The sequence below is a fragment of the Bacillus sp. LBA3-1-1.1 genome (assembly GCF_040676495.1).
In the GTDB taxonomy this organism is placed as follows: Bacteria; Bacillota; Bacilli; order Bacillales; family Bacillaceae_G; genus Bacillus_A; species Bacillus_A nitratireducens.
The window spans coordinates 1-199,654 of the sequence record NZ_JBEGIB010000006.1 but is presented as its reverse complement, the minus strand read 5'-3'; the positions used below and the strand labels follow the sequence as shown (position 1 = coordinate 199,654).

The following is a 199,654-nucleotide window of genomic DNA, read 5'->3' as shown; positions in this document are numbered from 1 at the left end:
GACCTTGTCCCTGTGAGAGTAGGACGTCGCCAAGCAAAAACCTAAGTCGTTTCGACTTAGGTTTTTTTGTGTTTATTTTTATTTACCAAATGTCATAATCCATAAATTTAATAACGCCAAAGATGAAAAAAGAATGAAATAGAGGCTGTTTAAAATAATGGCAATGATTTTTTGTGCTCCTAATTTCCGAATGCTCCTAAAATAATACCTAAGATAGGAAGTATTATTTCTATTATAAGTATATATCTAAAATAATGAGAGTAGAAAAAATGGGATGATATAAATAAGTATTCAATAATTACAGCAATTATCGCGATAGAGAAACATAAATAGGATAATAGCACAGTTATTTTTTTCACGGTTATTCCTCCTTAGAAATTAAATGGTTATAATATAAGTTCTATTGATGTATAGAATACAAGAGTATATATACTTTGGTTGAAACATACTGAAGTCAATTAGACATGAAATAGATCTCTAGAAATATATATTCTAATTCCCTTTTCTTCTTGCATATAGTTGCAATTCTTCTTTTGAATATAACTAAAACACGAACGTTATCGATTGCTAATAAAAAAACATTCGATTATTTGTTGACATTGTTTATGAAATATTGTTAATATAGCCATAGAAACAATAATATATAAGACCTCATATAATCGCGGGGATATGGCCTGCAAGTCTCTACCTAACGACCGTTATTCGTTAGACTATGAGGGAAAGTCACTCGGTATTTTTCTATTCACAAGGGATACGTATGCCTGAGTAGAGCGCTTTCTCTCATAGTAAAAGAGAAACTGTTCTATTTCAGGCTTTTTTTATTTGAATCGGGGGGATTCTAATATGAAATCACTAGTTGGAGTCATAATGGGAAGCACGTCAGACTGGGAAACAATGAAATATGCTTGTGACATTTTAGATGAATTAAATATACCGTATGAGAAAAAAGTTGTATCCGCTCATCGGACTCCGGATTATATGTTTGAATATGCAGAGACAGCTCGTGAACGTGGATTAAAAGTTATTATTGCTGGAGCCGGTGGAGCAGCGCATTTACCAGGAATGGTTGCAGCGAAGACGAATCTTCCTGTAATCGGAGTTCCAGTTCAATCAAAAGCGTTAAACGGCTTAGATTCATTATTATCCATCGTCCAAATGCCAGGAGGGGTTCCAGTTGCAACTGTTGCAATTGGTAAGGCTGGTTCAACGAATGCTGGATTACTTGCTGCACAAATACTTGGATCATTTCATGATGATATACATGATGCATTAGAGCTGAGACGAGAGGCTATTGAAAAAGATGTGCGCGAAGGTAGTGAGCTAGTATGACGAGAATCATTTTACCTGGAAAAACAATCGGCATTATTGGAGGCGGCCAGCTAGGAAGAATGATGGCATTGGCAGCTAAGGAGATGGGATATAAAATTGCTGTTTTAGATCCTACAAAACATTCACCATGTGCACAAGTTGCTGATATTGAAATTGTTGCACCATATGACGATTTAAAAGCAATTCAGCATTTAGCGGAGATCAGTGATGTTGTCACATATGAATTTGAGAATATTGATTATAGATGTTTACAATGGCTTGAAAAACATGCTTACTTACCGCAAGGCAGTCAGTTGTTAAGTAAAACACAAAATCGTTTTACAGAAAAGAATGCGATTGAGAAAGCTAGGCTACCAGTAGCAACGTATAGATTAGTTCAAAATCAAGATCAGCTTACTGAAGCAATCACTGAGTTATCATATCCTTCCGTCTTAAAAACGACGACAGGCGGATATGATGGGAAAGGTCAAGTTGTTTTAAGAGGTGAGGCTGACGTTGATAAAGCGCGAGAGCTTGCGAATGCAGCAGAGTGTATTTTAGAGAAATGGGTGCCTTTTGAAAAAGAAGTATCAGTTATTGTGATTCGTAGTGTAAGTGGTGAAACGAAAGTATTTCCGGTAGCGGAAAATATTCATGTAAATAACATTTTGCATGAATCTATCGTTCCAGCCCGCATTACAGAAGAACTTTCTCAAAAAGCAATTGCTTACGCAAAGGTACTTGCGGATGAACTAGAACTTGTGGGAACACTAGCGGTAGAGATGTTTGCTACAGCTGACGGTGAGATTTACATTAATGAATTAGCACCAAGACCTCACAATTCAGGACACTATACACAGGATGCATGTGAAACGAGTCAATTTGGTCAACATATTCGAGCAATCTGTAATTTACCTCTTGGCGAAACAAATTTGTTAAAACCAGTTGTCATGGTAAACATTTTAGGCGAACATATAGAAGGGGTCCTAGGACAAGTGAATAGACTAACCGGGTGCTATTTACACTTGTATGGAAAAGAAGAAGCAAAAGCGCAGCGAAAAATGGGGCATGTTAATATTTTAAATGATAATATTGAAGTCGCTCTAGAAAAAGCGAAGAGTTTGCATATTTGGGACCATCAAGAACAACTGTTGGAGGGAAAAAGATGATTAATCGTTATACACGCCCTGAAATGGGTGCAATTTGGACGGAAGAAAACAAATTTAAGGCATGGTTAGAAGTTGAGATTTTAGCTTGTGAAGCATGGGCTGAGCTTGGCGACATTCCAAAAGAAGATGTTAAAAAAATTCGTGAGCATGCATCATTTGATATTGATCGTATTTATGAAATTGAAAAAGAGACACGTCATGACGTAGTTGCATTCACTCGCGCTGTATCAGAAACACCAGCATTAGGTGAGGAACGTAAATGGGTTCATTACGGTTTAACATCTACAGACGTAGTAGATACAGCGTTATCTTACATCTTAAAACAAGCGAATGAAATCATATTAAAAGACTTAGAAAACTTTGTAAGCATTTTAGCTAACAAAGCGAAAGAGCATAAATACACGATCATGATGGGAAGAACACACGGTGTTCATGCAGAACCAACAACATTTGGTTTAAAACTTGGTCTTTGGTATGAAGAAATGAAACGTAACGTAGAGCGTTTCAAACAAGCTGCTGATACAGTTCGCGTTGGTAAATTATCTGGTGCGGTTGGTACATACGCGAATATTGATCCATTCGTAGAAAAATTTGTTTGTGAAAACTTAGGATTAGAAGCAGCACCAATTTCTACACAAACATTGCAACGTGATCGCCATGCTCATTACATGTCAACACTTGCACTAATCGCAACATCTATTGAAAAGATGGCAGTTGAGATTCGTGGTTTACAAAAGAGTGAAACACGTGAAGTTGAAGAGGCTTTCGCAAAAGGCCAAAAAGGTTCTTCTGCAATGCCACATAAACGTAATCCAATTGGATCTGAAAATATGACTGGTTTAGCTCGTGTTATCCGCGGTTATATGATGACAGCTTACGAGAATGTTCCATTATGGCATGAGCGCGATATTTCTCACTCTTCAGCAGAACGCGTAATTTTACCAGATGCTACAATCGCGTTAAATTACATGTTAAATCGCTTTGGTAATATCGTTAAAAACTTAACTGTATACCCAGAGAATATGAAACGCAATATGACAAGAACATACGGCTTAATTTATTCTCAGCGCGTAATGCTTACATTAATCGACAAAGGTATGGTACGTGAAGAAGCTTATGATATCGTACAGCCTAAAGCGATGGAAGCTTGGGAAACACAAGTACAATTTAAAGAGCTTGTAGAAGCTGATGAGCGTATTACGAGCAAGTTATCACAAGAAGAAATTAATGAATGCTTCAACTATGAGCATCATATGCAACACGTTGATACAATCTTTGAACGCCTTGGGTTAAACGAAGCGTAAAATTTCATATGGCACAGAATAGAGTCATTCTGTGCCATTCTTTATAAAAACATTATTCACATTTTTCAAACTACAGGGGGCTTGCGAAATGCAAAAGCTAGAATTGCTGTATGAAGGTAAGGCAAAAAGAATTTATCGTACAGAATCAGCAGATATGGTTTGGGTAGAGTACAAAGATAGTGCGACTGCTTTCAATGGGGAGAAAAAAGAGACGATTACAGGAAAAGGTCGTTTGAACAATGAGATTACAACTTTATTGTTCAGAAAGTTACAAGAAGTAGGAATAAAAACACATTTTGTAGAGAAGTTATCTGAAACAGAGCAACTTGTTAAAAAAGTGAGTATTATTCCTCTAGAAGTTGTCACAAGAAATGTAATTGCAGGAAGTCTTTCAAAACGATTAGGAATGGAAGAGGGAACTGTACTTGCAGAACCAATCGTAGAATTTTACTTCAAAGATGATGATTTAGGAGATCCGCTTGTAACGGAAGATCATATTCGTGTATTAAACGTTGCATCACCAGAGCAAGTAAGCGTATTACGAGATATGGCTCTACAAATCAATCAAGTGTTGATTGATCATTTCGCAAGCTGTCGTGTAAGATTAGTAGATTTTAAATTAGAGTTTGGTGTAACAGATGAAGGAGAAATCATTTTAGCGGATGAAATTTCACCAGATACTTGCCGTTTATGGGATGAAACGAGCAATGAAAAATTTGATAAAGACGTATTCCGTCGTGACCTTGGAAATTTAACAGAAGCTTATGAAGAGATTTTAAAACGTTTAGGGGGAATTTCACATGTATAAAGTTAAGGTATATGTAACGTTAAGAGAAAGCGTATTAGATCCACAAGGAACAGCAGTAAAAGGGGCACTTCATAGTCTTTCGTTCACAGAAGTACAAGACGTTAGAATCGGAAAATATATGGAATTAACAATTGATAAATCAGTATCTGACCTTGACGCAAAGGTAAAAGAAATGTGTGAAAAACTACTAACAAACGTTGTAATGGAAGACTTCCGTTATGAAGTTGAGGAGGTTGTCGCACAGTGAAATTTGCAGTCATAGTATTCCCAGGTTCGAACTGTGATGTCGATATGTTCCATGCAATTAAAGATGAGCTTGGTGAAGAAGTAGATTACGTTTGGCACGATAGAGAGAATTTAGATGAATATGATGCAATTTTACTACCTGGTGGATTCTCTTACGGTGACTATTTACGTTGTGGTGCTATTTCTCGCTTTGCTAACGCAATGAAAGCAGTGCAAAAAGCTGCTGAGCAAGGAAAACCAATTTTAGGAGTGTGTAATGGATTCCAGATTCTTGTTGAATCAGGATTACTACCAGGAGCACTAATGAGAAACGAAAACTTAAAATTTATGTGTCGCACTGTTCAGTTACGTGTTGAAAATAATGAAACGATGTTTACATCACAATATGAAAAAGATGAAGTAATCAATATTCCAATTGCACATGGTGAAGGGAATTACTATTGTGATGAAGCGACTCTTAAACAATTAGAAGAGAATAATCAAATCGCATTCCGTTATGTAGAAAATCCGAATGGTAGCGTTTCAGATATTGCTGGTATTGTAAATGAAAAGGGAAATGTACTTGGTATGATGCCACACCCAGAGCGTGCTGTAGATGAATTGCTTGGTGGTGCTGAAGGGTTAAAAGTCTTTCAATCTATCTTAAAACAGTGGAGGGAAACATATGTCGTTAATGCTTGAACCAAATCCAACACAAATTAAAGAAGAGCGCATATATGCGGAAATGGGGCTAACAGACGAAGAGTTTGCCATGGTTGAAAAGATTTTAGGCCGTCTGCCAAATTATACAGAAACAGGATTATTCTCTGTTATGTGGTCTGAACATTGTAGTTATAAAAATTCGAAGCCAGTACTTCGTAAATTCCCAACGACGGGTGAGCGCGTTCTGCAAGGACCTGGAGAAGGTGCTGGAATTGTAGACATCGGTGATAATCAAGCGGTTGTATTTAAAATGGAAAGCCATAACCACCCTTCTGCTATTGAACCATATCAAGGAGCAGCAACAGGCGTTGGTGGTATTATTCGTGACGTATTCTCTATGGGAGCACGTCCAGTAGCTCTATTAAACTCACTTCGCTTCGGTGAATTACAATCACCACGTGTGAAATATTTATTCGAAGAAGTAGTAGCAGGAATCGCAGGATACGGTAACTGCATCGGTATTCCTACTGTTGGCGGCGAAGTACAATTTGATCCATGTTATGAAGGAAATCCACTTGTAAATGCAATGTGCGTAGGTTTAATTAACCATGAAGATATTAAAAAAGGGCAAGCGCACGGTGCTGGTAATACAGTAATGTACGTAGGAGCATCAACTGGTCGTGATGGTATTCACGGTGCAACATTCGCATCTGAAGAGCTATCTGAAAGCTCAGAAGCGAAACGTCCGGCAGTTCAAGTAGGAGATCCATTTATGGAGAAACTTCTTATTGAAGCTTGCTTAGAACTTATTCAGTCGGATGCACTTGTTGGAATTCAAGATATGGGAGCTGCTGGTTTAACGTCATCTTCTGCAGAAATGGCAAGTAAAGCAGGTATGGGTATTGAAATGTACTTAGATGATGTACCACAGCGTGAAACAGGAATGACACCATATGAAATGATGCTATCTGAATCACAAGAGCGTATGTTAATTGTTATAAAAAAAGGTAGAGAGCAAGAAATAGTAGATTTATTTGAGAAGTATGGTCTTGCAGCAGTTACGATGGGGAAAGTAACGGAAGACAAAATGCTTCGCTTATTCCATAAAGGTGAAAAGGTAGCTGAAGTACCAGCAGATGCTCTTGCAGAAGAAGCACCAATTTATCATAAACCATCAAAAGAAGCAGCATACTTTGCTGAGTTCCAGCAGATGAAAATGGAAACACCAAAAGTAGAAAATTATAAAGAAACGTTATTCGCTTTATTACAACAACCGACGATTGCAAGTAAAGAGTGGGTTTATGATCAATATGATTATCAAGTTCGCACAAGCACAGTTGTTACACCAGGTTCAGATGCAGCAGTTGTACGTGTACGCGGTACAGAAAAAGGATTAGCAATGACGACAGATTGTAACTCTCGCTACATTTATTTAGATCCAGAAGTGGGCGGTAAAATTGCAGTAGCAGAGGCAGCACGTAATATCGTATGTTCTGGAGGAGAGCCACTTGCAATTACAGATTGCTTAAACTTCGGTAATCCAGAAAAACCAGAAATCTTCTGGCAAATTGAAAAATCAGTAGATGGTATGAGTGAAGCTTGTCGCACATTACAAACGCCAGTTATCGGCGGAAACGTATCAATGTATAACGAGCGTAGTGGTGAAGCAGTATATCCAACACCGACAGTTGGGATGGTTGGACTTGTACACGATTTAAAACATGTAACAACACAAGAGTTTAAGCAAGCTGGCGATTTAGTTTACGTAATCGGAGAGACGAAAGCTGAGTTTGGTGGAAGTGAATTACAGAAAATGGTCCACGGCAAAATTTTCGGCCAATCACCAAGTATCGATCTAGATGTAGAATTAAAACGCCAAAAACAAGTATTAGAAGCAATTCAAGCTGGCCTTGTTCAATCTGCACATGATGTTGCTGAAGGTGGTTTAGCAGTTGCAATTTCTGAAAGTGCAATTGGTGCTAACGGTTTAGGTGCTAATGTGAAATTAGATGGAGAAGCAACAGCAGCATTATTCTCTGAGTCACAATCTCGCTTCGTTATAACTGTAAAACGTGAAAATAAAGAAGCATTCGAGAAAGTGGTAGAAGCAATTCAAGTTGGAGAAGTAACAAATACAAATGAAGTAACAATTCATAATGAAGAAAATGAAGTATTACTTACAGCAAATGTAGATGAAATGAGAAAGGCTTGGAAAGGGGCAATCCCATGCTTGCTGAAATAAAGGGGTTAAATGAAGAATGTGGCGTTTTCGGAATTTGGGGGCATGAAAATGCAGCACAAGTTTCGTACTACGGATTGCACAGTTTGCAGCACCGTGGTCAAGAAGGCGCAGGCATCGTCGTAAATAATGGGGAAAAAATCATCGGTCACAAGGGGTTAGGTTTAATATCAGAAGTGTTTTCAAGAGGTGAGCTAGAAGGATTAAACGGAAAATCGGCAATTGGGCACGTACGATATGCGACGGCTGGTGGAAGTGAAGTTGCTAATGTTCAACCATTATTATTCCGCTTTTCCGATCATAGTATGGCGTTAGCTCATAACGGAAATTTAATTAACGCAAAAATGCTTCGCCGTGAATTAGAGGCGGAAGGAAGTATTTTCCAAACTAGTTCAGATACAGAAGTACTTTTACATCTCATTAAACGTAGTACGAAAGATTCTTTAATTGAAAGTGTAAAAGAAGCTCTAAATAAAGTGAAAGGTGCGTTCGCATATCTTTTACTAACTGGAAATGAAATGATTGTTGCGCTAGATCCGAATGGATTCCGTCCTCTTTCAATTGGAAAGATGGGGGATGCTTACGTTGTAGCATCAGAAACATGTGCTTTTGATGTAGTAGGTGCAACGTACATTCGTGATGTAGAACCTGGTGAATTACTTATCATCAATGATGAAGGAATTCACGTAGATCGTTTTACAAATGAAGTAGATCATGCAATTTGTAGTATGGAATACATTTACTTTGCACGTCCAGATTCTAATATTGCAGGTATTAACGTTCATGCAGCACGTAAAAACATGGGAAAACGTTTAGCGGCGGAAGCACCTATTGAAGCTGATGTTGTTACTGGTGTACCAGACTCTAGTATTTCAGCAGCAATTGGTTATGCGGAGGCGACAGGCATTCCATATGAGTTAGGACTAATTAAAAATCGTTACGTTGGACGTACGTTTATTCAACCTTCTCAAGAACTGCGAGAGCAAGGGGTTAAGATGAAACTTTCAGCAGTAAGAGGTGTAGTTGAAGGAAAACGAGTTGTTATGATTGACGATTCTATCGTAAGAGGAACAACAAGTAAACGAATTGTTCGTATGCTTCGTGAGGCTGGAGCGACAGAAGTTCATGTAAGAATCGCTTCACCACCTCTTAAGTATCCATGCTTCTATGGCATTGATATTCAAACGAGAAAAGAATTAATTGCAGCAAATAATACGGTAGAAGAAATTCGTGAAATAATCGGAGCAGATTCTTTAACATTTTTAAGCGAAGATGGATTAGTAGATGCAATTGGACGTCCATATGAAGGGAAATATGGCGGTCTATGTATGGCTTACTTCAATGGTGACTATCCAACAGCTCTTTATGATTATGAGCAAGAGCTTTTAGAAAGTATGAAATAAGAAGAAAAAAGCTTCTACTTCCTTTGATGTAGAAGCTAGCTTCTTTCTTAAAACGGCCCGCCCTGGATGGGGAGAAATTAAAAGACGAGGTGTAAATAACGATGGCGAATGCATATAAGCAAGCAGGAGTAGATATTGAAGCTGGATATGAAGCGGTATCTCGCATGAAAAAACACGTACAAACAACAATGAGAAAAGAAGTACTAGGCGGTTTAGGCGGTTTTGGAGGTATGTTTGATCTATCAAAATTTGCATTAGAAGAACCTGTATTAGTATCTGGAACAGATGGCGTGGGAACGAAATTGATGCTCGCTTTTATGGCAGATAAACATGACACAATTGGTATTGATGCAGTAGCAATGTGTGTAAATGATATTGTTGTCCAAGGAGCAGAACCGCTTTTCTTCCTTGATTATATTGCTTGTGGTAAAGCTGAACCTAGTAAAATTGAAAACATCGTCAAAGGTATATCAGAGGGCTGTCGCCAAGCTGGTTGTGCATTAATTGGTGGAGAAACAGCTGAAATGCCAGGGATGTATTCTACGGAAGAATACGATTTAGCTGGTTTTACAGTTGGAATTGTTGATAAAAAGAAAATTGTAACAGGTGAAAAAATTGAAGCTGGTCACGTATTAATTGGCTTAGCATCTAGCGGTATTCATAGTAATGGTTACTCTTTAGTACGAAAAGTGTTACTAGAAGATGGAGAACTATCTTTAGATCGCATTTATGGACGCTTAGAGCTACCTCTTGGTGAAGAATTATTAAAACCAACGAAAATTTATGTCAAACCTATTTTAGAACTATTGAAGAAACATGAAGTATACGGTATGGCACATATTACAGGTGGCGGATTCATTGAAAATATTCCACGTATGTTGCCAGAAGGAATTGGTGCTGAAATTGAGCTAGGAGCTTGGGAAATTCAGCCGATCTTCAGTTTACTTCAAGAAGTTGGGAAACTAGAAGAGAAAGAAATGTTCAATATTTTTAACATGGGTATTGGTATGGTAGTAGCGGTGAAGGAAGAAGATGCAAAAGATGTTGTTCGTCTTCTTGAAGAGCAAGGAGAAACAGCTCGTATTATTGGACGTACTGTACAAGGGGCTGGCGTTACTTTCAATGGGGGCACAGCACTATGAGTAGATTAGCAGTTTTTGCTTCTGGAAGTGGATCTAACTTTCAATCTCTCGTTAATGCGGTAGAAGAAAAAAGATTGGATGCAGAAATTAGTTTATTAGTATGTGATAAACCAGAAGCACGTGCTGTTGGACGGGCACATTATCATCATATTCCGTGTTTCGCCTTTTCAGCGAAAGCATATGAGTCAAAAGAAGTATTTGAAAAAGAAATATTAAAGAAGCTAGAAGAGTATGAAATTGATTATGTTATTTTAGCTGGATATATGCGCTTAATTGGACCGACTTTACTAGGAGCGTACGGTGGGAAGATTATTAATATTCATCCATCACTATTACCGAGTTTTCCAGGGAAAGATGCTGTTGGTCAAGCGTTAGAAGCAGGTGTGAAAGTAACTGGAGTAACGATTCATTATGTAGATGCAGGTATGGATACAGGTCCGATTATTGCACAAGAAGCAGTAGTTGTTTCTGAAGGGGATACGAGAGAAAGCTTACAAAAGAAAATTCAACAAGTTGAACATAAATTATACGTAAATACAGTGAATCAAATTGTTCAGTCTGTGAAAGAACCAACTGTTAACTAACATACAACCAGGGGTGAAGGATAAATGAAAAAGCGTGCATTAGTAAGTGTTTCAGATAAAACAGGAGTAGTAGAATTTGTTAAAGGTTTACTAGAACAAGGGATTGAAGTTATTTCAACAGGTGGTACGAAAAAATTACTAGAAGAAAACGGTTTACAAGTAATCGGTATTTCTGAAGTAACTGGTTTCCCAGAAATTATGGATGGCCGTGTAAAAACATTACATCCAAATATTCATGGTGGTCTATTAGCAGTTCGTGATAATGAAACACATGTAGCGCAAATGAATGAATTAGGCATTCAACCAATTGACTTTGTTGTTGTTAACTTATACCCATTCAAAGAAACGATCGCTAAGCCTGATGTAACATTTGCTGATGCAATTGAAAATATTGATATCGGTGGCCCAACAATGATTCGCTCTGCTGCGAAAAATCATAAATTTGTATCGGTAATTGTAGATCCAGTAGATTACGATGTTGTATTAGCAGAACTGAAAGAGAACGGCGGAGTCAAAGAAGAAACGAAACGTAAATTAGCAGCGAAAGTATTCCGTCATACAGCGGCATATGATGCGTTAATTTCTAACTATTTAACAGAGCAAATGGGTGAAGAAAGTCCAGAAACATTAACGGTGACATTTGAGAAAAAACAAGATTTACGCTATGGAGAAAATCCACATCAAAAAGCAACATTCTATAAAGCGCCATTCGCTGCAACTTCTTCTGTTGCATACGCAGAACAATTACACGGTAAAGAATTATCTTATAACAATATTAACGATGCAGACGCAGCGCTTAGCATCGTAAAAGAATTTACAGAACCAGCAGTAGTAGCGGTAAAACATATGAATCCATGTGGCGTTGGAGTAGGAACTGATATTCACGAAGCATACACTCGTGCTTATGAAGCGGATCCAGTATCAATTTTTGGCGGTATTATTGCAGCTAATCGTGAAATTGATAAAGCTACAGCTGAAAAGTTACATGAAATTTTCTTAGAAATTGTTATCGCACCTTCTTTCTCACAAGAAGCTTTAGAAGTATTGCAAAGTAAGAAAAATTTACGTTTACTAACTGTAAATATTGAAAAGGCAACAAGCGCAAGTAAAAAGCTAACTTCTGTACAAGGTGGACTTCTTGTTCAAGAGGAAGATACGTTATCATTAGATGAAAGTACGATTTCAATTCCAACGAAACGTGAACCATCAGAGCAAGAGTGGAAAGATTTAAAACTAGCTTGGAAAGTTGTAAAGCATGTGAAATCAAATGCAATTGTTTTAGCGAATGATAACATGACAGTTGGTGTAGGTGCGGGACAGATGAACCGTGTAGGTTCTGCAAAAATCGCAATTACACAAGCTGGCGAAAAAGCACAAGGTAGCGCACTTGCATCTGATGCTTTCTTCCCGATGCCAGATACAGTAGAAGAAGCAGCAAAAGCTGGTATTACAGCAATCATTCAACCAGGCGGATCAATCCGTGATGAAGATTCTATTAAAGTGGCAGATAAGTATGGGATTACGATGGTGTTCACTGGCGTACGTCATTTCAAACACTAATAGAGGATGTTTAAAAGGTCCGGTCGAGATAACTGTCGCATGTCGTCGTTGCATTGCCAGTGCGGTACTCATGTAGGAAAGCTACACTCCGTGTCCTCCTGGCAAATGCGCCTCGACCTGCTCGGTTCTCTCGATCCTCCCTTTTAAACTTTTATTGCTATGAAAACAAACTAGGAGCATAGCTTCTAGTTTGTACTTATTTAAGTATTGGGGGATGAAATATGAATGTTTTAGTAATTGGCCGTGGTGGGCGTGAGCATGCTTTAGCTTGGAAATTTGCGCAATCTGAAAAGGTAGAAAAAGTATATGTAGCGCCAGGTAATGAAGGTATGCGAGATGTTGCAACACCAGTTGATATTGATGAGAATGATTTCGATGCATTAGTCTTATTTGCAAAAGAGAAGAATGTTGAATTAACTTTCGTTGGACCCGAAATTCCGCTTATGAACGGAATTGTGGATCGTTTTAAGGAAGAGGGACTTCGTGTATTTGGCCCTAATAAAGCGGCTGCTGTTATTGAAGGTAGTAAAGCTTTTACAAAAGAGCTTATGAAAAAGTATGATATTCCAACTGCGGCATATGAAACTTTTACAGACTATGAAGAAGCAGTAAAGTATATTCAAAAAGTTGGTGCACCGATTGTAATTAAGGCAGATGGTTTAGCTGCTGGTAAAGGTGTAACAGTAGCGATGACGCTTGAAGATGCATTACAAGCTGTGAAAGAAATGCTGCAAGATGTGAAATTCGGTGAGGCAAGCAAGAAGGTCGTTATTGAAGAGTTTCTAGATGGACAAGAATTTTCATTGATGGCATTTGTAAATGGAACAACCGTACATCCGATGGTAATTGCTCAAGATCATAAGCGCGCTTTTGATGGGGATAAGGGTCCAAATACAGGCGGAATGGGTGCATATTCTCCAGTACCACAAATTCCAGAATCAGCAGTTCAAGAAGCGATTCAAACAGTATTACACCCAACTGCCAAGGCGATGATTGCAGAAAATCGTTCGTTTACAGGTATTTTATACGCAGGTCTTATTTTAACAAATGATGGTCCAAAGGTAATTGAATTTAATGCACGCTTTGGCGATCCTGAAACAGAAGTTGTATTACCTCGCTTAGAAAACGATTTAGTTGATGTATGTAACGCTGTATTAGATGAAAGTGAGCTAACATTACAATGGTCAGAGGAAGCAGTAATTGGTGTTGTACTTGCTTCGAAAGGATATCCAGAAGCGTATAAAAAAGGTGACATTATTAAAGGATTAGATGCATTGCAAGATGCAATTGTTTTCCATTCAGGCACAGCGATGAAGCATGGTGATTTTGTAACAAACGGTGGCCGTGTACTATTTGTTGCTTGTAAGGCGAATAGTTTACAAGAAGCGAAAGACAAAGTATATAAAGAAATCGGTAAAATTGAGAGTGATGGTCTATTTTATCGAAGTGATATAGGATATCGTGCAATTGGGCATGAGATGACGAGAAGCTAATATAAAAATCCCGCTGATTTCTCAGCGGGATTTTTTATTCATCTTTATCTTTTTTCAATTTTCCTTTTTGCTTTGCCATTTCTCGAAGCAAATACTCGATGTGTGCATTGACGCTACGAAACTCATCATTCGCCCATTTTTCGATGACTGCGTGTAATTCAGGATCAATACGTAATGGAAAGCTTTTCTTTTTAGCCATAATTATTTACAACCTTTTAATATAGGCTTCCTGTATTAATAACTGGTTGCGCACCTTTATCTGAAACGATGGCAACTAATAAATTGTTCACCATATTTGCTTTACGCTCGTCATCGAGTTCCAGTACGCCTTCTTCATCTAACATATGGATTGAATCTTTCGCCATCTTCACAGCACCTTCAACAATCTCTTTTCTAGCAGCTAATACTGCTTTTGCTTGTTGACGTTGGAGCATTGCATGGGCAATTTCTGTTGCGTAAGCTAAATGCGTTAAACGAGTTTCTAATACTTCTACACCAGCAATTTCAAGGCGTGCTTCTAGCTCACGCTTTAATTCTTCAGAGATTTCTTCAGTGTTTCCTCGTAACGTGATACAAGTTTCATCTTGGAAATTATCATAAGGATATTTTGTTGCAACGTGGCGGATTGCTGTTTCGCTTTGAATTTCTACGAATCGATCGTAATGTTCAACACCAAACATTGCTTTTGCAGAATCAACCACTTTATATACGATAACGGCTGCAATTTCAATTGGATTTCCCTCAATATCATTTACTTTTAATTTCTTACTATTAAAGTTTTCAACACGTAAAGATACAGTTTGACGGAATGCAAACGGAATTGTTAAAAATAAACCGTTTTGACGAATTGTTCCTAAATAGTTACCGAAGAACGTAATAACTTTCGCTTGATTCGGTTGAACGATACCGATACCTGTAGCTAAAACAGATGCTAATATGAGAACTAAAATAGCTATTACAAACATTTCTTGTACAAGGCAAAATACACCGATAGCGGCTAAAACTAAAATTCCAATAACGCCGAGAAATCCATTAACATAAAATACTTGTTTTTCTTTCATATGATCGCCTCCTGATATAAAAATGATATCACTTTTATATCATTCTATGCAAGGGGGTTACACCTAATTTTCTGAATTTTATCGATTGATGTTTTTTATGTATGTTTTAGGGGTGAGAATAAGAATGTATGTTCTGTTTTGTGGTAAAATAAAGAAGACTTAACCGCCCACTGCAGCAGCTAAGTCTCTTTGAGAGCATCTTGCATCGTGACAAATGATTCAAAGCGGTTTTGCCAGGATTAATTCTTCAATCGCTGACTCAATCTCTTTGTCAGAAGTATCATAACTTCCATTTGACTTTGGTTTGTCATGACTGGAAGCTTGATTCACTTCTTCTTTAGCATGTCCTTTTTCAGTAAAATTCATGCTAGGCATTTTAAATGCGCCCATATTCATATATTTTCCAAACTTACATGCTTCAACGATAGGGCAGAAACGAACGATGCCCTCTGCAATTTTCATGGCACCAATCCATAGTAAAACTTTAGACCAAGTGCACCTAGGTTTACGTACGAGTTTAGCTGTACTACAACCGAAGAGGATAAGTCCGAGTGTGATTCGAATTAGAGCACTAATTGTACCGATGTTTTGCTTCATTAGAAAAACACTCCTTTTTGATGAACTTCGAAATAGAAATACTATTTCATTTGTTAGTATTCCGTATAAGTTTTTTGATATGTAATCCAACATTTAACGTTGAAAAAGATGTTGGAATGGGCGTGTGTGTAAGTAGCTTTTTTTGTTATAATGAAAGAATGCATAAAAGGGAGCGCGAAACTTGACTCGCCTTTGTGAACAGATGTAGTAGAAGAACTTCAAAAATCCTAATAAAAACTAACTGCTTTTTTGAGCAGGGATATAGATATGATTAGAAAAAAAGAAAGGGTGTTTTCATGTACGATATTTCCAAATGGAAACATGTATTTAAGCTAGATCCAAATAAGGAGCTAAGCGATGAACATTTAGAAATGATTTGTGAGTCTGGAACGGATGCTGTTATTGTAGGCGGAAGTGATGGTATAACAATTGATAATGTATTACACATGCTAGTTAGCATTCGCAGATATGCAGTTCCTTGTGTGTTAGAGGTTTCTGATGTGGAAGCAATTACACCAGGATTTGATTTTTATTATATCCCAAGCGTTTTAAATAGCCGAAAAGTAGAATGGGTAACAGGTGTTCATCATGAGGCATTGAAAGAATTTGGGGATATTATGGACTGGGACGAAATTTTCATGGAAGGGTATTGTGTTTTAAACCCTGAAGCGAAAGTAGCCCAGCTTACAGATGCGAAATGTGATTTAACAGAAGATGATGTGATTGCATACGCGCGTTTAGCAGACAAGTTATTACGTTTACCGATATTTTATTTAGAATATAGCGGTACGTATGGAGACATTGAACTTGTTAAAAATGTAAAAGCAGAATTGAAACAAGCTAAGCTATATTATGGCGGCGGTATTTCTAATGCAGAACAAGCGAAAGAAATGGCGCAGTATGCTGATACAATAGTTGTTGGAAATATTATTTATGATGATATAAAATCCGCGTTAAAAACAGTTAAAGCAGTAAAAGGAGAGTAGGTGCAGGCGTATATGAGTACGACAGATAGGTTATTAAATGGTTTAAATCCAGAGCAACAAAAAGCAGTACAAACAACGAATGGACCACTTTTATTAATGGCAGGTGCAGGTAGTGGTAAAACACGTGTGTTAACACATCGTATTGCGTATTTACTTGGTGAAAAAGGTGTAGCACCATGGAATGTACTAGCTATTACCTTTACAAATAAAGCAGCTCGTGAAATGCGCGAGCGTATTGATACACTTGTCGGACCAGAAGCAGAAGATATTTGGATTTCTACGTTCCACTCTATGTGTGTACGTATTTTACGACGTGATATCGATCGTATTGGTATTAATCGTAACTTTACAATCTTAGATTCAGGCGATCAGTTGACTGTAGTCAAGAAAATTATGAAAGAGCGCAATATTGATCCGAAAAAATTTGAGCCGCGCTCTATTTTAGCTGGTATTAGTAATGCGAAAAATGAATTGTTATCTGCAGATAAATATGCGAAAAAAATTACAATCGCTGATCCGTATGAAAAATTAACGAGCGATGTATATACAGAATATCAAAAACGTCTTTTGAAAAATAATTCATTAGACTTTGATGATTTAATTATGACAACGATTCAGCTATTTGAACGTGTTCCAGAAGTACTAGAGTTTTATCAGCGTAAGTTCCAATACATTCACGTGGATGAGTATCAAGATACGAACAAAGCGCAGTACCTTCTTGTTAAACATTTAGCAACACGTTTTAAAAATTTATGCGTTGTAGGTGACTCAGATCAGTCTATTTATCGCTGGCGTGGGGCTGACATTTCTAACATTTTGTCATTCGAAAAAGACTATGAGAATGCGCAAGTTATTCTGTTAGAACAAAACTATCGTTCGTCACAAAATATTTTAAATGCAGCGAATGCTGTTATCGAAAAAAATACGAATCGTAAACCGAAGAAATTATGGACAGATAATCAAGTTGGAAGCAAAATCTCGTATTACCGTGCTGCAACGGAAAAAGACGAAGCATATTTTGTTGCGAAAAAAATTCGTGACGATATTCAAATGGGGAAACGAAAATATACTGATTTTGCAGTATTATATCGTACAAATGCCCAGTCTCGTATGGTCGAGGAAATTTTCCTGAAATCTAATATTCCTTACAAAATTGTCGGCGGTACGAAGTTCTACGATCGTAAAGAGATTAAAGACATTTTGGCGTACTTACGTTTAATTGGGAATCCAGATGATGAGATTAGTTTCGCACGTATTATTAACATGCCGAAGCGTGGAATTGGTGCGACTTCTATCGATAAAATTATTAATTACGGTGTACAAAATGGAATTTCATTAACTGCTGTGTTCGATGAGATTGAACATGTTGGAGTAAGTGCGAAAATTACAAAGGCAGTAAAGGAATTCGCAGGTTTATTACACAACTGGGTAAATATGCAAGAGTATTTATCTGTTACAGAATTGGTTGAAGAAGTTATTGAAAAGACAGGCTATCGCGACATGCTGAAAAATGAGCGTACTTTAGAAGCAGAAGGTCGTCTAGAGAACTTAGATGAGTTTTTATCTGTTACGCAAACATTTGAATCTCAAAGCGAAGATAAGAGCCTTGTTGCATTCTTAACAGACTTAGCGCTTGTTGCTGATATTGATCGTGTAGATGAAGATCCAACTGCTGGTGAAGAAGTTATTTTAATGACGATGCACTCAGCAAAAGGATTAGAATTCCCGGTTGTCTTTATTGTTGGTTTAGAGGAAGGGATATTCCCGCATACTCGTTCTCTTATGGAAGAGGATGAAATGCAAGAAGAACGTCGTCTTGCTTATGTAGGTATTACTCGTGCAGAAGAAGAATTATATTTATCCAATGCACAAATGCGTACTTTATTTGGTAGAACAAGTATGAACGCATCATCTCGATTTATTACAGAAATCCCGGCAGAACTAGTGGAATCATTAAATGAAACAGCGCCGAAGCGTGAAACTTCGTTTGGGGCAAAAGGAAGAACGAAAAGTACAACAACAAGTACAACTACAACACGTTCTCGTTCAGCTTTCGTACGTCCTGCAGCTAAGACAACGGGCGGCGAACAAATTGGCTGGGCAGTAGGCGATAAAGCTTCCCACCAAAAATGGGGAGTCGGTACAGTTGTAAGTGTAAAAGGTGAAGGTGATGCAAAAGAATTAGATATTGCGTTCCCAAGCCCAATTGGTGTTAAACGTCTATTAGCAAAATTTGCACCTGTGACGAAACAATAGGAAAGGAATGAGGATATGTCAAAAGAGATAGCAAAAAAACGTATAGAAGAACTACGTGATTTGTTAAATACATTTAACTATCAATATCACGTATTAGACAATCCTTCTGTTTCTGATGCGGAGTATGACCGTAATATGCAGGAGCTTATAAAATTAGAAGCAGAGAACCCAGAGTTTATGAGTGAAGACTCTCCCTCCATTCGCGTTGGGGGGACTGTTCTTGATATATTTGAAAAGGTAACGCATAAATCACCAATGTTAAGTTTAGGAAACGCGTTTAATGAAGGAGATTTGCATGATTTTGATCGAAGAGTACATCAAGGAATTGATGATGCGAATGTAAGATATATATGCGAATTAAAAATTGACGGACTTGCTGTTTCACTTCATTATGAAAAAGGACGCTTCATTCAAGGAGCAACACGTGGTGATGGTATAACGGGTGAAGATATTACCCAAAACTTAAAAACGATTAAAGCTATCCCGCTCCGTTTAAATGAAGAAGTAACGTTAGAAGCACGAGGCGAGGCTTATATGCCGAAGCGTTCATTCGTTAAGTTGAATGAAGAGAAAGAACAAAATGGTGAAGATGTATTTGCGAATCCACGTAATGCGGCAGCAGGATCGATACGTCAACTTGATCCGAAAATTGCAGCGAAGCGTAATTTATCTATGTTTGTGTATGGTCTTGCTAATGTAGAAGAAAAAACAATTCCATCCCATAGTGAATCACTGGATTTCTTAGGTGAGCTTGGATTTAAGACGAATCCAAATCGTCGTACATGTGAAACAATCGAAGATGTAATAGCCTATGTAGAAGAATGGCAAGAAAAACGCCCGCATCTTGATTATGAGATTGATGGAATCGTTATAAAAGTAGACGATGTTGCTCTTCAAGAAAGCTTAGGGACTACAGCAAAGAGTCCAAGATGGGCGATTGCTTATAAATTCCCGGCTGAAGAAGTTGTTACGAGATTAACAGGGATTGAATTAAGTGTCGGCCGCACAGGGGTTGTAACACCAACTGCAGAGCTAGAGCCAGTGCGAGTAGCTGGAACTGTTGTTCGTCGTGCTTCTTTACATAACGAAGATTTAATTCGTGAAAAAGATATTCGAATCGGTGACTACGTTGTTGTGAAAAAAGCTGGAGATATCATTCCTGAAGTTGTGAATGTTATTTTTGATAAGCGTACTGGTGAGGAAGAAGAATATCATATGCCAACGCATTGTCCAGCGTGTGAGAGTGAACTTGTTCGTTTAGAAGAAGAAGTAGCACTTCGATGTATAAATCCGGCTTGTCCAGCTCAAATTCGTGAAGGATTAATTCATTTCGTTTCAAGAAATGCAATGAATATTGATGGACTTGGAGAACGTGTAATTACACAACTTTTTGATGCGGATTATATTCGTACGTTTGCTGATTTATATTCATTGACGAAAGAGCAGTTACTACAGCTAGAACGTTTCGGTGAAAAATCAGCAACAAATTTAGTACAAGCAATTGAGCATTCTAAGGAAAACTCATTAGAGCGGTTATTATTCGGTCTGGGTATTCGTCATGTCGGTGCGAAAGCGGCACGCACATTTGCTGAGCATTTCGAAACGATGGATGAGCTTGTGAAAGCGACGGAAGAAGAACTAAAAACAATTAATGAGATTGGTGAAAAAATGGCTCAATCCGTTGTAACGTATTTCGATAATGAAGACGTATTAGAGCTATTACAACAATTTAAAGAGTATGGCGTGAACATGGCATACAAAGGTATAAAAATTGCTGATTTACAAAATGTTGAATCGTACTTCGCAGGAAAAACTGTTGTCTTAACAGGGAAATTAGAAGTTATGGGCCGCAGTGAAGCGAAGAAGAAAATTGAGGCATTAGGTGGAAAAGTAACAGGAAGTGTTAGTAAAAGTACGGATTTACTTGTTGCTGGTGAAGCTGCTGGTTCGAAGTTAGCACAAGCAGAGAAGCACAATGTTGAAGTTTGGAATGAAGAGAGGTTCTTACAAGAGCTGAATAAGTAAGAGGTGCAAACTTACGATGAAAAAAATAGCGTTAGCGGTATTAAGTCTTAGCCTACTTGTAAGTGGGTGTAGCATGGGTTCTAACAAAGATGAAAAAACAGTTGAGAAATCAGGGAAAGCGAAAGAGCAAGCTGTTATCTCAAAATATTCCATTTCGAATGAATATTATAAGACAACATTTCCATTTGATCCAGGTGGTGCACGTGGTTTAGTTGGACAAAGTTTGAACAATCGTCTAGATATAGATGAATTTGAAACGGGACTAATGCGCATTGCGAAAGAATCATTTAGCACGAAAGATTATTTCTTTAAAGGTGGAAACGTTTTAGACACACAAACGATTCAAATGCTTGTGAAAAGAAAGCGTACAGATGCTGAACAAAAAGAGCTAGAGGGTAAGTTGAAAAAAGATGCGGTTAAATTTCCAAATATAGGGTTGAATCCAGCCTTAGGTGAAGGATCAGAATCGTTAGAAGTAAAAAATACAAAAAATCCAATGTATATCTCAAATATTTTGGAACATGACTATTACTTACAAAATGGTGATAAAAGTACTGAGCCTGATGGTGTTGTAGTTGGATTAGCGATGAATTCGGTTCATTATTACGAGGAAGAGCATGGTTATCCGCGTGAGGCTAAAATCGAGCAAGAAAAAATGTTAGCTGAAGGGAAAAAAATGGCACAAGAAATCTTGAAAGTCATGCAGCAAAAAAGGCCTGGAATAAAAGATGTTCCGGTTACATTTGCAATTTATCGTCAAGGTCCAAAATCTTCACTTGTGCCAGGGAATTTTGTTTCTTATGCTAAGGTAGAAAAAGGTAGTGAAACGGTTGAGGATTGGAAGCCGATTAATGAGAAATACTATTTGTTCCCGTCTGAACAAGCAAAATCGGATAATAAACGTGAAGATCTTGCAAGGGTGTCAAACTTTAAAGCGAAATTAAGTGAGTATTTCCAAGGCGATTATACAGCTGTTATCGGTACTGGAATGTATAGAGATGATGAATTAAAAGAAATGAAGCTCGATATTCCTGTTCAATTCAATGGGGAAGCTGAAGTGATTGGCTTTACACAATATGTAGCGGGACTTGTTATGGAATACTTCCCAAATTATATGAGAGTACAAGTGACAATTAAATCAGTGGAACGTCCAGAAGCAATTATTATACGTGAAGCGAAGCAAGATGAACCACTTGTGAAAATTTTAGATTAAAGATGAAAGCTGTTTCTATAAAGGAACAGCTTTTTTTCTTGAAAAATTTTGTTATAATTTTAAATGTTACAAATAAAGGGGTAAGGGGTAAAATCATGGAAGAACTAAGCTTTCAAGTCATTATTTTATTAATTGCATTCGGGTTTTTAGCTGCTTTTATTGATTCGGTTGTTGGAGGAGGAGGGTTAATTTCGCTTCCTGCACTTATGTTTGTTGGTTTATCACCAGCTTCGGCAATTGCAACGAATAAATTAGCTGCAACGATGGGGACGCTTACGAGTACAATTTATTTTATTCGATCAGGTAAGGTGAATTTTCGAATTGTAGGAAAGTTAATCCCGTTAACTATTATTGGAGCAGTTGCAGGTGCTTTAGTAGTAAAGTTTATTCCGCCTGATATTTTGCGTCCACTAGTACTTGTGATGTTGGTTTTTATTTCCATTTATATTATTGCGAAAAAAGATTGGGGAAGTGCATCTACCTATAAAAAGATGACAAAAGGAAAAACATTAATGTTTTTCTTTGTTATTTTAATGATCGGGTTTTATGATGGATTTTTTGGACCGGGGACAGGATCCTTTTTAATTTTTGCATTTTTATTAATTGGTTTGGATTTTATTCAAGCGGCAGCATCTGGAAAACTTTTGAATTTCGTTAGTAATATCGTATCTTTAATTACTTTTTTATTTTTAGATGTGATTCATTTTGAATACGGTATTATTATGGGGTTATCAATGATTTTTGGTGCTTATTTTGGATCGAAGTTTGCGGTTCAAAAAGGTGTTGGATATGTAAGGACTTTATTTTTGTTAGTTACTATTTTATTAATAGGGAAAAATGTTTTGGAATATACTCATATTTTGTAGATTCATACGTATGTATGAATCTCTTTTTTTTTATTATATTTTAAAAATTTATTAATTTTTAAAATATAAGTCTAGGAATATTTGAATAAATCTAAATTATCGTGTAGAATAATGTTGTAAAATGTAAACGTTTTTCTAAGGGGAGGCTAAAAAAATGGTAGTAGCATACAAACATGAGCCATTTACAGATTTTTCAGTAGAGGCTAACAAATTAGCGTTTGAAGAGGGTTTAAAGAAAGTAGAATCTTATCTTGGACAAGACTATCCATTAATTATCGGGGGAGAAAAAATCACTACAGAAGACAAAATTGTTTCTGTAAACCCTGCAAATAAAGAGGAACTTGTTGGTCGCGTTTCAAAAGCAAGCCGTGAATTAGCTGAAAAAGCAATGCAAGTAGCGGATGCAACATTCCAAACTTGGAGAAAGTCAAAACCAGAAATGCGTGCAGACATTTTATTCCGTGCTGCAGCAATCGTTCGTCGTAGAAAACATGAGTTCTCTGCTATTCTTGTAAAAGAAGCAGGTAAACCATGGAATGAGGCAGATGCTGATACAGCAGAAGCAATCGACTTTATGGAATATTATGCTCGTCAAATGTTAAAATTAAAAGACGGTATTCCAGTAGAAAGCCGTCCAATTGAATATAATCGTTTCTCTTACATTCCATTAGGAGTAGGTGTTATCATTTCTCCTTGGAACTTCCCATTCGCAATTATGGCAGGTATGACAACAGCTGCTTTAGTTTCTGGTAACACAGTATTACTAAAACCAGCTAGTACAACTCCTGTAGTAGCGGCGAAATTTATGGAAGTATTAGAAGAAGCTGGTTTACCAGCTGGCGTAGTAAACTTCGTTCCAGGTAATGGTTCTGAAGTTGGTGACTACTTAGTAGATCACCCTCGTACACGTTTCGTTAGCTTCACTGGATCTCGTGATGTAGGTATCCGTATTTATGAGCGTGCAGCGAAAGTAAACCCAGGCCAAATTTGGTTAAAACGTGTTATCGCTGAAATGGGCGGTAAAGATACAATCGTTGTTGATAAAGAAGCAGATCTTGAATTAGCAGCTAAATCTATCGTTGCATCAGCATTCGGATTCTCAGGACAAAAATGTTCTGCATGTTCTCGTGCAGTAATCCACGAAGATGTATACGATCACGTATTAAATCGTGCTGTCGAATTAACAAAAGAATTAACAGTAGGTAACCCAGAGGCGAAAGATATCAACATGGGACCTGTTAATGACCAAGCTGCATTCGATAAAGTAATGAGCTATGTTGCAATTGGTAAAGAAGAAGGTAAAATCGTATCAGGTGGCGAAGGAGACGACTCTAAAGGCTGGTTCATCCAACCAACAATCGTTGCTGACGTTGCAGAAGATGCTCGCTTAATGAAAGAAGAAATCTTCGGACCAGTAGTAGCATTCTGTAAAGCAAAAGACTTTGATCATGCACTTGCAATTGCAAACAATACAGAATACGGTTTAACAGGAGCAGTTGTTACTAACAACCGTGACCATATTGAAAAAGCACGTGAAGACTTCCACGTTGGTAACTTATACTTCAACCGTGGATGTACTGGTGCAATCGTAGGTTACCAACCATTCGGTGGCTTTAACATGTCTGGTACAGACTCTAAAGCTGGTGGCCCTGATTACTTAGCACTTCACATGCAAGCAAAAACTACTTCTGAAACTTTATAAGAAATAGTAGAAAAGATCTTCACAGACTGTGAAGATCTTTTCTTTTTGAGAAACTCTCTATAATAGAAGCTAGTTAATTTCAATTAAGAAAGAGTTACCAAATATTACTATTTGTTCTTTGGAATTAGTTAAACCCTATTAGTAGTGGGATAAACATGTAAATAGAAACAAAACAGCGAGAAAAATTGACTTATTAGTCATATTTTTTAGTATTCATTTTGAGAATTTCCTGTATAATACAATTTGAAAGAAAATCTATGGTTAGACAAGAGAACACTCCTTCCGGTTTTGCTCACTGAAAGGGGTGTTTTTTTACGTCGCCAAAAACTCTGCTGTACTCGTTACATTTGCGTATACTCCATTTAAACTCGCCAAAATTGTATTATGAATATAAACAGCTGGTATAGTAGCATTCTTAAATGAAAGATCTTTTGTAGCACAAGCATCGTGTATTAGGGTACAGTGAAGGCCAAAATCAAAAGCAGCCCTTACCGTAGCATCAATACACATATGGGTCATCATCCCGCATATTACGACGTGCTCAATTCCTGAACGTTGTAATCGTTCTAGAAGATCAGTTTCTCGAAAGCTATTTGGATAATGTTTAAGGATAACGGTTTCCTCTCTAAGTGGACGGACATTTTCGTGAATATGGACACCTTCTGTATTGGGTAGGAAAAAAGTAGCGTTATCTTTTATAGCTACATGCTGGATATGAAAAATAGGTTCGTTTCTTATTCTAAAATGTTGCAGTAGCTGATTAGCATATTCACTTGCTTCTACTGGATTACGTAATTCCATCTTTCCATTTGGAAAATAATCATTTTGAATATCGACGAGCAAAAGGGCTGTTTTCATATATTCATCTTCCTCCGAGTTTCATATTCAAATAATGTTATTCAATTCATAGAGAGGATTCTCCTTTTAAAAAATATGAGGAAGGAGAATTTAACATAACATTGTATTGTAATTTTTTATTTGAAAATTTTAATAGAGAAATAATTAATATTTTTCCGAAAAATGTATTGACTCTTATTATTCTGAGTTCTATAATGAGAATTAATTAAATGACAATTAAATCGATACACTCTTATCCAGAGAGGTGGAGGGACTGGCCCTACGATACCTCAGCAACGGGTTTTTTAATACCGTGCTAATTCCAGCAAGCTTAAAGTAGGCTTGGAAGATGAGAAGATGTGAACGAGTACATATAAGTGCTCTCCTTCTTATCTTTTACAAGTGATAAGAAGGAGAGCACTTTTTATTTTACCTCGAAAGCTCTACTTCAAGTTTTACAGCATATAGGAGGGAAGAAAATGATTTCTTTTAACAATATAAGTAAAGTATATGAATCAGGTGGGCAATTTGTTCATGCAGTGGAGGATGTAACGCTATCAGTTGAAAAGGGAGAAATTTTTGGCATTATCGGATTTAGTGGTGCTGGAAAGAGTACGTTATTACGTCTAGTAAACATGCTAGAGAGACCAACTGAGGGAACGATTTCAATAGATGATAAAGATATTACATCATTATCGACGAAAGAATTAAGGAAGCTAAGACAAAGAATCGGGATGATTTTTCAAGGTTTTAATTTATTTAATTCAAGAACAGTGTTTGGGAATATTGCTTATCCATTAAGGTTAGCGAAAGTACCAAAGAATGAAATAAAAGAAAGAGTAAATGAACTGCTGAAGTTTGTAGGATTAGAAGATAAAGCAAACTATTATCCAGAGCAACTATCAGGTGGTCAAAAGCAACGTGTTGGTATTGCTAGGGCACTTGCAACATCGCCAGATATTCTTATATGTGATGAGGCAACATCAGCTTTAGATCCAGAAACGACGACAGAGATATTAAACTTATTAAAGAAAGTAAATCGAGAATACAATGTAACGATTCTTCTTATTACACATGAAATGCACGTGGTGAAAGAAATTTGTTACCGTGTAGCTGTAATGGAGAAGGGGAAAGTTATTGAAGAAGGAAAACTATTTGACGTTTTCACACAACCAAAAACAAAAACAACTCAAAACTTTGTACGTTCTGTTATTAATGATCACTTACCGGAAAGTGTGCTAGCGAAAATTCAAAACGGAGGTCAGATTTACCGCTTAACGTTTACTGGTGAGGAGACAGGACAGCCTGTACTATCATATATTGCGAAAAATTATAACGTTGATGTAAATGTTCTTTACGGAAATATTATTGAACTCCAAAATGTTTTATTTGGAAATCTTCTAGTAGAACTACAAGGTGAACAAAGAGAGATTCAAAAAGCATTACAACATCTAAGACTGCAAGTGCAGCTGAAGGAGGTAGAAGCTCATGCGAGTTGATTGGAGTATATTTTGGCCCCGCATATTAGATGCGACGGGGGATACCCTCTTAATGGTAATTGTAACTCTTATATTTGCTACAATTCTTGGTATACCTCTAGGTTTACTGTTGTATGTAACGAGAAAAGGAAACTTTTTAGAAAATAAATGGGTCTTTTCTATTCTTAATATCATAATTAATACAATTCGTCCGGTTCCATTCATTATCTTTTTAGTAGCTTTAAGCCCACTAACAAGAAGTGTTATCGGAACGACGATTGGAACAGCAGCAGCAATCTTCCCAATGACGTTAGTTGCATCAATTGGTATTGCTAGAATGGTTGAAACAAATCTGGTTTCTGTTCCGAAAGGGGTAATTGAAGCAGCTCAAGCAATGGGAGCTTCACCAATTAGAATTGTTTTTGAAATTCTTGTGCCAGAAGCGTTAGCGCCATTAATCTTGGGTGTTACGTTTATGACAGTTGGTTTAATTGAATTTTCTGCAGTTGCTGGGCTTGTCGGTGGTGGCGGTCTTGGTGACTTAGCAATGACATATGGTTATCAACGTTTTGATACGTCAGTTATGTTTGTAACGGTTGTTTTACTTATTATTCTCGTACAAATAGCTCAAAATTTAGGAAACTACTTTGCAAAAGTCTTTTTACGTAGATCATAAAAAGGAAGAGGGGAAAAGAAAATGAAGAAAATTTTAGCATTTGCATTATCAGCGATCGTAGGAATTACAGCTTTAAGCGGCTGCTCAGGTGGAGATACGGGTGCAGGAGCGAAAGAGAAAGTAGTTCGCGTCGGTGTAACTGGAACAGATGGAGACGCTTGGGAAATTTTGAAGAAAAAAGCTGAAAAAGAAGGGATTAAAATTAAACTGGTTGAGTTCTCTGATTACACAACGCCAAATAAAGCGTTAGCTGATGGAGATATTGAATTAAACTCATTCCAGCATATCGCTTTCTTAGAGCAATTTAAAAAGGAGCATAAGTTAGATATTACAGCTGTCGGTACAACGCAAATTGCACCAATGGGCTTATACTCTGAAAAATATAAGAAAGCAAATGAAATCCCAGATGGTTCAGAAATTGCTATTCCAAATGATCCAACGAACCAAGCACGCGCATTAAAACTTCTTGATGCAGCTGGATTATTAAAGCTTAAGAAAGATTTCGGCCTATTTGGGGATCCAAGTGGTATCGCTGAAAATCCGAAGAAGCTAAAGATTACACCGGTTATCGCACAGCAAACACCTCGTGTATTAAAAGATGTAGCAGCTTCAGTTATTAATAATGGTGTTGCTGGTCAAGCTGGATTAGATCCAGCGAAGGATCCTATTTTCTTAGAAGATCCAAAGAATGAAAATGCGAAACCTTATATTAATATTTTCGCAGCTCGTACGAAAGACAAAGATGATCCAACGCTGAAAAAAGTAATTGAATTGTATCATTCAAAAGAAGTAACAGATGCAATTAAGAAAGAAACGAATGATGGTTCAATTTCAGTAGATCTTTCACTTGAGGAGCTTGAAAAAATCGTAAAATAATTATTGGGTTTAACGACTAACAGTAGGAACCCCTCCGCTGTTAGCTCGTTCAACATAGAATCTACTTAACAAACAAAACCCTAATTCTGTACCTTCCAATTTTGTATAACATAGAATCCAATGTTTGTTAAGTAGAGTGATGGACCAGGAGTTTTCCTGGTCTTTTTTTAATTAAAGCAGCTAGCTAATAATAAGGAAATCCAAATTATGATTGGGTAAGAGATTAAACTAAAAATGAGTATACTTGCTAATTTCTTTTTAGGGATTAATAGTTTCTTTGATGAAAATAAGAAAAGAGAAAATAGGATAATGATAGATGCTGAGATTACTCCGGGATTATAAGAACGATAAATAACAAATAAAATAATATGTTGAACAGCGTTAAAGAAAATAGCTCCTTGAATAAAAATAACCCAGTAAATAGAAGATAAGATTTGTAATTGGTATAGAATAACTATGAGTAGAACAAAGATTGTTAATATAGTAATTGCAATGAAAAATTGTTTGTTAGTTATAAAATGGATCGAAAATCGATTAGCAATATATTGTGGCATTTGGAAAGCTTCTTCAAGGTTATGAAAAAAGAATAGAAGGGGGATTAGCCAGATTATATTAGTGGTGAAATGTCTTGTTGAAGATGTTTTAATCAACTTATATCAGCTCCAATAAAGGGATAGAAAGCCTATAAGAAAAGGCTTTCTACAAGGGTATAGTTATTCGATTATGATGCTTTTTAAATTACTCTCAGGTTGCGGTTGTTCTTCCGCATAAGAGGAGAGCTCCTCTTGCAAAATATTTAGTGCTTGCTTAGCTGATTGCTGAATCGGATTCGGTAGCTCTTCTAATATACGCATACCGACTTTTATTTTTGTACGAATTATTCTTCTTAGTAGCTCCTCATGCATGCACTACACCTCCAAACCGAATATTTAGTACATCATCTTCAAACTTCGCTCCTTGAATAGAAAGGTGTGTTAATGTTTTTGGTAATGTGATGTTCCGTTTAACAGAACCAGCTCGAATAATAAGTTCATCACCTTTTTGATTTAATGAAAGTTCACTTTTGTTTGAGAAGGGAATGGACAGAACGAAAATATACTCATCGCCATCTTTTTTCACATATTGTGTGCGGCCATTAAATTTCATTTCAGTAGGAGAAGGGTCTGATTTAAATAAAGCATTTCCTACACGCTCTAACATAGGTAAACCAACAACTTCTTGTTCAAACATGGGAGCTTCGTAAATAGGAAGTGGCTGAAAACTATCTTTAATTAACGCCTTATATTTCTTTTGTGTATCTTTCCATGCCTGAAAGTAAGGGTCGGTAACAGTGTTAGGGATGACGCGGTTAATCATAATGGCATCAACGTTATAATCGTATAAGTTTAAATACGTAAAGCTGCGCTGAGCTTCTTTAATGACCATTTTTTCAGGATTTACAACAATGCGGATACTTGTTACCTCTCGGTTTGATAAAATATCTCTCATTTCTCCAAGCTGTTCAAGTGTATTTGTTAATTCGTCCATAATATCATCGGTTGGAAGGGGGACACCAAGAAGTGGTTGAGCTACAGGACGAACAACTTTTAAAATCTTCCTTTTAATAGGAAAGAGTTTTTCCATCCACCAGCCGAGCATGTCTGGAAAGCTAAGCATTGCTAAAGTTTCTCCAGTCGGTGCGCAATCAATAATGATGACGTCGTAAGTGTTGTTTTTATAGTAATCGAGTACTCGAAGTAAGCTAATTAAATCTTCCATACCAGGGAACATCGTTAATTCTTCTGTTGTAATATCATCAGCTGCTTTGGAAGTGAAGAGTAGTGTAATATATTTCTGCAATTTCCCCCAGCCTTTTTCCATTTCATAAATAGTGTTAATTTCTTGTGCCCACAAGTTTTCGCGAATTTCTAGTGGCTCAGAAGATAGTTTTATGCCAAATGAATCTCCTAAACTATGAGCAGGATCTGTACTCATTACTAATGTTTTTAATCCTTGTTTTGCACTTTGGATTGCTGTTGCTGCTGAAATGCTAGTTTTTCCTACGCCGCCTTTGCCTGTATACAGAATAATTCTCATCATTAATATCCCCTTTGTTTCGAATATCGAATATTACGAGTGTCGAAATATTTAATTGAATAAAAACCCAACTAGGGTCTTATTCAATCGGAATGTTTTTCATTTTAGGTGTAGAAACCTTTTCTTCTGTTTTTTGCTGTGACGTAGCAATGTGATTCATGATCTTTTGGAATATTTGTAGTAAGAATGCTTTTTCTTCTTCTGACAATGCGTCTGTCACTAGGCTAAAGTAATGGGCTGCATTTTGTTTTACTTCTTGAACGAGCATTACGCCGTTTTCTGTTAAGCGAATTAATACAATACGTCGATCGCTTTCATTCCGGTAGCGCTCAATATACCCCTTTTTTACAAGACGGTTTACAACGCCTGTCGTTGTACTCATCGGTATATCAAGAAGGTCGGCGATTTTTGTCATTGTAATATCTGTATTTCGCTCCATCCAAAGTAAACAAAATACTTCTGTTTTAGAAAGTGTTAAATCAAGGCTTACCCATTCTTCAGGATAGAAAAGTTTCTTGGCGTTATCTAGCAGTAAGTCTAAAAAATGTTCATATTGCAGCAATTATTTCCACTCCCGTATATTTCGAGGTTCGTAATATTTGTTTTTATTTTATGTGGAATTGAAATAAATGTCAATAATTTTAACTGTTTTTTTAGATTAGACAGAAAACTATCTTTAAAATAATATTTTTTTATGATAGATTTATAAATAGCAAAATAGAATTTACATAAAAATCCATCATGATAAATATATTTATCTATAATGGGTGTATAGCTAACGAGGGGGAGAACGATGAGAAGACGAAATACGCAAGCGTTCACGTTTTTAGCATGGACTTCATTTGTTTGCGCGCTTTCAGGTATGCTAATTGGGATTTATACGTTAGATGAAACGCTTAGTGTAAAAGGATACTATTTAATTGGAACATTATTTTTAACAATGTCTTGTTTTGTGTTACAAAAAACAATTCGTGATAATGAAGAGGATAACGAGAGATTTCCAAAAAATAAACCGTTAGATAAAGAGTAAATCGTAAAGAAAGGCATTTGCCTTTCTTTTTTTATGTAAAAATACCGTAAGTGCCGTGTGTTGACTTGCTTGAAGTACTGAAAATTTGGTATCATCAATAGTATTGTAGATTGAACGATATATTATGGAGGTGGCCTAGCCGTGTCAAGAATTTCCGTTGAGAATGTAAAGCACGTAGCACATTTAGCACGTCTTGCAATTACTGATCAAGAAGCAGAAAAATTCCAAAAACAACTAGATGCAATTGTTACATTTGCAGAACAGTTAAATGAATTAGATACAACTGATGTAAAACCAACAACTCACGTATTAACTATGAAAAATGTTATGCGTGAAGATGTACCAGAAAAAGGTTTACCAGTAGAAGAAGTATTAAAAAATGCACCGGATCACAAAGATAATCAAATCCGTGTTCCAGCAGTATTAGAATAGAGGAGGGAATTTCGATGTCATTATTTGATCATTCGGTATCAGAGTTACATAAGAAATTAAACAACAAAGAAATTTCCGTTACGGATTTAGTAGAAGAATCTTACAAACGTATTTCGGATGTTGAAGATAACGTAAAAGCTTTTCTTACATTAGATGAAGAAAATGCACGCGCGAAAGCGAAAGAATTAGATGCAAAGATTGGTGCTGAGGATAATGGCTTATTATTCGGTATGCCAATCGGTGTAAAAGATAACATTGTAACTAACGGTCTTCGTACAACTTGTGCGAGCAAAATGTTAGCAAATTTCGATCCAATTTACGATGCGACAGTTGTACAAAAGCTAAAAGCTGCTGACACAGTTACAATCGGTAAATTAAATATGGACGAGTTCGCAATGGGTTCTTCAAATGAAAACTCAGGTTTCTACGCTACGAAAAACCCATGGAACTTAGATTACGTTCCAGGCGGATCTAGTGGTGGTTCTGCAGCAGCTGTAGCAGCAGGAGAAGTATTATTCTCTCTAGGTTCTGATACGGGTGGTTCTATCCGTCAGCCAGCTGCATATTGTGGCGTTGTAGGTTTAAAACCAACTTACGGACGCGTATCTCGTTACGGATTAGTAGCATTCGCATCTTCACTTGACCAAATCGGACCGATAACGCGTACAGTAGAAGACAATGCATACTTATTACAAGCTATTTCAGGTATTGACCGTATGGATGCAACTTCTGCAAACGTTGAAGTTGGAAACTACTTAGCTGGTTTAACAGGCGACGTTAAAGGTTTACGCATTGCTGTACCGAAAGAATACTTAGGCGAAGGTGTTGGCGAAGAAGCTCGTGAGTCAGTACTAGCTGCGTTAAAAGTGTTAGAAGGTATGGGTGCAACTTGGGAGGAAGTATCTCTTCCACACTCTAAATACGCTCTAGCAACGTATTACTTATTATCTTCTTCTGAAGCATCAGCTAACCTTTCACGCTTTGATGGCGTACGTTACGGTGTTCGTTCTGATAATGTAAATAACTTATTAGATCTTTACAAAAACACACGTAGCGAAGGTTTCGGAGATGAAGTAAAACGTCGTATTATGCTTGGTACATTTGCTCTTAGCTCTGGTTACTATGATGCATATTACAAAAAAGCACAACAAGTACGTACATTAATTAAAAACGACTTTGAAAATGTATTTGCTAACTATGATGTTATTATCGGACCAACAACGCCAACTCCGGCATTTAAAGTGGGCGAAAAAGTGGACGATCCAATGACAATGTATGCAAATGACATTTTAACAATCCCAGTAAACTTAGCGGGTGTTCCAGCGATTTCTGTCCCATGTGGATTCGGTGCTAACAACATGCCACTTGGTCTACAAATCATTGGTAAACACTTCGATGAATCGACAATTTACCGCGTTGCACATGCGTTTGAGCAAGCAACAGACTATCATACAAAAAAAGCAAGTCTGTAAGGAGGCGAGCATAGATGAATTTAGAAACAATTATTGGTTTAGAGGTTCACGTTGAGTTAAAAACAAATTCGAAAATTTTCTCTGCGAGTCCAACAGAATTCGGAGCGGAGCCAAATACACAAACAAGTGTAATTGACTTGGGATACCCAGGGGTACTTCCTACTTTAAATAAAGAAGCAGTTAACTTTGCAATGAAAGCTGCAATGGCATTAAACTGTGAAATCGCAACGGAAACGAAGTTCGACCGTAAAAACTATTTCTACCCAGATAATCCGAAAGCTTACCAAATCTCTCAATTTGATAAGCCGATTGGTGAAAATGGTTGGATTGAAATCGAAGTAGACGGTAAAAAGAAACGTATCGGTATTACACGTCTTCATTTAGAAGAAGATGCTGGTAAATCAACGCATACAGCTGATGGTTCATTAGTAGACTACAACCGTCAAGGTATGCCTTTAATCGAGATCGTATCTGAGCCAGATATGCGTACTCCAGAAGAAGCATATGCATACTTAGAGAAGTTAAAATCAATCATTCAATATACAGGCGTATCTGATTGTAAGATGGAAGAAGGTTCTCTTCGTTGTGATGCGAATATTTCACTTCGTCCTGTTGGACAAGAGAAATTCGGTACAAAAGCAGAACTGAAAAACTTAAACTCATTCACTTACGTACAAAAAGGTCTTGAGCATGAGCAAGTGCGCCAAGAAAAAGAATTATTATCTGGTGGTATCATCCAACAAGAAACACGTCGTTATGATGAAGCAACGAAGAAAACAATCTTAATGCGTGTGAAAGAAGGATCTGACGATTACCGTTACTTCCCAGAGCCAGACTTAGTTGAACTTTACATCGACGATGAGTGGAAAGAAGAAATTCGTGCTTCGATTCCAGAACTTCCAGATGCACGTAAAGCTCGCTATGTTGCAGAAATTGGCTTGCCGGCTTATGATGCACACGTATTAACATTAACGAAAGAGATGTCTGATTTCTTTGAAGCAGCAATTGAAGATGGAGCAGATGCGAAATTAACATCAAACTGGTTAATGGGTGAAGTGCTTGCATACTTAAACAAACAGCAAAAAGAATTAAAAGACGTTGCATTAACGCCTGCTGGTTTATCTAAAATGGTTCAATTAATTGAAAAAGGTACAATTTCTTCTAAAATCGCGAAGAAAGTATTTAACGAATTAATTGAAAAAGGTGGAGACCCAGAAGAAATCGTTAAAGCGAAAGGTCTTGTTCAAATTTCTGACGAAGGTACACTTCGTAAGGTTGTAACAGAAATTCTTGATAATAATGAGCAATCTATCGAAGACTTTAAAAACGGTAAAGACCGTGCAATTGGCTTCTTAGTTGGTCAAATAATGAAAGCGACAAAAGGACAAGCTAACCCACCGCTTGTTAACAAAATCTTACTTGAAGAGATTAATAAGCGATAAAAATAAAAGAGGAATTCTTATTTTTGAGCGCTAAAATAGTATAGATTCTTAAAGATTAAACAGAAAAAACACCCGTATTTGGGTGTTTTTTCTGAGTTAATCAAACGTTTGTTTAAATGGTGAAAAATAATTTAAATAAACGTTTGATTAACTGTCAAAAGTGAAAAAATGTTTGTATAGCAACTATGGTATGATAGTTGCAAAAAGGTGGGAATAATGATAAATCTAGACATAGAGGTTTTTTTCATCTCATGAAATAATAGATAATTATTATTCGTTATATGTAAATTGTTGTGAGGAAATAGATGGACATAAATTTTTTTGTCAAATAAAGCAAAACCATTATGAGAGAATATTACTTATGATGGACTACACGAATCGGGTTCTTACTGCCTGTTTGAGCGGGATAAAAGAAGGATAGGAAGATGAGAGGAGGTAGGCATAGGGATACTGAATAAGGGTTCGGTGTATTCTTTTTTCAATGAATAAGGAATTTCCTGTGCTAATACATGATGAAGCGAGCAAGGATTATTTATAACCCTACTTCTGGACGTGAGCTATTTAAGAAGAGCTTACCAGAAGTATTACAAAAATTAGAACAAGCTGGATATGAAGCATCTTGTCATGCGACAACTGGTCCTGGAGATGCAACTGTGGCGGCGAGGCAAGCTGCGGATCGTAAGTTTGATGTTGTTATCGCAGCTGGTGGTGATGGTACGTTAAATGAAGTGGTGAACGGTTTAGTAGGACATGAACATCGTCCAAAGTTTGGAATTATTCCAGTTGGAACGACAAATGATTTTGCGCGTGCGATCGGTGTACCTCGTGCTATTGAAGAGGCTGCGGATATTATTTGTGAAGGGAAAACAGTTCCGTTAGATCTTGGTAGAGCGAATGAGACATATTTCATTAATATCGCTGGTGGCGGCCGTATTACAGAATTAACATATGAAGTGCCAAGTAAGCTGAAAACAGTATTAGGTCAACTTGCTTACTATTTAAAAGGAATCGAAATGTTACCATCATTACATCCAACATATGTTGAAATCGAGTATGATGGGAAGTTACTACAAGAAGAAATTACGATGTTTTTAATTACAAATACTCGTTCAGTTGGTGGATTTGAAAAGGTAGCACCATATGCGTCTATTAACGATGGGTTATTTGATTTATTAGTGCTGAAAAAAGGTTCTATCGCTGATTTAATTAAAGCAGCAACACAAGCGCAGCGTGGGGAACATATTAACAATCCAAAAGTGCTATATACACAAGCGAATCGAATTAAAGTGCATTCACCAGATAAACTAATGATTAATTTAGATGGTGAATATGGTGGAGATGCACCGATGGAATTCGAAAATATATATCATTGTCTGGAACTATTTGTTCCTGAACATCAAGAGGATGCCCTGTAAAGGCATCTTTTTTTTGCTTTTACCTCACTATTTGCGAGTAATAAGACTCTCTCTCTGATTAAAGTTTCACTTTATACAGATGAATTGTAAATTGGAAGTTAGTTTGATTTTCATGGTATTTTTACAAACCGTTTATTTTATATCCATATTTTATTGATAAACTAGAAGAGATAAGAAATGAGAGGTAGGATGCTATGGAGAAGGTAAAAGCAATATTATTTGATAAAGATGGGACATTAATGGATTTTCATTCAATTTGGATAAAAGTAGCAGAAGAGCTTGTAGCTGAATGTATAAATTTATATCAATTACCAGAATCAATGCAGCAGGTTATATTAAAAGAGATTGGCGTGGACGGAGCAGTCGTTCATCCGCATAGTGCGCTAGCAGCAGGAACGAGCCTTGATGTAGCGAAGGGGATTTGTAAATATATCGTATCATCTAGAGAAGAAGAGATGCATGAATGGGTAAGTGGAAAGTTGTTTTCTCTTATGTATGAGCATCGAGAAAATATGAGAATGACGGCAGATTTACCAAAAATTTTACAAGCATTAAAGGATAGAGGGTTTATTTTAGGTGTCGTCACAGCTGATGATTTTGCACCGACAGAATTATTTTTAAAGCAGTATCAATTAGAACCCTTTTTTGATTGTGTCATAGCCTCAGATACGTTTCCGGCACAGAAACCAGATAAAAGAATTGTAGAATCGTTTTGTGAGAGATTTAATTTAGAAACATATGAAGTAGCGGTCGTCGGGGATACACCGACGGATTTACATTTAGCGAAAAATGGTGGCGACTGCTATGCAATTGGCGTACTATCTGGTACGGGTGATCGTCAAACGTTAGAACCACTTGCAGATTTAGTGTTACAATCTGTTGAAGATTTAATTTCTCATTCAGGTGAGTTTATTTGGAAACAAGGAAAGTCTAATGTATAAACGGATAAGTCTATAAAGACTCTTTATGAGTCTTTATAGACTTATTTTTTATGCCGAGATATTAAGAGAATGGGATGAATACTAGAAAGGGGAAGTTGGCATACATCTTGCAATATAAAGAGAAAACATTGTATAGAAAAGGATGGGGTACACAATGAACACAAAAAAATTTGCTAAAGTAAATGAACAAATTCCAGGACCGAAAGCAGCGTCTTTATTAGAACGCCGCCAAAATATAGTACCAAAAGGAGTAAGTAATGGTATTCCAACATTCGTACAGTCTGCAGATGGAGCTCTTGTAACAGATGTTGATGGTAATCAGTACATTGATTTTGCAGGAGCAATAGGGACAATTAACGTAGGACATTGTCATCCAGCTGTTAAAGAAGCACTTCATAAACAAGTAGATCAATACATTCATACGGGATTTAATGTCATGATGTATGAGCCATATATTGAATTAGCGGAAAAGCTTGCTGCATTAGCGCCAGGAAGTTTTGATAAACAAGTACTATTTTTAAACAGTGGTGCGGAAGCGGTAGAGAATGCAGTGAAAATCGCCCGTAAATATACGAAAAGATCAGGTATTATTGCGTTTTCTAAAGGTTTCCACGGGCGTACATTGATGACAATGACGATGACAAGTAAAGTAAAGCCATATAAATTTGGATTCGGTCCATTTGCTCCAGAAGTATATAAAGCGCCATTCCCATATGAATACCGTCGTCCAGAGGGGTTAACGGAAGAGCAGTATGATGATTTTATCATTGAAGAGTTTAAGAACTTCTTTATATCAGAAGTAGCACCAGAAACAATTGCAGCTGTTGTAATGGAACCTGTTCAAGGGGAAGGTGGATTTATCGTTCCAAGTAAGAAATTTGTTCAAGAAGTACGCAGCATTTGTTCAGAGCACGGTATTTTATTTGTAGCGGATGAAATTCAAACAGGCTTTAGTCGTACCGGAAAATACTTTGCAATTGATCATTATGATGTAGTTCCAGATTTAATTACGGTATCTAAATCATTAGGTGCTGGTGTACCGATTAGTGGTGTTATTGGGCGTAAAGAAATTATGGATGAGTCTGCACCGGGAGAACTGGGCGGAACGTACGCAGGAAGCCCACTAGGATGTGCGGCTGCATTAGCTGTACTTGATGTAATTGAAAAAGAGAAATTAAATGATAGAGCGATAGAAGTAGGAAAAGTCGTAATGAACCGATTTGAAGAGATGAAAAATAAATATAATTGCATTGGTGATGTGCGCGGCTTAGGGGCAATGTGTGCATTCGAGCTCGTTCAAGATCGTAAGACGAAAGCGCCTGACAAAACATTAGCATCTAATTTATGTGCGGAAGCAAATAAACGCGGATTACTTCTGCTATCAGCAGGAACATATGGAAATGTTATTCGTGTGTTAATGCCATTAGTTATTACAGATGAGCAGCTGGAGGAAGGTTTAACAATAATTGAAGAATCATTGCAAGCTTGTTATGAGCAAGCAAACATCGCTCGTGTTTAAAAACTAAATTATAAATCGCAAACATTCTAGCTTACTCTATATAAAATGCAGAAAATTCACTTTATAATAAAGGTAGTAAAGTGAATCGATGGATATGAAGTAGGGAGTGGCTAGGATGGTTGCAGAAAAGGAACGAGTGTTGATGGATTTACAAGATGTATTTGAATATGCATTTGACGAAATTTTTGTTACAGATGATAAAGGAATCGTTGTGCGTGTAAATAGTATGTGTGAAAGACATTACCAGCTCTCTGCTAAGGAATTAGTAGGAAAGCATGTAAAAGAACTACAAAAAGAAGGGATTTTTTATCCGTCTGCAACGTTAGAAGTAATTGAAAAGAAAAGGCCAGTTGAACTTGTTCAAACAACGAAATCAGGAGAGTATTTGCATGTTCGTACAAGACCTGTTTTTGATGATGAGGGAAATTTAAGAAGAGTGATTAGTTATTCTCGTGATCTTACAGAACTCTATCAATTACGTCAAAAGGTAGAGGAAATGGATAATCAGTTAAAAACATATAAAAAGGAATTAAGAGAAACATATGAACACGAAGGACTTATTTTTAAAAGTATTGCTATGCAAAAAATAGTCGAAACAATAAAAAAGGTATCTGTAGTAGATAGTACAGTTCTCGTTTTAGGTGAGACAGGAGTAGGGAAAAGCCGATTGGTACGCCATTTGCATGAAGTGAGTCACCGGAAGAATGAAAGTTTCTATGAAATTAATTGTGCGGCATTGCCGACGAATTTAATTGAATCAGAGCTTTTTGGATATTCAGGTGGGTCTTTTACAGGGGCAAATCGTGAAGGGAAAAAGGGATTACTAGAATCAGCACATAAAGGGACCCTTTTCTTAGATGAAATTGGTGAAATGCCGCTTGAAATTCAAGCGAAGCTTTTGCAAGTATTGCAAGAAAAAACGTTTCGCCCTATAGGCGGAAGAGAGTTAAAAAAGGTGGATGTTAGAATTGTAGCGGCAACAAATAGAGATTTAAGTACGATGGTGAAACAAGGAGCATTCCGGAAAGATTTATACTATCGTCTGAATGTCCTTCCAATTTCAATTCCGCCACTTCGGGAGAGAACAGAAGACATTTTGCCGCTCATTTATCATTATTTACAGCATTTTAATAAAAAGTACGGACGTAATGTAAAGTTGGCTCCTAGTACGTTACAAATGTTTGTAGGATACCCTTGGGAAGGAAATAATAGAGAGATTGAAAATGTAATTGAACGAATTGTTATCACTGCTGATGATTTTGTAACGGTAGAAGATTTGCCACTATCTATGCAAGAGGCAACAGTTGGACAATCTGGACAAAGTCTTTATAGAATGCTGGAAGAGGTAGAGAGAAATATTATTCTTAAAGCGTATAAAACGTATGGATCAAGTTATAAAGTGGCTGAGTTTTTGCAAATAAGTCAATCTGCTGCCACTAGGAAAATTAAGAAGTTTATAGAGGAGGAAGAAAAAATTGGATAAAAAAGCGACGTTCGTAAACTTAGAGAAAAAGGCGATGTATATAAATGGTGAGTGGATTACACTGCAAGAACAAATCGAAGTAAATAATCCAGCGACAAAGGAAGTATTTGCAACTGTGCCAAAGGGCGGGATTACAGAGGCAAAGCAAGCAGTTGATGCTGCACATGAAGCTTTTAAATCATGGTCAAAATTAACTGCAGCAGATCGCGCAGTAAAGTTGAAAAAATGGTTCACACTCATTGATGAAAATAAAGAAGAAATTGCAGCAATTATGACGAGAGAACAAGGAAAGCCGTTTGCAGAAGCACTTGGTGAAGTAAATTATGCAAATAGTTTTGTTGAATGGTACGCAGAAGAAGGAAAGAGAGTATACGGTGAAATGATTCCTGCTTCTCATCCGAATAAACGTATTTTAGTTATAAAGCAACCAGTTGGGGTTATGGCAGCTATTACACCGTGGAACTTCCCAGCCGCTATGATTACGAGAAAGGTAGCTCCAGCGCTTGCAGCGGGCTGTACAGCGGTTGTGAAACCAGCGAGCCAAACACCATTAACGGCATTGAAGTTAGTTGAATTAGCACATGAAGCAGATATTCCAAAAGGTGTAATAAATATTGTAACAGGTAGTGCAAAAGCAATTGCTGATACGTGGATGGAAGATGAGCGTGTTCGAAAAGTTTCCTTTACAGGATCAACTGAAATTGGGAAAGAATTAATGGCTAGCGCTGCACAAACGATGAAAAAGGTTTCACTTGAGTTAGGTGGTCACGCTCCATTTATTGTTATGAATGATGCTGATTTAGATAAAGCGGTAGAAGCGGTAATCGGTTCGAAATTCCGTAACGCAGGACAAACGTGTATATGTACAAACCGCGTCTTCGTTCAAGAAGAAGTGTACGAAGAATTTGCAGGAAAGTTCACAAAAGCTGTAGAGCAGCTTAAAGTTGGGGACGGATTCGGCGAAGGAACAACTGTAGGTCCACTTATTGATGCGAATGCAATTTCGAAAGTACAAGAACATATTGAAGATGCAATTCAAAAGGGTGGAGAGGTTTTATACGGTGGCCATAAATTTGCAGAGTTAGATGGATATTTCATTCAGCCAACAGTAATTGGATTGGCAAATGACACGATGCTTTGTATGAATGAAGAAACATTTGGGCCGGTTGCACCAGTTGCTAAATTTAAAACGGTTGAAGAAGTAATCGAACGTGCAAATAATACACCATATGGCTTGGCTGCTTATATTTTCACAAAAGATATTAGTCAGGCATTCCAAATTAGCGAAGCATTAGAGTACGGAATTATCGGCTTAAATGATGGACTTCCCTCAGTTGCACAAGCACCATTTGGTGGCTTTAAAGAAAGTGGTATCGGCCGTGAAGGAGGCCATTTCGGTATCGAGGAATATTTAGAAATTAAATATATTTCGTTAGGGCTATAAGTAGTATACTAGAATCTCGATAAGGTAACAGAGAAGGAGATTCTAGTATGGTATATTGGCTATTATTACTCGTAACAATTATTTTTGAAGTGGCTGGAACGATTGCGATGAAATTATCGAACGGTTTAACAAAGCCCGTTCCAAGCGTACTTATTTTCGTATTCTATGGAATTTGTTTCAGCGTGTTTGCTATCGTTGTTAAAAAGATTCATTTAAGTATTGCCTATGCAATTTGGTCTGGTGTAGGAACACTACTTATTACAATCATTAGTGTGTACTTTTTTAAAGAGCATATTAATTTATTCCAAGCATTTTGTATTCTCTTTATTGTTTTAGGAGTAATTGGACTTAAGGTTTCATCAGCATCATAAAAGGCTATCTTCCGGTGTGGAAGATAGCCTTTTATTTGTATTAAAATGCCCAGTTACCTTTACGGAAAATAGGCTCATGTCTTCCATCAGCTGTAATACCATCGATATCAAGCTCAGCTGATCCGATCATGAAGTCATTGTGTGTAATACTAGTGTTTGCTCCGTTTTCAGCAAGTTCTTCTTTAGACATTGTTTTTCCGCCAACTAAGTTGAATGCATAAGCACTTCCGATTGCAAGGTGGCAAGATGCATTTTCATCAAATAGCGTATTGTAGAATAAAATATTTGTGTTTGAAATTGGTGAGTCATGAGGTACTAAAGCCACTTCTCCTAAGAAGTGAGAACCTTCATCTGTTTCTACTAAATGTTTTAAAGCCTCTTCACCAGTTTCAGCTTTGTAGTCTACGATACGTCCGTTTTCAAATGTTAACGTGAAGTGATCGATAATGTTACCTGCAAATGCTAACGGTTTTGTGCTAGATACTTGGCCGTTCACACCTGTTTTAAGTGGCATTGTAAATACTTCTTCAGTTGGAATGTTAGCCATAAATGGTACGTCCTTTTCATTTAAGCTACCAGCACCAGCCCATACATGCTTTTCTGGAAGTTCGATCGTTAAATCTGTTCCAGGGCCTGTATAGTGAAGAGCTTTATAATGCTTTTCATTTAAGTAATCTACTTTTGTATGTAGTGTTTCATCATGTTCTTTCCATGCTTCCACAGGATTTTCTAAATCAGCACGAGTTGCTTTGAAGATAGCGTCCCATAGTTTTGCTTCTTGTTCTTCTGGTGCTACATCAGGGAATACTTTCGCAGCCCATTCTTTTGTAGGAACAGAAATGACACACCAGCTTACTTTGTCCGCTTGTACGTAATCACGGTATACTTTCATCGCTTCACCGGCTACTTTATGAGCAGTTGCGATACGAGTTGCTTCTACGCCTTTTAATAAATCCGGATTTTCTGCATAAATAGACATAAATGCAGCGCCTTCTTTTGCTAATTCTTCACGAGCATGTGCTTTCCAAGAAGGAAATTCAGAGAAAGCTTCTTCAGGAGCTAGATCGAACTTTAAGCGTGTTAACGTCTCATCATTCCAATCAACATATACGTGTTTTGCACCAGATTTATATGCTTTTTCTGTAACGAGGCGTACAAACTGTACAGCCTCAAGAGGTGCACTAATTGATAAAGTTTGTCCGGGTTGAATATTAACACCAACATTGACTGCAAGAGCAGCATATTTCTCTAACGTTTGTTCAAATGACATATGTATAATCTCCTTTAGTTTGAAAGATTTCTTACTATATATAATACAAGAAAATTCTAAAAATATATATAAATATAAAGTAAAAAGAGAGCTCAAAATGTATTGAGCTCTAATAGTTATTTAATCGAAGAAGCAAATTGTTCTACAGTCGTTGTATGGTGTATGCGAACACGCTTCATTTTTAACAACTCATCAGGTTCACCCTTCGTAATGAATTGTCCAGGTTTCGTTGTCGTTGCAAATTGATAGTATTTCTTTGTTTCTGCGACAACTTTATCGTCTACATGACCGAATGGATAAGCAATTGCGATAACAGGCTTACCTGTTATTTTTTCGAGCTTCTCTTTCGATCCTTTTAATTCTTCTTCATAGTTTGTAATTTTCGGCAAGTCTGCATGTGTTGCTGTGTGAGATTGTACAGAAAAAATACCTGAATCAACCATTTCTTTTATTTCAGATGTAGAAAGAGCGCCTTCTACATCAACGTTATCAACAATCATATATTCAGTTGCTGTTGGTTTGAAAGTACCATCTTTTAGCTTTTGTAAAATGCGAAATGCATTCATATTATTTTTCATACCGTCATCAAATGTAACGAAGATGGGTTTATTTACTTTATTAATATCGCCCCAGTGTTCAAATGTTAATAATGTATAACCATTGTCTTTTAAATACTTCATTTGAGCTTCAAAGTTAGCAGGCGATACGAATAAATCTTTAATACCTTGCCCGTGATAATCATCAATTGCATGGTACATAAGAACAGGCACTTTTTGCTCGAAAGTAATAGTAGATTTCGTAAGTGGAATAGCTTTTCCACCCTCTATGGTTCCTGTTGCTTCAATTTGGAATTCACCGCGTTTTCCTTCAAATTCTTTTATATCAAAAGGAAGTGTAAATTGTTTCTCCTTTTCTTTAGAAGAAAAAGATTTAGCGTGTTCCTTTCCATCAGCTGTGCGCCAAATTTTATATTGTACTTCGGTTAAAGAGTCTTTTATGTCTGTAACTTGAATACTTGTGTTTGTAGATTCGTGTGTAATTGGATTATAAGAGATTTTACCTTGTTCTTGCACAGTCTCTTCTTGTTTCTTAACCTCTTGAACCTTTTTCTCTTTTTTAGGCTCTACATTGCTAGTATTACAGCCTGCTAGAATGGCAGACGTACATAAAGCAATTGCTGCATATTTTCTCATGAAATCACCTTCTATTGTGTATTATGTTGCATACTTACATTAAAATCCCCACCGCTATAAGAGAGGTGGGGATATACCCTTGTTCATCATATCATTTTTAGATATGGGATAGGTTAGTGACTCTGAATAGATGTATTCTTTCGTTTTTTATTAGAATTGATAATAATATAACCGACTACAAAGATAAGAGGAATAATGAAGACATAGATAGGCATTCCCCATACATAATAGCTTTTCATGGTCAAGACTAGTAAATGTAAGAAGTCGAAAAGGGCGTGGGCTTTCATAATATCCTCCGATGTTTTTTTTACAAATTATAACATTTTTCGTTTGTGATTTGTATATTTTGGTAAATGATTTAAGTTAATTTTAAAGTAAGAGAAAGGTTTATTAATATGCAATTTTGCATATGTAGAGTAGTTTATATTGAAATATTAGGATTTTAGACTATAATAAGAACCGCTATAAATGTAAGCAAGAATGATGTACGGAGTGGAGAACAGAAATGAAATATAAAAAACTAGTATATATCCTTTTCATATCGCTATTCATAGTCGGTTGTCAAAGTGAAGTGAGTAAAGCGAATAGTGTGGAGGAGTATATTCCATCACGCCTTATGAATGCGGAAGTTACGGCGGATATTATGACGCTAGAATTTCCTTATGGGATAAAAGAGAAATTGGAGAAAATCGGAAATAAGATGAGCGCTAGCATTACAAATAATTTAGATTGGTATTTGAAGTATGCAGAAGAAGAAATTATCCCGAAAAAAACTTTTCCTTATCATCAAAACTTGGGTATTACAAAAGAAGAATATGATTTTATGATAGATGAAATGAATAATGCAGAATATATAAATACAAAAGACGGAAAACTCTTTTTTAAAAAGAAAGACCATGAAATTCAAATTCTCTCTGATGAGAATTTGAAACTAATTAAAAATATTCGAATTGATACAGAGAAGAATACAATTAAAACTCCTTTTGGAGAGTGTGAATATGAAGGTGAAATAAAGGCATCGGATGAACAAAAAGCTACTGGGCCATGGAGTGGGAAGATGTGGACCTTAAAAAGCGATGGATTACTTTATCATTTTTCATTAGGAAAGTTAAAAAACATAAACAAATCTATCATTTATATTTCAATAAAAGGTATATATAAAGATAGGATTATCAATACAGAAGAAGCGGTCGAATTTCACTCGGTTTCATAAAGCATCAAAAAATCACCTTACTTAAACAAGTAAGGTGATTTTTTATTAAATAAACAATCCAGCGATTGTTGCAGATAAAATAGAAGCAAGTGTTGATGCAAATAGCATTTTCCAACCGAATTTTGATACGATGCTTCCTTGCTTTTCAGAAAGGGCACGGATTGTACCAACGATTGCACCAATTTGGCTAATACTTGCAAAGCTAATTAAGAATACAGTAACGATTCCAACTGTACGTGGATCTAATGTTGCAGCAGCGCCTTTTAAATCAAGGATTGCTACGAATTCATTTAAGACAATCTTCGTACCCATAATACCACCAGCTGGGATAATATCATGAGTTGGGATACCCATTAAGAATGCGAATGGAGCAAGTATATAACCGAAGATTTGTTGTAAAGTAACAGCATATCCCATTGCACCTGAAGCAGCGCTGATTACGTAGTTTACAACTTCCATAACACCGATAAAGGCGATCATTAATGCGGCAACGATACCAGCTACTTTTAAACCATCAAGCGCACCGTTAATCATTGCGCCGATAAAGCTGTCTCCGAATAAACTTCTATCAAATTTTTGAATCACTTCATCTTCCTTTTTCGTATCAACTGGTGTTAATAACGAACAAACGATTAAGCTTGAGAATAAGTTTAGTGGAAGAGCTGCTAGTACATATTTCGCATCTAACATCATTACGTATGATGCTGTAACAGAAGCAGAAACTGAGCTCATCGCAGAACAACAAATGATAAACATACGGTTTTTATTGAAATGTTGTAAATCATTTTTAATAACGATTAACGCTTCACTTGAACCGAAGAATACAGAGTTTACTGCGTGGAATGATTCAACGCGTGGTAAACCAGTAATTTTTGAAATTGCACCGCCGACAACGCGAACGATGAATGGTAAAACACCTAGATAACTAAAGATTGAAAGTAGTGCTGAGAAAAATACGATAATTAATAATACATTTAAGAAAAAGACAAAATCTCTTTGAATTCCATTAAAGAGAAAATCAACACCTGTCGTACCAAGTTTAATTAGTTTGTTGAAAACTTTACCAATGAAAACAATGATTTGTTGACCAATCTTTGTGCCAAACATAAACCAACCGATTAAAATTTGAAAACCAATCATAATAGCAATTGCACGGAAGTTGATTTTACTTTTGTTGTTTGACAAAGCAAAACATAAACCTAAAACGACAAGAATGCCGATAATGCTCATTACATATTGCATGTAGTTGCCCCTTTCAGAAGTTCGTATAAAGTTTGTACATAAAACGCTCGTTATATTACTAAAAATAAAGTAATAGAGGTTTTATGTCATACGTAAGATGTCTGACCTTTTTGAAAATAAAAAATGACCCATATGGATTCACTTTCATCTATGAGAGAAAGCTAATCAATAGGAGTCTTTTTATACATAGGCTAATATTCATTAGTTTTCCCCATAGTCCAGCAATTTAAGGTTGCCGGGTAGAAACTCTCGATCCATATTATCGACTATATATGAGGTAACATCGTCCGTATTAAATTAGTAGTAGCGTAACATTACTAGAGAACTATCGTCAATAGCTTTTTTTCTTCCAATAGAAATAGACCATATAAGTATGATAAAATGTAACGCAGTGTTATGAAAAAGAGAGGTCGGAAAATGAGTACAAAAATGACGCCACCAGTTGAAAAAAACGAGTTTATAGATGTAGTGTTTGAAGATTTAACACATGATGGTGCCGGTGTTGCGAAAGTAAAGGGATATCCTATTTTCGTTAAAAACGGATTACCAGGTGAGGAAGCGCAAATTAAAATTATTAAAGTGAAGAAAAACTTCGCGTTTGGTCGTTTAATGAAGCTTCATCAAGAAAGTCCATATCGTAAAGATGCAGAATGCCCCGTGTACAACGAGTGCGGCGGTTGTCAGCTTCAGCACTTAACATATGAAGGACAATTACAAGCGAAAGAAAAACAAGTACGCGACGTTATGCAGCGCATCGGCGGACTAAGCGATGTTCCTGTTCATCCTGTACTTGGCATGAAAAACCCGTGGGTATACCGTAATAAAGCACAAGTGCCAATTGGAGAACGTGAAGGTGGACTTGTGGCTGGTTTCTATCGTCAAGGAACGCATGACATCATTAATATGGAATCATGCTTAATTCAGGCGGAAGAAAACGATACATTAATTCAAGAAGTAAAACGTATTTGTGAAAAGCACGGTATTTCGGCTTACAATGAAGAGCGTAACAAAGGAACACTTCGCCACGTAATGGCTCGCTACGGGCAAGTAACAGGGGAAATTATGCTTGTCTTCATTACTCGTACAGCAGAATTGCCGAATAAAAAAGCAATCATTGAAGAAATTGCGGCGAAATTCCCTGAAGTAAAATCGATTGTACAAAACGTAAACACGAAGCGTACAAACGTAATCTTCGGAGACACAACGACAGTACTGTACGGATCAGAATATATTTATGACTTTATCGGTGACATTAAATTTGCGATTTCAGCACGTTCATTCTATCAAGTAAACCCAGAACAAACGAAAGTGCTATACGATAAAACGTTAGAATACGCACAATTAGATGGTAACGAAACTGTAATCGACGCATACTGCGGAATCGGATCAATCTCCTTATTCCTAGCGCAAAAAGCGAAAAAAGTGTACGGCGTTGAAATCGTCCCAGAAGCAATCGAAGACGCAAACCGAAACGCAGCACTAAACAACATGACAAACGCTGAATTTGGCGTAGGAGAAGCAGAAGTAGTCATCCCAAAATGGTATAAAGAAGGCGTAATCGCTGACACAATGGTCGTAGATCCACCGCGTAAAGGTTGTGATGAGGCACTACTAAACACAATCATCGACATGAAACCAAAACGCGTCGTATACGTATCATGCAATCCAGCAACATTAGCACGTGACTTAAAAGTACTAGAAGAAGGCGGATATAAAACGCAGGAAGTACAACCTGTTGATATGTTCCCACATACGACACATGTAGAGTGTGTAGCTTGGCTTAAGTTGGTATAATAGAAAAGCAGTTGATATAGAAAAAATCTATACCACCTGCTTTTTGGTTTATAAAAATACCATTCAGCAACGGTTTTAGTTAAAATAAATATTGCTGATTTTCACAAATTATAAATTGAGAGTTTGAAATTGTATTCATATTGAGAGGATTTGAATTTGAAATGATAGATAATTTTTGGAATGATTTACCACGACCATTTTTCGTACTTGCACCAATGGAAGATGTGACAGACGTTGTTTTCCGTCACGTAGTAAGCGAAGCTGGTTGTCCAGATGTATTTTTCACAGAGTTTACAAACTCGGATAGCTATTGTCATCCAGAAGGTATGAAAAGTGTACGTGGCCGTTTAATTTTTACAGAAGATGAACAGCCAATAGTGGCGCATATTTGGGGAGATAACCCTGAATATTTCCGCCAAATGAGTATTGGTATGGCAGAGCTAGGATTTAAAGGTATCGATATTAATATGGGCTGCCCTGTACCGAACGTGGCATCAAGAGGAAAAGGTAGTGGCCTTATTCTACGTCCAGACGTTGCAGCAGAACTTATTCAAGCAGCAAAAGCAGGCGGACTACCTGTCAGCGTAAAAACACGCCTTGGCTTTAAAGAGTTAAGTGAATGGGAAGATTGGTTAACGCATATTTTCAAACAAGATATCGCAAACCTTTCTATTCACTTACGTACAAGAGAAGAAATGAGCCAAGTAGACGCGCACTGGGAGCTAATTCCGGAAATTAAAAAATTACGTGATCGTATTGCACCAAATACGCTAATAACAATAAACGGAGACATCCCTGACCGTAAAACAGGGCTAGAACTTGCTGAAAAATATGGCATTGATGGCGTTATGATTGGAAGAGGAATCTTTAAAAATCCGTTTGCTTTCGAAAAAGAGCCAAGAGAGCACAGCAGTAAAGAACATTTAGATCTTTTAAGACTACAACTTGATCTTCAAGATCAATATGCAGAAGTACTGCCACGCTCCATCACAGGGCTTCATCGCTTCTTCAAAATTTATGTAAAGGGCTTCCCTGGAGCTGCTGAACTAAGAAATCAATTAATGAGCACAAAATCAACGGATGAAGTGCGAGCATTGCTTGATAAGTTTGAGGCGAGTGTTAATGTGGTAGAAGGTAGTGAAACAGTGTAACTTTTGAAAGTTACACTGTTTTACTTTAATTAAGGTAAACCGTATCATAAGTAAGTGAGGTATTCTATGTAAAAAGGGTAAGAAAAGAATACAGGAGAAAAGTGAAAATGGTAGGTTGGTCTTGATTTTCAATGATAGTATCATGTTTATTTTATTATGCCTATAACTTGGAGGCTATGTGAATGTTAAGTGATCAGACGAGATATTCTAGGCTCGCGAATATAACAAAAATAATAAATACAAAATTAGAACTACGTGAAGTATTGCAGCGTGTAACAATGGCGATATCAGAGGAGATTGTTAGGTGCAATGCTGTTGGAATTTATTTACCTCAGGAAGATGGAACATTTAGAGGGTTTGCAGGAAAACCAGAGACCATAAATGGCGTAACGATCGATATTCAGGTAATTGATCCTGAAATAGATTTACTGGCAAAAGAAGTTATTGAAACAAAAAAAACCATCTATATCCCTGATACCTCAAAGGATAATCGGCCGGATCCGAGACCAGTTGATGCGTTCAAAATTAAGTCCTTATTAGCCCTGCCTATCTCATTTGGGCAAGAGTTATTTGGTCTGGTTTTTTTATTTGATTATGGAACTCCAATGAACTTAACAGATTCAGAAATTCAGAGTGTTGAAGCTTATGTAAATATGGCTGCGGTCGCAATTCAAAACGCAAATAATTTAACACAAAAGGAAAACCTCATTGCCGAGAAGCAGCTGTTACTAAATGTTACCCGTGATTTATCAATGTGTTCCTCGATACAGGAAAGTTTTGATAAATGTTTTTTTTACTTAGGACAGATTTTAGAGAGTAAAAACGTGGCTATCCACCTTTTAGACCCGCTAGACAAAACGACGATTAAAACAACGAAGTTAAGCAAGGACTGTGATTGGGCAGAAGCGTATTGGATGGAGAAAAGCTATGAAGCCAAGATCCAAGAGGTTATTCAAACAAAAAATATAGATAGTAAGGGTCTACTGATGATTCCATTGGTTTCAATGGGAGAAGTATTAGGGATAATCGTCGTTGGCAAAGAGGGAAAAGCTCACAATTACGATAATTCCCAAATTCAACTGGCAAAATCTATCGTTGATGCCACAGCTCCTACGTTTTCAAACTTGTTATATATGGATCGACTTGAAAGTATGGTGGAAGAGCGAACGAGAGAACTAGCTGCTGCTAATGAAAAAGTTACAAGTGTGATTGAAAGTATTACGGATGGATTCTTTACTTTGAATAATAAATGGGAATTTACGTACGTAAATAAGCATCAATATTTTCCACAAAGAAAAACAGCAAAAGATGTATTAGGCAAGAATATACGGGAAGTTTTCCCGAGTAGCGTCGACACAGTCATGTATAAGGAATTTCATCGTGCAATGTCAGAGCGAACTACAGTTCATTTCGAATTTCTCTCTACCTCTGATGAATATTGGCACGAAGTTATTGCATACCCGTATGATGATGGTATTTGTTGTATTTTTAAAAACATAACGGAAAAAAAGCGATATGAGCAGGAATTGAAGAGGTTATCCAACATAGATTTAATAGGGCAAATGGCAGCAGGTATCAGCCATGAGATTAGAAATCCAATGACAACAGTACGAGGATTTTTGCAGTTATTAAAAGAAGAGAGCATCTATGAGAAACATAATAAGTACTTTAATTTAATGATTGAAGAACTTGACCGTTCCAATTCTATTATTACTGAATTTCTCTCAATAGGTAATACAAGGAAATCTGATTTGCAGATGTTCGATTTAAATTCAATTATCCACGATAGTATTCCTTTAATAAAAATTGATACGTATAATCAAAATAAATATATTCAAGTCGATACAAATGACATTCCGGAATTACTTTTAAATCGTAATGAGATACGGCAATTATTAATAAACCTATACCGAAATGGCTTAGAAGCGATGAGCACAGGGAAAGTTCTAACCATTAGCACCTACAAGGAAGGTCAAAATTGTGTGGTGCTCGCAGTGCGGGATCAAGGAAAAGGTATCAGGCCTGAAGTATTAGAGAAACTGGGTACTCCATTTTACACGACTAAAGATAATGGAACTGGATTGGGGTTAGGCATATGTTATGCCATTGCTGCCCGTCATAATGCAAAAATAGAAATTCAAACAGGATCGGAAGGCACTACCTTTTTTGTTAAATTTAATTATGAAAATAATGAACAATAACCTTATTTAGATTAGTTAGGGTGAACCGTACCACAAATAAAAAGTAAAACCTAAGTAGACATAATCAATACATTTCACCTGAATTTTGCGTAACATTCATGTTTGAGTTGCCCACTAAATTAGAGTTGCATAAAAAGAAATGGACTAACCTATATCAGGTTAGTCCATTTTCAAGTGTGTTAATTAATAGTAAATCCCCATCCGTAATTTCGCACGATTATCCCATTATTTTTTGCTGTTTTAAAATCATCCCCACAAGCATTAATCCACCTAAGACTACAAAACCTCCTCCTAAAATGTTAAAGTAGTAACTTAACAACATTCATTTACACATGCTAAAAGCATTAAGATAATCAACATTTCAGGAGGAAATACAATGGCAATGAGCAACAACGATATATTAAAAAGAGTAAGATACGCTTTAGATATAAAAGATATAGATATGGTGGAAATCTTTAAACTTGGCGGGATGGAAGTAACGAAAGAAGACGTAGTTGATATGCTTACAAAAATAAAGAGAGCTCCTCAGCATGAAGCTGAAAATGATGATGTAATCGAAGAAGAGTACGTATTAACATGCGACATGATGATGCTAGAGGCATTTTTAAATGGATTTATTACTTTAAAAAGAGGGAAGCAAGATCCGAAACCAGGGCAACCGGCACCTGTACAGAGCAAGGAGAGTGCCAATAACCTTCTTTTAAAGAAAATGAAAATAGCACTATCTTTAACGAGTGAAGATGTGCTTGATATATTAGACAGCGTAGGAGTTATCGTAACAAAAGGAGAATTAGGCGCTTTATTAAGAAAGAAAGGCCATAAGCATTACAAAGAGTGCGGCGATAGATACGCAAGGAATTTCATTAAGGGATTAGCTGTAAAGTATAGAGGATAATAAGTTCGTTAAAGCAGTAAATGATATAATAGATAGAGTAGGACGTTCGTATCCTACTCTTTTTTATTTGTAAAAATAATACGCTAGGTGATGAAATGGTACATACATATTTAGGTGAGACAATTAATTTTCATATAACTTATAAGAAGAAAAAGTCTGTGCGTCTTTTTGTAGATTCGTACGGAAATGTGGAAGTGCAAGCTCCGAAAGGGACGCCTGTTGAATACTTAGTCCAGTTGCTAGAGGAGAAATGGGATTGGATTCAGAAAACACGTAAGGAAATGCAAGAGCGAGCGCTTGGACCACAAGAAAAGGACTATGATCAAGGAGAGGGATTTCTATATTTAGGAAACACGTATCCGATACAGATTTCTCAAGATGCGAGCATTGAGCAAGATAATGCAGTCTTTGAGGGTGGTAAGCTACATATTTATGTGAAAGAGCTTAAGGATGAGAAAATCCAACAAGCTTTAAAGCGATTTTACTATAAGCAGTGCAAGGCGTTAGTAGAGAAGAGTATTAAAGCACATCAAAATAACTTTAAAACAAAACCGCGTTCTATTCGTATTACAGATAGTAGCCGTACGTGGGGAACTTGTGATTCGAACTTGCAGTTAACGTTTAATTGGAAGCTTGCAATGGCCCCACAGCAGGTAATTGACTATGTAGTTGTTCATGAAATGTGTCATATGGTTCATTTAAATCATGATCGATCTTTTTGGCGTCTTGTTGGGAAGATAATGCCTGATTATAAGGAAATGGAAAATTGGTTAGCATTATCTAGTTGGAAGATGACGGTTTAGTAGTGAAGTGATTATTATTTTAAAGAGGTGACAGAGAAAGGCTAGACAGATACTTCTGTTGATATCACAATAATAGTATATAAAATGAAGTAGGGGAGAGTATGAAATGAAGGGGCTAAAAGTAGCTTTTGCTGAAAATAATTATACGTTCATAAGAGAAACTAGCAAGGCTATAGAATTTGAGAATAGCAAAAATAAAGAAGTGGTATACTTGTTACATAATGTCGAAATTAGCATTGTGTTAAATCCTAAAACTGTAGAAAATAATGATAGTTTAATGAATAGAACTAGTGGTAAATACCATAATACAGCATTAAGACAATTCCCTAAGAGAAAGAACAAAGGGAAAAGCCTTATACATTATGGATATACGTTTAAATTTCAATCAGAAAATGAACTAAGTACTTTTTTAACTAATTTAAATGTAAGTTAAAATATATCTTTTTAAGAGGGATGAAACCTAACTATTGTTAAGGTTTCATCCCTCTTGGTTTCTACAAAATAAAATGTATATTATTATTTTGCAAATTGAACAGAATATGTTTCATTGTGTTTTTCCATCTTATGGCCTCGATAGCCTTCAGCAAGCAACTTTTTTTGTCCATCAAAATCACTCATCGGAACCGTTTTAATATCAACCCAATCGTTCTCCTTATCCTCACGCAATTTCTTCACAAAAACATACCGCATACTACCACCATACTTCTCCTTCAATGCAGAAATTTCCATCCCTTGCGCAAATTTATCCTTTAAACTAGGAATGTTAAAAGGTGCAACGGTGCAGCAAACATAATCATATTTGCTGTCTTCTTTTTGTAATTCGTCCATAATGACTGTGGCTAATATTTTTTGCATCCCATTTCCTCGGCAGTTCGGATGAACGTTTGATATTTCTTGATAGATGACGCGATGTAGTTCGTTTTCTGATAAGCCAATATCAAGTCCTAAATGTTCATCATCAATAGGAGGGACGAGCAGGGCACGAAATGCGATGAGTTCGTTTTCGATAAAAGCACCGATCATCATGCCGTTTCCTTCTAGAATGTATTGAAATTCTTCCAGTGAGAGCGGTTGTAAACGACCTTTATCTTCTAACGCTTCAACTACGACATTTTGTAATGATAAAATTTGTTCCATATGTTCTAAAGATAGTAATGTAACGTGAAATGGATCGTTATTTTGTTTTAATGTTCCTTCGTATAGAACTGTCATGCGTTAATCCTCCTTTAGCGTACAACGTCTTGAAAGACGGTTAGTTCTTGTAATGTATCTTCGTTTATTTCAATGCCGAGTCCTGGTTTTTCGTTTAAGCGAATGAATGGTACGTCGTAATGTAAGTTCCCGATGTCTTTCGTGAACTTTAATGGTCCTGTAAGTTCGACGCTCGTAATGATTTTTTTCGAGAAAGCGACATGGAATCCTGCAGAAGAGGCAACGGATGATTCGACCATGGATCCAACTTGGCATTCAATGCCTGCCATTTCAGCTTGATGAGCGAGTTTTACAGCGGGATATATGCCGCCGCATTTCATTAGTTTTATATTTACTTTATCAGCTGCGTCTAATTTAATAATTTGGCGCATTTCACGAGAGCCTTTTAATCCTTCATCAATCATGAGCGGAAGGTCTGTTTTAGAACGAATATGAGCCATTGCGTCAATATCATCCGCTATAACAGGTTGCTCAATCCAATCGATGTTTAAATGTCCTAATGAACGAAGTGCCGTTAATGTGTTTGCGCTATTTTTCCACCCTTGGTTTACATCAACGCGAATCGCGATATCACTTCCTACACGTTCACGTACTGCTTCAATTCGTTTTACATCTTCTTTTACATTTGTACCGACTTTCATTTTGAAAGATTGGTAACCTTTCTGAATCATAGAGGCAGCTTCTTCAGCCATGTCTTCTGGGTCTGCGATACTTAAGACGTGAGTGACATGAAATTCTTCATGGTAGCGCCCGCCAATTAATTGATATACAGGTTGGTTTAATTTTTTGCCCATTATATCAAAACAAGCAATATCTATCGCAGCCTTCGCAGTAGGTACACCGTAAATTGTATTGTCCATCATATCGTGTATTTTCTCGATGTTCATTGGATTTTGTCCAATGAGCGTAGGAGCTAGTGTATGTTTTAAAGTATGGAAAGTACTTTCCCATGATTCGCCTGTAACGTGATCATCAGCAACGCCTTCACCGTAACCGATAACGCCGTCATCTGTTTCCATTTTGAGGATAATAGAAGGCATATCAGAATAAGAACCATAACTAATAACAAACGGATCGCGAAGCGGTAAACGAATTGCATAAAGGTGAATAGCTGTAATTTTCATTGGGTAGAGACCCCTTCCTGTTTACAATAGTTTTGTACATTTGATATAGTTGACGTTAAATAGTCGTTAATTAATGATAAGGAGTTAGAGAAATGATGATAAAAATTGCAGTTGTCGGTTCAAAGGAGTTTATGGAGAATCTTTTGCCTATTGCTCATAAACTAGAAGAAATAGAGATTGATCCATATATTTACCTTCATCCGGCGGAATCTTCGGAACTTTTAAAGCGTTTAAAGCCTTGTGATTTCATCTTTTTTTCAGGTGCTTTACCTTATTATATGGCAAAAGAAATAAGAGAACAATTAAGAATTCCAAGTACGTACTTACAGCAAGACGAGGCAACTGTCGCATCTTCCATTCTTTCTGTCATGTATCACCAACGCATTCAACCACATAAAATTTCAATTGATTTAGTAGACCGCTCATTCATTATAAATGTGTTCCATGATATCGGTATAAAAGAAAGTCCACAAGTGTTTGATTATGAAAATATGCTTTGGAGTAAAGATGAAATAAAGAGAGTTATTAATTTTCATGTAGCTAAATATCAATCTGGAGATGCTCATTTAGCTTTAACTAGTATTCACGCTGTCTATGATGAACTTCAAAAAATAGGTATTCCTTCAGAGCGTATGATAGATCCGAAGCAATCCATTATACATGGGTTAAAAGATGCGAAAATAAAAGCTGAGTTAGCAAAAAGCCATTCAGCTACTGTTGGTGCTTGTATGATTTCTTCTTTAGAATTACGAGAAGGTTTGCTTGAGCAATTAGATGTCATTTCAAAAGAACTACGTGGTTCATTTAAAAAAGTTGATGAAATGACGTTCATTTTGTATACGACTCGTGGTGATATTGAATCGATTATAAAAACAAATATGATAAATAATTTATTTGCGAGTATAGAAGGAACGATAGCTATTGGATTTGGTTACGGAAAAACTGTGAAGGAAGCAGAGAAAAATGCTAAAATCGCTCAAGGTTTCGCGAAGAATAATCCAATAGACCACTGTTTTTATATACTAACAAGTGATAAAGAACTATTTGGTCCGTTCCCGAAAGAACAGAGAGTACAAAGTTTGAAGAATGACAACCCAGAACTAATGAAAATAGCGAAGGAAACGAAACTTAGTCCAGCAAACTTGTCAAAAATCATTCAATTTAGTCAATCGCATCCGTCATTGAAGTTTACAGCAGCAGATCTTTCTGAATACTTACAAGTGACTCGGCGATCAACAGAAAGGTTATTAAAGAAACTAGTTGATTATAGGTATGCTCATATTTGCGGCGAGGAAATGCCCTATCAACAAGGGCGCCCTCGCGCAATATATGAACTGAATTTACCGTTATCTTTAAGCTTCTAGTTGAGCCTTTTGTTTTTTTAGTAGTTCTGCTTTTTCAATATCTGATAGTTTCGTAATTGTGAGACCAGTTATGCCGTAAATGATTGAAATAATAGGTACGATGAAATTCAATATAGCATAAGGAGCATATTCGAATGCGCCAACTCCAAGTGTTGCGAGTATGAATACACCACATGTATTCCAAGGTACGAAAACAGAAGTTAATGTTCCGCCATCTTCTAATGCTCTGGATAAATTTTTAGAATGTAGTCCTTTTTCTGTGTATGCATTTGCGTACATTCTTGAGGGAACAACAATCGAGATATATTGTTCAGAGCAAGTAAGATTTGTTGCAAAGCAAGATGCGATAGTAGAAGCGATAAGTCCTTTTGCTGATGTCGCTAATTTTAAAATTTGATTTACAATTGAGCGAAGAATACCAGTATGTTCTAGTACTCCTCCGAAAGTCATAGCGACAATTGTCATAGAAACTGTGTTCATCATCGAATCTAAGCCACCGCGGTTAAAGAGTTCGTCTACTAGCTTGTTTCCAGTGTCTATGACAAATCCATTTTGGAGTGCACCGACAGATGCTGAGACAGAACCACCTTGAATAAAGACTTGTGATAAAAACCCTAAAATAATACCTACAAGAATAGCTGGTATAGCAGGAACCTTTTTAGCGACCAATACCATAACGACTACAGGTATGATTAGTAGGAAAGGTGAGATAACGAAGTTTTGTTGCAATACTTGTAACGTTTGATCGATACCTTTTGCATCAATATTGTTATCGCCGAAGCTTCTTCCTAAGAAAGCATAAACGATAAGAGTAATAATTAAACCTGGAATTGTAGTAAATAACATATGACGAATATGTGTGAATAAATCGGTATTTGTTAATCCTGCGGCTAAGTTTGTTGTGTCTGAAAGCGGTGACATTTTATCGCCGAAATAAGAACCGGAAATGATAGCACCGGCAACCATTGGAGCTGGGATTCCCATACTTAGGCCAATGCCCATTCCTGCAACACCAATTGTTCCCATTGTAGACCAAGAGCTACCGATAGCTAATGCAACAATAGAACAAATAATTGTAATTGAGACTAAAAATAGTGATGGAGTTAAAAGATTTAAACCGTAATAAATCATTGTTGCGACGATTCCGCCGCCAATCCAAGCACCGATCGTTAAACCTACTAGAATAATGATAACGATAGCGGGTAATGCGAGGCGAATTCCTTTATACATTGCTTCTTCAATGTCGTTCCATTTGTAACCGTAACGCCAGGCAACGATAGAAGCAACGGTTGTACCGATAATAAGTGGGACGTGAGGGCTTTGTTTTAATACAACAATTGTAACCATCATAACTGCAACTGTAATGATAATAGGGATTATTGCTACGCCAAAAGGTATTTCTTTTTTCATAAACTGCCTCCTCATTATGTATGTTTGTATTTTTAGAATTGTCGCAAAATAGACGTTTATTAAGTTATAATAACTAAAAATACATGTAAGCGTCAATAAAAAAACAGAAAATAAGGAATGTTCTATCTGTATAAAGTGAGTTGTCGATAGTATTTAAAAATAAATAATTGACTTTTTTCTTAAAATTCAATATGTTCATGAAAACATCTGTTTTTCATAAGTATAATTAACCTGAATGGTTTGTAATTTGGGAAGGAGAATGTGGCTTTGAAAACATTAGAACTACAAGAGCGTTTAATGGAAATTTTTCAGCATTTGCATGAAAACCCTGAAGTGAGTTGGAAAGAGTATGAAACGACAGCGTATATTACTAACTTTTTAAAAGAAGAAGGAATTTCATATAAAACATTTGATGATTGTCCAGGCGTAATCGCTGAAATCGGAAGCGGGAACCCAGTTATTGCGATTCGTGCTGATATGGATGCACTATGGCAAGAAGTAGACGGAGAATTTAAAGCGAATCATTCATGTGGTCACGATGCTCATATGACGATTGTAATGGGTCTTATTTTACAATTGAAAAATATGAGATGGGATAGTGGAACGGTTAGATTTATTTTTCAACCGGCAGAGGAAAAAGGAAATGGTTCTTTAAAGATGGTAGAGAAAGGCGCCGTGGATGATGCTGATTTCTTATTTGGTGTTCATTTAAGGCCGATTGAAGAACTGCCTTTGAAACAAGCTGCCCCATCTATTCGTCACGGAGCAGCAGGATTTTTAGAAGGGTTGATTCACGGAGATGATGCACATGGGGCACGCCCGCATCAAGGGATAAATGCAATTGATGTCATTTCTATGATCAATATCGGTTTGAAAAATATATGGCTACCACCGCAGACGTCGTATTCTGTTAAGATGACGAGATGCCAAGCTGGTGGTGATAATCTAAATATTATTCCAGGTAACGGACATTTTAGTTTAGATGTAAGAGCAGAAAATAACATATTACTAAATGAATTAAAGCAAAAAATAGAGCAAGTAATTCAGTCAGCTGAATCAATGGGATCTAAACTTTCTTATGAGTGGATCGATCTCGCGCCAGGAGCTGAAGTGTCAGAAGAAGCTGAGCGCTTTATGCGTAAAGGTATTCTTGAAGTGTATGGGGAAGAGGGATGTACTGGACCACTGTATACGACAGGAAGCGATGATTTCCATTACTACACAGTGAAGAGGCCACATTTAAAAGCTGTCATGCTTGGACTAGGGGCAAACCTACAACCTGGATTACACCATCCGTATATGAAGTTTGACCATTCTTGCATAATGGATGGAGTAGAAATATTGAAACAAACTGTATTGAAAGTATTAGAGAACAGGGGCTAGAGAGCTCCTGTTTTTTTCTAGGAATTTGTCGTTAAGTCGATATATTCGATTTTGCGACGATATAATTTCACGTATCAATTAATTTGATAAAAATGAGCATTCAGTACGTGGTGTATAATAATAGTAATATTTCTTAATAGGAGCAAACGAATGAACGAACAATATTACGATGCTGTATTAAATATAAAAACTGTCGGCGAGCAAAAAGGATTTAATAAGTCTATGCATTATCACCGTTATGAACCGACGCCATATAGTGGATTAGATGAGTTATTGAATCAATATGAAATAAGAAGTAGCGACCAGGTTGTAGATTTTGGGTGCGGAAAAGGACGATTAAACTTTTACATGCACCATAAGTGTGGTGCTTCGGCCGTTGGGATTGAAATGAATGAAGAGTTTTATAAAGAAGCAATGGATAATCGTGATCGTTATGCGCGAAAAGTGAGAAACAGTAAAGATAAAATTCGGTTTGAATGTTGTTTAGCGCAGGAATATGAGATTGATCCACGTGATAACCGGTTTTATTTCTTCAATCCATTTTCTGTCCAAGTATTTATGAACGTAGTAAATAACATTTTACTTTCGGTAGAAGAAACGGAGAGAGAAGTAGATATCATTTTATACTATCCTTCTGAAGATTATATTTTCTTCTTAGAGAACCAGACTGCGTTTGAGTTGAAGAGGGAAGTAAGGTTGCCTGGTGCTTATGAGAAGAATGGAAATGAGAGATTTTTAGTTTATACATTAGGATTATAAAAAAAGCAGGTGCCTTGGCACCTGCTTTTTTAAAACTCACGTCTATATAATTAGTTACGGATTAAGTAATCAAATGCACCTAAAGCTGCGTTTGCACCTGAACCCATAGAGATGATGATTTGTTTGTACGGATTATTTGTACAGTCACCTGCAGCAAACACTCCTGGTACGTTTGTAGCACCGTGCTTATCTGTTACGATTTCACCGCGAGCGCGTTCAACTGTTTCGCCTAACCAGTCTGTGTTTGGCACAAGACCGATTTGAACGAATACACCTTGTAATTCAACGTGATGAACTTCTTCAGTTTCACGATCGATGTAAGAAATACCGTTTACTTTGTCAGTACCAGTAATTTCTTTCGTTTGAACGTTTTTCAGAACAGTTACGTTTGGTAAGCTGTTAAGACGTTCTTGTAATACAGCATCAGCTTTTAATTCTGGCATGAATTCAAGAACAGTTACATGCTTAACAATACCTGCTAAGTCGATAGCTGCTTCGATACCAGAGTTACCTCCGCCGATAACCGCTACGTCTTTTCCGATGAATAATGGACCGTCACAGTGTGGGCAGTATGCTACACCTTTATTTTTGAACTCAGCTTCACCTGGTACGCCAACATTACGCCAGCGAGCACCTGTAGAAACGATTACGCTCTTACTTTTCAGAACAGCGCCGTTTTCAAGTTCCACTTCAATAAGTTCTTTTTTCTCTAAACGTTTCGCACGTTGTAGATTCATTACATCGATGTCGTATTCTTTTACGTGCTCTTCAAGACTTGCTACTAGCTTAGGACCTTCAGTGCGTTTTACGCTGATGAAGTTCTCAATGCCCATAGTATCCATTACTTGACCACCGAAGCGCTCAGCAACGATACCAGTGCGGATGCCTTTACGTGCTGCATAAATTGCTGCACTTGCACCAGCAGGGCCGCCACCAACAACAAGAACATCGTATGGATCTTTATCAGAAAGCTCTGATGCATCTGGACCGTTACCCATTTTAGCTGAAATTTCTTCAAGTGTCATACGACCGCTTCCGAAAGATTCGCCGTTTAGGTACACAGTTGGTACTGCCATGATGTCTTTACTTTCTACTTCCTCTTTGAATGCAGCGCCATCAATCATAGTATGTGTAATACCAGAGTTAAGAACGCTCATTACGTTAAGAGCTTGTACAACATCAGGACAGTTATGACAACTTAGGCTGATATAAGATTCAAAATGATATTCGCCTTGAATGTTTTTGATTTGATCGATTAATTTTTGTTCAACTTTTGGAGCACGTCCACTAACTTGAAGTAAAGCTAACACTAATGAAGTAAATTCGTGTCCTAATGGAATACCAGCGAATACGACACCAGTGTCTTCACCAGGGCGATTTACGCTAAAGCTTGGTGTTCTCTCTAATTCAACTTTTTCTACTGTAATCTTAGATGACATAGTAGCTAATTCGTCTACTAGAGCTAACATATCTTTAGATACGTTATCGTCTCCTGCACTTACTTTAAGTAAAATATCGTTCTCCATTAACTGAAGGTATTGGGATAGTTGTGTTTTTATATCTGCATCTAGTATCATTTTGATCGAACTCCTTAGATTTTGCCTACAAGGTCAAGGCTTGGTTTAAGTGTTGCAGAACCCTCTTGCCATTTAGCTGGGCAAACTTCACCTGGGTTGTTACGTACGTATTGAGCTGCTTTAATTTTGTTAACAAGAATGCTTGCGTCACGGCCGATACCGTCAGCATTGATTTCCATAGATTGGATAATGCCGTCTGGATCGATGATGAATGTACCACGAGCAGCAAGACCTTCTTCTTCCATTAAAACGTTGAAGTTTGTAGTGATTGTGCGAGTTGGGTCACCAATCATAATGTATTCGATTTTGCCGATAGTTTCTGAGCTATCATGCCATGCTTTGTGAGTGAAGTGAGTGTCTGTAGATACAGAGTATACTTCAACGCCTAAGTCTTTTAGAGTTGCATATTGGTTTTGTAAGTCTTCAAGTTCAGTTGGACAAACGAATGTGAAGTCTGCTGGGTAGAAACAAACTACGCTCCATTTTCCTTTTAAACTTTCGTCAGTAACTTGGATAAATTCTCCATTATGGTAAGCATTAGCTTTAAACGGTTTTACTTCTGTGCCGATTAATAACATATTAAAATTCCTCCTAAAGGTTGGTTTTGAGCATCGGAAATTAGTTTGCTCATAAAATATATTTTTTAATTAACTATAATAATTCTAATTCGATATTAATTATCATATAGAAGTGGTTATTTTGTCAAGAGAATAAACCAACTTTATACCAATTTAATTAATATTTATTCTCAATTAAGGATGCTAGGGAATTAAAAGGTAATTTTCAAGTCATAAATTTTCAATGAGTGTTTGAAAGAGTAGTGTGTATGTTAGAGACATAGTGTAAGTATAAATTCTTAGGAAGGAAATATTTCTTAGAAGTTGTAGATTTGAAAAGGAACTGCTTACTTCTATTTTACAAAGAATTGTGAGATAAATAAAACAAAATGTATCGGAATCTTTGTGAACAATTATTGTCATCATAAATATATATAATAAGAAGTATATTGCAATGAGAAATAGAAACATTGACGCTCATTTCTAACAAGATATAATAAAAGCGAGATATGTATTGCAATAGAGAAGATATAGTATAGATTGAAAAAACTTCAGTCTATTATTTTTTACGGCTTTTAGAAAACGTTTACATTTAGTGTGGAGGGGAAACCATGTCTAAGTTCACGAAGTATTTTTTAATGGAAGCTAAAGATGTAATTGCATATGTGCAAGAGAAATTACCTAGGTTCGAGCATGCAAAGGGGCTAAAGTGTAAAGAAATAGGTGATGGTAATTTAAATTATGTGTTCCGCGTTTGGGATGAACAGAAGAACATTTCTGTCATTGTGAAGCAAGCTGGGGATACAGCGCGTATTTCAGATGAGTTTAAGTTGTCGACGAATCGAATCCGTATAGAATCAGATGTTTTGCGATTAGAAGGAGAGTTAGCATCTGGACTGGTGCCAAATGTATATTTGTTTGATAGTGTGATGAATTGTTGCGTGATGGAAGATTTATCAGATCACACAATATTGCGTACAGCACTCATAAATCATCAAATGTTTCCGAGGCTTGCTGATGATTTAACTACTTTTATGGTAAATACTCTTCTATTAACATCAGATGTTGTAATGAATCATAAAGAGAAGAAGGAACTCGTGAAAAATTATATAAATCCTGAGTTATGTGAGATTACAGAGGACCTCGTATATTCAGAGCCATTCACAAACCATAATAAACGCAACGAATTGTTTCAATTAAATGAGGGATGGATTAGAGAGCATATTTATAGTGATAAAGAACTTCGTATGGAAGTAGCAAAACTTAAGTTTTCTTTTATGACGAATGCACAAGCGCTACTTCACGGTGATTTACATACTGGTTCTGTTTTTGTAAAAAGTGATTCTACAAAGGTTATTGATCCTGAATTTGCTTTTTATGGACCTATGGGATATGACGTTGGGAATATAATGGCGAATTTAATGTTTGCATGGGTGAATGCAGATGCAGTGATGCAATCTGGTATGGAGAAAGATACATATATGAACTGGCTAGAATCTATCATGATTGATGTAATTGATTTATTTAAGAAGAAGTTCTTAGATGCTTGGGATATTCATGTGACAGAGGTTATGGCGAAGGAAGAAGGCTTTAACCAAGTTTATTTACAATCTATATTAGAGGATACAGCTGCAGTGACGGGTCTTGAGTTAATTCGTCGTATTGTTGGTCTAGCGAAGGTAAAGGATATTACTTGTATTGAGAATGATGCAGCGCGTGCTAGAGCGGAGCGAATTTGTCTTCAGGTAGCGAAGAAGTTTATTTTACAAGCGAATCGATATAAAACAGGTAGCAGCTTTGTAGAAACGTTAAGAAAACAAATGCATAGTGCGAAATAAGGGGAGAAGATGATGGCAGAGCAATTAATACCAATTCAGTGGAAAGATGATGCTTTAGTGTTGTTGGATCAAACGGTATTGCCGAACGAAGTAGTCTATGAATCTTTTAAAACGGCTGAGGGTGTTTGGGATGCGATTCAAGTAATGAAAGTACGAGGAGCGCCGGCAATAGGTGTTTCAGCAGCCTATGGTGTGTATTTAGGGGTAAAGGAAGTTGCTGAAAGTTCGGCGGAAGAATTCATAGAGGAAGTAAAAAAGGTATGTGCATATTTAGCAACCTCAAGACCGACGGCAGTAAATTTATTTTGGGCACTTGAAAGAATGGAAAGTGTAGCGAAAGAGAATGCTAACTTATCAATTGCGCAGTTGAAAGATAGATTATTAGAAGAAGCAAAAGAGATTCATAGAGAAGATGAAGAAATTAACCGTCAAATTGGAGAACACGCATTAACATTATTCCATGATGGCATGGGAGTATTAACGCATTGTAATGCAGGGGCGTTAGCAACGACGAAGTACGGTACTGCGACAGCTCCAATGTACTTAGCGAAAGAAAAAGGATGGGACTTAAAAATCTATTCGGATGAAACACGCCCTAGATTACAAGGTTCAACGTTAACGGCATTGGAACTACAGCGAGCGGGAATCGATGTAACGGTCATTACAGACAATATGGCAGCAATGGTCATGTCACAAGGGAAAATTGATGCGGTAATCGTTGGATGTGACCGCGTAGCAGCAAACGGGGATGTAGCAAATAAAATTGGAACATTAGGCGTATCTATTTTAGCTAAATACTACAACATTCCGTTTTATGTAGCAGCACCAACACCGACAATCGACTTAAAAACACCGACAGGAAAAGAAATTCCAATCGAGGAAAGAGATGCTTCTGAAGTGATCAATCGCTTCGGACAATATTCTGCTCCGAAAGAAAGTAAAGTATATAATCCGGCATTTGATGTTACGCCATATGAAAATGTAACAGCGATTATTACGGAAAAAGGGATTGTGGAAGCACCGTTTACGGAGAACTTAAAAAAGCTATTTTAGTAAGTAGATATATAGTCAGTCATCATAAGCTTCATACTTAGGGGGATGTATATGTTATTACAAAACGAAAGAGAAGAAATTGTAGCGTATGGAAAGAAAATGATCTCCAGCGGCTTAACAAAGGGGACTGGGGGTAATATTAGTATTTTTAATCGTGAACAAGGGCTTGTTGCAATTAGCCCAAGCGGTTTAGATTATTATGAAACGAAGCCTGAAGATGTAGTTATATTGAATTTAGATGGTGAAGTGATAGAAGGAGAGAGAAAACCATCAAGCGAGCTCGATATGCACCTTATTTTTTATAGAAATCGTGAAGATATAAATGCGCTTGTGCACACACATTCTCCTTATGCGAAGACAATTGCATCATTAGGATGGGAACTTCCTGCTGTGTCATATTTAATTGCTTTTGCAGGTCCAAATGTTCGCTGTGCACCGTATGAAACATTTGGTACGAAGCAATTAGCAGAGGCAGCTTTTGAAGGAATGATTGATCGTCGTGCAGTTTTACTTGCGAACCATGGTTTAATGGCCGGAGCGAATAATATAAAAATGGCGTTTACTATTGCAGAAGAAATTGAGTTTTGTGCTCAAATTTATTATCAAACGAAAAGTGTCGGAGAACCGAAGTTATTGCCAGAAGACGAGATGGAGAATTTGGCGAAGAAGTTTGAAGGGTATGGGCAGCAGTAGAATGAAATGAAGACCCCCTCAAGAAAAAATCTTGAGGGGGTTTCTTTATGCTTTCTTAAGCAACAGATACATAAAGTAAGGAGCACCAATTAAAGCAACGACAATACCTGCTGGGATGCCATTAGGCTCAACGATGTTTCTTCCGATTGTATCTGCTAATAGCAATAACCATCCGCCGATTAAAACGGCGATTGGCATGAAGATTTGATGCCTTGGACCTACTAAAGATTTTGCGATATGAGGAGCCATTAGTCCAATAAAGCTAATTCCTCCTGTTACGGAAACAGCAGCGGCAGCAAGTGCAACGGCTGCGATTAATAAATATCTTCGTTCTTTTTCAATTTCAATTCCAACACCGATTGCGACTGGCTCGTTTAGTGCTAGTATATTTAATCGATTTGCTTTATAGAAGACAAATGGGATTAATACGATTAGCCATGGAAGCATTGCTAAAACAAATGTCCAGTCATCCCCCCAAATGTTTCCGGCAATCCATTTTGCAATAAAGTCTACTTTCATACGATCTGCGGATGAAATAAGGACAATCATCGCTCCAGATAGTGCAAATGAAAAACCGATACCGGTTAATGTTAAGCGTATTGGCTGAAGGCCTGTGGATTTGCTATATGAAAATACGTAAATTAGAACAGCTGTTAGAAACGCACCGATAAATCCAACGACTGGTAGTAGGTAAAGAAATGAACCTACGTCTATTGGGAAGTATAAAAAGAAAACAGCAACTGCAACACCAGCTCCAGAATTGATTCCGAGAATACCAGGTTCAGCTAAATCATTTCGGGTAATTCCTTGCAGGATAGCCCCTGATAAAGCGAGAGCCATACCAGCTAATAATGTAATAACAATTCTAGGTAGTCGTAAAGAATATAAAACGAATTCTTCTTTAAATGTACCTTGTCCCATCAGCGTTGGGATTAACCTGTCATAGGAGAGGGCGGCAGAACCGAGCCCCATTCCAATTACAATAGTTGTGATGATAAGTATAAGTAATGCGAGTATGATAAGACGTTGTTTCTTTAGAATAGATTGCATCATGAGAAAGTTCTTCCTCCTTTACGTACAATGAATAGGAAGAATGGTAATCCTACAATTGCGACGATTGCAGCAACTGGTGTTTCGTACGGAGCGTTAATTGTACGTCCGATTGTATCGGCGAGCAGCATAAAGGAAGCACCAGCAATCGCTGACATCGGTATAACGAAACGGTAGTCTGGTCCAACGATTGGACGAACCATATGAGGTATCATTAAGCCGATAAATGCCATGTTTCCGACAAGTGCTACAGAAGCACCAGCAAGCAAGATAATAATGATAAATAAAATCGTTTTAATGACGATAATTTTTTGACCAAGTCCAACAGCAACTTCTTCACTGAAACTAAGGACTGTCAATTTCCTTGCAAGTAAAATAGCGATAAATATACTTATTGAAATAACAGGAATAATAATTTTTAATTGGCTCCAAGTCGTTCCAATTACGCCTCCAGCCGTCCAAAGTGATACATCTTGTGAAATTTTAAAGTAAATGCCAACGCCTTCTGAAATTGCAAGTAGAAATGCTGAAACTGCAGCACCAGCTAATACAATTCGAAGAGGGGAAAGTCCGCCCTTTTTCACCATGCCAATTCCAAATACCATAATAGCGCCAATTGCAGCACCGATAAAGCAAGCTAGTGTTAAGTAAAGGTAGCTTATAGAAGGATTGAAAGCAAGTGTTAGTGCAAGTGCAGCATTTGCTCCACCAGATAGCCCTAATAATCCAGGGTCTGCAAGCGGATTTCGTGTTAATCCTTGCATAATTGCTCCAGAAACAGCAAGTCCAGCTCCTACAAAAATAGCGGCAACTTCACGTGGTAAACGTATTTCGCGAATAATAGATATTTTGTCTCCTTTAGAGGAGGAAGTGAGTGCTAACCATACATCTTTTATAGAAGTATCTGCAGCACCTAACACCATTGCGAACATAAAAATAAGAAAGAATGCAATGATACTCAAAATTAATTTGTATGTAAAAGCCATGGAACGTGGATTTTCGTGATCTTTTGTCATTCGTTTCACATCTTTTCTTTTCATAGAATAAAGGAAGAGGAATTCTTAAATTAAGAATTCCTCATGTTTGTATTATTGACCAAGAAAGCTCTTCTTGAAGAAGTCTAGCTGGAAATCTAATGTAAGTGGATCATTGAAATAGAATTCCATCATGTTTGCTTCATATACACGATTATTTTTTACTGCTGGAATGTTTTTATATGATTCTGTCTCTTGGAATGAGTTATCAGTATCTTTGTTTTTACTTACGATTAAGTAATCACCAGCGAACTCAGGTAATACCTCAGTAGATAATGCGTAGTATCCTTCTTTTAAAGCTTTTTCTTTTACTTTTTCAGGCATTTTTAATTTCATTTCTTGGTAAAGAATTTCTGTTCCACGGCCCCAGTTTTCGCCGTATACATAAAGCTGTTTGTTGAAATTTTCAACAACAGAAACTGTTGCATCTTCACCGATCTTAGCTTTAATGTCTTTTCCAGCTGTTTGTGCGCGTTTCTTGAAATCATCAACCCAAGTTTTTGCTTCTTTTTCTTTATTTAATAATTTACCGATTTCTAAGTGTTGTGTTAAGTAATCAACTTTTCCGTAAGTGTATGTTACAGTAGGAGCGATTTTCTTTAACTTATCAACATTTTTAATATTGGATAAACCAATGATTAAATCTGGATTTAATTCTGCAATCTTTTCAACATTCTCATCTGATACTTCAGCAACATTTTTAAGCTTGCTATCAAAACGTGGGTTTTGTTTAGACCATGAATCTACCCCAACAAGATTTACACCTAATGACATTACGTTACCAGCGAATGATGATAGGACAACAACACGTTGTGGATTTGCTGGAACTTCAACTTTACCATTTTCAGATTGGTATGTAATTGTTTCTGACTTCTTACCTTTTGCGTCGTTCTTCTTGTCTGTTGAACCATTGCTACAAGCACTCATAACAAGGACGAACAGAACTGTTAGTGAAATAAATAATTTTTTCATCGTCTTTCTCCTTTGGATAGATGATATGTGATATACAATAAATTGTTTAACTGCAATCTCTTTGAAAGAGTAGTGGTAATACAAAAGTCTTGAATATGAGATTTCACAATATAGTATTGACCATATTAATGAGAGAAGATGTAATCTCACAGTTGCTAATAATTAACAAATTGATAATGATTATCACTATTGATTCTTTAAATAATATAATTTTATATAGGTGTATTGTCAATAGTAATTTTGATTGTAAATTTTGCGGAAACAGGTTATATTTTATTGAGAATGATAATCAATGACTAATAGCTGAGGAGTGAACACGAATGAATCAAGAAGAATTGTTTGATGTAACCGTGATAGGCGGAGGGCCTGCGGGGCTTTATTCAGCTTTTTATAGTGGACTAAGAGAGATGAAAACGAAAATAATAGAATTTCAACCACAGTTAGGTGGTAAAATACATGTTTATCCGGAGAAAATGATTTGGGATATTGGCGGATTATTACCGGTTACTGGCGAGAAATTAATTGAGCAACTTGTACAACAAGGATTAACATTTCAGCCTGAAGTTGTATTGAATACAAAAATAGAATCAATTATTCGTAATAAAGATGGTATTTTTGCGTTGAAAACAAGCAATGGAGAAGAACATTTTTCAAAAACAGTGATCGTCGCAACTGGGAGTGGTATATTGAATCCACAAAAGTTGTCAATTGAAGGTGCGGAGAGATTCGAAGTCTCAAATTTAAATTATACAGTTAAATCGCTAAAACGTTTCAAAGATAAAACGGTAATTATTTCAGGTGGAGGGAACTCTGCAATTGATTGGGCGAATGAATTAGAACCAATCGCGAAAAAAGTTTATTTAACATATAGAAAAGAAGAATTATCTGGTCACGAGGCACAAGTCAAACAACTTATGAATAGTTCAGCAGAATGTTTCTTTAATACATCGATTACAAAATTAATTGCTGGTGATAACCATGAAACGATTGAATATGTAGAATTAACAAATCATGAAACGGGAGAGGTTTCTCAGTTATCTATCGATGAAGTTATTATTAATCATGGATATGAACGTGACATTACATTATTGGAAAATAGTGAGCTAGATGTCGCAATTGTAGATAATTACTTTATTGCAGGGAATGCAAATAGTGAGTCCTCGGTAGACGGATTATATGCTGCTGGAGATATTTTAAAGCATGACGGAAAATTACATTTAATTGCAGGGGCATTCCAAGATGCTGGAAATGCTGTGAATAAAGCGAAACAATTTATTCAACCAGATGCAAGTGAGTACGGAATGGTTTCTTCTCATAATGAAGTATTTAAGAAGAGGAATCGAGAATTGATTAAGCAGATGATAAAATAATAAGGTGAAACTTTAATTAGTGGGGGGCCATCCCCCCACTGATTATCAGCCCGCACCAATCGGGCTTTTATTTCCCACAAATAGCGGGATAAAGGAACAAGTATACCCCCACTTACTTCTCTATTCGATTAGATGAGAGATGTAAGTGGGGGTTTTCCTGTTTACTATATTTTCAATCATGATAATGACACCGGTTTCATTAGTTCATGTGACATGAACGTTTTATTTGTAATCTCTCTAGAAAACAATGAATCTAGGATTGGTTTATGCTGTCCCTTTTTCCTGTTCATTAGGAAATGGCATATTTAGTATAGACGCAATGTATTGTTTTCCGTGTTTTCGAGCTAATGATTCTAATATTTGGCGAACGCGTTTTGTAAGATGACCTTGTTTTTTTATAGCCTCACAATATGCGTCATAGAAAACGTATTTAGCCCAAAGGAAATCATCTTGTTGGAATAAGAAATGATTTTTGTACCATTCGCCAATTGTATGATAGCAATTGTTTTCATGTACTGCTGCACTTTGTGAAAGAATACGATCGGATAAAGAATTAGATAGATGAGAAATTGTGTTGTCTGTTTCAACTCGTAATGTTTTTTCTAACATTGTAATGATGTGACGAGTAGCCATATGTTAACTCTCCTTTGTGTAAATGGGTAATACCATTCTATATTTAAAAAAATACTTACTATACTATTATACAATATATGGAATGCATCTACCTGCTTTTTAATTTGTATTTACAAAATCTTTTTTATTTGTTTACAAAAATAAAGTAAGATACAGTATATATATGAAAAAATAATAAAGGAATGAACACATTGTATATAACGATAGAAGAGGCTGCGGAGTATTTGAAATTACCAAAATCGTATGTTGAAGACTTAATTCAGCAAAAGAAAATTCGTGCACTGTTTGATGGAGAGCAATATTTAATAAACAAGGAACAGTTTAATACACATTTAGAACAAATGGAGAAATATAAGCAGTTAGTGGAAGAAATATTAAACGAACCAATTCCAGAAGATATGGATGTTAAAGACGAAGATTAAATTTATAAAAAGCCCCCGTATTAAGATATGCAGAAATGTATCTTAATACGGGGGCTTTTTATATTAAGGGATGAAAAAGTCATCCAAAAACTTAGAGTTACTTTAAGGGAAAGAAGATTTTATAGGGATTAGTACTATTAGTTAAAAGCATATTTTTTCATAGCGGGGACAAACATAGCGAACATAACCTGTACAGATACATATACTATCAGTGCAAAAGCTTATAAATTAATGGAAGGGGTTTTCTCGTGAGTTTATTTAATTGGGATTTTTTGGAAGATTTAATTGGATCTTATGTAAGAATAAACAGAGGTGGACCAGAATCTCAAAAAGGAGCAATAGTATCAGTATATGCGGACTACTTCGTATTACAGAATGAAAAAGGAGAGTACCATTACTACCAGCTTCGCCATCTGAAAAGCATTACAAAAAATACGAAAGATGGTGGAATAGCTGATTCTGGAGGGGCGGAAGAAGACGCTGCAGAAGACTTTGAAACGCTACTTCAAGGATTCAAATACCGCTGGGTGAAAATTAATCGTGGTGGTCCAGAGAAAATTGAAGGTATTTTACAAGATGTTTCTAGCGATTATGTAACGTTAATTATAAAAGAAGAAGTTGTATTAATTGCACTATCTCATATTAAAAGTGTTAATTATAATGCACCAGTAAGTGGAGAAAGCGATGAGAGTAGTGATGAGAGTAGCGATGAGAAAAGTAATGAAAACAGCAATAATTCAAGTCGAGCTCGTGCACTAAGACAATCAAGTAGAGGAAGATAATACAGAAAGGAGGGTATGAACTTGAAGAGTGTAGTATGCTGTGATCAAATCAAAGGTTTAGTCGGTGAGAATGTAAAAGTAAATCTTCGCGGACCGGAAAGTCGAGTAGGTGTACTGTTATTGTTAGGAAAAGATTATCTTACACTACAATTACCAAATGGAGAATTAGTGTATTATCAGCTGAAACATGTGAAGAGTCTAGTCAGGAAAGTGAAAGAAGCACAAGGAGAATATGGTTCATGTTTCTATGCTGATGAAGATACTTTTTTAGATGTATTAAATGACTTGAAGTATAAATGGATAAAGATTAATCGTGGTGGGCCAGAGTGTGTGGAAGGTTTATTAAGTGATATACATGATGGAAGTATTACACTAGTAAACGGTGATGAGGTCATTTATGTAATTAATTCTCATATTAAGAGTGTGAGTCAAGTAGTTAAAAGTAAAAAGAATGAAGAAGAATAATGTTTAATAAATAAGAGGGGCATTATGATTGAAAGTGAAGAACGATTTCATATTTCGCTGCAATAATTTCGCGGTATATGAAAAAGAATTCTTACTATTAAAAGACAGAACATTGCCCCTGATTATTTTTTTGAAATGGAAGACAGAAAAGCGCAATTTCATAGAAAGGAGGATATAGATGAATGAGTTAAACAAGAACATTGGGGAAAATATATACGTTAAATTAATCGGTGAAAAAAGGTTTAGAGGTATATTAATTGATGTAGGAAATGATATTGTAGTTCTTTACAATGGACAAGACTATGTATATATATCTTTATACCATGTCCAATATTATAAATTTTTGAGAGGGCATGATGAAGAAATATTAAAACCAGATGTGGACTCTGTAATTAAGAGAGAATCACCTTCAATTTCTTTGAGGAAAGTATTAAGCACATCTAAAGGGATTTTTACAGAAATTTATGTGGCAGGAAATGCTCCAATACACGGTTATGTTACAAGTGTAATGAACGATTATATTGTTTTTTATAGCCCGGTTTATAAAACGGTATATATATCTTTAAAGCATTTGAAATGGTTAATTCCTTATAAAGAGAACCAAGTACCTTATTCCCTCAACAAAAATGAACTCCCCGTAAATCCATTAAATATTACTTTAGCTAGAACATTTGAAGAACAGCTTATTAAAATGGCTGGGAAAATTATGGTTTTTGATTTAGGTGAGGAATATAACAAAATCGGAAAGATGGCGAAAATTGATGAAGGACATATTGAAATATTAAAAGCACGTGACGCAAAAATGTATGTGAATATTCAACATGTGAAATCTGTCCATTGTCCGTAAGCTAGTTTAAAGGGCTGGCTTTTTCTTTTATATATGTGGAAGAAAAGGTCGAGCCTGTTTTTTTACCGTTATTTGGATATGGGGGGGAAGTGAATTGAATATATAAGTATGTTCCTGTTTTTACTTATAAAGAGGTAACCTTGTACTACATTATAAAAAAAGATGTACGAGCTACTTTTTGTTGTATTCAATTCACTTTTTGAGTAAGTGCTGCTTAACTAATTTATTAAAGGGGTTTTATTTGTGGAGCAGTTTCCAAATTCGTTTTCGATTACGTTGCTTGGCAGTGCTGGTGGAGCAGCAAAAGCAGTGTTAGCAATTTTGAATCAAGCGGTAGTAAATGAAAAAGATCCAATTTATGACGTCATAAAGAATGTGAATTTTCATTTGGTGGATATAAAACAAAAAGATAAAAGTTATTATGATGAGTTGTTTCCAAATTTGAAAGAGCAATTTTTTTTATATGAAATAAATCTTCAAGATGTAGTCAAATTTAAACAACATTTAAAAGAAAAAAGAACGAAGGTTGTTATTGATGTTTCAGGCGCAGATACAATTAGGGTACTGAGTTGTTGTAATGACCTTGGTATTTGTTACATTAATTCGGCTTTGGAAAATGAGGCAGTAGATCAAGACGATAGTTTACTTGGTTTTCAGCTTACGGAAAGGTATACGAGGTTTGAGAAGGAGAAAGAAACATTTACAAATACAAGAGCGATTATAGGATCAGGTATGAATCCTGGTGTTGTTCAATGGATGGTTGTTGAGCTTATGAAAGAACGTCCAAATGAAAAGCCACGAGCATGCTATATTGTAGAACATGATACTTCGTTTTTGAGTGATAAAGGGTTAATAAAACCTCATACACTTTATGCATCATGGGCAGTAGAGCGTTTTCTTGATGAAGCGATATGGAGTTATCCTATGTATATGAGTCATCATCGTCCACTTTACTTTTATGAGGATGTATATGCTTCAGAGTATAAGGTAAAGTTAGGTGAAAAAGAATTTTACGGTTGCTTAATGCCGCATGAAGAAGTTTTAATTTTGGGGAAATCTTTTAATATGGAAGTTGGTTTTCTTTATCGGATCAATGAGTATACAACAAACTTAATTAGACAGAACTTAGATAAAGTAGAAGATTTATGGAATTGGAATCGTAAAGTATTTAATCCAGCAGAAGAAGATATTGTAGGAGAAGATTTAGTCGGTGTGTTACTCGTTTATGAAAATGGCGAGACATACATGTATAATGTAATGAATAGTAGCCAAGTTTTTCAAAAATATAAAACAAATGCGACTTACTTCCAAGTAGGGTGTGGAATTTATGCTGGCTTATGTAGTTTACTGTTAGATGCTTTTGGACAAGGTGCTTATTATGTAGAAGAATTATTATTAAATACTGAAAGTAAGTATGGGGAATATTTAAATTTATATATGAAGGATTTTATAGTAGGGCATAATGATTTTACAGATGGATTACTACATGATAGGGTAAGAATGATATAAAATGTGACTAAAAAGGAAGGAGGTGTATATCTCCTTCCTTTTTAGCATTAGAAGGTTAATATTGCCCTGAAAGCAATTTCATAATTATAATTTAAAGGGATAACATTTGAAATGTTTGTTGGTATTGATCAAGAGGAGTTTTTATATGAACAAATACAGGAGCTTGATTTATGAAGAAAGAGAAGCTTTAAAAAGTATTTATATTATTATTCTATATTATATTCTTTTCATATGACATTATCTATTATTTCGCTTATCCCGCTATGAATATTAATGAAGCAAGGATAGGGTGGCCAGAAGGTGGTATGGGAATAGGCGTATATATATTAGTAATATCCTTATTTCCTATTTCGATATACCTTCAAAAACAATGCTATGTATATTTTGTAAAATATTTATTTTTAATTGGGTACATGCTTATTGACCTTATTAATAACTTAATGATTTATTTACACAGTGATCGTGTTTTTGAAAATGGAAATATGGTTGAAATATTTTTAATTTTATTTGCACCGATTTTCGTGAATAGAAAATATTTTTATTTTGTTTCCTGTAGTGTAATTGGAAAATATGTATTTTTCACGCTGTTATTGCAAGATATAAAAATTGTGATTCCGCTTGTTTTATGTGTATTCTTTTGTATTATTTCACATTCTCTGTTAAAACGTTTCCAGTCTTATGTAAGAACAGTTGTTGAGATGATGAGCAATATGAAAGAGACCGAAAATTTAGCTGTTATTGGGACTATGTCTACAACAATTGCTCATGAAATTCGAAACCCATTAACAGCTTTAAAAGGATTTACACAAATTCAAAAGGAAAGAAATCTTGAAGATACGATGAGTTATGAGATTATGCTGCAAGAAATTGAGAGAATTAATGAGTTTGTTAGTGAATTGATGTTATTAGGAAAACCGAAACCAACAAATTATGAATGGTGTAATATACGGGAAATCCTTTTATATGTTGTACAGTTAATGGAAAGTTATGCGACTCAATATAAAGTGAAATTTCATTTGCAAGTAGATGGAAATTTACCCGTTATAAATGGTGATGATAAACAATTAAAACAAGTGTTATTAAACATTATCAAAAATGGAATAGAATCGATGCCAAAGGGTGGGGATATTCAGATTCGTGCATATAAAAAAGCTGGAGAGAATTTGTGTATTTCTATTGAAGATCAAGGTTTTGGGATAGAAAATGAGAAAATAGAAAAGATCGGAAAAGCTTTTTACACAACAAAGGAGAATGGTACAGGCCTTGGACTAATGATTACATATAAAATTATTGAAGAACATCAAGGGAGTATCGCGATTCAAAGTAGTATGGGCGTAGGAACGAAAGTGGAAATTTATTTACCAACAGTGTAGTACATTAGACGAAATTATTTTTCAGAAAAGTGTTCTTGTTGTGTAAATATAAACATTTTATAAAATGTTTCAAGAAGGGTTTTTTTTATAAAACACTTCGTTTATAATGGAGGAAAATATCGACATAGAGCTTTTAGCTCGTGTAACGGTTCGGTAGTGTTATGAAAAGAAAAGAAGGGGTGCACGCGCATCCTTTTTTCTATGCAGATATGATGAAAGGGGTGGTATGATGGAATTAACATTAAATTCAACTGTATGTTTACACACAATTCAATTTCGAAAAGAGCAAAAGAATTATATTGTAAAAGATACGATTACAGGAGAGACATATGAAATGCCGCCACTTTGGATTGATGCACTAGCAATGATGCGTGACGGCTTTTTATTGGGAGAAATAGAGGAGAAATTAAAAGAAGAGTATCCGGCCGAAGACGTAAATATGGTAGCATTTACGAGGCAATTGTTAGAGCTAGAACTTGTCGAAATGGTGGATGGAGAAGAGATAGCTTGTACAAAGAAGAGAGATAAAGATTATTTAGCTTGGTTACGCCCAAGAGTGGAACAATTCTTTTTAAACTTAAATAAAAAATATAAAAGCAAAGGTCAAAAGTGATCTTTGCTTTTTTTTGTAGGCCGTGTTTAAAAAATAACAGCGAATGCTCTTGCGAAAGCACCGTCACTATCTTTAATTTTTAAAGGTGCTGCCGAGAAAAAGAAACGTTTCGCTTTAATAGCATCTAGATTTGTTAAGTTTTCAATTAAGTAAATGTTATTCCCTAGTAATATGTGATGAATCGGCGATGTTTCTGTCGTTACCTCATCAGGAGAAATAAAATCTAAACCAACTGATTTTACTTTTAATTGAACCAGTTCTTCAGCTAATTCTTCGGAAAGATAAAACGCTTCTATCTAATAAGCGGCTGTATTCCACTTATTAGATAGATTGGAATGGAAAATGACAATATCATCTTCTTTTATATCGGTATTATGCAATACTTCCTTAGGTAACCTTCTCTCTTGAATATGAGTTACATCGATAAGAACGGCCTCACCTACAAATTGCTTTAGGGGTAATTGATCGATAGTGGTTGCACCTGAAATGAAATGCGCAGGGGCATCGCGATGTGTACCTACATGAACGACAGAATGAAAATCTGTAACTTGATAGCCCGTCTCTTCAACGTTTGTAATTGCTTCTAGTTGGATTTTTGGCGTTCCAGGAAATTGAGACATATTGTTTTCAAATGTTTGTGATAGGTCGATTACTTTCATTTTGAATACCTCCAATATATGTTTTAAAATATAAAAAACTCATCTTTCATAATCAAGAAAGATGAGCTTTGCACACAATGGTTAAGTTTTATCTTGCAAAATGCATTGCATTTTGCAGGAATTAGCACCTATTCAGTTTGTATAAACTGAGGTTGCTGGGCTTCAAAGGGCCGGTCCCTCTGCCTCTCTTGATAAAGGAATATTTAGTTTTAATATTTTGATTTTTAAATATTTGAATTGTAATTCATTTCCTTTTTTTAGTGCAATACAAAATAGGTATTCACCCAAATAAAGTTGCTCGCATATTGTAGCTTATGTAAATAGAATGCTGCGAAGGAGTGAGTGCAGTGACAGGTAATGTATTGAATTATTATGCCGGTGGAAATACAGCTAGAGGATTTCATAATTTATACGAAGAGAATTTAAAAGGGCTAGACAGGTTGTTTATTTTAAAGGGTGGTCCAGGAACTGGGAAATCTTCTTTAATAAAGGCAATAGGTCGTGAATGGGCTGAAAAAGGATATGATATTGAACTTTTGCATTGTTCTTCTGATAATAAGTCAGTTGATGGAGTGATTATCCCAAAATTAAAAGTAGGAATTGTTGATGGAACATCACCGCATGTTATTGAGCCCAAAATGCCAGGGGTTGTGGAAGAGTATATTAATTTAGGAGTTGCTTGGGACTCAGATAAATTAAGAAAGCAGAAGTTAGAAATTGAACGATTTGTATCAGAAGCGAGCAAGGCTTTCCAATCTGCTTACGGATGTTTTAAAGAGGCATTAGTTATACACGATGAGTGGGAGAAAATATATATTAATAATATTGATTTTAACAAAGCAAATGAACTAACAGATCAGTTGATTCAGAAATTATTTACAGATAAAAAGGGGAAACAATCGATTGTGAAACATCGGTTTTTAGGAGCTGCTACACCGAAAGGAGCAGTTGATTTCGTTCCTAATTTAACAGAAGGATTACCACATCGTTATTTTATAAAAGGACGCCCTGGTTCAGGAAAATCAACAATGCTCAAAAAGTTAGCGCAGGCAGCAGAAGAAAAAGGGTTTGAAGTTGAAGTATATCATTGCGGATTTGATCCGAATAGTCTTGATATGGTTATTGTAAGAGAATTAGGATTTGCAATTTTTGATAGTACCGCACCACATGAATATTTTCCAAGTCGCGTGGGTGATGAGATTATAGATATGTATGCTCTTATTGTTACACCAGGGACGGATGAAAAATATGCTAAAGAAATTCGTGACGTTTCCATTCAATATAAGGCAAAAATGAATGAGGCGATGTCTTTCTTGGCAAAAGCGAAATCAGTTCGTGATAAATTAGAACGAATTTATATTGCTGCTATGGATTTTTCAAAAGTGGATGCATATAAAGAGGAAATTCAAAAAGAGTTTGAACGAATTACCGCTACTGTAATTGAAAAGAGAAAGTAGGCTTTATTGAACTGTCAGAAAATTTCTGGCAGTTATTTTAGTATGTAGTAAAATTAGTAATATATTTGTCGAATTTCCAAGGAAATAATCAAAAAATGGGGATGGTATGAAATGAGAGGGAGAATTGAATTAGAGCTAGAAAGAATTGAACAAGAGAATGATGTGAAAATTTTATTTGCAGTGGAATCAGGGAGTCGTGCTTGGGGATTTCCATCGAAAGATAGTGATTATGATGTTAGGTTTGTTTATATACATCCAGTAGAATGGTATTTATCAATTCATGATAAACGAGATGTAATTGAATATCCGATTAGTGATGATTTAGATATAAGTGGCTGGGATATTAAAAAGGCTTTGCAGCTATTCGCAAAGTCAAATCCAGCTTTACTTGAGTGGATTCGATCACCAATTTTTTATTCGAAAAACTCTAATTTTCCAGAGCAACTTCAACAAATGAGTGAAAAGAATTTCGATCCAAAAGCAACGATATATCATTACTTACATATGGCGTCGAAAAATTATCGTGAATTTTTGCAAGGTGAGAATGTAAAGTTGAAAAAGTACTTTTATGTATTACGTCCTATTTTAGCTTGTAAATGGCTAGAAGAGAAAGGGACATTGCCCCCAGTAGAATTTGACCGGTTAATTACGGAACTATCAGTAGAGCGTAGTGTATTGAATGAAATTGAAAAGCTACTAATAAAGAAAAGGGCGGGTACTGAATTAGATATTGGATTGAAAATTAATGTGTTGAATCAATTTTTAGAGGAACAAATTAATTATTATCAACAATATGTGAAAGGAATTAAAAAGGGATTGGGGATCGATATTGAGAGTTTGAATACACTATTTCGAGATATGCTGTTTGAAGTATATGAAAAAGAGCACAAGTGAGTTTGTGCTCTTTTTTATTTTGTAGGAGTAAAGAAAACCGATATAGCTGCAATAAGACCCGCAAATGAGGATAAGTGAAAAATTCCATGCCAATTTATATTGCATTGTCTATTCGTTATCAACTCGTTTTAATGGTTGATCTGCAGGACCTTCAATAACGTCGCCCTCAATTGAAAAACGGGAACCATGGCAAGGGCAATCCCACGTACAATCACCGTTATTCCATTCAACTTCACAGCCAAGGTGCGTACAAGTGGTGTCGACGATATGTAATTTTCCTTCTTTATCTTTATAAGCACCTGCTCGTTTACCGTTGACATGTACAACAGATCCCTCGCCAACTTCAAGATCTTCTGGTTTACGTAATGCGGTTTCAATTTTCCCTTCAATTAAATGTTTAGCAACATCAATGTTCTGAGAGAGAAATGTTTTTATATCTGGGTTTGCATGAAAGCGTGATGGTGCAAACAGCTCTTTATATGGGCTGTGAACTTTTAGAATGGAGTCCTTCAGTAAATGAGCTGCAACAGTTCCTGTTGTCATGCCCCATTTGCGATATCCAGTTGCAACAAATATATTTGGATTCCTTTCGTTAATATGTCCGATATAAGGAAGCTTATCTAGAGTGATTAAATCTTGTGCTGACCATCTATAGGGAACTTCATCTACTCCAAAAGTAGCTTCAGCAAAGGAATATAGTGCATCGTAATGAAGCATCGTATTAATTCCTTGTCCTGTTTTATGGCTCTCTCCGCCAATTAATATCAACTTTTCTCCATTGCTTGTCATATAACGTAAGGAGCGTTTTGGATCATCGATGCTTAAATACATGCCGCCCGGATAATCCGTTTTTGCTTTTATTGCGAGAGCATAGGAGCGTTCTGCATACATTCGCGTAAAGAAAAAGCTATTAGCATCATAAAAGGGAAAATGTGAACAAGAGACAATATATTTACAAGTGATGCGATGGTCACCCTTTGTAATTACTTGTGGATAATCTCCTTTTTCCACATCAATAGCTGTTGTTTGTTCATAAACCTTTCCGCCCATCTCCACAAACTTTTCTAAAAGTGTTTTTAAATAAAGGAGGGGGTGGAATTGCGCTTGATTTTTCATCACAAGTGCAGATTGTATGGGAATAGGAATCGGCAGGGATTGAACATATTCACAAGGAATATTTAATTTTTGATAGGCTTCATATTCTTTCGTTAAATTTCGCAGGCCATTATCGGTAGTTGTATATAAATACGAATCTTCATTTGTGAAATTACAGTCGATTTTATATGTTTGCACAGTGCCACTTATGAATTGTAGAGCATGATTATTTGATTCATAGTAAAGCTTGGCCTTTTCAACACCGAAATGATTTATTAATTCGTCGTAAATAAGATCATGTTGTGCTGTTACTTTTGCGGTTGTATGCCCAGTTGTTCCATTTAAAACAGAGCCGGAATCAATTAAAACGACTTTCATTCCTTCTTTAGCGAGTAAATAGGCGGTGGTAATGCCTGTAATGCCAGCGCCGATAACAGCAACTTCTGTCTTTATATTTTCGGATAGATGAGGAAAAGTAGGCAATTGAGTAGATTCAATCCAATAGGATGATGGTAACTGTGGAAATGTGTCATCTGTCATTTTGGAAACCTCCTAAATTAGAACAATTTTCCTTTTAATATTTCCATATTATATGGAATTCATGTATGTTGTTTTCGTAGCATTCTATTTTTATTAAACGAAAGATAAAATTATTTTAATATAATTATTTTATTAGGGGCAGTATGAAGAAGTAGGATTTATATAAAGCTCAATTCAAATGATTCGATTTGTTGATTATATAGAGAGTTCTTGAATAGGATAGAGTCTATGATGTTTAAGTGGATGTGTATATATAGCGGATAAAGCCTTATGAAATCTATGTTTTTTCTTTAGTGAAATAAAGTATAATTATAAAAATATAACCAACTTTTATTACTAGGTCATAAAAGTTGTTGACAATATAGAAATTCTATTGTTATGATTCATCATGTGGAAAGGTTGATAGAGAGTAAAAAGAGAAATGTTTTTCATTAATAATAAAAGCGAAAAAATAAGTGACGATAGAGTGAGTATATTTTCCTTATAATAGATGCTTTTTTAATCACCTAGTAAAATCAATCTGGAAGCAAGAATTGATATATGTAAGTTGCGCAAGGCGCGGCATAAGAAAGGGGCAAAAGGATGAAGGAGCTTCATACGTTTGGGTGGTATGCAGCACGTGTATCACCACATTTGCCGAAAAAAGCATTTAAACCAGTTCCTACTCGTTTATTTGGTGGACTGGCTTATTTGCTTGTGGCATTGGCGGGGTTAATATCGATTGGTGTATTTGAATTGAATGTGTGGGCTAATCTAGGAATTGCGATTGTTCTTGGATTATGTTTTGCTTCACTTGGGTTTTTAGGACATGAAATTTTACATGGAACTGTTGTAAGAAAGGCATGGCTTCGTGATTTCTTAGGCGCGATTGCATTTATGCCATTATCAACAGGCCCTAAACTTTGGAGAAAGTGGCATAATGCAACGCATCATGTTCATACGCAGCATGAAGAGAATGATCCAGATGCATGGCCGACACTTGAGAAGCTAAAAAAGAGTAAGTTTCTGAGTTGGGTATATCGTATGCCTCTTCATGTACGTTCATTCTTTAGTTTTCTGTCATTAACAATTCAATTTACATTGCATTCGACTCGAATGTTCTTTCATTTTATAAAAGAATTTAAGTCATCCAATCAAAAATCTGTATGGCTTCAACTTCTTTTGCCTTGGACAGTTTGGATTAGTTTATTGTTTATTATGGGACCTGGAAAATGGTTATTTGCATATGTGATTCCGTTGTTAATTGCTAACTTCATTGTAATGGCATATATCGCAACAAATCACCGCTTAAATCCAATTGTTCCAGTAAATGATCCTTTAGCAAACTGTTTATCAGTAACAGTGCCGCGCTGGGTAGACGTTTTACATTTCAATTTCTCATATCATACGGAACATCATCTGTTTCCTGCTATGAGCTCTAAATACTATCCGTTAGTAAAAGATAAAATTAAAGAAATGTGGCCGGAACGCTATCATGAGATGCCAATGACCAAAGCTTTGGCAGCGCTATGGAATACACCACGTGTGTATTATCAAGGAAGTGAATTAGTTGATCCGCATAGGGAGCATTTCTATGGTTCTTTAGGAAATGGACTAGACCCTCATAATATTTCATATCGTGAGGATCATATAGAGGAAAAAGAGAGTATTAAAAAAGTAAATCAATAATAGATATATTTTACGATGAAAAAGCAAGCTCTTTTAGAGCTTGCTTTTTGTTATAAAGAAACTTCTTTTTTGTTCTTTGCCTTGACTTGTATAGAGTTAGTTTCTTTTCGTTGTAGTCGTTTTTCTAAAAGATTAACAAGGTAAGTGAATAGAAGAACAAGTGCGAGATAATATACACCAACGATTATATATGTATCTAATTGTTGGAAGTTACCTGCGGCAATGGATAAACCTGATCCCCATAATTCGGACATTCCTACATAAGCAACGAGTGAAGAATCTTTTAATCCAATGATGAATTGGTTCCCTAGAGGAGGAAGCGATAGGCGAAATGCTTGTGGTAATATAATACGGCGCATCGCTAAAGGATAAGGCATACCTAAAGAGCGAGCGGCTTCTAATTGTCCTCGGTCAACGGATTGAATTGACCCTCGGAAAATTTCAGTAATATATGCACCGTTATGAATTGCTAAAGCAATTGCGCCTGCCCAAAAAGGGGTAAAAACAACAACGGATGTAATCCCAAAATAGAGAATGGCAATTTGAACAATTAAAGGTGTACCACGAATAATGGCGATATATACATGAGCAATACTATTTAAAACTTTATTGTTAGAGATTCGAAAAAAAGCGACTAGTAATCCAATTATTGAACCGAGTAATAGGGATGTTAGTGTTAATTGTAATGTGACTATAGTAGCCTTTAAGAGTGTGGGATAGGTAGAGATAAAAATTTCAAACATATGTGTCACCTCATATTGTATGGATTTTAGTAGGGAATGAAATACCCCACATGGAAAGTGGGGCATCATTTGTGAAATCTTTGAATAGCTAACTTACTTCGTTTTTTCCTCTTCTCCAAGAATATTACGCCCAAACCATTTTTCACTAATTTTTTCATACGTGCCGTCTTTGATAATTTCATCTAAAGCTTTATTTACTTTCTCAACCATTTCTTTATCATCTTTACGAATAGCAATTCCCATTTCATCAAGGTTTAATGGTTTGCCAGCTTCTTTTATATTTGATTTTCCTTCTTTAATCATTCGAAGACCAACCATTTGATCAGTGATCACTGCATCAACACGTCCAGGTTCTAAGTCCATAAGTGCAGTAATATCACTATCATATTCTGTAATTTGATCTGTATGTTTTGCAACAAGAGTTTTAAAGGTACTGGCTTTTACAACACCAATTTTCTTACCTTTCAAATCTTCTGGAGAAGAGATAGATGTATTCTTTTTAGCTACGAAAATCTGGGCCCCAGAGCGATAATATGGGTTTGAGAAACTAACAGCTTTTAATCGTTCTTCTGTAATGGCCATACTTCCTAATATCACATCATATTTTTTTGATTGTAGACCTTGAATTAACGTTTCCCATGGATTTGTAACGGGAACAGGTTTCATTCCCATCTTTTTCGCGAGAGCTTCACCTATTTCTACATCAAAACCGACAAGCTTTCCGTCATTTTCTTTATAATTAAAAGGTTTGTATAAACCACTCATCGCATAACGAAATTCCTTTTCACCATTAGATGAAGTAGTAGAGCTTTCCTTGCTACAGGCTCCTAGTATGAAGGATGTACACAGTGTAATACTCGCAACAATAGTTAATAGTTTTCTTTTCATAAAACCCCTCCTATATATTGATCATACGGATGGTTTTAAGTATGTTATCGAGATATTTTATTTGGATGATTAGTTGTGCGCCGTATGACTGTATTTCTTTTCGTTTGAAACAGAAGTTACATTATAAAACGTTGCGTAAAAATTGCTTGGCCCGTTCATGTGATGGAGCTGAAAAGAATTGTGCGGGAGGAGCTTCCTCCACAATCTTCCCGTCATCCATAAAGATGACGCGGTCAGCTACATCTCTTGCGAAATTCATTTCATGAGTAACAATAACCATTGTCATTCCTTCTTCAGCAAGTTCTTTCATAACTTGCAACACTTCTCCAACAAGTTCAGGGTCTAAAGCTGAGGTAGGTTCATCAAATAGCATAATTTTAGGATTCATGGCAAGAGCTCGTGCAATCGCAATTCGTTGTTTTTGACCACCGGAAAGGAGGTGGGGAGTTACATCTGCTTTATCTTGTAGGCCAACTTTTTGTAGGAGTTGGTTTCCAATTTCCCTTGCATTTGCTGTCTCTAATTTTTTTACGTGAATAGGTGCTTCTGTGATGTTTTCTAGTGAGGTCATATGAGGAAAGAGGTTAAAGTGCTGAAAAACCATACCGACATTTTCACGGACTTTGTTTAAATTTGAATGCTTTGGATCAATTCGTTCACCTTGTAAATGAATTTCACCTTCATCGTACATTTCTAAAAAGTTAAGACAGCGAAGTAATGTACTTTTGCCGGAACCACTGGCACCGATTAAAACAACAACTTCTTTTTCTTTTACTTCTAAATCAATTCCTTTTAAAACATCAAGTGAACCGAATGATTTTACTAGATTTCGAACTTGAATCATACAAAACCCCCAGTCAAAAATATATTTTACAAATGTTGCCCCTTATTCCTGTAATTAGTCATAAATTGTCAGAATCCTTTATTTTTTTGGCGAGATTTGATATTCAAGGAAATTATGATTTTTAAAATCTCAATACCTTTCTATATCGAAAATACGGATGACAATATATAGATAGCACTTATATTGCTTATAAGAAGGGGAAAGAAGAGATGGAAAAAGAAAGGAAAACATTTTCCTTTGGTTTACGTATACGGCCTATGCTATTTACGACAGCTTTAGCTTTAATTACATATTCAACAAGTTTATTTTTTATTTACGTTATATATGATTATTTTCAAAGTTATGTAAGTCAAACTGTTTATAATATTATCGTTATGTTATTAGGTGTAGTATGGTCTGGAATTTTAGCATATGGAGCAGCAATTTTTTTAATTAAAACACTTCGGAAGTTGGAAGAAGCTGCAAGGAAAGCGACGGAGGGTGATATTCGGGAAGATGTCCCATTACCAAAGATGGATGATGAAATTAAGTCTTTAAGTGTTGCATTTAATAGGATGCTAGGAAATTTAAGAGGTATGGTAAAAAATATTGATACTACATTTTTGTATGCAAATAATCAAGTTCAGAAAATTAGAAAACAAACAGGAGAAGCAACGAAGCAAGCAGCTGATTTGAAACAAACGATTGAACGATTTTCGATGTAAAAAGGAAGAACAGTATTCTGTTCTTCCTTTTTACATATGGAAAGGAGGAATGCTTTGTTGAAAACGAAAAACATTACAAGGGTCATATGCTGTCTTCACTTTACGCAATCTTTGAAAGTTAGGGCCATAATAACTAGTTTGCCAATTTTTAATGTCGATATCGGGCCAATTGACATAGTCACCTAGTGTATAAGGATCTAAGCTCTCTCTTAAATCTTTAACCCAGCGTATATTTTGATTTTCTTCATCATCGCATTTCCAAGAGGTAATGTATTCTTGCGCAATAATTGCTTTACGATGGAAATAAGCTGTTTCATTAGGCGAAATGTTTTCTACAGCACCTATGAGCGATTGGTGCCAAATACTCGCATCTTTATTTGGTGCATGAGAAAGAAAATATTGCATGATTTGAATGCCTTTAAGAGGGATAGGTTTATATACGTATGAACCGGAGCGCTTGAAGTTTTCAGGGATGTTACCACTGTTAAAAAATTCAACAGCCTTTATATAAGGAACTTCATCTATAAAGAGAGAGGGGGTACCAGTTTCAAGAAGAGGAGATAATAAGGAATGGAGTTCAGAGGGAGAGCCAACAAACTCACCTTGTGCTTCAATTTTATTTCGTTGCTTTGCGAATAATTCAATTGATGAAGTGAGCCGTTCGTCTATATAAGGCGCCCAGTTTTGCCAAGCTTGAAATGCAGCGATAAAATCATCCCATTCCCATGTAATTGAGAAGATTGATACATTTTTTATAGGATGTACTCGAAAAGTTAAAGAAGTAACAATTCCGAAGTTTCCACCACCACCACCGCGGCACGCCCAAAACAAGTTAGGATTTTCTTGTTCGTTTGCACGAATGATTTTTGCGCCAAATTTACCGCACGCTTGTACCATTTCAACTTCTACTAATTGATCACATGTTAATCCAAATAAGCGTGAAAGCATACCGATACCACCGCCAAGTGTTAATCCAACAATTCCAACACTTGCACTTGTACCAGCCGGTATTGTAACACCATAATTCCAAAGCTCTTTATAAGCAGTGCCAAGATTTGCACCAGCTTCAATTGTTGCTGTTAATTTATCTGTATTAACAGTAATGCGATGCATTTCACTCACATCAATAATAAGTCCTCTATTTAAAAGAGAAAAATTTTCATAGCTATGACGTCCGCTTCTTAAGCGAAATGGTATATGACGTTCACGAGCCCATTTTAATGCGTTACACACATCATTTTTATTTTGGCAAAAAACAATAATACAAGGGAGTTTTGGAATACTTAAATTTAAATTCATTCGGGCCACGCCATAGTCAGGATCTGAAGGTACGACGACACGACCGGTTAATTTTGTATGTTTCAATTTATAGCTCCTTCCTAAAATAATTCAGGCTTTTTATTAATATATGAAAAAGGTCTGTAATACGCGTGGACAAGGAGAGGAGAAGAATGAGATTTGCCTTGGCGAGAAATAAATAAAGCATAAGAATAAGGAATCTACATAGAGTTCAATGAAAACAGTTGCAAACTATTCATATTTTGTTATGATAGTGTTACGAAAACGTTTGCATAAAATTCCGATGGGATGCAAAAGGAGAGAATTAGTATGAATAAGACATGGTGGAAAGAAGCAGTTGCTTATCAAATTTATCCACGAAGCTTTATGGATTCAAATGGTGATGGTATTGGAGATTTACAAGGTATTATTGCAAAGCTGGATTATTTAAAAGATTTAGGTATAGATGTAATTTGGATTTGTCCAATGTATAAGTCGCCTAATGATGATAATGGTTATGATATTAGTGATTATCAAGATATTATGGATGAGTTTGGTACAATGGCAGATTTTGATGCTTTACTAGATGAAGTTCATAAGCGTGACATGAAGCTTATTATTGATTTAGTTATTAATCATACGAGTGATGAACATCCATGGTTTATTGAATCTCGTTCATCTAAAGACAATCCGAAGCGTGATTGGTACATTTGGCATGATGGTAAAGATGGTGCGGAACCAAACAACTGGGAAAGTATTTTTAATGGTTCGGCATGGGAGTATGATGAAGTAACAGAACAATATTATTTACATTTATTCTCACGTAAACAACCAGATTTAAACTGGGAGAATAAAGAAGTTCGTGAAGTGTTATACGATACAGTTAATTGGTGGCTTGATAAAGGGATTGATGGTTTCCGTGTTGATGCAATTAGCCATATTAAAAAAGAAGATGGCTTCAAGGATATGCCAAATCCAAAAGAATTAAAATATGTACCATCTTTTGATAAACATATGAATGTGGACGGTATTCAACCTTTATTAGAAGAGTTAAAAGAAAACACATTCTCTAAGTACGATATTATGACTGTTGGTGAAGCAAATGGTGTTAAGATTGAAGATGCTGAGCTTTGGGTTGGAGAAGAACAAGGTAAATTCAATATGGTATTCCAGTTTGAACATTTAAGCTTATGGGATGCAGAAAAGAAGAAAGACCTTGATGTTATAGGATTGAAAAAAGTATTAACGAAATGGCAAAAAGGATTAGAAAATAAAGGATGGAACGCTTTATACATCGAGAATCACGATAAGCCACGTATCGTTTCAACGTGGGGAGATGATAAACAATATTGGCGTGAAAGTGCAACAGCTCTAGGAGCGATGTATTTCTTTATGCACGGTACACCGTTTATTTATCAAGGACAAGAAATTGGTATGACAAATGTTCAGTTACCAAATATTGAAGATTACGATGATGTAGCAATTAAAAATTTATATCGAGAGAAAATTGCAGAAGGTGTATCACATCAAGATATGATGGAAATTATATGGGCTTCTTGCCGTGATAATTCACGTACACCTATGCAGTGGAACGATGAGATGAATGCTGGTTTCACAACAAGTGCACCTTGGTTTGGCATGAATCCAAATTACAAAGAAATTAATGTTGAAAAGCAAAAAAATGACGAAAAGTCTATTTTCAATTTCTATAAGAAAATGATTGCCTTGAAAAAAGAGCACGATGTATTGAATTATGGTACGTACGATTTACTTTTAGAGGACGATCCACAAATTTATGCGTATACACGTACGTTACAGGATGAAAAAGTCATTGTAATTAGTAATATCTCAAAAGAGGAAGCTGTGTATAATGAGGGTTCATTTGCACTAGAACGCAAACGTTTGCTTTTAAATAACTATGAAGTTGCGGAAAATGAACAAGTAACTTCAATCACGTTAAAACCTTATGAAACAAGGGTTTATCGCATTTCATAATAAAAAAGGATGCTCTTAGAGCATCTTTTTTTATGAAAAAAAATAAATTTCTATTGCAAAGTGAAAACGCTTTTATTAAAATAGATTTATGAAAACGGTTGCGTAAAGAGAAAAAAGTAACATGAGGAATCGTTTTCATAAGAGAAACAGAAATTATAATTTAAATCATTATTTTGTTATAAATAAAGGGGAGGAAGAACAGATGAAAATTACGTCTTTTGATTTTTGGCAAAAGTTCGGGAAAGCATTATTAGTTGTTGTAGCTGTAATGCCAGCAGCTGGTTTAATGATTTCTATCGGTAAGTTAATTGGGATGTCTGCTGGGGATATTAACGCAGTTCATACAATCGCTCGCGTAATGGAAGACATCGGTTGGGCAATCATTACAAATCTACACATCTTATTCGCAGTAGCAATTGGGGGATCTTGGGCGAAGGATCGCGCAGGTGGTGCATTTGCAGCACTGTTAGCATTCGTCTTAACAAACAGAATTACAGGAGCTATATTTGGCGTAAACGCTGAAATGTTAGCGGATTCAAAAGCGACAGTTTCTTCAGTATTAGCAGGAGATTTAGTTGTAAAAGATTACTTTACTTCTGTACTTGGTGCACCAGCATTAAACATGGGAGTTTTCGTAGGGATTATCACAGGTTTCTTAGGAGCTACTCTATATAACAAATATTATAACTATAATAAACTGCCACAGGCATTAGCATTCTTTAATGGAAAACGATTCGTACCATTCGTTGTAATTGTTTGGTCTACAGTCACTGCAATTGTATTATCACTTTTATGGCCGTTCATCCAAAGTGGATTAAATGAATTCGGTCGCTGGATTGCAGCATCTAAAGATAGTGCGCCAGTTGTTGCACCGTTCGTATATGGAACGTTAGAGCGTTTATTATTACCATTTGGATTACATCATATGTTAACGATTCCGATGAACTACACAGAGCTAGGCGGAACATATACGATGTTAACTGGCTCAAAAGTTGGACAAATTGTAGCAGGACAAGATCCATTATGGCTTGCATGGATTACAGACTTAAATAATTTACTAGCAAATGGAGATACGAAAGCATATAACGATTTATTAAATAACGTTGTACCAGCTCGTTTCAAAGCTGGACAAGTTATCGGCTCAACAGCAGCGTTAATGGGGATTGCGTTTGCGATGTTCCGTAATGTTGATAAAGAAAAACGTGCAAAATATAAACCAATGTTCTTATCAGCAGCATTAGCAGTATTCTTAACAGGTGTAACAGAGCCAATCGAATTCATGTTCATGTTTATTGCTCCAGTATTATATGTTGTATATGCAATTACAACAGGGCTTGCATTCGCATTAGCAGATCTAATTAACTTACGTGTTCACGCATTCGGATTTATTGAGTTAATTACTCGTACACCAATGATGGTTAACGCAGGTTTAACAAGAGATTTAATCAATTTCGTTATCGTTTCATTAGTGTTCTTCGGTCTTAACTTTACATTATTCAACTTCTTAATTAAAAAGTTCAATTTACCAACACCAGGTCGTGCGGGTAACTATATTGATAATGAAGATGAGGCATCAGAAGGAACAGGAAATGTACAAGATGGTTCATTAGCAACAAAAGTTATCGATTTATTAGGTGGAAAAGAAAATATTGCTGACGTAGATGCTTGTATGACACGTTTACGTGTAACAGTAAAAGATTTAGATGTTGTTGCACCAGAAGCACAATGGAAACAAAATGGTGCTTTAGGACTTATCGTAAAAGATAAAGGTGTACAAGCAGTATATGGCCCGAAAGCTGACGTATTAAAGTCAGACATTCAAGATATGTTAGGTGCGTAATAATATGAAATTGCTAACTTTAAATTGTCACTCTTGGCAAGAAGAGAATCAAATTGAAAAAATAAAGTATCTTGCTAAAGTAATTCAAGAAGAAGATTATGATGTGATCGCATTGCAAGAAGTAAGTCAGTCTATACAAGCTGAAAATGTATGCGGTAACAAGAAAAAAGATAATTTTGGACTTTTACTGCTAGAAGAGTTAAGAGCATTAAATGTAAAAGAATACAATATTATTTGGGATTTCTCTCATATTGGATATGATGTGTACGAGGAAGGATTAGCAATTATAACAAAGCACAACATTGTAAAGGAAGATACGTTCTTTATCTCAGAAAATAAGGATACAACGTATTGGAAAACACGCAAAATTGTAAGTGCAACAATTGCTTATAATGATAAGAATATAACGTTTTATTCTTGCCATCTTGGCTGGTGGAATGATGAAGAAGAATCATTCAAAGACCAAGTTGATCGTTTAATGGAGCGTGTAAATAGTAATGAACTTTCCTTCTTAATGGGTGATTTTAATAACAATGCTCGTTTGGAAGGAGAGGGTTATGAGTATATGATGCAAAAAGGTTTATATGACACATATGAACTAGCGATAGAGAAGGATGAAGGAACAACTGTCCAAGGTGAAATTGCTGGTTGGGATGAAAATAAACATAATTTGCGAATCGATTTAATATTGTGTAACCAAAGTAAAACAGTTCATTCTTCAAAAGTTATTTTTAATGGCACAAACCGAAATGTAATTTCAGATCATTTCGGTGTAGAGATGCAATTAGACATATAATAGAAGAAATCCTCACAGATTATAAAAAGCTGTGAGGATTTTTTTAGGAATACAAGTATTTCCAAGAGAAAATACTTGTATTTTTTATGACATTTCCTATATATTTGTTATTATTGAATGTAAAACTAATTTGGTCATTTTGTATGCATACTTTTTTCACTTCGTTATATAATGAAGTAAGTGAAATATTTAATGGGAAAAATAGTATGTTTTCGTTTAATCCACGATGTAGAAAGTGATATAATTGCAAAATGCATGTATCATTTTCTAAAGAAGGAAAAATATATAATTAGGTGATAACTTTTATGAAACAAATTTGGCGTATTTATAAGACAGATTTACGGAATGTAGCCAAACATTGGGCTGCAATTGTTATTGTTTTAGGGTTAATGATTTTACCGTCGTTATATGCATGGTTTAACATTAAAGCTTCTTGGGATCCTTACGGAAATACGAAGGGAATCCAGATTGCAGTTTCTAACCAAGATGTTGGATCAAATTTAAGAGGGAAAGATATTAACATCGGGGAAGAAATTGTAGATTCACTTAAGAAGGACAAAAATTTCGGGTGGAAGTTTGTTGATGAAAAGCAAGCAATTTATGGAGTAGAGCGTGGAGATTATTCCGCAAGTATTACTATTCCAAAAGATTTTTCTGAAAAGATTGCAACAGTCTTGAATGAAAATCCACAGAAACCGGAAATTGATTACTATGTAAATGAAAAGGTGAATGCCATTGCACCGAAGATTACAGCTAAAGGTGCATCGGGTCTTACAGAAGAGGTTAGTAAAAACTTTGTTAAAACAGCAAACGGTGAGATTTTTAAAATCTTCAATGACCTTGGAATCGATTTAGAAACTAACTTACCGAGTATTGAGAAGGTCAAGGATCTTGTCTTTAAGTTAGAAGCACAGTTCCCAGAAATGAATACACTTGTGGATAAGGCATTAGATGATGCGACTCGAGCAGAAGATGTTGTGAAAGTAGCACAAAAAGAGTTGCCAGTTGTAGAAAGTGTTATTAATGATGGGCAAGATACACTCAAGAGTTTAGATGCATTTTTTGCAAGAAATGACGAAACGTTAAAACGTGCACCAGGAACTATTAAGAACAATTTAACCGTAATGAAACAGGGGATGGATGGTGCAGCTAAAATCACGGATTATTTAAAAAATCCGGCATTTGATTTTAATATGAATCTTCCGGATGCATCACAGTTACCTAATCTTCCGGAACTGTCTAACAATTTCACTATCCCACAGATACCAGAAATTCCAGCACTTCCACAAATCAACGGTGAAGGTTATAAAAATATTGCTATAAATATTGATCAAACTGTAAACAATGTTTTCAATTCCACTCGTGTTGGAACGGCATATGTGAAAAGTGTTATGGATGGGCTTCAAAATAAGGGTGTGGACCCAGCTGTAGCTCAGAAAAACGTTCAGGATGCTTCAAAACTTCTACAAGACCGTATTGATAGTGTTTCATATTTAATTGATTTCTTTACAACTTTTAAAGAATCAGCTTCAACGGACTTTGGTCAGCAGTTCTTTGGAAACAGAGCGGAAAGTCTAAAAGTGCTTAAAAATTCTATGGTGGATGTTAATAACAGAGTTAAGCATGTAGGAGATTTAATTAGTTCGGGACAAGAAGTTAAACAAGATGTGCGAGATGGTATTAATCAAAAACTAGACACAGTGAATAATTTAGTTAATCAGGCTGAGAAGGACTATAACGCAACATTTGTAGCTGATTTTGAAAAAGCAGTAAGCACAGCTGATCAATTGAAAAATAAAGCTGAAAATTTACATGGAGATGCGCAGCAACTTCAAACAAACTTGAATCAAGATATACAAAAGGCTAATAGTGAAATACAAAAAGGTAGAGATGCATACGAACAGTTTAGAGGTAAATATGATACAGCGAAAAATGATTATGACAGAATAAAAACAGAGCTTCAAAAAGCACAAGAAGATTTAAGTAATAAAGGCGTTAATGGATTAGATTCTACAAAAGTAGCCTTAAATGATTTAAATGGTCAGTTCCAAGCAGGGTGGAATTTAGTTAATGATATGATTCCTGTTATGGAAAATACAAATAAAGTTTTAGCCGATGTGAATAGTGGCAAAAATCTTAATGGCACAATTGCTAAGTTAAATAAAGTAAAAGATGGTTTGCAAAAAGGAATGGATTTAACTGATAAAGGAATTGACGCTATTAATAAAGGTCAAAAACCAGCAGCAGATGTTATTGAAAGTATTAATGAAGTATCTAAAAGTGTTTCATCGCAACTAGGTGACATCTTAGCTAAATATGATTCAGAAATCGTTCCAAACTTTAACGCAGCAATTGCTCGTACAAAAGAGATGTCTAAAAATACATCTCAAATTTTAGGCGAGGCAGATAAGAAGCTTCCAGATGTGAAAAAATTACTTGAAGATTCATCAAAAGGCTTAGTAGATGGTCAAAAGAAAATTGCAGATATTAAAGCTGAAATGCCAGCTACTGAGAAAAAGATTAAAGAATTAGCAGATAAAATTCGTGATTTTGAATCTGAAGAGGATATAAAAGACATCATACGCTTATTAAAGAATGATGTTGAAAAGCAAAGTGACTACTTTGCAAATCCAGTAAATTTAAAAGAGAATAAATTATTTGCAATGCCGAACTACGGTTCAGCAATGTCACCATTCTATACAGTGCTTGCATTATGGGTAGGCGCATTATTAATGGTTTCATTATTAACGGTAGAAGTACACGAAGAGGGCGCGAATTATAAGAGCCATGAAGTTTACTTCGGACGTTTATTAACATTCTTAACGATAGGTCTTTCACAAGCGTTTATCGTATCAATGGGAGATATATTCTTACTCGGTACGTACGTAGTCGATAAGTTCTGGTTTGTGTTATTTAGTTTATTTATTGGGGGAGTATTTGTTTGTATCGTGTACTCACTCGTTTCTATTTTCGGAAACGTTGGGAAATCGATGGCGATTATTTTACTTGTACTACAAGTAGCAGGATCGGGTGGTACGTTCCCAATTCAAATGACACCACCATTCTTCCAAGCGATTTATCCGTTCTTACCATTCACATATGCAATTAGTGCAATTCGTGAAACAGTAGGTGGAATGCTTTGGGATATAGTAATAAGAGATTTACTTGTGTTAAGTGTTTTCGTAGTAGTTATGATTATTGCTGCGTTATTACTGAAAACACCAATTAACAAATCGAGTGAAAAGTTTGTTGAGAACGCAAAAGGAAGTAAAATTATTCATTAAAAATAAAAGGTTCCTACCGATAGTGGTAGGAACCTTTTTGTTTAATCAAATTTTAATTTCTTTAATGCTTCTGCGAATGGATTGTTTAATGGCTCTTCTTCTTTGTTCTGTTGTTTCATATATTTTTGAACGTCGCGCTTATCAGCTTTGCTGCCGGATTCTTTTTTACGTCTCTCTTGGAATGTAGAAAGTTTCTCACGATAGCCACATTTACATGCGAAAATTTGGCCTGCGCCTTCACCACGTAGTTCTAGTTTCTTCTTACATTGCGGACAACGAGCATTTGTTGTACGAGATACATTTTTACGATGACCACACTCACGGTCTTGGCAAACGAGCATTTTACCTTTTTTGCCGTTTACTTCTAACATCGGTTTACCGCAGTCTGGACAAGACTTCGTTGAAATGTTGTCATGTTTATATTTTTTATCACTCGATTTAATTTCAGCAACAATTTCTTTCGTATAGTTCTTCATTTCAGAAATGAATACTTCTTTCTTTAATTTTCCTTTAGCGATAGCTTCTAACTTTTGTTCCCATTCACCAGTTAGTGTAGGAGATTTTAGTTCTTCTGGCACTAAATCAAGTAACTGACGGCCTTTTGAAGTAATATGAATATCTTTACCACGTTTTTCAAGTAAGAACGAATTGAATAACTTGTCGATAATATCAGCTCGTGTAGCTACAGTACCTAATCCACCAGTTGACTTTAACGTGTCAGCAAGTTGTTTGTTTTGCGTATCCATGTATTTTGTTGGGTTTTCCATCGCTGAAAGTAAAGTTGCTTCATTAAAGCGTGCAGGTGCTTTTGTTTGACCTGATGTTTGGACAATTAGTTTTATGTTTAATGTATCGCCTTTTTCGATGCGAGGTAAGATTTGTTCTTTTACATCATCGATTGCATCATCATCTTCAAATCGATTTTCATAAACCTCTTTCCAACCAGCATGTAAAATCGTTTTTCCACGTGCGATGAACGTTTCGTCACCAATTTTCGTGCGCAATGTTAGTTGTTCATATTCAAAGGCCGGGAATAAAACAGCTAAGAAACGTTTTACAACTAAGTCATAAATTTTACGTTCTTTATCTGTGAAAGCTGAGAAGTTTACATAGCTCTCTGTTGGAATAATTGCGTGATGATCGCTTACTTTGCTATCATCAACAAATGATTTATTAGATTTTACAGGTTTCTGCAATACTTTATGTGCTAAAGGACGGTATTCTCCAACTCCGCACGCTTTCAGACGTTCTGGAAGTGTGCCGACAATATCAGATGAAATATAGCGTGAATCTGTACGAGGGTACGTTAAAACTTTATGCTGTTCATATAATTTTTGCATAATGTTTAATGTTTCTTTCGCAGAATAGCCAAATATTTTATTCGCATCACGTTGTAGCTCAGTTAAATCGTAAAGACCAGGAGCGAACGATTTCTTTTGCTTTTTATCAATGTCTACAACAGTAGCATTTTGCTTACTGATTTTGTTCACGAGTGCATCGATTTTTTCTTTATTGAAGCTGCGACTATTTCCTTTTGTATCTTGCCAAGTTAGTTTTAATCTCTCAGCTGTTTGAGCTTCGATACCATAGTAAGTTTGAGCTTTGAAATGTTTAATTTCATCTTCACGGCTTGCAATCATGGCTACAGTAGGTGTTTGGACACGACCACAATTTAGTTGAGCATTAAAGCGAGTAGTTAATGCTCGAGTCGCATTAAGGCCGATATACCAGTCAGCCTCTGAACGTGCGACAGCAGAAGCGTATAGATTGTCATATGCTTTTCCTGGTTTTAAATTTGCGAAGCCATCTTTAATTGCTTTATCGGTAACAGATGAAATCCATAGACGTTTAATTGGTTTCTGCATTTTAACTTTATCGATAATCCAGCGTGCGACCAACTCTCCCTCACGACCGGCGTCAGTAGCTATAATGATTTCATTTACATCTTTTCTAAGAAGCTGACTTTTTACAGCGTTAAACTGTTTCCCTGTTTGTTTAATAACGGTTAGTTTTAAACGCTCCGGTAGCATTGGTAAATCTTCTAAATTCCACTGTTTATATTTCACATCATAGCTTTCTGGATCAGCTAATGTAACGAGATGACCTAAAGCCCAAGTAACAATATATTTACTACCTTCAAGATAGCCGTTCCCTTTTTTATCACATTTCAGTACACGTGCGATATCACGTGCAACAGAAGGTTTTTCAGCAATTACAATACTTTTTGCCATATTTAAAAACATCCTTTCAAATTTCCATACGTTAAATATAGCATACATCTTTATTCTATTCAGTCTTGCTGACGGTTTGAGTTATTTGTGATGAAATATACCGAGGAGGGTTTTACTTATATAAATGTCAGATTTTAAGGGGTATCCATTGACATTGTAAATGAATTTCATTTTTATTATATAAAGGCGAAGAATGGTTGGACCAGGAGAGTTATGATCTCTATCATTCTATAGAAGGAAAGAACTTGTTATTTTACTAGAATAAGAGTAGACTTTGAAGTAGATGAATAATAAACACATGGGAGTTTGTGGATGCAAACTGAGAGTATGACTACTAGTCCGTCATTGACCATTTGAACCTGTTGGATAATGCCAGCGTAGGGAGAGTGTAAAAGCACATGTTCAGGCACTTTGCGTACGCGCAAAGTGCCTTTTTGTGTATCTCCCATCACTATAGTTAGGAGATGAAAAGGATGAATATGAAAGAAATTAGTAAAGTAGTGGATTTGGTAAGAGAGTCTAATCCGCTCGTTCATAATATTACAAATGTTGTTGTAACAAATTTTACAGCAAACGGTTTATTAGCATTAGGGGCATCGCCTGTAATGGCGTATGCAAAAGAAGAAGTAGCAGAAATGGCTAGCATTGCGGGAGCTCTTGTTTTAAATATGGGTACACTTCGTTCTGAAGAGGTAGAAGCGATGTTACTTGCTGGCAAATCGGCAAATACAAATGGTGTACCAGTATTATTTGATCCGGTTGGGGCAGGGGCAACTTCTTATCGAACAGAAGTTGCGAGACATATTCCAGCTGAAATCGACTTAGCAGTTATCCGCGGAAATGCAGCTGAAATTGCTAATGTTATTAATGAAAAATGGGAAATTAAAGGTGTAGACGCTGGTACTGGAAATGGTAATGTTGTAAATATTGCAAAACAGGCAGCGGATGAATTAAATACAGTTGCGGTAATTACTGGAGAAGAAGACGTTGTTACAGATGGAGAGCGAACTATTCTTATTCGAAATGGCCATCCTATTTTAACGAAAGTGACTGGAACAGGTTGTTTACTAACTTCTGTAATAGGAGCATTTGTAGCAGTAGAAAAGGATTATGTAAAGGCAACAGTGGCAGCATTAATATTCTATGGAGTAGCAGCAGAAATAGCGGCTTCGAAAACAGTAAAGAATGGACCAGGAAGTTTCCAAATTGAATTTTTAAATCAGTTAGCGAATACAACTTCAGATGATATTAAGAAATATGGGAAGATTGAGGTTATATAGTAAGGAGGGGAACTAGATGCCGCGTATTACAAAGGCTGAAATGTCTAGATTATTATCGGTATATTTTATTATGGGAAGTAACAATTGTACGAAGGAGCCACTACAAGTATTGAGAGATGCACTTGAAGGCGGTATAACAATTTTTCAATTTCGTGAAAAGGGGGAAGGCGCTTTAACGGGAGAGAAACGTATTTGTTTCGCAAAAGAACTACAAGCAATTTGTAAGGAGTACGGTGTACCATTCATCGTAAATGATGATGTGGAACTAGCTCTTGAGTTAGATGCAGATGGCGTGCATGTTGGACAAGATGATGAAGGAATTACTTCTGTTCGTGAAAAAATGGGAGATAAAATTGTTGGCGTATCTACCCATACAATTGAAGAAGCACGCTGGGCAATTGAAAACGGAGCTGATTATTTAGGTGTTGGCCCTATTTTCCCAACGAGTACGAAAAAAGATACGAAAGCAGTTCAAGGAACGAAAGGTTTAGCCCACTTTAGAGAACAAGGAATTATGATACCGATTGTTGGTATCGGTGGGATTACGATTGAAAATACTGCTTCGGTTATAGAAGCCGGTGCGGATGGTGTCTCTGTTATTTCTGCGATTAGTTTAGCGGAATCTGCGTATGAGAGTACGAAGAAGCTAGTAGAGGAAGTAAGTAAGAGTTTGTAGATTTGTAAAAAAGTTGTTTCGTTTATTTAAACAAACGTTTGATTAAAAAAGCACAAACCTTTTAAAATTGTAGGTTTGTGCTTTAATTTAAAACATAATTGAAATTAAGAGCATTCCAATTCCGATAGAAGTAAAGGTTGCGATTAGGCCAGGAATCATAAAGCTATGATTTAAAACATACTTACCAATTCCTGTTGTACCAGTGCGATCAAAATTAATTGCAGCAACGATTGTCCCGTAGTTTGGAATGAAGAAGTATCCATTTACTGCAGGGAACATTGCAATTAGTAAAGCTGGTGGAATACCAAGTGATAGTCCAAGTGGCATTAAAGCACGAACTGTTGCTGCTTGGCTATACAGTAAAATAGATAGAATGAATAATGCGATAGCAAACAGCCATGGTGCACTAGTCACTAAGTGTTGAATTGATCCTTGAATCATATTTAAGTTTCCGTTGAAGAACGTATCTCCCATCCAAGCGATACCAAAAATAGCAACAACTGCTGTTGCCCCCGCTTTAAAGACGTTACCAGACACAATGCTTTCTACATTTGGTTTACAGAAAATAATAATAAGAGCTGCGATAGTTAACATAACCATTTCAATTGTGTTTGGCATGGAAAGACGAGCTAACTTCCCGTCAACCATCCATCCCGGACGAAGTGCTTCAAATGAACCAAGAAGTACGACAAGGAAAGTTCCTACTAGGAAAAGGATAACTGATAATTTAGCGCCTTTTGCACCCACAAATTCTTTTTTCTCTTCAAGTTTAGGGATCATTCCCTCTTTTAATCGCTTCAAGTATTCAGGATCTTCATTTAATTCTTTTCCCATTTTACTAGCAACGAATGCAGCTACCATACAAGCGATGAAAGTAGAAGGGATACTGACTTTTAAAATATCTAACAAGGTGATTTTATAGTCGGCTAACATTGCTAAAAGTGCAACTGTTGCAGCCGATATTGGACTAGCTGTAATTGCCTGCTGTGAAGCGATAACGGCAATTGACATAGGTCGTTCAGGTCTAATTCCTGATTCACGAGATACTTCGGCGATAACAGGAAGTACAGAATAAGCGACATGACCTGTTCCTGCGCATAGTGTGAATAAATAAGTAACAATAGGAGCAAAGAATGTAATGCGCTTTGGGTTTTTTCGTAATGCTTTCTCAGCGAGATGGACAAGATAATCCATTCCTCCAGCAGCTTGCAAAGCACCGGCAGCTGTAATTACTGCTAAAATCATAAGCATTACATCAATAGGAGGAGCTGTAGGTTGTAAGTGGAAGACGAAAACAAGTATTGCCATACCAACGCCACCCATTACTCCTAGACCAACTCCACCTAAGCGTGCGCCAATAAAAATGCAGAGTAGTAACGTAAGAAATTGTAGCCAAAACATAATAAACTACCTCCGAAATTCGTAAGTTAAGATATATTCGAATAGTTTAATTTGAATGAAAATTAAATGAATATCCGGAATAATCCTTGTGTTGTATACGTTTTTTATTATATAACACAAGAAATGTAACATTCACGAACTTTGTTAAATTATTTCGAAAAAATAATACATTAAAACTTTATATTTGTATCTCTAAATAAGTGGACATTTTAATTTTTATGTTGTAATCTTTGAAAGAGAATATTTTAATTCTCATAGAACTCCCATATCGTTCAACTCGTTCAGCGAGAAAGGCAAACTGATGGAAACATGAGGACGCAAAACTACAGGGGCTAAGGTCAAACGACTATGCTAGCCAGTTACCGGACGGATAGGGTTGGTCTTGACCAATGCTCTTTTCATTGGTCTTTTTTTTATTTGTAGACAAATGAGAATTGTTGTCATTTATTAATAAGGTTTATATTTTAATAGTTTTACTTTAAATTAAGTTAATTAAGAAAGGTGATGTTAATGAAAAAATATTGGCACAAGCTATCATTTCTTCAAAAAAATGTATTGTTAACTGTGTTAGTTATTTTGACGCTTGTTGGTACTATGGGAGCGTTAAGTTTTAACATGTTTCAAAATAGTATGATGTCTATATTTGAAAGGCATTCTTTTGAAACAGGAGATACGATATTACATAAATTAGACGCGGAAATATTGAGAGATGTTGCAAAAGACCCAACGGCAGAAAGAGAAAAGAGAGAGAAGTTAACAGAGAAATTAGATGAATCAACGGAAGAATTGAACAGTGTTGGACAAACGTATATTGTTGGAGCGAAAAAAAATGAAAAAGGTGAGCTACAAATCATTGATTTGTCTACAGGTTTAGCAAATGTTGTTGAAGTAAGGCCGGGAGAATATTATAAACAACCAGATCTTTGGATGGAAGCATATGATAAAGTAATGAGCACAAAAAAAGCAAACATGACAGAAGTATATGAAGACGCATTAGGAACATGGGTAACGATATTAGAGCCGATTAAAGATGGAGAAGGTAACATTGTGGCACTTGTTGCAGCTGATGTAGATGCTTCTATTGTTCCTAGTACAAAAGAAAAGTTCATTATACAAGGCTTAATGTTTATTTGTATTTCTGTTTTAATTGCAACTGTTATTCAATTCTTAATTGTGCGTAACGCACTTGCTCCATTACGGGATTTGCGTGAAGGATTGCGCAGAGTCGGTGAAGGTGATTTAAGTATTAAATTAGAGGAAAGACCAGATGATATTGGTATTATTAATGCGTATTTTAATAATACCATTGAGAAGTTTAAAGGAATTATAGATAAAGTGAAGCAGACAGCAGAACAGGTTTCCTTATCTTCGCAAGAATTGTCAGTGAGTACGAAAGAGAATAGCATGGCAGTCCAAGGAATCGTAAGTTCTATAGTTGAGTTAAGGGCTGGCGTTCAATCACAAGAAACTTCAGTACCAAAGTATTTAGGTATTGTATATGAAATGGAAGATAGGATGGAAGAGATAACTAATACTGCAAAACAAATGGCGAAAGAGTCTGAAGGTACGAAGCATCATTCAATAAAAGAAAATGGTGTTATTGAACAAATCATTAATCAAATGAGTTTAATCCAAAATGCAGTACAAGATTTATCTTCTATCATTTACTCGTTAGAAACAAGGTCAAAAGAAATAAGTGACATTGTAACTGTAATTACAGGTATTTCAAATCAAACGAACTTACTAGCTTTAAATGCTTCCATTGAAGCATCACGTGCTGGGGCAGCTGGGCGAGGATTTGCAGTTGTTGCCGATGAAGTTCGTAAATTAGCAGAGAAAACGGAAGCATCAGCAAAAGACATAGCTAAATTAATAGGGGAAACACAAGTTGAAACGGAAGAAGCTGTTGTTTCAATACAAAAAGCTTCAAAAGAAGTAGAATCCGGAATTAAACTTTTTCAAAGTAGTGGTGCTTTCTTTGAAAAAATTTCAAAATCAGCACAATCTGTTACAAATCAAGTTAGAGTTGTTTCTAGCAATTCAAGTGATATATTGCAAAATAGCCAAAATATTGTTCGTGTTGTAAATGAACTATCACTTATTGCAAATACGTATGCAAATAGTAGTAATAATATTGAAGAAAGTATGAAAGAACAGGAAATGTCTGTACAAGATATTGCTGAATTAGCCAGTTCTTTAAGCTGGCTTTCACAGGAGTTACAAGAGTTAATAGGGGAATTCAAAAGTTAAATGAAATGATTATACGTGCTTTTGTTTGTTCAATAAAATGAATCATGCTACAATGAAAACGAATTAAGAACCGGGGAGCCAATTGGCTGAGAGGATGTAAGTATACATCGACCCTCAACCTGATCTGGATAATGCCAGCGTAGGGAGTTACTTTAAAGTGATGTAGCATAAGTTATTATAGAATAACTTGTATACAAGGCTTTCCTACATGATAGGAAAGCCTTTTCTTTTTTTGAAAACATATTTTGTAAGGGGGATTTTATTATGTCACAACAAGTTACAATTTCATTTTCAGTAGTACCACAAGCGAAGAACAAAGATGTGTATTCCGTTGTTGATAAAGCAATTGAAGTTGTACAACAGTCGGGAGTTCGTTATGAAGTAGGAGCAATGGAAACAACGTTGGAAGGAGAATTAGATGTACTTCTTGACGTCATTAAACGCGCGCAACAAGCTTGCGTCGATGCTGGAGCAGAAGAAGTAATCACTTCTATTAAAATTCACTATCGTCCAAGTACGGGCGTAACGATTGACGAAAAAGTTTGGAAGTACCGTGATGAATATGCAAAACCAGAAGCGATCTAAAATAATTACAACAATTTGGCTTATCCTTCTCATTGCTATATGGGAAGGATCTGTTTCATTATTTAAAATTGAGCCGTGGATTTTACCGAAGCCGTCTGCAATTGTGCAAGAGTTAATTGGAATGAAAGATTTACTATTACCGAATACAGTGCAAACGTTACAGGAAGTAATAATTGGGTTGTTTTTTGCAATTATACTTGGGACAAGTATTGCTATCATTATGGATGTTATCCCTTTATTTCGGATTTTAATGAATCCGTTGCTTGTTATTTCGCAAACAATTCCCATCGTTGTGCTCGCTCCATTATTTATTATTTGGTTTGGGTACGGAATGTTGCCAAAAGTAATGGTTGTTATTCTTGTTTGTTTCTTCCCAATTGCGCTTAGCATTTTAGAAGGTTTCCAAACGGTAGATAAAAATATGCTGAAGTTGTTACAAACGATGAAGGCGACAAAGTGGCAAATTTATCAGAAAGTAAAATTTCCAGCAGTGCTCCCGTACTTTTTCTCAGGTTTAAAAATAGCTGTTACATATAGTGTGATGGGAGCGATTATTGGGGAATGGCTTGGTGCCAGTGAAGGATTAGGGGTTATGCTTACAAGAGCAACAAAATCCTTTTTAACGGCTCGAGTATTTGGTGTTGCAGCGATTATCGTCATGGTGACATTATGCCTGTACTTTATTGTTGAATTTATGGCAAGAATAACAGCACCATGGATATACAGAAAGGGCGGCAGAAAATGAAAAAAGGTTTAAAAATTATGTTAGCTGCATTATTAGCAGTTGGTGTTGCAGGATGTAATCCGGCGAAGAAAGAAGAAAGTTCAAGTAAAGATAAAAAAGTAAAAGTCGTTTTAGATTGGTTTCCAAATACGAATCATACTGGCTTATATGTAGCGCAAACGAAAGATTATTACAAAAAGCAAGGGCTTGATGTAGAAATTATCCAGCCTGGTGATAATGTAACGGCAGAGCAGATGATTGCTTCTGGGAAAGCAGACTTTGCGATAAGTGCACAAGAAAATGTAACATTAGCTCGTGTTGAAGGAATCCCAGTTGTTTCTGTTGGTGCAATTATTCAGCATAATACCTCTGCTTTTGCATCGCTAAAAAAAGATAATATGACGTCACCGAAGGATTTTGAAGGTAAACGTTATGGCGGCTGGGGAGGACCAGCAGAAGAAGCGACGTTAAAAACGATTATGGAGAAACATCAAGCTGATTTTAATAAAGTCGAAAAAATTATTCTTGGACAAACAGACTTCTTCAAATCGATCGGTCGTGATGCAGATTTCGAATGGATTTATTACGGATGGGATGGAATTGAAGCGAAGCGTCAAGGAAAAGAGTTAAATACGATTATGGTGAAAGACTTAGATCCAGCGCTTGATTTCTATAGTCCTGTTATTATTACAAGTGAAAAACATACGAAGCAAGATAAAGACTTTGTGAAAAAGTTTATGACTGCAACGACAGAAGGTTATGATTTTGCAATTAAAGAACCGAAAGAAGCTGCGGATATTTTAATTAAAGCTGTTCCAGATGTGAATAAAGAATTAGTGCAAGAAAGTCAAAAGTGGTTAAGTACAAAGTATCAAGATGATGCAAAAGCGTGGGGAGTACAGAAGGAAGAAGTTTGGACGAATTACATGAATTTCTTATATGACAACAAAGTTATTAAAAAGAAAATCGATGTAAAAGATGCCTTTACAAATGAATTCCTTCCAAGTGAAAAATGAGTGGATTACAAATAAAAGATATTGTAAAAGCTTTCGATGGAAAGAATGTATTAGCAAAGATTAGTGCTTCTATACAGGAGGGGGAATTCGTCTCTTTTGTAGGTCCAAGTGGTTGTGGAAAAAGCACTTTGTTAAATATGATCGCGAGTGTTGAAGAGCCAACGAGTGGAGAGGTATTTTATAACGAGGAACATGTGAAAAAACAAGATGTTGTAAGTTATATGCCGCAACAAGATTTATTACTACCGTGGCGATCGGCTTTGCAAAATATAGTACTTCCATTGGAAATCGAAGGGAAGCCTAAAAAGCAAAGGCTAGCAGAAGGAATGGAAGCATTAAAGCAGTTTGAGCTAGATGAATATGCGGATCATTATCCAGATGAGTTATCAGGTGGCATGCGTCAAAGAATTAGTTTCCTTCGCACATATTTATGTGAAAAGCCAATTATGCTGCTGGATGAGCCTTTTGGAAAATTAGATGCATTTACAAAAATGGAAGTACACAGTTGGCTTTTAAATTCTTGGCATCAAGAAAAGCAGACAATTGTTATGGTTACACATGACTTAGATGAGGCAATTTTACTTTCTGATCGCATATTTATTTTATCTCAAAGACCAGCATCAATTGTTGGAGAGGTACAAGTGAAATTACTTAGGCCACGAACGATGGATATGTTAACATCACTTGAGTTAAAGAAGGATAAGGAAGAAACTTTAAGAGTATTAGCTCCTTACATGAAGAAATAGAAAAAGTCTTTTAACAGTTTTTGGTATAATTACTGTTAAGAGGCTTTTTTATATAGGGGGAGAAAGATGACATCTATCGAGAAAATAGTGGATTCATTAACTGCAGATAATCTTGAAGAAGGAAAAGCTTTATTAAAAAATCATATATTATTAATGAAATATGGTATGGAACATCATGAATTAAAAGAAGAAGAAATGACAAAAATTTTAAAGTGGGTTCAAGGTCGAGATCAATTGAGAGAAGATGTTCCAGAATTACGTGATTTACATTTAGTTAAAAAGTTTCAAGCGGTATTAGATGAATTTATTCATTCTATAATTTCAAATGGATATGTAGAAGACGCAGTAGAAATTTTAGAGAGTGTATTAAAAAGTATGGGGGCAGTCGCTCATATTGTAAAAATTATGTTTGTCGGCAAAATGACAGTTAATAGAAATTCTTTAGAAATGGTAGAAGTATTAAAGCGAGAGTGCTACAACTTAATGGAACAGCGTGCTGCTGTCGGATTACATGCTCAAATCTTTCACGTTTTAGGTTTTGTGCATTCAATTCAGTTTGATTTAGAAGAAAGATCACAGGAACATGGACGAACTGTAATAGGCTTTTTAACGGATTTTAAGACGAAGGAATTGAAATCTGTACAACAATTTCAAAACGAAGAGCATATTTCAGAAGTAAAAAATATGGTTAGTAAAGAGTATGGGATAGAATTACAAAGAAGAATTTATATGTGGAAATCGTTAACGCTCATCTTTACAAATCCATATGCATTAGAAAAGATGTATAAAGAAATTTACGCAGAAAATGAGAAAACGGAGAAGGAACAAAAGAAAAAATAGAGAATAGAATATAACAGAGTAGTTTATACTCTTAATATAACAAATGTTAAAGGAGTGAAAGGATAAAATGACTTTATCAACTGTTCTTCAAATGGTTTTAGCTTGATATGGGAGAAGTCTGCCCATTTTTAACAAATAAGCTAAATTGAAGACAGCAGGTAAAGAACCTTAATCCTTTCTTACGATAATATGTAATGGGTAAGGTGTATTCACCTTACCCATTTTTTATATGTATAACTAAATAAGGCTTTATACTGTTGTTCTCTCTATTTAGCTTATGGATCATAAGAAAAGGAGAGAGAAAAAATGAGTATATTAACAGTAGAAAATGTAAGTCATTCATATGGTGAGAAAACCATTTTATATAATACGTGCTTTCGATTATTAAAGGGTGAACATGTTGGGCTAGTAGGGAAAAATGGAATTGGAAAATCAACATTATTACGCTTGTTAACAGGAGAACTTATACATGATGATGGGAAAATTGAATGGTTTCCACATGTTAAGATCGGCTTTTTACAACAACATATAGATTTGCAAGAAGGTATAACAATTGAAGAATACTTGCAAAGTGCGTTTTCTAATCTGTATGAGTTTGAACGTGAAATGTTAAAACTTACAGAAGAGATGGCTGGAGCAGGAGAAGTAGAGAAATTGTTAGTAAGGTATGGAGAGTTACAAACTATATTGGAGAATTCTAATTTTTATCAAATTCATACAGAAATTGAAGAAGTAGCAACTGGCTTAGGTTTGTTTGAAGTAGGAATGGAAAAGGATGTTTCAAAGTTAAGCGGTGGTCAACGGACAAAGTTATTACTTGGTAAACTCCTTTTAGAAAAAGCTGATGTTTTATTATTAGATGAGCCAACTAACTATTTAGACACAGCTCATATAGAATGGTTGCAATCATATTTACAAATGTATGAAAAAGCTTATATTATCATTTCGCACGATGAAGTATTTTTGAACAATATTACGAAAGTTATTTATCATCTAGATGAGCACACAATTAAGCGCTATGTAGGTGATTATAATAGTTTTGTGCGTAATTATGAACTGCAAAAGAAACAATTACAAGCAGCATATACGAAACAGCAAAAGGAAATTGCACATTTAGAGAGCTTTATTCAAAAAAATAAAATCCGTAAAGCGAAACAAGCAAAAAGTCGTGAAAAAGTATTAGAGAAAATGCAAAAGGTTGAAAAGGTTAACGATGTACCTCGCGCTCGTTTTGATTTTAATGTTTATACTGAGCCAGTGAGTCGTATATTACAGGTAGAGAAACTGAAAATTGGTTATGGTGAACCGTTGTTTCCAGAATTGGATCTTCAAGTGAAAAAAGGGGAAAAGATTGCGATTATTGGTCATAATGGGATTGGAAAAACAACAATGCTAAAAACATTACTAGGACAAATAAAACCGTTAGGCGGTTCAGTTTCTATTGGGGAACGAGTAAAACCCGCTTATTTTGCACAAGAGGAATTTTCCACAGAAATAACTGCACTAGAGAGAGTATGGGTAGGAAGGCCAGACATGACAAGAAAAGAAATCCGACAAGCATTAGCAAAGTGTGGATTGAAAGAAGAACATGTATTAAAACCTATCCAATTATTAAGTGGAGGAGAACAAACAAAAGTACGATTATGCGAACTTATTGTAACTAAAAGCAATGTTTTAATTTTAGATGAACCAACTAACCATTTGGATACAGAGACTAAGAGGGCTTTACAGGAAGCGTTAAAACAATATAAAGGTACGGTTTTAATTGTTTCACATGAGCCATCTTTCTATGAAGCGTGGATAACGAAAATATGGAATATCGAAGAATGGAACGTTTAACATGATTTTCGAGAATTTTCACAGGAGAATCGTATGAAGAAGCACTCTTATGGTACGCTTATAAGCGTGCTTTTTCTGCGATTATGTTTATATTTATAATAATACTAGATGCCTTTCCCTAATAGGTTACTATTTTTCTTTGTATATATAGATAGTTTGAAATGGAATGAAAATAATTCCTATATGTAAAGGATAATGTGAGTAGTATGGGAAGACAATAGAACTTAAAGGGAATTCATGTAAAATTCAGATGAACTTCACACAAAATTAATGTATAAACTGAATATAATTATAATAGGTTATTATAATCAAAACTTTCGATTTTTTTGCAAAATTAAAGGTTTAGCTGGGAGTTTTACTGTCCGTAAACGCCCGATTGGTGAGGGCTAATAATCAGTGGGGGGGATGAACAAACTCCCCACTGATTAAAGTTTCACTTTATAAGAAGGAATATTACCGTCTTTTTATACATTATTAATTTTATATATCTTTTGAAAGAACTTTTGGTGAATTTATGGAGTCAATTTTGAATGACGTAGCAGGATGATGAAATTTCATGTAAAATAATAGTAAAAATATGTAAGGGAGGGGATAGTGTGGATGTGTTTTTGAACATTGCTGAGGAAAAAATTCGTCAAGCGATACGGAATGGTGATCTTGATAATATTCCGGGACAAGGAAAACCACTACAATTAGAAGATCTTTCAATGGTACCTCCAGAATTAAGAATGAGTTATAAAATCTTGAAAAATGCAGGCATGATTCCACCAGAAATGGAATTGCAAAAAGATATATTGAAAATAGAGGATTTAATCGCTTGTTGTTATGATGAAGCAGAGAGAAAAAAATTACAAGAAGAGTTAACAGAAAAACACTACGTTTTTAGCAGGTAATGGAAAAGAGAAAGATTAAAGATAGTTCAGCATTTCGTATGTATCAGGATAAAGTATTTCGTAAATTACGTTAAGAGGGATAAGATGAATACATTTGAAACGATAGAAGAATTAGCAATATATATTGAGAAACAACAATTGGTACTTCTATTTATTAAAACGGAAAATTGTGGCGTTTGTGATGTTATGCTACGGAAAGTAAACTATGTATTAGAGAATTATGATTACGTAGAGAAAGTAGAAATATTACTACAAGACATGCAAGAGATCGCGGGGCGATATGCAGTATTTACAGGGCCAACAGTTTTATTATTTTATAATGGAAAAGAGATCCTTCGTGAATCGCGCTTCATTTCACTTGAAAATCTAGAGAGAACCATTCAATTATTCGAGGATTAAGGGAGGCTTTTATATGGAATTTATTATTGTCATACTGTTATTTGTTGTAGTTGGAACAATCGTAACAGCAGTTCGATCAAACAAAAAGAAGGTAAATCTTACGAAACAAAATAACATTCATAATTCATCTAACAGCTCATCACCATTATTTTTCTTTGCTGGATCTGATAATGATAGCTCGCACGATGGAGGTTCACATGATTGTGGAGGGTCCTTTGGCGGAGATAGTGGAGGTAGCTGCGGTGGTGGAGGTGGCGGTGATTGATGAGAATACGCCCTATAGGGGGCGTATTTCTTTTTAAACAAACGTTTGATTAGTTGGCTTACATATGCATAAAAACAGTTAAACAAACGTTTGTTTAAATACTTTTAACATACTAAGGGGAAAGTAGTGTTATTTTTATTAGCTGCGGGAGGCGTATTTCTTGTTAAATTAGGATTTAAAATTGGAATAATACATATGATTCGAACGTGGTTTGAAAGTACGTTTTCTTAAATAAGGAATATAGCCTCTTGCGATAGAGGTTTTTTATTTGTTATTATTAGACTGAACGGTCGGTTTAAAGAGGTGTGAATATGAGAAGAAGCGCAGAAGAGATAAAGAAAGAAATTGCATATAAAGCAGAAAGTCTGTTTTCACAGAAGGGCTATGCAGCCACATCTATGGAAGAGATTTGTGAAATTACAGAGCGAAGTAAAGGAAGCATTTATTATCACTTTAAAAGTAAAGAAGAATTATTTTTATTTGTAGTAAAACAGCATACGTATGATTGGCTTGAAAAATGGAATGAAAAAGAGAAGTTGTATAGTACTAGTACTGAAAAACTATATGGCCTCGCGGAATATTATGTAGAGGACATACAGCAACCAATTTCAAATGCAATAGAGGAATTCTCTATGAGCCAAGTTGTAAGTAAAGAGATTCTGGATGAACTGTTAGCTTTAACTAGAGAATCATATGTTATGTTTGAGAAATTAATTGAAGCAGGCATACAGTCTGGAGAGTTTCGTGAAGATAATACGCGCGATCTTATGTATATTGTGAATGGCTTATTATCGGGGCTTGGAGTACTTTACTACGAGTTAGATCATAAAGAGCTGAAACGTATTTATAAGAAGGCAATAGATGTATTGTTAAAAGGAATGGCAGCTGAATAATAAGTCAGTTGCTTTTCTTACAAAAAAAACAGACCGAACGGTCGGTTTATGAAAGGGGAATGAAAATGAACGCTTTATTTAAAAACCGAGTATTTATGCTCGTTATGGCATCTGATATTTTACAACAATTTGCAATTTGGATCAGAAATATGGCTCTTTTATATTTCATAATGGAGCGAACGAATAATGATCCGGTTTCTGTTTCTTTATTATCAGTTATGGAATATGCACCTATCTTTATTTTCTCGTTTATCGGTGGTGCGCTAGCTGATCGCTGGAATCCGAAAAGAACAATGGTTGCTGGGGATGTGTTAAGTGTACTGTCTATTATAGGAATTGTCTTGTTGTTAAAGCTGGATTATTGGCAGGCTATATTTTTTGCAACACTCATTTCCGCGGTTGTAGGTCAGTTTTCTCAGCCATCATCTTCGCGTATATTTAAGCGCTATGTAAAGGAAGAACAGGTAGCAAATGCGATTGCATTTAACCAAACATTACAGTCATTATTTATGATTTTTGGACCAGTGGTAGGATCGCTTGTGTATACACAACTTGGTTTATTTACGTCACTATATAGCTTAATCATTTTATTTTTGTTATCTGCTATCGCTCTTTCATTTTTACCAAAATGGGTTGAACAAGAGCAAGTGGCGAGGGATTCATTAAAAAATGATATAAAAGAGGGTTGGAAATACGTTCTTCATACGAAAAATTTACGTATGATTACGATCACTTTCACCATTATGGGCTTAGCTGTTGGACTAACGAATCCATTAGAGGTGTTTCTTGTAATAGAACGGCTTGGAATGGAAAAAGAAGCAGTTCAATATTTAGCCGCAGCTGATGGAATCGGTATGTTGATCGGTGGTATTGTTGCTGCAGTTTTCGCTTCAAAAGTGAATCCGAAAAAGATGTTTGTATTCGGTATGAGCATATTAGCGATGTCATTTTTAGTAGAAGGGCTATCTACATCGTTTTGGATTACTAGTTTCATGAGATTTGGAACAGGTATTTGTTTAGCTTGTGTTAATATCGTTGTCGGTACGCTTATGATTCAACTTGTACCAGAAAACATGATTGGAAGAGTAAATGGAACAATTTTACCATTATTTATGGGTGCTATGTTAATCGGAACATCGCTAGCTGGAGGATTGAAGGAAATGACTTCACTAGTTATTGTATTTTGTATAGCGACGTCACTTATTTTATTGGCAATAGGGCCAGTTCTACGTATGCAAATAAAAAAAGAAGAGCTTGCTAATAAAGAGGAACTGACAAATTCGTTAGCTTCGAAATAACCATTGTAAGGGAGCGGAATTGCTCCCTATTTTTGTGGCAATCTTTTGACAATGAAATGTACCAACTATATACTGATGTTGTAAAAACGATTTTACAGGTTAGGAGAAATGGTGTGAAAAATCAAATCTATGAATTACGCACTGAAAATAATATTTCACAAGGTGCATTAGCGGATAAGTGTAACGTATCAAGACAGACGATAAATGCAATTGAGAATAATAAATATGATCCAAGTTTAGCGCTAGCATTCCGTTTAGCTGAAGTATTAGGAACAACTGTTGATAAATTATTTTTGTACAAGCTTTAGGGAGAGTAGTTGTTGGGGAGAGAGAAAATAAGCTTTTTAGTTACGACATTAGTAGCTATAAGTACGCTATTGTTTGGACTTTATTATTGGTTAACTGAACTTCAAGTAAACTGGTATGCACTATTTATTTGTAGCATCGCATTACATTATATGTTTAAAACTTTGGCAGCACATAATGTTGAAGGTGCAAATGAGGAAAAAGAAGATTTAGAAAAACATGTATTAAAAACAAGTGCAAATGTTACATATTATGTGCTCATTGTATTAATTTTTGGTTTGTTTTTCGCATCGGTAGGCTTTAATAAATGGATAGATTTTCATGATATACCGCTTTTATTTGCACTATGTGCCGCTATAGTTGTAAAGCCAGCTATAGAGTTTTTAATTGTAAGGCGTTATCGCTAATAATATAAGAAAAAGATCCTCTTCTTATGTGAAGAGGATCTTTTTCTTATATCGTTTTAGTTTTAGGGGTAGGTGGTGTAATAGATGTATCATTTTCAGGAACTCTAGTTAATAGGAATCCACCGATAATAAACAGAACAATAATACTAAGTACACCAGCGTTTGTTTTTCCTGTTAATTGTGTTGTGACACCTACTAATACCGGACCCATAATTGCTGCGAATTTACCAAAGATATTATAAAATCCGAAGAATTCATTTGCAGATTCTTTCGGTACTAGTTTTGCGAAATATGAACGGCTAAGTGCTTGAATACCGCCTTGAGAAGTGGCAACTAACATTGCTAAAATCCAGAAATCAAGTGTCGTTTTTAAGAAATAAGCATATGTGCAGATAATGATATAAATAATAATACCGACATATAGCATTTTTTTACCGGTAAATGTTTCCGATAGTTTTCCATATAATAAAGCGAATGGACAAGCGACAATTTGTGTTACAAATAAGATGATTAATAGGTTAGTTGCACTAATACCGAGATCTGTTCCGTAAGCGGTAGACATAGTGATAATTGTATCGACCCCGTCAATGTAGAAAAAGTAAGCTATTAGGAACATAAATACAGTTTTATATTCTTTAATATTTTTAAAAGTATTAGCAAGGCGCTTGAAACTCATTGCAATTGGTCTTGGATGACGTTCAATATAGTGTGTTTGCTCTACATTTTTTAGCATTGGTATCGTAAATAGTCCCCACCAAAGAGCTGTTATTGCAAAGGAAATTTGACTAGCAATTCCGACTGATAAGGGGATAGTTCCTTTTTGAGCAAGAATGATAAGAGCAATACAACCGATAAAAGGAATTGTGCTCCCAATGTAACCTAATGCAAAACCTCGCGTAGAAATTCGGTCCATTCTATCTCCAGAGGTAACATCTACTAAAAATGCATCATAAAAAATATTTGCTCCAGCAAAGCCGACTAATGCGAGCATATAGCATCCTAGTAATAAGTACCACTGAGATGTTGGAACAATTGCTAGCATACTTGTAAATACGATACCGAGTCCAAAGAAGAATGTGAAAAATCGTTTTTTAAATCCCTTATAATCAGCAACTGTGCCGAGAATGGGAGCGAGTATAGAAATTAAAAGTGTAGCGAACGAGTTTGCATATCCCCAATAGGCTGTTGAAGTTGCACCAGATAGTCCAGCTTCTTTTGCAGCTGCTTTAAAGTAAATTGGAAATAATGCAGTTGTAATGACGAGCGAATATACCGAGTTCGCCCAATCGTATAATATCCAGCTTTTTTCTTGTCTGGACATTTTTTTCATATAATGTTCCCCCTTAAATTTGTTCTACTAACAGTGTACAAAAATAAAAATTATAAAAAGAGAAACAGTGAGGATTTTTACATAACTTTTACATATATACACAGTTCTTTACAATTGAAGTAAATCCTCTACAATTGCGCCGTCTGTTTCACCTAAGTGCAAACCGAGTAACCTAGCGATAGTCGGACCTTCATCAATCAGTCTCATATACGGAATTGTAACGCCGCTTTGAATACCTTTCCCAGTAGCCAAAAAAATTGTTTCATAGTTAGGTTTTGTTGGCGAGTAACCATGGGTTCCAAATGTATATTTTTTACTAGGCGTAACATCTTTTGCAGTAATTTCTTTTATAAAATCTCCTGTATGGTTTTCAGTGAAATAATACCCTTCTTGTGCTTCTAACATAAATAAACAATTACCGTCTGCACCGCATTCCTTCGCATCTTCATCATGAAGTATAAATTCAATTCCGTTTTGTTTATTTTGAAGCAGGTCTTCAAGGAGTAGTTGTACTTCTCGAATTGTATCCGTATCGTTTTTGTCTCTCACATATACATAGGCAGACCCGTCGCAACTTTGGCAATAGGCCTTCCAATCTACTAATTTTCCTTTTGAATTTATAGATATAAGCCCTTTTTCATGAAATAGTACATTTAATTGAACGGCTTTGTTTTCACTTAAGGCGCTATGATCGCCAAGTGCAATAATTGTACTTTCTTCGTATATCCCGCTTTCTTTTAATGCATCAATAATTTTTCCAAGGCGTTCGTCGTGTCTGTGGATTGCAGCTATTGTTTCTTTAGACTCAAAGCCATGATAGTGTCTTTGAGTGTCTAAATCAGTAAAATGTACGAACATAACATTTGGCTTTTTCGTATGGATTGTATGTACAGTAGAAGCGAGGACGAAATCATCAAGTTCAGGCTGTGACAGTCCATTTCGTATATGGCCGAAACGACGATTTAAATCTAATTGATATAGCGGACTACCGCTAAATAAGGAAACTAAAATTTGATTTTGCCACGGTCTATTTGGAAAAATTTCTGGTAAATTGTAATCAATATTTGCTCTTCCAGTAACAGGCCATAGAAGGGCTGCTGTCGTTAAATTTGCTTTGCGTGCCTCATCATATAAAGTTGTTCCTTTAATGGACTTTCGATACCAATGCCAATCTGGTGACTCACGTCCTGGTTGAAGTAATGTATTGCTGACAACGCCATGCTTATTAGGATAATTACCGGTTATGATTGTTGAGTGGCTTGGATACGTTACAGAAGGATAAATTGGCTCCACTTTTTCCACAACAGCGCCATTTTTTATTAAATATTGGAAGTTAGGTAGTTTTTGTAATATAGGAAAATCTAAAGCTGATAAGCAATCGAAAGATAAAATAATGACGTGGTTTGTTAATGCTTTATCCATAAAGTTTCCCTCCTGATTATATAAAACCTATTCTTATATATTACTATTAATACCTAGTAATAAAAATATATTTTTGAGCAAAAATTTATTGTTTATTTTCAGAAAAATTAAACATATAATTAAGTATAAGGGAATGAATGGAAGGAGGGAATACTATGGATTGGCTAGATGGATTTGGTATCTTTTACATCATTGGCGGAATCACGATCATCCTCGTATTTGCTATTTCGTATGTACTAAAGAAACGGTTTCCAGACAAACAGTTCGATATTATATTTGCACTTAGTTTAATACTTCTTTGCTTAGCATCCTTTCCCGCTACAATGATGGTTATTGGTGGATGGGAAGGAATGGGATATGGATTTATTGGTTTCTTCGTTCTACTAGGTACACTTATCGGTATGATTGCACATCAACTTGTAAAAATCTCTCGAAAAAGCTACGTATAAAACTGCAAAAAATGAAAAGAATATATAATAATGAGAAAATTAGCTATTGTTTAAAAAAAGAATTTGTATTATGATAATCAACAAATTTATTTCGTTATAACGATGAAAAAGGACTAGTACATGTTCAACCTTTTTAGCAGAGAGAGAATCCGCCAGGCTGAAAGATTCTTAAAAAGGCAATATGGAACCTGCCTTTGAGTTCTGCATATGCAGCGGGAAATTCCCGTTATCAAAAAGAGAGCATACTCAATTTTTTTGTGTATGAATCAGGGTGGTAACGCCGGCAAAGCTCGGTCCCTATTTAGGGACGCGGGCTTTTTTGTATTTTCTAAAGGAGGAAGACTGACTATGGCAAAAGAACAAGTGCAAGCCATTACAAAGATGGAAGAGGACTTTGCGCAGTGGTATACCGATATTGTAAAAAAAGCGGAACTCGTGGACTATTCAAGTGTAAAAGGATGTATGATTCTACGTCCGTACGGTTATGCCTTATGGGAAAATATGCAGAAAGTGATGGATGAAAAGTTAAAAGAATCTGGTCATGAAAATGTGTATATGCCAATGTTTATTCCGGAGAGTTTATTGCAAAAAGAGAAGGATCATGTGGAAGGGTTTGCTCCTGAAGTAGCATGGGTTACGCATGGGGGAGATGAAAAGTTAGCGGAAAGACTTTGTATACGCCCTACATCTGAAACTTTATTCTGTGAGCATTTTTCAAAGATTGTGCAATCATATAATGATTTGCCAAAGCTATATAATCAGTGGTGTTCAGTAGTTCGTTGGGAAAAGACAACGAGACCATTCCTTCGTACAACTGAATTTTTATGGCAAGAAGGTCATACGATTCATGAAACGGCAGAAGAATCACAAGCTGAAACATTAAATATTTTAAATCTATATGCTTCTTTTTGTGAAGATTACTTAGCGATACCAGTAATTAAAGGGCAAAAAACAGAAAAAGAAAAGTTTGCAGGAGCGAAGGCAACTTATACGATTGAAAGTTTAATGCATGATGGAAAAGCGCTTCAAACAGGAACATCTCATAACTTTGGAACGAACTTCTCAGAAGCATTTGATATTAAGTTTTTAGATCGTAATGGTAAATGGCAATATGTACACCAAACATCTTGGGGTGTATCAACAAGAATGATAGGTGGACTTATTATGGTTCATAGCGATAATAATGGACTTGTAATGCCGCCGAAAGTTGCACCAGTGCAAGTTGTTATTGTCCCTATTGCTCAGCATAAAGAAGGCGTTTTAGAAAAAGCAACAGAGTTACAAGGGCGTATTCAAAAGATTGCGCGAGTAAAAATAGATGCTAGTAATAAAACACCTGGCTGGAAATTTAATGAGTATGAAATGAAGGGTGTTCCAATTAGATTAGAAGTTGGTCCAAAGGATATTGAAAAGAATCAAGTTGTACTTGTAAGGCGAGATACGAAAGAAAAAGAGTTTATATCAATGGATCAATTAGAAGAGCGCATCCCATCATTACTTGAGGAGATTCATCATTCTTTATTTAATAAAGCAAAGGTATTTCGCGATGAGAATACGTATAGTGCGACGAATTTTGAAGAGATGAAAAAAGTGGCGGATGAAAAGCAAGGGTTTATTAAGGCAATGTGGTGCGGAGAATTAGCTTGTGAAGAGAAGCTAAAAGAAGAAGTTGGTGTATCTTCACGCTGTATGCCTTTTGAGCAAGAGCACTTAGCTGACGAATGTATTTGTTGTGGTAAAGAAGCTAAGAAAATGGTGTATTGGGGAAAAGCGTATTAATACTCTTTCTTATAGATGAGAAAAAGGACTTTGGATTGCATGATAAAATGCAACTCAAAGTCCTTTTTCGTTTTATTGTTTGTATCATGTATTTTTTAGATGGAAGGATGTTGTTTTTTATTTTGCGTTTTTACGACGAATAAATAGTAACACACCAATTAGGAATGTCGAAATCCCCATTAAAATTGATGCAGGATAATGTGTTGCAGTATTAGGTAACTTATCGCCTTGTTTTTTCGCATTATCTTTTACATTTCCACCTTGAGAACCGTTGCCACCCTGAGAACTGCTATCGCCTTTAATACGTTTGCCGCCTTGAGAGCCGTTGCCACCCTGAGAACTGCTATCGCCTTTAACACGGTTACCGCCCTGAGAACCACTGCCACCAGAACCGTTGCCACCAGAACCATTGCCACCAGAACCATTGCCACCAGAACCATTGCCACCAGAACCATTGCCGCCAGAACCATTACCACCAGAACCGCTGCCACCAGAGCCATTGCCGCTAGAGCCATTACCACCAGAACCGTTGCCGTCAGAACCGCTGCCACCAGAGCCATTGCCGCCAGAACCACTGCCACCAGAACCGTTGCCACCAGAACCGTTGCCACCAGAACCATTGCCACCAGAACCGCTGCCGTCAGAACCACTGCCACCAGAACCACTGCCACCAGAACCGTTGCCACCAGAACCATTGCCACCAGAACCGCTGCCACCAGAACCGTTGCCACCAGAACCATTGCCACCAGAACCGTTGCCACCAGAACCATTGCCACCAGAACCGCTGCCGTCAGAACCACTGCCACCAGAACCACTGCCACCAGAACCGTTGCCACCAGAACCATTGCCACCAGAACCGCTGCCACCAGAACCGTTGCCACCAGAACCACTGCCGTCAGAACCACTGCCGCCAGAACCGTTGCCACCAGAACCATTGCCACCAGAACCATTGCCATCAGAACCGCTGCCGTCAGAACCGTTGCCACCAGAACCACTGCCACCAGAACCGCTGCCGTCAGAACCGTTGCCACCAGAACCGTTACCACCAGAGCCGTTACCGCCAGAACCACTGCCATCAGAACCGTTGCCACCAGAACCACTATCGTCCTGAGAACCATTGTTTCCTGGAGGTTTATTATTATCTTTTGAATTACCTTCTGCTAAATTATCGTTATTTTGTACAATAGCGTTTGTTATTGGATGGAAGTTTTCCGTTGCAGCATTACCAATATTTAAGCCGCTAAAAAAGGATAAAGAAAGTGTAGATGCTAAAATGAATATTTTTGTCATTATTTTCCTCCTGAAGAAAAATTATTGTTCCATCTAAAACACATCCCTTTGTAATATTTCATAGGAAAAAGAGTTTTATGCAAAAAAAACTATATATAGAAAAAGGTGGTGTATTTCTAAAGGGAGAAAAGAGTTAATGTAAATTCCCTACAAATAGTAGAGTGATGGAGAATTTACACTCATAACAGTAGAGGAAGTGGCAACGGATGAAAGAATATATTGCATTTGATATTGGTGGTACGCAAATTAAATATGGAATTGTTTCAGAAATAGGGGTAGTACTAATGCATAAAAAGGTCCCAACAGAAATTCACTTGGGCGGGGAACAAATTGTTCAAAAGCTTATATATTTATCAAAAAAAATAATGACTGAACATACTATTTCCGGAATTGGTATTAGTACAGCGGGAATTGTTGATATTAATAAAGGAGTTATAACGGGAGGTGTGGATCATATTCCGCATTATGCTGATATTCCTATTGTTGAGAGATTACAAGAAATATTAAAAGTTCCTGTATCTATTGAAAATGATGTTAATTGTGCAGCCTTTGGCGAGAAATGGAAGGGGATTGGGAGGGGAGAAAGTGATTTTATTATGCTCACACTTGGAACGGGGATTGGTGGAGCGATTGTTATAAATGGGGAGTTATACCGTGGACATTCGTTTGGTGCTGGGGAATGGGGAAATATGTTAATAGAAGGGAAAACTTTTGAGGAGGTTGCCTCAATTTCGGGATTAATTCATCTTGTACGAAGATATAAAGGTGAAGAAGAGTGGGATGGTAAAACAATTTTTGAATTATATGATAAGGGTGATAGTGGTGTTACTCAAGCCGTGAAGATTTTCTTTAAACATTTGGCGATTGGAATTAGTAACCTTGCTTATATTTTTAATCCGAAAATGATTATAATTGGTGGGGGAATTACTGAAAGAGGAGATGATTTCTTAGATGAAGTGAAGGAAGAGATAGGAACATACTTAAATCAAGAGATTTATAGTAATTGTGAGATTAAACTTGCGCAAAGCGGCAATTGTGCAGGAATGATTGGTTCTATTTACCACTTCTTACATCATCATAAGTAAATTATATGGATGTTTTCATATAATTGAGAATTTATCCTTTTTCTCACTAGATAAATAATGCTACAATATAAGAGAAGAATACAATATTTTCCGATTCGGAAAATGCTTTGTAGAAAGGAAGAAACTTCATGCCTATTATTTTAGAAAAAGGACAAAAGATCGATTTAACGAAAGGACAACCGAGAGTAGCAAAACTGCAGGTTGGCTTGGGCTGGGATCCAATTGGGCAATCAGGTGGTTTTCTGTCTTCTTTATTTGGAAGTAAACCGAATGTAGATTGTGATGCATCTGTTGTTATGTTAGAAGGAGATCGCTTTTTAAACAAAAATGATCTAGTTTATTTTGGCAACAAACTTTCTACTTGTGGTAGTATCATTCATTCAGGAGATAATTTAACAGGTGAAGGTGCTGGTGATGACGAAACAATTTTCGTAGAATTACATAAAGTTCCGAGCCGTATTAATCGTTTAGTATTCGTTGTAAATATCTATGACTGTGTAAATCGTCGTCAAGATTTTGGGATGATTCGCAATGCATATATTCGTATTCAAAACCCACAAACAGGTGAAGAATTAGCGCGTTATAACTTGTCAGATAATTACGCTGGCAAAATGACTTTAATTGCAGGGGAAATGTATCGAGACGGAAACGAATGGAAGTTTTCAGCAGTTGGAGAAGGAACACAAGATAAAAACTTAAGTGAGATTGTATCACGTTACCAATAAAATAAACCAAGGAGGAATTGTATATGGCATCAATTTCATTGAAAAAAGGACAAAAGGTAGACTTAACAAAAACAAATCCAGGTCTTTCGAAAGTTCTTGTAGGACTTGGTTGGGACACGAATCGTTATGACGGACAAAGCGATTTCGATTTAGATGTTAGTATCTTCTTAGTAGGTGCTAACGGTAAAGTTTCAGGAGCAGAGGATTTCGTTTTCTATAATAATCCCAAAGGTGCGAATGGTGCTGTAGAGCATTTAGGAGATAACCGTACAGGTGAAGGTGAAGGCGACGATGAAACAATTAAAATAGACTTAAAAAATGTTCCTGCACATATCGAACGTATTTGCTTCACAATCACAATTTATGATGGAGAAGGCCGTAGCCAAAACTTCGGACAAGTTTCTAACTCTTTCGTACGCATTATGGATGAAGAAAAGAATGCAGAATTAATTCGTTACGATTTAGGAGAAGATTTCTCTATTGAAACTGCAGTAGTAGTAAGTGAATTATACCGTCACGCAGGTGAGTGGAAATTCAATGCAATCGGAAGTGGATTCCAAGGTGGATTAGGTTCTCTATGTAATAACTTTGGTTTAGATGTAGAGTAATAGATTTATATATCCATCAGTGAAATGTATATTTACTGATGGATATATTTTTTGATATTAAAATATAGAGGTGAATATGCATGGTTATTCAATTACAAAAAGGACAGAAAATTGATTTAGCTAAAACAAGCCCAGGTTTATCAAGAGCAGTAATTGGTCTTGGATGGGATATTAAATCTTATGATGGTGGATCTGATTTCGATTTAGATGCATCTGCCTTTTTATTAGATGCGAACGGGAAATGTACGAAGGAAACTGATTTTATTTTCTATAATAATTTACAGTCTCCTTGTGAGTCAGTTTTACATACAGGAGATAACCGTACAGGTGCAGGTGACGGTGATGATGAGCAACTTGTTGTAGATTTGAAAAAGGTTCCAGCAGATGTTCATAAAATTGCTATTACAGTTACAATTTATGATGGTGAAGGCCGTAATCAAAACTTTGGACAGGTTGCAAATGCATTCGTTCGTTTAGCAAATGAAGAAACAAACGAAGAAGTTCTTCGTTTTGATTTAGGGGAAGATTTCTCCATTGAAACAGCAGTTGTCTTTTGTGAATTATACCGTCATAATGGACAGTGGAAGTTTAATGCAGTAGGAAGCGGTTTCCAAGGTGGCTTAGGTGCGCTTGTAAGAGCGTATGGCTTGGATGCATAAGAAGGGAAACGACATTCGTTTCCTTTTTTTGACCTTTCTATAAATCTAGCAAAGAATAGGGGATAAAGGTAAGATGAGTATTTTGCAAGGAATCCTTGATACGTATGCTCAGTTTTTTGACTTGGACATGTGGATTAAAGTGTTGCAGGATCCAGTATCTTGGGGATTAATCGGTACACTTGTTGTACTTGAAGGGTTATTATCTGCTGATAACGCACTTGTATTAGCGGTAATGGTAAAACACCTTCCAGAAGAAAAGCGTAAAAAAGCATTATTCTATGGCCTTATTGGAGCTTATGTATTCCGTTTTATTGCAATTGGAATCGGAATGTTCTTAATTAAATTAGCATGGGTAAAAGTGTTAGGTGCACTTTACTTAGCTTGGCTTTCAATTAAATACTTCATTGATAAGCGAAAAGGTAATGCAGAAGAAGAGGAAGCTCATGGTATGAACCAAAATAGTATTCTCTTCAGAATGTTTGGTGTCTTCTGGGGGACAGTTGCGATGGTTGAATTAATGGATATCGCATTCTCTGTAGATAGCGTACTTGCTGCATTTGGTGTATCGAATGAAGTTTGGATTTTACTATTAGGCGGAATGCTCGGTATTTTAATGATGCGTGGTATCGCTGGCGTATTCTTAAAATTGTTAGAACGTATTCCAGAACTGGAAACGACAGCATATATTTTAATCTTAATTATTGCAGCAAAAATGCTACTGTCTGTTATTCATATTGAAGTAAGTCATACGCTGTTCTTTATTATTTTAGTTGTAGCGTTTGGAGCAACATTTATACTTCACTACATGAAGAATTCTGGACAAGCTAAAGAAGAAGTTGCAGCTACTAAAAATGAACATAAATAATTGAAATGGGTTTGCTCGTTATGCGAGCGCCCATTTTTTATAACTAAAAATAGTTTATAATAGAAGAGAGACTTTATAAAAAACGTAAATGTTTTTGGAGGTGAACTGTTGTGTTTTCACGTTTTACACTTCAACCATGTGCATTAAAAGAAGAATCAGATTTAAAGCAATTTGAAGCGCTTTTAGAAAAACGCCCACAATATGAACTGACAGAGAATGAGATGAAATTTAGTTATATAGCAACTCGTATTCTTGGTGTTCCCAATGATGTAGATGAATATTTTAATGAGTTATTTGATTATAGTGAAGCAAAAGGGATCGAGGTTTTGCATGAACACAATTTAAATAAGGTGATTGATCCCGAAAAACTGCGCCATATTCAAGAAGTTTTTGCATTACATCAAGAAGCACCGAATGGACTTACAGTAAATAGACTTGTAGCCCATTTGTCTGGAAAACAACTATTACCGCAAGTAGACAATCCTGATTTACAGCATTATATACATACGACGTTTATTTCGGTATTAAAATTGTATGAAAAACAACATAATCAATCTTTAAAAACAGAAGGGTTCCGTCGTTTCTTAATTGATATGATTAAATTAAGTGAAAATTACGTAGCGAAGTGGTTCTCTACGATTAATTATAAGAAACAAATGCCGCGTATCGTTTGGTACGGTGATGCGACAGAGAGTCGTATATATTTCTTATACTTTCTTATTATGCTCGGCTGCGATGTGCTTTATTATCACCCAGAAGGAAAAGATGGATTTGAGAGTATAGATGAGGAAGGAAAGACCTTTGTCGTATCTCATTCAGGCCGTATTTCATTGGAACCATTTCCTGATCGGCGTCGTGAACGCGTCGCAACGGTAGCTTATCAAGCTTCAAAAGAAATCGAGCAAGTACTTCACCACGATAATTCACTGCTGTACAAGCCATGGCAATTCCGTTCATACACACCTGTAGCACGTACATTAAAAACAACATATGATGAACTCTTTTTAATTACGAAAGAAAAGGCATTTGTACGCCCAACCTTCTTTGTTGAAAATAAGCATATTTATATTCCTTCTTTATTTGCAAAAATATCAGGTGTGTCAAAGAATGATAAAGAATATTTTCAACGATTAAAGGCTGTTACATCATTTGATAACAGTTTATTAATTAATACATTTCCGTTTACGAAAGAACAAAAAGCGAATTTCCAATATCATTATCGAGATGCATTGGACCGCGGAGGGAAGTTACATCCGGATTTAATTATGAATAGTCATTGGTGGCCGCATAAACGTTTACCAGAAGGTTTACAACATGGTATTGCAGAGGCAATCATTCATACGTGCGAAAGTGAAATGTGTAAACCAATTGCGAAAGAGACGAAACAAGATGTAGCACTGTATGTTTTCGCACAGCTTTCTCAAATCCCACCGAACATTTTAGAGCAACTTGAGAAATTTGATTATTCGCAAGAAGTACCGAAAATTGTTATATTTAATAATGAGAAGAGCGGAGAATTAAGCCGTTCTGATGCTGTTTTATTATTGTTTTTAAATCAAATTGGAGTAGATGTATTCCACTTCAATCCAACGGGGAGAAACGATATTGAACCGTATATTGAAGTAGGAGCATTTGATTCACATTGGCTTGAAGAAGTTAATTTCGATCTTGAGTTTCATGGTTCATCAGCCTATAAAAATTTATCACAAACAATAAAAGGACTATTTCGTCCATTTTTATAAGGAAAGGGAGAATACCATATGAATAACCCAGTCGTACTAGATTCGAAAACAGAATTGAATGAGCAAACTGCACAAGATGTTCGTTTACAACTTAGACAAGATGCGGAAGTGCAACGTATTTATAATGCGGTAGATATTAAAGATCAATTGGAATTAATCGAGCTTGGAAAAGAACCATCTATGGAAATTTCACGTTTCGCTGATCAAATTTTACATACAATGTCTTTATCAAAAATAGAAGACTCTGGTGAATTATTAAAACAGCTTGGTAAAATTATGGACAGATTTGATAGCAAAGACTTTGCGGAAGAGAAAAGTGGCTTCTTCTCACGCATGTTCAAAAAAGCAGATAAAATGATTGAACAAATCTTTAGTAAGTATCAGACAATGGGTCGCGAAATGGATAAAGTATACGTAGAAATTACGAAGTATCAAGATGAAATGAAAAAATCAATTGGTACATTAGACGGCCTGTATGAGCAAAACTTAAAGTATTATTTAGATTTAGAAAAATACGTAGTAGCAGGGGAAATGTTATTAGAGCGTTTAAATACAGAGTTAGTTCCGATGTACGAAGAGCGCGTACGTAATAATGATCAGTTAGCAGGTATTGAATTAGAATCGCTTAAAAACTCTGTTGAAATTTTAGAACAACGTATTGATGACTTAGAAAAAGCACGTATGGTTGCTCTATTAACAGCGCCACAAATTCGTATGGTTCAACGTGGTAACAACAAATTAATCGGTAAAATCAATACAGCATTTATTACAACGATTCCTATCTTTAAAAATGGTATTATTCAAGCGGTAAATGCAAAACGTCAAAAGCTGGTTGCAGACTCTATGGCTGAACTTGATCGTCGTACGAATGAATTACTTAAGAAAAATGCGCAAAATATCGCGACTCAAAGTGTGGAAGTAGCGAGATTATCAGGTTCTTCTAGTATTAAGATGGAAACACTTGAGGAGACTTGGAACATTATTTCAAGAGGTATGCAAGAAACACAACAAATTGAAGAACAAAATAAACGTGAGCGTGAAGAAAGCCGTAAGCGTATGGCTACATTAACAGAGAACATCAAAAAAGAATTACAAGGCTAAAGTGAAACTTTAATCAGTAGGGGTTTTGTTCATCCCCACTGATTATTAGCCTTCACCAATCGGGCGTTTACGGGCAGTTGATCTCCCACCTAACTTCTTTGCTCCAGCCGAATTTTGAGGTGGGAGTTTTACTGCACGGCAAATAGCGGGGTAAATGAAAAGGCAATGAGGAATATTCCTCATTGCCTTTTAGTTTCTCTTAACTAATTTAATGATTTCATTCACAACAAGCGGAATGATACTTAATAAGAGAACAAATCCCCAATCGCGTAATGTTAATGCATGCACACCAAATATATTGGCAAGAGGAGGGATGGAGATAATACAAACTTGCATAAGAACACCGATAAGAAGTGAGAAGACTAAATATTTATTTGTAAATATCCCAATTGAAAAAATCGATTTCGTTCTTGAACGTAAGTTAAATGAATGAACGAGTTGAGAAAAACTAAGAACGACAAATGCCATCGTTTGAGCATGTAATAGAGCGTCTTCATCAAGTTGCTCTGGGAAGAGAGGAAATAAATTTGTATCTCCTGTATAGAGCTTTGCCCCAACGATAAAGGCCGTTAAAGTGAGGAGTCCAATTACAACCCCATTGAAAATAAGAAAAGGAACGCTACCGCTAAATAAGCTTTCTTTCGCATGTCGTGGTTTTTCCTTCATCACATCTGGATCTTCAGGATCAACACCGAGTGACAGTGCAGGCAGTGTATCTGTAATTAAATTTACCCACAAAATGTGAATAGGTCGTAGTGGTGTTGCCCAGCCAAGTAAAATAGCTAAAAATAAAGCGATAATTTCTCCGAAGTTACAAGAGAGTAGGAAGAGAATCGATTTTTTTATATTACGATAAATATTTCTACCTTCTTCAACGGCTTTAACGATAGATGAGAAGTTATCGTCTGTTAAAACGACATCTGCTGCGCCTTTTGCGACATCTGTTCCGGTAATGCCCATTGCTACTCCAACATCTGCTTGTTTTAAAGATGGAGCATCATTTACACCATCTCCAGTCATGGAAACAATATTTCCTTTAGCGAGTAATGCTTTTACGATCTTCACTTTATGTTCTGGAGAGACCCTAGCGAATACATTTAAGTGATTAATTTTACTTGCTAGTTCTGTATCTGAAATGTTATCTAATTCAGTTCCAATCATAATTTCAGATTTTTCTTCAGCGATACCAAGTTCTTTGGCAATTGCAAAGGCGGTATCCTTATGATCGCCAGTAATCATAACTGTACGAATACCAGCTTTTTTACACTCTGTAATGGAATCCTTTACTTCTGTACGTGGTGGATCAATCATACCGACAAGACCGATAAAGATGAGATTTTCTTCGAGATGATTTATATCCAGATCGCTTGAATTGTATTGTTTAAATGCGAATGAAAGTACTCTTAAAGCTTCTTGAGACATTGACTGGGCAGCGTCTAATATTTGATTTTTATCAGAATCTGTTAGGACCTCGATTTTGTTATTTATAAAGATATGGGTGCAGTGAGGTAAAAGTTTATCGATAGCACCTTTCGTCATACTATAGTAGTTTTCATCGTACGTGTGTACAGTTGACATCATTTTACGATCAGAATCGAAAGGTAGTTCGTTAACACGTTCATGTGTATTTTCTAACTGATCTTTTTGAATGTTAAAAGAGCTTCCGGCAACAAGAAGGGCAATTTCTGTAGGATCCCCTGTTTGTGAGTCGGTACCGTAAGAAGCATCGTTACATAAAACCATATTTTCTAATAGTAGGCGGTGTATATCATTGTTCACATTCAAATTTTCTAAATGATCATATGTGCGATCACTATAAAAGTGAGTAACAGTCATTTTATTTTGAGTTAATGTACCCGTTTTATCTGAACAAATAATTGTGACAGAACCGAGGGCTTCAACAGCTGGTAGTTTACGAATAATAACATTTTGTTTAATCATACGCTGAACACCAATTGCAAGAACGATGGAAACGATAGCTGGCAAACCTTCTGGAATGGCCGCAACAGCTAAACTAATCGCAGTCATGAACATTTCTAATGTATCTCGTCCTTGTAAAAAACCGATGAGAAACATAGTAGCACAAATAGCTACAGCGACAAAACCTAAATATTTTCCTACTTGTGCTAAGCTTTTTTGAAGTGGTGTCATATCATCGTCTGCTTCATGTAAAAGGGTAGCGATTTTACCAATCTGTGAATTCATTCCAGTTTCAACAGCGACACCAACTCCGCGTCCGTATGTTACTAGCGTCGACATAAAGGCCATGTTTTTTTGATCGCCTAATGGCACTTGTTCATCACTTTGCATAGAAGGGTGGTAGATTGCATCTTTATCAACAGGGACAGATTCACCAGTTAGAGCAGATTCTTCAACCTTTAAATTAGCAGTCTCGATAAGCCGTAAATCACATGGGATATATCGTCCGGCATCAAGCATAACGATATCACCTGGAACGACGTGTTCAGATGGGATTTCTTTAAGTTCGCCGTCTCGTTTTACGATAGCTTTAGGTGTCGCCATTTTCTTTAGTGCTTCTAAAGCTTGCTCGGCCTTTGATTCTTGAATGACACCGATAACTGCATTTAAAATCACAACGAGCGCGATAATACTTGCGTCGGCCCATTCACCTACAAAGGCGGAAATAAGGGCAGCAATAATAAGGACATATACGAGGACGTCGTTAATTTGGGTGAAAATGCGTTGCCATAAAGTACGTTTTTGTTTTGTAGCTAATTCATTAGAACCATATTGCTTTAAACGTTCATTTACGATTTCATCTGTTAAACCGTGTTGTTCATTTGTTTCTAGGTCGATTAATGTTTGATTTTTCGTCTTACTGTACCAATTGCTCATAAGTAAGCACCTCCAGTAAAAACAGTTAGCAATGGTAGTGTTGCTATTATTTGTGAGTAGTATGTATGGAGAAAAAATCTAAGGTGAGGTTCTACTTTCATTGTACAGTATTTTAAAATGTGATGAGGAAAAGCGCAGAGTTGTCATGAATTTGTTGAAATTAAAAAGAGCCTCTATTTAGGAGGCTCTTTGTTATTTTTTAATTAATGTACCTAATTCTTCTGTAATAGCTTGCATTTCACTAATGCTAAATGTTTCACGTTTCATAACATGCTCATAAATGTCACGTAAGTCTTCGTACATTTCTTCGTTAAAGCTAGCTGCTCTCATTGCTCCAGCATTAACCATGCGTAGTTTTTCTTTAATAGCTTCTACCATATATTCAACGTTTTCTTCTGATTTTACGGATAAATCCACCGAAGTGTCCCCCTTTAAAATAACATAAGGCTATCTTAACATTTTTTATCATTTTCGTTAATGAAACTTTTCAATCCTATTAAATTAGTAGGGATTTCCTTTATAATTAATAATTGGTTGTTTATACTATAAGTATATATTAAGAAATGCACCAAGAAGGGAAGAAACAAAAATATGGTCCAAGTATTGTTTGTTTGTCTTGGGAACATTTGCCGTTCTCCAATGGCAGAAGCGATTTTTCGAGATCTTGTCGTAAAAGAGGGACTCGAAGAGAAAATTGTCATTGATTCTGCAGGAACTGGAGATTGGCATATTGGTCATCCACCACATAAAGGAACACAAAAAATTTTAAAAGAAAATGAAGTCGCTTTTGAAGGAATTAAAGCAAGGAAAGTAGAAAAAGAAGACTTAACAAAGTTTGATTATATTATTGCCATGGACAACAAGAATATAGCAGATTTAAAAAGTTTAGGTAAAACTGGAGGCTATATTGGTATGCTGTCCGATTTTGTTCCAGACGGTGGCTGGACAGACGTTCCTGACCCTTACTTTACAGGGGACTTCCAAGAAGTGTATGACCTTGTAACAGAAGGGTGTGCAAAGCTATTAGCTTTCATTCGAAATGAACAAGGAATATGAGGAAGCTTAGAAAGTAATACTTTCTAACATAAGAAATGAAAGGGTGAAGGAATATGGCAAAGAAAAATAATATTGCTCGAAACATTGCGATTGGTGTAGCTGCAGGTGTAGCTGTATCTATGTTAAAGAAAGAAAACCGTGAAAAAGTAAAAAATACAGCGGGAAAAGCAAAAACAAAGATGATTGAAATCGGTGAAAATGCGAAGATAAAAGAAAAAGTGCAAACTGTTACAGATAAAGGACGCGAACTTGCTGATTTTAATGTAGTGAAAGCGAAAGTAGCAGAAATTAAAAAATTAACGCCGTCTGTTGTAGAGACGTTAAAAGAAACGAAAGAAATTTTTAGTAAGAAAAAAGTTGAGCCAGTAGAAAAACCAGAAACGATCGAAATTCAAGCTGTATCTCCGAAAGTAGATGAGCTTAAAGCGGAAGAAGAGCCAGTGGTAGCTGAAGATGGTGGTATGAAAGAAGCGCGTGAATTATTTATGAAAGACTCAAATGCAGAGGAAAAAAAAACTGAAGCATACATTGAGCTAAAGCAAAATAAAGAAGAGAAGAAAAGCGTTTAAAAATATATGAGAAAATTTATAGAAAAAGTAAGAAGACATCGTACTTTTTCGTTCGGAAAAGATTTATATGACCGGACGATGCGCGATGATGTAGCGGGCTTGGCAGCACAGCTCGCTTATTTCTTCTTGCTTGCGATTTTTCCTGGGCTTGTTTTCTTAATTACGCTTCTTGGCTTTATTGACCTTCAAACAGAAAGTGTGCTCAATTTATTAGAACCGTACGTACCAGAAGATGCGATGAATTTAATTGAAGTAAACGTAGATAAAGTTGTAAACGAGCAAAATGGTGGTTTATTATCATTCGGTTTACTATCGATGCTATGGTTTGCTTCAAACGGGGTGAATGCGGTTATGAATGCTTTTAACCGTGCTTATGATGTAACAGAAACCCGTTCCTTTATTAAAACAAGAGCTTTATCTATCGTGTTTACGTTAGCAATAATTTTTATGATTGTGTTTGCACTAATCGTTCCGGTATTTGGACAAGTGATTGGGGCAGCTGTGTTTAAAGCAATTGGTTTATCGGATAGTTTTTCTTACGTTTGGAGCATTACGCGTTTAGTAGCGAGTTTCTTCGTTTTGTTCGCTTTATTTAGCTTTTTATATACGTTTGCGCCTGATCGGAAATTAAAGCGAAGAGAAGTCATATCGGGGGCTTTATTTGCTACTGTAGGATGGATTGTGGTATCGTACTCATTTGCCTATTATGTAGATAAATTTGCAAATTACGCTAATACATATGGTGGTCTCGGTGGTATCATTATTTTAATGTTATGGTTTTACTTAACTGGGTGGGTAATTTTACTTGGCGGTGAAATTAATGGTTTACTCCATCATTATAGAACGGGTGACAATAATTCCCGTAATGAAAAATGAGCTCTTGTTCCATAATAAAAGGGAACAGGGGGGATATTTCATGAGTAATAATAAAAAGAACCACAATAATAAAAGTAACAATAAACAAAAGAGCAGTTCGCATCCAAAGCATAAAACGAGCAGCAGTGCGAACGGTCACAATAGCTACCATTAAAAAAAGCGGGTCCTTTATGAGGGACCCGTTTTATTTGTTTCCTTTTAATAATCGCAAACCATTTAAAATGACAAGAATCGTACTTCCTTCATGTCCAATAACACCGAATGGAAGAGCTAAAAATTGTAAGAAGTTAGAACAAATCAGCATTGCAATTACAGCTAGCGAAAAGATTACATTTTGCTTCACAATACGGTTCATTCGTTTTGATAAACGGATGGCTTGAGAGAGACGAGATAATTCGTTCTTCATAAGAACAACGTCTGCAGTCTCTAATGCCACGTCTGTTCCTTCACCCATTGCAACACCAATACTAGCAGTAGCGAGTGCAGGTGCATCGTTTATACCATCTCCAACCATGGCGACTATGCCGTACTTTTCTTTTAACTGCTTTATCGTTTCAACTTTCGTTTCTGGTAAACATGATGCGTAATATTCTTTTATATTACTTTCATGGGCAATTGCTTTTGCTGTTTCTTCATTATCACCAGTAATCATGATTGCTTCTACACCAATGCTTTGTAAATCACGAATAGCAGCTATTGTTTCTTGCCGAAGGGTATCTTTTAAAGCGATTAGTCCAAGAATACCATTCTCATCACTTATATAAACGACAGTTTTTCCCTCTTTTTCAAGTGAGGCAGAAATGCCATTATGAAATGTTTTTGTTTCTTCTCCGATAAAATCAGCTTTACCAATTTTATAAGCGTTGTTTTCTAATATTCCTTTTAATCCAAAACCAGTTACATCTTCAACGTTTTCTGGTTTTTTTATCGTAATGTCGTAAGCATGTTTTGCATATTTAACAATCGCTTCTGCTAAAGGATGTGTAGAGTGACTTTCAATCGCTGCTGTAATAGAAAGTACTTCACTTTCTGCTATGCCTTCTCGAACATATACATCTGTTACAGTAGGTTTTCCTTGTGTTAATGTTCCTGTTTTATCAAAGGCAATCGCCTTTACTGAAGCTAGACGTTCTAAATGAATACCACCTTTAAAGAGAATACCATTTCTCGCTCCGTTTGAAATTGCTGATAAAGTTGCTGGTGTAATGGCTGCAACTAGCGCACAAGGAGAAGCGACTACAAGTAAGATCATAGCGCGATAAAACGTTTCATTCCAACTCCAATCAAGTAAGAAATGAGGAACGAACATCATAAGCGCAACAACGAGTAGTACACCTTTTACGTATGTTCCTTCAAACTTTTCGATGAATAGTTGTGATGGTGATTTTTCGCTTTGTGCACTTTGAACGAGGCGAATAATCTTTTGGAATAATGTTTGATCACTTGGCTTCGTAATTTTAACTTCGATAGCACCACGTAAATTTACAGTGCCGGCAAATACTTCATCACCGAATTTTTTCTCATTCGGAATAGGTTCTCCTGTAATAGCTGCTTCATCAATATTTGTTTCACCATTATGAATTGTGCCATCAGCAGGAACACGCTCACCTGGCTTAATTAAAATAATATCGTTAATTTGTAATTGTCCAACGGGAATACGTTCCTCAGTTCCGTTTGAAATACGTAATGCTTCTTCCGGTTGTAGATCAAGAAGCGCTGAAATTTCTTTTTGGCTTTTACTTAATGTATAAGATTCCATTGCTCCGCTTAATGCAAAGATGAAGATTAAAATAGCACCTTCTGCCCAGTAACCGATAACTGCGGCACCGATAGCTGCAAAAATCATGAGCATTTCAACATTTAGCTCTTTCTCTTCAATTGTGTCTTCAATACCTTCTTTTGCTTTTGCAAATCCTCCAATTACATAGGCAAGGATATAGAAAGTAATACCTGTGCTTATTGCCTCGTTTTTTGTGAATAACCAGCCAGCTAAAATGAAAATACCAGATGCGATTGCAAATATAAGTTCATAATGTTTCTTTAATGTATCCCATAAAGAGGGATGAGAAATATCTTTTTGTGCTTGTAATGTTTTTACTTCTGCGTTCATTACTACTCGCTCCTTCCGAATTCTTATTGAGAAAAAGAATCAAAATCGAAACCCCTATAAAACGACGAAAGCTGCCATCCATAATGGATAGCAGCATTTCTGTTGAATCTGATTTTAATAGTTATTATGTTGTAATTATTCTATAGTATAGCATATGTTTTTGTTAGATGATATGTTTTTGTTTTAGTATAAACTGAAAACTTGTGTTTTCGCATTTCCTTTGGTATATATGAATATTGTTCATAAAAAGATCGGAAAGGAAGACATCAAGTTGAAGACAGAGAAATTTTTTACCAATCCGATTGGCGTATTTATTGCTGCAATAGTAGCAACCTTTTTATGGGGAAGCGCATTTCCCTTTATTAAATTAAGCTATGTTGAACTTGGAATTCAGCCACAAGAAGTCGGAGAACAAATATTATTTGCGGGTTATCGCTTTTTCTTATCTGGTGCAATGCTCTTATTATTTTTTAAAGCGTTAGGAAAAGATATGCAGTTCAGAAAAGGAACAGGGAAGCAGTTAGTTCAAATTGGTTTGTTCCAAACTTTTCTTCAATATATATGTTTTTATATTGGAATGAGTTACAGTTCAGGAATTGAAGGAGCGATTATTTCAGGAACATCCTCATTCTTTCAAATTTTACTCGCACACTTTTTATATAAAGATGATGCTCTAAATATGAGAAAAATAATTGGAGTATCTATCGGTTTTTGTGGTGTGATTTTGGTGAATGTACCGAGTGATGGAAGCTTATCATTCCACTTTGGAATAGGTAGCTTATTACTTCTTGGGGCAGCAATGATGTATTCGTATGGAAATATACTAGCAAAAGAAGGAAGTAAAACATTAGATGTTGGGTACATGACAGCATACCAAATGATTTTTGGATCAATTGGGTTACTATGTATAGGTGCATTTCAAGTTGGAGTAATACCATTTACATTTAACCTACATGCAATACTTATGCTCATATATTTATCGTTCTTATCGGCAGCGGGATTTTGTATATGGAATACAATTATGAAGTATAACAAAGTAGGAAAAGTTTCGATGTATATGTTCTTTATACCAGTGTTTGGTGTGTTACTATCCAGTCTAATTTTAGGAGAAGCAATTCATTCCTTTGTACTATTTGGTTTAGCATGTGTTGCAGCGGGAATTATTGTAGTAAATCGTGCTCCGGCTAAACAGAAAATTGAGCAAGAAAAACAGGTAGCATAGAGAACAGAAAAACGATTAAAATGGAAGAACAGTACTGTTCTTCTTTTTTTACATAGAAAAAGGAAAACGTGCCATATGTAACGAAAAAAAGATAGAAAAAGCATTTATTGAGGAGAACATATTATGAATGTACTTTACATTGTGTTAGTAGGGCAAATTATTCTTTTTTTAACGGGAGCAATTTATGCAGTAGGACAGACGAAAAGAACGAGAAATAATATGCCGTTGCCGTTAGCGATTCGTCTTATTCTGAGTTTTTCTTTAACTGGTAGTGCAATTTGGATATGGTTACAAGATCCGTCGGTAGAATATAGTACATGGGTTGCACTTGGTATGACTTTATCAACTATAGGAGATTTATTTATGGCAGGATTGATTCCAATTGGTCATCGATTAATTGGAGGAATGGTTACTTTCGCTCTTGCACATTGTTTCTATGTGAAAGCATTTTTACAAACAGGTATTTCATGGAATGGTTTTTGGATTGGTTTACTCGTATACGGACTCTTTCTAATTATAGGATGGTTCTTTTTTATCCGAAATGAAAAACAGGATAAATTGTTTACGATAGGGGCTCTAATTTACGGCTTGTGGGTCGGAGGAATGGCTTGTTTTGCATTCGCCTTATATTACGAGAATACAGGAATATGGTGGGTGCCAGCACTTGGTGGTTTATTGTTCGTGATTTCTGATTTTATTATCGGTGTTACAGATATCGGGGGGCGCAAACTGAAGTATGAACCACTTTGGATTTGGTTTACATATGTCGCAGCGCAGATGTGTATTGTATATGTAGGATTATAAAAAGATACTCTCAAAAATAGTAGATAGGCTATTTTGAGAGTATCTTTTTTTATTGCTATGCTACTATATTTGTTTGTTTTATTTATGCAGCGTATTATATTTAGTAAGCAGGAATTCCATAGGGAAATGCCTATCTAGTAATATATAAGAATAGTAAATTTATGAGGATTATTATTTTTATATTTGTAATATTACAATATTATAATTCAGAATTTTGTGGAAATTCATCAGTCGGAGTATTTATAATAAAAATAAAAAGATGATGAGATGGTGGAATGATGCAAAAGAAAAAACGTTTGCGTGAGTTCTTTGAAATAATTGCAATAGCATGTTTATTAGTGTTTTTGGCAAAAATCTTTTTGTTTTTTCCTACGACTGTAAAAGGAGCATCGATGAGGCCGACGTTACAAGATGGAGATAAAGTAATCATTAATAAACTTGCCAAGAGATTTGAAAGTTATGAGAGAGAGGATATTATTGTCGTGAAGACAGATAATTTCTACGTGAAGAGAGTTATTGGATTGCCAGGAGATGTAATTGAAATGAAGAATGATCAATTATATGTTAATCATCAAGTGAAAAACGAAGAGTATTTAAATAATAATAAAAAACAGGCAGAAAAATTACTTATCAATTTAACAGAAGACTTTGGACCGATTACAATTCCTAAAAATAAAATTTTTGTGATGGGAGATAATCGTTTAGTTAGTAGGGATAGTAGGAACGGCTTAGGACTCATTGATAGAACAGAAGTATTAGGAAAGCTCATGGCGATATATTACCCATTTGAACATGTGAAAATTGTAAATTAAAAATAAGAAAAACCAAGCGAATTAGTTGCTTGGTTTTTCTTATTTAAACAGTTGGTGTTGTATTTATTGTTTCTTGTGAAGCGATAGTTTCAATATTTAACATGAATTTTTTTTGTAATAATTGCAATTTAAATAGTGTTAAAGGATCATGATAAGTTTCTGGGTTGGTTCTTAGCTTTGTTAATGTTTGCTCATCTTCTTGTATTTCAAGTTGAGCCGCTTCTACAGTTTGTTTCAATATGCTAAGAGGTTCTTTAAAGAACATCATGATATCACGTTCTAGCGCACCTTCAAATACTTCAAATTGAAGGAAGAATTGTTTGGAAATCATCTGAGCAACTTCAGTGTAATCTTCTGTTTCAATATATTGTTTATATTTATTTGATAGCATAGACTGGTTTTTTTGCATATTACCGAATAATTTCCCTGCACTTTTCAAGAAAAATTGTGTTGGTGTAAAGCGTAATAAAATATTGATGTTAGCCACTGTAATTCTGTTCGTCATTCTTGCAACATCTCTATCCCAGTCATCTAGTAATTTGAAATCGCACGGAAGTTTAATACGCTCTTCCTCATAGAGTTTATTAAAGGTATCGCCCATTTCATCTAAATAAGCCTGAGCTTGGATGAATTCATTATGAGCAGTTTCAATCCAGTCTTGAATAGACCCAGTAAACTTAGGAAGAAGCACTTGCTGTACATGCTTTTGAATTCTTTCATTCATTGCTACATTTAGCTCTTCATGGACTAATTTGAAATCACTATCTTCTTGAACAAGATCAGAGCAACTCTGCAACAATTCAGGGATTTGAGAATGTATATCCTGCGTAATCTCTTCTTTTGTTAAAAGATAAGATTCTGTAATAGAACGAATTTTATCTTTTTGGATAGCAGTAAGATTATTAATAAAACCATCAAGTTTTACTAAAATATGCTTATTCCAGCGGACTGATTTCACTAACGTATTTTCTAATTCCACACGTTCATTTAAAAGGTATGCAATTGTTTTTTGGATAAACCATAATAGTTTTTCAATGCGTTCTTTTTCCACATTACGCTGAGTAAGGTTAGAAAGAATAGAGTCAGTTACATTACCTAGCTGTTCACTACTCTCTTGGGAAGGAGAGTAAGGGAAAAATTGTGCTTCTGGGAAATGTACGAGTATTTTCTTCTTAATGTTGTTCGTGATGTTTTCACTAGTATTCGCATCAATTGTTTGTAAGATGAATTGAATCTGTAAATTTGGTACTTGCTCACGAATATATAGTAATGTATCGAGCTCGTCATTATGTAATGGTGAAGCTGAATTTAGTACATAGATGAGACTATCTGCTGCCTGTAAGTATTCGAAATGAGAGCTGTTTTTGTCAAGTTGTCCATGCATAGTAGGTGTGACAAGGAATGAAAACTTATTTTTTCGTAAAAATCTACTTGGTAATTTAACTTCAATACATTTGTTTTCTAGTTCTAACTGAGAAGGTACCGCTAGTATGTTATGAAGCTCGTCAAAGTTTGGTATATTTCGTATATCTAGCTCTGTAAGCTCAGTTATTGCAGTTTGACTATCATCTTTAAATGTAATTGCAGTTGTTATAGTCTCATTTAATATATTTTCGCCTAGTATAGAGTTAATAAAGGCTGATTTATCATAATCGCTAGCTCCTGCTACTAGAAGTTGTGCAACGTTTAAATCGTATAACTCACGAACAAGCAGTGTGAATTGATGACCTAAATCTACATCATTCTTCTCAGCCCATACAGCAATCGTTTCAAATAATGCTGATACGTCTGCCATATCAACATTTGAATGAGCTGATGTATTTGAAAGTAAGGCACCTGCGCTTTTTACAAGTAATGATTCTAGAGTTGTCGGTGAAACTTCATTCCATGCTAATACTGCTGCGGAGACAAGTAAAGAATCTTCCGTTTTCGTTAAACTAAACCAATTTGTTAATAAATCTGGTACAAGTCCTTGTAATTCGTGCATGAAATGTTGTCCAGTAATTAATTCGAAGTAAGTCTCTTGATAGCGAGTAGAAATTTCATTCCAATCGTCATTAGCATCTACTTCAATATGTAAGAATAAGTGATTTATTGTTTGAATCCAAGGTAGATGGAATGATTCATTTTCATAGCTGTTCCAAAGTGAAATAACAAGCTCTTTAAATTGAACTTGATCGATAGCATATAAGGCTTTTAAAGATTCATAGAAATACTCAGGTTTTATTTTGTTAGTAAAGCCTCTGTTTACATAATTGATTAAAGTATCAAACCAGTGTAATGATTTTGTTCGAATTCCTTCTTGAACCGCTAGTTCAATAGCATTATTCCAATCTTCTTGTTTTTCATAGAACGATCGAGCGATTGCAGTAATATTTGGATAGTCCGGTTGAAACGCAACAGCGTCACTAATCGTCTTAAATGCTAGACCTAAACGATTTTGCTCGATATAAAGAGAAAGAAGTTGTAGGGAAACTTCCATCGTAAGAGTTGTATCTTCTGTTTGGATAGATTTATAAATTTCTTCTGCTTTTGGTAAGAAATCTAATTCGAAATAAGCATCTGCAATATTCTTCATGGCCCAGAGAGCAAGTTCATTATTTACTTTCTCCCATTTGAATATAGCGGCTTCAAAGTCTTTAGTTTGAAAATAAACTTCACCTTGTGCGAAGCGAATATTAGATATATTGGAGAATTCATTTTTTGATTCATTTATATATGCTTCACCGAGTACTTCCGTTACCGGGATGGAAGAGTCTTCTGTTAAAAATGTTTTATAGTAAATCTTTTGGATAAATTGTTTTTCAATGGTCATGTTCGTTCCCCCTGTATAATTTAGAAAAATGATGGTGTATGTAAAAGGGTGCATGTTACTCAAATAGGTAGAAGTTGCATTATATAGACCAAACTATGTTTTTGCTAGATATATCATTTTTCCTGAGAGTTAAACCGTTGCAAAAAGTAACTTTCCTTTATTGTAACAAAAAAATAAGCCTATGAATTTTTATTTTTTAATCTGGCTATTTATAGGCAGTAAGACTCCTACTCCAAAAATTAGCGAATGCAAGGAAGTTAAGTGGCAACCCAGCTGCCCGTAAAATCCCGATTGGTGCAGGTTAATAATCGGTGGGGAGGGACAAAAAACTACGGATTCAATCTCTGTTAAAGGAACGGAATAGAAGTAGAGTTCATTATAAAAACAATGTATAGTGAATATGTATACCATGTTTGGCTTGAAGATAGAACGGGCACAATATGGAATAACGATCGTGCATAGGATGTGTCTTCCGAATGGAGCAACATATTGGCGAGTTAATCGCACATTATGGGTATTTTGGAATTATTATAGCTTTAGCTGGCGGGATTGTTGGGTTACCTATACCGGATGAGTTTTTATTGACTTTTATAGGCTATAACATTTCAAAAGGAGTTATGTCAGGAACAGCTGCTTTTTTAAGTGGAATGGCAGGTGCAATGCTTGGCATTACATTAAGTTACATATTAGGATTAAAACTTGGGCTCCCTGTTTTAAAAAAATATGGCCCGAAAATTAGAATTAAGGAACATCATATTGAAAAAACACATATTTTATTTGAAAAATACGGTCCATTTCTTTTAATGATTGGATACTTTATACCAGGAGTACGTCATTTAACAGCATATTTTGCTGGAGTTTCAAATTTAACATTGTGGCGATTTTGTTTGTATGCCTACGGTGGTGCGCTCATTTGGATAAGTGTTTTTATTGGCCTAGGTTGGAAACTGGGAGAGAAGTGGCGCTTTGTTGAATATAGTTTACATCATTATGGAATATGGATTTTATTAGTTTCGGCAATTGTAGCATTGATTGTGTGGATTTATATAAGGAAAAGAAAAAACCGCTAATAATAGCGGTTTTTTAGCTGAAAGCAATAAATAATACACCAGCTGTAATAAATAATACACCAATACCAGTCATAAAGTTTAACTTTTCACCTAATATAATCATCGCGAGAATAATGGAAAATACTACACTTAATTTATCGATAGGTGCTACTTGTGAGACTTTGCCTGTTTTTAATGCAAGAAAATAAAATAGCCATGACGAAGCACCAGCGATTCCACTTAATGTGATAAATAGCAGTGCTTTTTTATTTAGGAGGACATCACCGATATTTTGAAATTTACCTTGTATAATAATAACCCCTACCATAAATAATGCCATAATAATAGAACGAATCGTCGTTGCAACGTTGGCATCGATTCCATCTAAGCCGATTTTTCCAAAAATAGATACGAGGGCAGCAGCAATTGCTGATAATAGTGCGAATAATAGCCATGAGCTCATAGTAAAATTCCTCCAATCTTACATTTTTATACATGAAAATCATTCTCATGTATAAAAACGAAATAATCCCCACCTTATATTTTTTAATAAGGTGGGGATTATTATACTACTCTGCAATTTCCTCATATAAAAAGTACGTTACATTATAAATATGCTCTACTTCATCATCAGTCATAAATAATAATTCGTCACGTTCAATCCCTTTTTTCTTTTCGATAAACTCAATCATGTTTTTTCGTTCTTCTCTTTTCATCAATTTTATTTCTCCCCTCAATCTGTTTTAATACAGTTTATTTAAGTTACTGCTATTATATAACAGAATCTTTAGAAAGTTCCACCTATTTTATTATTTTTTTTAGAAGAACTTTTCGACAAAACAAGCCCACTTAAAGGGCTTGTTTTCATTTTAAAGTCGTAAAAACTCAGGCTCGGTCGTACCGGCACTATCGATGTAATAAATTGTGTCAGGATTGATTTTAATTAGTACATAATTAGGATCTTCCGCACCGAGTAACCAGCGTTTTAAGCTATTAGTCCAAAATTTGTTTTTTAATGTTTGATCTTCTTCGATGGAAGCTATACCTTCAACTTCAATGTAATCTTCATCTAATTTCTTTCCCTCTCGTCCGAGCAGTACATGTACATTTGGATTTTTTTCGATATCTGCTATTTTTTTTGAATTTCGATCTGTTGCAACGTATAGTACAAAATCTTCATGGAAAAACATCATAAAAGCGCTATGCGGCTTCTCATTACGTACAGTAGATAACACACCTGTTCTTTGTCCTTGAATAATCGTTGCGATTTTTTCTTTTAAGTGCATGGTTTTAACCTCTTTTCATAATTTGTAATTGTTTCGTCTAAACAAAACAATTTAAATATCTTTCATACTGTTTTCTTCAACCCGATTTTTTAAACGTAATTGTGATGAAATCAGACAAGTTAGGAGAAGAATAATATTAATGATGAGGAGAAATACATACGATGGAAGGATGGAAAGCATGTTTAATAAAATATTTCTTATAGTAGCGCTTATAGGTGTACCACTTTCTGTACTCGGAAAAACAATGCATTGGCCTCAAACAATTATGTTTGCTGTATATTGCATTACGATTATCGCATTAGCGGGGTTTATGGGGAGAGCAACAGAAAGTTTAGCAATCGTTTCTGGGCCCCGGATAGGTGGCTTATTGAATGCAACTTTCGGTAATGCTGTTGAACTTATCATTTCAATTTTTGCACTTCAGGCAGGATTAACAGAAGTTGTTTTAGCTTCCTTAACTGGTTCTGTACTTGGAAACTTATTACTGGTAGGAGGGTTATCTTTCTTTATAGGTGGCCTTAAGTATAAAAGGCAAAGCTTCAATGTTTATGATGCAAGGCATAATTCAGCTTTATTAATATTTGCTGTTGTTGTAGCCTTTGTTATTCCAGAGATTTTTTCAATGAAGATGGATGCTGGAAAGACGTATCAATTAAGTATTGGTGTTTCTATTATCATGATTATTATGTACCTTGCTGCATTGTTATTTAAGTTAGTTACGCACCGTGGTGTATATCAACATAAAAGTGATGAAGTAGCGCATGAGGAAGAGCCAGAGTGGTCCAAAGGTAAAGCGTTACTCATTTTAGCGATAGCAACACTTGCAGTTGCTTATGTGTCTGAGGCTCTCGTACATACTTTTGAAACGGTCGCAAAGTCGTTTGGCTGGTCGGAGTTATTTATCGGGGTTATTATCGTTGCAATTGTTGGTAATGCAGCAGAACATGCATCTGCGATTATTATGGCGTATAAAAATAAAGTGAATATCGCAGTAGAAATTGCAGTAGGTTCTACATTACAAATCGCGATGTTTGTTGCTCCTGTATTAGTACTACTATCTATGTTCTTTGCACAAAGGATGCCTTTAGTATTTACAATACCAGAACTTGTGTCCATGATTACAGCCGTTTTCTTAACGATTGCGATTTCAAATGATGGGGATACAAACTGGTTTGAAGGAGGCACTTTATTAGCGGCGTATGTCATTATGGGAATTGGTTTTTATTTATTATGAAAAATAGGCATAACAATTGTGCCCAGAGAAAACAATAAACAAAGTAGTATATATACCTTTATGTAGGAAGGAGCCAGGCAGGTGAAACGAGTATACAGCATATGTCTTTCAACCATGGTCTCGTTTATTTTATTATTTCCTAACAGTAGTTTTGCAAAGACAACGGTAGAAGTAAAAATGCCTTCATCTGTTTTAAATATTTCAAAAGATAATACATTTCCAAATGACGCACAAGATTTGCCGCGTTTACAGCCAAGTAAGTTTGCGCAAGAACTATTGAAAACAGCAAATATCAAAATTGAAAACCCTGATTTAATTCGAATGTTCAATGAAACAACAATTTCGAATGCACCACTTGCAGTAGGATACCGAGCGAAAATTTATTTAGGTCAATGGGCATTAAATTATGAATCAATAGATACATCGATTAACTGGGAATATAAGCAAGTGAATCGAAATGTATATGACAATCGCGGGGGGGATCGCTTATATCCACTTCGCTACAAACAAGAAACCCAAAAGACAATCGAAGGTGATTTAACAGCAGATATGAAAGATGCTGCAGATGTGAAAAAAATGATGCTTTTAAAAGCGCTTGAAAAAGTACAATTGCCACTTTCATTTAAAACGACCATTGGTTATGGTACAGGACATGAGCGTGTATATAATATTAGTCCGAGTCAACTTGGATATTTATACGCTTATACACCAGCGGTAAATGAAAAAGGAAAAGTAACATTTGGCGAAGTCTACCTTGTGTTAAAAGGGAATCAAAAAAGGCTTGTCGTGAAAAATATTACATCTCAAGGAATTGGGGCGGCTATTCCAATTCATGATCATTTGTTTTTTAAATTTATTTCTTCATCGCATTCGCAATAACATGAAAAACGTCAGCTTATAAGCTGACGTTTCTATTTATAATGTAATATTTGCTGTTTTTGATAAGAAATCTTCTGTCGGATAGTAGCTGTTTTTTACAAGAACATTTGGTCCAAGACATTTTACTGCAGGACAGTGACAGCTTAATGATTTTGCTGTTTTTGAAGCGCTCCATTTTTCATACGCTTCTTGTAATGTGTTTGTTTGTATGTTTCCTAGAAGTGGAACATCACCAAAGTCCGTCACAATAATATTTCCATCGAAGATATTTACGTTTAAACGAGAACGGCCATCCGGGTCATTACGAACTGTTACATTTTTGCTTTCTTGTAATTTTTTAAATGTAGCGATGTCTCGCTCATCATCACTGCAAGCATAGAAAGGTAATGTTCCGAATAACATCCATACATTTTCATCGCGAATTTCTAGTAAATGCTCAATTGCATCACGAATTTCAGCTTTCGTTAAAATTTCTAAATTGCTCGCGAAGTCACTTGGATACATCGGATGAACCTCATGACGCTTACATCCCATTTCTTCGACAATTTGACGATGAATATGTTCCATATGTGGTAGAGTTCTTTTGTTTAACATTGTTTCTGCTGATACGAGTACACCTGCATTTGATAGAGCTTTACTATTTGTAATCATTCTTTCGAATAATTTTGCGCGTTGTTCATAAGTAGGTTTACGCTCCATCATTGCAAATCCGCCTTCAACGAAGTCATCAATTGTTCCCCAGTTATGTGAAATATGCAATACATCTAAGTAGGGAATAATTTGTTCGTAACGTGCTAAATCTATAGTTAAGTTTGAGTTGATTTGAGTGCGAACGCCTCGTTCATGGGCATATTTTAAGAGTGGTGTTACATAATTGTCGACGGATTTTTTTGAAAGCATAGGTTCTCCGCCTGTAATACTTAAAGAACGTAAATGAGGAATCTCATCTAATCGTTTTAATAAAAGCTCCATCGGAAGCGGATTTGGATCTTTCGGCTGTAATGTGTAACCAACAGCGCAATGCTCGCAACGCATATTGCATAACGTTGTCGTTGTGAACTCAACGTTTGTTAATAGTAGTTTGCCGTACTCTTCAAGGTCCATATACGCTTCCCATGGATCGTAAGAAGGAGTAATCGGCTTCATTATTTGTGATATCGTCATATGAAATACTCCTTTGACTATTGAAATAACAATTTGTCCATTCTCTATAATAGAAGAATATGTGCTTTTTATAAAGTGAAACTTTTTTGTGAAAAAAGAGAGAGGGCTTACATTAGAATGAATTACTGTTACAAAATCGATGAAATTACATGCCCATAGCAATCATTTTTGCGGTATAATAAAAGCAACTCGAATTAAAAGGAGAGTGCCTTCATGGGAAAAGCAATTCAAGATAAAGATACACAATTAGTATATTTAAAAGAGCGTTTAAATATGTTCATTGAAGTAATTGATACAATTGAACCTGAAGAAGTAGAGTTAGAAGATGTAGATCGTCTTCTTGCGATGTTAGATGAATTAGAATTAAAATGTGAGCAATTTAAAAAAGACGAATAATATATTAAAAAGGCTGCCAATACAAAATTGGTAGCCTTTTTCTGTACGGATAATAGAAGGAATATAGAAAAAAAGGTATAATCAAGTTGTGAAAAATTTCATTTATACTTTAACAGCGTGATAAATAAAAAGCTAAAGAGCATAACAATGGAATTTTCATCTCATAACGTTTTGGTAGCGTTCACAATTGAGGGGGAAGTAACAATGGAAAAGCTTCAAGAAAGCATGTATCAACTAGTTGTTGAAACGTCAACGAACTTACCGAAAGATGTTCGTCGTGCGATTCAACAAGCGAAAGAGCGAGAAAACGCAGGGACTCGTTCAGCGATGGCACTTGGCACAATTACGAATAACATTAAAATGGCAGATGATAATATCTCGCCGATTTGCCAAGATACAGGGATGCCAACGTTTAAAATTTATACACCAGTTGGTGTGAATCAATTAAAACTGAAGGAAGCTATCTATAGTGCGCTTGAGCGGGCGACAAAAGATGGTAAACTTCGTCCTAACTCGGTTGATTCTCTTTTTGGAGATAATAGTGGAAACAATTTAGGACCGGGAACACCAGTTATTAAGTTTGAGCAATGGGAAAAAGATTACATTGATGCACGTTTAATTTTAAAGGGCGGCGGATGTGAGAATAAAAATATTCAATATAGCTTACCGTGTGAATTAGAAGGGCTTGGACGTGCAGGTCGTGATTTAGAAGGAATTCGTAAATGCCTTCTTCATGCTGTATATCAAGCACAAGGCCAAGGATGTAGTGCAGGTGTAATTGGTGTTGGTATCGGGGGAGACCGAACATCAGGTTACGAATTAGCAAAAAATCAATTATTCCGTACATTAGATGATGTTAATCCAGTACCAGAGTTACAAAAACTTGAAGAGTACGTATTAGAAAATGCGAATAAACTTGGCATTGGTACGATGGGATTCGGCGGAGAAACAACTTTACTTGGTTGTAAAATTGGCGTATATAATCGCCTGCCAGCTAGCTTCTATGTATCTGTTGCGTATAATTGCTGGGCATATCGCCGCCTTGGTGTAAAAATCCATCCTGAAACAGGAGAAATTATGGATTGGTTATACCAAGAAGGTGAAGATACACTTCAGCAAGAAGCTACACAAGAACAATCAGAGCAGCGCGAAATCGTATTACAAGCTCCAATTACAGAAGAGCAAATTCGTGAACTTCGTGTTGGGGATGTTGTTACAATTAACGGCATGATGTATACAGGACGTGATGCAATTCATAAACATTTAATGGATAACGATTGTCCAGTAGATTTAAATGGACAAATTATTTATCACTGTGGTCCAGTTGTAGTGAAAGATGAAAATGATAATTGGCAAATTAAAGCGGCAGGTCCAACGACAAGTATCCGTGAAGAGCCATATCAAGGCGATATTATGAAAAAGTTCGGTATTCGTGCTGTAATTGGTAAGGGTGGTATGGGTGCTAAAACATTAGCTGCTTTAGAAGAACACGGTGGTGTGTACTTAAATGCAATTGGTGGTGCAGCACAATATTATGCTGAATGTATTAAAGAAGTGAAAGATGTTGATTTCTTACAATTCGGTATCCCAGAAGCAATGTGGCATTTACGTATCAATGGTTTTAAAGCAGTTGTAACGATGGATTCTCATGGGAAAAGCCTACATGCTGATGTAGATAAAACATCACTTGAAAAATTGGCGAGCTTTAAAGAACCTGTATTTAAGTAAAGAGAAATACACCTCGAATCATTCGAGGTGTATTTTTTTGGTATATATAGAAAAACATGTTCAGCATGAAAGAAAGAGTGAAAACAGAAACTACAGGTACGATTATATATGGAAAGGAGACTATTTATGAAATATAAATGGTTATATATAGGTCTCATTTTTTCAATTATGATGGCACTTGTTCCAGTTTCAACATTTGCTTATACGAATACACCACATAACTGGGGGATTCCACGCCCTAAAAATGAAACGGTGCCAGATGCAGGGAAATTATATACAGAATTACTACAAAAAAATGGTGGATTTTACTTAGGTGATACGAAGAAAAAAGACATTTATTTAACATTCGATAATGGATACGAAAATGGATATACAGGAAAGATTTTAGATGTACTGAAGGAGAAAAAAGTACCCGCAACTTTCTTTGTGACGGGGCACTATATAAAAACACAAAAAGATTTATTATTAAGAATGAAAAATGAAGGACATATTATTGGTAATCATTCTTGGAGTCACCCTGATTTTACAGCAGTAAACGATGCAAAACTTCGTGAAGAATTAACAAGTGTAACGGAAGAAATTAAAAAAGTGACAGGACAAAAAGAAGTGAAATATGTACGTCCTCCGCGAGGCGTGTTTAGTGAGCGAACGCTAGCTCTTACGAAAGAAATGGGATACTATAATGTGTTTTGGTCGCTTGCATTTCTTGATTGGAAAGTAGATCAGCAAAGAGGTTGGCAATACGCTCATAATAATGTAATGACTATGATTCATCCAGGATCTGTTTTGTTACTTCATGCGATATCAAAAGATAATGCGGAAGCACTTGCGAAAATCATTGATGATTTGCGCGATAAAGGGTATCATTTTAAAAGCCTAGATGATTTAGTAAACAGCAATCAACCGTAAGCATGTATGCTTGCGGTTTTCTCATGCTATAATGATGTGTAAAAAGGATGGGGAAACGTATGTGGAGCGAACATGTTACGTTAGAATATCCGTACCATTTTGAGGAAGTGCTGAAGCGTTTATCTTTCGACCCGTTAAACGTCATTCAATTAGACGAGAAAGTAATTTATATCCCGCTTTTTATAGACGAAGAACAGATTGTTGTTCGTTTGCAAGGGATTGGTACTGTTCAAAATCCACAATTTTGGATCTCTAGTCAGGCAGGAGATCAAGAAAAAGTAATGAAACGAATGAAATCCATTTTTCACTGGAATGAACCGTTTCAAAATATACAAAATCATTTTTTAAACACATCATTACGTCCACTATTTGAAACATATGCTTATACTCCAATTATTTTAGAATTCGATTATTTCGCTTGTCTTCTTCGCTGTATTATTCATCAACAAATAAATTTGAAATTTGCTACTGTGCTAACAGATCAATTTGTAAAACGATATGGGACAGAGAAGAATGGCGTTTTCTTTTTCCCAACACCAGAAAGAGTAGCGAACATTTCAATAGAAGAATTGAGAGAGCAGAAGTTTAGTCAGCGAAAAGCCGAATATATAGTAGGATTAGCAAAGCATATCGTAGGCGGCAAATTAGATTTAGCAAGGATAGAAAATGAAACAGAAGAAGAAGTATCGGCACAATTGTTACCAATAAGGGGTATTGGAGCATGGACAGTGCAAAACTTTTTAATGTTTGGGCTTGGACGAAAAAATATGTTTCCAAAAGCAGACATTGGAATTCAGCGCGCAGTGCAAGGTGTATTTCAATTAGATGATAAACCTGATGATGCATTTTTAGAAAAAGTGAAACAAGAGTGTGAACCATACTGCAGTTATGCAGCGTTATATTTATGGAAAAGTATAGAGTAGAGGTGTAATAATGATACAAAAGCAACATGAGAGTAAGTTGGAAGTTGGTCAAACGTTCCCTGTGACAATTAAACGTCTTGGGATTAACGGAGAAGGCGTTGGTTATTTTAAGAGACAAGTTGTTTTCATTCCAGGGGCATTACCAGGAGAAGAAGTTGTTGCTGAAGCAACGAAAATTCAGCGTGGCTTCGCTGAAGCGAAAGTGAAAAAAGTTCGTAAATCATCACCACATCGTGTGAAAGCACCATGTTCAGTATATGAGGAGTGTGGTGGCTGTCAGTTACAACATTTAGATTATAACGAACAATTAAATCAAAAGCGTGATATCGTTGTACAAGCATTCGAGAAGTACATGAATAACAGTCTAGAAGAGAAAATTCGTCCAACGCTTGGCATGGAAAATCCATGGCATTATCGTAATAAAAGTCAATTACAAGTGGGACGTAAAGATGAAAAGGTTATTACAGGGCTATATAAACAAAACTCACATCAGTTAATTGATATTTCTCATTGTATGATTCAACATAAGGCAACGAATGAAGCGACAAAAGTTGTAAGACGTATATTAGAAAAGTTAAATGTTTCTATTTACAATGAGAAAAAACAAAAAGGTTTAGTACGTACAATTGTGACACGTACTGCAGTTCAAACAGGTGAAGTACAAGTCACACTTATTACAACAAAAGAAGAATTGCCAAATAAAGAACAATTTATTGCAGAAGTACAAAAACAGATGCCAGCGGTTAAATCAATTATGCAAAACGTAAACTGGCGTAAAACATCTGTTATTTTTGGCGACAAAACGTTTAAATTAGCTGGAAAAGAAGTAATTCAAGAAACACTTGGTGATTTATCATTTGAATTATCAGCACGTGCATTCTTCCAATTGAATCCAGAGCAAACGGTTGTTTTATACGATGAAGCGAAAAAAGCAGCTGCTTTAACAGGAAATGAGAAAATTGTAGATGCGTATTGTGGTGTTGGTACAATTGGTCTTTGGCTTGCGAATGATGCAGCAGAAGTACGTGGTATGGATGTAATTCCAGAAGCGATTGAAGATGCAAAGAAAAATGCAAAACGCCACGGATTTACAAACACAAAATATGAAGCAGGTAAAGCAGAACAATGGTTACCAAAGTGGGTAAAAGAAGGATGGCGTCCAGATGTAATTGTTGTCGATCCACCGCGTACAGGTTGCGATGATAAATTACTGGAAACGATTTTAAAAGTGAAACCGAAACAAGTTGTTTACGTGTCTTGTAATCCTTCCTCATTAGCACGTGATGTACAAGCATTAATGAAGAGTTATGAAGTGGAATATGTACAACCAGTTGATATGTTCCCACATACAGCTCATGTAGAAAATGTAGTGAAGCTTGTTAGAAAGTAAAGTTTATTAATATTTCCTCATGGTATGAGGGAATATTTTCTATGAAGGAGAATAAAATGAACAATTATAAATTAACGATTCAGTACGATGGTGCACGTTTTAAAGGATGGCAACGTCTCGGTAATAACGATAATACGATTCAAGGAAAAATCGAAAGTGTCATATCTGAAATGGTCGGAAAAGAAATTGAGATTATCGGTTGTAGTAGAACAGACGCTGGTGTACATGCTTTGAATCAAGTTGCTAACTTTCAAAGTGATGAGAAGTTAGTGGAACATAAAGTGAAAAAATATTTAAATCAATATTTACCCAATGATATTAGCATTATGAGTGTAGAAGAAGTACAAGATCGTTTCCATGCTCGTTACAATTCTAAAGCAAAAACATATCTTTATAAAATTTGGAATGAAGAGCATACGAACCCATTTATGCGTAAATACAGCATGCACGTGAATAAACAATTAAATGTGAAAAACATGAAAGAAGCTGCGAAACATTTAGTTGGTTCACATGACTTCACTGCTTTTTCAAATGCGAAATCAAAGAAAAAGTCTATGGTTCGAGAAGTATATACACTTGAAGTGATGGAAGAGGCTGGATTTGTACAAATTAGAGTAAGTGGTAACGGATTCCTTCATAACATGGTACGAAAAATTGTTGGGGCATTAATTGAAGTTGGATTAGGACAACTAGATGCTGAAGCAATTCCAAACATTTTAGAGGGAAAACAGCGCAATCAAATTAATTGCCTTGCTGAGGCGAGTGGTTTGTATTTGGAGAATGTTGAGTTTTAATAATAAGTAAAAAAATCGAGCTGATAAGGCTCGATTTTTTTGCACTCTGAAATTAAGAAGATTTCTCTTTCTTCATACGTAGCTTCAAATTCCAAAAAGCAGCAAGCATAATAGCCGCAAAGGAGCCGCTAATTGTTCCTAAGAGCTTTACATAAGGAAAGCTGCTCATATCAGCATTAATGAATAACATCAAACATAGAACGGCAGGAAGAAGGTATAAGTATTGTAATAACTTTAATTTTTTATCATTACTCATATATATCGCCCCTTTCTAGCATGTTATATGTTTATTATAGCAAAATTTTCCATTCCTTTACACTTAGTAGTATGTTCATTTTATATGTGCAAATGCAGTTTTTTTATTCGATATTGTAAGTTTTGTCTACTCAATCCTAAAAACTTTGCCGCTTGTGAGATATTACCATGATTCTCTTTAAGGATTTGATTGATGTAGTTCTTTTCCATTTCTTCTATTGTGCGCTTTAAAGTTTTAGGTGTATCAGCATCCTGACTAGTTAGGGAAGGTTGTATATGGAATTCTTTTTTTATTCGTTCGCGAAAGCGAGTGGGAAGATGAAACGCTGTAATGATATTTTCATCTTCTATTAAGTTCATTGAACCTTCTATTATATGTTCCAATTCCCGTACGTTTCCGGGCCAATCGTGTGCATAAAAGAATTCTCTTACATGTACATCTATATCCGTTACGCTGAGCCCAAATTGAGTGTTATACTTTTCGATAAAGTGCTGAATAAGAGCTGAAATATCTTCTTTTCTTTCACGTAAAGGTGGAAGACATAAAGTAACGACGCTTAATCGGTAATATAAGTCTTCCCTTAAGCGATTGTGCGTAATAGCTTCAAGAGGATCTTCATTAATAGTTGCTATAATACGAACATCAATTTCTTTTTCTTGTGTGCCTCCGATTCTTCGTATTGTTTTTTCTTGTATAGCTCGTAATAACTTCGCTTGAAGTGATGGACTTAATGAGTTAATCTCATCTAATAACAAAGTTCCTCCGTTTGCTTCTTCAAATAAACCAGCTTTATCGATAGCTCCTGTAAATGCACCTCGGTTCGTCCCAAATAATAAGCTTTCCATGAGTGTATCAGGTATAGCGGCACAGTTTTGTGAAATAAATGGTTTTGTTGAACGCTGACTTTCATTATGGATACTTTGTGCAAATAGTTCTTTACCGGTCCCTGTTTCTCCTATGAGAAGTATGGATGAGGAGGTACGAATTACCCGCTTTGCTTCTGTAATGACCGATTGAATAGCACTAGAATCACCGATTATGTGATCAAAGGTAAACTTGTTATTTTGTTTTCGAGAAGGACTCATTCTTATCGGTTGTTTTAAGTGACTAATCTCTTTTGAAATTTCAATAGCACCTTTAATTTTTCCATTTTCTATTATAGGGAAAGTATCGTTAATCGTCGTAATTTCTTGCCCTTTATTGTTAAAATACGTTTGTTTTATATTTTTTTTGGTTTTTCCAAATTTTAATGCCTCTATAAGAGTACTATTTTTATTTTCTTCAAATGCAAATACCTCTAAAGGACTTTTATATAGCACATCTAAGCGGTCCATTGATTCAATTTCCATCATTTTGCGGTTATAGATAATCGTTTTACTTTCCTCATTAATAATATGAATCCCGATATCGAGTTCATTGAGTAAAGCTTCATATAGCGCATTCATTTCAGTAATTTGTTTAAAATTAATTTCTTCTGTATGCATGTATTATCTTCTCCTCGTTTTACCCTATGAAGACTGACTTTTTATAATTTTATTAAAATTCTCATAAAATCGCAAAATTTTTTTTGCTATTTTCTTTTAAAACTTTTCAAACGATAGAAAAATTTTGCGGTTATGTAGATTTTTTTGTGCGAAATCTTAATTTTTATATAGATATTGAGGTTGGTACGTATCTTGCATAAATAATAATTGAAATCTTTAAATTGAAGGAGTGGGTGAATTAGAACTTTTCATAGGGTATGCGACATTTCAGTGCAAATTAATTAAGAGGAGGAATTTATTAAGTGAAGACGGTTATAGAAGGCGTGTATAGTCCTTGTTACGGAAAAGTAGAGAAATTATTTGTTACTGAAAGTTCTTACGTATATGAGTGGGAGAAATTAGCGTTAATTGAAACGATAGATAAGCAGAAAGTAGAAATTAAGGTAGGAATCAGTGGTTATATCGAATCTTTAGAAGTGGTAGAAGGACAAGCTATCGCTGATCAAAAACTATTAATAACAGTAAGGGATGATCTATTAATAACAGGTAGTGATTAATAGAAGTAATATGTATTTTGCACTTTTTAATAATTATTTTTATTATGAAGAATTTTAAAAACGCTTACATTAAATGGGTTTGCAAAGTGAAAAGGGGGGAGTTATATGATGGATCAAAACCAAGGATTAAAAAGAGAATTGAAAAGTCGGCACATATTTATGATTGCACTCGGAGGTGTTATTGGTACTGGTCTTTTTTTAGGATCCAGTTATACAATTCATGAAGCTGGACCTGGAGGAGCGATTGTAGCGTATCTTGTCGGTGGATTTGTTATGTATTTAACGATGCTCTGTCTTGGAGAATTAGCGGTTGCGATGCCTGATGCAGGATCGTATCAAACATATGCTACAAAACATATTTCACCTGCAGCGGGTTATGTAGTGGGATGGATGTCGTGGCTAAACTGGACGGCTACGATAGGCATTGAATTAATTGCAGTTAGTATATTAATGAAACGTTGGTTTCCAGATGTATCATCATGGATTTGGTGTGTAGTGTTTGCCGTATTGCTCTTTGTTATTAATGCGTTATCTTCAAGAAGTTTTGCGGAGGTTGAATTCTGGTTTGCAAGTATTAAAGTAATTACAATTATTGCATTTATCATTTTAGGCGGGGCAGCAATGTTTGGTTTTCTAGATATGAAAGGAAATGAACCAGCACCGATGTTTTCTAGCTTTACTGATTATGGTGGATTGTTCCCAAATGGATTATCAGCAATTTTAATTACGATGATTGCAGTTAATTTTTCCTTCCAAGGAACAGAACTAGTTGGTATTGCAGCTGGTGAGAGTGAAAAACCAGAGAAAACGATCCCGAAGGCAATTAATAATACAGTTTGGCGCATACTTGTTTTCTTTGTACTATCTATTTTTATTCTTGCGGGACTATTTCCTTGGCAGCAAGCAGGCGTGATAGAAAGTCCATTCGTAGTTGTATTTGATAAAATTGGTATTCCTTATGCGGCTGATATTATAAATTTCGTTATTATTACAGCGGTACTATCAGTTGCGAATTCAGGATTATATGCAACTTCTCGTATGCTATGGTCGATGTCTAACCAAGGAATGATTAGCCCGATTTTTGGTAAGTTATCTAAAAACGGTGTTCCTATTTATGCATTGATTGTAAGCACGATTGTAGGGTGTCTCTCATTACTATCAGGTATTTATGCGGAAGATACAGTTTATTTATGGCTTCTTTCAATTGCAGGGTTCGGAGCAATATTAGTTTGGGCATCTATTGCTTTATCTAACCTATTAGCTAGAAGGACATACTTAAAGCAGGGCGGGGATATTAAGGACTTAAAATTTAAAACACCATTGTATCCATTTGTTCCAATTCTTGCGTTAGTATTAAATTTAACAGTAATTGTTGGCATGGCTTTCATTCCGGAACAAAGAATGGCATTGTATTGTGGTATTCCATTTATGATTGTTTGTTTACTGTTTTATCGTGCTACAAAAAATAAGGGAAGCAAAATAGAACATGTTGAAAAAGTAAACACAACAGAAGCAGAAAGTTTATAAATATATTAGAAACTAATGCTAAAAAAAAGAGACTGTAAAATTGTAAACAGTCTCTTTTTTTGTGACAATATAGCTGGAAACATACTACGTATGCAAAGGGGAATTAGCAATGAATCAAGAAGTTTCACAGCTATTAGAACAGATTGATTTACGAAAAGAGGAGCTAATAGAACTTACAAAAACTTTAATTCGTTTTGAAACACCAGCACCGCCGGCGAGAAATACAAATGAGGCGCAAGAATTTGTTGCAGAGTTTCTAAAAAAACGAAATTTTAGTATTGATAAATGGGATGTATATCCAAATGATCCGAATGTTGTTGGGGTAAAAAAAGGGACGGAAAGTGAGTTATATAAAAGTCTTATTATTAATGGCCATATGGATGTAGCTGAAGTATCGGTAGATGAGGCGTGGGAAACAAATCCGTTTGAGCCGTTTATAAAAGATGGTTGGTTAGTTGGGAGAGGCGCGGCAGATATGAAAGGTGGACTAGCTGGAGCCTTATTTGCAATTCAGCTTTTAGAAGAGGCGGGAATTGAATTGCCAGGTGACTTAATGTTTCAATCGGTAATCGGAGAAGAAGTGGGAGAAGCCGGAACACTTCAATGTTGTAAGCGTGGATATGATGCTGATTTTGCAGTAGTAGTTGATACAAGTAATTTACATATGCAAGGGCAGGGCGGCGTAATTACTGGATGGATTACAGTGAAAAGCCCACAAACGTTTCATGATGCAACACGTAGACAGATGATTCATGCTGGAGGACGTTTATTTGGAGCGAGTGCTATTGAGAAAATGATGAAAATTGTTCAAAGTTTACAGGAGTTAGAGCGTCATTGGGCAGTAATGAAAACGTATGAAGGATATCCATCAGGGACGACAACAATTAATCCTGCTGTCATTGAAGGAGGGCGTCATGCAGCATTTATTGCGGATGAGTGCCGATTATGGATAACAGTACACTTTTATCCAAATGAAACGCATGAACAAATAATAGAAGAAATAGAAGAGTATTTAGGAAAAGTGGCAGCAGCAGATCCATGGTTAAGCGAGAACCCACTACAATTTAAGTGGGGCGGAGAGTCAATGATTGTTGATCGAGGTGAAATTTTCCCTTCATTAGAAGTAGACAGTGAACATGTAGCTGTAAAAACTCTTAGTTCAGTACATGAATCTATTCTATCTAAAAATGCAATTTTAGATATGTCTGCAACGGTAACTGATGGTGGTTGGTTTAGTGAGTTTCACATTCCAGCGATTATTTATGGACCGGGTACACTAGAAGAAGCGCATTCTGTAAATGAGAAAGTTGAAGTTGAACAGTTAATTGAATTTACAAAAGTGATAACGGCGTTCATATATGAATGGTGTCATACGAAAAAATAAGAAAATAGTTTGATCTTTGAATCGTGCGAGTAAGTATGCTTGTACGATTTTTTTGTAACTATTTCAGAGGTGGATAAATTCAATATCTGAAATAGCTTGTTATGCTTTTTATGTTCTTCGTTGTACTTCAATTAATTTTTCTTTAGCTAATTCAACGGCAATTGCATCATCTAAATAGCCAATCGGAAAAAGATAATCGGGGATAATGTCTGTTGATAAAATGAAATATAGTAAGGCACCCCCAATAATTGCACGTTCTTCGTTTGAAATGGTTTCTGTACAAAATTGTTGGTACATACTTGTTAATTGTTCAATGAAAGGGCCGGCACTATCAATTTGTTCTAGTTTACTTTTGAAACTCTCATGAATACGTTTTTCGCCTTCAGTAGTTTGAGCATAGCGCTCATAATTTTCAAGTTCTTGTTTCACACGAGTTGTTGTGTACTCGAAGTCGAATAGGTTAGAGGATTGTAATGTTTGCTGAATTGTATCGAGAGATGTGTACATATCCGTCTTTCCTTTATTTATGTGAGGAGAATTAGGATACATTTCATCAAATAACAATTGAGGTGGAACTTGAAGACATTCAGCGAATTTTTGTAGATGTTTTTGTTTTGGCGGTTGTTTGCCGTTCATAATTCTTGAGATTGTTGCAGGATCGATATTTGTAAGTATTCCTAGCTGTCGCATTGATAAGGCACGTTCTTTTAAAAGTTTTTTTATTAATGTACCAAGTCGATCGTTTGGGTTTTCTTTAGGCATAGTGAAGGCACTCCTTTTTATTGTTGAAAAAATGTTGAGCATTTATTACAAGTATATGAAACAGACAGGCACAGTTGCTCAACATTTTCATAATATACATGGAAATGTGAGAAAAGGGGTGACTGTACTATGAGTACGGCAAGTTTATTTTCAATTCTTTTAATTGGAATTGCGTCCAATTTAGATAATGCAGGTGTTGGGATTGCGTATGGCATTCGTAAAATTCGAATTTCGTGGTTTAACAATTTTATCATCGCATTTTTTGGATTTTCATTTACTTTACTAGCTGGATTTTTTGGGAATTGGATTGCATTATATATTTCGGAGTTTACAGCAAACCTTATTGGAGCAATTGTTTTAGGTATAATTGGGGTGTTTATTTTATGTCAGCCTTTCTTGAGTCAAAAGGACACTTTAGGATCTAAAGATGGTAGTGTACTTATGGGGATTTTACGTGATCCAGAAAAAGCAGATTTTGATGGTTCTAAAACAATTAGTTTTTCTGAAGCAATTGTTTTAGGAGTTGCATTATCCATAAATAATATTGCAAGTGGATTTGATGCTGGAGTAACAAATTTAAATCTTTGGCTTACGGCATGTATTTGTGGGGTGTTTAGTTTTATTTGTATTAGTGGTTTTGCGTATGTAGGTAAAAGATTTTTAGCGGAATACTTAGGGAAATGGGCGACTATAATTGCAGGCGTTTTATTAATTCTCATTGGGATAGACCAATTGTTGTAAGAAGAATAGAATACAATGTTCGAGTATTTCCTTGGAAATTTGGTAAGGGATTGCATATATCGACATACTTTTCTTCATACTAATACTGATTTCTTTTAAAGAAAGGGGGATCCGTATGGGACGTGGGAAAGCATTTGATCATAAGAAAAAAGGGCATGATCATCAACCGCCTAAAGGTGCTCATATTCATAAAGATGTAAATGAGCATACATTAGAAGAGGAAGAATTACCTGTTAATATTGAAACGTATAAAAATAGTTTAAAAAAACATTAAAAGCACCTACATAGGTGCTTTTTTAACGTATATCTTCAATTAATTGTTCCGACTCTTCATGCATACTGTACTCACTTAATACTTGGATGCAAAGCCACTTTAATTCTTCGATAGTATGCTCAAGTTCTTCAGGAAGCACATGATGAATGTCTTCAAGTCCCATTCCGAAATGAATAAGCTCTAGTACTTGATCATCGATGTTCCGATCCATTAATAATTCAAGCACCTCTAAATTGAATATGTATCGGTGAGCTTCATCGAGTGAAACAACTTTTAACTTCAAGCTTTCTACAATACTCAATATAAAAAGAAGAATTGTTTTTTCAAGAACAGGTTGTTTTTCCATTTGAAATATCAGTTTCATCTTTTACACCTCCACATATAGCGCTAGGTTGTACTATATTATTCAGGAGGGGGGAGCAAATATGCATAATAAAGCGAAACTTTCATTATTGTTTTTGTTTTGTTATTAATGATTGGTGAAACTAAATTTTTCATGAAATAAAAAATCCTGCTAGTATAGCAGGATAACTTCCGAAATTAAAATATACTCCAGCCTTCTTGGGCAGAAAGTAATTCAAGAATTTTAAAACCAGCGATACTATTTCCGTTTGCATCTAAAGCTGGTCCGAAAATACCGATTCCCATTTCGCCTTTTACGCAGCCGAAAATGCCGCCCGCTACACCACTTTTTGCAGGGATCCCAACGCGAATTGCAAATTCACCAGATTCATTATACATCCCGCAAGTAACCATAAATGTTTTACAAATTTTTGTAATATGTTTAGGGATAATTTGTTTTTTCTTGTATGGATCGTAGCCATCCATTGCAAAAATTAAGCCAATACGTGCTAAATCGATACAGTTTACTTCAACTGCACATTGACGAGTGTATAAATCCATAAGTTCTTCAATGTCACAATCGATAATGCCGTTTTGTTTCATATAGTAGCAAAGTGAACGGTTTAAGTAAGCAGTCTCTAATTCTGAATTGGCAACTTTAGAAGAATAGTTAATTGTAGGATTATCTGTTATTTCACGTACAAAATGAAGAATACGCTCCATTTTTTCTTCGTTATTTTTTCCTGCCAACATGCTTGTAATAGCTAGTGCACCTGCATTAATCATTGGATTAAGAGGTTTGGAAGGACTTGTCGTTTCTAACTTAATAATAGAATTAAAAGGGTCACCAGTTGGCTCCATTCCAACTTTAGAAAATACATATTCTTCACCACGATCTAAAAGGGCAAGTGCAAGTGTAATTACTTTGGAAATACTTTGAAGAGTAAATAGTGTTTGTGAGTTGCCAGCATGGATATATTCTGTTTCTTTATGGAAAATGGCAATCCCTAAATCATCTGGATTTGCATTTCCTAGTTCGGGGATATAAGTAGCAAGCTTTCCTTTTTTCGTATATGGTTTTACTTGTTCTAACAACTGTTGTAAGTTGTTTGTTTCAATGCACTGCATAGTACCAACGCTCCTATTTCGAATTAACTAAGTTTACTTTTCCCGATATGCTCGGAAATAAATAATAACATGAAAAAGTGGAATGATAAAACGAAAGTTACATGTTATATCGTGGGTCTTTCGTTTTGAGTATTCTGTATTAAAAAAGGATAATTTTCCTTTTATATAACAGTTTGGAAATAGGAGATTTATCCATAAAAAATCCAAAAATAAAAACTACACATCTATACAACTATATGTTATTATGGTTATGTAAATAGAAAGCGTTTTCTAAGGCGTACTTATAATGATAACGATTTCATAAATTTGATAGGGGGAATTAAAATGTTGCAGTTTCTACAACGTATTGGTAAAGCGTTAATGCTTCCAATCGCCGTACTACCAGCAGCAGGATTATTGCTTCGTTTAGGACAAGAAGACGTATTTAACATTCCTGTTATGGCACAGGCCGGTGCAGCAATTTTTGATAATTTAGCACTTATTTTTGCAATTGGTGTTGCAATCGGTTTGTCTATTGATGGTAGTGGAGCAGCAGGACTTGCTGGGGCAATCGGATATCTTGTTTTACAAAATACAACGAACGCTCTAAGTAAGGCGTATTCAGCAGCAGAGCTGAATGATAAATTAAAAAGTGTTCAGGATTTAGTTGGTTCAGCAGATCCAACTAAATTAGCAGATACAATGACAAAAGTTTCAAAAGCAGCGGCGTTAACGCCAAAAATAAATATGGCCATACTTGGTGGTATTATTGCTGGGGTTGTTGCTGGATTACTATATAACAAATTCCATAAGATTAAATTACCAGAATGGTTAGGTTTCTTTGCGGGGAAACGTTTCGTACCAATCATTACTTCTATTGTAATGCTTCTTTTAGGATTAGTATTCGGTCAAATTTGGCCAACAATTCAAAGTGGTATTGATGCGGTAGCACACGGCATCGTGAACTTAGGTTCAGTTGGTGCTGGTTTATTCGGATTATTAAACCGTTTATTAATTCCAATCGGTTTACACCACGTAATGAACACATACTTCTGGTTTGTACTTGGTGACTTTACAAACGCAGCTGGTGATATCGTTCATGGTGATATTGCACGCTTCTTTGCAAAAGATCCATCAGCAGGTATGTTCATGACTGGTTTCTTCCCAATCATGATGTTCGGTTTACCAGCAGCGTGTTTCGCAATGATTGCGGCTGCTAAACCAGAAAAACGTAAAATGGTTACAGGTATGTTAGGTGGTCTAGCATTAACTTCATTCTTAACTGGTATTACAGAGCCAATTGAATTCTCATTCATGTTCTTATCACCAGTATTATATGGTATTCATGCTGTACTAACAGGTCTGTCTCTATTCATTACAACAACACTTGGCATTCACGATGGTTTCTCATTTAGTGCCGGGGCAATCGATTACTTCTTAAACTTCGGTATTGCAACAAAACCATTGTTACTAGCAGGAATCGGTTTAATTTACGCAGCAATTTACTTCGTAGTATTCTACTTCTTAATTAAGAAGTTCGATTTAAAAACTCCTGGTCGTGAAGATGACGATGAGTTAGCTGAAGAGGGTGATGCACCAGTTGCAGGTTCAATTGGTGAAACTTACGTAGCAGCTTTAGGTGGAAAAGAAAACTTAACAGTTATTGATAACTGTGCAACACGTCTACGCTTACAAGTGAAAGATGCTGGTCAAGTAAATGAAGCAGCATTAAAACGTGCTGGTGCAAAAGGTGTTATGAAATTAAGTAACACAAGTGTACAAGTTATCGTAGGTACAAATGTTGAATCTGTTGCCGATGATATGAAAAAACACGTATAAATAGTTAGATAAGAGGATATCCAAAAAGATTGATAACAACAGTCTTTTACAGGGTATCCTCTTTTATTATGTTGAAATTTTAAAGGGAATCTTACTTTTGTAAATTTTCTTTTTCTTTTTTATACATATAGGTTGGTAATATGTTCAGCGCGTGATAAAGTAGGGATGACATAGAATGGAGTGTCTATAATCTACTGAAATGATTTGGAAAAAGTCTTGTGTAGATGAATTAAATTATCGGTAAATAAGGGGAAAAGGGTAATCATGGATCAGGAAAAAAATACTGTTAATGGGAAAGTACGTCGTCCGGTTGTATACATAAAAAGAACAATCATTCTCGTCCTACTATTTTCACTTGTATATTTCATGTATACAAAAATTGTTGCGCATAATAAAAAAGAGGAAACTTTAAAAGCAGCAGCAGAAATGAAGAAGCGAGAAGAGATAAAAAAGCAAGAAGAAATGAAAAGACAAGAAGCTGAAAAACAAAGAAAACAAAAAGAACAGGAAGAACAGATAAAGCAGGCGCAAGTTATAGATAAACCTGCTGAAGGGCCGCCTCAAGAAATTAATGAAAACGCTCAATTGGATCAATATTTACAAAACGCAGGATTTAGTGGGACAGCTGTTATTGTGAAGAACGGAAAAGTTCTTTTGAATAAAGGATACGGTATGGCGAACAAAGAGAAGCAAGTACCGAATAATTCAGAAACGACCTTTTATATTGGCTCTATTTCAAAGGCATTTGTAGCGACTACTATTATGCAACTCAAAGATCAAAATAAATTACAAGTAGAGGATACGATTGCAAAGTATATTCCAGATTTTCCTCAAGGTAATAGCATTCAACTAAAACATTTATTAACACATACATCAGGGATTCCAGAATATGAGCAGGGAACAGAGGATATTTCTCATGAGGAACTGATAAAGCGGATAGGCAATCAAAAGCGTATTGCAGGCCCAGGAGAGAAATGGAAGTATTCAGATTCGAACTACTCTATACTTGCCTACATTGCCGAGAAGGTGAGTGGACAACCATTAGAAGAATATATTAAACAACATATTTTTGCTACTGCTGGTATGAAGCATTCTGGTTTTGGTAAAGCGTTAGAACAAACAAGATTCCCATCAACGGGTTATAAAATAGTAAATAATAATATGACAACACCTAACATTCCGAGCATGTCACAATTATATGGTTGTGGTGATATATATACGAGCGCGCATGATTTATATTTATTTAATGAAGCGCTATTCTCTGGAAAATTAATATCAAAAGAGAGTTATAATCAAATGTTTACTGCCGTCAAAAAAGATTACGGATTTGGCTGGTATGTAGACCCAGGCAGTTATTCAAATCATGGTGTAATGCCAGGTTGGAATTGCTTAAATGGATTTAGTAAAAATGGCAGTGTATATGTTGTTTTATTATCTAACATTCAGAACAATATTAAATCATTTGGCAAAGTGAATAACGACATTTATACGATGTTACGAAATATTGAAGTGTAAAAGACTATCCCTTTTGGATAGTCTTTTTTGTATTGAGAAAATATATCCACGATTATTCATTAATGTAATACAAAAATAATGAATATGTTCTAGAAAATGTATGTCTTACCTATCACAAAAAAAGCTGCTTTGTATACATTAAGATGTATGGATGTTATTTTTTATACTTTAAAAATAATAGGAGGAGAAGCGTATGTGTCTGTTCAGAAAATATTGGCATAAATTATCCAGACTGTTTAATAGACAATTAGGTTATTTTTTAGATGACAAGTTATTGCCTGCTGTGGAACGACTTTTATTTTCGCAAAACTTCGCAAGGTTTATTCAAAGAAATTCTAAGCAAGCTACGGAAGATTTTATAGAATCAAGTCAATTCCAATCTATTATTTGTAACATTTTAAAAGAATGTAATACATCACCATTTAAAGAAATTGCAAAGCAGTATTTAGGTAAAAACGTCGAAATTACTGTGACAGTTGGACAGTTAACGGGTGTTATTGTAGCAGTTGGTGACGATTTCTTAACGCTGCAAGAAGGAATAGGAACTGAAGTTTTATTACCATTTACAAGTATTATATCAATTAAAGAAGTGTAAGAAAGGAGACTTATATATGTTATTTACTGATGAATTGCGTAACCATGTTGGTGAGTTAGTGCAAGTTGTGACAGCTGTAGAAATTGTTGCAGGCATTCTTTTATCTGTGACGGATGGAGCAGTAAGTGTTCGTACTTCTCCTTCTTATGGACCACCGGAAGATGTACTTGTACGTATCCCTATTATTTCTTATGTTCGCTTGGAAGGGTAAGAGTGATGCAAGTATGAAAGTATCAGTTGTTATTCCAGTGCATAATGAAGCAAGTACTTTATCACAAGTCTTAGTAGAAGTGGAGAAGCTCGAGCCTTATGAAATTATCGTAGTAGATAATGGATCGACAGATGAGACAAAAGAGATAGCCTTCCAACATCATTGCCGCGTGATTTATTATAAACATTCTCTTGGCAATGATGTTGGAAGGGCAATTGGAGCTAGAGAAGCAAAAGGTGACATCGTATTATTTTTAGATGGTGATATCGTTATTGATAATGTAGAGCTACAACGTTTCGTGAAAGGAATCCAGCAGGGGCATCAAATTGTTGTGAATAATTTAACATGGTCTGTGTATTTAAAGGTGAGACCACATTATACGACAGTTGGAAAATGTATGTTGAATCGTTATTTGAATAAAAAAGAGCTTGTTGTCGGATCTTTAATCGCAATTCCACATGCGATGAGTAGAGAAATTATCGAGAGGCTTGGATGGTGGAATTTAGCAGATCCAGCATTATTTCAAGCGATGGCGATGTCTAGAGGAGTAGATATTGTTGATATGGCTTCGGTCGATGTAATTCACACAAATAAAGTTCGTCCTGTGCATACTGGTACATCACCTGGTTCTCCTTATCCAAAAGCGACTAGTCGTATTATGGGTGATCATTTACGTGCTTTGCAATATGTAATCGAAACATATGGTAAACGTGGCGGTTTTTCGGAGGGAAATAGGGATAGAGAGTTTATAGGGAAGTATAAACCAGTTTTATTACAAAAGGAAAAGGCGAAATATAGTGCGATTATACCAGTGTCAGAAGAAAAAATGACTATCAGATCTGTTATACAAGAAGTGAAAAAAGCAGGTGTAGATGAAATTATAGTTGTTGCGAATGGAGCAGATGGTGAGACGATTAAACAAGCAAAGTTAGAGAATGTTATTGTAGTTGAATTCACGAAGGCGCTTGGCCATAATGTAGCACGAGCGATAGGGACTATGCATGCTACGGCAGATATTTGTTTATTTGTTGATGGTGATTTTGCTATTCCGGCAAAAAAACTAATTCCATTTTTGCATGCTATTGAAGACGGGAATGATGTGGCGTTAAATGATTTGCAATGTTTGTTAGATATGTTTCACCCAGCAGATCCAATTAGTATGGGGAAATATTTCGTGAATTTGGTAGCAAAACGACCAGATTTATGGAACAACTCGTTAACGGCAGTACCACATGCTATGCGTAAAAAGGTAATAGAGAAAATTGGGTATGATTCTCTTGTCATTCCACCATTAGCTCAAATGAAAGCTATTTTAGAAGAATGCTCCATTACAGCAGTGGAATTTGTAGATGTTATAAAAACAAATCGAGTACGCCCAGAGCAACATGGTTTTGTAAATGGACGTATCCCAGCATTTGACCGTATTTTTGGTGATCAGCTTGAGGCGATTGCGTATTTATTACAATATACGGACGAACGCGGAGGATTTACAGATGGAGAGCGGGATAGAGATATAATTCAACAATTGAGAAAGGAAGAAGAAAATATAGATGGATGCTAGTAGTAAAGTAACTATTATTGGATTAGGATATGTTGGCCTTCCTTTGGCTGTCCTTTTTGCAGAAAGAGGACATGCTGTACTTGGATTAGATAAAGATACTAGGAAGATAGAATTAATAACCAAAGGAGAAAGTTATATTCCTGATGTTTCTTCTAACGTATTACAAAATTTATTGAACGAAAGAAAATTAATAGTAAATACACCAGATAAAGGTGTTACGGAGTTCCAAAATAGTGAGTATGTTATTGTGACTGTGCCAACGCCAATTAATGAGAATAAAGAACCCGATTTAAGTGCCCTCGTTTCATCCTCTTATTATATACAACAACACCTTCAAAAAGGACAAACCTTCATTTTTGAAAGCTCCACATATCCAGGTACACTGGAGGAAGTTATTATTCCTATTATTTCTCAAACAGGTAAAAAGGTAGGAGAAGATTATTATATTGGGTATTCTCCAGAGCGAATTGATCCAGCGAATAGCCAGTATTCAGTTGAAACAATTCCAAAAGTTATTAGTGGACAAACCGAGCAGTGTAAACAAAAAGTACAGGATTTATATAGCACTATATTTGATGTAGTCGTTCCAGTTAGCTCTCCGAAAGTAGCAGAGATGTGTAAGCTCTTTGAAAATATTCAGCGCTTAGTTAATATTTCATTAGTAAATGAGTTAAATATACTTTGTGAAAGTTTGAATATTAATTTTTATGAGGTGCTTGAAGCTGCATCTACAAAACCGTTTGGATTTACTCCGTATTGGCCAGGACCAGGAATAGGGGGACATTGTATCCCGGTAGATCCTTTGTATTTTCAATGGAGAATAAGAAAAGCTGGAGCAATTAGTCAATTAATTGAGGCAGCACATGTAATTAATGAAGAAATGCCAGAGAAAATAATCGGGAAAGTGAAAGATGTGGTGCAATCACCAGCAACGGTTTTAATTGTAGGGATTGCATATAAGAAAGATGTAAATGATTTGAGAGAATCACCAGCGTTGCCGATTATTCAATTATTAATAAAAGAAGGATACAAGATAGAATATCATGATCCGTATATTTCTACAGCGAAAATTGGAGATACACTATATCAATCCGTCTCATTAGATGAACAAAGAATTAAACAAGCGGATTGTATTTTAATTGTAACGGATCACTCTAATATCGATTGGAATCTATTTAAAGGAATTGAGCGATTAATAGATACACGTGGAATTATAAAGAAGGTGAGTGTATGAGTAAGAAATGTTTAATTACAGGTGGAGCAGGATTCATTGGGTCGCATCTAGCTGAAGAATTGGTGAAAAGAGGTTATGAAGTCACGATTGTGGATAACTTCTATAAAGGGAAAATTAAATATCATGATGAGTTAATGAAAGAAATTCGGGTTATTCCAATAAGTGTTTTAGATAAAAATTCTATTTATGAATTAGTAAATCAACATGATGTAGTATTTCATTTAGCGGCAATATTAGGTGTTAAAACGACAATGGAAAAAAGTGTAGAGCTTATTGAAACAAATTTTGATGGGACGAGAAACATTTTGCAAGCAGCGTTAAAAGGGAAGAAGAAAGTAGTATTTGCATCTACTTCTGAAGTATATGGAAAGGGAGAGCCGCCATTCTCTGAAGAAGGAGATCGTTTATACGGGGCAACTTCTAAAATACGCTGGAGTTATGCAGTTTGTAAAACGTTAGAAGAGACATTATGTTTAGGGTACGCATTAGAAGGTTTACCGGTAACGATTGTTCGTTATTTTAATATTTATGGTCCAAGAGCGAAAGATGGTCCGTATGCAGGGGTAATCCCACGATTTATCCGTGCGGCTTTACAAGGAGAAGACATTCTCGTATATGGGGATGGAAAGCAGACACGTTGCTTTACGTATGTAAGTGATGCGGTAGAGGCAACGATTCGAGCAATGGATGAGAAGGTAAATGGTGAGATTATTAATATAGGTTCTGAGAATGAAAAGAGTATAAAAGAAGTAGCAGAAGTAATCAAAAAACTAACGAATTCTTCTTCGAAAATTGTACAGGTTCCTTTTGAAGAAGTATACCCACATGGTTTTGAGGAAATTCCAAATAGAAGACCAGACGTAACAAAATTAAGAGAACTTGTTCAATTTCAAGCGACAGTAACGTGGGAACAAGGATTGAAAGAAACTATTAAATGGTTTCGTGAAGAAAGCAATGGCTAAGTCATTATCGGTTATTATTCCCGTATGTAATGAAGTAGATACGATTTCAGACGTGATTCAATCGGTAAAACCACTAAATCCAGTAGAGATTATTGTAGTAGCAAATGGTTGTAATGATGGTACAGAAGCGATTGCTGAGAGCTTAGGATGTACAGTAATCCAGTATAAAGAGTCACTTGGTAACGACGTTGGACGTGCAGTTGGTGCGAAACATGCGATAGGTGATGTATTGCTGTTTGTAGATGGTGATTTTGCTATTCAAACTTCAAAATTACAACTATTCCTTAATCCGATTTTGCATGATCAGGCGGATATCGCTTTAAATAATTTGGACGCATTATTTTTAAAGAATCAAAAACCACATTCTATTACAGTATGGCGCCAAATATTAAATGCAATGTTAGAGCGCGAAGAATTAAAAATTGATTCTTTATTATCTGTACCTCATGCGTTGACGAAAGAAGTCGTTCAAAGTATTGGATATGAATGTTTTGTTAATCCTATTGTGGCCCATTTACGCTTAGCACAAAGTAAATGGAAAATTAGTCGTCATTGTGCAATTGATGTTATTACGCCGAATAAATTTCGTCCACTCGAGCATGCTGCATATGGCACGGATCTTTCTCAATCTGAAAAACGAATGATAGGTGATCATATAGAAGCTGTAGCAGAGCGGATAGTAGGCAGCGATGAGCGCGGAGGATATTATGATGGAAATAGGAAAAGAGAGAGTGTCTATCATACTTTAAATTTTGAAGAATTTTATCAAGGATGGGGCGTTACATCTAATTTGTATAAAGGAGAGCAATTATCGGTAATTATTCCTGTACAAGATGAAGAGGAAACAATTGGGAACGTTATAGAAGAGCTTCGCAAAATTGAACCTTTTGAAATCATCGTTGTTGTAAATGGTTCGTCCGATAAAACGGCAACAATTGCAAAAGAAAAGGGAGCAACAACAATTGTATATAAAGAAGCACTTGGAAACGATGTGGGGCGTTCGCTTGGAATTTATTTTGCAAAAGGAGAAATTGTGTTATTTATAGACGGCGATTTTGTTATTCCAGCTAGTGAGCTATATCCCTTTGCAAAAGCAATTGCAGATGGAACAGATGTCGCATTAAATGATTTAAATCATTATTTAGATTTGAGAGTACCACTGCATCTTGTAACTGCATTTAAATATGCATTAAATTTAGCTTGTGATCGAAAAGATTTAGGAGTAGGCTCTCTTATTGCTGTACCTAATGCGTTTAGCCGGATGTGTTTGAAATCAATTGGGTATAGATCTTTACTGTCACCTTGCGTAGCGCAAGTGAAAGCTATTCTTTCAGGATTCGAAATCGCGTGTGTAAGTCGTGTTGAGGTCGATAAGATGAACCGTATTCGTCCCAGTGAACATTTTGCAAAAATAGGTCATCCTCCAGCTGTCCTTCGAATTATAGGTGATCATATAGAAGGGTTAGAGCAATTAATTGCATTAAAGGGCAGTCGTGGTGGATTCGATGATGGAAATAGAAAAAGAGAGATTTTATCCCGCTTTAACGGGCAGTAAAACTCCCGCCTCAAAATTCGGTATCTCCCACTGATTAATGTTTCACTTTATAGCGGTAACAAAAAAAGTGTACAACGTATGTACACTTTTTTGCTCTGTTATAAAAACTATAACAGATTAGGAGATAAGAGTATTACAGCTCTACAATGGGTATCGTTCTTATATTACAAAATAGGACTCGTATATAAGAATGCCAAAAAAATACAATTAAAGAAAGGGTTAATTCTAAAGAGTTTTATATGAGGTTAACACTATGTATGTAGTGGTTTGCTCAACATTTCACAAACATGTCACAACTATTTCGTCCACTTTCGAAAAAAAGTAGTATTCTAAGTGTGTAAGCTGTTATATAAAAAATCTTAGTCCTGTACTAATCAAAAATGGAGGAGATTAGGATGACTCAAGTATTAGAAAATGTAAAAAACGCGTGGGAAAACTTTAAAGGTGAAAAATGGAAAGCAGAGATTGATGTTCGCGATTTCATTTTAAATAATGTAAACGTTTACGAGGGAGAGGACTCTTTCTTAGCGGGAGCAACTGAAGCAACGAAGAAACTTTGGGATCAAGTAATGGATTTAACAACAAAGGAACGTGAAAACGGTGGCGTTCTTGATATGGATACAAAAATTGTTTCTTCTATTACATCACATGACCCAGGATATTTAAATAAAGATATTGAGAAAGTGGTCGGTTTCCAAACTGATAAACCATTTAAACGTTCTTTACAACCATATGGTGGTATTCGTATGGCGGAACAAGCTTGTGAAGCGTATGGATATGAAATGGATAAAGAACTTAGCAGTATTTTCAGAGACTGGCGTAAAACTCATAATCAAGGTGTATTTGATGCATACACACCAGAAATGAAAGCGGCTCGTAAGTCAGGTGTTATTACTGGTCTTCCAGATGCATATGGACGTGGACGTATTATCGGTGATTATCGCCGCGTAGCATTATATGGTATAGATCGTTTAATTGAAGCGAAAAAAGCTGATTTTAATTTAACTGGTGGTGTAATGAGCGAAGAGACAATGCGCTTACGCGAAGAATTATCTGAGCAAATGCGTGCACTTCAAGAGTTAAAACAGATGGCTGCTTCTCATGGATTCGATATTTCTAAGCCAGCTACAAATGCACAAGAGGCCTTCCAATGGTTATACTTTGCTTATCTTGCAGCAATTAAAGAGCAAAACGGAGCAGCAATGAGTCTTGGACGTACATCTACATTCTTAGATGTTTACATTGAAAGAGATTTAGCAAATGGTACTTTAACAGAAGAAGAAGCACAAGAAATCGTGGATCATTTCATTATGAAATTACGTCTTGTAAAATTCGCAAGAACACCTGATTATAATGAATTATTCTCTGGTGATCCAACTTGGGTAACTGAATCTATCGGTGGTATGGCGTTAGACGGTCGTCCGTTAGTAACAAAAAACTCATTCCGTTTCTTGCATACATTAGATAATTTAGGACCAGCTCCAGAACCAAACTTAACAGTTCTTTGGTCTAAACAATTACCAGAGAACTTTAAAAACTATTGTGCGAAAATGTCTATTAAAACATCAGCAATTCAATATGAAAATGATGACATTATGCGTCCTGATTACGGCGATGACTACGGTATTGCTTGTTGTGTATCTGCAATGAGAATTGGTAAACAAATGCAGTTCTTCGGAGCACGTGCAAACTTAGCGAAAGCATTACTATATGCGATTAACGGCGGTAAAGATGAAAAATCGAAAGCGCAAGTTGGTCCTGAGTATGCACCAATTGCTTCTGAAGTATTAGATTATGAAGAGGTTATGCATAAGTTTGATATGACAATGGAATGGTTAGCGGGTCTATATTTAAACACATTAAATGTTATCCACTACATGCACGATAAATATAGCTACGAACGTATTGAAATGGCGCTTCATGATACAAATGTTCTTCGTACAATGGCAACAGGTATCGCAGGATTGTCTGTAGTAGCAGACTCATTAAGTGCAATTAAATACGCAAAAGTAAAACCAATTCGTGATGAAAATGGTATTGCAGTTGACTTTGAAATTGAAGGAGATTTCCCTAAATACGGTAACAATGATGACCGTGTAGATGAGATCGCTGTAAATCTTGTGAAAGCATTTATGAATAAACTTCGTAAGCATAAAACATACAGAAATTCTGTTCATACAATGTCAATCTTAACAATTACATCTAACGTAGTATACGGTAAGAAAACTGGTAATACTCCAGATGGCCGTCGTACTGGAGAACCATTTGCACCGGGTGCAAACCCAATGCATGGCCGTGATACAAAAGGTGCATTAGCGTCACTATTATCTGTAGCTAAATTACCATATGAAGATGCACAAGATGGTATTTCTAATACATTCTCTATCATTCCAAAAGCACTTGGTAAAGAAGATGATGTACAAGTACGCAATTTAGTATCTATGCTTGATGGATATGCAATAAAAGAAGGACACCATTTAAATATTAACGTATTTAACCGTGAAACATTAATGGATGCAATGGAGCATCCTGAAAAATATCCACAATTAACAATTCGTGTATCTGGTTACGCTGTTAACTTTATTAAATTAACTCGTGAACAACAAATTGATGTAATTAACCGTACAATGCATGAAAGCATGTAAGTGAAAAAAGTGTCCCTCCGTTTTTAATATATAGCGGAGGGAGGCTGTTTCAATAAAGGAGGAAGTAACATGGTAAAAGGAAGAATACATTCTGTAGAGTCTTGTGGTACTGTTGATGGCCCAGGGATTCGTTATGTCATATTTACACAAGGGTGTTTATTACGTTGTCAATATTGTCATAATGCTGATACGTGGGAAATCGGTAAAGGTAAAGAAATAACAGTTGAAGAAGTGATGCAGGATGTGACATGTTACCTTCCATTTATTGAAGCTTCTGGAGGCGGTATAACAGTTAGCGGTGGAGAGCCACTATTACAGCTAGACTTCTTAATTGAGTTGTTTAAAAAATGTAAAGAAGCTGGTATCCATACAACGATCGATTCTTCTGGCGGTTGTTATTCTGAAGAGCCAGAATTCCAAAATAAGCTAGATATTTTAATGGACTATACAGATTTAGTTTTATTGGATTTGAAGCATATTGATTCAAAGAAACATCGTAAATTAACAGGGAAACCAAATGAACACATTTTACAATTTGCTCGTTATTTATCGGATAAAAAGAAACCAATTTGGGTAAGACATGTATTGGTTCCTGGTGTTACCGATGGTGAAGAGGATCTGCAAAAATTATCAAGTTTTATTCAAAGTCTATCGAATGTTAAGAAAGTGGAAGTGTTACCATACCATAAACTCGGTGTTTATAAATGGGAGGCACTTGGACATAAGTATCCACTTGCGGATGTGAATCCACCGACAGAAGAAAATGTTGAGCATGCGAAACATATTTTAAAAGCAGTCTAATCCAAATATTGGATTAGACTTTTTGTTTCTTTATCCCTCTATTTGTGGACAGTAAACGCCCACTGATTATTAGCCTTCACTTTATAATAAAATCTAGAGTATATATTCAGAACAGAGTATACTGAAGAAAGAATATCCATATTTTTGTAAAGAATAAGCGGAGAAATTTACATAATTGTAAAGGGAAATCAAAATAGTAAAAAGAATTAAGAAGTAAAAGAGTGAGTATCATGGAATATAGAACATTTGTAAGTTATTGCGAAAGCTCGTATAGGAAAGTATAATGTAAAGATATGAGCACAGATAGGATTAAGGGGTCAATCTTATATGCTTTGCATATCCACGACAGGTACATAGCTAACAGGGGAATATTGGAATCCGAGTATGTAATGTTTAAGGAAAATGTTTTTCCTATTGTCGTATATGCAATATGGAGAAACAAAAAGCTAGGAGTGGATTTGTTTGATAAAAAACCCCAAGGTTTTAATATTAACTGCACATTACGGTAACGGTCATGTGCAAGTAGCGAAAACATTAGAACAAACCTTTCGCCAAAAAGGAATCAAAGATGTAATTGTATGCGACTTGTTTGGAGAATCACATCCAGTTATAACCGATATTACAAAATATTTATATTTAAAAAGCTATACGATAGGAAAAGAATTATATCGTTTGTTTTATTATGGTGTAGAGAAAATTTATGATAAAAAAATAGCATCGTGGTATGCGAATTTTGGAAGAAAGCGTTTGAAGTCGCTATTAGAGGTAGAGAAACCGGATATTGTTATTAATACCTTTCCAATCATCGCTGTACCAGAATTGAAAAAGCAAATAGGTATTTCTATTCCTGTTTATAACGTATTAACAGATTTTTGCGTTCATAAAATATGGATCCATCGAGAAGTAGATCGTTATTTTGTAGCAACCGATCATGTGAAAAAAGTGATGGTTGATATTGGTGTGCCTGCAGAGCAAATTGTTGAAACCGGGATTCCGATTCGTAGTAGTTTTGAGCTAAAGATAAATCCAGAAATTATATATAATAAATATCAGTTATGTAAGGATAAAAAGATTTTACTAATTGTAGCAGGTGCTCATGGTGTGCTAGGAAGTGTAAAAGAACTATGCCAGTCATTTATGTCAGTACCAAACTTACAAGTAGTTGTCGTTTGTGGGAAAAATGAAGCTTTAGAGCAGGAATTATTGGGGCTGCAGGAGCAAAGTTCTGATGCTTTAAAAGTATTTGGTTATGTTGAAAACATTGATGAGTTATTCCGTGTTACTTCTTGTATGATTACGAAGCCAGGTGGTATTACATTAAGCGAAGCAGCAGCATTACAAGTACCTGTCATTTTATATAAGCCTGTCCCAGGACAAGAAAATGAAAATGCGTTGTATTTTGAAAGAAAAGGTGCAGCAGTTGTAATCCGTGATGATAGTGAAGTTTTTGCAAAAACAGAGACGTTATTGCAAGATGATATAAAGCTTCTCCAAATGAAAGAGGCGATGAAAAGTATTTATCGTCCTGAACCAGCTGGTCATATTGTGGATGCAATTTTGGCAGAAAATCATGCAGAGCCGAGTCGTATACCTATTAAATCACCAGCTCTTGCCGAATCTTTTACTTAATATGAAACCCCTCTTTTAAACTTTTAAAGAGGGTTTTTTATTATTGTAACAAAAGTAAGCGTGAATTATTAACTTATCCACAAAGGATTGCGCTTTCATTAGACAGTAAAATCGGAATATTAACAACTATATCCACATAATCCACAATTTTTAGAAAATTATCCACAATTCTAGCGTTTGGTGTTCATTTAAATGAATGAATTCGCAAAAGGTTTTTGGAATTTATGCACAATTCTATGGGTTTTGTGGATAAAGTTGTCCACAAAAAAGGTTCCTTATTTATAAGGAACCTTTTTTGCCAATCCATTGGAAAATCTTATGCAATGAAACTGAATAATTAGGGGGGGAAAACCTTCTAATTATTCAGTTTCACTTTAAATACTTTTTGAGCGATATCCCGCTGCACGATCTGCTTTTCGAAATTCTCGTTGATAAAGAACTTCTTGTGTACTAGATAATGTGTTTTTTGCTTTGTCACGTTTCTTTTTATCCATTACAAATCACCTCGTGTCTTAAAGTCACTATCTATCGTTTCCAAAGACATGGGGTGATATACATATATGTCAAACTAGTATTGAATAATTATCATTTCAAAAAATTTAGACTATGCTTCTTTTAATTGATGAGCATCTTGGAATGTTGTATCTCGCATTGTAGCAAGTGTATATTGATCTTTTGGAATTTCATATAGGTTATATACTTCTTCATTTGCGTTAATTTCATCATAAACGGCTTTTCTTGTTTCATTTGCTAGATTTACATATTGTAGTTTTTCGGCAGCTTTAATAGAACGAATATTTATTTTGCGAATACGCATAAAAATTGTTTCAATATCTAATTCATAGAAAAGTTCGCTAAAAAATGAATCTTTCGCCAATTTATTATAGCCTTTGCCATGGTACGGTTTTCCAAGCCATGTTCCAAGGAATCCGGCTTTTTCTTGCACATCAAATAAAGTAATTGTTCCGATAGGGTTACCCCATTCATCTAAAATTGTGCGTGAAATTAATTCCCCACGCTCTTCAGCTTCAATCGTTTGTTTCGTTAAAAATAAATATTCCTCATAAGAATAAGCCTTTTGACGCACAAAAGGGAAGACAGCTGGATCCACCATTAATTCGTATAGAACGTGGCTGTCGTGTAAGTCGCGTTTTTTCAACACACTAACTCCTCCTCACACGAGGGTAGCATGACGAAAAAGCACCCCACCCTCGAAATTTTTATATCAATCTTTAAAAAATTTCGGGGTGGGAATCGAACCCACTAGAACCAGTTTATAACGCTGGTGGCGCACCATTTGCCTTCCCCATTCATCAATTTGAAAATGATAATCACGACACAAATTGATTATGGTTTCATTCAGTTTATAATCGTATAATACTTTATCTAGTCAAAAAAATAAACTAGTTTTTTTTATTTTTTTTGTAAATTATTTTCCCATCAATCATAGTTAGTACAGGCTTGGCTAAATAATGGAAAGGATGATGTGTCCATAACACGAGATCGGCGTCTTTTCCAACCTCAATGCTTCCAATTCTATCCTCTAAACGTAAATTTCGCGCTGGAAATATAGTGATTCCTTCCAATGCAGTTTTCTCGTCTAATCCTTCCCTTACTGCGACAGCAGCACAAACATTTAAATATTGAATGGGTGTATAGGGATGATCTGTTGTTATAGAAACTTCCACTCCATTTTTTGATAATATATGGTAAGTATCCCATGTTTTGTTTTTTAGTTCGATTTTAGAACGGCGTGTAAGAGTGGGGCCAACTGAAACCTTCAAATTGTGTTTCGAAAGCTCTTCAACAATAAAGTGTCCTTCTGTACAATGTTCAAGACGTAAATCAAGATTGAATTCTGTTGCAAAGCGTAGAGCAGAAGTAATATCATCTGCGCGGTGAGCGTGGATACGTACTGGTATTTCCCGGCGAAGTGCTTTTAAAATAGGAAGCATTCGAAAATCAGCTTCATGTCCATAGTGTTGTGCTTCGTAGAATGATTCTCGAAGTAAACCCATAATACCCATACGTGTAATTGATTCTTTTGTTCCGTTACTATGAACTTTTTTAGGGTTTTCTCCAAAGGCAATTTTTAAACCAGCAGGTTCTTGAATAATCATATGATCAATACAAGTTCCAGCAGTTTTTATTACACAAGTAGTACCCCCGATAATATTTTGACTCCCAGGCATAACATGAACAGTTGTAATACCATTTTGTACAGCATCTTGAAATGCAATATCAAAAGGATGGATTCCGTCTAAAGAACGGATATGTGGTGTTGAAACTTCAGAGGTTTCATTTGCATCATTTCCAGCCCAACCAGTGCCTTCATCATAGAGACCAAGGTGAGTATGGACATCAATAAATCCAGGTAAGAGATGAAGAGCTCGCGCATCTATAACGGTCATATCTTGAGTAGGCTGAATAGAAGGTTTGACCTCAGCAATTCGTTCGCCTATAACGAGTACATCACCTTGGAACTTTGGAGATGTAATAGGGTACACAATGGCTTGTTTGAGCAATATTTTCATAGGTACCTCATTTCTGTTACTTTACAATGTTAATGGAATTTAAGAAAAAGTAACTGAAAGGTTATTTGTGTAGTAATGCTCTGGATCCTAGACCCCCTTGTAAAACTGTGTTTTAGAAGTACTACATTGTATGCGAAAGTATATTTTGTAATGCATGGTTTACTGTCGGAAATGTGTATTGGTACCCATGCTCAATTGCTTTAATAGGTAATACATGTTGCCCTTCTAGTACAAGTATACTCATCTCACCCAATAAAGCGTGAAGCATAAATGAAGGGACAGGTAACCAATGAGGCTTTCCCATTATAGTTGCAGTGATTTCTCCAAATTCCTTCATTTTTATAGGGAGTGGGGCTGTAATATTAAGAGGACCATCAATTTCTTCTTTGTGTATGATGAAATCAATCATGCGAACGACATCGTCTATATGAATCCATGATAACCATTGGTTTCCAGATCCAATTGTACCTCCGATATAGAATCGATAGGGAAGTAGCATTTTTGGAAGGGCTCCTCCGTCTGCACCTAATACGACTCCGAATCTTGAGTAGATTGTTCTTATTCCAAGAGAACGTGCTTTAGATGCTTCTTGCTCCCATAAAAATACTGTTTCTGCTAAAAAGTCATTTCCTAGAATTTCTTGCTGCTCGGTAAAAGACTCTGTTTCAGATGTTCCATAGTATCCAATAGCGCTTGCGTTAATAAATGTGTGTGGTTTTGTACCAAGTGCTTGCAATTGTTTAATGAGTCCTTTTGTTGTTTGAATTCTACTGTTCAAAATTGCTGCTTTTTGTTTCTTTGTCCATCTACTATTAATAGACTCTCCAGCTAGATTAATAACTACATCGATAGAAGAGAGGGGGAAGGTCTGTAAATCCGGTGTCCATTGTACGTATTGAAGGTTAGTGTGTGAAGTTTCAGCAGTTTTTTTTCGAGTCAGAATGTAAACAGTATATCCTTTTTGAATAAAAAAAGTAGAAAGGTATTTACCGATAAAACCGGTGCCACCAGAAATTGCGATTTTCACAATCATTTCCTCCTCATTATATATATTCTTGAAAAACAAAAATGTTCCTCGACTATGTTAAAATAATAGAGAGGTGAGAGTATGGCTGTCATTACAAAAATAGAAGTACAAAAACGATCGAAAGAACGATTTAATATTTATATTGATAAAGGTCAAGGTGAAGAATACGGATTTAGTGTGGATCAAGTAATCTTAATGAAACATGGATTACAAAAAGGGTTAGAAATTGATGAAGTAGCGTTAGGCAATATTTTGTACAACGAAGAGGTACAAAAAGCATATTTACAAGCAATCTCCTATTTATCCTATCAAATGAGAACGAAACAAGAAATAGAAGATTTTTTACGAAAAAAAGAAGTGGGACAGGCCGTCATCTCTGAAGTCGTTTCGAAATTATTACATGATCGATATATTAATGATAAAGAGTACGCCATTTTATATACGCGAACGCAAAGTAATGTGAATCGAAAGGGTCCAACTGTTATAAAAAGAGAGTTATTAAATAAAGGTGTTCAGGATCTAATCATTACACATAGTTTACAAGAGTATCCAAAGGAGAAGCAAATTGAAAATGCTTTGGTTCTTATAGAAAAGAAGAAAAAATCTTATCAAAAGCATTCATTTTTACAAATGAAGCTAAAGTTAGACGAAATGCTTGTTCGTAAAGGGTATCCTAGAGATGTGATTCAAATTTGTCTTGAAGAATTGAAAGACGAAAAAGATGACGAACAGCAACAAGAAGCGTTACACTATCATGGGAATAAATATTATGAGAAATATAAGAAGTATGATGGATGGACATTTGAAAATAAGATGAAACAAGCGTTATATCGAAAAGGATTCTCTATTGATGAGATAGAGATATTTTTACAAATGAAACGTGAAGAGGGATGAGGGGAATAATAAGATGAATATGCCAAAACGCTACAGTGAAATGACACCGCATGAGCTTAGGGAAGAAATTGGGGCTTTGAAGGAGCAAGCAGTAAAGGCTGAGCAACTTGGAATTGTAAATGAGTTCGATGTGTTAATGAGAAAGATGGCCATGGCCCGTGCTTACATGACTGATATAAACAAATTCCATATTGGTGAGACATATGAATTAGTAGAAGAACCTGGTGTAATATTTAAAATCACGTACTTCAATGGGGTATTTGCTTGGGGTTATAAGCAAAATGATAATGAAGAGATTGGGATACCAATTTCCTTGCTACAGGAAAAATAAAAACCAGAGAGCGAATATCTCTCTGGTTTTCATCTTTGGTAGGCGTTAAAGGAGATAGGAGATTCTAAAATTGGCGTTTTTTACATTCATTCGCCAGTATAATGAGAGACTGGGTTTGTTGCGTCTGTCCGTTAACTTGCGCTTTCGCATGTTTCGGACGAGTCCACGTATGGTTAAATAATTCAGAACGACTATCTAAACGATCACGGTAGCTCATCTTTATCACCTCGTGTAGGAAGTTAATTTTTTAGGTTGTACCTGTACTACTCTTCCTGCTGATTTGCAGCACGCATACGTTCTTGTGGGTGCGTGTTAATTGTGCCGTTAGGTCGTTTCGAAGCGAAGCGTGATTTCGCTTTCGGCTGACCATCGATTTTGCTGTTGTTTTTTGACTCAGACCAAAATTCGGCTTGTTTACCCATTGCGAACGCCCTCCTCATCATCAGTTGATACCTCTTTAAGAAGTATCACTTATAGAATGTGCAAAATAGAAGAAACTATCCTTTAGAAATGAAGGGATAAATAGGTAAAAGGAGATTAGAACATGAATGATATTCACGAAACATTAACGAAAGAACTATTAGACAAAAATGACAAACTTTCTTACGCACAAGCTCGTGCGTGGGTTGAACTACTGTGGGAAGACTTTCAAACAACTTATGCGAAATCAGGTCGTTATCAAGGTGATGAAATGACTGAGCAAGTAGTACGAACATGGATTAATAATCATGGAGGGCGCCTTCATGAAATGCGTACAAATAATCCGAAGTATAGCCATTTAATCAATCAAGAAGATCATTTGAAACATTAAAAAAAGCGACTTAAGTCGCTTTTTTTAATGTGGAAGCAATTCTAATTTCTTTCGAAGTTTTTCTTCGCTGAAAATCCATCCTGTATATGAACTAATAATATTTAAATTTTGATCGAGCTGAACGATTGCGACGAATGGATAATAATCTTTGCTTCGATACCGCAAATCAATGAACCGAACTTCATAATAGTTATCGTAATCGAAAATATCCCAGCGATATACAGGTGAAAAAGATAAGAAAGCAGATATATTTTCATCTCGCACAGCAGCCTGCATAATGGCAGTATTCGGGAACGGTACGCGATCAAATTTATCGTATACAAGGATGTTACCGCGGTGCCATCTTGCGACGTAGTAATGTTCCGTTGTAACGACGGCTAAATGATAATGATAAAATTTGTAAGAAGGAGAAATAATTACTTTCTCTACATTTTTGAAACGTTTGTATACTACACTTTTAATATTTCGATGCATCATAACGCGGCCGATGTAGTAAACAAACATTAATATATACGCTGCTAAAGCAGTATATCCTTTATGTGATCCGACAAGCATACAAGCAATCGCAAGTATATGGATAAAGAAAATGACAGTATCGAAAGTATTAATTATGCCAAGTGCTACCCATTTTTTTGTGAAGGGCCTTAATGCTTGTGTACCATAGGCATTGAAAATATCCACAAAGACATGAAGAAAGACGGCAATAAATGACCAAAGTAGTAGATGCAAATATGGAGCGTCTGAAAAGAAGGCGAACGAGATGCCACTTATAAGGAATGACCAAAGAATTACTGCAGGAATGGAATGAGTAATCCCGCGATGATTTCTTATATATTTAGCGTTATTACGCAATTTTAAAACTGTATCGATATCAGGAATATTGGAACCAGCAATTGTTGCAAGCATCACTGCTTGAGGCCCAATATCACTTTGTGCTATGGTTGGATCTAATGTTGCCAAACTGCCTAGAGTAACGCCCATAACAAGGTGAGTGGCTGTGTCCATAGAAATCCACCTCCGTTTTTTATTAATGTAACTCTTTTTATTCGATACCTCAAGTCCTTTGCCTTCTATTTCCTATGTCATCTTACTTAAATTTTTTCCTAAAATCTTTATAATAGTACGTATATGCAAAAAAATGAGGGGGATCAAGTTTGACACTTGAAATATTAAATAAGTTTAACATAGAGCAGTTTCAAAATGATTTAATTGGTTGGTTTGAAAAAGAACAACGTGATTTACCGTGGCGAAAAAATAAAGATCCATACCGTGTTTGGGTTTCGGAAATTATGTTACAGCAAACAAGGGTGGAAGCTGTAAAACCATATTACGCAAATTTTATGGGGAAGTTTCCTACACTTGAAGCGTTAGCAAATGCCGATGATGAAGAAGTATTAAAAGCATGGGAAGGCTTAGGATATTATTCTAGAGCGCGAAATTTACACACGGCTGTAAAAGAGGTAAAAGAAGTATATGGCGGGATAGTACCGAGTGATGTAAAGAAAATCGAAAAACTAAAAGGAGTGGGACCATATACAAAAGGTGCCATTTTAAGCATTGCATACGGTATACCAGAGCCGGCGGTTGATGGGAACGTTATGCGCGTATTATCTCGTATTTTATCAGTGTGGGATGATATTGCAAAACCCAAAACTAGAAAAGTGTTTGAAGAGATTGTGCGTGAAATTATTTCGGCTAAAAATCCATCTTATTTTAATCAAGGTTTGATGGAATTAGGAGCATTAATTTGTATACCGAAAAATCCATCTTGCTTACTTTGCCCTGTACGTGAACATTGCCGAGGATATGCTGAAGGCGTTCAAAAGGAGTTACCAGTAAAAAGTAAAGCGAAGGCTCCTACGATGGTACCGATTGTTGCAGGGGTACTTCAAACGGAAGATGGTCGTTACGTCATTAATAAACGTCCAAGTACCGGATTATTAGCTAACATGTGGGAGTTTCCGAATGCCGAACTTGGCGAAGGGATTCGGAATCAGAAGGAACAGCTTACAGATTATATGAAAGAAAAATTTGAGCTTTCGATTTCTATTGAAGAATACGCAATGAATGTGCAACATACGTTTACACATCGCACTTGGGATATATTCGTATTTTACGGAAAAGTAACCGGTGATATTGTTGAAACAGATACATTGAAATTTGTATCAAAAGAAGCATTCGAACAGTTACCTTTCTCGAAATCACATCGTACAATTTACGAAAATTGTGTGGAGAAAATTACAATGCAATAAATGAAAAAAACGTGTTCTAGAACTTTGGAACACGTTTTTTTATTGGGAGAAATTTGTATTTCGATGCTAAAAATCGATGCTTTTATAATCCGCCACGTGATTCGATTTCTTTCACAATTTCTTTATAAATCGTTTGTCCCTCTACATTTAGATAAGGCATAATTTGCTGAAATGAATGATGAAAATGAGCTAATTCATCCTTGTCCCATTCATTTTTGGAAATCATAGTTAGCTCAGTCATATCACGTCCAGTATACATATTCCCACCTCCATCATATGTAGTTTGAATGAGTGATAAGAGATATATTCGTGAATTTTTTTAAAGAAAATTAAGGATAACTTCTAAGTGAATTGGTTACATTATTGATTGTGGAGGTGAGAAAGATGAGTAAAAAACAACAAGGTTATAATAAGGCAACTTCTGGTGCTAGCATTCAAAGTACAAATGCTAGCTATGGTACAGAGTTTGCAACTGAAACGAATGTACAAGCAGTAAAACAAGCGAACGCACAATCAGAGGCACAGAAAGCACAAGCTTCTGCTGCTCAAAGTGCAAATGCTAGTTATGGTACAGAGTTTGCAACTGAAACAGATGTGCATGCAGTGAAAAAACAAAATGCACAATCAGCTGCAAAACAATCACAATCTTCTAGCTCAAATCAGTAATGAAAGAAAAACACTTCTCCGTTCGAGAGAAGTGTTTTCTATGTGTGCAGGAGTCATTGTAATGAAAATAAAGGGAACGACATAACTTCTAATAAGTCAACAAATGTAGTCAAAGGAGAAAGAAGTGCGCGATTAGAAATATGTAATAGGAATTATAACTGGCGAATGAATTTAAAAGGGGGTAAGTGATGAACGATTTTGATAAGTTGGTAGGAGAGCAGTTGGAAACGATGGATGAGCTTTTAAAGTTACAATCTCATTTAGAGAAGTATCAGCAAATTGAAATGAGTGAAAGGGATACGTGCGATAAAAAAGAATTGCATTTTATCCGTCAAGAAATATATAGAACAGAAATAGCATTAAAACTTTTACATGAAAAATTTGAACAGCAAACGAATAATGTGATTCAATCTTTTGAAACCGAAAAAATAATTTCAAATTAAGGGTGAGATATGTTGTTGATTTTAGGTGAAAAGTCCTTTCTTAAACAGAGGTGAGGGGGCTTTTCTTTTTGTTATATCTTCGTTTGATCTTCTAAAATACGTATTGCTAATTCATAGAAAATGTTCCTTCGTTAAAAGGGTTAGTGATGTGGTATTCAATAATACAAACTTCATTATATTCCTCATGAAAACAAGTGTCCTATCGCTTTAGTTTTAAAAATTTGACAAAAAAGTTATAATAGAAAAAAAGTGAATGCAGTTCAAGGGGTAGTTAAGATAACTTAAGAAAAGCATTTGCGGTTGAAAGAAGGGAGCATATATGGGATTTCCCAAAGAAGGAGAAAAGGTACAAATACATAGTTATAAACATAATGGCTCCATTCATAGAATGTGGGAAGAGACAACAATTTTAAAAGGGACGCAGAGCCTTGTGATCGGAGCAAATGATCGTACAGTAGTTACGGAATCAGATGGTCGAACATGGATTACTCGCGAACCTGCGATTTGTTACTTCCATGCTAATTATTGGTTTAATGTGATTGGAATGCTGAGAGAAGAAGGAGTATATTATTATTGTAATTTAAGTTCTCCTTTTGCATATGACTCTGAAGCATTAAAGTATATTGATTACGACTTAGACATTAAAGTGTATCCAGATATGACATATACACTTTTAGATGAAGATGAGTATGAAAAGCATAGTCAAATCATGCAGTATCCACCTGTTATTGATACAATTTTAAAACGAAATGTAGCACATTTAACACAGTGGATTCATCAAAGAAAAGGTCCATTTGCACCGGATTTCGTAGATATGTGGTACGAAAGATATTTAATGTACAGAAATTAAAACAAACCTGCAGGGGATTTCCCGGCAGGTTTGTCCTATTAGAGGGGGGATTATGTGCAAGGTATAAAAAGATATTTACAATTTGTTAAACCATATCGATGGCTCATTGCTATTACAATTATTATTGGTCTTGTTAAGTTCGGTATCCCGCTTATTATGCCATGGTTATTAAAGTATATTATTGATGATGTTATTCAAGGCACAGGCTCACTTCAAGAAAAAACGTCGCAATTAATAACCGCAATTGGGATTGCTTTTTTTATCTTTGCGATATTAAGACCACCGATAGAATATTATCGTCAATATTTTGCGCAGCGCATTGCCAATACAATACTATACGATTTACGAAAATATATTTTTGGGCACTTGCAAAAATTGAGTTTACGTTATTATTCGAACACAAAAACAGGGGAGCTTATTTCACGTGTAATCCATGATGTAGAACAAACGAAGGACTTTGTAATTACCGGTCTTATGAATGTCTGGTTAGATACTGCAACAATTGCTATTGCTATTATCGTTATGTTTTCTATGAATATAAAATTAACCTTTGTTGCTTTATTAATCTTACCTATTTATGTAGTTGCAGTGAAATATTTTTTCGGGCGCCTTCGAAAACTGACGAAAGAGCGCTCACAAGCGTTAGCAACTATACAAGGGTATTTACATGAACGTATTCAAGGGATGCAAGTGACACGTAGTTTTGCATTAGAAGAATATGAAAGAGGACAGTTTGAAAAGAGGAATAATGAATTTTTAACGAAAGCACTAACTCATACGAGTTGGACGGCGAGAACATTTTCGGCAGTGAATACGTTAACGGATTTAGGGCCATTACTTGTTATTGGTTTTGCGGCGTATGAGGTAATTCAAGGATCGTTAACATTGGGTACTATGGTTGCTTTTGTTGGATATATGGATAGTTTATATAGTCCGCTTCGTCGCCTTGTTAATTCATCTACAACATTAACACAGTCTTTCGCCTCGATGGATCGAGTGTTTGAATTGTTGGATGAAAAATACGATATTGTTAATGTGCCAAATGCGGTGCAAACGAAAAGGTTAGATGGGGAAGTTATATTTGATAATGTTTCTTTTCGTTATAATGCGGATGAAAAAGAAATATTGCATAATCTGTCATTAACTATGCGCCCGGGAGAGAAGGTTGCGCTTGTAGGGGCAAGTGGAGGAGGAAAGTCATCTCTTGCTAGTTTAATTCCGCGTTTTTATGATGTTTCTGAAGGAGCGGTTTATATAGACGGGATAGATGTAAGAAAGTACAATATGAGAAATTTGCGGAGTCATATTGGAATTGTGCTACAAGATAATCTATTATTTAGCGATACAATCGGGGCTAATATTTTATATGGTAATCCGAAAGCTACAGAGGCGGAAGTGATTTCAGCTGCCAAAGCTGCGCAAATTCATAATTTTATTACAGAGTTGCCAGACGGCTATGATACTGTCGTGGGGGAACGTGGTGTGAAATTATCGGGCGGGCAAAGACAACGTGTAGCGATTGCACGAGTGTTTCTAAAGAATCCGTCTTTACTTATATTAGACGAAGCAACTTCCGCTTTAGATTTAGAAAATGAACGATATATTCAAGAGGCACTGCAAAAGTTAGCGGCAGATCGGACAACAATTATCATTGCACACCGATTAGCGACGATCACGCATGTCGATACAATTATTTATGTTGAAGATGGTGAAATAAAAGAAACGGGTTCTCATGAAGAGTTAATGAAAAACAGGGGATTTTATTACAATCTATATCAACTTCAGCATATAACAGAAACAGCTCCTTTAGCATAAAAGGAGCTGTTTTTTATTCGTCTTCTTTTTTATCTTCGATTTGGAGTTCACTCTCTGGTTTATGGTATGTGTAGAAGCTATCCACAAGTAAATCTAAATGCTCTACTTCCTCACTGTAGTTAATAATTGAAGAAATAAGAGGGAAGAGGTGTAACCATATTTTATATGCTTCCTCATCGTCCTTATTTTGATAATCCATAAAGATATCAATCAATTCTTGTTTACCTGTTTCAACTTCATCAAGCATCTCAACGGATTGTTGTTTCTTTGCTTTACCAATAAATTTTAATAAAACTTGTTCGTGATAATGCGTTAATGAATCAAGTTCGTTTTGAATAGATTCCTGAAACTCTTCTGGCATATAGCGCAGTTCATTTTCAGTACGATGTAATGACTTTAACGTGCTTAAAGCGCGGCTTGTTGTCGCTAACATTTGTCTGAATAAAACGAGCTTACGAATTTTTGCGAATTGTATTTTCTTCGTATAACTTCTTTCTTCTTTATACAGCAAATAGTAATGATTTAGTTTAATCATTTTTTCTTTCATGCGATCAATATCGGTTTTTAGCGTTGTAAAATCAGAAGCTTGCCTACTGTTCATACGAATCCATTTAACAATTTCCTCTGTATTATCAACGATGCGATGGTAAAGTTTTGTTTCATATTTTGGCGGCATAAATACTAAATTTACAAGCGAAGCCGCAATAATTCCAATCATAATCGTCGCGAATCGAAGTAAGGCAAAATTAAAGAAATCTTCGCCTTGATACTCCATAATGGCGATAACTGTTACTAAAGCGATTGATATTGTGTTTTCTAAGCGTAATTGTAAAGTAAGAGCAATTACTAATATACACGTTAATCCAATAATAAAAGGATTATGTCCAAAAGCAGTAGCAAATACGATAGCGAATACCGCACCAATTACGTTTGCTTGAATTTGCTCAAGAGCTGTTAAATACGAGCGGTATACAGACGGTTGAACAGCAAAGATAGCTGAGATTCCCGCAAATACTGGACTCGGTAATTGAAGTAAAATACAAGCAAATAAAGCTAATGTAATGGCAATACCCGTTTTTAAAATGCGAGCACCAAGTTTCATACCCTTATTGATATCCTTTCTCTTGTCATAATGAATGTACAACATGATACTATACATTCATTACAATATGTTAGCAAGTGATATTTTAGTGACGTTAAAAAGAAATTAAGATTCATTTTATAATTTTTCCTAATTCTTTTTAAACATCAATTTTTAGTAAAAAAACCTGCTGAATTTCAGCAGGTTTCAAATTGTTACTATAGATTACTATGAGAAGTGTACTTCGTCAATTTTTTCTTGAAAATGAAAATTAGGCATATCACTCTGTTGAGATAGATGGGTCCGCCTGTTCTTTTTTCGGGATAATTTCATAGAAGTGAAGCTGGATATTATCTAATAATGGTGTTAATAAAGCGACTTCTTCATATTGTTCATGCTCATTTAATACACGAATGTAGTCTAATAATAATTCATTTACATCTTGCAAACCATTTTTACTAATTGGCTGCAATGTTACATTTGCACCTTTAGCGATTCTTTGTTTTAAGGCTTGCTCTGTTAAACCTAAGTTTGGCTCATGACGTAAATAAACAACACCACCAGTCATGCCGGCACAAATCCATGGACCAGGATCTCCTAAAACAAGAGCACGACCATTTGTCATATATTCAAAAGCAAACCCTTTTATATTGGAATATGCGCCTATATTCCCTTGTTCTTTTTCACGGAGTGGTTTTGTAATTCTACCTCCAATTATCATGTCTGCCCCAGAAAGGCGAATGCCAGCACGAGCATCAGCGTTACCTTGCACGTATAATGCACCTTTTTGAGCGCCGTATCCAAATCCTTTTCCGACAGAACCGTTATAATATGTTCCATCTTTTCCTTTTGCTTTCGTTATATAAATGCCACCACCAAATGAAGTTTTCCCAATGCCGTCTTGCGCACCGCCATTTACGTGTATAAATAAGTTCTCGCTATTGTACGCGCCTAATCCGTTTCCAGGAACAGAACCGTTTGTATACTTTAATGTAAGTGGTTCAAGATGAGTGTTTTCATATAATTTACTACGAACACGATAACAGGATTCTAGACCACCCATTACACGTTGCTCTACGCCGACGCTTACTAATTCTTTTGACTGGAGAGAATTAGTTGATTCAAATTGTTTTTCTTGTACAGATTCCGTTATTTTCACGGATGAATCTTCTATCGTTTGTATTAAGTTTCGTAAGTCTAATAAGTTCTGGCCTCGAGTTTGTTCTAATAAATCTGATCGCCCGACAATATCTTGTAAGTTTGTGTAACCGAGCTGCCCTGTTAAACGTTTTAGTTCTGTACCGAAAGTAGTGAATAGGTTTAATAGCCCGGCAACTGCGCTTTCTAATTCACGTGGAACGAAACGGCGCAGTCCATGTTCTTTTGCTTGAGCTTCAGATTCAATTTGTGTTGCAATTCCGACGTGGCACGTATCGAGATGACAACCACGGCAAGTTGTACAGCCAATGGCAATCATTGATAATGTACCAAATCCAATCCGGTTTGCTCCAAGGAGCATGATTTTTAAGGCATCATTTACGCTTCGGATACCACCGTCTGCCCAAATCTCTACTTTATGTCTCATATGTGCTTCTAATAGAGCGTTATGTGCAGCTTTAACACCGATTTCTACAGGAAGACCTACATGTTGCAATGCATGAATACGTGCAGCACCTGTTCCGCCATCAAACCCGCTAATGTTAATAAAATCAGCACCAGCTTTTGCAATACCGACAGCAATTGTTCCAATATTAGGAACGACAGGGACTTTTACAGCTACTTTTGCAAGATGATTAGCCGTTTTAATTTCTGTAATCATTTGGGCTAAGTCTTCAATTGAATAAATATCATGGTTGTTAGAAGGCGAAATTAAATCCGAACCAATTGTAGCATTACGTGCTTCAGCGATTTTGGCAGTTACTTTTGAGCCAGGCAAATGTCCACCTTCACCAGGCTTTGCTCCTTGACCAATTTTTATTTCAATTAAATTTGATGAATTAAGTAGTTCAGCGTTTACTCCAAATCGACCAGATGCAACTTGTTGTCCGCGTGTATTTGGGTATTTGCCAATCATATCTTTAATTTCGCCGCCTTCACCGTTCAAACTAATCATATTTAGCTGATTGGCAGCTTCTGCATATGCACGGAAGGCTATTTCATTTTGAGAACCGAATGACATGGAACTAATAATAAATGGTAAATCATGATTGTGAATGCCGATGGACACTTCTTCAGTCGGAATTACATGTTTTGTTTGTTTTGTTTGAATAAGGTGCCTGATTGCGATAGAGTTATTTTCTTCTAATTCACTTAACTTGTCGCGGTAATCATCATAAGAGTTTCCTTTGGCAACATCACCAATTGCTTTCCAAATCCGCGGGAATATATGAAATGATTTTCTCATTCTAACTTGTGGATTGTTATAATCAATCGCACGAATTTTTGCATCTTCAGCAAGTGATTCAAGTGAAAATGCTAAATCATTTGAACCGAAGAAATTTGTAATTTGTAATGTGTTTGCGATTTCCTCATGTAATCCAATAGAGGAGAAGAGGCGACCGTAACCGCGTAATTCATGAATTCCAATCGTTGAAATTACTTTCTCTAGTCCTTTATTAAGTGCGGTATACAAATTAGTAATTGGTGCTTTAGTTCCATCATTTACAGTTGCGAATAATAAATATGGATTAATACCGTCTGCCCCTAATCCGTATAGCGTGACGATATCGTGTAAGGAGCGAAGGGCACCGGAACGTATAACGAGAGAGCATTTCCGACGTAAATTATTTTCAGTTAATGCTTGATGTACTTTAGCGGTAACTAAATGTGGATCAATCCATAATAGTTCATTTTGATGAGAGTTAGCGTCATCTAATAATAGTAGGGAAGCCCCATTTTTAACGGCTACTATCGCTTCGGAACTAATTCGATTTAACGCGCTTTGTAAAGTTTCTGATGGACTAAATGTAACAGAAATTGTAGAAACAGAGCTATGAGTGGTGAATAGCTGTATAAGTTGTTCGTACGTAATCGTCTGTAAGTCTGCCGTGATAGGCTGAGCTAAACTTCCTTCTAAAATAATTGGTGAAAGCATCTCGATTACAAATGGTTGTTTAGAGTTATCTAATAAACTTGGACGTTCTCCGAGTACGGTACGTGTGGAGAAGTGTTCGACTTCTCGATCGCGATCGATGGCTGGATTTGTTACAACGGCTACACTTTCCTTAATGAAATCGGCAATATTTCGTCTATCTGTATCAAGTGCGGCAAGTGGTGAGTCATGCCCAAGTGAACGAATTGGTTCGACACCTTTTGTTGCCATCTGTTCAAGGAGCTGAATATGTTCTCGATCCCAGCCGAAAGCAACGTATTGCTTCGTTTCAACTTGAACGGAATCACATAACCCCTGAATTTCTTTCGTTTCAGGGATAGATAAGTTTACATGATAGTTGGTAACATCGATTCGTTTCTTAAAACGGTTATATACTTCAATTTGATAATTGTCGTATTCATAGAGAATAAGCTCATCTTGTTCATTCCATTTTAGTCCAACTTTTTCTCCAGGAGCGAGTGGTTTCGGCTCTGCTACATACTTAGTTGGTGATACAACTCCAGGTTCAGAAGAGAAAATATAGGAGCTCTCTGTCTCTACTTTCCAAACTGGGCGCAATCCAAGAGAATCGACACTGAAAACAGCTTCATCTTTATAACGTGAAATGATGCCAGCTGGACCTTGAGCGAAATGCCCCCAAGCCTCACGTATATAAGTGTATAAGTTTTGTAAGTTTGTTTCGTAAAGTTTTATTTCATTAATAATTGGTGGAAATAATATATCCATTGCTTCAAACAAGCTGTAGTTATACTGAACGAGAAGGGTTTCTAAGGTGCGGTTTAAATCTTGGGAGTCACTTCCCCCTGCAGTAAGTGGTACATGAATCATTTCGGCTTGATCACGTAATTTGGCAATTGTATTAATTTCACCATTATGTCCGAGAATGCTAAATGGTTGTACACGAAAAAAATTAGATAATGTATTAGTAGAATAGCGATTATGTCCTAGTGTCATAGTTGAAGCGATAAGTGGGTGTTGTAAATCGTTGTAATAGGCAACAAGTGTATCTCCAGCACCTAGAACTTTATATACAACATGTTCATGACTTAATGAGGCAACATGAATTGCTTCATTTTCTTCGATTTTTATTGTTACAGAAAATAATGTTTGTTCAATATTTTTAACTTTACTTTCGGCGATAAGGGCAATTTGCCAAAATAAAGGTTCTTCTTGTTTACCAAGAGGACCGAGTGCATCTGAGTTTATTACATCATCATTTTCGAGAACAATTGTAAATTTTTCATTGTTTAGTTGCGTACGAATGTAATCTTTTAACTCAGCAATGTTTTCTTTTTTGTTTAGAAAAAAATGTCCAACGATAAAGTGGGGATGATCCACAATCGTTGGATTATATCCGCTACTTTTCAGTTTTTCATTCCAAAGTGCTTTTGGCATGTCGATATGAATTCCGATACCATCTCCTTCGCCATTAATGAAACCAGCTCTATGATTCATTTTGACGAGTGATTGTATACAAAGGTCGATGTTTTCTTTTGTAGGAATTCTTCGTTTTTCCATAACGGAAACGATTCCACACGCATCATGTTCTGCATTTTTATAATTCCGAAATAAAGACGGTGTCCATTTATTTTTTTTATTGAGCATCCGTCAATCCCCCCTCTGGAAAATGAATTTTGAATAATCTTACTATTTAAGGCGTAAGTAGCCTTGTATACAGGGATAGTAAGGATATAAAAGAATATAAAACAGATAATTATGAATAATCATACTATTAATGAGGGATTTATGAAATAGAAAAAAGGAAAAAAGAAAGGTTGCTTTCTTTTTTCCTTTTAATTATAGGGGTTATTTATTGTCTGCTAAAGCAGCAAATGCTCTGCCGACAGCTTCAATTGTATACTCGATATCTTCTTTTGTATGTTCTGTCGTTAAGAACCATGCTTCATACTTAGAAGGTGCTAAATTAATACCTTCTTGAAGCATTAGCTTGAAGAATCTACCGAACATTTCCCCATCTGTATTTTTGGCTGCATCGTAATCTTCAATTGTATTTGTCGTGAAGTATACAGTTAATGCACCTTTTAGACGGTTTACTGTAATATCGATGTTATGTTTTGTAGCTTGTTCTAAAATTCCTTTTTCAAGCATTGCGCCAAGTGCATCTAATTTCTCGTATACGCCTTCTTGTTGAAGTACTTCAAGGCATGCAATACCGGATGCCATAGAAGCAGGGTTCCCGGCCATTGTACCAGCTTGGTATGCAGGGCCGAGCGGAGCAACTTGTTCCATAATTTCTTTCTTACCCCCGTAAGCGCCAATTGGAAGGCCACCGCCGATAACTTTACCAAGTGCTGTTAAATCTGGTGTTACACCAAGTAAGTCTTGAGCACCACCGTACATAAAGCGGAAAGCAGTAATAACTTCATCATAAATTACTAATGCGCCAGCTTCATGGACAAGCTCATTTACTTTCTCAAGGAATCCAGGTTTAGGCTCTACGATACCGAAGTTTCCAACGATTGGTTCTACAAGGATAGCTGCTACTTCATGTCCCCATTTATCTAAAGCTTCTTTTAACGTTTCTACATTATTAAAGGGAACGGTAATAACTTCTTGTGCAATACTTTGTGGCACACCAGCTGAATCAGGAGTTCCCAGAGTAGAAGGACCAGAGCCAGCTGCTACAAGTACTAAATCGGAATGACCGTGGTAACAACCAGCGAATTTCATAATTTTTGTGCGACCAGTGTAAGCGCGGGCAACACGAATGGTTGTCATAACGGATTCTGTACCAGAGTTTACGAAGCGGACTTTATCTAATGCGGGCATTGCTTCTTTTAACATTTTTGCAAATTTTACTTCTAGTGCTGTTGGCGTTCCGTATAGTACACCATTTTCAGCAGCTGTTGTAATTGCTTTTGTTATATGCGGGTGAGCATGTCCAGTAATAATAGGACCGTATGCTGCTAAATAATCGATATATTTATTTCCATCTACATCCCAGAAATAAGCACCTTTTCCGCGTTCCATCGCAACCGGAGAACCGCCTCCAACTGCTTTGAAAGAACGGGAAGGACTGTTAACACCACCAACGATATGTTCTAAAGCTTCCTTATGTAACGCTTCTGATTTTGTGAAATTCACTTCAATTCATCTCCTTACAAAAATCTATGTATTATTCTAACATGTTTTTTGAAAAGACGTATTGTTTGTGATAGAAGGAGCAGTTGGGTAAACTATTCGTTGTGACATTTAGGAAGGGGGTCCGATTATGAAATCGGTAATTGAGGTACAAGGGTTACGTAAAGAGTTTACAGCCTATTCAAGTCGTCCGGGATTAAAGGGTGCATTTCGCGATTTATTAAATCGTAATTATAAAATAGTACCAGCAGTAAATGATGTTTCTTTTACTGTGAAGCAAGGTGAAATGGTCGGTTATATTGGTGAGAATGGTGCTGGTAAATCAACGACAATTAAAATGCTTACAGGGATTTTGACTCCGACATCAGGACAAATTACAGTGAATGGAATGAATCCGCACAAACAGAGAGAAGAATTTGTAAGAACAATTGGTGTTGTGTTTGGTCAGCGTTCACAGCTTTGGTGGGATATTGCTGTACAAGAATCATTTCGTTTATTGAAGAAAGTGTACGGTGTATCAGACGCTCAGTATAAGGAACATATGGAACATGTTATTGAAACGTTAGATATCGGTCCTTTATTAGATAAACCGGTACGAAAATTATCTCTTGGTCAAAGAATGCGTTGTGAACTAGCAGCGGCGTTAATTCATAATCCGCCATTATTATTTTTAGATGAGCCAACAATTGGACTTGATGTTCTTGTGAAATTGAAAATACGAGAATTTTTAAAAGAGATGAATGAACGTTATAAAACAACAATTTTATTAACGACGCATGATATTACTGATATTGAAGCTTTATGTGAACGCGTCATCATGCTTGATGAAGGAAATATTATGTATGACGGATCTTTAGATAATCTTCGTACGCAGTGGGGAGTAGAGAAGGAAATACATTTTCAGTTTGTTGCCCCAGTTTCATACCAGGAGTTATCAATGGTTATGCCAGATAGTCATGTTGCTTGGTCAAAGGCAAAAGAAGAGAACGCTTGGGTGGCAAAAATACCGAATGAAGAAGTTATCATTTCTATGTTGATTTCTAAAGTAGTACAGGCCTTTCAAATTAAAGATTTGAAAATTAACGAAGTGTCTACAGAGGAAATTATTCGTAACATTTATGAAGAAGGTATTATGCATGGGTAAGTATATTGAAATGATTCGAATTCGCTTTTTAATGATGCTTGCTTATCGTACAAATTATTACAGCGGGATTTTAATTTATACGATTAACATTGGTGCGTATTATTTTTTATGGCAAGCAATTTATAGCGGGAAAGAAAATATTGAAAGTTTATCTATTTCACAAATGACTACGTATATTGCAATCGCATGGATGGCACGTGCTTTTTATTTCAATAATATAGATAGAGAAATTGCGATGGAAATTCAAGAAGGGCGTGTGGCGGTAGAGCTAATTCGTCCGTATAACTATTTAGGTATGAAAGTTATGCAAGGGCTTGGAGAAGGGATATTTCGTTTTGCTTTCTTTTCAATTCCAGGTATGGTTATGGTTACGTTATTATTTTCATTACAAATTACAACGAATTTTCAAACGTGGTTATATTTCTTCTTATCTTTAATATTTAGTTTTATCATTAATACACAAATAAATTTAATGACAGGAATGCTTACATTCTTCTTATTTAATAATAGTGGAATTATGTATGCGAAACGTGTTGTTATCGATTTATTTTCTGGTCTATTATTACCGATTAGTTTTTATCCGTTATGGGCCCAAAAAGCAATGGTGTTTTTACCGTTTCAAGCAATTAGTTATATTCCGAGTATGATTTTCTCTGAAGGTATACAAGGGAGTAAGTTATATGAAGCTTTATTATTTCAAATGATTTGGGCAATTATACTTATTATTCCAATTGTACTGATGTGGAAAACGGCGAGAAAACGTCTAATCGTACAAGGGGGATGATGAGATGATGTATATAAAATTATTTTTGCAATATGCAAGTCAATATATAAAAACAAAATTGGAGTATCGTGGCGATTTTATCGTCGGATTACTTTCAGATTTATCACTACAAGCTGTTAATTTAATCTTCATTCTTGTTGTGTTTGGACATACCCAAGCACTAAAAGGGTGGAGCCGAGAAGAAATAATCTTTATTTACGGTTTCTTTTTAGTACCGTTTGCCATTTTTTCAGCTTTCTTTAATATATGGGACTTTAATGATCGTTACATTATTAAAGGAGAAATGGACCGTATATTAACGAGACCGATCCATAGTTTGTTTCAAATTATATTAGAAAGAATGGAACTCGAATCTTTAATTGGAGCGATTACAGGAATTATTGTAATGGGATATGCAGCAGTAGAATTACAGTTATCTTTTTACTGGTATGATTTCTTCTTATTCCTACTAATGGTAGGGGGAGGGGCGCTTGTGTATGGCGGGATATTTGTTACGCTTGCAAGCCTTGGATTTTGGTCGGATGCGAAAAGTTCGATTATGCCGCTTATGTATAACATAGGGAATTATGGACGCTATCCTGTTGATATTTATAACCGCGTTATTCGCTTTGTTTTAACGTTTGTTTTACCGTTTGCGTTTGTGGGGGTATATCCAGCAGCATACTTTTTAAGGAAAACAGAGTGGAATAGCTATGCTTTTGCGACACCATTTGTTGGTATTATCTGTTTTACTATTGCAATTACCCTTTGGAATCAAGGGGTCAAACGATATCGCGGTGCAGGAAATTAATTATAGAAGCTTGTTCGCTTCTAAGGGATAAATCAGCTATAGTCCTCATACATATAAAACGAGGTGGAGGACATGTTATGGGGATTTATTCTATTAATTGCAGCAATCGCTATTTTGAGAAGTGTCCAATTATTATGGAGTTCATATTCAGATTCTAGGCGTTTCTTTTCGCTGTATAATTTAGCCTCCTTATTTTTAATTTATACAACGGTACTGATTGCGTTTGGGTTAAGTTATGTTGTATTAGAGGAAATGGGTTTTGCAGTTTTGAAAGAAGATGGAGAAAGCTTGCATGCCCAATCTTTTCAACTTGTAGAAATTTGCTTGTATTTTAGCGCAGTTACTTTATTGTCCGTTGGGTACGGTGATATAGCTCCGATTGGAATAGGGAGATGGATTGCAATTGCAGAAGCACTAATTGGATATACATTACCGTTTGCTTTTGTAATGAGATCTGTAATAGAAAATGAAAAATAAGATAGCATTTGATATAGTAAAAGAAAAGAGTAGGAGTGATAACAATGATCACAGTAGGAGAAATGGCTCCAGAATTTACATTAGAGGGAAGTAACGGGGAACAAGTTCGCTTAGCTGATTTTCGTGGTAAAAATGTAGTTCTATATTTTTATCCGAAAGATATGACTCCAGGGTGTACAACTGAAGCATGTGATTTTCGAGATGCATATGGATTATTTCAAGAGAAAGATACAGTTATTCTTGGTGTAAGCCCTGATTCAGCGAACAGACATCTGAAATTTATTGAGAAGCATGAGCTTCCATTTGTACTTTTAGTAGATGAAGATCATAAGGTAGCAGAATTGTACGATGTTTGGAAATTGAAAAAGAACTTTGGGAAAGAGTACATGGGAATCGAGCGTTCTACATTCCTTATTAATAAAGATGGTGAGCTTGTAAAAGAATGGCGTAAAGTGAAAGTGAAAGGACATATTGAGGATGTTCTTTCTTATATAAAGTAAATTCATTGTGGAGATAAAATATATAGAAGTAAGGCGAGTGTCTATACATATTTTATCGTCTTACATAAAGTGAAGTGTAGGGCATACCTCCTCAGATGATAGTATTCCAAGTGCGATTATGTCGCACTTTTTTTCTATGTAAATGTATAGAAAATGGGGAAAGATATATAAGAATAAGGCTATATACAAAAATAAACCACATACTTATAGTAGAAATATTGACGATTTATAAGAAAAGGAGTACACTCTTTATAAGAATTATAAAATAATAATCCGTATAGAATCGGGGTGCATGACGGTGGTCAAAGAAGAATTAAAAGAAGCGCTAGAAATGCTGAAAAATACGGGTGTACGCATTACTCCACAGCGTCATGCTATTTTAGAGTACCTTGTGGAATCTATGACGCACCCAACAGCGGATGACATTTATAAAGCATTAGAAGGTAAGTTTCCAAATATGAGTGTTGCAACTGTCTATAATAACTTACGTGTATTTAAAGAGGTTGGACTTGTAAAGGAATTAACTTATGGAGACGCTTCAAGTAGATTTGATTATGTTACAAGTCAACATTATCATGTGATTTGCGAAAAATGTGGTAAGATTGTTGATTTTCCTTATGGAGGTTTGGAACAGCTTGAAGAGGAAGCTGCGAAAACGACAGGCTTCGTTATTAATAGTCATCGCTTAGAAATTTATGGCGTTTGTCCAGAGTGTCATAAGGCGTAATATATAATAAAGAAAGAGGGTGACGATTACGTCACCCTCTTTCTTTATTATATGGAGATGAAAAAATACTGATCAAAGTGAAAACACGTGTTACCCTTTATAGCTTTTTTTATTGTACTTCTCATCAAATTCTTTTCCTTCTAAACTCGGATCGAGTGTTAAAGGTTGGTTGCAATGCATACATGCGTCGACACGACCGAGCATTTTTGTTGGCTTATCGCAGCTTGGACAAATAATTTGTACAGTTTTAGTGGATAACATACCAATCCAAAAGTAAACGACAGTACTAGCGATAACAGCTAAAAAGCCAACCATCATAAATGTTGTCATAATAATAATGTTGTCACGGAAAAAAACTCCTAAGTATGCAATGAAGAGACCGATAAATACTAAACTTAATGCAAAGGTCCGAATTTTATTGATTTTGTTCGAATATTTAATGCCCATTCCCACCACACTCCTATAATAATAATATAACACAAAAATCAGAATTTTCATTCTCGTATAAACCTAGTGAAATGATAAGGTGTAAAATAGGAAGGCGTATAGCCATGTAAAAAGAATAAATGGGGAGATAGAATGTTATCGTTCAAGTGTTTTTAAAGTTTTTAACGGGATGTGAAATTTTTTTTGGAAAAGTATTGACCCTATATATACTGCATGATATATTAATAAACGTCGCTGATGCGGAAACGCAGAAAACGACAAAAAAGAAAATGAAAAACTTAGTTGACATCGAAAAACGAAGATGTTAACATAAGGAAGTCGCAAATG

The 199,654-nt window shown here is 35.8% G+C and carries 182 protein-coding genes, 6 pseudogenes, 7 riboswitches and 1 other annotated feature; of the genes and pseudogenes, 131 read left to right on the top strand and 57 right to left on the bottom strand.

The features are described from left to right. Positions 1-78 precede the first annotated feature (78 nt). Positions 79-359, bottom strand: a pseudogene (locus MRBLBA3_RS07665) (hypothetical protein). Between the two features lie 272 nt (positions 360-631). Next, positions 632-733, top strand: a riboswitch (purine riboswitch). A gap of 110 nt (positions 734-843) precedes the next feature. Here MRBLBA3_RS07665 and purE point away from each other — a divergent pair. The 12 genes from purE (at position 844) to purD (ending at position 13,898) form a co-directional block, all read left to right on the top strand. Then, positions 844-1,329, top strand: coding sequence for a 5-(carboxyamino)imidazole ribonucleotide mutase (purE, locus tag MRBLBA3_RS07660; protein ID WP_000839367.1), 486 nt, complete (start codon positions 844-846; stop codon positions 1,327-1,329). Beyond that, positions 1,326-2,477 carry a 5-(carboxyamino)imidazole ribonucleotide synthase gene (purK, locus tag MRBLBA3_RS07655; protein WP_363380521.1) on the top strand — a complete coding sequence of 384 codons (1,152 nt, stop codon included), beginning with the start codon at positions 1,326-1,328 and terminating at the stop codon, positions 2,475-2,477. Before purE ends, purK begins: the two co-directional genes overlap by 4 nt. Next, positions 2,474-3,781 carry an adenylosuccinate lyase gene (gene purB / locus MRBLBA3_RS07650; protein ID WP_000610751.1) on the top strand — a complete coding sequence of 436 codons (1,308 nt, stop codon included), beginning with the start codon at positions 2,474-2,476 and terminating at the stop codon, positions 3,779-3,781. Before purK ends, purB begins: the two co-directional genes overlap by 4 nt. An 88-nt stretch (positions 3,782-3,869) precedes the next feature. Further along, the gene (gene purC / locus MRBLBA3_RS07645) at positions 3,870-4,589 is read left to right on the top strand and encodes a phosphoribosylaminoimidazolesuccinocarboxamide synthase (protein WP_001170543.1); all 720 of its coding nucleotides are present in this window, start codon (positions 3,870-3,872) and stop codon (positions 4,587-4,589) included. Next, positions 4,582-4,836, top strand: a complete 255-nt coding sequence (purS, locus tag MRBLBA3_RS07640; RefSeq protein ID WP_000278821.1) for a phosphoribosylformylglycinamidine synthase subunit PurS — start codon at positions 4,582-4,584, stop codon at positions 4,834-4,836. The genes purC and purS overlap by 8 nt, the downstream gene beginning before the upstream one ends. Beyond that, a complete protein-coding gene (purQ, locus tag MRBLBA3_RS07635) occupies positions 4,833-5,516 on the top strand; it encodes a phosphoribosylformylglycinamidine synthase subunit PurQ (protein ID WP_000666771.1) in 684 nt (227 codons plus the stop codon). The genes purS and purQ overlap by 4 nt, the downstream gene beginning before the upstream one ends. After that, the gene (gene purL, locus MRBLBA3_RS07630) at positions 5,500-7,719 is read left to right on the top strand and encodes a phosphoribosylformylglycinamidine synthase II (RefSeq protein WP_000055548.1); all 2,220 of its coding nucleotides are present in this window, start codon (positions 5,500-5,502) and stop codon (positions 7,717-7,719) included. Before purQ ends, purL begins: the two co-directional genes overlap by 17 nt. Further along, positions 7,704-9,119, top strand: a complete 1,416-nt coding sequence (gene purF / locus MRBLBA3_RS07625; RefSeq protein ID WP_000879018.1) for an amidophosphoribosyltransferase — start codon at positions 7,704-7,706, stop codon at positions 9,117-9,119. The genes purL and purF overlap by 16 nt, the downstream gene beginning before the upstream one ends. Before the next feature lie 101 nt (positions 9,120-9,220). Next, on the top strand, positions 9,221-10,261 hold the full coding sequence (purM, locus tag MRBLBA3_RS07620) for a phosphoribosylformylglycinamidine cyclo-ligase (RefSeq protein ID WP_044739844.1): 1,041 nt from the start codon (positions 9,221-9,223) through the stop codon (positions 10,259-10,261). Further along, entirely contained in the window at positions 10,258-10,845 is a 588-nt protein-coding gene (gene purN / locus MRBLBA3_RS07615) for a phosphoribosylglycinamide formyltransferase (protein WP_000088585.1), read from the top strand. The genes purM and purN overlap by 4 nt, the downstream gene beginning before the upstream one ends. A 24-nt stretch (positions 10,846-10,869) precedes the next feature. Next, positions 10,870-12,405 (top strand): bifunctional phosphoribosylaminoimidazolecarboxamide formyltransferase/IMP cyclohydrolase, encoded by a 1,536-nt coding sequence (gene purH / locus MRBLBA3_RS07610; protein WP_044739845.1) that lies wholly within the window; start codon positions 10,870-10,872, stop codon positions 12,403-12,405. A 221-nt stretch (positions 12,406-12,626) separates the two neighbouring features. Then, a complete protein-coding gene (purD, locus tag MRBLBA3_RS07605) occupies positions 12,627-13,898 on the top strand; it encodes a phosphoribosylamine--glycine ligase (protein WP_044739846.1) in 1,272 nt (423 codons plus the stop codon). A gap of 34 nt (positions 13,899-13,932) precedes the next feature. On the opposite strand, the gene MRBLBA3_RS07600 is transcribed toward purD, so the two are convergent. The 3 genes from MRBLBA3_RS07600 to MRBLBA3_RS07590 form a co-directional block, all read right to left on the bottom strand. Next, complete coding sequence (locus tag MRBLBA3_RS07600; RefSeq protein ID WP_001085172.1) at positions 13,933-14,097, bottom strand: toxin-antitoxin system HicB family antitoxin; 165 nt, start codon at positions 14,095-14,097, stop codon at positions 13,933-13,935. 16 nt (positions 14,098-14,113) lie between these two features. Then, positions 14,114-14,959 carry an SPFH domain-containing protein gene (locus MRBLBA3_RS07595; protein ID WP_000660693.1) on the bottom strand — a complete coding sequence of 282 codons (846 nt, stop codon included), beginning with the start codon at positions 14,957-14,959 and terminating at the stop codon, positions 14,114-14,116. A gap of 219 nt (positions 14,960-15,178) precedes the next feature. Further along, on the bottom strand, positions 15,179-15,556 hold the full coding sequence (locus MRBLBA3_RS07590; protein ID WP_000812358.1) for a YgaP family membrane protein: 378 nt from the start codon (positions 15,554-15,556) through the stop codon (positions 15,179-15,181). 296 nt (positions 15,557-15,852) lie between these two features. On the opposite strand from MRBLBA3_RS07590, the gene MRBLBA3_RS07585 reads away from it, so the two are divergent. From MRBLBA3_RS07585 to pruA, 6 genes are all read left to right on the top strand, one after another. Then, positions 15,853-16,542 carry a heptaprenylglyceryl phosphate synthase gene (locus MRBLBA3_RS07585; RefSeq protein ID WP_000272111.1) on the top strand — a complete coding sequence of 230 codons (690 nt, stop codon included), beginning with the start codon at positions 15,853-15,855 and terminating at the stop codon, positions 16,540-16,542. Between the two features lie 12 nt (positions 16,543-16,554). After that, entirely contained in the window at positions 16,555-18,798 is a 2,244-nt protein-coding gene (gene pcrA, locus MRBLBA3_RS07580; protein ID WP_002074258.1) for a DNA helicase PcrA, read from the top strand. Between the two features lie 15 nt (positions 18,799-18,813). Then, positions 18,814-20,823, top strand: coding sequence for an NAD-dependent DNA ligase LigA (gene ligA / locus MRBLBA3_RS07575; protein WP_363380514.1), 2,010 nt, complete (start codon positions 18,814-18,816; stop codon positions 20,821-20,823). Positions 20,824-20,839: 16 nt separating this feature from the next. Next, positions 20,840-22,036 carry a CamS family sex pheromone protein gene (locus MRBLBA3_RS07570; RefSeq protein WP_363380511.1) on the top strand — a complete coding sequence of 399 codons (1,197 nt, stop codon included), beginning with the start codon at positions 20,840-20,842 and terminating at the stop codon, positions 22,034-22,036. Between the two features lie 95 nt (positions 22,037-22,131). Continuing rightward, positions 22,132-22,902, top strand: a complete 771-nt coding sequence (locus MRBLBA3_RS07565; protein ID WP_363380508.1) for a TSUP family transporter — start codon at positions 22,132-22,134, stop codon at positions 22,900-22,902. A 154-nt stretch (positions 22,903-23,056) separates the two neighbouring features. Then, positions 23,057-24,604, top strand: coding sequence for an L-glutamate gamma-semialdehyde dehydrogenase (gene pruA, locus MRBLBA3_RS07560; protein ID WP_000259543.1), 1,548 nt, complete (start codon positions 23,057-23,059; stop codon positions 24,602-24,604). Positions 24,605-24,916: 312 nt separating this feature from the next. On the opposite strand, the gene MRBLBA3_RS07555 is transcribed toward pruA, so the two are convergent. Continuing rightward, the gene (locus tag MRBLBA3_RS07555) at positions 24,917-25,462 is read right to left on the bottom strand and encodes a cysteine hydrolase family protein (protein WP_000844904.1); all 546 of its coding nucleotides are present in this window, start codon (positions 25,460-25,462) and stop codon (positions 24,917-24,919) included. Between the two features lie 229 nt (positions 25,463-25,691). Continuing rightward, positions 25,692-25,797: riboswitch (SAM riboswitch) on the top strand. Positions 25,798-25,920: 123 nt separating this feature from the next. Between MRBLBA3_RS07555 and MRBLBA3_RS07550 the strand changes: the two genes are divergently transcribed. From MRBLBA3_RS07550 to MRBLBA3_RS07540, 3 genes are read left to right on the top strand one after another with little or no spacing between them, the layout of a single operon-like run. Further along, positions 25,921-26,940 carry a methionine ABC transporter ATP-binding protein gene (locus tag MRBLBA3_RS07550; protein ID WP_363380504.1) on the top strand — a complete coding sequence of 340 codons (1,020 nt, stop codon included), beginning with the start codon at positions 25,921-25,923 and terminating at the stop codon, positions 26,938-26,940. Next, positions 26,930-27,595, top strand: coding sequence for a methionine ABC transporter permease (locus tag MRBLBA3_RS07545; protein WP_001261864.1), 666 nt, complete (start codon positions 26,930-26,932; stop codon positions 27,593-27,595). Before MRBLBA3_RS07550 ends, MRBLBA3_RS07545 begins: the two co-directional genes overlap by 11 nt. A 21-nt stretch (positions 27,596-27,616) precedes the next feature. Beyond that, positions 27,617-28,471, top strand: coding sequence for a MetQ/NlpA family ABC transporter substrate-binding protein (locus MRBLBA3_RS07540; RefSeq protein ID WP_000721589.1), 855 nt, complete (start codon positions 27,617-27,619; stop codon positions 28,469-28,471). Positions 28,472-28,638: 167 nt separating this feature from the next. Here the strand turns inward: MRBLBA3_RS07540 and MRBLBA3_RS07535 are convergent, their stop codons facing one another. The 4 genes from MRBLBA3_RS07535 to MRBLBA3_RS07520 form a co-directional block, all read right to left on the bottom strand. Beyond that, a complete protein-coding gene (locus MRBLBA3_RS07535) occupies positions 28,639-29,121 on the bottom strand; it encodes an HXXEE domain-containing protein (protein ID WP_002100374.1) in 483 nt (160 codons plus the stop codon). Between the two features lie 63 nt (positions 29,122-29,184). Beyond that, on the bottom strand, positions 29,185-29,376 hold the full coding sequence (locus tag MRBLBA3_RS07530; RefSeq protein WP_000544100.1) for a DUF3926 domain-containing protein: 192 nt from the start codon (positions 29,374-29,376) through the stop codon (positions 29,185-29,187). Continuing rightward, the gene (locus tag MRBLBA3_RS07525) at positions 29,369-30,550 is read right to left on the bottom strand and encodes an ArsA family ATPase (protein WP_363380499.1); all 1,182 of its coding nucleotides are present in this window, start codon (positions 30,548-30,550) and stop codon (positions 29,369-29,371) included. Before MRBLBA3_RS07525 ends, MRBLBA3_RS07530 begins: the two co-directional genes overlap by 8 nt. A 76-nt stretch (positions 30,551-30,626) precedes the next feature. Continuing rightward, the gene (locus tag MRBLBA3_RS07520) at positions 30,627-31,109 is read right to left on the bottom strand and encodes a MarR family winged helix-turn-helix transcriptional regulator (RefSeq protein ID WP_000942491.1); all 483 of its coding nucleotides are present in this window, start codon (positions 31,107-31,109) and stop codon (positions 30,627-30,629) included. Positions 31,110-31,340: 231 nt separating this feature from the next. Between MRBLBA3_RS07520 and MRBLBA3_RS07515 the strand changes: the two genes are divergently transcribed. The 10 genes from MRBLBA3_RS07515 to MRBLBA3_RS07470 all read left to right on the top strand — a co-directional run bounded on the left by MRBLBA3_RS07515 (position 31,341) and on the right by MRBLBA3_RS07470 (position 42,096). Then, on the top strand, positions 31,341-31,577 hold the full coding sequence (locus tag MRBLBA3_RS07515; protein WP_001254393.1) for a YiaA/YiaB family inner membrane protein: 237 nt from the start codon (positions 31,341-31,343) through the stop codon (positions 31,575-31,577). Positions 31,578-31,718: 141 nt separating this feature from the next. Continuing rightward, the gene (gene gatC / locus MRBLBA3_RS07510; protein ID WP_000086999.1) at positions 31,719-32,009 is read left to right on the top strand and encodes an Asp-tRNA(Asn)/Glu-tRNA(Gln) amidotransferase subunit GatC; all 291 of its coding nucleotides are present in this window, start codon (positions 31,719-31,721) and stop codon (positions 32,007-32,009) included. Between the two features lie 14 nt (positions 32,010-32,023). Continuing rightward, complete coding sequence (gene gatA, locus MRBLBA3_RS07505; protein ID WP_000051453.1) at positions 32,024-33,481, top strand: Asp-tRNA(Asn)/Glu-tRNA(Gln) amidotransferase subunit GatA; 1,458 nt, start codon at positions 32,024-32,026, stop codon at positions 33,479-33,481. A gap of 14 nt (positions 33,482-33,495) precedes the next feature. After that, complete coding sequence (gene gatB / locus MRBLBA3_RS07500) at positions 33,496-34,923, top strand: Asp-tRNA(Asn)/Glu-tRNA(Gln) amidotransferase subunit GatB (protein ID WP_001047688.1); 1,428 nt, start codon at positions 33,496-33,498, stop codon at positions 34,921-34,923. Positions 34,924-35,432: 509 nt separating this feature from the next. Further along, positions 35,433-36,338, top strand: a complete 906-nt coding sequence (locus MRBLBA3_RS07495; RefSeq protein ID WP_363380495.1) for a diacylglycerol kinase — start codon at positions 35,433-35,435, stop codon at positions 36,336-36,338. A 194-nt stretch (positions 36,339-36,532) separates the two neighbouring features. Then, positions 36,533-37,279: an HAD family hydrolase gene (locus MRBLBA3_RS07490; RefSeq protein ID WP_363380492.1), complete on the top strand. Its 747-nt coding sequence runs from the start codon at positions 36,533-36,535 to the stop codon at positions 37,277-37,279. A gap of 154 nt (positions 37,280-37,433) precedes the next feature. Further along, complete coding sequence (gene gabT, locus MRBLBA3_RS07485; protein ID WP_044739853.1) at positions 37,434-38,798, top strand: 4-aminobutyrate--2-oxoglutarate transaminase; 1,365 nt, start codon at positions 37,434-37,436, stop codon at positions 38,796-38,798. Between the two features lie 115 nt (positions 38,799-38,913). Further along, positions 38,914-40,281 carry a sigma-54 interaction domain-containing protein gene (locus MRBLBA3_RS07480; protein ID WP_044739854.1) on the top strand — a complete coding sequence of 456 codons (1,368 nt, stop codon included), beginning with the start codon at positions 38,914-38,916 and terminating at the stop codon, positions 40,279-40,281. Continuing rightward, entirely contained in the window at positions 40,274-41,725 is a 1,452-nt protein-coding gene (gene gabD / locus MRBLBA3_RS07475) for an NADP-dependent succinate-semialdehyde dehydrogenase (RefSeq protein WP_000358095.1), read from the top strand. Before MRBLBA3_RS07480 ends, gabD begins: the two co-directional genes overlap by 8 nt. A gap of 47 nt (positions 41,726-41,772) precedes the next feature. Continuing rightward, positions 41,773-42,096 carry a DMT family transporter gene (locus MRBLBA3_RS07470; protein WP_000263263.1) on the top strand — a complete coding sequence of 108 codons (324 nt, stop codon included), beginning with the start codon at positions 41,773-41,775 and terminating at the stop codon, positions 42,094-42,096. Positions 42,097-42,136: 40 nt separating this feature from the next. Here MRBLBA3_RS07470 and MRBLBA3_RS07465 read toward each other — a convergent pair whose 3' ends face one another. Both MRBLBA3_RS07465 and MRBLBA3_RS07460 read right to left on the bottom strand, forming a co-directional pair. Further along, on the bottom strand, positions 42,137-43,366 hold the full coding sequence (locus tag MRBLBA3_RS07465) for an aminopeptidase (protein ID WP_000007371.1): 1,230 nt from the start codon (positions 43,364-43,366) through the stop codon (positions 42,137-42,139). 116 nt (positions 43,367-43,482) lie between these two features. Continuing rightward, entirely contained in the window at positions 43,483-44,559 is a 1,077-nt protein-coding gene (locus tag MRBLBA3_RS07460) for a polysaccharide deacetylase family protein (RefSeq protein ID WP_363380487.1), read from the bottom strand. 505 nt (positions 44,560-45,064) lie between these two features. Between MRBLBA3_RS07460 and MRBLBA3_RS07455 the strand changes: the two genes are divergently transcribed. Further along, a complete protein-coding gene (locus MRBLBA3_RS07455) occupies positions 45,065-45,772 on the top strand; it encodes a hypothetical protein (RefSeq protein WP_002124912.1) in 708 nt (235 codons plus the stop codon). 45 nt (positions 45,773-45,817) lie between these two features. On the opposite strand, the gene MRBLBA3_RS07450 is transcribed toward MRBLBA3_RS07455, so the two are convergent. After that, positions 45,818-47,014, bottom strand: a complete 1,197-nt coding sequence (locus MRBLBA3_RS07450; RefSeq protein ID WP_044739856.1) for a NupC/NupG family nucleoside CNT transporter — start codon at positions 47,012-47,014, stop codon at positions 45,818-45,820. 194 nt (positions 47,015-47,208) lie between these two features. Next, positions 47,209-47,310: riboswitch (purine riboswitch) on the bottom strand. 121 nt (positions 47,311-47,431) lie between these two features. On the opposite strand from MRBLBA3_RS07450, the gene rlmD (MRBLBA3_RS07445) reads away from it, so the two are divergent. From rlmD (MRBLBA3_RS07445) to MRBLBA3_RS07420, 6 genes are all read left to right on the top strand, one after another. Then, positions 47,432-48,808 (top strand): 23S rRNA (uracil(1939)-C(5))-methyltransferase RlmD, encoded by a 1,377-nt coding sequence (rlmD, locus tag MRBLBA3_RS07445; protein WP_016128253.1) that lies wholly within the window; start codon positions 47,432-47,434, stop codon positions 48,806-48,808. 161 nt (positions 48,809-48,969) lie between these two features. Then, positions 48,970-49,959 (top strand): tRNA dihydrouridine synthase, encoded by a 990-nt coding sequence (locus tag MRBLBA3_RS07440; RefSeq protein ID WP_044739857.1) that lies wholly within the window; start codon positions 48,970-48,972, stop codon positions 49,957-49,959. A gap of 182 nt (positions 49,960-50,141) precedes the next feature. Continuing rightward, the gene (locus MRBLBA3_RS07435; protein WP_363380482.1) at positions 50,142-52,160 is read left to right on the top strand and encodes a GAF domain-containing sensor histidine kinase; all 2,019 of its coding nucleotides are present in this window, start codon (positions 50,142-50,144) and stop codon (positions 52,158-52,160) included. Positions 52,161-52,536: 376 nt separating this feature from the next. Continuing rightward, positions 52,537-53,055 carry a DUF1456 family protein gene (locus MRBLBA3_RS07430; RefSeq protein WP_363380479.1) on the top strand — a complete coding sequence of 173 codons (519 nt, stop codon included), beginning with the start codon at positions 52,537-52,539 and terminating at the stop codon, positions 53,053-53,055. Between the two features lie 95 nt (positions 53,056-53,150). Next, positions 53,151-53,858, top strand: coding sequence for a M48 family metallopeptidase (locus MRBLBA3_RS07425; protein WP_044739860.1), 708 nt, complete (start codon positions 53,151-53,153; stop codon positions 53,856-53,858). A gap of 106 nt (positions 53,859-53,964) precedes the next feature. After that, positions 53,965-54,291 (top strand): hypothetical protein, encoded by a 327-nt coding sequence (locus tag MRBLBA3_RS07420; protein ID WP_000677324.1) that lies wholly within the window; start codon positions 53,965-53,967, stop codon positions 54,289-54,291. An 83-nt stretch (positions 54,292-54,374) separates the two neighbouring features. On the opposite strand, the gene MRBLBA3_RS07415 is transcribed toward MRBLBA3_RS07420, so the two are convergent. Next, positions 54,375-55,070, bottom strand: coding sequence for a hypothetical protein (locus tag MRBLBA3_RS07415; protein ID WP_044739861.1), 696 nt, complete (start codon positions 55,068-55,070; stop codon positions 54,375-54,377). Positions 55,071-55,084: 14 nt separating this feature from the next. Continuing rightward, positions 55,085-56,194 carry a mandelate racemase/muconate lactonizing enzyme family protein gene (locus tag MRBLBA3_RS07410; protein ID WP_044739862.1) on the bottom strand — a complete coding sequence of 370 codons (1,110 nt, stop codon included), beginning with the start codon at positions 56,192-56,194 and terminating at the stop codon, positions 55,085-55,087. Positions 56,195-56,286: 92 nt separating this feature from the next. Between MRBLBA3_RS07410 and MRBLBA3_RS07405 the strand changes: the two genes are divergently transcribed. Further along, complete coding sequence (locus MRBLBA3_RS07405) at positions 56,287-57,558, top strand: hypothetical protein (protein WP_044739863.1); 1,272 nt, start codon at positions 56,287-56,289, stop codon at positions 57,556-57,558. Here MRBLBA3_RS07405 and nhaC read toward each other — a convergent pair. After that, positions 57,547-58,968: a Na+/H+ antiporter NhaC gene (nhaC, locus tag MRBLBA3_RS07400; protein WP_044739864.1), complete on the bottom strand. Its 1,422-nt coding sequence runs from the start codon at positions 58,966-58,968 to the stop codon at positions 57,547-57,549. The two genes, MRBLBA3_RS07405 and nhaC, sit on opposite strands and share 12 nt — an antisense overlap. A gap of 267 nt (positions 58,969-59,235) precedes the next feature. Here nhaC and MRBLBA3_RS07395 point away from each other — a divergent pair, with 267 nt between their 5' ends. Next, the gene (locus tag MRBLBA3_RS07395; RefSeq protein ID WP_044739926.1) at positions 59,236-60,351 is read left to right on the top strand and encodes a M20 peptidase aminoacylase family protein; all 1,116 of its coding nucleotides are present in this window, start codon (positions 59,236-59,238) and stop codon (positions 60,349-60,351) included. Positions 60,352-60,501: 150 nt separating this feature from the next. Beyond that, complete coding sequence (locus MRBLBA3_RS07390) at positions 60,502-61,110, top strand: SAM-dependent methyltransferase (RefSeq protein ID WP_044739865.1); 609 nt, start codon at positions 60,502-60,504, stop codon at positions 61,108-61,110. A 50-nt stretch (positions 61,111-61,160) separates the two neighbouring features. Here MRBLBA3_RS07390 and ahpF read toward each other — a convergent pair whose 3' ends face one another. Both ahpF and ahpC read right to left on the bottom strand, forming a co-directional pair. Further along, positions 61,161-62,687 (bottom strand): alkyl hydroperoxide reductase subunit F, encoded by a 1,527-nt coding sequence (gene ahpF, locus MRBLBA3_RS07385; protein WP_363380472.1) that lies wholly within the window; start codon positions 62,685-62,687, stop codon positions 61,161-61,163. 14 nt (positions 62,688-62,701) lie between these two features. Then, entirely contained in the window at positions 62,702-63,265 is a 564-nt protein-coding gene (gene ahpC / locus MRBLBA3_RS07380; protein ID WP_000924419.1) for an alkyl hydroperoxide reductase subunit C, read from the bottom strand. A gap of 590 nt (positions 63,266-63,855) precedes the next feature. On the opposite strand from ahpC, the gene mtnK reads away from it, so the two are divergent. The 3 genes from mtnK to MRBLBA3_RS07365 are packed head-to-tail and all read left to right on the top strand — an operon-like array spanning position 63,856 to position 66,828. Then, a complete protein-coding gene (mtnK, locus tag MRBLBA3_RS07375; RefSeq protein ID WP_363380470.1) occupies positions 63,856-65,082 on the top strand; it encodes an S-methyl-5-thioribose kinase in 1,227 nt (408 codons plus the stop codon). Between the two features lie 12 nt (positions 65,083-65,094). Further along, positions 65,095-66,135 carry an S-methyl-5-thioribose-1-phosphate isomerase gene (gene mtnA / locus MRBLBA3_RS07370; protein WP_044739867.1) on the top strand — a complete coding sequence of 347 codons (1,041 nt, stop codon included), beginning with the start codon at positions 65,095-65,097 and terminating at the stop codon, positions 66,133-66,135. 51 nt (positions 66,136-66,186) lie between these two features. After that, positions 66,187-66,828 carry an L-fuculose-phosphate aldolase gene (locus tag MRBLBA3_RS07365; protein ID WP_044739868.1) on the top strand — a complete coding sequence of 214 codons (642 nt, stop codon included), beginning with the start codon at positions 66,187-66,189 and terminating at the stop codon, positions 66,826-66,828. A gap of 45 nt (positions 66,829-66,873) precedes the next feature. Here the strand turns inward: MRBLBA3_RS07365 and MRBLBA3_RS07360 are convergent, their stop codons facing one another. From MRBLBA3_RS07360 to MRBLBA3_RS07350, 3 genes are read right to left on the bottom strand one after another with little or no spacing between them, the layout of a single operon-like run. Beyond that, positions 66,874-67,881 carry a FecCD family ABC transporter permease gene (locus MRBLBA3_RS07360; protein WP_044739869.1) on the bottom strand — a complete coding sequence of 336 codons (1,008 nt, stop codon included), beginning with the start codon at positions 67,879-67,881 and terminating at the stop codon, positions 66,874-66,876. After that, positions 67,878-68,918, bottom strand: coding sequence for a FecCD family ABC transporter permease (locus MRBLBA3_RS07355; RefSeq protein ID WP_363380465.1), 1,041 nt, complete (start codon positions 68,916-68,918; stop codon positions 67,878-67,880). The genes MRBLBA3_RS07360 and MRBLBA3_RS07355 overlap by 4 nt, the downstream gene beginning before the upstream one ends. 48 nt (positions 68,919-68,966) lie before the next feature. Continuing rightward, positions 68,967-69,884: an iron-hydroxamate ABC transporter substrate-binding protein gene (locus tag MRBLBA3_RS07350; RefSeq protein WP_000732562.1), complete on the bottom strand. Its 918-nt coding sequence runs from the start codon at positions 69,882-69,884 to the stop codon at positions 68,967-68,969. Between the two features lie 320 nt (positions 69,885-70,204). On the opposite strand from MRBLBA3_RS07350, the gene MRBLBA3_RS07345 reads away from it, so the two are divergent. After that, the gene (locus MRBLBA3_RS07345; RefSeq protein WP_088009612.1) at positions 70,205-71,254 is read left to right on the top strand and encodes an NAD(P)/FAD-dependent oxidoreductase; all 1,050 of its coding nucleotides are present in this window, start codon (positions 70,205-70,207) and stop codon (positions 71,252-71,254) included. Between the two features lie 264 nt (positions 71,255-71,518). Here MRBLBA3_RS07345 and MRBLBA3_RS07340 read toward each other — a convergent pair whose 3' ends face one another. Next, positions 71,519-71,887: a hypothetical protein gene (locus tag MRBLBA3_RS07340; protein ID WP_000235488.1), complete on the bottom strand. Its 369-nt coding sequence runs from the start codon at positions 71,885-71,887 to the stop codon at positions 71,519-71,521. A 182-nt stretch (positions 71,888-72,069) separates the two neighbouring features. Between MRBLBA3_RS07340 and MRBLBA3_RS07335 the strand changes: the two genes are divergently transcribed. From MRBLBA3_RS07335 to MRBLBA3_RS07305, 7 genes and pseudogenes are all read left to right on the top strand, one after another. After that, positions 72,070-72,309 (top strand): helix-turn-helix domain-containing protein, encoded by a 240-nt coding sequence (locus MRBLBA3_RS07335; RefSeq protein ID WP_002029523.1) that lies wholly within the window; start codon positions 72,070-72,072, stop codon positions 72,307-72,309. 248 nt (positions 72,310-72,557) lie between these two features. Next, the gene (locus MRBLBA3_RS07330) at positions 72,558-73,091 is read left to right on the top strand and encodes a spore coat protein (RefSeq protein ID WP_363380462.1); all 534 of its coding nucleotides are present in this window, start codon (positions 72,558-72,560) and stop codon (positions 73,089-73,091) included. 21 nt (positions 73,092-73,112) lie between these two features. Beyond that, positions 73,113-73,556 (top strand): spore coat protein, encoded by a 444-nt coding sequence (locus MRBLBA3_RS07325; protein ID WP_363380459.1) that lies wholly within the window; start codon positions 73,113-73,115, stop codon positions 73,554-73,556. 178 nt (positions 73,557-73,734) lie between these two features. Continuing rightward, the gene (locus tag MRBLBA3_RS07320) at positions 73,735-74,403 is read left to right on the top strand and encodes a hypothetical protein (RefSeq protein WP_001004264.1); all 669 of its coding nucleotides are present in this window, start codon (positions 73,735-73,737) and stop codon (positions 74,401-74,403) included. 243 nt (positions 74,404-74,646) lie between these two features. Beyond that, positions 74,647-75,912, top strand: a complete 1,266-nt coding sequence (locus tag MRBLBA3_RS07315; protein WP_363380456.1) for an S-adenosylmethionine decarboxylase related protein — start codon at positions 74,647-74,649, stop codon at positions 75,910-75,912. 145 nt (positions 75,913-76,057) lie between these two features. Then, positions 76,058-77,285: pseudogene (locus MRBLBA3_RS07310) on the top strand (ATP-binding protein). Between the two features lie 229 nt (positions 77,286-77,514). Further along, a complete protein-coding gene (locus MRBLBA3_RS07305; RefSeq protein ID WP_000424118.1) occupies positions 77,515-77,898 on the top strand; it encodes a hypothetical protein in 384 nt (127 codons plus the stop codon). Between the two features lie 26 nt (positions 77,899-77,924). On the opposite strand, the pseudogene MRBLBA3_RS07300 reads toward MRBLBA3_RS07305, so the two are convergent. Then, a pseudogene (locus MRBLBA3_RS07300) lies at positions 77,925-78,557 on the bottom strand (cyclase family protein). An 85-nt stretch (positions 78,558-78,642) separates the two neighbouring features. Then, positions 78,643-78,755: riboswitch (SAM riboswitch) on the bottom strand. 149 nt (positions 78,756-78,904) lie between these two features. On the opposite strand from MRBLBA3_RS07300, the gene MRBLBA3_RS07295 reads away from it, so the two are divergent. Both MRBLBA3_RS07295 and MRBLBA3_RS07290 read left to right on the top strand, forming a co-directional pair. Further along, the gene (locus MRBLBA3_RS07295; RefSeq protein ID WP_000147457.1) at positions 78,905-80,014 is read left to right on the top strand and encodes a PRK06851 family protein; all 1,110 of its coding nucleotides are present in this window, start codon (positions 78,905-78,907) and stop codon (positions 80,012-80,014) included. Positions 80,015-80,125: 111 nt separating this feature from the next. Continuing rightward, the gene (locus MRBLBA3_RS07290; protein WP_001214900.1) at positions 80,126-80,908 is read left to right on the top strand and encodes a nucleotidyltransferase domain-containing protein; all 783 of its coding nucleotides are present in this window, start codon (positions 80,126-80,128) and stop codon (positions 80,906-80,908) included. Between the two features lie 108 nt (positions 80,909-81,016). Here MRBLBA3_RS07290 and MRBLBA3_RS07285 read toward each other — a convergent pair whose 3' ends face one another. Continuing rightward, on the bottom strand, positions 81,017-82,543 hold the full coding sequence (locus tag MRBLBA3_RS07285; RefSeq protein ID WP_363380453.1) for an FAD-dependent oxidoreductase: 1,527 nt from the start codon (positions 82,541-82,543) through the stop codon (positions 81,017-81,019). A 582-nt stretch (positions 82,544-83,125) separates the two neighbouring features. Here MRBLBA3_RS07285 and MRBLBA3_RS07280 point away from each other — a divergent pair. Then, positions 83,126-84,211 (top strand): fatty acid desaturase family protein, encoded by a 1,086-nt coding sequence (locus MRBLBA3_RS07280; protein ID WP_000661218.1) that lies wholly within the window; start codon positions 83,126-83,128, stop codon positions 84,209-84,211. Positions 84,212-84,261: 50 nt separating this feature from the next. Here the strand turns inward: MRBLBA3_RS07280 and MRBLBA3_RS07275 are convergent, their stop codons facing one another. From MRBLBA3_RS07275 to MRBLBA3_RS07265, 3 genes are all read right to left on the bottom strand, one after another. Next, positions 84,262-84,954, bottom strand: a complete 693-nt coding sequence (locus MRBLBA3_RS07275) for an amino acid ABC transporter permease (RefSeq protein ID WP_000461539.1) — start codon at positions 84,952-84,954, stop codon at positions 84,262-84,264. A 93-nt stretch (positions 84,955-85,047) separates the two neighbouring features. Then, complete coding sequence (locus tag MRBLBA3_RS07270; protein ID WP_363380448.1) at positions 85,048-85,842, bottom strand: ABC transporter substrate-binding protein; 795 nt, start codon at positions 85,840-85,842, stop codon at positions 85,048-85,050. Positions 85,843-85,963: 121 nt separating this feature from the next. Further along, positions 85,964-86,686, bottom strand: coding sequence for an amino acid ABC transporter ATP-binding protein (locus MRBLBA3_RS07265; RefSeq protein ID WP_000616933.1), 723 nt, complete (start codon positions 86,684-86,686; stop codon positions 85,964-85,966). A gap of 209 nt (positions 86,687-86,895) precedes the next feature. Between MRBLBA3_RS07265 and MRBLBA3_RS07260 the strand changes: the two are divergent. Further along, positions 86,896-87,384: pseudogene (locus MRBLBA3_RS07260) on the top strand (HAMP domain-containing protein); the annotation flags it as partial. A gap of 36 nt (positions 87,385-87,420) precedes the next feature. On the opposite strand, the gene MRBLBA3_RS07255 reads toward MRBLBA3_RS07260, so the two are convergent. Further along, entirely contained in the window at positions 87,421-88,755 is a 1,335-nt protein-coding gene (locus MRBLBA3_RS07255) for an FAD-binding oxidoreductase (protein ID WP_363380445.1), read from the bottom strand. Between the two features lie 243 nt (positions 88,756-88,998). Between MRBLBA3_RS07255 and MRBLBA3_RS07250 the strand changes: the two genes are divergently transcribed. The 4 genes from MRBLBA3_RS07250 (at position 88,999) to MRBLBA3_RS07235 (ending at position 96,583) form a co-directional block, all read left to right on the top strand. Continuing rightward, positions 88,999-90,663, top strand: a complete 1,665-nt coding sequence (locus tag MRBLBA3_RS07250; RefSeq protein WP_001044712.1) for a glycoside hydrolase family 13 protein — start codon at positions 88,999-89,001, stop codon at positions 90,661-90,663. A 202-nt stretch (positions 90,664-90,865) separates the two neighbouring features. Next, entirely contained in the window at positions 90,866-92,503 is a 1,638-nt protein-coding gene (locus MRBLBA3_RS07245; RefSeq protein ID WP_000705548.1) for a PTS transporter subunit IIBC, read from the top strand. 4 nt (positions 92,504-92,507) lie between these two features. Beyond that, positions 92,508-93,299, top strand: coding sequence for an endonuclease/exonuclease/phosphatase family protein (locus tag MRBLBA3_RS07240; protein ID WP_044739883.1), 792 nt, complete (start codon positions 92,508-92,510; stop codon positions 93,297-93,299). Positions 93,300-93,604: 305 nt separating this feature from the next. Then, positions 93,605-96,583: a YhgE/Pip domain-containing protein gene (locus tag MRBLBA3_RS07235; RefSeq protein ID WP_363380441.1), complete on the top strand. Its 2,979-nt coding sequence runs from the start codon at positions 93,605-93,607 to the stop codon at positions 96,581-96,583. A gap of 41 nt (positions 96,584-96,624) precedes the next feature. Here the strand turns inward: MRBLBA3_RS07235 and topB are convergent, their stop codons facing one another. Then, complete coding sequence (gene topB / locus MRBLBA3_RS07230; RefSeq protein ID WP_016128273.1) at positions 96,625-98,814, bottom strand: DNA topoisomerase III; 2,190 nt, start codon at positions 98,812-98,814, stop codon at positions 96,625-96,627. A gap of 288 nt (positions 98,815-99,102) precedes the next feature. Beyond that, positions 99,103-99,215: riboswitch (TPP riboswitch) on the top strand. A gap of 72 nt (positions 99,216-99,287) precedes the next feature. Between topB and thiM the strand changes: the two genes are divergently transcribed. Together thiM and thiE are read left to right on the top strand one after the other, a co-directional pair. Continuing rightward, entirely contained in the window at positions 99,288-100,094 is an 807-nt protein-coding gene (gene thiM, locus MRBLBA3_RS07225) for a hydroxyethylthiazole kinase (RefSeq protein WP_242399565.1), read from the top strand. A 16-nt stretch (positions 100,095-100,110) separates the two neighbouring features. Then, a complete protein-coding gene (gene thiE, locus MRBLBA3_RS07220) occupies positions 100,111-100,770 on the top strand; it encodes a thiamine phosphate synthase (RefSeq protein WP_071735271.1) in 660 nt (219 codons plus the stop codon). 87 nt (positions 100,771-100,857) lie between these two features. Here thiE and MRBLBA3_RS07215 read toward each other — a convergent pair whose 3' ends face one another. After that, positions 100,858-102,171 carry an anaerobic C4-dicarboxylate transporter family protein gene (locus MRBLBA3_RS07215; protein ID WP_000498716.1) on the bottom strand — a complete coding sequence of 438 codons (1,314 nt, stop codon included), beginning with the start codon at positions 102,169-102,171 and terminating at the stop codon, positions 100,858-100,860. Between the two features lie 282 nt (positions 102,172-102,453). Next, positions 102,454-102,538, top strand: a riboswitch (cyclic di-GMP riboswitch). 143 nt (positions 102,539-102,681) lie between these two features. Here MRBLBA3_RS07215 and MRBLBA3_RS07210 point away from each other — a divergent pair. The 15 genes and pseudogenes from MRBLBA3_RS07210 (at position 102,682) to MRBLBA3_RS07140 (ending at position 114,632) form a co-directional block, all read left to right on the top strand. Beyond that, on the top strand, positions 102,682-104,421 hold the full coding sequence (locus MRBLBA3_RS07210; RefSeq protein WP_000761088.1) for a methyl-accepting chemotaxis protein: 1,740 nt from the start codon (positions 102,682-102,684) through the stop codon (positions 104,419-104,421). 61 nt (positions 104,422-104,482) lie between these two features. After that, positions 104,483-104,584, top strand: a riboswitch (TPP riboswitch). A 101-nt stretch (positions 104,585-104,685) separates the two neighbouring features. Beyond that, on the top strand, positions 104,686-105,006 hold the full coding sequence (locus MRBLBA3_RS07205) for an MTH1187 family thiamine-binding protein (RefSeq protein WP_000082898.1): 321 nt from the start codon (positions 104,686-104,688) through the stop codon (positions 105,004-105,006). Then, positions 104,978-105,751, top strand: a complete 774-nt coding sequence (locus tag MRBLBA3_RS07200; RefSeq protein WP_001057173.1) for an ABC transporter permease — start codon at positions 104,978-104,980, stop codon at positions 105,749-105,751. Before MRBLBA3_RS07205 ends, MRBLBA3_RS07200 begins: the two co-directional genes overlap by 29 nt. Then, on the top strand, positions 105,748-106,746 hold the full coding sequence (locus MRBLBA3_RS07195; protein WP_000715541.1) for an ABC transporter substrate-binding protein: 999 nt from the start codon (positions 105,748-105,750) through the stop codon (positions 106,744-106,746). Before MRBLBA3_RS07200 ends, MRBLBA3_RS07195 begins: the two co-directional genes overlap by 4 nt. Then, positions 106,743-107,492, top strand: coding sequence for an ABC transporter ATP-binding protein (locus tag MRBLBA3_RS07190; protein ID WP_363380434.1), 750 nt, complete (start codon positions 106,743-106,745; stop codon positions 107,490-107,492). Before MRBLBA3_RS07195 ends, MRBLBA3_RS07190 begins: the two co-directional genes overlap by 4 nt. A gap of 66 nt (positions 107,493-107,558) precedes the next feature. After that, a complete protein-coding gene (locus MRBLBA3_RS07185; protein ID WP_000200610.1) occupies positions 107,559-108,332 on the top strand; it encodes a hypothetical protein in 774 nt (257 codons plus the stop codon). A 306-nt stretch (positions 108,333-108,638) separates the two neighbouring features. Beyond that, on the top strand, positions 108,639-110,171 hold the full coding sequence (locus tag MRBLBA3_RS07180; RefSeq protein WP_363380431.1) for an ABC-F family ATP-binding cassette domain-containing protein: 1,533 nt from the start codon (positions 108,639-108,641) through the stop codon (positions 110,169-110,171). Between the two features lie 596 nt (positions 110,172-110,767). After that, positions 110,768-111,138: pseudogene (locus tag MRBLBA3_RS07175) on the top strand (DUF1992 domain-containing protein). Positions 111,139-111,148: 10 nt separating this feature from the next. Continuing rightward, positions 111,149-111,463 (top strand): thioredoxin family protein, encoded by a 315-nt coding sequence (locus tag MRBLBA3_RS07170; RefSeq protein WP_242399568.1) that lies wholly within the window; start codon positions 111,149-111,151, stop codon positions 111,461-111,463. A 13-nt stretch (positions 111,464-111,476) separates the two neighbouring features. Further along, the gene (locus tag MRBLBA3_RS07165) at positions 111,477-111,728 is read left to right on the top strand and encodes a hypothetical protein (protein ID WP_000394370.1); all 252 of its coding nucleotides are present in this window, start codon (positions 111,477-111,479) and stop codon (positions 111,726-111,728) included. Between the two features lie 114 nt (positions 111,729-111,842). After that, positions 111,843-111,959, top strand: a pseudogene (locus tag MRBLBA3_RS07160) (histidine kinase); the annotation flags it as partial. Between the two features lie 80 nt (positions 111,960-112,039). Next, entirely contained in the window at positions 112,040-112,621 is a 582-nt protein-coding gene (locus MRBLBA3_RS07155; RefSeq protein WP_044739893.1) for a TetR/AcrR family transcriptional regulator, read from the top strand. Positions 112,622-112,629: 8 nt separating this feature from the next. Next, positions 112,630-113,919 carry an MFS transporter gene (locus MRBLBA3_RS07150; RefSeq protein ID WP_363380426.1) on the top strand — a complete coding sequence of 430 codons (1,290 nt, stop codon included), beginning with the start codon at positions 112,630-112,632 and terminating at the stop codon, positions 113,917-113,919. Between the two features lie 56 nt (positions 113,920-113,975). Continuing rightward, complete coding sequence (locus MRBLBA3_RS07145; protein WP_080018241.1) at positions 113,976-114,227, top strand: helix-turn-helix transcriptional regulator; 252 nt, start codon at positions 113,976-113,978, stop codon at positions 114,225-114,227. A 12-nt stretch (positions 114,228-114,239) separates the two neighbouring features. Then, a complete protein-coding gene (locus tag MRBLBA3_RS07140; protein ID WP_016128275.1) occupies positions 114,240-114,632 on the top strand; it encodes a hypothetical protein in 393 nt (130 codons plus the stop codon). A gap of 46 nt (positions 114,633-114,678) precedes the next feature. Here MRBLBA3_RS07140 and MRBLBA3_RS07135 read toward each other — a convergent pair whose 3' ends face one another. Together MRBLBA3_RS07135 and MRBLBA3_RS07130 are read right to left on the bottom strand one after the other, a co-directional pair. After that, a complete protein-coding gene (locus MRBLBA3_RS07135) occupies positions 114,679-115,962 on the bottom strand; it encodes an MFS transporter (protein ID WP_000738807.1) in 1,284 nt (427 codons plus the stop codon). A 108-nt stretch (positions 115,963-116,070) separates the two neighbouring features. Beyond that, a complete protein-coding gene (locus tag MRBLBA3_RS07130; protein ID WP_363380423.1) occupies positions 116,071-117,384 on the bottom strand; it encodes an ectonucleotide pyrophosphatase/phosphodiesterase in 1,314 nt (437 codons plus the stop codon). A 155-nt stretch (positions 117,385-117,539) separates the two neighbouring features. Between MRBLBA3_RS07130 and MRBLBA3_RS07125 the strand changes: the two genes are divergently transcribed. After that, complete coding sequence (locus MRBLBA3_RS07125; protein ID WP_000383857.1) at positions 117,540-117,833, top strand: YesK-like family protein; 294 nt, start codon at positions 117,540-117,542, stop codon at positions 117,831-117,833. A gap of 93 nt (positions 117,834-117,926) precedes the next feature. Next, positions 117,927-118,135: a binding site (T-box leader), on the top strand. Between the two features lie 46 nt (positions 118,136-118,181). Next, complete coding sequence (gene proS / locus MRBLBA3_RS07120; RefSeq protein ID WP_363380420.1) at positions 118,182-119,612, top strand: proline--tRNA ligase; 1,431 nt, start codon at positions 118,182-118,184, stop codon at positions 119,610-119,612. Positions 119,613-119,729: 117 nt separating this feature from the next. Here proS and MRBLBA3_RS07115 read toward each other — a convergent pair whose 3' ends face one another. Further along, on the bottom strand, positions 119,730-120,902 hold the full coding sequence (locus MRBLBA3_RS07115; protein ID WP_363380417.1) for a cell wall anchor protein: 1,173 nt from the start codon (positions 120,900-120,902) through the stop codon (positions 119,730-119,732). A 206-nt stretch (positions 120,903-121,108) separates the two neighbouring features. On the opposite strand from MRBLBA3_RS07115, the gene MRBLBA3_RS07110 reads away from it, so the two are divergent. From MRBLBA3_RS07110 to MRBLBA3_RS07080, 7 genes are all read left to right on the top strand, one after another. Beyond that, on the top strand, positions 121,109-121,987 hold the full coding sequence (locus MRBLBA3_RS07110; protein ID WP_000666121.1) for an ROK family protein: 879 nt from the start codon (positions 121,109-121,111) through the stop codon (positions 121,985-121,987). A gap of 128 nt (positions 121,988-122,115) precedes the next feature. Next, entirely contained in the window at positions 122,116-122,712 is a 597-nt protein-coding gene (locus MRBLBA3_RS07105) for a TerD family protein (protein WP_001121596.1), read from the top strand. Positions 122,713-122,735: 23 nt separating this feature from the next. Beyond that, positions 122,736-123,320, top strand: a complete 585-nt coding sequence (locus MRBLBA3_RS07100) for a TerD family protein (RefSeq protein ID WP_000146733.1) — start codon at positions 122,736-122,738, stop codon at positions 123,318-123,320. 80 nt (positions 123,321-123,400) lie between these two features. Beyond that, positions 123,401-123,979: a TerD family protein gene (locus MRBLBA3_RS07095; protein ID WP_000236636.1), complete on the top strand. Its 579-nt coding sequence runs from the start codon at positions 123,401-123,403 to the stop codon at positions 123,977-123,979. Positions 123,980-124,052: 73 nt separating this feature from the next. Beyond that, a complete protein-coding gene (locus MRBLBA3_RS07090; protein ID WP_000025693.1) occupies positions 124,053-124,844 on the top strand; it encodes a TerC family protein in 792 nt (263 codons plus the stop codon). A 110-nt stretch (positions 124,845-124,954) separates the two neighbouring features. Further along, a complete protein-coding gene (locus MRBLBA3_RS07085) occupies positions 124,955-126,586 on the top strand; it encodes a YceG family protein (protein WP_212088940.1) in 1,632 nt (543 codons plus the stop codon). Positions 126,587-126,604: 18 nt separating this feature from the next. After that, the gene (locus MRBLBA3_RS07080) at positions 126,605-127,687 is read left to right on the top strand and encodes a toxic anion resistance protein (protein WP_001064419.1); all 1,083 of its coding nucleotides are present in this window, start codon (positions 126,605-126,607) and stop codon (positions 127,685-127,687) included. A gap of 189 nt (positions 127,688-127,876) precedes the next feature. On the opposite strand, the gene MRBLBA3_RS07075 is transcribed toward MRBLBA3_RS07080, so the two are convergent. Then, positions 127,877-130,543, bottom strand: coding sequence for a cation-translocating P-type ATPase (locus MRBLBA3_RS07075; protein ID WP_363380413.1), 2,667 nt, complete (start codon positions 130,541-130,543; stop codon positions 127,877-127,879). A gap of 192 nt (positions 130,544-130,735) precedes the next feature. Next, on the bottom strand, positions 130,736-130,960 hold the full coding sequence (locus MRBLBA3_RS07070; RefSeq protein ID WP_000366197.1) for a DUF1128 domain-containing protein: 225 nt from the start codon (positions 130,958-130,960) through the stop codon (positions 130,736-130,738). Between the two features lie 174 nt (positions 130,961-131,134). Here MRBLBA3_RS07070 and MRBLBA3_RS07065 point away from each other — a divergent pair, with 174 nt between their 5' ends. Genes MRBLBA3_RS07065 through MRBLBA3_RS07055 form a run of 3 tightly spaced genes read left to right on the top strand, consistent with a single transcriptional unit; the run spans position 131,135 to position 133,044 of the window. Further along, on the top strand, positions 131,135-131,599 hold the full coding sequence (locus MRBLBA3_RS07065; protein ID WP_363380408.1) for a low molecular weight protein-tyrosine-phosphatase: 465 nt from the start codon (positions 131,135-131,137) through the stop codon (positions 131,597-131,599). Positions 131,600-131,652: 53 nt separating this feature from the next. Then, the gene (locus MRBLBA3_RS07060; protein WP_001085400.1) at positions 131,653-132,168 is read left to right on the top strand and encodes a DUF4075 domain-containing protein; all 516 of its coding nucleotides are present in this window, start codon (positions 131,653-131,655) and stop codon (positions 132,166-132,168) included. Between the two features lie 6 nt (positions 132,169-132,174). Then, positions 132,175-133,044, top strand: coding sequence for a YihY/virulence factor BrkB family protein (locus tag MRBLBA3_RS07055; protein WP_001224543.1), 870 nt, complete (start codon positions 132,175-132,177; stop codon positions 133,042-133,044). 184 nt (positions 133,045-133,228) lie between these two features. Here the strand turns inward: MRBLBA3_RS07055 and MRBLBA3_RS07050 are convergent, their stop codons facing one another. Beyond that, entirely contained in the window at positions 133,229-135,154 is a 1,926-nt protein-coding gene (locus MRBLBA3_RS07050; protein ID WP_328023398.1) for a heavy metal translocating P-type ATPase, read from the bottom strand. Between the two features lie 271 nt (positions 135,155-135,425). Between MRBLBA3_RS07050 and MRBLBA3_RS07045 the strand changes: the two genes are divergently transcribed. The 3 genes from MRBLBA3_RS07045 to lepB all read left to right on the top strand — a co-directional run bounded on the left by MRBLBA3_RS07045 (position 135,426) and on the right by lepB (position 137,992). Next, positions 135,426-136,376 (top strand): DMT family transporter, encoded by a 951-nt coding sequence (locus MRBLBA3_RS07045; RefSeq protein WP_328023400.1) that lies wholly within the window; start codon positions 135,426-135,428, stop codon positions 136,374-136,376. A gap of 123 nt (positions 136,377-136,499) precedes the next feature. Next, on the top strand, positions 136,500-137,180 hold the full coding sequence (locus MRBLBA3_RS07040; protein ID WP_212088947.1) for a lysoplasmalogenase: 681 nt from the start codon (positions 136,500-136,502) through the stop codon (positions 137,178-137,180). Between the two features lie 275 nt (positions 137,181-137,455). Continuing rightward, positions 137,456-137,992 carry a signal peptidase I gene (lepB, locus tag MRBLBA3_RS07035; RefSeq protein ID WP_000983287.1) on the top strand — a complete coding sequence of 179 codons (537 nt, stop codon included), beginning with the start codon at positions 137,456-137,458 and terminating at the stop codon, positions 137,990-137,992. Between the two features lie 43 nt (positions 137,993-138,035). Here the strand turns inward: lepB and MRBLBA3_RS07030 are convergent, their stop codons facing one another. Continuing rightward, on the bottom strand, positions 138,036-140,807 hold the full coding sequence (locus MRBLBA3_RS07030; protein WP_212088949.1) for a GTP-binding protein: 2,772 nt from the start codon (positions 140,805-140,807) through the stop codon (positions 138,036-138,038). A gap of 476 nt (positions 140,808-141,283) precedes the next feature. Here MRBLBA3_RS07030 and MRBLBA3_RS07025 point away from each other — a divergent pair, with 476 nt between their 5' ends. Beyond that, a complete protein-coding gene (locus MRBLBA3_RS07025; RefSeq protein ID WP_000434851.1) occupies positions 141,284-141,877 on the top strand; it encodes a DedA family protein in 594 nt (197 codons plus the stop codon). A gap of 13 nt (positions 141,878-141,890) precedes the next feature. Here the strand turns inward: MRBLBA3_RS07025 and MRBLBA3_RS07020 are convergent, their stop codons facing one another. The 3 genes from MRBLBA3_RS07020 to MRBLBA3_RS07010 all read right to left on the bottom strand — a co-directional run bounded on the left by MRBLBA3_RS07020 (position 141,891) and on the right by MRBLBA3_RS07010 (position 143,142). After that, a complete protein-coding gene (locus MRBLBA3_RS07020; RefSeq protein WP_000100300.1) occupies positions 141,891-142,319 on the bottom strand; it encodes an EamA family transporter in 429 nt (142 codons plus the stop codon). A 106-nt stretch (positions 142,320-142,425) separates the two neighbouring features. Further along, entirely contained in the window at positions 142,426-142,572 is a 147-nt protein-coding gene (locus MRBLBA3_RS07015; RefSeq protein WP_000817786.1) for a BH0509 family protein, read from the bottom strand. A gap of 153 nt (positions 142,573-142,725) precedes the next feature. Continuing rightward, on the bottom strand, positions 142,726-143,142 hold the full coding sequence (locus tag MRBLBA3_RS07010) for a pyridoxamine 5'-phosphate oxidase family protein (RefSeq protein ID WP_044739906.1): 417 nt from the start codon (positions 143,140-143,142) through the stop codon (positions 142,726-142,728). Positions 143,143-143,320: 178 nt separating this feature from the next. Between MRBLBA3_RS07010 and cax the strand changes: the two genes are divergently transcribed. Beyond that, entirely contained in the window at positions 143,321-144,376 is a 1,056-nt protein-coding gene (gene cax / locus MRBLBA3_RS07005) for a calcium/proton exchanger (RefSeq protein WP_002094747.1), read from the top strand. Positions 144,377-144,457: 81 nt separating this feature from the next. Continuing rightward, on the top strand, positions 144,458-145,255 hold the full coding sequence (locus MRBLBA3_RS07000) for a YfkD famly protein (RefSeq protein ID WP_002094746.1): 798 nt from the start codon (positions 144,458-144,460) through the stop codon (positions 145,253-145,255). A 36-nt stretch (positions 145,256-145,291) separates the two neighbouring features. On the opposite strand, the gene yfkAB is transcribed toward MRBLBA3_RS07000, so the two are convergent. Beyond that, positions 145,292-146,419: a radical SAM/CxCxxxxC motif protein YfkAB gene (gene yfkAB / locus MRBLBA3_RS06995; RefSeq protein ID WP_000156002.1), complete on the bottom strand. Its 1,128-nt coding sequence runs from the start codon at positions 146,417-146,419 to the stop codon at positions 145,292-145,294. Between the two features lie 213 nt (positions 146,420-146,632). Between yfkAB and MRBLBA3_RS06990 the strand changes: the two genes are divergently transcribed. The 6 genes from MRBLBA3_RS06990 to truA all read left to right on the top strand — a co-directional run bounded on the left by MRBLBA3_RS06990 (position 146,633) and on the right by truA (position 152,559). Beyond that, positions 146,633-146,815: an SE1561 family protein gene (locus MRBLBA3_RS06990; RefSeq protein ID WP_000513558.1), complete on the top strand. Its 183-nt coding sequence runs from the start codon at positions 146,633-146,635 to the stop codon at positions 146,813-146,815. Positions 146,816-147,019: 204 nt separating this feature from the next. Then, complete coding sequence (fumA, locus tag MRBLBA3_RS06985; protein ID WP_328023406.1) at positions 147,020-148,543, top strand: class I fumarate hydratase; 1,524 nt, start codon at positions 147,020-147,022, stop codon at positions 148,541-148,543. Positions 148,544-148,669: 126 nt separating this feature from the next. Further along, positions 148,670-149,452 carry a delta-lactam-biosynthetic de-N-acetylase gene (gene pdaA, locus MRBLBA3_RS06980; protein ID WP_000875963.1) on the top strand — a complete coding sequence of 261 codons (783 nt, stop codon included), beginning with the start codon at positions 148,670-148,672 and terminating at the stop codon, positions 149,450-149,452. A gap of 59 nt (positions 149,453-149,511) precedes the next feature. After that, positions 149,512-150,375, top strand: coding sequence for a DNA-3-methyladenine glycosylase family protein (locus MRBLBA3_RS06975; protein WP_000269429.1), 864 nt, complete (start codon positions 149,512-149,514; stop codon positions 150,373-150,375). A 10-nt stretch (positions 150,376-150,385) separates the two neighbouring features. After that, positions 150,386-151,765: a 23S rRNA (uracil(1939)-C(5))-methyltransferase RlmD gene (gene rlmD, locus MRBLBA3_RS06970; RefSeq protein WP_328023408.1), complete on the top strand. Its 1,380-nt coding sequence runs from the start codon at positions 150,386-150,388 to the stop codon at positions 151,763-151,765. Positions 151,766-151,821: 56 nt separating this feature from the next. After that, complete coding sequence (gene truA, locus MRBLBA3_RS06965) at positions 151,822-152,559, top strand: tRNA pseudouridine(38-40) synthase TruA (protein WP_212089038.1); 738 nt, start codon at positions 151,822-151,824, stop codon at positions 152,557-152,559. Positions 152,560-152,611: 52 nt separating this feature from the next. Here truA and MRBLBA3_RS06960 read toward each other — a convergent pair whose 3' ends face one another. Together MRBLBA3_RS06960 and MRBLBA3_RS06955 are read right to left on the bottom strand one after the other, a co-directional pair. After that, a complete protein-coding gene (locus MRBLBA3_RS06960) occupies positions 152,612-152,815 on the bottom strand; it encodes a hypothetical protein (RefSeq protein WP_363380395.1) in 204 nt (67 codons plus the stop codon). Between the two features lie 80 nt (positions 152,816-152,895). After that, entirely contained in the window at positions 152,896-154,299 is a 1,404-nt protein-coding gene (locus MRBLBA3_RS06955) for a sigma-54 interaction domain-containing protein (protein WP_212089041.1), read from the bottom strand. 302 nt (positions 154,300-154,601) lie between these two features. On the opposite strand from MRBLBA3_RS06955, the gene MRBLBA3_RS06950 reads away from it, so the two are divergent. The 3 genes from MRBLBA3_RS06950 to MRBLBA3_RS06940 all read left to right on the top strand — a co-directional run bounded on the left by MRBLBA3_RS06950 (position 154,602) and on the right by MRBLBA3_RS06940 (position 157,767). Then, positions 154,602-154,856, top strand: a complete 255-nt coding sequence (locus tag MRBLBA3_RS06950) for a biotin/lipoyl-containing protein (RefSeq protein WP_000859494.1) — start codon at positions 154,602-154,604, stop codon at positions 154,854-154,856. 105 nt (positions 154,857-154,961) lie between these two features. Beyond that, on the top strand, positions 154,962-156,383 hold the full coding sequence (locus MRBLBA3_RS06945) for an amino acid permease (RefSeq protein ID WP_328023410.1): 1,422 nt from the start codon (positions 154,962-154,964) through the stop codon (positions 156,381-156,383). Positions 156,384-156,492: 109 nt separating this feature from the next. Then, positions 156,493-157,767 carry an acetylornithine deacetylase gene (locus MRBLBA3_RS06940; protein ID WP_212089043.1) on the top strand — a complete coding sequence of 425 codons (1,275 nt, stop codon included), beginning with the start codon at positions 156,493-156,495 and terminating at the stop codon, positions 157,765-157,767. A 108-nt stretch (positions 157,768-157,875) separates the two neighbouring features. Here MRBLBA3_RS06940 and MRBLBA3_RS06935 read toward each other — a convergent pair whose 3' ends face one another. Further along, complete coding sequence (locus tag MRBLBA3_RS06935; protein WP_097808379.1) at positions 157,876-158,529, bottom strand: DUF1232 domain-containing protein; 654 nt, start codon at positions 158,527-158,529, stop codon at positions 157,876-157,878. 129 nt (positions 158,530-158,658) lie between these two features. Here MRBLBA3_RS06935 and ytaF point away from each other — a divergent pair, with 129 nt between their 5' ends. After that, positions 158,659-159,270, top strand: coding sequence for a sporulation membrane protein YtaF (gene ytaF / locus MRBLBA3_RS06930; protein ID WP_363380390.1), 612 nt, complete (start codon positions 158,659-158,661; stop codon positions 159,268-159,270). Positions 159,271-159,385: 115 nt separating this feature from the next. Further along, complete coding sequence (locus tag MRBLBA3_RS06925; protein WP_080743487.1) at positions 159,386-159,544, top strand: hypothetical protein; 159 nt, start codon at positions 159,386-159,388, stop codon at positions 159,542-159,544. Positions 159,545-159,566: 22 nt separating this feature from the next. Here the strand turns inward: MRBLBA3_RS06925 and MRBLBA3_RS06920 are convergent, their stop codons facing one another. Both MRBLBA3_RS06920 and glsA read right to left on the bottom strand, forming a co-directional pair. Next, positions 159,567-159,908 carry a DUF3969 family protein gene (locus tag MRBLBA3_RS06920; RefSeq protein WP_000766602.1) on the bottom strand — a complete coding sequence of 114 codons (342 nt, stop codon included), beginning with the start codon at positions 159,906-159,908 and terminating at the stop codon, positions 159,567-159,569. A 176-nt stretch (positions 159,909-160,084) separates the two neighbouring features. Next, positions 160,085-161,014 carry a glutaminase A gene (gene glsA, locus MRBLBA3_RS06915; RefSeq protein ID WP_001149855.1) on the bottom strand — a complete coding sequence of 310 codons (930 nt, stop codon included), beginning with the start codon at positions 161,012-161,014 and terminating at the stop codon, positions 160,085-160,087. A 324-nt stretch (positions 161,015-161,338) separates the two neighbouring features. Here glsA and nagE point away from each other — a divergent pair, with 324 nt between their 5' ends. From nagE to MRBLBA3_RS06860, 11 genes are all read left to right on the top strand, one after another. Next, positions 161,339-162,832, top strand: coding sequence for an N-acetylglucosamine-specific PTS transporter subunit IIBC (gene nagE / locus MRBLBA3_RS06910; protein WP_212089046.1), 1,494 nt, complete (start codon positions 161,339-161,341; stop codon positions 162,830-162,832). Between the two features lie 264 nt (positions 162,833-163,096). Continuing rightward, on the top strand, positions 163,097-164,347 hold the full coding sequence (locus MRBLBA3_RS06905; RefSeq protein WP_212089048.1) for a serine hydrolase domain-containing protein: 1,251 nt from the start codon (positions 163,097-163,099) through the stop codon (positions 164,345-164,347). A gap of 193 nt (positions 164,348-164,540) precedes the next feature. Beyond that, the gene (locus MRBLBA3_RS06900) at positions 164,541-164,942 is read left to right on the top strand and encodes a hypothetical protein (RefSeq protein ID WP_000335535.1); all 402 of its coding nucleotides are present in this window, start codon (positions 164,541-164,543) and stop codon (positions 164,940-164,942) included. Positions 164,943-164,958: 16 nt separating this feature from the next. After that, entirely contained in the window at positions 164,959-165,153 is a 195-nt protein-coding gene (locus MRBLBA3_RS06895; protein ID WP_000899472.1) for a hypothetical protein, read from the top strand. Beyond that, positions 165,104-166,714: a glycosyltransferase family 2 protein gene (locus tag MRBLBA3_RS06890; RefSeq protein ID WP_363380384.1), complete on the top strand. Its 1,611-nt coding sequence runs from the start codon at positions 165,104-165,106 to the stop codon at positions 166,712-166,714. The genes MRBLBA3_RS06895 and MRBLBA3_RS06890 overlap by 50 nt, the downstream gene beginning before the upstream one ends. Beyond that, entirely contained in the window at positions 166,704-167,948 is a 1,245-nt protein-coding gene (locus MRBLBA3_RS06885; RefSeq protein ID WP_212089052.1) for a nucleotide sugar dehydrogenase, read from the top strand. Before MRBLBA3_RS06890 ends, MRBLBA3_RS06885 begins: the two co-directional genes overlap by 11 nt. After that, entirely contained in the window at positions 167,945-168,910 is a 966-nt protein-coding gene (locus tag MRBLBA3_RS06880) for an NAD-dependent epimerase/dehydratase family protein (RefSeq protein ID WP_212089054.1), read from the top strand. Before MRBLBA3_RS06885 ends, MRBLBA3_RS06880 begins: the two co-directional genes overlap by 4 nt. Beyond that, positions 168,903-170,465, top strand: a complete 1,563-nt coding sequence (locus MRBLBA3_RS06875; protein WP_363380380.1) for a glycosyltransferase family 2 protein — start codon at positions 168,903-168,905, stop codon at positions 170,463-170,465. The genes MRBLBA3_RS06880 and MRBLBA3_RS06875 overlap by 8 nt, the downstream gene beginning before the upstream one ends. 395 nt (positions 170,466-170,860) lie before the next feature. Further along, the gene (pflB, locus tag MRBLBA3_RS06870; RefSeq protein ID WP_363380378.1) at positions 170,861-173,110 is read left to right on the top strand and encodes a formate C-acetyltransferase; all 2,250 of its coding nucleotides are present in this window, start codon (positions 170,861-170,863) and stop codon (positions 173,108-173,110) included. Between the two features lie 69 nt (positions 173,111-173,179). Then, positions 173,180-173,911 (top strand): pyruvate formate-lyase-activating protein, encoded by a 732-nt coding sequence (pflA, locus tag MRBLBA3_RS06865; RefSeq protein WP_000238462.1) that lies wholly within the window; start codon positions 173,180-173,182, stop codon positions 173,909-173,911. Between the two features lie 462 nt (positions 173,912-174,373). Beyond that, positions 174,374-175,540 (top strand): diglucosyl diacylglycerol synthase, encoded by a 1,167-nt coding sequence (locus tag MRBLBA3_RS06860; RefSeq protein ID WP_212089062.1) that lies wholly within the window; start codon positions 174,374-174,376, stop codon positions 175,538-175,540. Between the two features lie 374 nt (positions 175,541-175,914). On the opposite strand, the gene MRBLBA3_RS06855 is transcribed toward MRBLBA3_RS06860, so the two are convergent. From MRBLBA3_RS06855 to MRBLBA3_RS06840, 4 genes are all read right to left on the bottom strand, one after another. Beyond that, positions 175,915-176,034: a YfhE family protein gene (locus MRBLBA3_RS06855; protein WP_000358484.1), complete on the bottom strand. Its 120-nt coding sequence runs from the start codon at positions 176,032-176,034 to the stop codon at positions 175,915-175,917. Positions 176,035-176,144: 110 nt separating this feature from the next. Beyond that, positions 176,145-176,702 (bottom strand): GNAT family N-acetyltransferase, encoded by a 558-nt coding sequence (locus MRBLBA3_RS06850; RefSeq protein WP_000914737.1) that lies wholly within the window; start codon positions 176,700-176,702, stop codon positions 176,145-176,147. Positions 176,703-176,943: 241 nt separating this feature from the next. Then, positions 176,944-178,074, bottom strand: coding sequence for an amidohydrolase (locus MRBLBA3_RS06845; protein WP_000698292.1), 1,131 nt, complete (start codon positions 178,072-178,074; stop codon positions 176,944-176,946). Positions 178,075-178,195: 121 nt separating this feature from the next. Next, positions 178,196-179,101 carry a TIGR01777 family oxidoreductase gene (locus MRBLBA3_RS06840; RefSeq protein WP_363380374.1) on the bottom strand — a complete coding sequence of 302 codons (906 nt, stop codon included), beginning with the start codon at positions 179,099-179,101 and terminating at the stop codon, positions 178,196-178,198. A gap of 81 nt (positions 179,102-179,182) precedes the next feature. Between MRBLBA3_RS06840 and recX the strand changes: the two genes are divergently transcribed. After that, entirely contained in the window at positions 179,183-179,995 is an 813-nt protein-coding gene (gene recX, locus MRBLBA3_RS06835) for a recombination regulator RecX (RefSeq protein ID WP_044739918.1), read from the top strand. Between the two features lie 13 nt (positions 179,996-180,008). Beyond that, positions 180,009-180,326, top strand: a complete 318-nt coding sequence (locus tag MRBLBA3_RS06830; protein WP_363380371.1) for a YfhH family protein — start codon at positions 180,009-180,011, stop codon at positions 180,324-180,326. Positions 180,327-180,390: 64 nt separating this feature from the next. On the opposite strand, the gene MRBLBA3_RS06825 is transcribed toward MRBLBA3_RS06830, so the two are convergent. Both MRBLBA3_RS06825 and MRBLBA3_RS06820 read right to left on the bottom strand, forming a co-directional pair. Beyond that, entirely contained in the window at positions 180,391-180,543 is a 153-nt protein-coding gene (locus MRBLBA3_RS06825; RefSeq protein ID WP_000122093.1) for a YpzG family protein, read from the bottom strand. A 46-nt stretch (positions 180,544-180,589) separates the two neighbouring features. Beyond that, positions 180,590-180,748, bottom strand: coding sequence for a small, acid-soluble spore protein K (locus MRBLBA3_RS06820; protein ID WP_000517891.1), 159 nt, complete (start codon positions 180,746-180,748; stop codon positions 180,590-180,592). Between the two features lie 122 nt (positions 180,749-180,870). On the opposite strand from MRBLBA3_RS06820, the gene MRBLBA3_RS06815 reads away from it, so the two are divergent. Next, entirely contained in the window at positions 180,871-181,137 is a 267-nt protein-coding gene (locus tag MRBLBA3_RS06815) for a YfhJ family protein (RefSeq protein ID WP_000997857.1), read from the top strand. A gap of 24 nt (positions 181,138-181,161) precedes the next feature. Here the strand turns inward: MRBLBA3_RS06815 and MRBLBA3_RS06810 are convergent, their stop codons facing one another. Next, complete coding sequence (locus MRBLBA3_RS06810; protein WP_000379144.1) at positions 181,162-182,142, bottom strand: metal-dependent hydrolase; 981 nt, start codon at positions 182,140-182,142, stop codon at positions 181,162-181,164. A gap of 149 nt (positions 182,143-182,291) precedes the next feature. On the opposite strand from MRBLBA3_RS06810, the gene mutY reads away from it, so the two are divergent. Then, on the top strand, positions 182,292-183,389 hold the full coding sequence (gene mutY / locus MRBLBA3_RS06805) for an A/G-specific adenine glycosylase (protein ID WP_000171387.1): 1,098 nt from the start codon (positions 182,292-182,294) through the stop codon (positions 183,387-183,389). Positions 183,390-183,471: 82 nt separating this feature from the next. On the opposite strand, the gene MRBLBA3_RS06800 is transcribed toward mutY, so the two are convergent. Continuing rightward, positions 183,472-183,648, bottom strand: coding sequence for a hypothetical protein (locus MRBLBA3_RS06800; protein WP_363380366.1), 177 nt, complete (start codon positions 183,646-183,648; stop codon positions 183,472-183,474). A gap of 125 nt (positions 183,649-183,773) precedes the next feature. Between MRBLBA3_RS06800 and MRBLBA3_RS06795 the strand changes: the two genes are divergently transcribed. The 4 genes from MRBLBA3_RS06795 (at position 183,774) to MRBLBA3_RS06780 (ending at position 187,163) form a co-directional block, all read left to right on the top strand. Then, entirely contained in the window at positions 183,774-184,055 is a 282-nt protein-coding gene (locus MRBLBA3_RS06795; RefSeq protein ID WP_000039043.1) for a gamma-type small acid-soluble spore protein, read from the top strand. 188 nt (positions 184,056-184,243) lie between these two features. After that, positions 184,244-184,498 (top strand): YgaB family protein, encoded by a 255-nt coding sequence (locus MRBLBA3_RS06790; RefSeq protein ID WP_000997589.1) that lies wholly within the window; start codon positions 184,244-184,246, stop codon positions 184,496-184,498. Between the two features lie 319 nt (positions 184,499-184,817). After that, positions 184,818-185,348 carry a nucleoside tri-diphosphate phosphatase gene (gene ntdP, locus MRBLBA3_RS06785; protein WP_000506627.1) on the top strand — a complete coding sequence of 177 codons (531 nt, stop codon included), beginning with the start codon at positions 184,818-184,820 and terminating at the stop codon, positions 185,346-185,348. Positions 185,349-185,402: 54 nt separating this feature from the next. After that, positions 185,403-187,163: an ABC transporter ATP-binding protein gene (locus MRBLBA3_RS06780; protein ID WP_363380362.1), complete on the top strand. Its 1,761-nt coding sequence runs from the start codon at positions 185,403-185,405 to the stop codon at positions 187,161-187,163. A gap of 13 nt (positions 187,164-187,176) precedes the next feature. Here the strand turns inward: MRBLBA3_RS06780 and MRBLBA3_RS06775 are convergent, their stop codons facing one another. The 3 genes from MRBLBA3_RS06775 to hemL form a co-directional block, all read right to left on the bottom strand. After that, complete coding sequence (locus tag MRBLBA3_RS06775) at positions 187,177-188,265, bottom strand: FUSC family protein (RefSeq protein ID WP_000765794.1); 1,089 nt, start codon at positions 188,263-188,265, stop codon at positions 187,177-187,179. Positions 188,266-188,524: 259 nt separating this feature from the next. Beyond that, positions 188,525-192,961 carry a glutamate synthase-related protein gene (locus MRBLBA3_RS06770; RefSeq protein ID WP_363380359.1) on the bottom strand — a complete coding sequence of 1,479 codons (4,437 nt, stop codon included), beginning with the start codon at positions 192,959-192,961 and terminating at the stop codon, positions 188,525-188,527. A 201-nt stretch (positions 192,962-193,162) separates the two neighbouring features. Next, positions 193,163-194,461 (bottom strand): glutamate-1-semialdehyde-2,1-aminomutase, encoded by a 1,299-nt coding sequence (hemL, locus tag MRBLBA3_RS06765; RefSeq protein WP_001011870.1) that lies wholly within the window; start codon positions 194,459-194,461, stop codon positions 193,163-193,165. A 127-nt stretch (positions 194,462-194,588) separates the two neighbouring features. Between hemL and MRBLBA3_RS06760 the strand changes: the two genes are divergently transcribed. The 6 genes from MRBLBA3_RS06760 (at position 194,589) to perR (ending at position 198,880) form a co-directional block, all read left to right on the top strand. Then, entirely contained in the window at positions 194,589-195,602 is a 1,014-nt protein-coding gene (locus MRBLBA3_RS06760) for an ABC transporter ATP-binding protein (protein WP_000843652.1), read from the top strand. Beyond that, complete coding sequence (locus MRBLBA3_RS06755) at positions 195,595-196,386, top strand: ABC transporter permease (protein WP_000521526.1); 792 nt, start codon at positions 195,595-195,597, stop codon at positions 196,384-196,386. Before MRBLBA3_RS06760 ends, MRBLBA3_RS06755 begins: the two co-directional genes overlap by 8 nt. Before the next feature lie 4 nt (positions 196,387-196,390). Beyond that, positions 196,391-197,176: an ABC transporter permease gene (locus MRBLBA3_RS06750; RefSeq protein ID WP_363380354.1), complete on the top strand. Its 786-nt coding sequence runs from the start codon at positions 196,391-196,393 to the stop codon at positions 197,174-197,176. A gap of 72 nt (positions 197,177-197,248) precedes the next feature. Beyond that, positions 197,249-197,653: a potassium channel family protein gene (locus tag MRBLBA3_RS06745; RefSeq protein ID WP_000964348.1), complete on the top strand. Its 405-nt coding sequence runs from the start codon at positions 197,249-197,251 to the stop codon at positions 197,651-197,653. A 44-nt stretch (positions 197,654-197,697) separates the two neighbouring features. Further along, a complete protein-coding gene (gene bcp / locus MRBLBA3_RS06740) occupies positions 197,698-198,153 on the top strand; it encodes a thioredoxin-dependent thiol peroxidase (RefSeq protein ID WP_000633720.1) in 456 nt (151 codons plus the stop codon). Positions 198,154-198,451: 298 nt separating this feature from the next. Next, positions 198,452-198,880, top strand: coding sequence for a peroxide-responsive transcriptional repressor PerR (perR, locus tag MRBLBA3_RS06735; protein WP_000237831.1), 429 nt, complete (start codon positions 198,452-198,454; stop codon positions 198,878-198,880). A gap of 90 nt (positions 198,881-198,970) precedes the next feature. Here perR and MRBLBA3_RS06730 read toward each other — a convergent pair whose 3' ends face one another. Then, entirely contained in the window at positions 198,971-199,327 is a 357-nt protein-coding gene (locus MRBLBA3_RS06730; RefSeq protein ID WP_000511739.1) for a YgzB family protein, read from the bottom strand. Positions 199,328-199,654: the final 327 nt, after the last annotated feature.

Bases quoted from the DNA above. Each gene is read 5' to 3' on its own strand.
- MRBLBA3_RS06940 (WP_212089043.1), top strand. From the start codon at position 156,493: ATGAATCAAGAAGTTTCACAGCTATTAGAACAGATTGATTTACGAAAA.
- MRBLBA3_RS07095 (WP_000236636.1), top strand. From the start codon at position 123,401: ATGGTTATTCAATTACAAAAAGGACAGAAAATTGATTTAGCTAAAACA.
- recX (WP_044739918.1), top strand. From the start codon at position 179,183: ATGGCTGTCATTACAAAAATAGAAGTACAAAAACGATCGAAAGAACGA.
- rlmD (WP_016128253.1), top strand. From the start codon at position 47,432: ATGAGTACAAAAATGACGCCACCAGTTGAAAAAAACGAGTTTATAGAT.
- MRBLBA3_RS06810 (WP_000379144.1), bottom strand. From the start codon at position 182,142: ATGGACACAGCCACTCACCTTGTTATGGGCGTTACTCTAGGCAGTTTG.
- MRBLBA3_RS07135 (WP_000738807.1), bottom strand. From the start codon at position 115,962: ATGAAAAAAATGTCCAGACAAGAAAAAAGCTGGATATTATACGATTGG.
- MRBLBA3_RS07350 (WP_000732562.1), bottom strand. From the start codon at position 69,884: ATGAAAAAATTATTTATTTCACTAACAGTTCTGTTCGTCCTTGTTATG.
- purS (WP_000278821.1), top strand. From the start codon at position 4,582: ATGTATAAAGTTAAGGTATATGTAACGTTAAGAGAAAGCGTATTAGAT.
- thiM (WP_242399565.1), top strand. From the start codon at position 99,288: ATGAATATGAAAGAAATTAGTAAAGTAGTGGATTTGGTAAGAGAGTCT.
- MRBLBA3_RS07065 (WP_363380408.1), top strand. From the start codon at position 131,135: ATGGTCCAAGTATTGTTTGTTTGTCTTGGGAACATTTGCCGTTCTCCA.
- MRBLBA3_RS06795 (WP_000039043.1), top strand. From the start codon at position 183,774: ATGAGTAAAAAACAACAAGGTTATAATAAGGCAACTTCTGGTGCTAGC.
- MRBLBA3_RS07290 (WP_001214900.1), top strand. From the start codon at position 80,126: ATGAGAGGGAGAATTGAATTAGAGCTAGAAAGAATTGAACAAGAGAAT.
- MRBLBA3_RS07450 (WP_044739856.1), bottom strand. From the start codon at position 47,014: ATGCAATATGTAATGAGCATTATCGGCATTCTTGTCGTTTTAGGTTTA.
- ahpC (WP_000924419.1), bottom strand. From the start codon at position 63,265: ATGTTATTAATCGGCACAGAAGTAAAACCGTTTAAAGCTAATGCTTAC.
- MRBLBA3_RS07365 (WP_044739868.1), top strand. From the start codon at position 66,187: ATGTTATTACAAAACGAAAGAGAAGAAATTGTAGCGTATGGAAAGAAA.
- nagE (WP_212089046.1), top strand. From the start codon at position 161,339: ATGTTGCAGTTTCTACAACGTATTGGTAAAGCGTTAATGCTTCCAATC.
- MRBLBA3_RS06730 (WP_000511739.1), bottom strand. From the start codon at position 199,327: ATGGGCATTAAATATTCGAACAAAATCAATAAAATTCGGACCTTTGCA.
- MRBLBA3_RS07115 (WP_363380417.1), bottom strand. From the start codon at position 120,902: ATGACAAAAATATTCATTTTAGCATCTACACTTTCTTTATCCTTTTTT.
- MRBLBA3_RS07490 (WP_363380492.1), top strand. From the start codon at position 36,533: ATGGAGAAGGTAAAAGCAATATTATTTGATAAAGATGGGACATTAATG.
- purL (WP_000055548.1), top strand. From the start codon at position 5,500: ATGTCGTTAATGCTTGAACCAAATCCAACACAAATTAAAGAAGAGCGC.
- MRBLBA3_RS07235 (WP_363380441.1), top strand. From the start codon at position 93,605: ATGAAACAAATTTGGCGTATTTATAAGACAGATTTACGGAATGTAGCC.
- MRBLBA3_RS06975 (WP_000269429.1), top strand. From the start codon at position 149,512: ATGTGGAGCGAACATGTTACGTTAGAATATCCGTACCATTTTGAGGAA.
- MRBLBA3_RS06905 (WP_212089048.1), top strand. From the start codon at position 163,097: ATGGATCAGGAAAAAAATACTGTTAATGGGAAAGTACGTCGTCCGGTT.
- MRBLBA3_RS07265 (WP_000616933.1), bottom strand. From the start codon at position 86,686: ATGATTCAAGTTCGAAATCTAGTAAAATCATTCGGTTCACTTGATGTT.
- ytaF (WP_363380390.1), top strand. From the start codon at position 158,659: ATGAGTACGGCAAGTTTATTTTCAATTCTTTTAATTGGAATTGCGTCC.
- MRBLBA3_RS07165 (WP_000394370.1), top strand. From the start codon at position 111,477: ATGGAATTTATTATTGTCATACTGTTATTTGTTGTAGTTGGAACAATC.
- MRBLBA3_RS06745 (WP_000964348.1), top strand. From the start codon at position 197,249: ATGTTATGGGGATTTATTCTATTAATTGCAGCAATCGCTATTTTGAGA.
- MRBLBA3_RS07180 (WP_363380431.1), top strand. From the start codon at position 108,639: ATGAGTATATTAACAGTAGAAAATGTAAGTCATTCATATGGTGAGAAA.
- gatA (WP_000051453.1), top strand. From the start codon at position 32,024: ATGTCATTATTTGATCATTCGGTATCAGAGTTACATAAGAAATTAAAC.
- MRBLBA3_RS07170 (WP_242399568.1), top strand. From the start codon at position 111,149: ATGAATACATTTGAAACGATAGAAGAATTAGCAATATATATTGAGAAA.
- purF (WP_000879018.1), top strand. From the start codon at position 7,704: ATGCTTGCTGAAATAAAGGGGTTAAATGAAGAATGTGGCGTTTTCGGA.
- gabT (WP_044739853.1), top strand. From the start codon at position 37,434: ATGAACACAAAAAAATTTGCTAAAGTAAATGAACAAATTCCAGGACCG.
- MRBLBA3_RS07100 (WP_000146733.1), top strand. From the start codon at position 122,736: ATGGCATCAATTTCATTGAAAAAAGGACAAAAGGTAGACTTAACAAAA.
- MRBLBA3_RS06845 (WP_000698292.1), bottom strand. From the start codon at position 178,074: ATGAAAATATTGCTCAAACAAGCCATTGTGTACCCTATTACATCTCCA.
- MRBLBA3_RS06790 (WP_000997589.1), top strand. From the start codon at position 184,244: ATGAACGATTTTGATAAGTTGGTAGGAGAGCAGTTGGAAACGATGGAT.
- mtnK (WP_363380470.1), top strand. From the start codon at position 63,856: ATGTCTAAGTTCACGAAGTATTTTTTAATGGAAGCTAAAGATGTAATT.
- MRBLBA3_RS07155 (WP_044739893.1), top strand. From the start codon at position 112,040: ATGAGAAGAAGCGCAGAAGAGATAAAGAAAGAAATTGCATATAAAGCA.
- MRBLBA3_RS07390 (WP_044739865.1), top strand. From the start codon at position 60,502: ATGAACGAACAATATTACGATGCTGTATTAAATATAAAAACTGTCGGC.
- pflB (WP_363380378.1), top strand. From the start codon at position 170,861: ATGACTCAAGTATTAGAAAATGTAAAAAACGCGTGGGAAAACTTTAAA.
- MRBLBA3_RS07430 (WP_363380479.1), top strand. From the start codon at position 52,537: ATGGCAATGAGCAACAACGATATATTAAAAAGAGTAAGATACGCTTTA.
- MRBLBA3_RS07465 (WP_000007371.1), bottom strand. From the start codon at position 43,366: ATGTCATTTGAACAAACGTTAGAGAAATATGCTGCTCTTGCAGTCAAT.
- MRBLBA3_RS06935 (WP_097808379.1), bottom strand. From the start codon at position 158,529: ATGCCTAAAGAAAACCCAAACGATCGACTTGGTACATTAATAAAAAAA.
- MRBLBA3_RS07565 (WP_363380508.1), top strand. From the start codon at position 22,132: ATGGAAGAACTAAGCTTTCAAGTCATTATTTTATTAATTGCATTCGGG.
- MRBLBA3_RS07240 (WP_044739883.1), top strand. From the start codon at position 92,508: ATGAAATTGCTAACTTTAAATTGTCACTCTTGGCAAGAAGAGAATCAA.
- pruA (WP_000259543.1), top strand. From the start codon at position 23,057: ATGGTAGTAGCATACAAACATGAGCCATTTACAGATTTTTCAGTAGAG.
- MRBLBA3_RS07545 (WP_001261864.1), top strand. From the start codon at position 26,930: ATGCGAGTTGATTGGAGTATATTTTGGCCCCGCATATTAGATGCGACG.
- MRBLBA3_RS07025 (WP_000434851.1), top strand. From the start codon at position 141,284: ATGGAGCAACATATTGGCGAGTTAATCGCACATTATGGGTATTTTGGA.
- MRBLBA3_RS07470 (WP_000263263.1), top strand. From the start codon at position 41,773: ATGGTATATTGGCTATTATTACTCGTAACAATTATTTTTGAAGTGGCT.
- MRBLBA3_RS06895 (WP_000899472.1), top strand. From the start codon at position 164,959: ATGTTATTTACTGATGAATTGCGTAACCATGTTGGTGAGTTAGTGCAA.
- MRBLBA3_RS07145 (WP_080018241.1), top strand. From the start codon at position 113,976: ATGTACCAACTATATACTGATGTTGTAAAAACGATTTTACAGGTTAGG.
- MRBLBA3_RS06830 (WP_363380371.1), top strand. From the start codon at position 180,009: ATGAATATGCCAAAACGCTACAGTGAAATGACACCGCATGAGCTTAGG.
- pdaA (WP_000875963.1), top strand. From the start codon at position 148,670: ATGAAATATAAATGGTTATATATAGGTCTCATTTTTTCAATTATGATG.
- MRBLBA3_RS07075 (WP_363380413.1), bottom strand. From the start codon at position 130,543: ATGAGCAATTGGTACAGTAAGACGAAAAATCAAACATTAATCGACCTA.
- MRBLBA3_RS07555 (WP_000844904.1), bottom strand. From the start codon at position 25,462: ATGAAAACAGCCCTTTTGCTCGTCGATATTCAAAATGATTATTTTCCA.
- thiE (WP_071735271.1), top strand. From the start codon at position 100,111: ATGCCGCGTATTACAAAGGCTGAAATGTCTAGATTATTATCGGTATAT.
- rlmD (WP_328023408.1), top strand. From the start codon at position 150,386: ATGATACAAAAGCAACATGAGAGTAAGTTGGAAGTTGGTCAAACGTTC.
- nhaC (WP_044739864.1), bottom strand. From the start codon at position 58,968: ATGAAAAAAGAAATACCTTTTGGCGTAGCAATAATCCCTATTATCATT.
- MRBLBA3_RS06800 (WP_363380366.1), bottom strand. From the start codon at position 183,648: ATGTATACTGGACGTGATATGACTGAGCTAACTATGATTTCCAAAAAT.
- MRBLBA3_RS07355 (WP_363380465.1), bottom strand. From the start codon at position 68,918: ATGAAAAGAAAAGATGTGAAACGAATGACAAAAGATCACGAAAATCCA.
- MRBLBA3_RS07280 (WP_000661218.1), top strand. From the start codon at position 83,126: ATGAAGGAGCTTCATACGTTTGGGTGGTATGCAGCACGTGTATCACCA.
- MRBLBA3_RS07585 (WP_000272111.1), top strand. From the start codon at position 15,853: ATGTACGATATTTCCAAATGGAAACATGTATTTAAGCTAGATCCAAAT.
- MRBLBA3_RS07130 (WP_363380423.1), bottom strand. From the start codon at position 117,384: ATGGATAAAGCATTAACAAACCACGTCATTATTTTATCTTTCGATTGC.
- MRBLBA3_RS06890 (WP_363380384.1), top strand. From the start codon at position 165,104: ATGTACTTGTACGTATCCCTATTATTTCTTATGTTCGCTTGGAAGGGT.
- MRBLBA3_RS07335 (WP_002029523.1), top strand. From the start codon at position 72,070: ATGAACACATTGTATATAACGATAGAAGAGGCTGCGGAGTATTTGAAA.
- MRBLBA3_RS07435 (WP_363380482.1), top strand. From the start codon at position 50,142: ATGTTAAGTGATCAGACGAGATATTCTAGGCTCGCGAATATAACAAAA.
- MRBLBA3_RS07185 (WP_000200610.1), top strand. From the start codon at position 107,559: ATGACATCTATCGAGAAAATAGTGGATTCATTAACTGCAGATAATCTT.
- MRBLBA3_RS07460 (WP_363380487.1), bottom strand. From the start codon at position 44,559: ATGAGAAAATATGCAGCAATTGCTTTATGTACGTCTGCCATTCTAGCA.
- MRBLBA3_RS06775 (WP_000765794.1), bottom strand. From the start codon at position 188,265: ATGAAACTTGGTGCTCGCATTTTAAAAACGGGTATTGCCATTACATTA.
- MRBLBA3_RS06900 (WP_000335535.1), top strand. From the start codon at position 164,541: ATGTGTCTGTTCAGAAAATATTGGCATAAATTATCCAGACTGTTTAAT.
- MRBLBA3_RS07080 (WP_001064419.1), top strand. From the start codon at position 126,605: ATGAATAACCCAGTCGTACTAGATTCGAAAACAGAATTGAATGAGCAA.
- MRBLBA3_RS07590 (WP_000812358.1), bottom strand. From the start codon at position 15,556: ATGAAGCAAAACATCGGTACAATTAGTGCTCTAATTCGAATCACACTC.
- MRBLBA3_RS07420 (WP_000677324.1), top strand. From the start codon at position 53,965: ATGAAGGGGCTAAAAGTAGCTTTTGCTGAAAATAATTATACGTTCATA.
- MRBLBA3_RS06945 (WP_328023410.1), top strand. From the start codon at position 154,962: ATGATGGATCAAAACCAAGGATTAAAAAGAGAATTGAAAAGTCGGCAC.
- yfkAB (WP_000156002.1), bottom strand. From the start codon at position 146,419: ATGACGATATCACAAATAATGAAGCCGATTACTCCTTCTTACGATCCA.
- fumA (WP_328023406.1), top strand. From the start codon at position 147,020: ATGGAAAAGCTTCAAGAAAGCATGTATCAACTAGTTGTTGAAACGTCA.
- MRBLBA3_RS07530 (WP_000544100.1), bottom strand. From the start codon at position 29,376: ATGCATGAGGAGCTACTAAGAAGAATAATTCGTACAAAAATAAAAGTC.
- ahpF (WP_363380472.1), bottom strand. From the start codon at position 62,687: ATGATACTAGATGCAGATATAAAAACACAACTATCCCAATACCTTCAG.
- MRBLBA3_RS06855 (WP_000358484.1), bottom strand. From the start codon at position 176,034: ATGGATAAAAAGAAACGTGACAAAGCAAAAAACACATTATCTAGTACA.
- gatB (WP_001047688.1), top strand. From the start codon at position 33,496: ATGAATTTAGAAACAATTATTGGTTTAGAGGTTCACGTTGAGTTAAAA.
- MRBLBA3_RS07525 (WP_363380499.1), bottom strand. From the start codon at position 30,550: ATGATGAGAATTATTCTGTATACAGGCAAAGGCGGCGTAGGAAAAACT.
- MRBLBA3_RS07455 (WP_002124912.1), top strand. From the start codon at position 45,065: ATGAAATATAAAAAACTAGTATATATCCTTTTCATATCGCTATTCATA.
- MRBLBA3_RS07425 (WP_044739860.1), top strand. From the start codon at position 53,151: ATGGTACATACATATTTAGGTGAGACAATTAATTTTCATATAACTTAT.
- MRBLBA3_RS07105 (WP_001121596.1), top strand. From the start codon at position 122,116: ATGCCTATTATTTTAGAAAAAGGACAAAAGATCGATTTAACGAAAGGA.
- MRBLBA3_RS07210 (WP_000761088.1), top strand. From the start codon at position 102,682: ATGAAAAAATATTGGCACAAGCTATCATTTCTTCAAAAAAATGTATTG.
- MRBLBA3_RS07340 (WP_000235488.1), bottom strand. From the start codon at position 71,887: ATGGCTACTCGTCACATCATTACAATGTTAGAAAAAACATTACGAGTT.
- MRBLBA3_RS06885 (WP_212089052.1), top strand. From the start codon at position 166,704: ATGGATGCTAGTAGTAAAGTAACTATTATTGGATTAGGATATGTTGGC.
- purH (WP_044739845.1), top strand. From the start codon at position 10,870: ATGAAAAAGCGTGCATTAGTAAGTGTTTCAGATAAAACAGGAGTAGTA.
- MRBLBA3_RS07055 (WP_001224543.1), top strand. From the start codon at position 132,175: ATGAGAAAATTTATAGAAAAAGTAAGAAGACATCGTACTTTTTCGTTC.
- lepB (WP_000983287.1), top strand. From the start codon at position 137,456: ATGATGCAAAAGAAAAAACGTTTGCGTGAGTTCTTTGAAATAATTGCA.
- MRBLBA3_RS07200 (WP_001057173.1), top strand. From the start codon at position 104,978: ATGAATATGCAAAACCAGAAGCGATCTAAAATAATTACAACAATTTGG.
- purN (WP_000088585.1), top strand. From the start codon at position 10,258: ATGAGTAGATTAGCAGTTTTTGCTTCTGGAAGTGGATCTAACTTTCAA.
- purM (WP_044739844.1), top strand. From the start codon at position 9,221: ATGGCGAATGCATATAAGCAAGCAGGAGTAGATATTGAAGCTGGATAT.
- topB (WP_016128273.1), bottom strand. From the start codon at position 98,814: ATGGCAAAAAGTATTGTAATTGCTGAAAAACCTTCTGTTGCACGTGAT.
- MRBLBA3_RS06875 (WP_363380380.1), top strand. From the start codon at position 168,903: ATGGCTAAGTCATTATCGGTTATTATTCCCGTATGTAATGAAGTAGAT.
- ntdP (WP_000506627.1), top strand. From the start codon at position 184,818: ATGGGATTTCCCAAAGAAGGAGAAAAGGTACAAATACATAGTTATAAA.
- MRBLBA3_RS07275 (WP_000461539.1), bottom strand. From the start codon at position 84,954: ATGTTTGAAATTTTTATCTCTACCTATCCCACACTCTTAAAGGCTACT.
- MRBLBA3_RS07320 (WP_001004264.1), top strand. From the start codon at position 73,735: ATGAATGAGTTAAACAAGAACATTGGGGAAAATATATACGTTAAATTA.
- MRBLBA3_RS06880 (WP_212089054.1), top strand. From the start codon at position 167,945: ATGAGTAAGAAATGTTTAATTACAGGTGGAGCAGGATTCATTGGGTCG.
- MRBLBA3_RS07595 (WP_000660693.1), bottom strand. From the start codon at position 14,959: ATGAAAGAAAAACAAGTATTTTATGTTAATGGATTTCTCGGCGTTATT.
- MRBLBA3_RS07600 (WP_001085172.1), bottom strand. From the start codon at position 14,097: ATGGCTAAAAAGAAAAGCTTTCCATTACGTATTGATCCTGAATTACAC.
- MRBLBA3_RS07090 (WP_000025693.1), top strand. From the start codon at position 124,053: ATGAGTATTTTGCAAGGAATCCTTGATACGTATGCTCAGTTTTTTGAC.
- MRBLBA3_RS07540 (WP_000721589.1), top strand. From the start codon at position 27,617: ATGAAGAAAATTTTAGCATTTGCATTATCAGCGATCGTAGGAATTACA.
- MRBLBA3_RS07440 (WP_044739857.1), top strand. From the start codon at position 48,970: ATGATAGATAATTTTTGGAATGATTTACCACGACCATTTTTCGTACTT.
- MRBLBA3_RS07205 (WP_000082898.1), top strand. From the start codon at position 104,686: ATGTCACAACAAGTTACAATTTCATTTTCAGTAGTACCACAAGCGAAG.
- MRBLBA3_RS07195 (WP_000715541.1), top strand. From the start codon at position 105,748: ATGAAAAAAGGTTTAAAAATTATGTTAGCTGCATTATTAGCAGTTGGT.
- MRBLBA3_RS07515 (WP_001254393.1), top strand. From the start codon at position 31,341: ATGAGAAGACGAAATACGCAAGCGTTCACGTTTTTAGCATGGACTTCA.
- MRBLBA3_RS07305 (WP_000424118.1), top strand. From the start codon at position 77,515: ATGGAATTAACATTAAATTCAACTGTATGTTTACACACAATTCAATTT.
- MRBLBA3_RS07360 (WP_044739869.1), bottom strand. From the start codon at position 67,881: ATGATGCAATCTATTCTAAAGAAACAACGTCTTATCATACTCGCATTA.
- MRBLBA3_RS06925 (WP_080743487.1), top strand. From the start codon at position 159,386: ATGGGACGTGGGAAAGCATTTGATCATAAGAAAAAAGGGCATGATCAT.
- MRBLBA3_RS07215 (WP_000498716.1), bottom strand. From the start codon at position 102,171: ATGTTTTGGCTACAATTTCTTACGTTACTACTCTGCATTTTTATTGGC.
- purB (WP_000610751.1), top strand. From the start codon at position 2,474: ATGATTAATCGTTATACACGCCCTGAAATGGGTGCAATTTGGACGGAA.
- pflA (WP_000238462.1), top strand. From the start codon at position 173,180: ATGGTAAAAGGAAGAATACATTCTGTAGAGTCTTGTGGTACTGTTGAT.
- MRBLBA3_RS06920 (WP_000766602.1), bottom strand. From the start codon at position 159,908: ATGAAACTGATATTTCAAATGGAAAAACAACCTGTTCTTGAAAAAACA.
- MRBLBA3_RS07345 (WP_088009612.1), top strand. From the start codon at position 70,205: ATGAATCAAGAAGAATTGTTTGATGTAACCGTGATAGGCGGAGGGCCT.
- purC (WP_001170543.1), top strand. From the start codon at position 3,870: ATGCAAAAGCTAGAATTGCTGTATGAAGGTAAGGCAAAAAGAATTTAT.
- MRBLBA3_RS06820 (WP_000517891.1), bottom strand. From the start codon at position 180,748: ATGGGTAAACAAGCCGAATTTTGGTCTGAGTCAAAAAACAACAGCAAA.
- glsA (WP_001149855.1), bottom strand. From the start codon at position 161,014: ATGCAGTGCATTGAAACAAACAACTTACAACAGTTGTTAGAACAAGTA.
- MRBLBA3_RS07060 (WP_001085400.1), top strand. From the start codon at position 131,653: ATGGCAAAGAAAAATAATATTGCTCGAAACATTGCGATTGGTGTAGCT.
- MRBLBA3_RS07270 (WP_363380448.1), bottom strand. From the start codon at position 85,842: ATGAAAAGAAAACTATTAACTATTGTTGCGAGTATTACACTGTGTACA.
- MRBLBA3_RS07125 (WP_000383857.1), top strand. From the start codon at position 117,540: ATGGATTGGCTAGATGGATTTGGTATCTTTTACATCATTGGCGGAATC.
- MRBLBA3_RS07415 (WP_044739861.1), bottom strand. From the start codon at position 55,070: ATGACAGTTCTATACGAAGGAACATTAAAACAAAATAACGATCCATTT.
- cax (WP_002094747.1), top strand. From the start codon at position 143,321: ATGTTTAATAAAATATTTCTTATAGTAGCGCTTATAGGTGTACCACTT.
- MRBLBA3_RS07550 (WP_363380504.1), top strand. From the start codon at position 25,921: ATGATTTCTTTTAACAATATAAGTAAAGTATATGAATCAGGTGGGCAA.
- MRBLBA3_RS06960 (WP_363380395.1), bottom strand. From the start codon at position 152,815: ATGAGTAATGATAAAAAATTAAAGTTATTACAATACTTATACCTTCTT.
- MRBLBA3_RS07190 (WP_363380434.1), top strand. From the start codon at position 106,743: ATGAGTGGATTACAAATAAAAGATATTGTAAAAGCTTTCGATGGAAAG.
- ligA (WP_363380514.1), top strand. From the start codon at position 18,814: ATGTCAAAAGAGATAGCAAAAAAACGTATAGAAGAACTACGTGATTTG.
- purD (WP_044739846.1), top strand. From the start codon at position 12,627: ATGAATGTTTTAGTAATTGGCCGTGGTGGGCGTGAGCATGCTTTAGCT.
- MRBLBA3_RS07040 (WP_212088947.1), top strand. From the start codon at position 136,500: ATGAATGTACTTTACATTGTGTTAGTAGGGCAAATTATTCTTTTTTTA.
- MRBLBA3_RS06955 (WP_212089041.1), bottom strand. From the start codon at position 154,299: ATGCATACAGAAGAAATTAATTTTAAACAAATTACTGAAATGAATGCG.
- mtnA (WP_044739867.1), top strand. From the start codon at position 65,095: ATGGCAGAGCAATTAATACCAATTCAGTGGAAAGATGATGCTTTAGTG.
- truA (WP_212089038.1), top strand. From the start codon at position 151,822: ATGAACAATTATAAATTAACGATTCAGTACGATGGTGCACGTTTTAAA.
- MRBLBA3_RS06990 (WP_000513558.1), top strand. From the start codon at position 146,633: ATGGGAAAAGCAATTCAAGATAAAGATACACAATTAGTATATTTAAAA.
- pcrA (WP_002074258.1), top strand. From the start codon at position 16,555: ATGAGTACGACAGATAGGTTATTAAATGGTTTAAATCCAGAGCAACAA.
- MRBLBA3_RS07570 (WP_363380511.1), top strand. From the start codon at position 20,840: ATGAAAAAAATAGCGTTAGCGGTATTAAGTCTTAGCCTACTTGTAAGT.
- MRBLBA3_RS07250 (WP_001044712.1), top strand. From the start codon at position 88,999: ATGAATAAGACATGGTGGAAAGAAGCAGTTGCTTATCAAATTTATCCA.
- MRBLBA3_RS07410 (WP_044739862.1), bottom strand. From the start codon at position 56,194: ATGAAAATTACAGCTATTCACCTTTATGCAATTCGTTTACCGCTTCGC.
- MRBLBA3_RS07405 (WP_044739863.1), top strand. From the start codon at position 56,287: ATGATGATAAAAATTGCAGTTGTCGGTTCAAAGGAGTTTATGGAGAAT.
- proS (WP_363380420.1), top strand. From the start codon at position 118,182: ATGGCAAAAGAACAAGTGCAAGCCATTACAAAGATGGAAGAGGACTTT.
- MRBLBA3_RS07245 (WP_000705548.1), top strand. From the start codon at position 90,866: ATGAAAATTACGTCTTTTGATTTTTGGCAAAAGTTCGGGAAAGCATTA.
- MRBLBA3_RS07480 (WP_044739854.1), top strand. From the start codon at position 38,914: ATGGTTGCAGAAAAGGAACGAGTGTTGATGGATTTACAAGATGTATTT.
- MRBLBA3_RS07010 (WP_044739906.1), bottom strand. From the start codon at position 143,142: ATGCACTTAAAAGAAAAAATCGCAACGATTATTCAAGGACAAAGAACA.
- MRBLBA3_RS06770 (WP_363380359.1), bottom strand. From the start codon at position 192,961: ATGCTCAATAAAAAAAATAAATGGACACCGTCTTTATTTCGGAATTAT.
- purE (WP_000839367.1), top strand. From the start codon at position 844: ATGAAATCACTAGTTGGAGTCATAATGGGAAGCACGTCAGACTGGGAA.
- MRBLBA3_RS07020 (WP_000100300.1), bottom strand. From the start codon at position 142,319: ATGAGCTCATGGCTATTATTCGCACTATTATCAGCAATTGCTGCTGCC.
- MRBLBA3_RS07015 (WP_000817786.1), bottom strand. From the start codon at position 142,572: ATGAAAAGAGAAGAACGAAAAAACATGATTGAGTTTATCGAAAAGAAA.
- MRBLBA3_RS06760 (WP_000843652.1), top strand. From the start codon at position 194,589: ATGAAATCGGTAATTGAGGTACAAGGGTTACGTAAAGAGTTTACAGCC.
- purK (WP_363380521.1), top strand. From the start codon at position 1,326: ATGACGAGAATCATTTTACCTGGAAAAACAATCGGCATTATTGGAGGC.
- MRBLBA3_RS06825 (WP_000122093.1), bottom strand. From the start codon at position 180,543: ATGAGCTACCGTGATCGTTTAGATAGTCGTTCTGAATTATTTAACCAT.
- MRBLBA3_RS07030 (WP_212088949.1), bottom strand. From the start codon at position 140,807: ATGACCATTGAAAAACAATTTATCCAAAAGATTTACTATAAAACATTT.
- MRBLBA3_RS06755 (WP_000521526.1), top strand. From the start codon at position 195,595: ATGGGTAAGTATATTGAAATGATTCGAATTCGCTTTTTAATGATGCTT.
- bcp (WP_000633720.1), top strand. From the start codon at position 197,698: ATGATCACAGTAGGAGAAATGGCTCCAGAATTTACATTAGAGGGAAGT.
- MRBLBA3_RS07110 (WP_000666121.1), top strand. From the start codon at position 121,109: ATGAAAGAATATATTGCATTTGATATTGGTGGTACGCAAATTAAATAT.
- MRBLBA3_RS07495 (WP_363380495.1), top strand. From the start codon at position 35,433: ATGATGAAGCGAGCAAGGATTATTTATAACCCTACTTCTGGACGTGAG.
- MRBLBA3_RS06815 (WP_000997857.1), top strand. From the start codon at position 180,871: ATGAATGATATTCACGAAACATTAACGAAAGAACTATTAGACAAAAAT.
- MRBLBA3_RS06750 (WP_363380354.1), top strand. From the start codon at position 196,391: ATGATGTATATAAAATTATTTTTGCAATATGCAAGTCAATATATAAAA.
- MRBLBA3_RS07050 (WP_328023398.1), bottom strand. From the start codon at position 135,154: ATGAACGCAGAAGTAAAAACATTACAAGCACAAAAAGATATTTCTCAT.
- MRBLBA3_RS07285 (WP_363380453.1), bottom strand. From the start codon at position 82,543: ATGACAGATGACACATTTCCACAGTTACCATCATCCTATTGGATTGAA.